Here is a 222,472-nt window from a genome sequence, read left to right as displayed (position 1 = left end):
ATATCGCGATATTCGTCGGCGCCTTCGGGCTGATCCTCGTCTCGGGCGCCAAAACGACCCGTGACGAAGGCTGAGGCTTCGGATAAGAAAGGCCTGAACTTCTGACCTGCCGCAGAAAACCGGAACCGCAATGACGTTTCTTCGCATCGCTAGTGTCGCGGCCCTTGCCCTTGCCACGCTGAGCGCCTGTTCCAACGACGGCGAGGTTCCGCGCCTGATGAACCTGCAGTCGCATCAGGACTCGCCCGACGAATTCTCGATCGTGCCGACGCAGCCGCTTCAGGCGCCGCCGGATTACCAGTCGCTGCCCACGCCCACCCCGGGCGGCGGGAACCTGGTCGATCCCGATCCCCGCGCCGCGGCGGTCGAGGCCCTGGGCGGACGGATCTCGGCCGAGCGGACCTCGGGCGTGCCGGCGGCCGATGCCGGGCTGGTCCAATATGCCGGGCGCAACGGCCTGTCGCCCGATATCCGCGCCACGCTCGCCGCCGAGGACGAAGAGGTCCGCCGTGACGGCCAGGGCCGGATCCTTGAGCGGATGTTCAATTCCAACATGTACCGCGCCGCCTACGAGGATCAGATCCTCGACCCGCAGGCGGAACTGCTGCGCTGGCGCGCGGCGGGCGTGCGTACCCCGGCAGCCCCGCCTCCGCCCGAGTGACGGGCGGCTGACAGCGCGCGGAGCCTGTGTGCTCCGGGCGCTTCACAAACGCGTACACCCCGTTGCTTCGCCCGGGTCTCGCCGTCATTCTGCGCACCAACCGAGACGGAGCGTGTTTGATGGTCGTTGCCCAGCGTCTGATCCTTGCCGCAATGGTCTGGGCGGTTACCGCCCTGACCGCCGCAGCCGAGGATCCGCAGACTTTCACCCTTGATAACGGCATGCAGGTGGTGGTGATCGAAGATCACCGCGCGCCCGTGGTCGTGCACATGGTCTGGTATCGCGTCGGCGCCGCCGACGATCCGGCCGGACAGTCGGGCATCGCGCATTACCTCGAACACCTGATGTTCAAGGCGACCGACAACCTGGAAGAGGGTGAATTCGACCGCGTGGTGCAGGCCAATGGCGGCACGCATAACGCCTTCACCGGCTGGGATTACACCGCCTATTTCCAGCGCATCGCCGCAGACCGGCTGCCGCTGATGATGGAAATGGAGGCCGACCGCATGGTGAACCTGCGGCTCGACCGGTCCGACTGGCTGCCCGAGCGCGACGTGATCCTGCGCGAACGCGGGCAGACGCTGGAATCCAGCCCCGACCGGCAATTCAGCGAACAGTTGCGCGCCGCCTTGTACCAGAACCACCCCTATGGCCGTCCGATCATCGGCTGGCGCCACGAGATGGAGCAGCTTACGGGGCAGATCGCTACCGATTTCTACCGCGTGCATTATTCGCCCAACAACGCGATCCTGGTGGTCGCCGGGGATGTCGAGGCCGAGGACGTGCTGGCCATGGCGCGCGAGTATTACGGCCCGATCCCCGCGGTCGAGACCCTGCCCGAACGCAGCCGCCCGCAGGAGCCGCCGCAGCTGGCCGAACGCCGGGTGATCATGGAGGACGCGCGCGTCGCGCAGCCCTATGTGAGCCGCCTGTACCTCACACCGACGCGCCGGCCTGACGATCAGCGGCAGGCGGCGGCCTATCAGGTGCTGGCGGCCTTGCTGGGGGGCAGCCCGCAGACCTCGATCCTCGATCGGCGGCTGACCTATGACGAGGGCATAGCGATCACTGCCTGGGCGGGGTATTCCGGCCTTGGGCTGGATAGCGGGACCTTCTCGCTGGGGATCATGCCGGTCGACGGCGTTTCGCTCGAAGACGCGGAACAGGCGCTGGACCGCGTCATGGCCGATTTCCTGGAAAACGGCGTCGACCAGGAACAGCTTGACCGTGTGCGGAGGCAGATCCGGGCCGAGGCGATCTATCAGCTCGACGACACGCAGGCGCGCGCCCGCAGCCTCGGCGCCGATCTGGCGCTGGGTTTCACCGTCGAGCAGAGCGACGAATGGCTCGACCTTCTGGAACAGGTCACGCCCGAGGAAATCATGGCCGCCGCCCGGCGGCTCGACCGGCGCGAGTCGGTCACAGGCTGGCTGAGGGGAGTCGAAGAGTGATGCGTTTTCTGTCCGCCATCGCGCTGGTGCTGGGGCTCTCGCTGCCGGCCGGGGCCATCGATCTTCAGGAAGTCACCTCGCCCGAAGGCCGCACGGCCTGGCTGGTCGAAGAGCATTCGATCCCCTTCGTCTCGATTGAAATCATCTTCACCGGCGGCGCCTCGCTCGACCCTGCAGGCCGGGCCGGGGCGGTGTCGCTGATGACCTCGCTTTTGTCCGAAGGCGCGGGGGATTTCGACGCGCAGGGCTATGCCGCCGCGCTGGAGGCGACCGCGGGCAATGTCAGCTTCGAGGCCGGGCGCGATTCGGTCTCGCTGACGATCAAGGCGCTGTCCGAGAACCGCGACGAGGTGATCGACTTGGCGCTGCTGGCCCTGACCGAACCGCAATTCGGCCAGATGAGCCTTGACCGCGTCCGCACGCAGACCATCGCCGTGCTCGAACGCGCGGCGCAGAACCCGGACACCATCGCGCAGCAGACCTATGCGCGGCTGGGCTATGCCGGGCATCCCTATGCCACGCCGACCGACGGAACACCCGCCACGGTGGGGTCCTTCACGCTGGACGACATCCTTGACGCCCACCGCGCGGCGTTCACTTCGGACCGGGTCCATGTCGGCGCTGCCGGTGACATCACGCCCGAAGAGCTGGGCGCGATCGTCGACCGCATCGTCGGGGCGCTGCCCGAATCCGACCGCCCGCTGCCCGAGTATCACACCTTCGATGCCGGGCCCGGCGTCACCGTGGTGCCGTTCCCCGGGCCGCAATCGGTGATCCAGTTCGGCCTGCCGGGCATTCCCGCCGATGACGACGATTTCATGGAAGCCTACCTGCTCAACGAGATCTTCGGCGGCAGCGGCTTCACGTCCCGGTTGATGTCGGAAATCCGTCAGGCGCGTGGCCTGACCTACGGGGTCTACACCACGCTGGCCTCGTCCCAGTTCGGCGACAGCTATGTCGGCCGCATGTCGACCGGCAACGAGAACGCCGTCGCCGCCATCGAGCTGGTGCGCGACCAGTTCCGCTGGCTGGCCGACGGCGGCATCACGCAGGAGGATCTGGAGCGGATCCAGACCTATCTGACGGGGGCCTACGCGTTGCGCTTCGACGGCAACGAATCGATCGCCCGCGTGCTGGCCTCGATGCAGTTCCAGGGCTATCCGCTGAACTACGTCAATATCCGCAATGACCTTGTCCGCGCGGTCACGCTTGAGGATATCCAGCGCGTGGCGCAGCGTCTGGCGCAGCCCGACCAGCTGCATTTCGTCGTCGTGGGCCAGCCCGCCGGGCTGGAAGAGGACGCCCCCGCCCCCGCCGAATAGCCCGGGCGCGCCGCTACGCGGATGCTTTTCCGGGGCGGGCTGACATGCTATGCCTAGTAGCATGTACGCAGCCCGCCCCAATATAAGCCAAACCCTTCCGATCATTCGTCAACTCGACGACAGCGCCGCGAATCGCATCGCGGCGGGCGAGGTGGTCGAGCGCCCGGCCTCGGCGGTGAAGGAGCTGGTGGAAAACGCGCTCGATGCCGGGGCGGTCCGGATCCGGGTCGATTACTCGGCCGGGGGCAAGACGCTGATCCGCGTCACCGATGACGGGCACGGCATGACGCCCGAGGACCTGCCGCTGGCGCTGAGCCGTCACGCGACCTCGAAGATCGATGGCAGCGACCTTCTGAACATCCATACCTTCGGCTTCCGCGGCGAGGCGTTGCCCTCGCTCGGCGCGGTCGGGCGGCTGAAGATCGCCAGCCGCGCCGAAGGGCATGACGGCGCCGAGATCACGGTGAATGGCGGCGCCATCGGGCCGGTGCGCCCCTCGGCGCTGAACCGGGGCACGCAGGTCGAATTGCGCGATCTGTTCTTCGCCACGCCCGCGCGGCTGAAATTCCTGCGCACCGACCGCGCCGAATCGCAGGCCATCGCCGAGGTGATGCGCAAGCTGGCCATGGCCGAGCCGTTTGTGGGTTTCACGCTGTACGATGTGGATGGCGGGCGCGAGATCCTGCGCGTGGATGCCGAACAGGGAGAATTGTTCGACGCGCTGGGCGCGCGGCTGACGCGACTGATGGGGCGCGACTTCACCGAGAACGCGCTGAGGATCGAAACCGAGCGCGACGGCGTGCGCCTGTCGGGCTTTGCCGCGCTGCCGACTTTCTCGCGCGGATCGACCGTGGCGCAGCACCTGTTCGTCAACGGCCGCCCGGTGCGCGACAAGCTGCTGATCGGCGCCTTGCGCGCGGCCTATATGGACGTGCTGTCGCGCGACCGGCACCCGGCGGCGGTGCTGTTCATCGATTGCGACCCGCATCATGTCGACGTCAACGTCCACCCCGCCAAGGCCGAAGTGCGGTTTCGCGATTCGGGCATCGTGCGCGGGCTGGTCGTCAGCGGACTGCGTCACGCCCTGGCGGCGGCCGGGCATCGGGCCTCGGGCACGGTGGCGACCGAGACGCTGGGCGCCTTCCGCCCCGAAAGCACCGGGGGCAACCCGGCGCCGCGCATCTACCAGATGGATTTCGCCAGCCGTCCCTCGACGGGCGCGCTGCGCGACAGCTATGCCGCGCAGGCGCCGGTGGATCCGATTCTGGACGAGGCCCCGGCGTCCTGGCAGCCCGCTGCCGCGTCGGGCTGGGATAGCGACGGCGCCACCTCGGCCCGGATCGAGCCCGCGCACGGGCCGACCGATACGCCGCTGGGCGCGGCCCGCGCGCAGTTGCACGAGAATTACATCATCGCCCAGACCCGCGACGGGCTGGTGATCGTCGATCAGCACGCGGCGCATGAGCGGCTGGTCTATGAGCGGCTGAAGGCCCAGAAAGACGCCCATGGCGTCAAGGCGCAGGCGCTCCTGATCCCCGAGATCGTGTCGCTGTCGCCGTCGGATGCGCAGCGGCTTCTGGACCACGCCGAAACCCTGGCAACGCTGGGTCTGGTGCTGGAACCCTTCGGTGGTGACGCCATCGCCGTGCGCGAAACGCCCGCCGCGCTGGGCAATTGCGACGCGCGCGGGCTGGTTCTGGATATCCTGGACGAGCTGGCCGATCTGGGCCAGTCGCAGGCGCTGGGGGCGCGGATCGACGCGGTGCTGTCGCGCATGGCCTGTCATGGCTCGATCCGCTCGGGCCGGCAGATGCGCGCCGAAGAGATGAACGCGCTTCTGCGCGAGATGGAGGCGACGCCGCTCTCGGGGCAGTGCAACCATGGGCGGCCCACCTATGTCGAGCTGAAACTCTCGGATATCGAGAAGCTGTTCGGTCGCCGATGATCCTGAACCTGTCCGACCCTCTGGTGCTGGGCGCGCTTGCCGCCGGGGTGATCGCGCTTTTGCTGCTGATCGTGCTGTTCACCACGCTGAAAGCCGCCCGCGTCGCCGCCCCGCTGCAATGGCAGATGAGCCAGCTGGGCCAGCGCGTGCAGGCGCTGTCCGATGGCCAGCAGCATCTGGCGGGCGGGCTGCACCATGTCTCGGATGCGCAGGCCAAGGCGCAGGCGCAGATGATGCAGCTGATGGAGCAGCGTCTGGCCGATGTGGCCGACCTGATGGGCGACGCGCTGGAAGGCTCGTCGGTGCGGACGGCGCGCAGCCTTGGCGATCTGCACGCGCGGCTCGAGGCCATCGACAAGGCGCAGGCGAATATCGAGAAACTGTCGGGCGATGTGCTGTCCTTGCAGGACATCCTGTCCAACAAGCAGACCCGCGGCGCCTTCGGCGAGATCCAGCTGCACGATATCGTCGCCCGCGCGCTGCCTTCGGACGCGTTCACGATGCAGGCGACCCTGTCGAACGGCAAGCGCGCCGATTGCCTTGTGCACCTGCCCAAGCCGCCCGGCCCGATCGCCATCGACGCGAAATTCCCGCTCGAACCCTACGAGGCCCTGCGCGCCGCCACGAACGAGGGCGAAAAGGCCGAGGCGCAACGCCAGATGCGCGCGGCCATGCGCCACCACATGCGCGCGATTGCCGAGAAATACATCCTGGAAGGCGAAACGGCCGAAGGCGCGCTGATGTTCCTGCCCTCGGAGGCGGTCTATGCCGAGCTGCACGCCAACTTCCCCGACCTGGTGCGCGAGGGTTTCGCGCTGAAGGTCTGGACCGTGTCGCCCACCACCTGCATGGCCACGCTGAACACGATGCGCGCGGTGCTGAAAGACGCAAGGATGCGCGAACAGGCGGGGGCGATCCGGGGGGAATTGTCGGCCTTGTGCGCCGATATCGACCGGCTGGGCACGCGGGTGGAGAACCTGGACCGGCATTTCGGACAGGCGGCGCGCGATGTGGCCGAGATCCGGATTTCTGCCGAGAAGGCGGGGCGGCGGGCCAAGCGTCTCGACAATTTCGATTTCGAGGAGCTGGCGGCGGAGCCCTCTGCCGATCCGGCGCCGGTGCTGCGCGGTTGAGGGCGAAGGGGGCTGTCTGCCCCCTCTTTGCCTGACGGCAAATTCACCCCGAGGATACTTGCGGAACAAAGATGCGCGATCAGGCGCGGATGAATTCGGCGATGATCCCGGCGGTGGCCCCGGGGGTTTCGAGGACCGGCGCATGGCCGCAATCGGCGAGGGTCCGGTTCCGGCCATCGGGGGCGGTGCAGGCAAGCCAGTCGCCGGTGGCGGGGGCATAGACGCGGCTTTTCGCGCCGTGCAGCGCGAGCAGCGGCACGGGCAGCCGGGTGATCGCGTCGCGCAGGTCGGTCCGCGTGAGCGAGGTCCAGAACCGCGCCATCGTGGCGGGGTCGCGGGCGCGGATACGCGCCTCGGCCCGGCCGGCGGACATGGCGGTGCAGCCCTGCGGCCGGGCGAACATCGTCTGGGCGATGGCGCGGGCGGCGCGCGGCCAGTCCTGTTCGAACCGCGCGGCGGCACGCGCGGCTTTCCCGGCGCTCTGGTTGCGCATCGGGAAGTTCCAGCCGGGCGCGGGCAGGGGGCAGGGCGACATGTCGACCGAAACCATGCGCGCGATGCCCGGGCCGCCCCGGTCGAGGTAGTGCCAGCCGATCAGCGCGCCCAGCGACCAGCCGACCAGCGTGGCGTCGCGCAGCCCGTTCGCGGCGATCAGGTCGCCGAGCTGCGCGACGCCGCCTTCTACGGTCGCCGGATAGGCGGTGCTTGCGCCGTGGCCGGGCAGGTCTGGCGCGAGGCAGGGCGCGGGCAGGGCCTGCGCGAGCGGGGCCCAGATATCGCCGCTCATCGTCCAGCCATGCAGCAGGATCACCGGGGCGCCGGTCCGGTCCGTGCCCCAGCGGTGCAACGCGATGGTCACCGGGTGCCCCGGAGCCTGCCGACGATGCCGGTGGGGAAGAAATAGACCGACAGGATGAACAACACGCCCAGCCACAGAAGCCAGCGGTCGGGGCTGAGAAGCTCGGGCAGGACGGGCACGGATGCAGTGGCTTCGGACAGGCCGCCCATCAGTTCCTTGAGGTAGTTCTGTGCCAGCACGAAGATCGCCGTGCCGACCACCGCGCCGTACATCGTGCCCATGCCGCCGATCACCACCATCAGCAGGATGTCGAGCATGATCTCCATGCCCAGCGTGGTGGCGGGGCCGACATAGCGCAGCCATATGGCGAAGAGCGAGCCTGCCAGCGCCGCGACCATCGCGCTGAGGCAGGTGGCCAGAGCGCGGTAATAGACGACGCGGTAACCGATCGCCTCGGCGCGGAAGGCGTTTTCGCGGATCGCCTGCAGGACGCGACCGAAGGGCGAATTGACGATCCGCAGCATCAGAAGGAACAGGAGCAGGCTGCCGCCGAAGACGAGGTAATAGTTCAGCGTCTTGCCGGTGATGCGGGTCCCCATCACCTCGCCCAGCCGGTTGGCGGGGGTGAGTTCGCGCGGGATGCGGATATTCATTCCGTCCTCGCCGCCGGTGAAACCCGAGAGCTGGCTGACCAGCACGGCCACGGCCGAGGCGATGGCGAGCGTTATCATGGCGAAGAAGATCGCCCGCACCCTGAGCGACAGAAGCGCGATCAACAGCGCGATCACGCCCGACACCGCCAGCCCGATCAGCGCGCCCAGCGTGAGCGCGCCATAGCCCGTGCCCAGCCGGTCGATGGTGATGGCGACGCCATAGGCGCCGATGCCGAAGAACATCGTATGCGCGAAGCTGACGATGCCGCCATAGCCCAGAAGCAGGTCGTAGCTCGCCACCAGCACGATGAAGATGCAGATCCGGGCGGCGGTTTCCAGCGAGCGCGAGCCGGGAAACAGGAAGGGGGCGAAGGCCAGCGCGATCAGGATCGCGACCAAGAGCACCGACAGCACGATGCTTTTCGGGGAATCGCCGGAAAGGAGACGGTTCATGTCAGTCTGTCCTGCTCATTTCGCCTTGATGACGGGGACCATCCCCATGGGACGCCACATCAGGATCGCCACCATCAGCGCGATATTCGAGATCAGCGCCAGCTTGGGTTCGAGGAAGGCGGCGTAGTTCTGCACCAGCCCCACGGTCAGCGCGCCGATGAAACAGCCCTCGACCGAGCCCAGCCCGCCGATGATCACCACGATGAACACGAGGATCATGATCTCGTTGCCCATATGGGCGGTGATGATCTCCTGATAGAGCGCCCACATCACGCCCCCCAGCCCTGCCAGCGCGGACCCGGCGATGAACACGCCGATGAAGACGCGGGTGATGTTGTAGCCCAGCGCCTGCACCATTTCGGGATTCTCGACACCCGCGCGGACGATGAGGCCGATCTTGGTGCGCCGCATCACCGCGCGCAGGGCCAGGAACACGACGAGCCCCACGCCGACCGCCAGCAGGCGGTATTTCTCGAGCGCGGCGCCGGCGAAGGTGATCGCGCCCTTCAGCGTTTCGGGCCGGGCGATGACGATCTCGTGCCCGCCCCAGATGACGTAGATCAGCTGTTCGGCGACGATCAGCCCGCCCATCGTGACAAGGATCTGTTTCAGGTGGCTGCCATAGACCGGGCGCACGATCACCCGCTCGAAGGCGAGGCCCATCACGCCGGTGACGATCATCGCGGCCAGCACCGCGGCGGCGACGGCCAGCAGGTTCAGCATCAGCGAGGGCACGCCGGTCATCGTGCCAAGCGCCAGCAGCACCGAGGTGCCGACGAAGGCGCCGAAGGAAATAAAGGCGCCGTGGCCGAAATTGATCACGTCCATCAGGCCGAAGACCAGCGTCATGCCCGAGGCGATGACGAAGATCATCATGCCCATGGCCAGCCCCGACACGGTCAGCGTCAGCCAGGAGGACGGGTTGCCTATGGCGAAGAAGCCCAGCACGATCAGGACAGGAACCAGCAGCAGCGGCAGCCAGGGTTTCAGCCGGTCAGACAGCGACAGGCTCGCCATCTTGGGCGCGTGGCCGGGGGCGGAGTCGCTCATGAATGCTCCATCTTCAGGCCCATCAGGCGTTCCTGCAGGGCGGTATCGGCGGACAATGCAGCCATCGCGCCGGTCCAGACAATGCGGCCGTCATCCATCACCGCGACATGATCGCCAAGCGCGCGGGCGAGCGAGAAATTCTGCTCGACCATGAGGATGGTGGCGCCGCGGTTCTTCAGATCCTTGAGCGCGCGGGCCAGCGTGGCGACGATGGCGGGGGCAAGGCCCTTGGACGGTTCGTCGATCAGGTACAGCTCGCGGTCCTCGACCACGGCGCGGGCCACGGACAGCATCTGTTTCTGACCGCCCGACAGCGTGCCGGCGGGCGATTTCCAGAAGGTCCTGAGCGCGGGAAAGGCACCGAAGATCCAGTCGAGCCGTTCGGCGACCGGCTGGCCGGACAGGGCGGCGAGGCGGATATTCTCTTCGACCGACAGGTCCGAGAAGATGCCCATGTCTTCGGGGACGAAACCGATCCCGCGCCGGGCGATCTGCGCGGGATTCAGCCCGTTGATCGGCGCGCCGTCCAGCAGGATCTCGCCCGCATGGGGCTTCCACAGGCCCATGATCGTGCGCAGCGTGGTGGTCTTGCCCGCGCCGTTGCGGCCCAGCAGCATGGTGACACCGCCGCGCGGCACGTCGAAACTGACGCCGTGCAGGATGTGGTACTGGGCGATGTCGGTCTTGACGCCCTTCAGCTGCAGGATCGGGTCAGACATCGCTCAGTTCCTTGCCCAGATAGGCCTCCTGCACCACGTCCGAGGCCATCACCTCGGCCGGTTTGCCATCCGCCACCAGCGCGCCGTTGTGCAAGACGATGATCCGGTCGGCGAGCGAGCGGATCACGTCCATCTTGTGCTCGACCAGAAGGACGGTCGCCTCGGGATCGGATTTGATCATCGCGATCAGGTCCAGGATCACCGGCGCTTCCTCGACCGACATGCCGGCGGTCGGTTCGTCGAACATGAAGACGCGGGGTTTCAGGGCGATCATTGCCGCGACTTCCAGCTTGCGCTGGTCGCCATGGCTGAGCGCGCTGACGGTCTGGTCGGCGAGGTGGGTCAGCCGCACGCGCTCCAGCACCGCCTGGGCTTCGGCGATCAGGTCGCGGTGTCCCATCGCCATGGTCCACAGGTTGAACCCGCGCCGCTCGCGCGCCTGCACGACAAGGCGGACATTTTCCAGAACGGTCAGGCGCGGGAACAGGTTGGTCAGCTGGAAGGCGCGGCCGAGCCCGGCCTCGGTCCGGGCGGCGACGGGCAGGCGGGTGATGTCGCGGCCCATCAGCTCGACGCGGCCCGAGGTGGCGCGGATCTGGCCCGAGATCAGGTTGAAATAGGTGGTCTTGCCGGCGCCGTTGGGCCCGACGATGGCGGTCAGTTCGCCGGGGGTAAAGGCGCAGCTTACCTGGTCCACCGCGACATGGCCGCCGAAGCGGACCGTCAGGTCGCGGGTCACGAGCGAGGGGGAAGGCATGGCGATGTCGCTCCCGGTGGCGGGGACGGACCGGGGGGCCAGCCCCCCGGACCCCCCGGGATACTTATGGAACAAAGATGAAGGTGCAGCGCCCGGCGGGATGGATGCCGGGGGGAAGGGCGGCGGCGCGGCAGGGGCGCCACCGCCGTCCGGTCACTGGTTGCGGATCGGGATGTCCATCATGTCGGGCGTGATTTCCCGCACCAGATCGGGGATCGCCCAGTCGACATCGTCTTCGACGCGGATGCGGAAGTGATACATGGACTGCATCGCCTGGTGATCCTCGGGGCGGAACCACATCTCGCCCTTGGGCGTCTCGAAACGCATGCCTTCCATGGCGGCGATCAGCTCTTCGGTATCGGTCGAGCCGCCGGTCGCGCGCAGCGCTTCCACCACCGCGATGCCCGCCGCCATGCCGCCGGCGGTGAAGAAGTCGGGCGGCGTGCCGTAGCGCTCCATATGCTGTTCGACGAACCACTGGTTCACCGGGTTCTGCGGGATCTCGTAATAGTAATAGGTCGCGCCTTCCATGCCGGGGAAGTCGCGATAGGCGGCCATCGCGGGCAGGATATTGCCGCCGGTCGCCATCTGGATCCCGAAGCGCGACGGGTCCATCGCCTGGATCCGGCCCATCGGGTTGCCGCCCCCGGCCCAGATCACGAAGAGGCGGCGGTCGCCCTCGTGCTCTTGCAGCGCGTTGAAGATGCGCTCGGCGGCGGCGGTGAAGTCGGTGGTGTCGGTGGGGACGTATTCTTCGTGCACGAGCTGGGCGGGCGTGCCTTCGAGCGCTTCGCGGAAGGCGGCGACGCCGTCGCGGCCAAAGGCGTAATCCTGCGCCAGCGTGGCGATCACGACGCCTTCCTGACCCAGCGCGATGGCGTTCGAGATGGCGTCCTGCGACGAGTTGCGGCCGGTGCGGAAGATGTAGCGGTTCCAGTCCGATCCGGTGATCGAATCGGCCACGGCGGGCTCGACCAGCAGGATGCGTTCGTATTCCTCGGCCACCGGCAGCATCGCCAAAGCCACGCCCGACGAGGTCGGGCCGACGGCGATCGCCGCGTCATCGTCGCCGAAGGCCTGCGCCAGCAGCGCGCGGCCCAGATCGGGGCGCAGCTGGCTGTCATATTCGGTGACGACGATATCGTTGCCCTCGATCTGCATCGTGCCCTCGGTGGCGTATTCGATGCCCATCATCAGGCCGATCTGGCTTTGCTCGGCATAGGCTTCCAGCGCGCCGGTGGAATCGTGGATATGCGCGATGCGGATTTCGTCGGCCAAAGCGGGCGCGGTGGCCAGCGCGACGAAGGCTGCGCTCAACAGCAGTTTCATGAAACCCTCCCTGTTTCAAACATGAACGATGATTCATGTTTCATTTAGGGATGCCCGCCCTGCGCGAGTCTGTCAAGACAACTTTGTTGCGCGGGCACGGGATCGGGCGATCTGATCGAGCGGTGTCGCGGGTGGGAGGGCGGAACTCCTTGACCCCGCCGCCGCGGTCCCTATCTGTAGCCCTCAGAACAAGGAGCCCCGACATGGATTTCATCCCCGCTGCCCGCACGCCCTTCGCGCCGCAACGAGTGATGATGACCCATGCCTGCCACGATTACCCTGACCTCCCTGTTCTGGACGCTGCCTGACGGCACGCCGCTTCTCACCGACCTTTCGCTGTCATTCGGGCCGCGCCGCACCGGTATCGTCGGCCGCAACGGCACCGGGAAATCGACCCTGCTGCACCTGATCGCCGGGGCGCTGACCCCGCAGCGCGGCGAGATTGCCGTAACGGGGCGGGTGGCAATGCTCAGGCAGGTTTTCGATCCCGGCGAAACCGTTGCCGATCTGTTCGGCGCGCGCGACTCGCTTGCGGTGCTGGCGCGGGCCGAGGCAGGGGAGGCCACGCTGGACGAACTGACCCATGCGGACTGGACGCTGGGCGCACGGATCGACGCGGCGCTCGAGCGTGCGGGCGTCGCCTGTACGGCGCAGACGACGCTGGACCATCTCAGCGGCGGTCAGGCGACCCGTGTGGCGCTGGCCGCGGCGATGTTCGGCGCCCCCGATTTCCTGTTGCTGGACGAGCCCACCAACAACCTGGACCGCGACGGACGCGCGGCGGTCGCGCAGATGCTGCGGGACTGGCCGGGCGGGGCGCTCGTGGTCAGCCATGACCGCGAATTGCTGGACCGGATGGACGAGATTGTCGAGCTGAGTTCTCTGGGGGTGCAGCGCTATGGCGGCGGCTATTCGGATTACGCCGCACGCAAGGAGATCGAGCGGGACGCCGCGCATCACGCGCGGTCGATTGCGCAAAAGCAGCAGGCCGATATCGCACGGCAGGCGCAGCAGGCAGCCGAGCGCAAGGCGCGCAGCGACCGCGCGGGGCGGCGGCTCAGGGCTTCGGGAAGCCAGTCGAAGATGCTGATGGACAAGGCGAAAGAGCGCTCCGAGGCCAGCGGCGGCGCCAATGCCCGGCTGCGCGAGGCCCGTGCGACCGAGGCCGAGGCCGCGTTGCGGGACGCCGACAGCCGGATCGAGATCGTGGAACCCGTGCGGATGGACTTGCCGCCCAGCGGGCTGGCGCACGACCGCCGCGTGCTGACGCTGGAGCGGGTGACGGGCGGGTACGATGCGGAAAACCCGGTGATCCGCGATTTCAGCCTTGCCCTTGTCGGGCCCGAGCGGGTGGCGCTGACCGGGCCGAACGGATCGGGGAAATCCACGCTGCTTGCGCTGATCACCGGCGCCCTGCCGCCGCTGGACGGTCGGGTCGAGCGGCATTTGCCGCCGGTGCTTCTGGATCAGTCCGTGAGCCTGCTCGATCCGGCCGAGACGCTGGTCGACGCGTTCCTGAGGCTCAATCCGGGGGCGGACCAACAGGGGTGTCGCGCGGTGCTGGCACGGTTCCGGTTCCGGGCCGAGGATGCGCTGAAGGTCGTCGGCACGCTCAGCGGGGGGCAGCGGCTGCGCGCGGGGCTGGCCTGCACGCTGGGCGGGCCGCAGCCGCCCGGCCTGCTGATTCTCGACGAGCCGACGAATCACCTGGATCTGGAGGCGACGCAGGCGCTGGAATCGGCGCTGGCGGGCTATGACGGCGCGATGCTGGTCGTCAGCCATGATGCGCGCTTCCTGGACGCGCTGGGCCTGACGCGGCGCATCGCGCTGGGTTAGGCGCGGATCTTGAGCGGCGCGCGGCTGCGGTCATTGCCCGCCTCGGCCGCCTTGGAAGCCAGCGCAATGAAGGCGGCCCGCTCGTCATCGGACAACCCGCAGAGGATCTCGTCCTGCAGGTCCGAGACCACGGGCACGATGCGCGCAAGCATCGCCTCGCCCGCCTCGGTCAGGACAAGCCGGCGCGAGCGGCGATCCTTTTCGTTCACGCTGCGGGTGACGAGCCCCTTGGTTTGAAGCCGGTCGACCACGCCGCCGATCGTCACGCGGTCATGCGCGATCATCCCGGCCAGCGTGGCCTGGTCGATACCGGGATTGTCGCTGAGCGCGTCGAGCGCCGCGAACTGGACGGGCGTCAGATCCAGCCCCAGTCCCTGCATCCGGTCCTGGAAGATCGAGACGGCAATCTGGTTGAGCCGCCGGATCAGGTGGCCCGGCATCCTGTGAAAGATCGTCATGGGGAAAGAATATCCGAGAGGCAGGATTTGACAAGTACACGTATTGTAAGCATACTACCTTTAACGATGCGAAAGGGAGGCGACTCGCATGACCCAACTGGGGACACTGGAGGAATTGCCGCAGGATTACCGCGACGCCATGGCAAAGGCCGGGGTTGCGCCGCTGTGGCCAATGATGCGCAACGTGCTGCCGCATGGACAGCCCAAGCCGCAGACCAGGACGGGTTTCTGGAAATACGACGACGTCCGCCCGCTGCTGTTGCGCGCCGGCGAGCTGACGCCGGTCGAAAAAGCCGAGCGTCGCGTGCTGGTCCTGTCCGATCCGGGCCGGGGCAATGGCGCGATGCAGGCGACCGCGTCGATCTATCTGGGCATGCAGCTGTTGCTGCCCGGCGAAACCGCCCCCGCCCATGTCCACACGCCCTCTGCCACGCGGATCATCGTCGAGGGCAAGGGCGGCTACACCGTGGTCGATGGTGAGAAACTGCCGATGGAAGACGGCGACCTGGTGCTCACGCCGGGCGGCGACTGGCACGATCACGGCCATGAAGGGACCGAGCCCGTGGTCTGGCTCGATGCGCTCGACCTGCCGCTTTTCGTTTATCTCGAAGGGTCTTACGCCACCGAAGGCCCGCTTCAGGCACAGCGCAACCGCCCCGATGCCTCGCTGGTCGAGTACCGCTCGGCCGGGCTGGTTCCCAGCCGGTCGCGCAACACCGCGCGGAAATACCCGATGACCCGTTTCCCCTGGGCGCGCACCGAGGAAGCGCTTCGCGAAATCGCGAAATATGGCGATGGCGGCGTGGCCGAGGTCGATTTCATCAACCCGGAAACCGGCATGGACGTGTTGCCGACGATGGGCTTTACCGCGATGATGCTGGCCAAGGGGCAGGCGGATCATCCGCCGATCCGGTCGTGCTCGTCCGCGTTCCATGTCGTGAAGGGCAGTGGAACCACGGTCATCGACGGCAAGGAAATCGCCTGGGGTCCGAAGGACACGTTCACGGCGGCGCCCTTCGCCGAAATCGACCACCAGGCCGGTGAGGAAGCCTTCCTCATCCGCGTGCACGACCGCCCCCTGCAGGACAAACTGGGTTACTACGAGGAACGCGCCCGATGACAACTCTTTTCCCGACGCCCGACTTCCCGACCATTCCGGTCAAAGGGGAGTCCGCCGGCTATCCCGTCATGCGCATCTTCTGCGTCGGTCGGAACTATGCCGCCCATGCCGCTGAAATGGGGGTCGAGGTCGACCGCGAGGCGCCCTTCTACTTTACCAAGAACCCGCTGCACACGCTGGCGTCGGGCCAGACCATCCCCTACCCGCCGGGCACCGAGAATTACCATTACGAGATGGAGCTCGCGCTGGTGATCGGCAAGCCGGTGTTCCGCGCGTCCAAGGACGAAGCGGCAGCGGCGATCTATGCCTATGGCTGCGCGCTGGACATGACGCGCCGCGACCTGCAACTGGTCGCGCGCTCGAAACAGCGGCCTTGGGATCTGGGCAAGGATGTCGAGCAATCGGCGGTCTTCGCCGAGCTGACCAAGGCCGAGGATTTCGGCGAGGTGGGCGAGCAGCGCATCCATCTGGAGGTGAACGGCGAAAGCAAGCAATCCTCGACGCTGAACCTGCTGATTCACAACTGCGTGGACGTGGTGGCCGATCTGTCGAAGTTCTACCACCTGCAGCCGGGTGACGTGATCATGACCGGCACGCCCGAAGGCGTCGGCGCCGTCGTGGCGGGGGATCGCATCACCGGCGGCATCGATGGGCTGGCGCCGATCGAGCTGACCATCGGGGCGGCGGAATGATGCGCTTTCACGGATATTTCCGGTCCTCAAGCAGCTATCGCTGCCGGATCGCCTTTAACCTGAAGGGGGTCGAGACGGAATTCGTCTCGGTCCACCTGACGAAGGATGGCGGTCAGCAGAAATCCGAGGCCTACAAGGCGCTGAACCCGCAGGGGCTGGTGCCGACGCTGGAAGTGGACGGGCTGGTTCTGACGCAAAGCCCGGCGATTCTGGAATGGCTGGAGGAAACGCACCCCGAGCCCCGGCTTCTGCCGCAGGATCCGGCCGAGCGCGCCGCCGTGCGCGCCTTCTGCGCCGTGATCGCCTGCGAGATCCACCCGCTGCAGAACCTGCGCACGCTTCAGTACCTTGAGCAGAATTACGGCCAGCAGCTGGACGGCAAAGAGGCGTGGTGCCAGCGCTGGATCGGCGACGGGCTGGCGACCTGCGAGGCGCTGCTCGCGAAGCGTCCGAAAACCCGCTTCGCCTTTGGCGATGCGCCGGGCATGGCTGAAGTTTACCTGGTGCCGCAGATGTTCTCGGCCAACCGGTTCAAGGTCGACCTGTCGGCGATGCCGCGCCTGCGCGACATCTATGCCGAATGCGAGAAGCTGCCGGCCTTTGCAAAGGCCCATCCGTCCGTGCAACCCGACGCGTCCTGACAGGGCGCGTTTTTTCGCCGCGATGCGCCGGAGAAGCAAGTCTACAACGGTTGTGGTGACAAAGAGTGACCGAGCGGTCGATAAATTTTACTTGCGGAAAAAGTGCCCGCGTGGAACCTTGCGACCGCAACGAAAAGTTGGTGTGGGCTGTGGCGAAATAATGTTAGCAATATAATGCGACATGTGCCATCACTTGCAACATAATGCCAGCTTTGTGTTTTTTTGGGAGGAGTGACACAATGAAAAATCGGAGATCGGCACTCGGGCTCTTCGGCGCCGCCGCGGCTCTGGCCCTGACGGCCGGAACCGCCTCGGCGCAGGAATACACCCTGCGCATGCACCAGTTCCTGCCGCCGCAGGCCAACGTGCCCCGCGACGTGCTGGATGTCTGGGCCGACAATGTCGAAGAGGCATCGGGCGGTCGCATCGAGATCGAGCGCTATGCGTCGATGGCGCTGGGCGGCACCCCGCCCGAGCTGATGGACCAGGCCATGGACGGCGTTGCCGACATCATCTGGACCGTCAACGGCTACACCCCCGGTCGCTTCCCGCGTACCGAGGTGTTCGAATTGCCGTTCTTCGTCGAAGATGCGCGCGCCGCGTCGTCGGCCCTGTGGCAGATGTATGACGAGCATATGCGCGACGATTTCGCCGGCGTTCACATGCTGGGCATGTGGGTCCATGGCCCTGGCATGTTCCACACCAACACCCCGGTTCAGCACCCGTCGGACCTGCAGGGCATGAAGATCCGCGGCGGTTCGCGCGGCGTGAACGACCTGCTGGCACTGACCGGCGCCGAGGCCGTTGGCCTGCCGGTTTCGGGCGTCCCCGAGGCGCTGTCGCGCGGCGTGATCGACGGCACCACGATCCCGTGGGAAGTCACCACCGCGCTGCGCGTGTCCGAACTGGTCGACAACCACACCGAGTTCGAAGGCCCGGCGCTGTATGTGCTGACCTTCTCCTTCGCGATGAACCAGGACACCTACGATTCGCTGCCCGAGGACCTGCAGCAGGTCATCGACGACAATTCGGGACTGGAATTCTCGATCTTCGCGGGCGGCGTTCAGTCGGATGCCGATGGCCCGGCGCGCCAGATCGCGGTCGATCGCGGCAACAACATCGTCACCGTCTCGGAAGAGGACGCGCAGGAATGGCGTCAGGTGGTCGAGCCGCTCTATGCCAACTGGGTCGCCGATATGGAGAGCCAGGGCATCGACGGTCAGGCGCTGATCGACGAGGCCCGCGAGTTGATGGCCGAATACGAGGCGTCGCACTGAGACCCGTCCGGATTTCCGGATCCTGATGCCAGAACAAAGCCGGGGGAAGGCCGCAAGCCGCGCCCCCGGCCCCAAGTTTTCCATGCCGACATGAGGGAGGATCCCATGTTCACCAAGACCAAAACTCTCAGCCTTCTGGCGACCCTTGCGCTGTCGACATCCGTCGCGGGCAGCGCGCTGGCCCAGGAAGTCACCCTGCGCCTGCACCAGTTCCTGCCGCCGCAGGCCAACGTGCCCGCGCTGGTGCTCGATGTCTGGGCCGACCGGATCGAAGAGCAATCCGAAGGCCGGATCGCCATCGAACGCTTCCCGGCCATGGCGCTGGGCGGCACCCCGCCCGAGCTGATGGACCAGGTGCTCGACGGCATCACCGATCTGGCCTGGACCGTGAACGGCTTCACGCCGGGCCGCTTCCCGCGTTCGGAAGTGTTCGAACTGCCGTTCTTCGTCGAGGATGCCCGCGCGGCCTCGGCGGCCTACTGGCAGATGTACGAAGAGCACATGGCCGACACCGATTATCAGGACGTGCACCTGATCGGCACCTGGGTCCATGGTCCGGGCGTGCTGCACACCAACCGCCCGGTCGAGCAGATCTCGGACATGCAGGGCCTGAAACTGCGCACCCCGTCGCGCATGGTCGGCCAGCTTCTGGAGATCCTCGGCGCCGAGCCGATCGGCATGCCGGTCACGGCGATCCCGGAAAGCCTGTCGCGCGGCGTGATCGACGGCGCGGTGATCCCGTGGGAAGTGACGACCGCGCTGCGCGTGGCCGAGCTGGTCGAGAACCACACCGAGTTCGAGAACTCGTATCCCTATACCGTGACCTTCACGCTGGCGATGAACCGCGACGTGTATGAGGACATGCCCGAAGACCTGCGCGCCATCATCGACGCCAATTCGGGGCTCGACTTCTCGGTCTTTGCCGGTGGCACGCAGGCGGATTCGGATATCCCCGCCCGCCAGCTTGCGGTCGATCGCGGCAACAACATCATCACGATCCCCGAAGCCGAGGTCGCCCAGTGGCGTGAAGCCGCGCAGCCGGTCTACGACGCCTGGATCGCCGATATGGAAAGCCAGGGCATCGACGGTCAGGCTCTGATCGACGAGGCGCGCGAACTGATGGACGCGTACCAGCCGGCCGAGTAACGCCCATTGTCCCGTCCCGCCCGGCAGGCCCGGGCGGGGCATGGACCCCAGACAAGCGCCGGAGCAACCGGCCGTTGACGGGAACGGAACGATGTTCACAACCATACACAAGGTCTTCCACGCAGTCGCCTGGCTGATGGCCGTCATCGGCGGTATCGTTCTGGGCCTCATGGTGCTGATGATTTGCCTGTCGATCCTCGGCCGCGAGGCGTCGGATATCCTGCATTCCGCCTGGATGCAGGGCACCGCGCCCGATCTGGCGCAAAGCCTGCTCGATGCCGGTATCGGCCCGATCTACGGGGATTACGAACTGGTAGTCGCCGGCATGGCGTTCTCGATCTTCTGCTTCCTGGGCTGGTGTCAGATCACCGCCGGACACGCGACGGTCGATGTCTTCACCTCGGGTATGAGCGACCGCTCGCGCCGCTGGCTGCAGGCCGGGATCGAGATCCTGTTCGCCGCTGCGCTGGTGCTGATCGCGATCCAGCTCTACGACGGGATGAACACCCTCGCGCGGCGCCGCTCGACCACCTTCCTGCTGCAATATCCCCTTTGGTGGAACTATGCCCTGTCGCTGGTTCCGGCCATCGCCACCGCCGTGATCGCCATCTACATGGCGCTGGTGCGCATCGTCGAAGCCGTCAGCGACCGCACCCTCGTCACTACCGCCGGAGCAGACCATTGAGTAACCTTGCGATCGGACTTCTTTCCTTCCCCGTCCTGCTGGGCCTCATCTTCGTGCGCGTGCCGATCGGGCTGTCGATGTTCGTCACCGGCTTCGGCGGCTACTGGCTGATCGAGGGTTCGACCCGCGTGCCGATGGCGCAGCTGAAAAACGCCGCCTACTCGACCTTTGCCAGCGAATCGCTCGCCATCGTGCCGATGTTCCTGCTGATGGGCTATTTCGCCACGATCGGCGGCATGTCCAAGGCGCTGTTCAAGGCCGCCGAGGCCTTTGTCGGCCACCGCAAGGGCGGGGTCGGCATCGCCGCCATCGCCTCCTGCGCGGGGTTCGGCGCGATCTGCGGCTCGTCTCTGGCCACCGCCGCGACGATGGGTCGGGTGGCCCTGCCGGAATTGCGGCGCTTCGGCTATGACGGCGGCATCTCGACCGCGCTTCTGGCCGCGGGCGGTACCCTGGGCATCCTGATCCCGCCCTCGGTCGTGCTGGTCATCTACGCGATCCTGGCCGAGCAGAACATCGCCAAGCTGTTCCTTGCGGCCTTCGCGCCCGGGCTTCTGGCCGCCGCCGGCTACATGATCGCCATCTCGATCTATGTGCGGCTTTACCCCGAGCGCGCCGGCACGGCCGAGCGCGTGCCGATGGGCGAGCGGATGAAGCGCCTGCTGGGCGTCTGGCCCGTGCTTCTGGTGTTCTTTGCCGTGGTCGGCGGCATCTATGGCGGGGTCTTCACGCCCACCGAAGGCGCGGCTGTCGGCGCGCTGGGGACGGGCCTGATCGCGCTGGCCAATCGCGGGCTGAATTTCCGCACCCTCCTGGACAGCTTCACCTCGACCGCGCGCTCGACCGCGATGATCTTCTTCATCGTCTTCGGCGCGGCCTTCTACAATGGCTTCCTGGCCCGCACGCAGGTTCCCAACGCACTGAGCGAATGGGTGGTCGGCCTTGGCCTTGCGCCGGTCGCGGTGCTGGTGCTGATCCTGGTGATCTACCTGCTTCTGGGCTGCGTCATGGACAGCCTGTCGATGATCCTGCTGACCATCCCGATCTTCTTCCCGATGATCATGGCGCTGGATTTCGGCATGCCGTCCGAGCACGTGGCGATCTGGTTCGGGATCCTCGTGCTGATCGTGGTGGAAACCGGGCTGATCACGCCGCCGGTTGGGATGAACCTGTTCATCATCAACGCGATGGATCGGATGACGCCGATGACCCACACCTACAAGGCGGTGTCGTGGTTCGTGCTGTCGGACCTGATCCGCGTGGCGATCCTGATCGCCTTCCCGGCCATCACGCTGTTCCTCATAGCCTGACAACGGTGACTTGCCGTTTAGACGGGGGCCTTCGGGCCCCCGTTTTTCATGCGGCGGGACCCGCGCGGGATTGACCGATATCGTTATGAAAGATAATCAGTACACAGGATAATCTTGGGAGGGGTTTCCATGCAGATCGACGGACAGATCGCGCTTGTCACTGGCGGCGGAAGCGGGCTGGGCGAAGCGACCGCACGGCTGTTGGCCAAGCGCGGCGCGAAGGTGGCGGTGCTGGATTACGACGGTGCCAAGGCCGATGCGGTCGCGGCCGAAATCGGCGGGCTGGGCGTGCAGGCCGATGTCGGCGACGAGGCCGCCGTGACCGCCGCCTTCGACAAGGTGCAGGACGGGTTGGGCGCGATGCCCCGGATCGCCGTGAACTGCGCGGGCATCGGTGTCGCCGCGCGGATCGTCGGGCGCGAGGGCAAGATGTCAATCGACCTGTTCGAGCGGGTGATCCGCGTGAACCTGATCGGCAGCTACATCGTGATGTCCTATGCCGTGAAGGGCATGCAGGCGCAGGATCCGCTGGACGGCGGCGAACGCGGCGTGGTGGTCAACACCGCCTCGGCCGCGTGGCAGGACGGGCAGGTGGGTCAGGCGGCCTATTCCGCGTCGAAGGGCGGCATCGCCTCGATGAGCCTGCCGGCCGCGCGCGAACTGGCGCGTTCGGGTATCCGGGTGATGGCGATCGCGCCGGGGCTGTTCAACACGCCGATGATGGAAAGCCTGCCCGAGGAAACGACACGCCAGATCGTCGCCAATATCCCGTTCCCCGACCGGCTGGGCGCGCCCGAGGAATACGGGCTGATGGTCGCGCAGATCGTCGAGAACGCCTATCTCAACGGCACGACGATACGTCTGGACGGGGCCACGCGCCTGCCGCCGCGCTAAGCGGATGACCGGCCCCGCAAATCCCGCGGGCGTGCCGTCTTCGTCCGCCGACGACGCAGGCGGCGCGGGCCCGGATGCGATCCTGCGCAACAATATCGGCTACGACATGAAGCGCGCCTTCAACGCGATTCAGGCCGATGTGAACGCGACCTTGCAGCCTTTCGGTCTGCGGATGCTGACCTATTCGGTGCTGGCGGTGATCCGCGACAATAACGGCCTGCGCCAGTCGCGGCTGGCCGAGATCCTGCTGATCGAACGCCCGAATCTCGTGCTGATCCTGGACGAGCTCGAAGGGCTTGACCTGGTGACGCGGACCCGCGCGCCCGATGACCGGCGCGCCTATGAACTGACGGTCACGCTGAAGGGGCGGCGCCTGTGCGACCGAGCTTTCCGCGCGGTGGCCGAGCATGACAACCGCATGGCAAGGGGGCTTGGCGCGGAGGAGCGCGCGGCCCTGCACAAGGCCCTGCGTCTGATCGAATCGAACGGGAGGAGCCCGGATGACTCTGGAAACTCAGGGCGGGAAATACCGCGCCCATAACGCGCGGCGCGAAGATCTCGCCGATGGCACCATCCTTTTGACCAGCGGCCTGTCGCTGGGCCCGGTGGCGCGCTGTTCGACCGACTGGCTGGTCGACTGGGCGGCCAGGGTGCCGGACCGCACCTTCATCGCGGAACGCTCGGGTCCGGGCTGGCGCGAGGTCAGCTATGCGCAGGCGCTCGACATGGTGCGCGCCATCGCCGCCGCGCTGGCCGACCGCGGCCTGAACGCCGAGACGCCGATCCTGATCGTCAGCGGCAACGGCGTGGATCACGCGCTGTTGACGCTCGCCGCGCAGTATATCGGCGTGCCGACCGTCCCCGTGGCCGAGCAATATGCGCTGATCGAGGGCGCGCATCCGGTGCTTGAACGCATTGCGGGGATGATCCGTCCGGCGATGGTCTTTGCCGACGATACGGCCCGCTATGGCAAGGCGCTGGCACTGCCGGTCTTCGACGGGGTGGAAAAGGTCGTGAGCCGGGGCGCGGGCGACGGCATGACCGATTTCTCCGCGTTGCTGAAAGGGCAGGGCGACGTGAGCGCGCTCAACGCCAAGGTCGGCTCCGATACGGTGGCGAAATACCTTCTGACCTCGGGCTCGACCTCGCATCCCAAGGGGGTGCTGACCACGCAGCGGATGATGACCACCAATCAGGCCCAGCTGAAGGAATGCCTGCCTTTCGTGGCCGAGAAGCCCTTGGTATTGCTGGACTGGCTGCCGTGGAACCACGTTTTCGGCGGCTCGCACAACTTCAATCTGGTGTTGTCGAATGGCGGCACGCTGTATGTCGACAACGGCAAGCCGACGCCCGCCTTGGCGCATCACACCATCGAGAACCTGCGCATGGTCTCGCCCACCATCGCCTTCAATGTCCCGGTGGGCTTCGGTGTGCTGCGCGATGCGATGAAGAACGACGACGCGCTCAAGCAGCAGTATTTCCGCAATCTCGACATGCTGTTCTATGCCGGCGCTTCGCTGCCGCAGGATATCTGGGCCGATCTGGAAGCCATCGCGCACGAGGTCCGGGGCGACATGCCGCTGTTCAATTCCAGCTGGGGCCTGACCGAAACCGCCCCCGCCGCGCTGATCCAGCACGAATTCACCGATCAGTCGGGCATCATCGGCGTGCCGCTGCCGGGGGTGACCATCAAGCTGGTGCCGGCGGACGATGACAACCGGTTCGAGGTGCGCGTCAAGGGCGACACGATCACGCCGGGCTATCTGCACGATCCCGAGAAGACCGCCGAGGCCTTCGACGATGAAGGGTATTTCATCACCGGCGACGCGATGAAATTCGTCGATCCCGCCGACATGAACAAGGGCATGAAGTTCGACGGCCGCATCGCCGAGGAGTTCAAGCTCAACACCGGCACCTGGGTCCGCGCGGCGGGGCTGCGGCTGGAAATCCTGTCCAAGCTCAAGGGGCTGGCTGCCGATGTCGTGCTGACGGGCGCCGACCGGGCCGAGATCGGCGTGATGATCGTGCCGACCGACGCCCTGCGCGCGGGGGCCGTGGATCACGACGGCGCGCTGGCGGTCACGCAGGCGGCCGAGATCGCCGAACGTCTGAAGCCCGCGCCGAACGAAGGCTCGGCCCATGCCGTGCGCCGGGTGCAGGTTCTGGCCGAGCCGCCCTCGATGGCCGAGGGCGAGATCACCGCGAAGGGCAACCTGAATTTCCGCAAGCTCCTGATGACGCGCAAGGCGCTGCTCGACAGGCTTTACGACGATTCCGATCCCGCGACGATCAAGGTTTGAACCATGGCCATCGCCTATATTCCCTACGGCGCCTACTGGTGCTCGCCCTTCGCGCGCTGGCAGGGGGCCCTCGCGCATCTGCATTCGGTCAAATTCGCCGCCCATGTCACGCGCGACGCGATGGCCGCGCGGGGCCTGACGACCGACTTGCTGGATTACTGTGCCTATGGCTACACGGTGATCCAGCCGAACATCTTCTACGGCGCGCCGTGGTTCTCGGCCCTGATCGGCGCCGAGGGCCTGCCCGGTCCAACCGTGAACCAGGCCTGCGCCACGGGGCCGCGCCTGATCGCCACGGCGGCGGGTGAAATGGCTCTGGGCAATGCGGGCGTGGCGCTGGTGGCGGCGGGTGACAGGCTGTCGAACGGCGCGCATGTCTATAACCCCGCGCCCGGCGGCCCCGGGGGCACCGGCAGCAGCGAAGACTGGGTGCTCGACAGCTTCAACCACGATCCCTTCGCCAAGAACGCGATGGTCGACACGGCCGAGAATGTCGCCCGGCGCGACGGTATCGACACCGCCGAGCAGCACGCGCTGGTCCTGCATCGCCATGGCCAGTATCAGCAGGCGCTGATTGACGACCGGGCGTTTCAGCGCCGCTTCATGGCCGATCTGGACATCCCCGACGCCGCTTTCCGCAAGACCACGGGCACGGCCTCGGGCGATCAGGGCATCCAGCCGGTCGATCCCGACAAGATGGCCCGCCTGAAACCCGTGCGCGAGGGTGGCAGCGTCACCTTTGCCGGCCAGACACATCCGGCGGACGGCAATGCGGGCATGATCCTGTGCGCCGATGCCGGTCGCGCGGCCGAACTGGGCAAACCCGGCGGCCCACGCGTCGCGGTGCTGGCCGTGACGCAGGCGCGCGAGGAAAAGGGCTTCATGCCCGCAGCCCCCATAAAGGCCACTCAGCGCGCGCTTGACGCGCTGGGGCTGACGATCGCGGATATCGACGCGATCAAGTCGCACAACCCTTTCGCGGTGAACGACATCGCCTTCGCGCGGGCGTTCGGGATCGACTGGCAGGCGATGAACAATTTCGGCTCGTCGCTGATCTGGGGCCATCCGCAGGGGCCGACCGGCCTGCGCGGGATCATGGAGCTGATCGAAGAGCTGGAAATGCGCGGCGGCGGGACCGGGCTGTTTCAGGGCTGCGCGGCGGGGGATTCGGCGATGGCGGTGGTGATCCGGGTTTCCTGAGCCCCGCCGCCCGGCTCGGCACGCTGTGACCGCGTGCCGGGTTTTCTTTCGTCCGTCATGGCGGTAATCCTGCACGAACTCCCTTCTAGACAGGCTTATCCATGACGCATGACATCGCCCAAGCCCTTCTCGACGCCGCCCGCAAGGCCGGTGCCGACGCCGCCGATGCGATGGTCATCGACGGCACGGCGGTGTCCATCGACGTGCGCGAGGGGCGGCTGGAGCAGGCCGAACGCGCCGAGGGTCTGGATCTGGGCCTGCGCGTGCTGATCGGCAAGCGGCAGGCCTGCGTCTCGTCCTCGGATGCAAAGCCCGAAGCACTGGCGGAAATGGCCGCGCGCGCCGTCGCCATGGCGCGGGAAGCCCCCGAAGACCCCTATATCGGCCTTGCCGATCCCGCGCAGCTGGCCGAGCGCCGCGATGCCGAGGGGCTGGAACTGGTCGACAATTCGCCCGAGCCCGAGCCCGAGGCATTGCTTGACGATGCCTGCCGCGCCGAGGCCGCTGCCCGCGCGGTCAGGGGTATCACCCAGATCGACCAGGCAGGCGCCAGCTATTCGCGCCGGACCATCCGTCTTGCTGCGTCGAACGGGTTCGAAGGCGGCTATGCCCGCACGTCGCGCAGCACGTTCTGCGTGGCGATCACCGGCGAAGGCACGGCGATGGAGCGCGACTGGGCCAGCGAAAGCCGGATCTTTCAGGCCGATCTGCCCGATGCGGACAGCATCGGAACCGAGGCAGGCACCCGCGCCGCCGCCCGCTTCGGCAGCCGCAAACCGCCCTCGGGCCGGTTCCCGGTCCTGTATGACGAGCGCGTCTCGTCCTCGCTGATCGGGCATCTGACCAGCGCGATCAACGGTGTCAGCATCAGCCGGGGCAGCAGCTGGCTTCTGGACGCGATGGGCAAGGCGGTTCTGCCGGACGGTTTCGACCTGATCGAGGATCCCTTGCGTGTGCGCATCCCCGGAACGCGGCCCTTCGATGCCGAGGGACTCGCCACCGGGCGCAATCCGCTGGTCACGGGCGGCGTGCTGCAGCGCTGGGTTCTGGACCTCGCCACCGCGCGCAAGCTGGGGCTGGACAGCACCGCCAATGCCTCGCGCGGGCCCTCCGCGCCGCCCTCGCCCAGCCTGTCGAACCTGACGCTGACGCCCGGCACCGCCAGCCGCGAAGACCTGGTCCGCGACATGGGCACCGGGCTTCTGGTGACGTCGCTGATCGGCTCGACCATCAACCCGACGACCGGGGATTATTCGCGCGGTGCCTCGGGCTTCTGGGTCGAGAATGGCCAGATCGCCTACCCGGTCAACGAATGCACCATCGCGGGCAATCTGCGCGACATGCTGATGCGGATGACCCGCGCAAACGATGCGCGGCCCTACCTGTCCACGCTGGTGCCGTCGCTTCTGGTCGAAGGACTCACGATTGCCGGCGCGTGACGCGGATCTGGCCGATCTGGCCCTTCTGGGCGAGGCGGCGCTGGAAGCGGGCGAGATCGCGACGCGCTATTTCCGCGCCGATCCCCGGGTCTGGGACAAGGGCGACGGTCAGGGCCCGGTGACCGAGGCCGATCTGGCCGTGAACACGCATCTGCACGACCGCTTGCGCACGGCGCGGCCCGATTACGGCTGGCTCAGCGAGGAAAGCGATCCGCTGGGCGACCTGTCGCGGCTGGAACAGGAGACGACCTTCGTCGTCGATCCGATCGACGGCACCCGCGCCTTCATCGACGGTCAGCCCGGCTTTGCCCATGCGCTGGCGGTGCTGCGCGCCGGCGAGCCGGTGGCGGCGGTGGTACATCTGCCGGCCTTGTCGCTGACCTATGCCGCCGCGCGGGGGGCCGGGGCCACGCTGAACGGCGACGCCATCGCCGCCACCACGCGGGCCGAGGCCGAGGGCGCGACAATCCTCTGCGCGCGCCCGGCGCTGGATCCCGTGCACTGGCCGGGCGGGCTGCCGCCGGTGAAACGGCAGTTCCGTCCCTCGCTGGCCTGGCGGCTGGCGCTGGTGGGCGAGGGGCGGTTCGATTCCATGCTGACGATCCGCGATGCCTGGGACTGGGACATTGCCGGGGCCGCGCTGATCGCGACCGAGGCCGGGGCGACGGTGACCGACCGGCATGGCCGGGCGCTGTCCTTCAACCGGGCCGATGCGCGCAATGCGGGCGTGGTCGCTGCCGGGCCGGCGCTGCACGGCATCCTGATCGCGGGTCTGGGCGGGGGTCTGGGCGGGGCCGTGGGGCAACATCGGCAAGAGGGGCAGGGCAATGGCGCATAGCGCCGTGACATCGGGGGTGTGGTTCCACGCGACCGAGCCCGCGTCCTTCGAGGCGCTCTCGGTGCTGGCCGCGCAGACGCTCGAGCGGAAGGAATGCGACGGGGTACACGTGACCGGCGGCCCCGGCGCGCCCGGTCCGGGCGACGATCTGCGCAGCATCGATGCCGTGTTCGACCATTTTCCCGCCCGGCTTCTGGTGCTGGGCGGGGACGCGCTGCCGTTGCCGATCATCGAACGGGCGCGGGCGCGCGGGGTGCGGCTGATGCTGGTCGATACCGCCGATCCGGCGGTTTCCGGCGGCTGGCGGCTGTTGCGCGGGCCCCTGCGCAGCACCCTGGCCCGGTTCGAGCTGATCCATGCCCGCGACGCGGCCTCGGCCGCATCCATCGCGCGCGACCTGCGGGGGCGCGCGACGGTGCTGCCGACCGGGCGCCCGGCGCGGTTCGGTGCCACCCCCGGCTGCAACATGGCCGAGCTCGATTCGCTGCGCGAGACGATCGGGGCGCGTCCCGTCTGGCTGGCTCAGGGGCTGCCGCTGTCGGAACTCGACGGGGCCTTCCTGGCGCAGATCCATGCGCTTCGGCGTGCGCACCGGCTCCTGATGATCGTCATGCCCTGCAGCAACGACGACGAGGCGGCCATCGCGCAGCGCGCCAGCGAGGTGGGCATCACCTGCGCGCGGCGCCTTCTGGACGAAGAGATCGACGAGACGACGCAGGTCTATGTCACCGATGCCGAGGACGATCCTGGCCTGTTCCTGCGGCTGGCCTCGGTCACCTATCTGGGCGGCACGCTGAGCCCTGACAGCGCAACCCCGCCGGCGCTGCTGCCGGCCTCGCTGGGCTCGGCGCTGGTTTTCGGCCCGGCCGGACAGCCCGGTCAGCGCGAGCTTCTGGGCAAGCTGCGCGCGATCGGGGCGGGACGGCAGATCCCCGAGATGACCGAGCTGGGCCCGGCGATCAGCGCGCTCCTGTCGCCCGAGATCGGCGCCGAACAGGCCTTGCGCGCGTGGTCGCTGGCGACCGACGGGGCCGAGGCCACCGAACGGCTGGTGGCGTCGATCTGCGACTGCCTGAAGACGAAGGAGACAGCGCCATGAAAGCCCCCGGATTCTGGTCGAATCCGCCGACGCGGCCGGGCTGGCAGGCGCGGCTGCTGGCGCCCCTGGGCGCGCTTTACGCAAGCGCGACGGCCCGGCGGATGCGGGGGGCGGGGCACCGGGCCTCGGTCCCGGTTGTCTGCATCGGCAACCTGAACGCGGGCGGCACCGGCAAGACGCCGACCACGCTGGCGCTGATGCAGAGCCTGAGCGCGCGGGGTCTCGCGGTGCATGTCGTCTCGCGCGGCTATGGCGGGACGCTCGAAGGGCCCGTGCGGGTGGACGAGCGCGAACACAGCGCCGCGCAGACCGGGGATGAGCCGCTTCTGATGGCGGCCTTCGGGCCGGTCTGGGTGGCAAAGGACCGCGCCGCGGGCGTTGCCGCCGCCGAAGCGGCGGGGGCGCAGGTGATCCTGCTCGATGACGGGTTCCAGAATCCCTCGGTCGAGAAAAGCGCGGCGCTGATTGTCGTCGATGCGGCGGTGGGATTCGGCAACGGACGCTGCATCCCGGCAGGCCCCCTGCGCGAGCCGGTCACAGCGGGGCTTGCGCGCGCGGATGCGGTGCTGGCGATCGGGCCGGAGGACAAGGTGGCACGGTTCCGGCGGGACTGGGCGCAGGCCCTGGCCGGGATCCGCGTGTTCAGCGCGACGCTGGAGCCTTTGCAGACGGGGATGCACTGGAACGGCCTGCGCGTGCTGGCCTTTGCCGGCATCGGGCGGCCGGGCAAGTTCTTCGAGACGCTGCGGCAGACCGGCGCGAATGTCGTGCGCATGCAGGCCTTGAGCGATCACCAGCCGCTGACCCATGCCCTGTACCTGCGGCTCGACGCCGAGGCGCGGCGGGAAAAGGCGCAGCTGGTGACGACCGAGAAGGACGCCGTGCGGCTGCCGATGGCACAGAGGCGGCAGGTGCTGACGCTGCCGGTGCGGCTGCGGATCGCTGACGAGGCGGGGCTCATCGAGGCGCTGCGGCTGTAGGGTGCGTGATGGCACGCACCGGTGGCGCTGCTTTCCCGCGGCGGTGCGTGCAAGCACGCACCCTACAGCGGCGCGCGGGCGATCCGCAGCAGCGCGTCGCAATCGGCGTGTTCTTCCAGATGGTCCGCCAGCGCGTCCAGTGCGGCCTCGACCCCTTCCGCATAGGCGATCCCGCCCCCGGACGCGCCCAGCCCCTGCAGGAACGCCGCGCGGAACCCGTCGCCCGAGAACAGCCCGTGCAGGTAGCTGCCCATCACCCGCCCGTCGGCGCTGATCGCGCCTTCGGGCTGGTCGCCCACCCTAAACAGAGGCCGGGCGCGGTCGGGGCCGTCGGTCACGCCGATATGGATCTCGTAGCCCTGCGCCGCGGTGCCCGAGGCGGCATGGACCGCGTCGGTCAGCGTCACGCGCTTGTCTCCCTGCATCACCGTGTCGACCGCCAAGAGGCCCAGCCCCTCGACGCTGCCGGCCGGGCCTTCGATCCCGTCGGGATCGGCGATCCGGCGGCCCAGCATCTGGTATCCGCCGCACAGACCCAGCACCCGCGCGCCCCGGCGCAGGGCGGCGCGGATGTCGATATCCCAGCCCTGCGCGCGCAGATGGGCCAGATCCGCGATCGTCGATTTCGAGCCGGGGATCAGGATCAGGTCTGCCTCGACCGGCAGGGGATGCCCCGGCGCGATCACCTCGACCGAGACGCCGGGTTCGGCCATCAGGGGATCGAGATCGTCGAAATTGGCGATCCGGTTGAGTTGTGGCACGACGATGCGGAAATTGCCCGCGCCGCCCTTTCGGCGCAGGTCTGCGGCATCCTCGGCGGGCAGGCGGTGGGCCTGGGGGAACCATGGCAGCACGCCCAGCCCGGTCCAGCCGGTGCGCCGGGCGATCAGGGCGTAGCCGTCGTCGAAAAGCCGGGGGTCGCCGCGGAACTTGTTGATCAGGAAGCCCTTGATCAGCGCGTTGTCATCGGGGTCCAGCACCGATTGCGTGCCGACGATCTGCGCGATCACCCCGCCGCGGTCGATATCGCCCGCCAGCACGACGGGCACGCGCGCCGCCTGCGCGAAGCCCATATTGGCGATGTCGCCCGCGCGCAGATTAACCTCGGCGGGCGAGCCCGCGCCTTCGACGATGACCAGATCGGCCTCGGCTTTCAGGCGCGCGAAACTGTCGAGCACCGCGCCCATGAGCTGCGGCTTCAGCGCGGCGTAATCGCGGGCGCGGGCGGTCGTCAGGCGCTTGCCCTGCACCACGACCTGCGCCCCGGTCTCGGATTCGGGTTTCAGCAGGACCGGGTTCATGTGCACCGAGGGCGGCACCCCGCAGGCCATCGCCTGCAGCGCCTGCGCGCGTCCGATCTCGGACCCGTCGGGGGTGACGGCGGCGTTGTTGGACATGTTCTGCGGCTTGAAGGGGCGCACGGTCAGGCCCCGGCGCGCAAAGACCCGGCAGAAGCCCGCGACCAGGAGCGACTTGCCCACATTCGAGCCCGCGCCCTGGATCATCACTGTTGCGGTCATGGCGTCACCCCGGTGGTTCCTGCGGTGGTTCTTGCGGTGGTTTTGCCCGTGTTAGCCGGGCCAAAGAAGGGGGGCCAGCCCCCCTCGGCGCTTGCGCGCCTCACCCCCCGGGATATTTTCGGAACGAAGAGGGATCAGGCGATGGTCAGGCTCAGCGGGGGCAGCGACAGGCCATCAATCTCGGTGGTCCAGCTTTCGCCCGGGGCGATGGGCAGCGCGTCGGTCAGGGTGCCGGTCGAGACGATCCAGCCCGCCTGTAGCCGGTCGGCGCCGCGCCGGGTCACGAGGTCGCGCAGGGCTGCGAGGGGGCCGGTGCCCAACACGTTCGCCCCCCGGCCCCGCGCCACCGTTTCGCCGTCGCGGATCAGGCGGATGTCGAACGTGGCCAGGGCGGCCAGCGCATCCCGGGTTGCGCGCGCGAAATCGCCGGTGACGAGCGCGCCGTGCAGCGCGCCCGCCGCGACCGTGTCGGCGGCACGGAAGCGCCAGCCCGGGAAGGGGCTGGTGACGATCTCGAACCCGCGCGCGAGGGCGCCGATGCAGGCCGTCAGGCTTTCGTCATCCATCTCGGGCGAAGGCGAGGCATCGAGGCGCAGCACGATCTCGGGTTCGATCCTGGGTTCCAGGAAATCCGCGGCGGCGACGGGGCCGGAGCGCCAGGTCGTGTCGAAGACCGGGCCGTGGATCGGGGCGTGGACGTTGTAGAGGTCCCAGATCGTGGTGTTGGTGAAGCCGGTCTTCACGCCGACGACGCGCGCGCCCCGGCGCAGGCGGCTCTGCGTGAGGTCGGCCTGTGCGGCATAGGCACGGGCCAGGTCGAAGCCGGGATCGCTGTCGGTGATCGGCGCCATCGGCTGGCGATGGTCGAAGGCCTGCAGGATGGCATCGGCGACGGTGATCATGCCCGGCCCCCGTCCATGCGCAGCGCCATGTCCAGCATCCGGCACGAAAAGCCCCATTCGTTGTCGTACCAGCCGAAGACGCGGATCAGGCCGACCCCGGTGACGCGGGTTTCGGGCAGGGCCATGACGATGGATTCGGGCCGTGCGCGCAGGTCGGACGACACGAGCGGTTTCTCGGTCCAGCCGACCACGCCCCCGGCATGGCGCAGCACGTCGTTGACCGCTTCGACGCCGATGCGCCGGTCGGGGAGGATGCAAAGATCGACTGCCGAGACGCTGGCCGTGGGCACCCGTACCGCCGCGCATTCGATCACGCCGGCGAGTTCGGGCAGGACCCGGTCCAGAAGACGACCCGCGCTGGTCGTGGTGGGGACCATCGACAGGGCGGCGGCGCGGTTGCGGGCCATGTCGGGCGAGCGGGGCGCGTCGATGGTGGGTTGCGAGCCGGTATAGCAATGGATGGTGGTCATCCAGCCCGCCTTGATCCCGAAAGCTTCGTTCAGCACGCGCGCCAGCGGGGCCAGGGCGTTGGTGGTGCAGGACGCGTTCGAGACGATACGCATTCCGGGCAGCAAGAGCCCGTCATTGGCGCCCAGGACCAGCGTCGTGTCGGCGCTGTCGGAGGGCCCCGAGATCAGCACCTTGCCCGCGCCCGCTGCCAGCCCGCGCTCGGCAAAGGCGCGGCTGTCCGCTTTGCCCGTGCATTCGAGCACGAGGTCGATGGACGACAGGTCCATCGCCGAGATATCGGCGTGCTGGGACAGCGACAGGTCGTGGCCCTGCACGATCAGCCTGTCGTCCTGCAGCGAGACGCCGTCGAGCGGGCCGAACACGCTGTCGAATTCCAGCAGATAGGCGCAGGTCTCGGGCGGGGCGATGTCGTTGACGGCGACGATCTCGATCCCGGGCCAGCGACCGCTGAGCCACGCGCGCAGCACCGTGCGGCCGATGCGTCCGAAACCGTTGATCATAACGCGCATGAAAGCCCTCCGTGGTGCCGGGTCCCTGATCTTGAACCCTGAAATCCGACTCCGTTGCTAGGCCTCTTTTGATCAAATCTCAACCGGGCGCGGCGTTGGAGGGGGACAGGGCGATCGGAACGGGCTTACCATCTTCCGCTTCCATGCCAGGGGCAAGGGACGCCGGGCGTGCAGCGTTAAATCCGATGAAAAGAATCGGGATTGACTCTCCTGAGTAGTTTTGTCAGGAATTGGGTCATGGAACAGGAGCCCGATATGTCCCTTTACTCACAGCCAGATTTCACCCGGTCGAGCCCGGTCATGCGCAACGACCTTCCTCTCCATTCGGCCCGTGCGCTGACGCAGGGTGGCACGCAGGCTCAGATCGAACTGGACGGCAAGGTCTACGATCTGCGGATCACCCGCGCGGGCAAGCTGATCCTGACCAAGTAAGGTCAGATCCTGATCCAGCGCAGGCCGACCCGCGCCATCAGCACGGCCAGAATGATCCGTGCCAGATGGTGCAGGGTGACGTAAACGGCGCTGACCTGCAGCGACAGGGCGACAAGGGCCATTTCGCTGACCCCGCCGGGGGCAAAGGCCAAGATCACCGCCGAGACGGGCTCGTCCACCGGGCCCGCGGCCAGCATGGCGATAGCACCGGCGATCAGCAGCATGGCGCCGATATGGACCAGCGACAGGCGCAATGCCTTGCCGGCCTGTCCCCGGGTGAAGCCGGCAAGCCGCGCGCCCAGAGACGTCCCCATGATCCATTGCGTGACCAGCACCGCCCAGATGGGCGGGGCTGCCTCGGTCAGGCCCAGCGCATGCGCGGCGCCGCTCAGCAGAAGCGGGCCCGACAGCATCGCGGCGGGAAAGCGCAGCAGGTGGGCAACCGCCCAGCCGACCGCGCCCAGCGCGAAAAGCACCGCCACATCGACCGAGGTCAGCGGCGCCCGCGCGCCCAGCGACACGCCGGTCGACGACCCGACGGCATGGCCTTCGATGATGGAAAAGGCGATGGGGATCAGCACGATGCACAGGATCAGCCGCAGGAATTGCAGCATGATCAGCATCTGCATGTCGGCGCCCGATTTCTCGCCCATGTCGAGCGCCTCGATGAACCCGCCGGGCATCGCCGCGAAATACGACGTCGCGGGGGACAGCCCGCCCAGCTTGCCGAAGATGAAATATCCCAGTACCTGCACGCCCGGCACGAAGACTGCCAGCGCCACCAGCGTGATCCACCAGTTCATCGCCTGTGTGGCGAAGTCGGGCGGGAAGGCCGCGCCGATCGACACGCCGATGACCGGCACGAAGGCGGTCCGCCATTTCTGCGGCACCGCCAGCGCGTGATTCGAGACGCGGAGTCCCAGCGCGGAGGCCCCCGTCACCGCCACCATCGCCCCCATCAGCATCGCCAGCGGCAGACCCAGCGCATTCGCGGCGAGTCCGCCGATCCCCCCGAGGGCGAAGGTGACAAGGATGGCAAGCGGGGGGATGCCGGAAAGCAGGCGGGTCAGGCTGGGCATTCGGTCCTGTTCAGAGGCAGGGCGGGACGGTCACATCTGGCCCCCCGCGATTTCAAGGGTCTGGCCGTTGACGCTGCCCGAGTTCGGACCGACCAGCCATTCCGCGGCCGCTGCGACCTCGGCCGGAGTGATCAGGCGTTTGTGGCGGTTGGACTTGACCATCATCGCGCGCGCCTGCTCGGCGTCGATCCCGGCGCGGGCAGAGATGGATTCGGTGTTGCGCGCGACGATATCGGTATCGACATAGCCGGGGCAGATCGCGTTGAAGGTCAGCTCAGAGCCCATGTATTCCTCGGACAGGCCGCGCATGAGCCCGATCATGCCATGCTTGGACGCGGTATAGGCGGGGGCGCCCTTCAGGCCCTTGAGACCGGCGATGGACGACATGAAGATAGTCCGCCCCCAGCCCTCGGCCAGCATCCCGCCCAGACATTCGCGCACGGTCAGATAGGCGCCGTCCAGATTGATGGCCATCATGTTGCGCCAGAAGGCCATGTCCATCTTGCCCATCGACTTGCCTTCGGCGATGCCGGCATTGGCGACGCAGATCGTGACCGGGCCGCGCGCGGCGATGGCCTCGGCGATGCCCTGGACGACGCTGGCTTCCTGCGCCACGTCCATCACCAGCGGATGCAGGCCGGGCGTTCCCGCGGCCGCATTGTCGAGCACGTCGCCGCGCCGGCCGGTGATCGTGACCTTCGCGCCCCGGGATGCGAGCATCTGCGCGATGGCCAGCCCGATCCCCGTGCCGCCGCCGGTGACAAGCGCGTGCCGGCCCTCAAGATCTGTCGTCATGGTATCCTCCCTTGTGTCGCGGCGAGACTAGACCGCGCCCGATGAGAGGAAAAGCGCCCTGCATCCTGACGTTGCGCTCTCAGCCGCGCTGGGGCGATGCCGGGTAGGTGCCCAGGATGCTCAGCCGCGTGGTGAAATACTTCAGCTCGTCAAGTGCAAGCTTCACGTTGGCGTCGTCGGGATGCCCTTCGATATCGGCGTAGAACTGCGTCGCGGTGAAGGATCCGTCGACCATGTAGCTTTCCAGCTTGGTCATGTTGACACCGTTCGTGGCGAAACCGCCCATCGCCTTGTACAGGGCCGCCGGGATGTTGCGGACCTGAAACACGAAGGTCGTGACCATGCCGTGATCGCCGCGCCGGGTCAGATCGGGTTCGGGCGCCATCAGCAGGAACCGGGTGGTGTTGTGGTGATTGTCCTCGATATCCGAGGCCAGCACATCCAGCCCGTAGATCTGCGCCGCAAGCTCGCTGGCCAGCACGCCTTCATGCGGGGTCCGCTGTTCGGCGAGCTCCGCCGCCGCGCCGGCGCTGTCGGCGGCGGCCTCGGCGCTGATGCCGTGGCTTTTCAGGAAGCCGCGCGCCTGCGGGATCAGCACCAGGTGGGCGCGGACATGGCGGATGTCCTCGAGCCGCGAGCCGGGAAGCCCCATCAGCGCGATGCGGACCCGGACGAATGCCTCGTCTATGATATGCAGCCCGCTTTCCGGCAGCAGGCGGTGGATATCGGCCACGCGCCCGTAGGTCGAATTCTCGACCGGCAGCATCGCCAGATCGGCGCGGCCTTCACGCACCGAGTCGATGACCTCTTCGAATGTCCGGCACGGCACCGCTTCGAAATCGGGGCGCGAGGCCGCGCAGGCCTCGTGCGAATAGGCACCCGGTTCGCCCTGAAAAGCGATGCGTTTGGTCATCATGGCCTCCTGCCGAAAAATACGGCCCCTGCAGTGAATTGTCGCGGTAAGTAGCGCTTGAATTGGTCGAGGGGAAGCGGGTAGAAGGGCGCGACTTCTCTGCAGGAACGGGATGCGACATGTTCGATACCATGGTTCTTACGAAGGCGGTCGGGGCGATCTGCGCCACGTTCCTGTTCTTCCTTGTCGGCAAGTGGATTGCCGAAACTGTTTACATGCCGGGCCATGACGAGGCCCATGCGCATGCTGTCTACCCGCTGCCCCCCGAAGAGGGTGCCGAGCCTGCCAGCGAAGAGCCGGCCGAGGAAATCGACGTGATGGCGCTTTACGCCGAAGCCGATGCCAGCGCTGGTGAAAGCCTGTGGCGCAACTGCCGCTCGTGCCACTCGCTGGAAGGCGCCAACGGCACCGGCCCGCATCTGGACGGCGTTGTCGGCCGTGCGATCGACGCGGTCGAAGGCTTCAACTATTCGGGCGCGCTGGAACAGCTGGGCACGACCTGGGATGTCGAAACCCTGTTCACCTTCCTTGCCGATCCGCGCGGCACCGCGCCGGGGACCCGCATGTCGTTCCGCGGCCTGCCCGATCCCGAGGATCGCGTGAACCTGATCAAGTATCTGGAAGAGCATCCCGCCTGATCGGGCCACGATGCCGGGCCGTTTCCGGCCTTTCGTTCAGACGCCTAGCGTTTCAAGGGCCGCCGCATCCGCGCGCGGCCCTTTGTCATGGGGGATTTCAGGCGCGCCCCGCGATACTCACGCAATCGCCACTTGCAACCGTCGCCCGGGCTGGATTTACCTGTGGAAAGCCTATCTGACCCGCGAGAAGTCAGACGCAAGCAGGAGAGCCGCATGACCCGATCCGCCGCCCGCGCCCAGACCTATGACCCGATGCCCCTGATCCGATGCCTGATCGGCGGCGCGGCTCTGGCCCTCGGGGGGATGGTGGTCGCGGGACAGGCTGTGGGGCAGGAATCGGGCGACAGGCCCGCGCAGCCCGACCTGATCCGGACCTATGCCTATTCGTTCTACGGCGATCTCAGCTATCCGGCGGATTTCCCGCATTTCACCTACGTCAACCCGGATGCGCCGGTGGGGGGCGAGTATTCCGAACATGCATCGGGAACCTTCGATTCCCTCAACCCCTACAGCCGTCGTGGCCGGGCGGGGCGCTATAGCCAGTCGATCTATGAAAGCCTGCTGGAAACCGGCGGGCCGTTCGGGGACGCGGCCCCGGCGGATGCCTATGGCGAATATTACTGCCTGCTCTGCGAAAGCCTTGAATACCCCGAAAGCAAGGACTGGGTGATCTTCCACCTGCGCCCCGAGGCCCGGTTCAGCGACGGCACCCCGGTCACCGCGCAGGACGTCGTGTTCACCCATAACCTGTTTCTGGAACAGGGCCTGCCGTCCTATGCGTCCGGCGTCCGCCAGCGCGTCGTCAATGCTGAGGCGATCGACGACCTGACCGTGCGCTTCGAGTTCGCCGAGGGGATCTCGCGCCGCTCGCTGATCGATCAGGTCGGATCGACGCCCGTCTTCTCGCGCGCGTGGTACGAGGAAACCGGCGCCCGGCTGGATGAGCCGCGTTTCGAAATCTCGCCCGGATCGGGCCCCTACATGCTGGACAGCTACGAGGTGAACCGCCGCATCGTCTATCGGCGCAATCCCGATTACTGGGGATGGGACCTGCCGCAAAACCAGGGCCGCCACAATTACGAGACGATCCGCGTCGAGTATTTCTCGGACGATGCCGCGGCCTTCGAGGCGTTCAAGACCGGCGAATACCTGTTCCGCACCGAGGGCAATTCGCGCCAATGGGCGATTTCCTACGATTTCCCGGCGGTCGAGCGGGGCTGGATCACCCGCGAGGAAGTGCCCGACGGGACGCCGCCGCAGCCCACGGGCTTCGTCTTCAACCTTGCCCGCCCGCAGCTTCAGGATCCCCGCGTGCGCGAAGCGATCACGCTGGCCTATAACTTCGAATGGACGAACCAGCAGCTGCAATACGGGCTGATGGCGCGGCGCTATTCGTTCAGTCAGGGCACCGCGCTGGAAGCGACCGGTGTGCCCGAGGGCGACGAGCTGGCGCTTCTGGAATCGCTGGGCGATCTGGTGCCGCCCGAGCTTTTGACCGAGGAAGCCTATATCCCGCCCGAAGCCTCGGCCGACGCGCTGCAGGACCGCCGCAACCTGCGCCGCGCCAACCGGCTCTTGCAGGAGGCGGGCTGGATCGTCGGCGAAGACGGTGTGCGCCGCAACGAGGCAGGCGAGCCCATGCGCATCGAATTTCCCTATTCGACCGCCGGTTCGGCCACGGGCGAGGCGATCATCGAAAGCTTCCTTGAAAACCTGCAGGCCATGGGCATTCAGGCCGTGGGTCAGCGGATCGACCCGTCGCAATACACGTTGCGCCAGCGCGACCGCGATTACGACATGATCTTCGATGCCTATGTCGCGTTTCTCGATACCGGGACCGGCCTGATGCAGCGCTTCGGGTCCGAGGCGGCGGATTATTCGCTGTTCAACCCTGCCGGGCTGGCCAGTCCGCTGGTCGACCGGATCATCGACATCTCGCTCATGGCCGAGACGCCGGAAGAACGCGACACCGCGCTCAGGGCGCTGGACCGCGTGCTGCGCCATGAGCGGTTCATGGTCCCGCTGTGGTACAGCCCCAACCAGTGGTTCGCCTACTGGGATGTCTATCGCCACCCCGAGGAATTCCCGTTCCTGTCGGCCGGCGTCATGGACTGGTGGTGGTTCGATGCCGAGCGCATGGCCGAACTGCGCGCCGAAGGCGCCTTGTAAGGGCCGCCACAAACCATGGGCGCCTATATCCTTCGACGGCTTCTGCTGGTGATTCCCACGCTGATCGGCGTGATGGTCATCAACTTCGTGCTGGTGCAGTTCGTGCCCGGCGGCCCGATCGAGCAGGTCATCGCCACGATGCAGGGCGAAGGCGACGTGACGCGCGGCTTTTCGGGCGCGGGCGACGACGTGGCGCGTTCCGGGGGCGGGGCGAGCGACCGCTATATCGGCGCGCGGGGCCTGCCGCCCGAATTCATCGAACAGCTCGAGCGGGAGTTCGGCTTCGACAAGCCGCCGCTCGAGCGGTTCATCGACATGATGGTGAATTATTTCCAGTTCGACTTCGGCACCAGTTACTTCACGTCGAAAACGGTGATCGAGCTGGTGGTCGAACGGATGCCGGTGTCGATCTCGCTGGGGCTCTGGTCCACGCTGATCGCCTATATCGTGTCGATCCCGCTGGGGGTGCGAAAGGCGGTAAAGGACGGCACGCCCTTTGACACCTGGACGTCGGGCGTGATCATCGTGGGCTACGCGATCCCCGCCTTCCTGTTCGCGATCCTTTTGCTGGTCCTGTTCGCCGGGGGCTCTTATTTCCAGTGGTTCCCCTCGCGCGGCATCCATTCCGAGCGCGAGGTTTGGGAACAGCTCAGTGTCGGCGGCAAGATCCTTGACTACGCGCATCACATGGTCCTGCCGACGCTGGCGCTGACGATTTCCAGCTTCGCCACGCTGACGCTTCTGACCAAGAACTCGTTCCTTGACGAGCTGCGCAAGCAATACGTGATGACCGCCCGCGCCAAGGGGCTGGTCGAGCGCAAGGTGCTGTATGGTCACGTGTTCCGCAACGCGATGCTGATCGTGATCGCGGGTTTCCCGGCGGTGTTCATCGGCGCGTTCTTCGGCGGGTCGCTGATCATCGAGCAGGTCTTCTCGCTCGACGGGCTGGGGCGGCTGTTCTTCGAGGCGGCGTTGCAGCGCGATTACCCGGTGATCTTCGGCACGCTGTTCATCTTCACGCTGATGGGGCTGATCGTCGGCATCGTCTCGGACCTGATGTATGTCTGGATCGACCCGCGCATCGATTTCGAAACGCGGGAGGGCTGAGCCATGGCCCTCTCACCGCTGAATCAGCGTCGCTGGCGCAATTTCAAATCCAATCGCCGGGCCTATTGGTCGCTCTGGATCTTCCTGATCCTGTACGGGATCACCCTGTTTTCCGAGTTTCTGGCCAACGATGTCCCCATCGCCGTCAGCTATCGCGGCGAGATCCAGTACCCGATCTTCCAGTTCTATCCCGAAACCGCCTATGGCGGCGAATTCCGCACGCAGGCCGATTACCGCATCCCCGAGGTGCAATGCCTGATCGAGACCGGCGGCGTGGAATGGTGTCTCGACGATCCCGAGGACGCGCTGGAACAGGCCGCCGCGACCGGCATGGTCGAGGGCGAAGAGGTCTACGAGGGCTGGCTGCTCTGGCCGCCGATCCCCTATTCCTATGACACGATCAACAATATCGGCGGCCCGGCACCCTCGGCCCCCGATGCCGATCACTGGTTGGGCACCGATGCCGCCGCGCGCGACGTACTGGCGCGGGTGATCTACGGCTTCCGCCTGTCGGTGACCTTTGCCTTCGTCGTCGTCGCGATCTCGTCGCTGATCGGCATCGTGGCGGGCGCGGTTCAGGGCTTTTTCGGCGGCCTGACCGACCTGATCGCGCAGCGCCTGATCGAGCTGTGGGGCTCGGTGCCGTCGCTCTATGTCATCATCATCGTCGCCGCCATCATCCCGATGAATTTCTGGCTGCTGGTGGTGTTGATGGTGCTGTTTTCATGGACCGCTCTGGTGGGCGTCGTGCGGGCCGAGTTCCTGCGCGCGCGCAATTTCGAATATGTCCGCGCCGCAAGGGCGCTGGGCGTGTCGAATGCCCGCATCATGTTTCGCCACCTGTTGCCCAACGCCATGGTCGCGACGGTGACCATGCTGCCCTTCATCGTCACCGGGGCGATCGCCACGCTGGCGACGCTGGACTTTCTGGGCTTCGGTCTGCCCGCCTCGGCGCCGTCGCTGGGGAACCTGACGTTGCAGGCGCGCCAGAACCTGCAGGCGCCGTGGCTGGGCTTCACCGCCTTCCTGACCTTCGCGCTGATGCTCAGCCTTCTGGTCTTCGTCTTCGAAGGCATCCGCGACGCTTTCGACCCACGAAAGACCTTTCGATGACGCTGCTGAAAGTAACCGATCTGGGCGTCGCCTTCCGGCAGGGCGGCCATGAAATCCAAGCGGTGCGCGGCGTGTCCTTCGACATCGCCGAGGGCGAGACCGTCGCGCTGGTGGGCGAATCCGGGTCGGGCAAGTCGGTGACCGCGCTCAGCACCGTGGGCCTGCTGAGCGACGCCGCGCGGCTGAGCGGCTCGATCACCTTCGAGGGCGCCGAGATGGTGGGCGCCCCGGCCTCGGAACTGCGGCGGGTGCGCGGCAACGATATCAGCTTCATATTCCAGGAGCCGATGACCTCTCTCAACCCGCTGCACACGGTCGAGAAACAGATCACCGAGGCGCTGGAACTGCATCAGGCGGTCAGCGGCGACGATGCCCGCGCCCGCGCGCTGGAGCTTCTGGAAAAGGTCGGCATCCGCGAGGCCGAGACGCGGCTGAAAAGCTATCCGCACCAGCTGTCGGGCGGGCAGCGTCAGCGGGTGATGATCGCCATGGCGCTGGCCAACGGGCCGAAGCTTCTGGTGGCGGATGAACCGACGACGGCGCTGGACGTGACGATCCAGGCGCAGATCCTGGAATTGCTGGCCGAGTTGAAGCGCGCCGAGCGCATGTCGATGCTGTTCATCACCCACGATCTGAACATCGTCCGCCGCGTGGCCGACCGGGTCTGCGTGATGCAGAACGGCGAAATTGTCGAACATGGTCCGACCGAGCAGGTCTTCAACGCGCCGTCGCACCCCTATACGCGCAAGCTGCTCGAGGCCGAACCCTCGGGCGCGCCCGCGCCGGTGCCGCAAGGGGCCGCCGAGATCCTGCGCACCGAGGATCTGCGCATCTGGTTCCCGATCCAGCGCGGTTTCCTGCGCAAGACCGTGGGGCATGTGAAGGCCGTGAACGAGGCCTCGCTCAGCCTGCGGGCGGGCGAGACGCTGGGCATCGTGGGTGAATCGGGCTCGGGCAAGACGACGCTGGCGCTGGCCATCGCGCGGCTGACCCGGTCCGAGGGCAGGATCGTGTTCATGGGGCGCGACATCTCGTCCTCGGGCGACAAGCGGTCGGGACGCGCGGCGCTGCGCGCGCTCAGGCGGGAAATGCAGATCGTGTTCCAGGACCCGTTCGGCAGCCTGTCGCCGCGCATGACGATCGAAGAGATCATCGCCGAGGGGCTGGGCGTGCACGGCGTGCCGACCGGCGGCTCCGAACGCGAGGCGGTCGCGGCTATCATGACAGAGGTCGGGCTGGATCCGTCGATGATGGATCGCTATCCGCACGAGTTCTCCGGCGGGCAGCGCCAGCGTATCGCCATCGCCCGCGCGATGATCCTGCAGCCCAAGCTGGTGATCCTGGACGAGCCGACCTCGGCGCTGGATATGACCGTGCAGGTGCAGATCGTCGAGCTTCTTCGGGAATTGCAGAAAAAACACGACCTGGCCTATCTGTTCATCAGCCACGACCTGCGGGTGGTACGGGCGATGTCGCATCAGATCCTTGTGCTGAAGCAGGGCGATGTGCTGGAATACGGGCCAGCCGCGCAGGTTTTCGACGCGCCGCGCAGCGACTATACCCGCGCGCTTCTGGCCGCGGCGTTCGATCTGAAGACGATAGGGCGGTCCGGAGCGGAAGAGACGTGAAAATCCTGTTCGTCCACCAGAATTTTCCGGGCCAGTTTCTGCACCTGGCGCCGGCCCTGGTGGAACGCGGGCACGATGTCACGGCGCTCACGGACGAAACCAACGCGCGCCAATCCTCGATCACCACGTTTCGCTATCGCAAGCCCGATCCGCGCCCCGATCCGAAGATCGCACAGCTGGGCACCACCTATTGCGAGATGACCAGCCGCGCCTACCGCGTCTCGCGCGCGGCGCGCGTTCTGCGCGATCAGCACGGTTATGTCCCCGACGTGATCTTCGGCCATGGCGGCTGGGGCGAGACCTTGTTCCTGTCCGAAATCTGGCCCGACGCCCGGCTTCTGGTTTACGGCGAGCTGTATTACGCGCCGCACGGGCTGGATGTGGGATTCGATCCCGAATTCGCCTCGGACAATCCGGAAAAGCCGCTTTCGGTTATCGCCCGGCAGGGGCACCAGGCGCTGATGATGACCCAGGCCCATGCCGCGCTGTCCCCGACCGAGTTTCAGGCCGACACCTTTCCCGTCTGTTTTCGCGACAAGATCACCATCATCCATGACGGTATCGATACCGACCGCGTCCGCCCGGATCGTGCGGCCCGCGTAACCCTGCCTTCGGGGGTCGGGTTTCGCGCGGGGGACGAATTGCTGACCTTCATCAACCGCAACCTGGAACCCTATCGCGGCTATCATTCCTTCATGCGGGCGCTGCCCTCGGTTCTGGAAGCCCGGCCCAACGCGCAGGTGGTGATCATCGGCGGCGACGATGTAAGCTACGGTGCCCGTCCGCCCGAGGGTCAGAGCTGGAAAGAGCTGTTTCTGGACGAGGTCCGCGACCGGCTGGACATGAGCCGCGTGCATTTCACCGGCAAGGTGCCCTATGCCAGCTTCCTGTCCTTGATGCAGTGCACACGGGTCCATTGTTACCTGACGGTGCCCTTCGTTCTGTCCTGGTCAATGCTGGAAGCGATGAGCGCGGGCGCTCTGGTCGTGGGGTCGCGCACGGCGCCGGTGGAAGAGATCATCGAGGACGGCGCGACCGGGCGGCTGGTCGATTTCTTCGACAGCGACGAGATCGCCGACGCGCTGATCGACGCGCTCGCCCGGCCCGAAGCCTATCGCCACATGCGCGAGGCCGCCCGGGCGCATATCGTCGAGAATTACGACCTGCGGCGCGTGTGTCTGCCGCGGCTGATCGATTTTGTCGAATCCGCCTGACGGGACAGTCTGCGTGGGCCCGGGCGGGCACCGTTCCGAAAGCCTATGAATAACAGCGCCTTGCAACCGCACCAACGCGGGTTTTTCGGGCTGTCCCGGGCGTGGTCGACGGATGGAAAAAGTGCCGTAGCGGCATTCCCGCTGGAAAGCGCCTCCGGAAGGCCGGGGCAGAATTGACTTCATGATCAAATCTGTATCTGCTCCGTCTATTGTCTGTGATCTTCAGACAGACGACCAAACAGGGAGACGACCATGACCAAGCTTGCACGTGCGCTGACCCTTTCGGTTTCAGCCGCCGCGCTGGCCCTGGCCGCCGGGGCCGCACAGGCCGAAACCGTCCGCTGGGCCCGCGTTGCCGACGCGCTGACCCTTGACCCCCACAGCCAGAACGAAGGCCCCACGCTGGCCCTGCTGCGCCACATCTACGGCACGCTGGTGTCGCGCAACGTGGACGGCACGCTGGCGCCGGGCCTTGCCACCGACTGGCAGATCCATCCGGACGATCCCACGATCTGGGTGCTGACGCTGCGCGAAGGTGTGACCTTCCAGGACGGCGCGCCCTTCACCGCCGAGGACGTTGTTTTTTCGTATGAGCGCGTGCTGCACGAAAGCTCGGGCTTCCGCGCGATTCACGCCGATGTCGTCGGCGCCGAGGCGGTGGACGATTACACCGTGCATGTGCAGATGACCGGCCCGTCGCCGCTGTATCCCAACAACCTGACCAACTTCTTCATCGTCGACAAGGACTGGGCCGAGGCGAACGACGTCGTCGCGCCGCAGAACTTCGCCGCGGGCGAAGAGAATTACGCCGTCCGCAACACCAACGGCACCGGCCCCTACCAGCTGGTTTCGCGCGATCCCGAAGTGCGCACCGTGCTCGAAGCCTTTGACGGCTACTGGGGCGACGCACCGCAGGTGACCGAGGTGATCTATCAGCCGATCCCGGAAGCCGCGACGCGGATCGCCGCGCTGCTGTCGGGCGAGGTCGATTTCGTGCAGGACGTGCCGGTGCAGGATATCGCCCGGCTCGAGCAGACCGAGGGCGTCCAGGTCGTGACCGGCCCGGAAAACCGCAACATCTTCTTCGCCTATGATGCCAGCTCGGACACGCTGCGTTCAAGCAACGTGGACGATAACCCGTTCTCGCATCCCGAGATCCGCGAAGCGATGGCGCTGGCGCTTGATCGCGACGCGATCATGCAGGTCGTGATGCGCGGCCAGTCGCAGCCCTCGGCCGCGCCGCTGCCGCCCTTCGTCAACGGCTGGACGGAAGAGATGCACGAATACAGCGCGCCCGATTACGAGCGCGCGGCCGAGCTGGTCTCGTCGGTTTATCCGGACGGGTTCTCGGTGCAGCTCGATTGCCCGAACGACCGTTACCTGAACGACGAGGCGATCTGCCAGGCGACCGTCGGGATGCTGGGCCGTATCGGCATCGACGTCACGCTGAACTCGCAGACGCGTTCGCTGCACTTCCCGCTGATCGAGAATTGGGAAACCGATTTCTACATGCTGGGCTGGGGCGTGCCGACCTTCGATTCGGCCTATGTCTTCAACTTCCTCGTGCATACGCGCGAAGGGTCGTACGGCGCCTATAACGGGGGCCGCTATTCGAACCCGGAAGTCGATGCAATGATCGAATCGATCGCCACGATGACCGATCTGGACGAGCGCAACGCGGTGATCGCGCAGATCTGGGATCAGGTGATGGAGGACCGCGTCTTCCTGAACGTGCATAACCAGCTTCTGGCCTATGCCGTGCGCGACGGTCTGAATATCGACGTCCATCCCGAAAACTCGCCGACGCTCTGGACCGTGACGGTCGACTGACGGCGTTTTCGAACCTTGCGCCCGGCCGGCCCTGTGCACGGCCGGGCGTTTGCCATCCTGCCCGTCTGTCGTCTAGGCTGGGCCGGAGGATACTGACCAAGCCGACCATCCTGACGCCCGGCGTTGCCGAGGCGTCCTTGCCAGCCCCGCCACGCGCGCACCATGACGGGACACGCCCATGATCGCCTTTATCATCCGACGCCTTTTGCAATCCGTCATCGTCATGGTGGCGGTCGCGGCGGTGTCTTTCACCCTGTTTCGCTTCGTCGGCGACCCGGTCAATTCGATGGTCGGGCAGGAAGCCTCGATCGCCGACCGCGAGGCCCTGAGGGACTCGCTGGGCCTGAACGACCCGATCTTCCTGCAATTCGGCCGCTTCATCGGCAATGCGGCGCAAGGCGAGTTCGGCATCTCGTACCGGCTGCAGATGCCGGTGACCGAGCTGATCCTGCAGCGCTTGCCGGCCACGATCGAGCTGGCGCTGGTCTCGGGCTTTCTGGCCTTCGTCGTCGGCCTGTCGCTGGGCGTCTATACCGCGCTCAGGCGGCGGGGCGTGATGTCGAACATCATCATGACCGGCTCGCTGATCGGCGTGTCGCTGCCCACTTTCCTGATCGGCGTTCTGCTGATCTGGATTTTCGCCGTCGAGCTGCGCTGGCTGCCGTCGAACGGACGGGGCGACGTGGTGTCGATCGGCGATTGGTGGTCAACCGGGCTGCTTACGCATTCCGGGCGGCTGGCGCTGATCCTGCCCGCGATCACGCTGGGGCTTTACCAGATGACGCTGATCATGCGGCTGGTGCGGGCCGAGATGCTGGAAGTGCTGCGCACCGATTACATCAAGTTCGCCCGCGCGCGCGGCCTGTCCGCGCGCGCGATCAATTTCGGCCATGCGCTGAAGAATACGCTGGTGCCGGTGATCACCATCACAGGGCTGCAGCTGGGCTCGATCATCGCCTTCGCCATCATCACCGAGACGGTGTTCAACTGGCCCGGCGTGGGCGCGTTGTTCATCAACTCGGTCCGCTTCGTCGACGTGCCGGTGATGGCGGCCTATCTGATGATGATCGCGCTGGTTTTCGTCGTGATCAACCTGATCGTCGATCTGCTTTACTACGCGGTCGATCCGCGCCTGCGCGTGGATCGCGCCGGCAAGGCCCATTGACGGGAGCTAAGCCATGACCTCTGACAGCAAGACCCCCGTTCCGCCCAAACCCGCCGGTCGCCTGTACCGCGCCTGGGACAGCGATCTGGCCTATGCCTTCCGCACCTCGCCGGTGGCCATCGTCGCCACCGTCGTCGCGCTGGTGATCATCTTCTGCGCCGTGTTCGCGCCGTGGCTGGCGCCGATGAACCCCTACAACCCCGCCGGGCTGAACCTGATGAACGGTTTCACCCCGCCGATGGAGCCCAACGCCTTCACCGGCGAGGTCTTCGTGATGGGCGCCGACAATCAGGGTCGCGACATGCTGTCGACCATCATGTACGGCACCCGGACCTCGCTGTTCGTGGGGGCGATGGCGGTGGTGTTCGCCATGGTGCTGGGCATTTCCATCGGGCTGTTCGCGGGCTGGCGCGGCGGCTGGGTCGACAGCGCGCTGATGCGCGTGGCGGATGTGCAGCTGGCCTTCCCGGCGATCTTGATCGCGCTGCTGATCTTCGGCATCGCGCGGGGCTTCATTCCCGACAACCTGCGCGACCAGATGGCGATCTGGGTGCTGATCGTCGCCATCGGCCTGTCCGACTGGGTGCAGTTCGCGCGCGTCGTGCGCGGCGCGACGATGGTCGAGAAAAGCAAGGAATACGTCCAGGCTGCCCGGGTCATCGGCGCGCATCCGGCGAAGATCATGTTCCGCCACATCCTGCCCAACGTGATGGGGCCGGTGCTGGTCATCGCGACGATCTCGCTGGCGCTGGCGATCATCGCCGAGGCGACGCTGTCCTTCCTGGGCGTGGGTGTGCCGCCGACGCAACCCTCGCTGGGCACGCTGATCCGCATCGGGCAGTCGTTCCTGATCTCGGGCGAATGGTGGATCCTCTTGTTCCCCGCCGTCACCCTTCTTGCGCTTGCGCTGTCGGTCAACCTGTTGGGTGACTGGCTGCGCGACGCGCTGAACCCTCGTCTTCGTTAAGGGAGGCCCGCGATGGCAGACCCCCTGCTTTCCGTCCGCGACCTGGTGGTGGAATTCCCCACCCGTCGCGGCACGCTGCGCGCGCTCGACCGCGTCAGCTTTGACATCATGCCGGGCGAGGTGCTGGGCATGGTCGGCGAATCCGGCGCCGGGAAATCCATCACCGGAAGCGCCATCATCGGCCTGATCGAACCGCCCGGCCGCATTGCCGGGGGCGAGATCCGGCTCAAGGGCGAGCGGATCGACAACCTGCGCCCCGACGCCTTGCGCAAGATCCGCGGCAAGCGGATCGGCATGGTGTTCCAGGACCCGCTGACCTCGCTCAACCCGCTCTATACCGTCGCTCAGCAGCTGATCGAAACGATCCGCACGCATATCGACTGCTCCGAGGCCGAGGCGCGCAAACGCGCCGTCGCGCTTCTGGATCGCGTGGGTATCCCGGCGGCCGAGCGCCGGATCGACGATTACCCGCACCATTTCTCGGGCGGAATGCGGCAGCGCGTGGTGATCGCGCTGGCGCTTTGCGCCGAGCCGGAACTGGTGATCGCCGACGAGCCGACAACGGCGCTGGACGTGTCGGTGCAGTCGCAGATCATTGAGGTGCTCAAGGATATCTGCGCCGAGCGTGGCGCCGCCGTGATGCTGATTACCCACGATATGGGCGTGATCGCGGAAACCGCCGACCGCGTGGCGGTGCTCTATGCCGGGCGGATGGCCGAAATCGGGCCGGTGCGCGAGGTCATCACCGAGGCACTGCATCCCTATACGCAGGGCCTGATGGGGTCGATCCCGACGCTGACACAGGAAAGCGACCGGCTGGTGCAAATCCCGGGCTCGATGCCGCGGCTCAACGCGATTCCGCAGGGTTGCGCCTTCAACCCCCGCTGCGACCGGGCCTTTGCCCCCTGTTTCACCGAGCGTCCCGAGCTTCTGTCGCCCGAACCCGGGCGGCTTGCGGCGTGCTGGCTGCACGACCCGGCCAAGACGCAGGAGGTGCCCCATGACTGAGCCATTGCTGAAGATCGAGGGCCTGACGCGCCGCTTCGACGTGTCGAAACCTTGGCTCAACCGGGTGATCGAGCGCGAGGAAAAGCAGTTCCTCACCGCGAATGCCGATGTGAGCTTCGAGATTGCCAGGGGCGAGACCTTCGCGCTGGTGGGCGAATCCGGCTCGGGCAAGTCGACGATTGCCAAGATGGTGGTGGGCCTGCTGCCGCCGTCGGGGGGGACGATCACCTTCGACGGGCAGAAGATCGACACCTCGGCGGGCATTCCCCGCGCGCTGCGGCGGCGGTTCCAGATGATCTTTCAGGACCCGTTCGCCAGCCTCAATCCGCGCTGGCGGGTGGGCGAGATCATCGCCGAGCCGATCCGCACCTTCGGCCTGATGAACGCCACCGACGCCCGCAAGGAAGCCGGGCGGCTTCTGGAAGTCGTGGGCCTGTCGGCGGGCGACGTGAACAAGTTCCCGCATGAATTCTCGGGCGGCCAGCGTCAGCGGATCGCCATCGCGCGGGCGCTGTCGTCGAAGCCCGAATTCATCGTCTGCGACGAGCCGACCTCGGCGCTGGACGTGTCGGTTCAGGCGCAGATCCTGAACCTGATGCGCGATCTGCAGGACGAGTTCGGGCTGACCTATCTGCTGATCAGCCACGATCTGTCGGTGGTCCGGCACATGGCGAACCGGATCGGCGTTCTGTATCTGGGCCGTCTGGTCGAAGTGGCGCAGGGCAAGAAGCTGTTCACCGATCCGCAGCACCCCTATACGCGGATGCTGCTGGACGCGGTGCCGGATCTGGCGCTGTCGGGGCGCAGGCGCCGGCCGGTCGAGGGCGAGATCCCGAACCCGATCTCGCCGCCGCCCGGTTGCGCCTTTCATCCGCGCTGCCCGCTGGTCCATGACCGCTGCCGGCACGAGGTGCCGCTGCCGCAGCCCACGCCCATCGGGCAGGCCGCCTGCCACGCGCTGGACAAGGTCGCCCCGGCCTGAGCGCGGGGCGCCGGGAAACGGGCCGGATCCGGTCATCGGGATTGCCGGGTGACCGGGCTGGGCCTATAGAATCGCGGGATGAGGCTGAATGAACGCCACCTGATCCAGCTTGCGGCGGTTCTGGACACCGGCAGCGTGTCCGAAGCGGCGGCCCTTCTGGGCATGACGCAGTCGGCGGTCAGCCGGTCCCTGTCGATGCTGGAGGCGCGGATCGAACAGCCGCTTTTCGTGCGGGGACGGCGTCCGCTTCAGGCGACGCCATTGGGCGAGCAACTGGCGATCCATGGCCGCGCCATCCTTGCCGCCTCGCGGCACGCAACCGAGGCGGTCCGCGGTTACGTCACCGGCGCGCGCGGCGTGGTGCGGGTGGGCGGCGTGCCCTTTTTCATGGACGCGATGATCAGCGAGATGATCGCCAGCTTTCATGGCGACGAACCCGAAGTGACGGTCGAACAGAGCTATGGCAACCTGCCCGAACTGACCTCGGCGCTGGAGGCGGGGCTCATCGATCTGGGCATCGTGCCGATCGGCTCGGCGCATCCCGGCCCGGCCTTCGATTTCTTCGAGTTGCTGCCCGGTCGCAATATCGTCGCCTGCCGCCCGGGCCATCCGCTGATGCGCCGCGCGCGGCTGCAGGCGGTCGATCTGACCGCTTTTCCGTGGATCGCGCCGCTGCCCGGCTCGCCGCTGATGTCCGATCTGCAGATGATCCTCATGAGCATCGGCGTGTCCGAACTGAGCATCCGCTATTCCGGCGGCTCGCTGATGAGCGTGATCAACTTCCTGGCCGGGTCGAACGCGCTGGCCGTGCTGCCGTTTTCGGTCGTCTTTGCGCAGCGCAAGGAAAACCGCGTCGTTGTCCTGCCCTACGATATTCCGCAGCCCAATCGCTCGCTGGGCATATTGCGGCTTGCCGGCGCGCCGCGCACGCCCGCCGCCGACCGGCTGGCGCATCACATCATGCACGCCTTCGACGATCTGCGGCATATCATCCAGCGGCACGAGAACGCCGTGGTGTGGGGACGCTGAGCGCACGGGGCCGGCCGAATATACCCTCGGGATATATTGGCCGCCGTCATGCGCATTTGACCTCGGGTGTCGGCATCCTGAATAAAGATCCGGGGAGGAAGCGCCGGGTTCATGTCCGCTGGTGTCGCCTGGGTGTCCTTCCGTCGTTCAGGCCCGGCAGCCTGCCGGGGCCGCAGATCAGGGACCCGCGCATCATGAGCTATTTCGACGAAGCCAATTCCGCCCGCACCGTGAATGGCCGGATGGGGCCTGACACCGATCCGCGGCTGCAGCGGGTGATGGAAAGCCTGGTGCGGCATCTCCATGCCTTCGCGACCGAGGTGAACCTGACGCAGGAAGAATGGGAATACGGTATCGGTTTCCTGACACGGACCGGGCAGATGTGTTCCGGGGAACGGCAGGAATTCATCCTGCTGTCGGATGTGCTGGGCCTGTCGATGCTGGTCGATGCGATCAACAACCGCCGCCCCGATGGCGCGACCGAAAACACCGTGTTCGGCCCGTTCCACGTCGCCGATGCGCCGATCCGTGCGATGGGCGACCAGATCTCGCTGGACGGGAAGGGCGAGAGTTGCCTGTTCGTGGGCCGCGTCGTCGATCTGGAGGGCAACCCGGTTGAAGGCGCCTGTGTCGATGTCTGGTCGGATAACGCAGACGGATATTACGACGTCCAGCAGCCCGGCATTCAACCGAAATGGAACAATCGCGGGCGTTTCTTTACCGGCGCGGATGGGCGCTATGCGTTCCGGGGGATCAAGCCCGTGGCCTATCCCATTCCCGATGACGGCCCTGTCGGCCAGATGCTGGGCCATCTGGGCCGGCATCCCTATCGCCCGGCGCATATGCATTATCTGGTGACGGCCGAAGGCTTCCAGAAGCTGGTGACGCATACCTTCGTGGGCGACGATTCCTATCTGACCTCGGACGCGGTTTTCGGCGTCAAGGAATCGCTGATCGCGCCCTATGAGCGGCTTGAGGGCGAAGACACACTGTGGCGCTCGGAATACGATTTCGTGCTCGTCCCCGCCTGAGCCTGCCCGCTCAGCCCCGGCGGCGCACTTGCAATTCGTGGTCAATGCGGTTTTGCAGCCGGTGAAGCTCGTCCGCGACGAAGCCGGAAAAAAGCGTCAGTGTCCGCGCCTCGGCGCGGGCTTTCGAGAGGCGCAGGATGCCCAGGTGCCGGTCTGGATGCTCGATGCGGATGGGCAGGATTTCCAGCGGCGTGTTGCGCCGCGCCAGGAACGCAACGGAATAGGGCAGCACGGTCAGCGCATCGGACCCGGTCAGCACCGCAAGGATCGAGGCCAGCGTTCCGCCTGAAAAACTGACGTGGAAATCCTCACGCCCGATGGACCGCACCGCCCGCTGCAGGTCGCGGTAAAGCGGGCTGTCCGTGGGCGGCGCGATCCAGCCGAAACTGTCGATATCCTGCATCGTCAGCCCCTTGCGCCGGGTCAGCGGGTGGCCGGCACGGCAGACGATCACATTGTGCCCCCCCATGAGCGGCGTGAAATGCATGTCCTTCGGAACCTGCGAGGCATGCATCGGCAGGATCGCCAGGTCCAGCGCCTCGTTGCGCAGGCTGAGCGCGAGCTGGTCGAGATAGCCGTAGACCTGCTCGATCTGGACATCGCTGTGGCGCGACTGGAAATCGGCGATGATGGCCGACACGACGCCATCCATGAAGACCGGCGTCCCGCCCATCCGCAGGCGCCCCGCCTGACCGCGCTGGAAGCGCTTCACGATCTGCCCGGCCTCGAGCCCCGCGGCGCGGATCTGCGCCCCCGCCCGAGCCAGCCTGAGGCCCAGCTCGGTCGGTCTGAGCGGACGGCGTCCGGGTTCGAACAGCGGCAGGCCGACGCGCTGTTCCAGAAGCGCCATCGACCGCGAGACGGATGGCTGCGACTTGCCCAGCGCCTCGGCCCCTTCGGTGAGCCCGCCCTTCTCGACGATCACCGCCAGGATTTCCAGATGTTCAGCGCTGAGTTTCATGCTGACCCGTTATATTGAGCTGCCGCTATGCGATCAATATCCCGCATTTGCCGGGTTACCGTGGTCAGGCCGGGACGGGAGGAGACCGGCCGCGCGCCCGTGCGTCGCGCGGTCGCGCCGCGGACCCGTCGGGCATCGAAGCGGCACGCGCCGCAGCCGACGCAGGACGAGGGAGGGACCACGCGCCATGGCCGATATCACCACGGATGTTCTTATCATCGGAACCGGCCCCGCCGGTGCCGCCAGCGCGGCCTTGTTGTCGAGCTACGGCATCGAGAACATGGCGGTGAACCGCTATCGCTGGCTGGCCAACACGCCGCGCGCGCATATCACCAACCAGCGCACGATGGAGGTCCTGCGCGACATGGGCCGTGAGGTCGAGGACGAGGCCTATCTTTTCGGTACGCATCAGGGCCTGATGGGCGAGAACATCTTCTGCGAAAGCCTCGCCGGGGAAGAAATCGGGCGGATGAAGGCCTGGGGCAATCATCCCCTGTCGCGCGCGGCGCATCAGATGGCCTCGCCCACCAAGATGAACGACCTGCCGCAGACCTTCATGGAGCCGCTTCTGTTCAAGACCGCCTGTTCGCGCGGCACGCAGGCGCGGATGTCGACCGAGTATCTGAGCCATGTACAGGATGCCGAGGGCGTGACCAGCACGCTGCGCGACAGGCTGTCGGGCAAGGAAGTGACGGTGCGGTCGAAATACCTGATCGGCGCGGATGGCGGCAAGTCGCTGGTGGCCGAACAACTGGGCCTTCCGTTCGAAGGCAAGATGGGCGTCGGCGGCTCGATGAACATCCTGTTCCGCGCCGACCTGTCGCGCTATGTCGCGCATCGTCCCTCGGTTCTGTACTGGGTGATGCAGCCCGGCGCGGATGTGGGCGGCATCGGCATGGGGCTGGTGCGGATGGTGCGGCCGTGGAACGAGTGGCTGATCGTCTGGGGCTATGACATCAACGCGCCCGAACCCGAGGTCACGCCCGAATTCGCCACCGGCGTGGCGCGGCAGCTCATCGGCGATCCGGATCTGGACATCGAATTGCTGTCGGCCAGCACATGGACCGTGAACAATTACCACGCGACGAAGATTTCCAAAGGCCGCGTCTTTTGCATGGGCGACGCGATCCACCGGCATCCGCCCTCGAACGGGCTGGGATCGAACACGTCGATTCAGGACGCGTTCAACCTGTCTTGGAAGCTGGCCATGGTGCTGAAAGGGCAGGCGGGCGAGCGTCTGCTGGACAGCTACGATACCGAGCGCGCGCCGATTGCCAAACAGATCGTCACGCGGGCGAACCAGTCGATCGCCGAAACCGGGCCGATCTTTGCCGCGCTGGGCATGGCCGAGGGGGTGGACCCCGCGCAGATGCAGGCCAACCTGGAGGCCCGCTGTGACGGCACGCCCGAGGCCGAGGCCCAGCGCGAGGCGATCCGTAAGGCCATCGCCTTCAAGAAATACGAGTTCGACGCGCACGGGGTCGAAATGAACCAGCGCTATCGCTCGGACGCGGTGGTGACGGACGGGCAGGTCGAACCCGCGTTCGAGATGGACGCCGACCTGTATTACCAGCCTACCACCTGGCCCGGCGCGCGGCTGCCCCATGCCTGGCTCTATCGCCGCGATACGGGCGCCGAGATTTCGACGCTGGATCTGTGCGGCAAGGGGCGCTTCACGCTGCTGACCGGTCTGGGCGGCGAGGCGTGGATCGCGGCCGCCGGGCGCGTGGCCACCGATCTGGGGATCGAGATCGCCACCCATGTGATCGGCCCGCGTCAGGATTACGTGGATCACGGCGGCGACTGGGCGCGGATCTCGGAGATCCGGGACAATGGCTGTCTGCTGGTGCGACCCGACCAGCATGTCGCGTGGCGCGCCACCGCGATGACCGACGCGCCCGAGTCGGATCTGTTCCGCGTCCTGCGACAGGTTCTGGCGCGCTGAACGGGACAGAAGCTGCGCCTGTTGTTGGCCGGGTCCGGCTGGCGGCAGGCGCATGCGAGCGAGAGAAAGCCTAGACGGCTGAAAGGCAAGATCATGATGGAGTCCTTCGTTTTTCCCGGCCTGACCACGCGCGTGGTGTTCGGATCGGGCACCCTTGCGCAGGCCGGGGACGAGCTTGAGCGTCTGGGCCAGTCCCGCGCGCTGATCCTGTCGACCCCGCATCAGGAAGACGAAGCGCAGCGGCTGGCCGAGGCGCTGGGCAAGCGGGCCGCGGGGGTCTTCGCCGGAGCGGCGATGCACACGCCGGTCGAGGTGACGCAAAAGGCCATCGCCGCCTACGAGAAAAGCGGCGCGGGCGCGGTGGTCAGTCTGGGCGGCGGGTCCACCACCGGGCTGGGCAAGGCCATCGCCCTGCGCACCAGCGCCGACCAGGTGGCGATCCCGACGACCTATGCGGGCTCGGAAATGACCGACATTCTGGGTGAGACCTCGGAGGGCCGGAAAACCACCCGGCGCGACCCGGCGATCCGGCCCGAGACGGTGATCTACGATGTCGACCTGACCCGGACGCTGCCGGTGGGGCTGACCGTCACCTCGGCGATGAACGCCATCGCCCACGCGATGGAGGCGTTCTACGCGCCCGACCGCTCGCCCGTCATCGAGCTGATGTGCCGCGACGCGATGCAGGCCTTCAAGACGGGGCTGCCGCAGCTCATCGCCGATCCGCAGTCGCAACAGGCCCGGACGCGCGCGCTTTACGCCGCGTGGTGCTGTTCGACAGCGCTGGGCTATGTGTCGATGGCGTTGCATCACAAGCTGGCGCATGTGTTCGGGGGTTCGTTCGACACGCCCCATGCCGAAACGCACGCGATCCTTCTGCCCTATACCACCGCCTTCAACGAAGTGGCCGTGCCCGAGGCTCTGGCGCCCATCGCCGAGGCGTTCGGCGGCGGTTCCGCCGGCGGGGGGCTGTGGGATTTCGCGTCCGAGGTCGGCTCGCCGCTGAGCCTGCAAGAGGTGGGGATCTCGGAGGCCGATCTGGACCGCGCCGCCGACCTGGCGGTCGAAAACCGCTATTCCAACCCGCGCCCCTTCGATCGGGCCGATATCCGCGCCTTGTTGCAACAGGCCTGGGACGGCGCGCGCCCGGGTTCCTGAGCCGGGGCGCGCGCCGGGGGTTCAGCCCTCGCCCCGCTCTGGCAGGGGGCCGGTCAGGCGGCGGCGGATCGGGAACAGGTGCAGCCCGCTACGCGCCGAGATCAGGCCCCACAGCCCCTTGGGCGCGAAGATCATCGCCAGAATCGCGATCAGGCCCAGCGTCAGCAGGTACCACGATCCGTAATCCGCGAGCGAGTTGCGCAGCAGGAAGAAGACCAGCACGCCCAGGATCGGCCCCTCGATGGTGCCGATGCCGCCGATCACCACGATGAAGATCACATATGCCGTCCAGTCGGTGATGGCGAAGGCCGCGTCGGGCGAGATCCGCGCGGTCTGCAGGAAGATCAGCGCGCCGGTCACGCCCGTGGCGACCGAGGCGATCAGGAACACCGCCCATTTCAGCCAGCGCACGTCGACGCCCACCGATTTCGCCGCTTCGGGATTGTCGCGCACCGCGATCAGGGCCAGGCCCATCCGGCTGCGCAGCAGGCCATAGATCCCCGCGATCACGGCCACGGCAAGGATCAGCGCGATCCAGTAGGCCAGGATATCGCGCGCGGCGGCGGTTCGCACGTCGAACAGCTCAGCCACCTGCGCGACGCCGATCATGTCGCTGGTCGCCGCGCGCGGCAGCGAGGTGCCGGTACCGCCGCCCAGGGCCTTCCACTGCGCGACCAGCAGCCGCGTGACCTCGGCGATCACCCAGGTGCCGATGGCGAAATAGGCGCCGTGCAGGCGGAAAGCGAAGAACGCCATCGGCACGGCCAGCACCAGCCCCGCGACACCGCCCAGCAGGATCGCCAGCATCGGATCCATGCCGCCAAGGATCACGGCCCCGAACAGCGCATAGGCGCCGATGCCGACAAAAGCCTGCTGGCCCACCGAAACCAGCCCGCCATAACCGGCCAGCAGGTTCCAGATCTGCGCCAGCGTCAGCATCGTCAGGATATAGAACAGGTCCTGGATGAGCCGCCGCGAGGCGAAGCCGGGCAGGACCAGCCCGATCAGGATCACCGCGACCGCAAGAATCGCGACGAAGGTGCCCGCGCGTGTTTTCGAGCTGGCGCGCCATGGGGTGTCGGACGGGGTCATGCGGGGCTCCGTTTCGGATATGCGGCGGGGTCAGTCATAGGCGCGGGGGAACAGGCCGCGCGGGCGGATCAGCAGCACGACCAGAAAGGCGATATGGCCCGACAGGATCTGCCATTCGGGATTCACGGCGGCGCCCAGCGTCTGCGCCACGCCGATGATGATGCCGCCCGCCAGCGTGCCCCACAGGCTTCCCAGCCCGCCGATGATGACCGCCTGAAAGGCATAGATCAGCCGCGCGGGTCCGATGGCGGGGTCGAAATTCGCGCGCGTGCCCAGATAGAGCGCGGCGATGGTGACGACGACCATGGCAAGGCCGGTCGCCACGGCAAAGACCTTCATCGGCTCGACCCCCATCAGGCCGGCCGTGACCGGATCGTCCGATGTCGCGCGAAAGGACCGGCCCAGCGGCGTGGCATAGATCACCCGGTTGAGGATCACGATCACCACGATGGCGGACGCGAAGGTCAGCATCGGCATCACGCCCACATTAATCGGCCCCAGCGCCATCGAGGCCCCCTCAAGCTCCGGGTTGGGAATGCGGCGGCTATCGGCCGAGAAGCCTTCGAGCAGGGCGTTCTGGATGGCGATGGACAGCCCGAACGTGACCAGCAGCGGCGGCAGGATATCGGGGCCCAGCACCCGGTTCAGCACCACGCGCTGCAACAGCCAGCCCAGCGCGAACATGACGGGCGCGGCGATCAGCACGGCGATCCAGGGCGACAGGCCCAGCGTCATGACCAGCACCAGGATCAGGTAGGCCGCCAGCACGATCATGTCGCCATGCGCCAGGTTGACCAGCCGCATGATCCCGAAGACAAGGCTGAGCCCGGTGGCGAACAGCGCGTAAAGACCGCCCAGCAGGATTCCCTGCACGATGGTGTCGAGCCAGATCATGCGTGGCCTCCGAAATAGGCGTCGTGGATCGCGTCGCGGGTCAGCGTATCGGGCGTGCCCGACAGGGTGACGCGCCCCTCCATCAGGCAATAGACCCGGTCGGCCACGCGCAGGGCCTGCGTGATGTCCTGTTCGACAACGATCACCGCCGCGCCGGTTTCCCGGATCCGGGGCAGTGCGGCATAGATGTCGCGGATCACCACCGGGGCCAGCCCGAGGCTGATCTCGTCGCAGAGCAGAAGCTCGGGGTTGGACATCAGCGCGCGGCCGATGGCGACCATCTGTTGCTGCCCGCCAGACAGCGAGGTGCCGGGCAGGGCGCGTTTCTCGCGCAGGATCGGAAACAGGTCATAGATCGTCTGCAGCGACCACGCCCCGCTGCCGCGCCGCTTCTGTCCGCCGATCAGCAGGTTTTCCTCGACCGAGAGCGAGGGGAACAGCTTGCGTCCCTCGGGGACCATGGCGATTCCGCGTTTCAGGATCGCCGCCGCGCTGAGCGCGCCGATGGGTTCGCCGTTATGCAGGATCATCCCGGGTGCGTTGGGCAGAACGCCGGAAATCGACCGCATGAGCGTCGATTTTCCCGCGCCGTTGGCGCCGATGATGGCGATGCATTCGCCAGCGGCGACCTCGATATCGATGCCGAAGAGAGCGCGGAAGCGCCCGTATCCGGCATCGAGGGAGTTGGTTTGCAGAAGCATCAGACCTCGATCCCCAGATAGATTTCGCGCACCTCGCGCGAGGCCATGATCTCGTCTGGGGCGCCCACGCCGATCAGGCGGCCGAAATCCAGCACCGCCAGCCTCTCCACCACCGAGGTGAGCGCGTGCAGGACATGCTCGATCCAGATGATCGTCGTGCCCGCCGCGTGAATCTCGCGGATCGTGTCCACCAGCGTGCGGCATTCGCCCTCGGTCAGGCCGCCGGCGATTTCATCGAGCAGAAGCAGCTCGGGCCCGGTGGCCAGCGCGCGCGCCAGTTCCAGCCGCTTGCGGTCCAGCAGGCTCAGATCGCCGGCAAGCTGGTTGGCCCGCGCCAGCATCCCGGTCCGGCGCAGGATCTCGGCGCAGTCATGCACCGCGCGGTCGTGGCTGGCGGCGCCACCGAACCGCGCGGCGGTAAGCAGGTTCTCGAACACGGTCAGGCCCTCGAAGGGCTGCGGGATCTGGAAGCTGCGCCCGACGCCCATGCGCACGCGCTTCATCGCCGGCATCCGCGTGACATCGCGGCCCATCAGCTCGATGCGGCCCGCGCTGACCATCAGGTTGCCGGTAATCAGGTTGAACAGCGTGGACTTGCCCGCGCCGTTGGGGCCGATGATGCCAAGGGCCTCGCCCTTGGGCACCGAGAGGCTGACGCCGTCGGTGACGGTCAGCGCGCCGAAGGATTTCGAGACAGTGTCGAGGGTCAGCATCATCAGGGCTTCTCCGAAACGGCGGCGGGGCGATGACCGGCACCGCCCCGCCGGGTGATCAGGCCAAGGGTTCCATCGTGCCCGCGGTGGGGATCTGCGGCGCGATCCCGTTCTCGACGCAGACGAGGTCGAAACCGCCATCCTCGCGCCGGCGCCATTGCCCGCCGACCAGCGGCGTCTTGCAGACATTGGCGGCGGCGAAATCGGGCACGCCCTCGCCGTTCCACGCCACATGGCCGACGATGGTTTCCAGATCGGTCGCGGCGATGGCGGCGGCGACTTCCTCGGGGTCTTCGGGGCTGGTGACGCGGCCCATCACGTCCGAGGCGACCTCGAACAGCGAGTGGATGAAGCCGATGGGCTGGGTCCAGGGACGCCCGCTCTCGGCCTCGTAATCCTCGGCCAGGTCGCGCGACGACTGGCCGGTCAGCGAGGACTGGAACGGATGCTGCGGCGACCACCAGATTTCCGACGACAGGTTGTGCCCGGCCTCGCCCAGCGTTTCCACCGATTGCGGGAACAGGATCGCCTTGGCGACCGAGATGGCCTTGGGGCTGAAACCCTGCTGGCGGGCCTGATTCCAGAAGGTGGTGAAATCGGGCGGGATCACGACGCCCGTGACGATCTCGGCATTGGCGGATTTGAAGGCGTTGATCTGAGCCGTGAAATCGTCGCTGAGGTTCTGATAGCGGCCCGGATCATGGGTGACATACCCGGCCTGCCGGAAGATCGCGGGCAGGCCCACATCCGGATCGCCCAGCGCGTTGCCGTCTGCATCGTTCGGAAACAGCCCGCCGATCTGCTTGTTGGTGTCGAGCTGGTCCCACATGCCCACGAAGACCGCGCCCAGATCCTCCATCCCCCAGAAATAGTGGAAGGCGAAATCGAAGGGCCGCCAGCTGGACGGATCGCCGGGATTGCCCTGCTGGCCGATGAACCACGGCTGCCACGGCGCCTTGGTCGAGATGACGGGAATGCCCTCGGCCTCGCAGGTGGTGGCGACGGGGTTTGTGTTCTCGGGGGTCGAGGCGACCAGCATCAGGTCGATTTCATCCGAGATGATCAGGTCCTTGGCCACATCCGCCGCGCGGGTCGGGTTGGACTGGCTGTCCTTGACGATGACCTCGAAATTCTGGCCCGCCTCGGTCGCAAGGAAACGGGCGATGTTATAGGCGTCGCTTTCGGCGAACCCGGCGAGCGGGCCGGTCTGCGGCGAGACATAACCCAGCTTGATCTTGCGCCCCTGCGCGATGGCGGGGGCGGCCAGCCCCGACGCCGCGAGCGTGAGCCCGGTGGCCGAGGTCGTGGTCAGGAACTTGCGTCTTGTAAACATTGCTTTCCTCCCTTTGGTTGTCGTGGCTGCAAGCGGGTGCCTCCTCGCGCCCGGCCTGCGGCGTTCCGCCTTTGGGTCTCGCAGCGGGGGCGGCCCCGCCTCGTGTCAGCGATCCGCCCCCATCGTCGGGGGACGGTCTGCCATCAAATCCGCCAGCAGGCTTTTCAGCATGGCGATCTCGGGCTCCGCGACTTCGTGCCCGCGGCCGGGAAACAGATCCGTCCGCAACACCGCCCCGCCTTCGCCAAGGGCCTGCGCGGCCTCGGCAAAGGCATGGACCGGAATCCACGGATCCTTGTCGCCGCCGGTCAGGTAGACGGGCAGGGTTCGGGGCAGCGCATCCCCGCGCTGGCAGGCCGGCGTGCCGACGCGGCAGCCGGTCAGCGCGGCCAGCGCCTGCGGCGGAGCCGCGCCCGCGAACGCGTATTCCAGCGACAGGCACGCCCCTTGCGAGAACCCGGCCAGCAGCAGGGGCAGGCCGGGATACTCGGCGCGAAAGGCGGCGATCTCGGCGCCGAGCTGGCTCAGCGCCCCGGCCAGTTGCGTCCGCGTGCCCTCTGTCAGCGGATCGATTGCCCGGGCGTCGTACCAGCTGCCCCCGGGCGCACGGGGCAGGTGAAAGGCCACGCCCGGCGCATCGAGCCGCGCCAGAACATGGCTTTCCATCTCTTCGGGCGACTGGCTGCGACCGTGGACGAAGACGCAAAGCGCCTTCGCCGCCGATCCCTGCGCCCCGCGCCGCAAGAAGCCGCCCTGCGCCATCAGACGAACTCGGCCTCTTCCAGCCCTTCGCGCAGCTCCGATTCGCGGTCCTTGAACCACGGCGGAAACACGAGGGTCTTGCCGATCTCGCCGGGCGCCTCGTCGCGGGCCCAGCCTTCGGGGGTCGTCCAGGCCAGTTCGAACAGCGCGCCGCCGGGCGACCGGACATAGCAGGACTTGAAGTACATGCGGTCCTTCTGTTCGGAAATGTCGGTGAAACCCAGTCCCTCGATATGCGCCCTGAGCGCCATCTGGCTGTCCTCGTCGCCGGTATTCAGCGCCATGTGGTGGATCGTGCCGCCCGACAGGGTCCATGTGCCCTGGGGCGAGGTGCGGTCATCCACCACTTCGACCCGCTGGATCACGCCATTCGCATCGGGCACGCGGTAGACGGTGCCTTCGTGGTTATCCGCTTCCTTGGTCAGCGGCAGGGCGATGGTCATGAAATCGTCCATCGCGGTGCGGTCGAAACAGGCGACCAGCCCGCCATAGATCCCCTTGATCCCGTGCGCCTTGCCGATGCCCTGCGCGTCATTGGTGATGGGTTCGCGCGGGTCGCTGTCGCTTTCGACCAGCTCGTGCGGAATGCCGCAGGGATGCAGGAATGCCACGCGGTCGGCGCCGAACCGGGTGATCTTTTTCGCGTCGATGCCGCGCCCGTTGAGTCGGTCGACCCAGAAATCCGCCGCGCCCTTCGGAATGGCCTGCATGATCGTGCGCGCCTGATTGGTGCCGCGCCGTCCATAGACCCCAGGTTTGCGGAACGGGAAGGTGGTGATGATGGTCGAGGCGTCGCCATTGGGCGAGCCGTAATACAGGTGGTAGACGGGAATGACCCCGTCGAACAGGACCGTGCGCTTGACCGAATGCAGGCCAAGATCCTTGGTGTAGAAGTCGAAATCTTCCTGCGCGCCGTCGGTCGACAGGGTCAGGTGGTGATAGCCGCTGATTTGGCTCATGGTCAGGCTCCTCCCACAGGGCCGGAATCGCGCTTGTCCAGAGGGCAGAGCACGAGGTTGAGGTCGAGCGAATGCGTGCGCGCGCCGTCCTTGGACGGGTGGGCACGGAACTCGGCCAGAAGTTCGGGTTTGACCCCGAAGACGGCATCGCGACCGATGGCGGGATCCGCCCGGTCGAAAATCTGCGTGGTGAGCGTCTGGTATCCCGGCGCCGAGACGCGGAAATGCAGATGCGCGGGGCGGTCCAGCGACAGGCCCAGCCGGGTGAGCAGCATCGCGACCGGCCCGTCGCCGGGCAGCGCATAACCCGCCGGGCGGATCGTGTGGAACGCGAAGCGGCCCTGCGGGTCGGCGGTCAGCTTGCCGCGCAGGTTGAATTCGGGCTGCTGATCGGGTTCCTGGTTTTCGTAAAGGCCCTGATCGTTGGCATGCCAGACCTCGACCCGCGCCCCGGCAAGCGGGGTTCCCGCGAGCGCCCGGACCTGTCCCGTGACCCGCAAGCTCTCTCCCTTTCCGTCCAGACAGAGCGACCCGCCAAGCGGCACGTCGGGCGCATCGGCGCGATAGAACGGACCGGCGGGCGTGTTCGGCGTGGCGCCCTGCGGTCGCGGGGCGTTGATATCCTCGATCGCGGCGGAGAGGCCCAGCGCATCGGCCAGAAGCACCCATTCCTGACGCCGGGAATCGGTGAAGTATCCCACCTCGGTCAGGAACCCGACCAGCGCGCGCAGTTCGTCCAGATCGGGGCGCAGCTCGTCCAGGACGGCCTGCATGTGGCCCGTCACCGACAGCATGGCCGCGACCAGGCGCGCGTTCGGCGCATCGCCCTGTCGGGCGCCCGCTTCTATCCGGGCGCCGAAAGCCTCCAGCGGTGACAGGCCGGCCTCGGCCATGGCCGGGGGCATTGCGGGATTGCGCATTGTCGGGGAACCTCCCATTCCCGCGCCAAGCATGAGCGCAGAAATCGGAAGCGGCGATGAAATCTCAGGGGATCAATATAGCAAAGTGCTATATCGTCCCGAAGGCCCGGACGACCGCGATCATGTCCTCGTCGCCCAGCCCCATCTCCTCGGTCCGGGCGTAAAGATCGGTGCAGGCCGTCATCAGGGGATGCGCCACGCCCGCCGCCTGCGCGGCCCCGACCACCAGGCGGCTGTTCTTCAGCACATCCGAAATCGCCGCCTGCCGCGAAAGATCATCGCGCAGAAGCTTGTCCAGCTTCACGCGCGAGACATCGCTCGCCATCGGCCCGGCATTCAGGATCTCGACGAAACGGGCCAGGTCCAGCCCGTGCCGGGTGGCGAAATGGGCGGATTCGGCGAGGCCCGTGACCATGGTGATCAGGAACACGTTGACCGCCAGCTTCATCTGCAAGGCACCGGGCACCGCGCCACAGCGGAAGACCTGTTTGCAAACCGGCGCGAGCAGCGCCTCGAGCCCGTCCAGATCCGCCGCATCGCCCGCCAGCATCCCCACCAGCTGCCCGGCTTCGGCCGGCGCGCGCGAGCCTGAAACCGGCGCTTCCACATAGCGCCCCCCGGCGGCGCGGATATCCTCGGCCAGTGTCCTGGAGTAGTCCGCCGATGTCGTCCCCATCGACACGATCCGGCGCCCCGCCACCCGGGCCGCAAAGGCCGGTGTGCCGCGACCCAGAACGGCATCGCTGGCGCGGTCGTTTTCCAGCATCAGCAGCACCGTCTCGCAAGTGGCGAACAGCGCCTCCGCGCTGTCGGCGACCATGGCCCCGGACTCGGCCAGCGGCGCGCAGCGTTCGGCTGTCCGGTTCCAGACCATCAGCGGCGTTCCTGCCCGGACGAGGTTCAGCGCCATCGGCGTCCCCATCGTGCCAAGGCCTGCGAAGCCGGTTCTCGGGGTGGTGTTCATGGCGGCGTCCTCCGGTTCGTGCTGGCAGGGTACAGGCTGCCGCATGTTCCGAAAAACGGATTATTCGGAACCGCCGATTTCGAAAAACCGATCGCTGACGCGGCGCGCGCCCGCCGCATTGACAAGCGCGGGTCCTGTCGGCAGGGTGGCCGCACTCACCCGGGGGGTCTCGACAAGAGGCTGAGATACTGCTGGCACCCGTGCAGCGCAGTGACCCGATGAACCTGATCCAGTTCACACTGGCGTAGGGATGGTGTCATGGCTGCGCGGGCTTCGCCCCGAATCGTTCGGCGTCTTGCGCAGGCTACCTCCATTCGAACGCGGAACTGGGTCTCCACCGCTTCGAGCACTGGAGGCTCTGACCGATGAAAGACCTGACCCCAAGCGTCACCACGGGCCCGCTGCCCGCCTCGCGCCGCGTCTGGCAGGCGGGCGTGTTGCACCCCGATATCCGCGTACCGATGCGCGCGATCGACCTGAATCCCAGCGCGGGCGAGCCGCCCGTCACCGTCTATGACAGTTCCGGCCCCTATACCGACCCCGATGCCCGGATCGACATCGCCCGGGGCCTTCCCCGCCTTCGTGACGGCTGGATCGCGGCGCGCGGCGATACGGAGCTTTATGGGGGCCGCCATGTCCGGCCCGAGGATAACGGCTTTGCCGATGGCGCGCGGCTGGTGCCGGAATTCCCGGTCCGCCATGCCCCGCGCCGGGCGACCGGAGGCCGGGCGGTGACGCAGATGGCTTATGCGCGCGCGGGCATCGTCACGCCCGAGATGGAATTCGTGGCGATCCGCGAAAACATGGGCCGCAAGGCCGCGAAACAGGCGCTGCTGCGCGACGGCGAGGATTTCGGTGCCGAGATCCCCGATTTCATCACGCCCGAATTCGTGCGCGACGAGGTGGCCAAGGGCCGGGCGATCATCCCCGCCAATATCAACCACCCCGAGGCCGAGCCGATGGCGATCGGCCGCAACTTCCTGGTCAAGATCAACGCCAATATCGGCAATTCCGCCGTCACCTCGTCAATGGCCGAAGAGGTCGAAAAGATGGTCTGGGCCACCCGCTGGGGCGCAGATACCGTCATGGACCTGTCGACCGGGCGCAACATCCACAACATCCGTGACTGGATCCTGCGCAACAGCCCCGTGCCCATCGGCACCGTGCCGCTGTATCAGGCGCTGGAAAAGGTCGGCGGCATTGCCGAGGATCTGAGCTGGGAGGTCTTCCGCGACACGCTGATCGAACAGGCCGAGCAGGGGGTGGATTACTTCACCATCCATGCGGGCGTGCGGCTGCACATGATCCCGATGACCGTGGACCGGGTCACGGGGATCGTGTCGCGCGGCGGGTCGATCATGGCCAAGTGGTGCCTGCACCATCACCGCGAGAGCTTTCTCTACGATCATTTCGACGAGATCTGCGACATCGCGCGGGCCTATGATGTCAGCTTCTCGCTGGGTGACGGGTTGCGCCCCGGCTCGATCGCCGATGCCAACGATCAGGCGCAGTTTGCCGAGCTGGAGACGCTGGGCGAGCTCACGCATATCGCCTGGGCCAAGGATTGCCAGGTCATGATCGAAGGGCCGGGCCATGTGCCCATGCACAAGATCAAGACCAATATGGACAAGCAGCTTGCCACCTGCGGCGAGGCGCCATTCTACACGCTGGGTCCGCTTACAACGGACATTGCGCCGGGCTACGACCACATCACCAGCGGCATCGGCGCGGCGATGATCGGCTGGTTCGGTTGCGCGATGCTTTGCTACGTCACGCCCAAGGAACATCTGGGCCTGCCCGACCGCGACGATGTGAAGACCGGTGTCATCACCTACAAGATCGCCGCCCATGCCGCCGACCTGGCCAAGGGGCATCCGGCGGCGCAGGCCCGCGACGATGCGTTGTCGCGCGCAAGGTTCGAGTTCCGCTGGGAAGACCAGTTCAACCTGTCCCTCGACCCCGAAACGGCGCGGTCCATGCATGACGAGACCCTGCCCAAGGAAGCCCACAAGGTCGCGCATTTCTGTTCGATGTGCGGGCCGAAATTCTGCTCGATGCGGATCAGCCACGACATCCGCGCCGAGGCGCAGAAAGAGGGGATGGAGAAGATGGCCGAGAAGTTCCGCGACGGCGGAGACCTGTATATCCCGCTGGAGGACGTGAAATGAGCCAGTCACCTCAGGAATTGCTGGCCGCCCTGCGCGCCGCGCCGCCGCTGGTGCAATGCATCACCAATTATGTCGCGATGAACATCGCGGCCAATGTGTTGCTGGCTGCCGGCGCCTCGCCCGCGATGGTCTCGGATGCCGAGGAAGCCGGCGAATTCGCCCGCATCGCCGGCGCGCTGACGGTTAATATCGGCACGCTGTCCTCGCCCTTCGTGTCGGGAATGCGCGCGGCTATCGAAGGCGCGCAGGCCGCCGGCAAGCCGTGGGTTCTGGACCCCGTCGCCTGTCAGGCCACGGCGCTCAGGCGCCGGACGGCGGCGGATCTGGTGGCGCTGAAACCGACAATCATCCGGGGCAACGCCTCCGAGATCCTGTCGCTGGCGGGCGAGGCCAGCCGAGGACAGGGCGTCGACGGGCGCGACAGCGTGACGGCGGCGGAAGACGCGGCGCGCTGGCTGGCCGCGCAGACCGGCGGCGTGGTCGCGGTGACGGGCGAGAGCGATTTCGTCACCGACGGCGCGCGCGCGGCACGGATCGCGGGCGGCTCGCCCTATATGCCGATGAACACCGCGCTGGGCTGTTCGCTGACGGGCCTGTGCGGCGCTTACGCGGCGGTTGCGGATGACCCTTTCGACGCCACCCTGGCGGCGCTTGCGCATTTCGCCGTGGCGGGGCGTCGCGCACATGAGGGCGCGCAGGGGCCGGGCAGTTTCGCGCCGCGCTTCCTCGACGCGCTGCACGCCGTGACCCCCGAGGCGCTGGGGGCCGAGGCCGAAATCCGCGCGCTGGAAAGTGTCGGGGCATGAAGCCCGCGTTCGACCTGTCGCTGTATCTCGTGCTCGATCCCGGCCTTTGCGCCGGGATCGGGATGGTCGACACCGCCCGCCGCGCGGTCGCGGGTGGCGCGACGATGGTGCAGCTGCGCGACAAGACGGGCGGCACGGCGGCGATGGTCGAAACCGGCCGCGCGCTGAAACGCGCGCTTGCGGGCAGCGGGGCGCGGCTGATCGTTAACGACGATGTCGAGGCTGCGGTCGCGATCGGCGCGGATGGCCTGCATATCGGGCAGGGCGACATGGCCGTGGCCGAGGCCCGCGCGCGGATCGGGAAGGCGATGCTTCTGGGCCTGTCGGTGGAAAGCCCCGGGCTGGCTGCGGCGGTCGATCCGGCGCTGGTGGATTACGTCGGCGCGGGTCCGGTCTTTGCCACGCCTACGAAACAGGACCACAAGCGCCCGGTCGGCTTTGATGGGCTGGCGGCGCAGGTCGCGGCCAGCCCGGTCCCCGCGGTCGCCATCGGCGGGCTGAAACGCCAGCATATTTCGCAGGCCTTCGCCGCCGGGGCGCAGGGCATCGCGGTGGTCTCGGCCATCTGCGGCCAGCCCGATCCGCAAAGCGCAGCGCAGGCGATGCGCGAGGGCATCGACGCTTTATCCCGTTGAGCGCCAGAGCGCGTGGAAATGGTGCACCGGCCCGTGACCTTGCCCGACATCGAGCGCGTCACTAACCGCAAGCGCGCCGCTCAGATAGGCCTTGGCCTGCGCGACCGCCTCGGGCACCGCCATCCGGGGAAGCAGCGTGGCAAGGGCCGAAGACAGCGTGCAGCCGGTGCCATGGTCGTTGGTCGTGGCGATGCGGGGCGCGGGAAAAGCGGTGATGCCGCTGGTCCCGGCCAGCAGGTCGGTGCTGTCGGCGCTGTCGGTCAGATGCCCCCCCTTCAGCAGCACCCAGTCCGACCCCAGCGCCTGCAGCGCGGGCAGGGCTGCGCGCATGGACCCGGTATCCCAGTCGTCGGGGCGGCCCAGCAGCACCGCGGCCTCGGGCAGGTTCGGGGTGATGATCGTGGATAACGGCACCAGCAGGTCGCGCACCGCCGCCACGGCCTCGGGCGCCAGCAGGGCATGGCCGCTTTTCGCCACCATCACCGGGTCGAGCACCACGTTGCGCACGCCATGATGCCGCAGCCGGTCCGCCACGGCCTCGGCAATCGCGGCATTGGCGATCATGCCGATCTTGACCGCGTCGATCCGCACGTCTTCAAGCACCGCGTCGATCTGATCCGCGACAAAGGCGGGATCGAGCGCCACGAAGGAGCGCACTCCTAGGGTATTCTGCGCGACCACGGCGGTGATCGCGGTACAGGCATAGCCGCCAAGCGCCGAGATCGCCTTGATATCGGCCTGAATCCCGGCTCCGCCCGAGGGATCGGTGCCCGCGATGCTGAGGGTATTGGCGATCATGCCCCGCCCTCCGTCCTCAGCGCGGCGGCTTGCGCCGCCACCTCGGCCACGTCGCGGCTGAGCGGCAAGCCCGAGGTCGGGAGCCCCGTCAGATCGACCCAGCACGCGTCCAGAGCGTCATCGCCCGCGACCGGCTCGCCCGCGATCCAGTCGCACAACACGGCGATCAGGATGAAATGGCGCCGCAGCGTCCCGGCCTCGTCCCGGTCGAACGCATCGAGCGCGGTGACGACCTGCCGCGCCCTGGCGGTGACGCCGGTTTCTTCGTGCAATTCGCGCAGGGCGGCGGTGTGCAGCGTCTCGCCCGGGTCGATCTTGCCGCCGGGAAAACCCCATAGCCCCGCATCAGGCGGATTGGCGCGGCGGACGAGCAGGATGTCATCCCCCCGAATGACGATGGCCAGCACGGCGGGGATCGGGTGGTCGGGTGTCGGTGGGTTTGGCATGGCGGCCTCGGGCATTGAGGCCGGCAAGGGCAAGAAAGCGCAACGGTCCTGTCCCTTCGCCGGCATGATCCGGATCAGGTTCAAAGGGTCACTGCGCTGCGCGGTCCCGGGCCAGCAGTATCTCAGCCCCTTGTCGGGACCCCCCTCGGTATCCGCTCAGCGTATCAGGAAAAAACGCGGGTTCAACGGGTCGCGCGCGATATGCCACCGGGAGCAAGACGGCCGAGCGTTTCGGCGCGCAAGGTTTCGGCAAGCCGTTCTGCCGCGCGCGTGGGGTCGGGGGCCCGCAGCAGCCGCAGCTCGATCCCCGGCAGATCGGGCAGGGCCGGGTGGCCGGTCAGCGCGACGATATCGTCGGGGCAGCCATGATCCGTGCGCACCGCCAGCCCCGGCCCCGAGCGCAGCGCGCCCCAGATCGCCGGCAGGCTGGGCGTGGTCAGCGCGGCGCGCCAGCACAGGCGGCGCCGGTCCAAAGCGGCAAGCGCGGCTTGACGGAACAGGCAGGGATGGTTGAACAGCACAAGGGGCAGGGGGTCGGGTATCGCCTGCGCAGCCCGGTCCCGATGGGTGAGCCAGCGCATCGGCAAGGTGCACAGGATCTCGCCCTCGGCCGGACTGCCGGGGCGGAAAAAGGCGATGGCGGCATCCAGGCGACCGGCGCGCACCTCGTCGGCGATGCTGTGGTTGTCGCCGGCCCTGACATCGACATGAACGTCGCCGTGATCCCGCGCGAATCGGGCCAGCGTGGCGGGCATCACGTCGTCGAAGAAATCCTGCGGCAGGCCCAGCCGCACCGAGGCCGCCGGCGCGCCCGCCCCGATCTGCTGTGCCGCCTCGTCATTCAGCGCGACGATCCGCCTTGCATAGGCGATGAGCGCCTCGCCCGCCTCGGTCGGGACCAGCCCCCGCCCCTTGCGCATGAACAAGGGCGTGCCCGCCTGTTGTTCCAGCTTCTTCACCTGCATGCTGACCGCCGATTGCGACCGGCCAAGCTGAACCGCCGCGCGCGCGAAGCTGCCCAGATCGGTGCCCACGATGATCGTGCGCAGTGCATCCATGTCGAAATTCGGCGTCACTTTCGGGTTCCGGGACCGGGGCGTCGGCGATATCCGTTTCGCGCAAGTCTACGCCGCTATCCCCGCCGGGCAAGGGGTGGTCACGAGGATTGCAGGTCCTCGAGATACATTCGCACCGCGTCCTGAACGTGGCGGAAACGGTCGCCGCCCAGATGCTTGCCACCGAACCAGCGGGTCACGACGATGATATGGTTGCGCAGGTCCTCGCGCTCGAGCATCCGCAGGATCACCATGCCCGCCCCGGCTTCGCCATCGTCGTTCTTGATTGGCGCCTCGTCGGTCAGAAGCGCCCAGGTGTTATGCGTTGCCTTGGCGAATTTCTTCTTGCGGCAGAGGGCCTTGATGAAGGCTTTCGCCTCGTCCTCGGACGCGCAGGGGCCGCCGGAAACGGCGTATTTCGACCCGCGGTCAGAGATGACGTTCTCCAGGATGCGCATGGGGCAGGCTTATCCCTGCGCCGGTGACGGGGCAAGGCGCGTCCGCAGGCCCGGTGATGCGCGGGTGACCCTGGGAGTCGCGGAAAAGATGTTGACAGAGTCATGTTTTCCCGGAATCAATAGTGCAATAACGTAAGTGAAAGTTCCTGATGCAACGGGAGGTGTGTCATGAGCCACGACGTGGTCAAGGAATATACCGGCTCGATCCAGCCCGGCGATCATCCCTATCTTCAAGGACCCTGGGCGCCGCTGCATCAAGAGGTCAACGCTGATGACCTTCTTTTGCTGGAAGGTCAGGTGCCGACCGATATCGACGGGGTCTATCTGCGCAACACGCAGAATCCGCTGCATCAATCCATGAATCGCTATCATCCGTTCGACGGCGACGGCATGATCCACATGGCGGCCTTTCGCGACGGAAAAGTGCAGTATCGTAATCGGTTTGTGCAGACCAAGGGCCTGCAGGCCGAGATCGAGAACGGCGGGCGGCTCTGGGCGGGGCTGATGGAAGACCCGGCCTTGTCCAAGCGCCCCGGCTGGGGCGCGCATGGTGCGCTGAAGGATGCCAGCAGCACGGATGTGGTCGTCCATGCCGGCAAGGCGCTGTCGACCTATTTCCAGTGCGGCGAAGGCTACCGCATGGACCCGCTGACGCTGGATCAGCAGGGCGTGCCCGACTGGTCGCCCGAACACGGCATCTCGGCCCATACCAAGGTGGACGAGGAAACCGGCGAGCTGTTGTTCTTCAACTATTCGAAGACGCCGCCCTACATGCATTACGGCGTGGTCGATCGCAGCGACCGGCTGGTGCATTACACGCCCGTGCCGCTGCCGGGGCCGCGCCTGCCGCATGACATGGCGTTCACCAGGAATTACGCGATCCTCAACGATTTCCCGCTGCACTGGGACCCCGAGCTATTGAAGCGGGACAAACACGTGGTGCGGTTTTATCCCGATCAGCCCTCGCGCTTCGCGGTGATCCCGCGCCGGGGCGGGGCCGAGGATGTCCGGTGGTTCGAGGCCGCGCCCACCTTCGTGCTGCACTGGCTCAACGCCTATGAAGAGGGCGACGAGATCGTGCTCGACGGGTATTTCCAGGAAGACCCGATGCCCACCAATTACGAGGGGGCGCAGCCGGGTTACGAGCGGATGATGTCCTATCTCGACCAGTACAAGATGGGCACCAAGCTGCATCGCTGGCGTTTCAACCTGAAGACCGGCGAAACGCGCGAAGAGCGGCTGGACGACCGGGTGCTGGAATTCGGCATGATCAACCAGAAATACGCGGGCAAGCCCTATCGCTACGCCTATTCGGCGGTGCAGGTGCCCGGCTGGTTCATCTTCAACGGCTATGTGAAGCACGACCTTCAGACGGGCGAAAGCTGGCAGCTGACCCTGCCCGAGGGGCTCTATGCCAGCGAGGCGCCCTTTGCGCCGCGCATCGGCGCCACGTCCGAGGATGACGGCTATCTGGTGACCTTCGTGATCAACGAAAAGACCGGCAAGTCCGAGGTCTGGCTGATCGACGCAAAGGATTTCGACAAGGGGGCGGTCTGCAAGCTGCAGCTTCCGCACCAGCTGGCGAGCGGGACGCATTCATGCTGGGCCAACGGTGCCGATTTCCGCGATGGCGGGATTCTGGCCCGCGCGGCCATGGGCTGAGGGAGGAATACCATGGGACTCGAGACGATACCCGCCGAACAGGACTGGCTGGTCGAGAATGCCTCGATGCAGGGGCCTTTCGCGCCGATCCACAGCGAGATCGAAGCGCAGGACCTGGAAGTGATCGGCGAATTGCCCGAGGATCTGAACGGACTTTATGTCCGCAACGGCCCCTCGCCCGCCCATGCGCCGCACGGGAAATACCACTGGTTCGACGGCGACGGGATGCTGCACGCGGTGCGCTTTCAGAACGGCCGCGCGACCTATCGCAACCGGATGGTGGAAACCGACGGTCTGAAGGCCGAACGCGAGGCCGGGCGCGCGCTGTGGCCCGGGCTGAAGGACCGGATGCCGGACGGGACGCTGCCCGATGACGCGCTGAAGAACACCGCGAACACGGATGTGAAATTCCACAACGGCAAGCTTTACTCGATGTGGTACCGGGGCGGCGCGGTCTATACCGTCGATCCCGGCAGCCTGCAGACGCTGGGCAAGCTGGAACAGGACCCGCGGCTGGTCGGCCTGCAGATCTCGGCCCATAGCCGGATCGACGAGGCGACGGGCGAGTTCATCTTCTTCGCCTATGGCAACCGCCATCCCTATATGCATTACGGGGTGATCGGGCCGGACGGCGCGCTGAAAACCTTCATGCCGGTCGAGCTGCCGGGGCCGCGCCTGCCGCATGATTGCGCGATCACGCCGAATTTCACCATCCTGCACGATTTCCCGCTGGTGAATAACCGCGAGGCCCTGCAACGCGGGCGATATTCGCTGGAATTCCATCAGGACTGGCCGACCCGTTTTGCCGTCATTCCCCGGCATGGCACGCCCGACCAGATCCGCTGGTTCGAATTCAACCCGCGCTACATGCTGCATGTCTCGAACGCGTGGGAAGAGGTCAACGCGCAGGGCGAACGCGAGCTGGTCATGCTGGGCACGCCCTATGCCATGCCGCGCGGCTATGATGGCGGGCTGGACGTGCAGCGGCTTCTGTTCACCATCGGCACGCAGGGCACGGATTACGAACTGTATCAGTGGCGGATGAATCTCGATACGGGGATGACGCGCGAAGGGATCGTCGACGACATCCTCAACACCGAATTCCCGATGATCAACACCCGCTTCCAGGGGCTGAAGAACCGCTACACCTATAACGTTCTGATGGGGCGTCCGCGCACACTGGAACAGCCCCATTTCGCCGGGCTGGTGAAATACGACCTGCAGACAGGCGCCGCCGTCGCCTATCACCCGGGCGAGGGCTACTGGTTCTCGGAAGCGCCCTTCGCGCCCCGCGATGGCGCGACCGAGGAGGACGACGGCTACGTCGTGGGCTTCGTCTGGAACGGGCTGGAAAACCGCTCGGAAGTCTGGGTGACGGATGCGCGCGACATCTCGAAAGGCCCCGTCGCGAAGGTGATCGTGCCGCAGCGGGTGCCGCATGGCTTCCATTCCTGCTGGGTGCGCGAAGATCAGCTGTCGGCGGCGCAGGTGGCCTGATGCCGGATCTGGGAGGAACCTGGCATCTGGTCGGTTGGGAGATCGAAACGGAGGGACGCGTCACGCATCCCTTCGGCGAGTCCCCGACCGGGATGATCTGCTATACCGAAGACGGCTTCATGTCGGCCTGCATCGCCCGCGCGGATCGTCCGCGCTGGTCGACCGGCAATCCGCGCAAGGCGCCCGATGCCGAGCGGATCGCCGCTTTTGAGAGCTATTTCCACTATGCGGGCACATGGCGGACCGAAGAGCGCGCGGGCATTCCCCATGTCATCCATGCCGTCACTCACAGCCTGAATCCCGACTTTCCCGGGACAGAACAGGTGCGCCGCATCGACCTCGAGGGCGATGCGCTGACCCTGTCGGCACAGGAAGGTCCCCGTCATCATCGCCTGCGCTGGAGACGCTGATGTTCGATCACGCCGCCATTCTGGACCGCGCGCGTCAGGCCTGTGCCGAGCGCGCCTGCTGGTCGCCCTATCCCGAAATGCCCAAACTCTACCCCGATGCGGACAGCGCCGCCCCCGCGGGCCAGGCCGCGTTTGAGGCGCTGCTGGGCACGCCCTTCGCGCTGGATCTGCCGGGCGTGACCGGGCAGGCGGGCGAAGAGCTGTCGCCTTACACGCAAGAGCCCCTTGGCATCACCTATCCTCAGGCCGATCCCGACGCGCTGTTTGCCGCCGCCAAGGCCGCGATGCCGGGCTGGGCCGCTGCCGATATCGACACCCGTCTCATGCTGCTGATGGAAGGGCTCGACCGGCTGTATCGCGACCATCTGTTCACACTGGTCCACGCGGTCATGCACACGGCGGGTCAGAGCTATAACATGGCCTATGCCGGGTCGGGGGTGAACGCGCTCGATCGCGGGATCGAGGCGCTGGTCTATGCCGAACAGGCGATGCGCGCGGTCACGCCGCAGGCGCATTGGGCGCGGCGGTTCGGTCGCGATGAGATTTCGCTGGAAAAGACCTATCGCCTGATGCCGCGCGGCGTCGCGGTCTGCTTCACCTGCGCCAGCTTCCCGACATGGAATGCGTGGCCGTCGATGCTGGCCAGCCTTGCCACCGGCAACGCGGTGATCGTCAAGCCGCATCCCGCCAGCGTCTTGCCGATGGCGATCACCGTTCGCGTCTTTCGTGACCTGCTGGCCGAGCAGGGCTTCGATCCGAACCTTGTGACGCTGTGTCTCGATACGCTCGACGCGCCGCTGGGCAAGGTGCTGATCAAGCATCCCGATTGCGCCATCGTCGATTTCACCGGCTCCGCCCGTTTCGGGCAGTGGGTCGAGGCCAACGCCCATCCCGCCATCGCTTTCACCGAAACCTCAGGCTGCAACACCGTTGTGCTGGCCGGGGCCGAGGATCTGGACGCGGCGATCCGCTCGCTGGCGACGACGATGTGCATGTTCTCGGCGCAGATGTGCACGAGCCCGCAGAATGTCTATCTGCCGCCGCAGATCGACACGCCCGAGGGCCCAGTCCCGCGCGACGAGGTCGCCGCGCGGCTGGCCGAGGCCATTGCCCGCCTGACCGAGGATCCGCGCCGCGCCGGGATGATCCTGGCCACGGTGCAGGGGGCAGGGACGCTGGACCTGATCGCCCGGATGCGCGACGAGGGACGCGCGCGGGGCAAGCTGCTGCTCGACAGCCGCCCTTATCCGCATCCCGATTTCCCCGGCGCCCGCACCGCGACGCCGCTTCTGGTGCAGCTGGGCAAGGACGCGCGCGATCTCTATGCCGAGGAGCGCTTCGGCCCGATCGGTTTCGTCATCGACTGCGACTCGGCCGAGGATGCGCTGGAACAGGCCACGACGGATGCCGCGCAGAAAGGCGGGATCACCGGCTTTCTCTATGCCCGCGATGATGCCTTCATCGAACGGGCCGAGCACGCCTATGCCCGGGCCGGGGCGCAGCTGACCATCAACCTGACCGGCGCCATGCCGCTTAATTTCGCCGCCGCCTATAGCGATTACCACGTCACCGGCCTGAACGGCGCGGGCAATGCCGCGCTGACCACGCTGGCCTTCGTCGCCTCGCGCTTCGCCGTCACCCAATCCCGCCGTCCCGTGAGGTCCGTTCATGGCTGATCCGCTTCGCCTGCCGGTTTTCGCCGCGCCCATGTTCCTCGTCTCGGGGCCCGAGCTGGTGATTGCGGCCTGCAAGGCCGGAATCGTCGGCGCGTTCCCGACGCCCAATTGCCGCAGCATCGAACAGCTTGATGACTGGATGACCCGGATCCGGGCCGAGGTCGGCACGGCGCCGTGGTGCGCCAATCTGGTGACACATTCCTCGAATGCCCGCCTGCCGCAGGATCTGGCCCTGATCGCCAGGCATAAGCCGCCCTTCGTCGTGACCGCTCTGGGATCGCCGAAACCGGCCATTGAGACGGTGCATGGCTATGGCGGCAAGGTGATCGCAGATGTGACGACCGTTGCACTGGCGCGCAAGGCGGTGGCGGCGGGGGCGGACGGTCTGGCCTGCATCTGCGCCGGGGCGGGCGGGCATACCGGCACGCTGTCGCCCTTTGCCTTCGTCAGCGCGGTGCGGGCGTTCTTCGACGGAATCGTCATCGTCGGCGGCGGCATCAGCGACGGCGCCGGGATCGCCGGCGCGATCGCGGCGGGGGCGGATTACGTCTATATGGGGACCTCGTTCATCGCCGCCGAGGAAAGCATGGCGCCCGCGGCCTACAAGGACATGGTGGCCGCCGCCCAGATCGAGGATCTGCTCATCAGCGCGGGGATCACCGGCACCCCGGCAAGCTGGCTGAAGCCCTCGCTGCGTGACAACGGGATGGATCCCGACGACATGCCCGACGCGCCGGGCCGCGCCTATGACAGCAGCCAGAGCTTCAAGGGCAAGCGCTGGGCCGATGTGTGGTCGGCGGGGCAGGGCGTCGGTGCCGTTACCGGGACGGAACCGGCCTCCGCCATCGTCGCGCGGCTGGAAGCGGAATACGACGCGGCGCGCGGTCGCCTGTCGTCGCGGCTGGACCGGAGCGTCGCATGACCTTCATCCTTGGCACGTCGCAAAGCGATTTCGCCCGCGCTTGGTCGCGCGAGGGGCTGGATATATCGGACATGATCCGCGACTCGGTTCTGGACGTTCTGGAAGACGCTCAGGTCACGCCCGATCAGGTCGAAAGCATCCATGTCGGCAACGCGTTCGGCGAGATGCAGCGCCAGCAGGCGCATCTGGGCGCCATGGTCGCGCAGGTGGTGCCCGAGCTATGGGGCATTCCGGCGATGCGCCACGAAGGGGCCTGCGCCAGCGCCTCGCTCGCCGTGCTGGCGGCGATGGCCGAGATCGAGGCGGGGCGCTACGATTGCGTGCTGGTCGTCGGCGCCGAGGAATTCAAGAACACCAAGGGGGACGTTGCCAGCGTCAACCAGAACGCGGCCGGCTGGCAGGGGCACGAGGATATCGACTGCCGCTTCCTGTGGCCCGCCGTGTTCGGGCTGGCCGCGCAGGAATACGACGCGCGCTACGGGCTGGACCGGCGGCATCTCAACCGGATCGCGGAATTGAATTACGGGAATGCCCGAAATAATCCGCTGGCGCAGACGCGCGGCTGGGAATTCAACGCGCTCAGCTTCACCGATGACGACAACGCCAACCCGGTGATCGAACCGGGGACGCGGCGGCAGGATTGCGGGCAGATCACCGATGGCGCGGCCTCGCTGGTTCTGGCCTCGCCCGCCTTCGCGGCGGAATGGTCGCGTCGCACCGGCAAGCGCGCCGCACGGATCGCGGGCTGGGGCCATCGCAATGCCGGGCTGCGGTTCAGGGACAAGCTGGAGCGGCAGGGCGACTACGTCTTTCCGCATGTGCGCCAGACCATCGAGGATGCATGGCGCCGCGCCGGGATCGCCGGGATCGAGGCGGTGAGCGGGGTCGAGACGCATGATTGCTTCACCACCACCGAATACATCGCCATCGACCATCTGGGGCTGACCGCGCCGGGGCAAAGCTGGCAGGCGGTCGAGGATGGCAGCATCGAGGCGGGGGGCCGCTGCCCGGTGAACATGTCGGGCGGGCTGATCGGCTGCGGCCATCCGGTCGGCGCGACGGGCACGCGGATGCTGCGCGACGCGGCGCGGCAGGTGCTGGGTAAGGCCGAAGCCATGCAGATCGAGGGCGCGCAACGGATGCAGACGCTGAATATCGGCGGCTCGTTCGGAACGGTGGTAAGTTTCGTGGTCGAGGCGCCGTAAGACGCCAAGGCCATCGCGCCGGGCGACCGGCGACAAGGGAGGAACGGATGACCGAGATCGTCATCATCGACGCGCTGCGCACGCCGCGCGGGCGGGGCAATGCCAAGGGGGCGCTGGCACAGACCACGCCCGTCGACCTGCTGGCCGCCCCGCTCAGGGCGCTGGCCGAGCGCCACGCGCTCAAGGGACGGACGCTGGCCGATTCGATTTTCGGCTGCGTCACCCAGACCGCCGGGCAGGGGGCGAATATCGGCAAGCTGGGCCTGATCGCGGCGGGCTATTCCGACGCGGTGCCCGGGCTCACGGTCAACCGCTATTGCGCCAGCGGGCTCTCGGCCGTGGTGCTGGCCGCGCTGAAGGCGCAGGCCGGCGACGGGCTGGCCATCGGCGGCGGGGTCGAGAGCATGTCGCAGGTGCCTATGGCGTCCGACAAGGGCCCGCTGACCCACGACCACGCGTTCCAGAAATCCGCCGGTCTGGTTCCGATCGGCATCAGCGCCGATGCGGTGGCCACGATCGAAGGGTTCAGCCGCGCCGATTGCGATGCCTATGCCGCCGAAAGCCAGCGCCGCGCCGTCACCGCGCGCGAGGCCGGGGCCTTTGCCTCGCTGGTTCCGGTCGCCGGGCTGGAGCAGGACGAAACGCCGCGCGCGGGCACCAGCGCCGAAAAGCTGTCCGCGCTGGACCCGGCCTTTGCCGAGATGGGGCAGGCCTATGGGTTCGACGCGACGCTCATGGCCTATACCGGGCTTGGGCGTATCGACCACGTTCACCATGCGGGGAACTCGCCGGCCATGGCCGATGGCGCTTCGGCGGTGTTGCTGGGCACGCAAGCAGCGGCGCGGGCGGCCGGGCTGAAGCCCCGCGCGCGCCTTCTCGCCACGGCCGAGATGTCGGTCGACCGCGTGCTGGCGCTGACGGGATCGGTCGACGCGGCGCAGGCGGCGCTGAACCGGGCGGGGCTGCTGGCCGGCGATATCGACCTGTTCGAGGTCAATGAAAGCTTCGCCGCGCTGGCGCTGCATTTCGCCCGCTCCATGGACGTGCCGCTGGACAGGCTCAACGTGAATGGCGGGGCCATCGCGCTGGGCCACGCGATGGGATCTACCGGGTCGGCGCTGATCGGCACCGCGCTGGATGAACTCGAGCGGCGGGGCGCACGGCGCGCGCTGATCGCGGCCTGCGGTGCGGCGGGGCTGGCCTCGGCCGTCATCATCGAGCGGGTGGCATGAGCGAGGCGCCCGATCTGGACCTGATCCGCGACGCGCTGAGCACGTCGACACTGAGCCATGCGCTGAAGCTGATCGGGGACCGCTGGACGATGCAGATCCTGATGGGCGCCTTCATGGGGGTGAAGCGGTTCGACGATTTCCAGTCCTGGCTGGCCATTCCGCGCCGCACGCTGTCGTCGCGGCTGAAATCGCTGATGCATATGGACCTGATGCGCCCGCGTCTCTACCAGGAGCGGCCCGAGCGCTACGCCTATCACCTGACCCGCAAGGGCATGGCCGTCTACGAGGCCACGCTGATGACCTGGGACTGGGAGCAGCGCTTCGGCGAGAACCGCATCGCCCTGCCGACGCGGCTGGTTCACAAGACCTGCGGCCACGGTTTCATCCCGCAACTGAGCTGCGAGGCCTGCGGCGAGACGGTGACGCTGCGCGATCTCGAGCTGAGGCTGAAGCCCAACCCCCACCTGCCGCATGATCCCGACGCGCCGATGCGCACGCCCAAGGTGACGGTCACCGATGGTGCCATGGACCATCTCGCGCTGCGGATGGATCGCTGGACGCTGATGATCGTTTCGGCGCTGGTGCTGGGCTGTCGGCATTTCGACCAATTGTCCCATGTGCTTCGGATCAGCCCGCCGCTTCTGAGCCGCCGTCTGCCTGCCATGGTCGAGGCCGGTCTTCTGAGCGTCGAGCCCGACCGCGACGACCGCCGCCGCCGGGTCTATCTGCTGACCCCTGCGGGACGCGCGCTGTTTCCCTATATCGCGCTGCTCAGCGTCTGGGCGTCCGAGCATCTGTTCAACGAGCCCAGCTCGATCCGCCCGCGCCACAAGGCCTGTGGCAAGGCCTTCGTGCCGCGCGCCACCTGCGGGCATTGCCACGAGCGGCTGAACGCCTGGGACGTGCGCTTCGAAACGGAGGGCGCCGCATGAGCCCGGCCCTGGAACTCTTTTCCCAGCTTACCGTGAACGGCATTGCCGTCGGCGCGATTTATGCGCTGGTGGCGATGGGGATCGTGCTGATCCACAAGGCCACCGAGGTGCTGAACTTTGCGCATGGCGACCTTCTGGTGCTGTCGGCCTTTTCCGCCTGGGCGCTGATCGCGGGCGCGGGGATGCCCTTCTGGCTGGTGCTGCCGCTGGTGGCGGCGGGGGTGGGCATTCTGGCCTATGGGATGGATGCGGTGATCGTGCGCCGGATCGCCGGCCAGCCGCAATTCGCGGGCGTCATGCTGACCATCGCGCTGGCCTTCATGCTGCGCGGTCTGGTGCAGATGGTCTTCGGCACCGATTCTCAAAGCTACGACACGCCCTGGACCGGCGGATCGGTTCGTATCCTCGGGGTCACCGTCGCCGATCTGTCGCTGGTGATCATGGCCGCGGTGTTCCTGATCGCCGCGCTGCTGTGGGTGTTTTTCCGCAAGACCCGGCTGGGAATCGCCATGCAGGCCGCCAGCCAGAACCAGCTGGCCGCGCATCTGAACGGCGTGCGGGTGAAGCGGCTCAATTCGCTGGTCTGGGCGCTGGCGGGGGTGACGGCGGCGGTGGCCGGGATCTTCCTTGCGCCGCTGACGCTGGTCGATACCGCGCTCTGGCTGATCACGCTGAAGGCGCTGGCCGCCATCGTGCTGGGCGGCTTCGGCAGCCTGCCGGGCGCGGTTCTGGGCGGCATCCTGATCGGCCTGATCGAGCAATATGCGGGCGTCTACCTGCCCGACGGGTTCAAGGACATCGCCGCCTATCTGGTGCTGATCGCGGTGCTGATCCTCAAGCCCAACGGGCTGATGGGCGACGCGCATGGACGGAGGGTCTGAGCTTTGCGGTTCGATTATCACACGCGCTACCGGCAGGGTTTCGCGCTGCTCAAGCATCCCGCCGACTGGGTCAATTACGGTGTCCTTCTGGCCGCGCTTCTGGTGGTGCCGCTGGTCAGCTCAAATTACTTCGTGGGCGAACTCAGCTATGTGCTGATCCTGTGCGTGGCGTCGCTGGGCCTGATGATGCTGAGCGGGTTCACCGGGCAGATCAGCCTGGGCCATGCCAGCTTCGTCGCCATCGGTGCTTACGGCCATGCATGGCTGCTGGCGCAGGGGGTTCCGTTCATTCTGGCCCTGCCGCTGGCCGCGCTGATTTCAGCCGGGGCGGGGCTGCTCGCGGGGATCCCGGCGATCCGCGTCTCGGGCCTGTATCTGGCCATGGTGACGCTCGCCTTCTCGATCGTTGTCGAGCAGGTGATCGGCATGTGGCGCGGTGTGACCGGCGGATTCATGGGGATGCTGGTGGAAACGCCCAGCATCGCCGGGATCTCGCTGGGATCGCCCAAGGTGTTCTATTACCTGTGTCTTCTGATCCTTGTGCTGGTGCTGCTGGCGCTGGCCAACCTGCTGCGTTCGGGCATCGGTCGGGCCTTTACCGGCGTGCGCGATTCCGAGGCCGCGGCCTATGCGCTGGGGATCGAGGTCAAGCGCGTGAAGGTCGGCGCCTTCGGCCTGTCGGCGGGCATTACCGGGCTTGCCGGGGCGCTTATGGCGCATCACATCGGCTATCTGACGCCCGACGCCTTCACCCTGCTTCTGTCGCTCGATCTGGTGCTGATGGTGGTGATCGGCGGCATGGGCAGCCTGCGCGGCGCGATCCTTGGCGCGGTGCTGATCAGCATGCTGCCCAACGCTGTCGCCTTGCTGAAAGACGTGCTGCCGCAATCCATGGCGCGGCAATCGGGGCTGGAAATCTTTGTCGCGGGGGCGGTGCTGGCCTTCTTCGTGCTGTTCGAGCCGACCGGGCTGAACGGGCGCTGGCTGAAGATCCGCGCGCTGCTCGAGAATTTCCCGCTCTATCGCCGCGACACGTTCCGGCGTCAGAAAGCCTATATGAAATCGGAGCGTAACCGATGACCGGCGCGGTTCTAGAACTCGATCAGGTGGCGCTGCATTTCGGCGGGCTGGCGGCGATCTCGGACCTGTCGGTCTCGGTCCATGCGGGCGAGGTGCTGGCCGTGATCGGGCCGAACGGCGCGGGCAAGACCTCGATGCTGAACCTCGTGACGCGGGTGTTCGATGCCAGCAAGGGGCGCATCGCGTTCAAGGGGCAGGATATCTCGCGCCTGCCGCGCGCGCGCATCGCCCATCTGGGCATCGCCCGCACCTTCCAGAATATCGAGTTGTTCGACGCGGCCACCGTGCTCGACAACCTGCTGCTGGGCCGGCACCGGTTCGGCGGCGGGGCGTGGTGGCGGCAGGTCTTGCGCACCCCCGCGCTGACCCGGCTGGAAGAGGCGCACCGCGCCAAGGCCGAAGAGGTGATCGAGTTTCTCGACCTGTCGCCGTGGCGCAATGCCCGCGTGGCGGGCCTGCCTTACGGCGTGCGCAAGGTGGTCGAACTGGGCCGCGCGCTGTGTTCGGAACCCGAGATCCTGTTCCTCGATGAACCCGCCTCGGGGCTCAACCCCGAGGAAACGCGCGATCTGGCCTTCTGGATCGACGATATCCGCAGCGATCTGGGCATCACCGTAGTGATGATCGAACACGACATGTCGCTGGTGAACGCGGTCGCCGACCGGGTGGTCTGCATGGCGCAGGGGCGGGTTCTGGCTCAGGGCAGCGCGGCCGAGGTGCAATCGCATCCCGACGTGATCGCCGCATATCTGGGGACGTGACGATGCTTCTGGACGTGCAGAATCTGGAAACGTGGTACGGGCCCATCGCTGCGATGAAGGGCGTGAACCTGCAGGTGGCCGAGGGCCGCATCACCGCCGTGCTGGGCGCGAACGGGGCGGGCAAGACCACGCTTCTGAACACGCTGGCCGGGGTGATCGACCCGTTCAAGGGAAAGGTTCTGTTCGACGGCGTCGAGGTGCAGGGCCAGGAGGCCGATGCCATCGCCCGGCGCGGGCTGGTTCTGGTGCCCGAGGGTCGGCAGGTTTATCCGTTCCTCAGCGTGCGCGAGAACCTGACGATGGGCGCCTATGCGCGCCGGGACCGCGACGCCGTTGCGCGCGATATCGAGCGCGTGCAGACGTGGTTCCCGCGGCTGAAAGAGCGCGATGCGCAACATGCGGGGCTGCTCTCGGGCGGCGAGCAGCAGATGGTGGCCATCGGCCGGGCCTATCTGTCGGCGCCCAAACTGCTGATGCTGGACGAGCCCAGTCTGGGCCTGTCGCCAATGCTGACGCATGAAATCTTCGGGATCATCCGCAAGATACGCGATGAAACCGGCACCGCCGTTCTGGTCGTCGAGCAGAACGCCGCCGTGGCGCTCAAGCATGGCGACGACGGCTATATCATGGAGCTGGGCCGCATCGTCGCCGCCGATACCTGCGCCGCGCTCAGCCAGAAGGAAGACGTGCGCGAGGCCTATCTGGGCGGCGGCGCGGGCGAGGGACTGTCGGGCACGCAGCAGCGCTGGAAGCGCAGGAAAACGTGGAGATGAGCCTCAGATGAACGCGATGACGCCGCCTGCCGTGACCTTCCTGGGCTTCGAGACCCCGGCCCGGGTATTCCGCGCGCGGGTGCAGGAATGGTCGGATCTGCCGGCCCTGCGCCACAAGCATCGCGGGCTGTGGCAGAGCTATAGCTGGGGCGCGTATTACGCGAAGGCGCGCGCCTTCGGGCTGGCTTTGCGCGATCTGGGCATGGCGCGCGGCGAGGTGATCGGCGTGCTTGCGGAAAACCGGCCCGAATGGCTGTTTGCCGATATGGGCGCGCAATGCATGGGCTATGTGGGGAATGGCGTCTACCCGACCGCTTCGCCCGATCAGCTGCGCTATATCCTGCAGGATTCCGCCTGCCGCGTGCTGGTGGTCGAAAACCAGGAGCAGCTGGAAAAGGCGCTCGCCGTGCGCGACGATTGCCCCGATCTCAGGCGCATTCTGGTGATCGAGCGCGAGGGGCTGCGCAATCTCTCTGACCCGCAGGTCGGTTTCTTCGACGATTTCCTGCGCCGGGGCGAAGCGCTTGCCGAAACCCAGGCGCCCGATTTCGAAGCCGCCATCGAAGCCGGGCAGGGGCCTGATCTGGCTTTTCTGGTTTATACGTCCGGCACGACCGGGGCGCCCAAGGGGGCGATGATCTCGAACCGCAACGCGGTGTTCCAGCTGAACAAGGCGACCGAGTATCTGGATGCCGGGCTGGGCGACAAGACGCTTTCCTTCTTGCCGCTGTGCCATATCGCCGAGCGGATGGCTTCGGTCTTTAACCCGATGGCGCTGGGCCTTGTCGTGCATTTCCCTGAAAACGCGGGCACCGTGGCCAACGATATCCGCGAGGTCGCGCCGCATATCGTCTTCGCGCCGCCGCGTTTCTGGGAAAAGATGCACAGCCAGATCGAGCTGTTTCTGCGCGACGCGATCGGCCCCGCGCGCTGGGCCTATCGCCGCGCGCTCGACGCGGGACGCGAGGGGGTTGCGGCGCGGCTGGAAGGGCGCCCGCCGCCGCGTCAGGGCCTTTTCGCGCGGCTTCTGGACAGGCTGGCCTTCCGCAATATCCGCGTCTTTCTGGGCCTGCAGAACTGCCGCAGCGCCCTGACCGGCGCGGCGCCGGTCCCGCCCGAGCTGATCCGCTGGTTCCTGGCCATCGGAATCGAATTGCGCGAGGCTTTCGGCATGACCGAAACCGCCGGTTTCGCCGCCTCGACGCCCAAGGGCGGGATCCGGCTGGGCTGGGCTGGTCTGCCCGCCGGCGGGACCGAGATCCGCATCGCCGATGAAGGCGAGATCCAGGTGCGCGGCGCCAATGTCTTCGCGGGCTACTGGCGCAATGCCGAGAAAACCGCCGAGACGATCACACCCGATGGCTGGCTGAAGACCGGCGATTGCGGCGAGATCAGCCCCGAGGGCTATGTCGCGATCCGCGACCGCATCAAGGACATCATCATCACCGCGGGCGGCAAGAACATCACGCCCACGCAGATCGAAAGCCAGCTCAAGTTCAGCCCGTTCATCACCGATGCGGTGGTGATCGGCGAGGGGCGGCGCTATGTGACCGCGCTGGTGATGATCGACCTCGAACATGTCGCCCGCTATGCGCAGGAACAGGCGATCCCCTATACCGATTTCGCCAGCCTCGCACGCGCGCCGGCCATCGTGGCGCTGATCCAGGGCGAGATCGACGCCGTGAATCCCCGGCTGGCCCGGGTCGAACAGATCAAGAGCTTCCGCATCATCGACCAGCTTCTGACCGCCGAGGACGAAGAGCTGACACCGACGATGAAGCTGAAGCGCAAAGTCATCGCGCAAAAATACGCGCCCCTCATCGAAGGCATGTATTCCGCCTGAGACGGCAGGCGGAAGGAGGAGAGCATGCCCGAGACATCACCACGCCGTCAGACGCCATTAGGGAGGACGTCATGAACATGAATCGTCGTCAGATGCTTGCCACCAGCGCTGCCGCGCTGGCGCTCGGCGGCAGCCTGCGCCCGGCGCGCGCCGCCGGGGTCCATGCCGATGAAATCGTCATCGGCGCGCATCTGGACCTCAGCGGTCCGGCTGCGGCGGGGATGCCCGCCTTGCGCAACGCCACCGATCTTGCCATCGCGCAGGCGAACGCGGCGGGCGGCATCCATGGCCGTCAGGTCCGCTGGATCGTCGAGGACAATGGCGGGCAGCCGCAGCTTGCCGTGCGCGCGGTGCAGAAGCTGATCCGCTCGGACGAAGTCTTCGCGCTGCTCAACAGCTTCGGCTCGGGCACCAACGCGGCGACGATGGGCCAGATCACCGGCTCGGGGACCATCGCCTTCGCGCCGTGGGCGGCCTCGGCCGTGATGCACCAGATCGCGGGCGGAGATCCGCATCTGTTCACCACGGTGCAGAACTACAACACCACGACGCAGCGCGCGCTTGAACGGGTGATCCCGGAATGGGGCTCGCAGCGGGTGGGCGTGATCTATCAGGAAGGCCCGTTCGGTGACCTGATCCGCGCGGGCGTCAACCCGGCGCTGGAATCGCTGGGCATGACCGTGACCGAGGAAGCCGCCTATCGCCCCGGCGATATCGACTTCTCAAGCCAGGTCGCGCGGCTGAGGGCGGCGGATGTCGATCTGATCGTCGCCGGCACCATCATCCGCGAAACCGTGGGCGTGATGACCGAGGTCAAGAAGCTGGGCTGGGACGACGTCAACGTGCTGACCGCGATTCCCGGACGCTCGACCATCGTGGCCCGGCTGGGCGGCGAGGATGTCGAGGGGCTTTACGGTATCGGCGGCTGGCGTCTGCATGGCGAGGACACGACGAACGAAGAGGCGCAGGCCTTCATCGCCGCCTATCGCGAGGCCTATGATTCGGTCCCCGATGAAAACGCGGCGAATGCCTATTCCTATGCCAACTGGTTCCTGAATTCGCTGCGCGCGGCGGGCGAGGATCTGAACGCCGAAACCTTCATCGCGGGTGCGAATGCGACCACGCATTCGGATTTCATGACCTATGGCGAGCAGCGTTTCGAGAACAACCACGCCATGCCCGAGATGATCTCGATCGACCGGGTCGAGGGCGGCAACTGGGTGCCCCAGACCGATCCGTTCTGACACGGCAGGGCGGGCCCGTCACAGGGCCCGCCCGATCCGTCACAGGGTCCGCTTGAACAGCGCGTCGACCGAGAACCGGCCGCCGCCCGCGCCGACGAAATACAGCGTCACCGCCGACCAGATGAGCGACAGCTCGGCGCCGCCATAGCCCTGATCCAGCTGGATCCAGTGGAAATACACCGTCACCAGCAGGATCACCGTCGCCCCGGCGGCGGCAAGGCGGGTCAGAAGACCCAGCGCCAGAAGCAGGCCGCCCAGGAATTCGGTCATCGACAGCGCGACGGACCAGAAGGCCGCCGGGGCAAAGCCGATGCCCGCGACCATCCCGGTCGCCCCCAGCGGATCGAGGAATTTGGGCCAGCCATGCACCATCAGCGCCACGCCGCAGATGACGCGCAGCCAGGTGAAGGCGAGGGGAGTCAAGGCGCCATAGAGCGGGGCAAGGGCGGGGATAAGCAGGGAATTGCGGGTGGGGTGCGTGGATTGATCGGTCATGTCATGTCTCCGGAAGCGCCTGCCATCACGGGCGGCGCGTGTCATTTGTGTGGGGTAAGATGTCGGAGGATCAGCCGCGCGGAGGCCGTCGCAACGGGTCGGGCGGGTGGTCCGGGAGACGGCGCGAAGCGGCCCGCGCGGCCAGCCGTCGCGGGCTCGGGGCAAAGGCCGGAGCCGCGGTGATCGCGGGCAGGATGCACGACAGGCAGGGCGGCTTTACCGTCTCTTTCGCGGTCGATGGCCGGGCGCTGCCGGGCACCGGCGCTTTGCAGATATCGAGCGCGGGTGCGCTGTCCCGACACGACCCCGCGGCCGCGAAGCCCGGCGCGCCACCAACCGGCAGCACGAGCGTCGCGACCAGCAAGGCGGTCAGCAGGGCATGAAGCAGGCGAGCCACATCCGGTCTCCGAGACGAACGCGCTTCGGGTCTCAGATCGCGCTGCGACAGGCAAGGGCAAAGGCCCGGTCTCACACCGAATTTATGCGCCGCCAGAACGCTTTGCCGAATGGCGGGGCAGAAACACGGCCCCTCGCTGCCCACCGGGCACCCCTTTGAAATGCGGCAGGCTGGGTGCGCATCCGTCCGAAACGGTCATTTCAGGCGATATGGATCGTCTTGACCTCGAGATAATTGTCCAGCCCTTCGGGCCCGCCCTCGCGCCCCATGCCGCTTTCGCGGTAGCCGCCGAACGGATGCTCGGGATCGACGATCAGCCCGTTGATGGTCAGCCCGCCGGTTTTCATCCGTTTGGCGAAACGATAGGCGCGCTCGACATCGCGGGAATAGACCGCGCCGTTCAGCCCGTAGCGCGTGGCGTTGGCCTTTCGCGCGGCGTCGTCCTCGTCGTCATAGCCGATGACCGACACGACCGGGCCGAAGATTTCCTCCCGCGCGATCTTCATGTCGGGCGTGACGTCGCTGAACACCGTGGGTTCGACATAGAACCCCTTGTCCAGCCCGCGCGGACGCCCGCCGCCACAGGCCAGAACCGCCCCGCCCGCGCGACCGGCGGCGATATAGCCTTCGACCTTCTCGCGCTGGCGGGCCATGGCCAGCGGGCCCATCTGGGTGGCGGGGTCGGCGGGATCGCCGACCTTCAGACCCCGGACGGCGGGCAGGAAGGTATCAAGAAACTCGTCCTTGCGGGCATTGGGCACCAGAAGCCGGGTGAGCGAGAAACAGACCTGCCCCGTGATCGGCATGGAATAGACCATGAGTGACGGCAGCGCCTGCTGGAAATCCGCATCGGGCAGCAGCACGGCGGCGGACTTGCCGCCCAGTTCCAGCGACACGCGCGCCAGCCGGTCGGCGCAGACCCGCATGATATGCTTGCCCACCTCGGTCGAGCCGGTGAAGCCCACCTTGTCGATCTCAGGATGCCGGATCAGGTGGTCGCCGCCCTCGCGCCCCGAGGGCACCAGGTTGAACACCCCGCGCGGCAGCCCGGCCTGTTCGATGCATTCGGCCAGGATATAGGCTTCGAGCGGGGTTTCGGGCGAGGGTTTGGCGACCATCGTGCAGCCCGCGGCCAGCCCGGCAGCAATCTTGTAGGTCAGCAGCACCATCGGCGCGTTCCACGGCGAGATCGCGGCGCAGACGCCCACCGGTTCGCGCAACACGCGCACGGCGCCGCCATCGGCGCGGCGGCGGTCGTCGCGGAACGGATAGGTTTCGATCAGGTCGGCGTAATAGCGAAACAGCGTCGCATTCTGGGGTACCAGCTTGCGCGTCAGGCTGATCGGCGCGCCCACCTGCGTCGTCCAGGCCCAGGCGATTTCTTCCAGCCGGTTGGTGATCAGCGCGGCGACGCGGCGCAGATACGAGGCGCGCTCGGACGGCTCCATCCGGGGCCAGGGGCCATGCTCGAACGCGTCGCGCGCGGCGGCGACGGCGGCGTCGATATCCTCGGGCGCGGCTTCGGGATACCGGATGATCGGCTCTTCGGTCACCGGCGAGACGATGTCCAGCATCCGGGGCGTGCGCGGGCGCACCCAGTCGCCGTTGATGAAAAAGCGCTCGGGCGCTTTCAGCGGGATCGCCGGGTTGCGGGTCATGGCTGCGCCTTCCTCAATCGTCGCGCCGGTCGCGGCGGCGCTTGCGGTCCAGATCGCCGTCGCGGATGTCATCGGTCAGCCGGTCCAGCACGCGGTGCAGGTTGGGTGCATGCACGGCCTGATCCAGCACCGATTCCAGCGCCGTCAGGATCGCCCCGCGCGAGCCTTCGACGGTGCCGACCTGATTGATGTTGATTTCCTTGATCTTCTCGGTTGGCTTCATCATTTCGCCCATGATTTTCGGCATCGCGTCCAGCCGCGCAAGTTCGGCCTCATGCGCCAGAACGGCATCCGAGCGGGTGTTCTCGGCGGCGATGCGGGCGGCCAGCGCTTCGGCGTCGGCCTTGGCGCGGGCCAGACCGGCCTCGGCGTCAAGCCGGGCGGATTCCAGCGCCTCGCCGGCCACCTTGCGCGCCGATTCCGCCGCGATCTCGGCCCGACGGGCGGCAGCGGTGGCTTCGGCCTCGGCCCCGACCACGCCCAGATCGCGCTTGCGCTCGGCCTCGGCCCCGGCGCGGGCGGTCTCGATCGCCTCATGCGCGCGGATCGCTTCGGCGCGGGCCAGATCGGCCTCGGCCTGCGCGCGGCTTTCCTCCTGGCTTTTCGCCAGAACCTGTACCGCGCGTTCCTGCTCGGCGATCTCCAGCGCGCGGGCGCGCAGGATCTCGGCCTCGCGGATCGCCTGTTCGCGGGCGATATCGGCGGCCTGGATGTCCTGCTCCATGCGGATCCGGGCCTCGGCGGCGGCGCGTTCGGCCTCGGCCTTGGCGCGGGCGATCTCGGCCAACTGGGTGGCCATCAGCGCCTCGATCTGCTGCGCCTGCGCGATCTCGGCGCGGCGTTCTTCAAGGTCGATCTCGAGCTGCCGGCGCGAGGCCTCCATCGCCGCGCGGCGCACGGAAACCTGCGTCTCGCCCTCGATCTCGGCGCGCTCGCGCTTGGACAGCGCCACCACCTCGGCCAGCTTGCGCAGGCCCACGGCGTTGAAGGCGTTGTTTTCGTCGAGCGCGGCAAAGGGTGTCTGATCCAGCGCCGAGAGCGACACGCTGTCCAGCGCAAGCCCGTAGCGCGACACGGATTTCGTCAGCGCCGCGCGCACCGCGTCGACGAATTCGGCGCGGTTTTCGTGCAACTCGTCCATCGTGTGCCGGGCCGCGACCGAGCGCAGCGCGTCGACCAGCATTCCCTCGATCAGCGCGCGCAGCTCGTCGGGCTGGAAACTGCGCCGTCCCAGAGCCTGCGCGGCGCGGGCCACGTCATCCTCGTTCGGCGGCACCGAAAGATAGAACTCGGCGCCCACATCGACCCTGAGCCGGTCGCGGGTGATCAGCGCCCGTTCGCCCTGCCGCTGAACGTCCAGCCGCAGGCTCTGCATGTTGACGCGGCTGACCTCGTGGAACCATGGCAGGGCCAGCACGCCGCCGTCGATGACGACCTTGCGCCCGCCGATCCCGGTCCGCACGAGGCTCACGGCATTGGTGGCCCTTTCATAGAACGCGGCGGCCAGCGCGATCAGCACGGCCAGTACGACGATCAAGGCGATGATCCAGAAGATGGTGCTCATCTGTCGGTCCTTTCCGGATGCCTCAAAGCCCCTCGAGGCGGGTTTGTGTCTGCGCCGAAAGCCCGCCATCGGCGGCAAGGCTGGCGCCCGTCAGACCCTGCGCAAGGTCAGACAGAAGGAAGATCGCGGCGCGCGCGGCGATGGAGGCGCCGTCACCCGCGTCGAGGCCAAGATCCGCCGCCAGCGCCAGCGGCAGGCGGCCATCGGGCGCGGCGGGGATCACCGCGTTGACCCGCAGGCCGGGCCAGGCGACCGCGCGCGATTGCGCCCAGGCGGTCATGGCCCAGCCGATCAGCCGGGGCGTGCGCGTGGGTTCGGCGTTCAGCGACCAGCGTTCCGCGAAGGCGTCGCAATCGCCCGGCGCAAGGCTGGCGCCCGCCCGGATGGCGGCAAGGGCCCCGGTCCGGTTGGCATCGGCCGTCGCACCGCGCACGACGATGCCCGCCCCCGGTGCCAGCCGCGGTGCCAGCAGCGCCGCCAGCCGTTTGGGCGCGGCCAGTCCATGCGCCAGTTGGCGCGCGGGCGGCCCGTCGGGCAGGGCGGGGAATAGTGCGAGGCCGTCCAGATCGTCGGGCAGCGCCTGCGCCAAGGCATCGACCGAGGCAGGATCGCCCGGATCGAGGCGGTAGAGTTCGGCCAGATGGTCGAAACGCGCTTCGCGGTCGATGCCCAGCACCTCGGCCCCCGCCGCCTCGGCTGCGCGCGCGACGGCAAGCCCGAGGCCCGAGCCCGAACCCATCACCGCGATGCGCTTGTCGCGCAGAAGGGGCGGATGCGCCGTCATCAGAAGACCGGCGGATAGGGGCGCCCGCCCCGGTCGAGGGTGATCCAGCGCGTTTCGGTGAAGGTCTCGATCGACCAGCGCCCGCCATGCCGCCCCAGCCCCGAGGCCTTGGACCCCCCGAAGGGTACATGCGGCTCATCGTTCACCGACGAGCAGTTGACGTGGCACATGCCGGTTTCCAGCTTGCGGGCCATGGCCAGCGCGCGGGCCTCGTCCTGCGTGATGATCCCCGCGCTCAGCCCGTATTCGGTATCGTTGTTCAGTGCGATCGCCTCATCATCCGTGCGGAAGGGGATCACGGGGACCACGGGGCCGAAAGTCTCGTCGCGGTAGACCAGCATGTCGGGGGTGACGCCGGTCAGGATGGTCGGTTCGACGAAGCGCCCGTTGATGCCGCCGCCGGTCACGACCTGCGCGCCCTTCGCAATGGCATCGTCCAGCTGCGCCTTCACCCGCGCGACCTGCCGGTCGTTGATCAGCGGGCCGATCACGTTGTTCCTGTCGGCGGTGTCGCCCACCTTCAGCCGCGCCGCGCGGGCCGCGAATTGTTCAAGGAAGGGCTGATAGATCGCTTCCTGCACCAGCACCTTTTCCACCGACATGCAGATCTGGCCCTGATGCATGAAGCTGCCGAAATTGGCGGCCTGCGTCGCGCGGTCCATATCGGCATCGTCGAGGATGATCAGGCTGTCCTTGCCCCCAAGTTCCACGCAGGCCTTCTTCAGATGGGCGCCCGCCTTGGCGGCGATGGCGCGGCCCACGGGGGTGGAGCCCGTGAACGAGATGCCCTTGACGAAAGGATGTTCGATCATCTCGTCGCCCATCGCGGCGACGCCCTCGCGCGAGCAGGTGACGACGTTGAACACCCCCGGTGGCACACCCGCTTCTTCCAGCACCTCGGCGAACCACAGCCCGCCGATGAAAGGCGTGTCCTCGGACGGTTTCAGCACGATGGTGTTGCCCGCAGCCAGCGCGAAGGCAAAGCCGCGCGCGGTCAGGACGCCCGGGAAGTTCCACGGGCTGATGACCGAGATCACCCCCATGGGCGAGCGGACCGCGCTGGAAAACTTGCCGTATTCGGACGGCAGCACCTCGCCCAGCGGCTGGTAGCAGATCGCGGCGGCCGAGCGGAAAACCTCGGTCACGTAATGCGCCTCGAACGCGCCCTTGCCGTACCAGCCGCCGCCCTCGGCCTGAACGGCGGCGATGAAGTCGGGCGCGCGGCGCTCCCAGACATCGCTGATCTTGTGCATCATATGCGCGCGTTCGGTGAACTTCATCGCCGCCCAGTCGGGAAAGGCGGCGTGCGCGGCCTCGATCGCGGCGGCGGCATCGGCGCGGGTGCCGTCGGGTGCCTCGGCCCAGAGCGCGCCGGTCGAGGGGTTGATATCCGCGAAGCTGCGCGCGGCGGGGATCCAGCGGCCACCGATATACTGACCGCGCAGCTTGATGGGGGCGGGCGTGTCACGCATCGCGGACCTCCGAGCGTTGGAATTGCGATGTGCCGGGGCGGCGGCGATAGATTTCGACCTTGCCGCCGGGCTGGGCTTGGGGCGCTTCGGGCGCGCGGGGCGCCGTCGGTGCAAGGGCTTGCGGCGGCGGGGCGGCGGGCCGCGCGGTCGGTCGCAGGGGCGGCAGGGGGCTGCGCGCGGCGCCGGGGTCGCGAGCCTTGCGGGCGGCCTCTTCGATGGCGTCGAGCGCGGCGCGCAGGGAGTCGGACCGCCGGGCCGTCGCCGCGTCGCGTTCGGCCTGTGTCGGCGGGGTATTGCGCGGTGCGGCGCTGACAGGGCGCACGGCTTTCCGCCCGGCGCCGGCAACGATGGCGTCTATGTCGAGCCCCGAAATCTCGCCCGAGGAGACGCTGCGCACGGGCCTTGCACGGACCTGCGGCGTCGCGGGAACGGGGGTGTGTTCGGCAACGGGCGCCGGAGCGGCGGGTTTCGCCGCCCCTTTCGGCGCCGTCGCATGGCCCGCTGCGCCGCCCAGGTAAGCGGCCTGAACCGCCGGGTCGTGCAGCAGGACCTGCGCCTTGTCCTCGCGCAGGATGCGACCGTTTTCCAACAGGTAACCCCGGTCGGCAATCGACAGGCTCAGCTTGGCGTTCTGTTCCACCAGCAGGATGCCCAGACCCGCATCGCGCACCGTTTTCAGCGTCTGGAACAGGTCCTTGGCCAGAAGCGGGGACAGGCCGAGACTGGGCTCGTCCAGCATCAGGATCTCGGGGTTCGACATCATCGCCCGGCCGATGGCGACCATCTGCTGCTCGCCGCCCGACATGGTGCGTGCCGCCTGACCGGCGCGTTCGCGCAGCTTCGGAAACAGGGTCGTCAGCCGGTCCAGATTGGCCTGAACCTCGTCCCGGGCGCGGGCCGGGTTGCCCCCCAGCACAAGGTTCTCGCGCACCGTCAGCTCGCCGAAGATGCCGCGCCCCTCAGGGACCAGCGCTATGCCGCGATCCACGACCTTGTGCGCGGGCAGGCCCAGAACCGGCTCGCCGTCGATGCTGACGCTGCCGCTGGTCTGACCTTCGCAGATCCCGGCAATGGCCTTGAGCAGCGTGGATTTCCCCGCGCCGTTGGCGCCCAGGATGACGACGATTTCGCCGGGTTTCACCCGCAGGCCCACGCTTTCCAGCGCGATATGCTTGCCGTAGCGGACCGACAGCTCCTGAACCTCAAGCATCGCCGTCTCCCAGATAGGCGCGGATGACCTCGCGGTCGGACAGAACCTCGGCCGGGGTGCCCTCGGCGATCTTGGCGCCCGAGGACATGACCACGCAGCGGTCGCACAGGCTGCGGATCGCATCCATGACGTGTTCCACCAGGATGATCGTGCGACCCTCTTCGCGCAAAGACCGTATCAGCGCGATGCCGGTGGACAGCTCGGTCGGGTTCAGCCCCGCCAGCCATTCGTCGAGCAGCAGCACCTTGGGGTCGCCCGCCAGCGCCCGCGCCAGTTCGACCCGCTTGGTGTCGATATAGGTCAGGGCCGAGACCGGCATGCCCGTCGCCTGACCCAGCCCCAGCCGCTCCAGCAGGCTACGCGCGAAATGCTCGGCCTCGTGGCCCCAGCGGCGGCGGTGGCCGAAGGCGGCGCCGGCCATGACATTCTCGATAACGCTCAGTTCCGGCAACAGGCGGACCAGCTGGAAGGTGCGGCCCACGCCCAGCCGCGCGACCTTGTGCGCGGGCTTGCCCGCCAGTTCGGCCCCCCGCAGCCGGATCGAGCCGGAACTCGGCGCGAAACTGCCCGAGATCATGTTGATCATCGTCGACTTGCCCGAACCGTTGGGGCCGATGATGCCCATCACCTCGTGTTCGGTGACGTCGAAGCTGACATCGCTGACCGCGACCAGCCCGCCGAAGCGTTTGGTGACATTGCGCGCTTCAAGGATCGTGCGGCTCATCCGTGGCCTCCGTAGCGGCGGCGCAGCCGGTCCCACAGGCCCACGAATCCGCCGGGCAGGACGTAGACGATCAGCAGAAAGGCAAGCCCCAGAAGCAAGAGCGTCTGGTTCGGCGCCTGCCGTGTGATGACCTCCCACAACAGGGTGAAGGGGATCACGCCCGCGACCGGCCCCCACAGGCGTCCGGTGCCCCCCAGAAGCGCCATGATGACGACCTGAAAGGACAGAAGCGGCGCGAAGGCGGTGGCGGGTTCGATGTAGATATAGCGCGGCGCCAGCATCGCGCCGGTGGCGGCGGCCACCGCGCCCGGCACCATGAACAGCGCCACCTTGGCCAGCGCGGTGTCGATGCCGGAATGCTTGGCGACCGTCTCGTCATTGCCGATGATCCTGAGCGCGAAGCCCAGCCGCGAGCGCCCGATCAGCCAGCCCAGCAGATAGACCAGCGCGCCGAGCCCGAGCAGCATCCAGTAGATCTCGCGCTCGGTGATCGAGGTCAGGACATACATGCCGCGATGCCCGGTCTGGTTCTGCACCCAGGTGACGACCTGCCGGACCATCTCGGCCATGCCCAGCGTGAAGATCACGAAATAGACCCCCGACAGCCGCAGCGTGACCAGCCCCACCAGGGCCGCCAGCACCGCGCCGATCCCGGCGGCGATCAGCGGCAGGGCCCAGAAGGGCAGCGCCTGAAAGCCCAGCCCGGTGACAAAGGTGCCGACCCCGAAAAACGCCGCCGTCGCCAGCGAGATGTAATGCGTGGGGCCGGAAAACAGCGCCCAACTGGTGGCCAGCACGGCGAACATCGCCATCGTCGTGCCCATCGTCAGCCAGTAGGGACTGCCATAGACCGGCAGCAGCGCGCAGAGCGCCAGAAGCCCGGCGGCGATCAGGAAATTGCGGATCTCGCGCGCGGTCATCCCCGGGCCTTTCCGAACAGGCCCTGCGGGCGGAACAACAGCACCAGCAGGAACAGCAGGTAGGCGGCCGCCAGCGTCAGGCCGGGATCAACGAGCCGCGCCACGGCGGTTTCCGCGATGCCCAGGATCACCGCCGCGACGATGGTGCCGCGAATGTCGCCGACGCCGCCCATAATGATGATGATCAGCGCCTTCATGGTGAACAGAACGCCGACCGAGGCATCGAGCGTGAAGAACATCGACACCAGCGCGCCGCCCGTTGCCGTGACCGCGCCCCCCAGCGCAAAGGCCAGCGCCGAGATCGCGCGCACATCGACCCCGACCAGCGGTGCCGAGGCCGGGTTGACCGAGACCGCGCGCAGTTTCAGCCCGGTCCGGGTATAGGTCAGCCACAGCCACAGCGCGCCGCCGATCACCACCGCCAGCGCGAAGGCCACGACGCGGTTCTGCGCGTAGGAGCTTGAGAACAGCTCGACCGGCTGGGCAAGGAAGGCGTAGTTGAAGTACCCGCCGCCGAAGGCCCAGGTCATGATGCCGACAAAGGCAAAGGACATGCCGAAGGTCGCAAGGATGCTGTCGACCTCGAGCGCGCCACGGCTTTTTGCGCGGTTGACCAGCGGCTGCAGCATGATCCGGTACAACAGCCAGTTCACCGCGAAGGCGACGGGGGCGATAACGATCAGGCCCACGACCGGGTTGATTTGCCCGGCGGTGTAGAACCAGAAGGCCGCGAAACCGCCCGCGACCAGCATCTCGCCATTGGCCAGATTCATGATCCGCGCGACGCCGTATTGCAGGTTCAGCCCCAGCGCGATCAAGGCATAGGTGCCGCCCAGCAAAAGGCCGGTTATCAGGATGAACATCGACTGCGTCCGATCAGCTCAGGAAAGGGCGGGTCAGGAAGGACCGGGTCGGGAAAGGGCGGCACCGCGCGGCGCCGCCCCGATCCGGTCAGTTCCAGCCGTCGAAGGCTTCGACTTCGGCGACGCCGTCGCGCCCTTGCGAAGCCACGCCCCGGAACACGCCGTCTTGCCACTGGCCCACGGTCCAGTAGCGCTCGTTGTCATTGTTCTCGTTGAAATTCACCGGCCCGAGGATCGTTTCATATTCGTGGGAACGGTCCTGCAGATAGGCCAGCACTTCGGCGCGGTCGGTCGTGCCGGCCCCCTCGATCGCCTGACCCAGGATTTCCAGCGCGGCATAGGTCGCGGCCGAGGCCCAGTAATCCGGCGCCTGGCCAGCCATTTCCATATGCGCCTGCGCGAATTCCTGGAAGGCGGGGTCGTCGGCATTCACGCCGCCCATGCCCAGCACACCCTCGATCTGATCGCCGAACCGCTCCTGATAGGCCGGGAAGGCGGTGGCGACGGCGGTGAAGAACACCTGCGGTGCGAAGTTCTGCACGATGGCCTGATCGGTCAGCGCGAAGGTGTCGCCGGGATAGGACCACGCGATGAAGGCATCGGCCTCGGCGGCGCGGGCGCCGTCGATGACGGGCGCCAGATCCTGCGTGCCCAGCGGATACGAGGTCTCGTAGACGATCTCGAACCCGTTCTCTTCCAGGATCGCCTTCGAGATACCGGCCATCTCGATGCCGAAGGCGTCGGCCACGTTGACCAGCGCCACGCGGTCGCCCAGCTCGCCCCGCTCGCGCATGTCGACCAGAAGCTGCGCGGTATCCTGCGCCATCACGCTGGTGCGGCCCAGCACGAAGAACATGTTGGGGAATTGCGCGGCCAAGGCAGGCTGCTGGTCGGTCACGGCGGTGCCGGTGATCATCGGATAGCCCAGCTGCGCGAAGATCGGCGCGGCGGCAAGGTTCAGGCCGGTGGAATAGGGGGCGACCATGAAGTCGACCTCGTCCTGCGTGGCCATGCGCTGGGCGGCCTGAATCGCCTGCTGCGGGTTGGTCTGGTCGTCGTATTCGACCAGCTCGATGGTCATCTGCTGGTCGCCGACCTGAAGGCCCCCGGCCGCGTTCGTCTGCTGCACCCAGAGCCGCACGGCGGGCCAGTGCGTCACCGTAGCCCCCCCGGCAAGCGGTCCGGTCTGCGGCGCGGCGGCGCCCAGAAGGAGCGTGTCCTGCGCCGAGGCCGCGCCAAGGCTGCCTGCGAACAGGGCGGCGGCGGCCGCACCCGTCAGGATCGTTCTGCGAATCATGGTCTCTCTCCCTGTTATGCCGATGCCGGTTGTCACACCGGCCCCGTTCTTTGTTCCTTGCCGGACGCGCCGGCCCGTTTGGGTCCGGCATGACGGACCGGGCCCTTGCGGCAGTCCGTCGCGGTCGTCGTGCAAAGATCCGGTGCCTCCCTCCCGAAGCACGCTGAGTATTCATTCTGGACGAAGGCGGATTCTTTTCAAGTGCCTGTGATCCAGTTTTTGCCCCCCGGCGAATAAACTTCGCACCCGGCGGCGAGAATGGCCTGAAAGCAAGTGCATGTGCGAAAGAAATCCGTCCCGGATCGGGTGATCCGACAGGGCGGAAAGGGGCTGTGCGCACGCTTTCCCGGCCGCTTCGGTTCGCGGTCTTGCCGGCGTTCAATGTATACATCCACCCCTTGGCGCGAGCTGCGCGGGGATCCACCCGCGCCGGAAATGGATCATTGCACGGCGGCGCCGTTCTGGGCACGATGGGGCAAAACGCATCGAAAGGTGAGCAGAACGATGCAGATGAACCGTCGCCTTTTCGGGCTGGGGATTTCCGCCCTTGCCCTCTCCGCCTGTTCGCGCTCCGTCGCGAGCCGCCTGAGCACCGACGCGCCCGACACGCTTCCGCCCGACCTGCTGCCCGCAGCGAACGCCGATTACGACGCGTGGGTCGCAGCGTTCCGGGCACGGGCGACGTCGCAGGGGATTTCCGAATCGACGCTGAACACGGCGTTTCGCGGGGCGGGCTTCCTGCCCGGCGTCGTGACGCGCGACCGCAACCAGACCGAGTTCCGGCGCTCGCTGGAGGATTACCTGTCCATCGCCGCCTCGGACGAGCGGGTCGAGAAGGGGCGCCAGGCGCTGGCCCGCCATCGCGCCACGCTCGAAGCGATCGAGGCCGAGAGCGGCGTCGACAAGGAGATCGTCACGGCGATCTGGGGGCTGGAAAGCTATTACGGCGAGCGGCAGGGCCTGATCCCGGTCATCTCGGCCACCTCGACGCTGGCCTATGAGGGCCGTCGCGGGCGCTATTTCGAACGCGAGCTGATCGCCGCGCTGCGGATCGTGCAGAACGGCGATATCCCGGCGCGCCAGATGACCGGCAGCTGGGCGGGGGCGATGGGCCATACCCAGTGCATGCCCACGGTGTTCCAGGAATACGCGGTTGATTTCACCGGCGACGGACGGCGCGACATCTGGTCGGCCGACCCGTCCGACGCGCTGGCGACCACGGCGGCCTATCTGCGCCGGCACGGCTGGACGCGCGGGCTGCGCTGGGGCGGTGAAGTCGGGTATGGCGAGCCCGAAGGCACGATCATCCAGCCGCAGGACGGCGGGCCGCGCTTTTCCACGACCAGCAATTTCCGGGTGATCAAGCGCTATAACCCGTCGGACGCCTATGCACTGGGCGTGGGGCATCTGGCCGACCGGATCGGCGGGGCCGGCCCGTTGCGCGGCACCTTCCCGCCCGACGAATACGGTCTGACCCGCGCCGACCGGATCCGGCTGCAAGAGCGTCTGACCGCGCGCGGTTTCGACACGCAGGGTGCGGACGGGGTGATCGGGGACAATACGGAAACCGCGATCCGGGAGTTCCAGGCGAGCCAGGGCATGCCGGTCACGGGCACGCCCTCGCAGGATCTGCTGCGGCGTCTGGGCTAGGCCCGGATACGGAACGTGCCGCCTAACCGGGGAGAGATCGACATGCCCAGAATCCTGATCGCCGGAGCGGGAATCGGCGGGTTGTCTGCGGCGCTCTGCCTGCACGAGGCGGGCTTCGCGGTGACGGTGTTCGAATCGGTTGCGCAGATCCGGCCGCTGGGGGTGGGCATCAACGTGATGTCCTCGGCCGCGCTGATCCTGCGGGATCTGGGCCTTGCCGACGCGCTGGACCAGACCGCGATCCGGACCCGCTGCATCGAGTATCGCACGCGTTTCGGCCATCTGATCCAGTCCGATCCGCGCAGCATGGAGGCGGGATTTCCCGCGCCGCAATACTCGGTCCATCGCGGGGAATTGCAGTTCCTGCTGCTCGCCGCCCTGCGCGAACGCGCGGGTGACGTGGTCGAAACCGGGCGGCCGGTCAGCGGCTACCGGCAGGACGCGGACGGGGCCGGTCTGGTCTTCGCGGATGGCCGGGTCGAACGCGGCGATCTGGTTATCGGCGCCGAGGGTTTGCGCTCGCCCCTGCGCGCGCAGATGCATCCCGATGACGGGCCGCTGAATTACGAAGGCACGATGATGTTCCGGGGCGCTCTGGACATGCCGGTGATCGGCGACGGGCGCACGATGGTCATCGCCGGCGACCACGATTGCAAGTTCGTCACCTATCCGATCAGCGAACAGGCGCGCCGGAAAGGCCGCGCGCTGACCAACTGGGTGGCCGAACTCCGGCATTCCGCGCCGCGTCATATCGACGATGCCGACTGGCGGCGCGGGGCGACAATGGATTACGTCACCCCGTTCCGGGATTTCCGGATGCCCGACATGGATATCGCCGCGATCCTCGAGGCCACGGATAACGTGACCGAATTCCCGATGATCGACCGCGATCCGCTGCCCTTCTGGACCGATGGCCGGGTCACCCTGCTGGGGGATGCCGCGCATCCGATGTATCCCATCGGTGCCAACGGCGCGAGCCAGGCCATTCTGGATGCAAGCGCGCTTGCCGCGGCTTTGGCAGAGGATCCGGGGCCGGGGGGACTGAAAACCTATGAGGCCGCGCGCCTTCCGGTTGCCACGAACGTGGTCCGCGCGAACAGGCTGGGCGGGCCCGAGCAGGTGCTCGACATCGCCGCCGCGCGGGTGAGGGGGCCCGACGACCGGATCGAGGATCTGATCACCAAGGAAGAGCTGGAAGAGGTCGCCGCGAATTACCGCCGGATCGCGGGATTCGACAAGGCGGGTGCATAGGGGCGTCTGCTGGATTCCGGCGCGACCACAGGGGCCGCACCGGAAGGGTCGTATCGCGGGCTCAGCGTGCGAAGGGGTCGGACAGCGCGGGCAGCACCATGCCGGTGCAATCGCCGAAGCCGATCGTGTAGCCGTCGCCGTGGCAGGCGCCCTTCAGGGTCAGCGTGTCGCCGTCCTCAAGGAAATTGCGCGTTGCGCCGCCTTCCAGCGCCACCGGCTCCTTGCCGCCCCAGCTGAGTTCCAGAAGCGAGCCACGGCTTTCCTTGGTCTCGCCGGAAATGGTGCCCGAACCCAGAAGATCGCCCACCCGCATCGGGCAGCCCGAGGTGGTGTGATGCGCCAGTTGCTGGGCCGAGGAATAGTACATTTCCTTGTAGTTCGTGCGCGCGATCTCGGTCGCCTGGCCGCCTTCGGGCGTCAGCTCGACGGACAGGTCGATGTCGTAGAGCATAGGCCGGGGCTCTTCGAGATACGGCAGCAGCGGCTTTTCGCGCGGCGGGGTGGACGCCCGGAACGGCGCCAGCGCGGGCTTGGTGACGATCCACGGGCTGATCGTGGTGGCCGTGGCCTTGGCCTGGAACGGGCCCAGCGGCTGGTATTCCCAGGCCTGGATATCACGCGCCGACCAGTCGTTGAGCAGCACATAGCCGAAGATCATGTCGTCGGCTTCGGCCACGGTCACCGGGCCGCTCGACGGCTTGCCGACGATGGCGCCCATTTCCAGTTCCAGGTCGAAACGCGCGCAGGGAGCGAAGCGCGGCGCGTCGTCCTGCGGGCCTTTCAGCTGACCCCAGGGACGGCGCACGCCGGTGCCCGACACCACGACCGACGAGGCGCGGCCGTTATAGCCGATCGGGATATGCAGCCAGTTGGGCGGCAGCGCGTTCTCGGGGCCGCGGAACATCGTGCCCACGTTGAAGGCGTGGTTCTTGCCGGCGTAGAAGTCGGTATATTCCGACACCCGGAACGGCATGTGCATGGTCACGCCGGACAGCGGATGCAGGTATTGCGCGACCTGATCCTGCGTCGAGGACGCATCCGACAGATGCCCCAGCAGCGCCGAGCGCAGCTTTTCCCACATCGCCGGACCGGCCTCCATCAGCGGGTTCCAGACGCCGCTTTGCAACAGCGCGGTGTCCGAGATCCGCAGCAGGCCGGCCTTTTCCATCCCGGCCACGTCCAGCACCTGATCGCCGATCGCGACCCCGCAACGCGGCTGCGCACCGGGCGTCGAGAACACGCCATAGGGCAGGTTGTTCAGCGGAAAGGGGCAGTCGGGGGTGTTGGCGCTGTCGATCCAGCTACGCATGAGGGTCATGTAACGTCCTGTCGGTCATGTGTCTTTCGGGCGAATGCCCGGGTCAGATAGGGCCTGAACCGGGCATTCGCCAGAGCGCGGGGTCCGGATGCCCGCCAAAGAGCATCCGGAGCGGTCACTTGATGCCGGGTTTGCCGTCGAATTTCTTCTCGAGCGTGGTCCAGCATTCCAGATATTCGTCCTGCAGCGGCGCCTCGGTCGCGGCCCATTCGGTCAGGTGCTGCGGGAAGCGGGTCTCGAACATGAAGGACATGGTGTTGTCCAGCAGGTGCGGCTTCAGGTCGGCATTCGACGCGCCCTCGAAGGCGTCGCGGTCCGGCCCGTGCGGCAACATGCAATTGTGCAGGCTCAGGCCCCCCGGCTGGAAGCCCTGCGGCTTGGCGTCGTACTGGCCATAGATGTTGCCCATTAGCTCGGACATGATGTTCTTGTGGTACCACGGCGGGCGGAAAGTGTTCTCGGCCACCATCCAGCGCTCGCGGAACAGCACGAAATCGATATTCGCCGTGCCTTCCTGCCCCGAGGGCGCGGTCAACACGGTGAAGATCGACGGGTCCGGGTGGTCGAACAGAAGCGCGCCCACCGGCGAATAAGTGCGCAGGTCGTATTTTACCGGGCAGTAATTGCCGTGCCACGCCACCACGTCCAGGGGCGAATGGCCGATGAAGGTCTCGTGGAACTGGCCGCACCACTTGATGACCACGCGGCTTTCGACCTCGCGATCCTCGAACGCGGCGACCGGGGTCTTGAAGTCGCGCGGGTTTGCCAGGCAATTCGCGCCGATCGGCCCGCGGTTGGGCAGATCGAACTTCTGGCCGTAGTTCTCGCACACGAAGCCGCGGCAGGGGCCTTCCAGCACCTCGACCCGGTACACCAGCCCGCGCGGCAGGATGGCGATTTCCTTGGGTTCAAGGTCGATGATCCCCATCTCGGTGCAAAACCGCAGACGGCCTTCCTGCGGCACGACCAGCAGCTCGCTGTCGGCGGAATAGAAGTATTCGTCCACCATCGAGGCGGTCACGAGGTAGACATGGCTTGCCATGCCGACCTGCGTGTTCACGTCGCCCGCCGTGGTGACGGTGCGCATCCCGGTGATCCAGGTGTAGCTTTCGCCCGCGCCCGGCATCGGCACCGGATCCCAGCGATACTGGCCCAGGCTGATGACATCGGGCAGCACATGCGGCGCGGTCTTCCAGCCCGTGACCTCGATCTTCCTGAAGCGCGCGGTGTGCTTGACCGAGGGGCGGATCCGGTAGCACCAGGTCCGCTCGTTCTGGCCGCGCGGCGCGGTGAAGGCGGTGCCGGAAAGCTGCTCGGCATAAAGGCCGTAATTGCATTTCTGCGGGCTGTTCTGCCCCTGCGGCAGCGCATCGGGCAGCGCCTCGGTCTCGAAATCGTTGCCGAAGCCCGGCATGTAGCCTTCATGCGGACCGTTATGGGTCGTGGCACGGATCATGCCTTTCGGCAGGCTCTGGTCGGTCATGGCTGACTCCTCTTGGCGGCGTTCGGCCTCTGTCTTTCGGATACAGGCTCTCGCGGGTCTCGCGCAAACATTTATTGCACATGCAACAAAGTCAAGCCCCGGATCGGCCGGGCGCGCGTGTTGCCGCCGTGCCGGATTGTCCGGGCTTGATCGTCGCGGCGCCTGCCCTGCATTGATTTCATCAGGCGAGTGTGATCCGTTGACGCACCCTTTCCCCGCCATGCCGGACCCGATGACCGACGCCGACAGATTCGACCTGAACGAGTTCCTCCCCTACCGCCTGAACGCCGCTGCCAGCCGGATCAGTCGCGCCTTTTCCGAACGCTACCGCGAGGAATTCGGCATCTCGATCCCCGAATGGCGGGTGCTGGTGCATCTGCATCACGCGGGCGACGTGTCCGTGCGCGATATCGAGGCGCGGGTGGACATGGAGAAATCCAAGGTCAGCCGCGCCGCCTCGCGGCTGGAAACGGCGGGCTACATCACCAAGGGCGTGAACGATACCGACCGCCGTCTCCTGGTCCTCAGGCTCACCGACAAGGGCGAGGCGCTGGTCGCCCGCCTGCTGCCGGTCGCGATGGAATACCAGGACGAGATGCGCGCCCGCCTTGGCCCGCTGGCCGAAGGTCTGGAAGCGGGGCTCTCGGCGCTTCTGTCGGACAACGCATGATCCGCGCGCTGGCGCTGATCCTGCTGTGCCAGCTTGCCGGTGAAATCACCGCGCGCGGGCTTGCATTGCCGGTGCCCGGCCCGGTTCTGGGCATGGTGCTGCTGCTGGGGCTGATGAAGGCTTCTGAAAGGCTCGCGCGGCAGGTGACGCCGGTGGGCGAGGGCATCCTTGCCCATCTGTCGCTGCTTTTCGTGCCGGCCGGGGTCGGTGTCGTCGGCCATCTGGGCACGCTGGGCACGCAGGCGCTGGGGCTGGGCGTGGCGATATTCGTCTCGACCGCGCTGGCCATCGCGGCGGGGGCGCTGGCCTTCACGCTGGTGGCGCGCTGGACCGGAGGCGCGGGCGAGGATGCGTGACGTGGGCGATATCTGGTCCTACCTCGCCGAAGGTCCGCTTCTGTGGCTGACGCTGACACTGGTGGCCTATGCGCTGGCCGAGACGATTTCGCAGGCGGCGGGTCGCCACCCGCTGGCCAACACGGTGCTGATCTCGGTGATCCTGCTGGGGCTGATGCTGTGGGGGACCGGGATGCCCTACGCCACCTATTTCGAAGGCGCGCAATTCGTGCATTTCCTGCTGGGCCCGGCGACCGTCTCGCTGGCGATCCCGCTCTTTGCGCAGGGTGCGCGGCTCAGGCGCGCGGTGTTGCCGGTGCTTGCGGGCGTGGGGGTGGGATCGCTGGTCGCGGTCACCTCGGCGCTGGCGATTGCGCGGGTGCTGGGCGTCGACCCGCCGACCCTCGCCGCGCTGGCCCCCAAAAGCACCACGGCGCCGGTCGCCATCGGCATCGCCCAGTCGCTGGGCGGCTCGCCCACGCTGGCGGCGGTGCTGGTGATCCTGACCGGCATCACCGGCGCGCTGATCGCCACGCCGCTGCTGAACGCGCTGGGCCTGCGTGACTGGCGCGCGCGCGGTCTTGCGGTCGGCACCGCCGCGCATGGCATCGGCACGGCGCGCGCCTTTCAGGTGCACCCGACGGCCGGCGCCTTCGCCGGGATCGGCATGGGGCTGAACGCGATCCTGACCGCGCTTCTGGCGCCCGTCGTGCTGCGGCTGTTCCTGTAGCGCGGACGGAAGGCCCCGGGGGCCAGCCCCCGGTCCCCCGGGATATTTATCGAACAAAGAGGCGCGGATTCGGGCTTCGGGCATCTTTGTTCCGAAAATATCCTGGGGGTGAATGGGCGCAGCCCAGAGGGGGCAAAGCCCCCTTCCTTCCGCCGTCCCGGCATGGCACATCATCGCGAAAGGAGGCGCCGATGCCCGATTATCCAGCCCTTGCCGCCACGATCCGCGCCCTGACGCAGGGCGAGACCGATACCGTCGCGCTGATGGCGACTTTGGCCTGCGAAGTGCATCACTCGGATGATCGCTTCGACTGGACCGGCTTTTACCGCGTGACCGAGCCGGGATTGCTGAAGATCGGCCCTTATCAGGGCGGGCATGGCTGCCTGGTGATCCCGTTCGACAGGGGGGTCTGCGGCGCGGCGGCGCGCACGGGCGAGGTGCAGCTGGTGCCCGATGTGGATGCCTTTCCCGGCCATATCGCCTGCGCGTCCTCGACCCGGTCCGAGCTGGTCCTGCCGGTTTTCAACGCCTCGGGGACGGTGATCGGGGTGTTCGACCTCGACAGCGACCGGCCCGATGCCTTCACCCCTGAGGACGCGCGCGAATTGGCGGCGATCCTGAAGGAAACCTTCTCGGGAGTCTGACATGGTTCATCTGTGGGTCCGGGCCGAACAGCGGCCCAACGAGGAGCGCGTGGGCCTGATGCCCGAGGGCGCCGCCGCGCTGATCGCGCAGGGGTTCCGCGTCACGATCGAGGAAAGCCCGGCGCGCGCGGTGCCGTTGCAGCCCTATCTGGAAGCCGGTTGCGAGCGGGCTCCCTTCGCCAGCTGGCCGCAGGCGCCGGCCGATGCGATCATCTTCGGGCTGAAGGAATTGCCCGCCGACGGCACGCCGCTCACGCACCGGCACATCCTGTTCGGCCATGCCTACAAGGGTCAGCCCGATGGCCCCGCTTTGCTGGCGCGGTTCAAAGCCGGGGGCGGGGCGCTGTACGATCTGGAATCGCTGGTCGACGAGACCGGGCGCCGCGTCGCTGCCTTCGGCTATTGGGCGGGGTTCGCGGGGGCGGGCGTCACCGTGAAGGCCTGGGCGGCGCAGCAGGCGGGCGGGATCTGCCCGCCGGTCGCGCGCTTTGCCGATCAACAGGCCATGGTGGCCGAGTTGACGCGGGATCTGGCCGGGCGCAAGCCGGGCGCGCTGATCATCGGCGCGCTGGGCCGGGTCGGTCGCGGCGCGGGGGATCTGCTGGAGGCGCTGGGCCTGCCGGTTACGCGCTGGGACATGGCCGAGACGGAATCGGGCGGGCCCTTCCCCGAGATCCTTTCGCATGAGCTGTTCTTCAACTGCATTCTGGCGCGGCCGGGATGTCCGGTCTTCGTGCCGCAAGCGGCCCTTGCCGGTCCGCGCAAACTGACCGCCATCGGCGATATCGCCTGCGATCCGGGCAGTGCCTACAACCCGGTGCCGGTCTATGACCGGGCGACCGACTGGGCCGCGCCGGTGATCCGCGTGCATGCCGAGCCGCGGCTCGACGTGATGGCGATCGACAACCTGCCGTCGCTCTTGCCGGTCGAGGCCTCGGAGGATTTCGCGTCACAGTTGTTGCCGCACCTTATGACGCTGAACGCGCCCGAGACCGGCGTCTGGGCGCGCGCGAAGGCGGAATTCGACCGTTTCACAGGTTAAAAGCCCGTCCGAGGGGTTTTCGAATCTGCGCTTTGCAGGCATAGAGAACGGCCCGGCCCAAACGCCGGGCCGTTTTCATTGGTGATCCGATGTCTGCCCCTCCTGAATTGCCGGAGACCGCTCCGATGGCGCCGCCGCCCGGTGGTGCCAGCCTTCCCCCGACGCCGGTGCGCCGCAGCTTCAGCGCCAATGCGCGCGCGGTGCTGGTTCTGGGCCTGCCGCTGATCGGCAGCCATGTCGCGCAATTCGCGCTGCACGTGACCGACACGATCATGCTGGGCTGGTACGGCGTCACCGACCTTGCGGCGGGGGCGCTGGGGGCCACGGTGTTCTTCGTGCTGTTCACGATGGGGATCGGGTTCTCGCAGGCGGTGATGCCGATGGTGGCGACCTCGGCCGCTTCGGGCGAGGATACCGAGGTGCGGCGCGTGACCCGGATGGGCATGTGGCTGTCGCTGATCTATTTCGTCATCGTGCTGCCGGTCTTCCTGTTCTCGGCGCCGATCCTGAACCTTCTGGGCCAGGATCCCGAGGTCGCGCGGCTGGGCGGCGCGTATCTGGCCATCGTGGGCTGGGGGCTGGCGCCCGCTTTGCTGGCGATGGTGCTGAAAAGCTACCTTGCCGCGCTGGAGCGCACGCAGGTGGTGCTGTGGGCGACGCTTCTGGGCGTGGCAGTGAATATCGGCGTCAACTGGCTGCTGATCTTCGGCAATCTGGGCTTCCCCGAACTGGGCGCGCGCGGTGCCGCGACGGCCTCGGTTCTGGTGCAGCTGGTGACGCTCGGGGCGCTTCTGGCCTATGCGCTGTGGTTGCCGGCGCTGCGGCATTACCAGCTTCTGGTGCGGTTCTGGCGGCCCGACTGGGCGGCGCTGCGTCAGGTCAATGCTCTGGGCCTGCCGATCGGGCTGGCGCTTCTGGCCGAAACGGGGCTCTTTGCCGCGTCGGCGGTGATGATGGGCTGGCTGGGCAAGGAAATGCTGGCCGCGCATTCCATCGCGCTGGAAATCACGGCGATGTTCTTCATGGTCCATCTGGGCCTGTCGAACGCGGCGACCGTTCTGGTGGGCCGCGCGCGCGGTCAGCGCAATCCCGAGGCGCTGCGCGCGGCGGCGAAAGCGTCGGTGGTCATCTCGCTGGCCTTTGCCGTGGCGACGATGGGGGTCTACCTGATTTTTGCCGAGCCGATGGTCGGGCTGTTCCTGAAGCCCGACGATCCCGCCCGCGCCGTTATCGTGCCGATGGGGGCTTCGCTGCTGATGGTGGCGGCGCTGTTCCAGTTGGCCGATGGCGGACAGGTCATGGCCATGGGGCTTCTGCGCGGGATGCAGGATACCCGCCAGCCGATGGTGATCGCGGCGGTGTCTTACTGGCTGATCGGGTTGCCCGCCGGCTATGCGCTGGGTTTCATCCTCGGCTGGGAGGGCACAGGCGTCTGGCTGGGCCTGGTGGCCGGGCTGACCTGTGCCGCCGTCGCCCTGCATGCGCGGTTCTGGCGCTCGATCTGAGCCCGCAGCCAGCGGATCTGCGAGACAAGCTCGCCGGGCGGCTGGCAGCGCAGGATGTCGCGGATCATCCCCGCATCCGAGATCAGGCCGCGCCAGAGCCCCTGTTTCTGCGTTTTCCACGGGCTTGAGACATTGCGCCAGCCGACCACGGCGACGGCGGCATCGCGGGTTTTCAGCGCGTTGTTGAGAAACACCTCGAAGCCGAACGCGGGCAGATCGGACAGAAGCGGCGCGACCTCTTTCAGCAACGCCACGGGCAGAACCCGCTCGCCCGAGATGTAATCGACGCCCAGCACCTGCCAGAGCCCCGGCGCGTTGCCGCGCAGCGACAGGCTGGCCTGCGCCTGCCCCACCAGCACCGGCGCGGCAAGACGGGTGATGTCCTGCGCGCTCAGTCCCACCAGATCGGCGTCGAGCAGCATCGCGTATTCACCGTCCAGCGCGGCAATCCCCGCGGCCAGCGCGGCGGTCTTGCCGGCATTGGCGGGCAGGGCCAGCACCTCGGCCCCCAGGGCGCGGGCGATGGCGGCGGTCCCGTCGGTCGACCCGTCATCGACGACGAGAAGCCGGTCCAGCATCGGGTGACCGAGCGCCGCGTTCAGAACCGCAGGCAGGCGCTCGGCCTCGTTCCAGGCCGGGATAAGGCAGGTCAGCCGTGTCATGCGCGCGCGGCCCGTTTGTGATGCAGCCACACGACCAGCCCGAGAACGGCAGCGAGCAGCACGAACACCACCGCCCGGTCAAGCCAGACCTCCGCCCGTTGCCAGCTATCGCCCAGCCACCAGCCCAGCGCGACCAGCGCGCCGCTCTTGACGGCGGTGGCGCCCAGATTGACCAGCACGAATTTCGCGAACGGGTAGCGCATCGCGCCCGCCGCCATCAGCACCGCGAAACCGGCGCCATGGGTCAGCTTGCCCAGAACCAGCAGCCTGACGCCGTGATCGGTCAATTCGTATCGCAGGCGGCGCTGCAGCGCGGAATCGGGGTTCAGAACGCGCGCGCGCAGCCGTTCGGGCAGCAGCGCCTCGCCGCGCATCCCGATCCAGTAAAGACCCATATCGCCGAACAGATCGGCGGCGATGACGATGGCCAGCACCGCCCAGACATTGAACAGGTCCGCGCCGCTCAGCGATCCGCCGAGGATCGACATGATCGGCCCCTCGATCACCGCCAGCGGGGCCAGCAACAGCAGGCCGTGGTCTTGGACAAGGGTCAGGATCTCGGGACTGGTCATCATTCCGCGGGCGACAGCGCCGGTTCGTGTGTGGCTTCGGCCGTGACGTTAGAGCCCATGGCGGTGCCGCGCCAATCAAAACCCCGCCGGGCGAAGGTGGCGAGCCACAGCGCGGGGAGCATGGCGTCGCGCAGGGGCAGAGCGGCGATGTCGCGCCAGCCCGCCGGCCAGCCCGCGCGCCGCATCAGGACGATTTCGGCGCCGTACCACGCGACAAGGTATCCCAGCGCGGTCAGCGGACCGGCGGCGCCCAGCGTCATGAGCGCGGGCAGGGCGACGCCGTTGAAGATTTCCAGCGCGAAGAGACGGGGAAAGGCATCACGCCGCACGCGGCTCCAGCGCAGTTGCCGGTCCCAGACCTGACGCAGGCGTCGGCGACCGATGGGCTGGGCGAAAGGCACGGGCGTCAGGCGCACGCTCAGCCCCAGCCCGCGCACCATCTTGGTGGCCGTCGCGTCCTCGGCCATGTGGCGTCCCAGCGCGGCGAATCCGCCCGCCTTGTCGATCAGGCGGCGATGGGTGAACATCGTCTTGCCCTGCGTGAATCCCTGCCTGAGGCTGTCGGCCGCCAGTTGCAGGCGCGCCTGATTGCCGTTGAGGATGGCGGCTTCCAGATGCCCACCCCAGCCCTGCGGGCGGATGCCCACGGGCGGGGAGGATACAAGCCCGGTGCCCGCGTCCCAGCTTTCCACCACGCTGCGCAGATACGAGCGCGGCAGCAACAGGTTGGCATCGGTCATGCAGATCCAGTCCGACCCCGCGGCCTGCCAGCCCTTCCACAGGTTGTTCAGCTTCGGATTGGCGGTGACCGGGTCGCTGCCGATCAGCAGGCGCGCCGGAATGCCCGGATGGCGCGCGATCAGGGCGCGGACAAGGTCGATGGCGGGATCGCCGGGTGTCTGGGCGCAGAAGACGACCTCGTAATCGGGGTAATCCTGCGCGAAGCTGCTTTCCAGCGTTTCGGCATCGAACGGGTCGATGCCGCAGACCGGGCGCAGCAATGTGACCGGGGGCGTGCCGATCTCGGTTCCGGGGCCGCGCGGGCGCTGCAGCCGGTGCAGGGTCAGCGCCACGCTGGCCAGATGCACGGCCAGGAACAGGGCGGCGAGAAGCGCCAGCATCAGCGCCATTTCAGGCCTCCACCATGTCGCCGCCGGTCGCAAGGACGGCGGGTTCGGGCTGCGGTGCGGTCAGCAGGTGCAGCACCCCGTCAAAGCTTTCGACCACGCCGCTCACACTGTCGACCCAGTCGCCGCAATTCACATAGGCCAGACCGTGTTCGTCATGCAGCGCGGCAAGGTGGAAATGCCCGCAGATCACCCCGTCCAGCCCCTCGGCCCGCGCCAGATCGACCAGCCGTTTTTCGTGCGTGCGGCTCAGATGGCTCAGCGTGCTCAGCCAGACCAGAAGCGTTTCGATCGTGCTACGCGCCTCGCCGGGGGATTGCCGCCAGAGCCGCTGCAAACCCCGGTCGAGGCTGCGCAAAGCGTGATCGATCCGGCTGCCCAGCCGGGTGAAGACATGCGCCCGGAACAGCCGGGAATCGACGCAATCGCCGTGGAGCACCAGATAACGCCGGCCATCGGCGGCGTGGTGGATGCAACGATCCTGCGCCACGGCATCGGGGCGGGCGCGGCTTGGTGCGCGCTCGGGATGGGGATCGTGGTTGCCGCGCAGATAGATCAGCCGCGCGCCCTCGGCCTTGCGCTGGTTGAGATGGTCGATGACCGCCTGATCCTCGGGCGTCCAGTGCGGCAGAAGCGGCTGCCAGAGATCCAGCACGTCGCCCACCAGCACGTAGGTTTCGGCGCGGTAGCCCTGCAGGAACTCGAGCACCCGCTCGGATTGCGCGCCAAGCGCTCCCAGATGCAGGTCGGACAGGAAAAGCGTGCGGCAATCGCGCGGGGAGGGGCGGGCGGTGTCTTTCATCGGGAACCTGCGTCTCGCGGTCGTCGCGGGCAACCTGCCGGGCAGTCGCTACGGTTGCGTGACGGTTTGATGGCGTTTCTGCAACGCAGCGGGGCGAAAAGCGTCCCGCTGCGGCTTGCGCTATGACCGCCCCTCGGTGCCGCGTGACGGTTCACGGCCAGATCGGCGCGCCTTCCAGCCCAAAGGTTTCGGGCAGGTCACAGATCAGGTTCGCATTCTGCACCGCGTGGCCCGCCGCGCCCTTGCCGAGATTGTCCACAACCCCCATCGCGATCACCAGATTGCGGTCCGGGTCGGCAGCGTAGCTGACAAACGACAGGTTCGACCCGCTCGCCCATTTGGTCTGCGGCGGCCGGTCGGTCACGCGGACGAAGGGGCGACCCGCATAGAAGCCGCGCGCTGCATCGAGGCATTGTGTGGTTGTGGCGTTGCCCCGGCAATAGACGGTGACAAGCAGCCCCCGGGTCATCGGCACCAGATGCGGCGTGAAGACCAGCCCTGCGGCGCTGCCGCCGCTCAGCTGCGCGATGGTCGTTTCCATCTCGGGCATGTGGACGTGTTCGAGCAGGCCATAGGGCTGAAGATTCTCGTTCGTCTCGGCATAGCCGAAGCGGCCGTCGCCCCCGCCACGCCCGGCGCCGGAAATCCCGGTCTTGGCGTCGATCACGATATTCCCCGGCCCGATCAGCCCGGCCGTCAGCAGCGGCGCCAGCGCGGTCAGGGTCGCGACCGGAAAGCAGCCGGGATTGGCGATGCGGGTGCGGCCCCTGATCCGCTCGGGCCAGATGTCGGCCAGCCCATAGGTCCAGCCGTCGACATGGCGGTGATCGCCGCCGATATCGACGATCTTCACGCTGTCGGGAACCCGTGCCAGAGCCTCGGCAGAGGTGCCCGTGGGCAGCGAGGCGAACAGGATATCGAGATCGGGCAGGGCCTCTGGATCCCATTTCGCGATCACCAGCCCGGCCAGCTTGTGGGGTACTCCGGGGAAGCGGTCGATCAGCGGACGGCCCGCGCTGCTATCGCCTGCGGCGTAGACGAGGTCGAAAGCGGGATGGCCCGCGATCAGGCGCAGCGCTTCGCCGCCCCCGAAACCGCTGATGCCGACGATGCCGACACGAATGCTCATAAGAAAATCCTTCCAGTGTTCGGGAAAAAGAAAGCCCCCGAAGCCAGGGGCTGCGGGGGTCCGGAAACGCGGATCGGAGGGGCGCGGACGGCGGTATCTATGAAAGGCCGGATACCATGCCGGAAGCCCCTGAACGACGCGCAGCCCGAAGAGCCACCGCTTGAAGGCGGCGACGGCGTCGATTGCAAAGGATCTGTTTCCCGAACATGCAGGCAGGAATGTCCGCGGCGACGCTTGGCGTCAAGCGCTTTGTCGCCGTGCCCTGCCGTGGCTTCGTTGCGAATCGGCTCAAGACTGCGCCCGGATTGAGCGTCCGGCCTGTCCGGCCAGAACCGAACCCCTGAACGCCAAGCGCCCAGGCATTGCTGCCTGGGCGCTGGAGGAAATGGTGAGCCGGATAGGGATCGAACCTATGACCAACTGATTAAAAGTCAGTTGCTCTACCGCTGAGCTACCGGCCCACGATGCGAGGCTAACTAGAAAGAACTGCGACCGGGGTCAAGGCGAAAGATGCCATTTTTTTGCATGAGGTTGCAGGAAGCCATTTCGGGCGCCGGGGATCGGCCTGCGGTCAGCCCGCCGTCAGCCCGCCGTCAGCATGTATCCCTCGCCCCGCACGGTCTGCAGATAGCGCGGGCGGCGCGGATCGGCCTCGATCTTGCGGCGCAGACGGGTGATCTGCACGTCGATGGCGCGCTCCTGCGCGGGATCGGCGCCCAGCCCGCGGTCGCGGCCCAGCTGTTCCACCAGCGCCTCGCGGCTGACGACCTGGCCCTGGCGCTCGGCCAGGATCCGCATCAGCGCGGTTTCGGTCTGCGTCAGGCGGACAGGGTCGGTGCCGTCGCGCAACTCGCCCGTCTCCATCTCGTAGCGCAGATGACCCAGGATCAGCACATGCTGCGTGACGGCCTTGGTGTCGGGCTTGGGCGACCGGCGCAGGATGGCATTGATGCGCAGGACCAGTTCGCGCGGCTCGAAGGGCTTGGGAATGTAATCGTCGGCGCCGGCCTCGAACCCGGCGATCCGGTCCCGGGCCTCGCCACGGGCGGTCAGCAGGATCACGGGCGTTCCCATCTCGCCGCGCAGCCAGTGCGTCAGCGCCACGCCGTCCTCTCCGGGCATCATCACGTCGAGCACGATCAGATCGAAGGCCAGCCCGCTCAGCAACCGACGCGCCTGCGCGGCATCGCGCGCGGCGGTGACCAGGAAACCCTGCTTGACCAGATAGCGCTTGAGCAGATCGCGGATCCGCGCGTCATCGTCGACGATCAGCAGATGGGCTGCATCAGTCACGAGCCATCCTCCTCACGTCTTGGCATCCTTCAAAGCCAGATACTGCGCGCGGATCGACTCGTCCATCATCGCTTCGAGCACCTGCCGGAAACCCGCCACCGCCTGCGGTCCCGCCGCGCGATAGGCGGCCCGCATCCGCGCCCGCTGCGCCTCGGACAGCTTGCGTTCCAGATCGGCGCCCTCCCGGGTGAGGTAGAGATGCCGCTCGCGCCGGTCTTCGCGCCCGACCCGGGATTCGACCAGCCCGTCCTCGATCAGCGTGCGCAGAACGCGGTTGAGCGACTGCTTGGTCACGCCCAGCACCGACAACAGGTTGTTCACCGTGGTCCCGCTGGACCGGTTGATGAAATGCAGCGCCCGGTGATGCGCCCGGCCATAGGACAGCTCGCCCAGGATCCGGTCGGGATCGGCCGTGAAACCGCGATAGGCGAAGAACATCGCCTCGATCCCCTTGCGAAGCTGCTCATCGGTGAGGAACAGAAGGTTTTCGCCGCCTGTCGTACCATCCGCCATGCTGCACCTCCGTCTGTCGTGCCCTGCCGGACCGGCGGTCGCCGGTCCCGTGCCTTGGGGCCCTTTTATGTCAGCGTTATTGACTTTCCAAGAATCAATTGCTACCAGATCCGCCTGTTGGCGCAAGATTATGTCAAGTCATTGCGATCTCGCGCAACAATTGAAAAATTTGCGCGGATGGTGCCAGGGGGAGATCGCGATGACCGGGGCCTATGACGACAGGGACGGCTATATCTGGATGAACGGGACGCTGGTCCCGTGGCGCGATGCCAAGGTCCATGTGCTGACCCATGCCATGCATTACGCCTCGTCGGTTTTCGAAGGCGAGCGCTGCTATTCCGGCAAGATCTTCAAATCCCGGGAACATTCCGCGCGACTGATCGAATCGGCGCGGCTTCTGGACATGCAGCTTCCCTATTCGGTCGACGAGATCGAGGCGGCGAAATACGCGATGCTCGAAGCCAATGGCTGGACCGACGCCTATGTCCGCGCGGTGGCCTGGCGCGGGGCGGGGCCGGATATGGGCGTCTCTGCGGCGCGCAACCCGGTCTGCCTGGCCGTCGCGGGCTGGGAATGGGGCGCCTATTACGGCGACGCGAAATGGCAGGGCGCCAAGCTCGACATCGCCAAGTGGAAACGCCCGTCGCCCGAAACCATCCCGACGGCGGCCAAGGCCGCCGGTCTCTACATGATCTGCACGATGTCCAAACATGCCGCCGAAGCCAAGGGCTGCTCGGACGCGCTGTTCATGGATTACCGCGGCTACGTGGCCGAGGCGACGGGCGCCAACGTGTTTTTCGTCAAAGACGGCGTGGTGCACACGCCCAAGGCCGACGCGTTCTTGAACGGCATCACCCGGCAGACGGTGATCGCGATGCTGGGCGATATGGGGATCGAGGTGGTCGAACGGCACATCATGCCCGAAGAGCTCTCGGGCTTTTCCGAATGCTGGCTGACCGGCACCGCCGCCGAGGTCACGCCGGTGGGCCAGATCGGCGACTTCCACTTCCAGGTGGGCGAGCTGACGAAGAAAGTCTCGGACAGCTACGAAGCGCTGGTGCGCCGCTGAGAGCAGTCTGGGGGCTCTGCCCCCGCCGCGGCAAGCCGCGACTCCCCCGGGATATTTGGGGAACAAAGATGCAGACAATTTTAGTCTAATTGTTGATCTTTGTTCCGGAAATATCCTCGGGGGTGAATTTGCCGCAGGCAAAGAGGGGGCAGACAGCCCCCTTACCCCGCCGCCCGTCCCGCGTTGCGCCCCGAGAACAGGCACCCGCCCAGGAAGGTCCCTTCCAGCGCGTTGTAGCCGTGATAGCCGCCGCCGCCGAATCCCGCGCATTCGCCCGCGGCGAACAATCCGTCGATCCGCGCGCCCTGCGCATCCAGCACGGCGCCGTCGGTATCGGTGTGGATACCGCCCAGCGTCTTGCGGGTCAGCACCGACAACCGCACGCCGATCAGCGGGCCCTGGGCCGGGTCCAGGATCTGGTGCAGCTTCGCGGTGCGGATCAGCCGGTCGCCGAGATAGGCGCGCGCGCCGCGGATGGCGGTGATCTGCGCGTCCTTCGAGAACGGGTTCGCCACCTGTGCGTCTCGCGCTTCGATCTGTGTGCGCAGCCGGGCGGGGTCGAGCCGGGGATCGCCCATCGCATCGGCGATGGCGTTCATCCTTTCGACCAGCGTCTCCAGCGTGTCGGCGACCGCGAAATCGGCGCCGTGTTCCTTGAACGCCTCGACCGGCCCGGTCGCGCGCCCGCCCGATCCCAGCCGCGAGGCCAGCACCTCGCGCCAGCGCCCCGAGGTCAGGTCCGGGTTCTGTTCGCTGCCCGAGAGCGCGAATTCCTTCTTGATGATGGATTGTGTCAGCACGAACCAAGAATGCGCGTGGCCGGTGCCGAGGATCCGTTTCAGCGTACCCAGCGTGTCGAAGCCTGGCAGGAACGGGGGCTCCATCCGGGTTCCCAGCGCATCGAACCAGACCGAGGACGGGCCCGGCAGAACCCGGATGCCGTGATCCGGCCAGATCGGGTCCCAGTTGCGCAGGCCCTCGGTGTAGTGCCACATCCGGTCGGTATTGATCAGCGCGGCGCCCGCCGCCGCGGCGGTGTCGATCATCGCCCCGTCGACATGGGCGGGAACGCCGCAGATCATCCGCGCGGGCGGCGGCCCCAGCCGGTCCACGGGCCAGGCGCGGCGCACCCGGGCGAGATCGCCGCCGATCCCGCCCGATGTCACCACGACCGAAGCCGCGCGGGCCTCGAAGCTGCCTGTCACCTCGCGGCCCGACGTCGCGCCGCGGGCGACCCCGGTTTCGGCCAGGATCTCGCCCGCGACGCCGGAAATGCGGCCGGCATCGCGGGTGATCTCGCGGACCCGGTGGCGATGGGCGAAAACCAGCCGATCCGCCGCGACATGGTCCGAGGCGCGCGCCAGGAAGGGTGCCAGGACGCCGGGCCCCGTGCCCCAGGTGATGTGAAAGCGCGGAACCGAATTGCCATGCCCCGTGGCCAGCGCGCCGCCGCGTTCGGCCCAGCCCACCACCGGGAACCAGCGCATCCCCATCGCGGCGAGCCAGGCGCGCATCGGCCCGGCGGCGAAGGCGAGATAGGCCTCGGCGGTACGGCGCGGCCAGTGATCCTCGGGGCGGTCGAACTGCGCCGCTCCCATCCAGTCGGACAAGGCCAGATCGGCGCTGTCGCGGATCCGCAGGCGGCGCTGTTCGGGCGTGTCGACCATGAACAGCCCGCCCAGCGACCAGAAAGCCTGCCCGCCCAGGTTTTGCGGGCCTTCCTGGTCCAGTACCAGCACCCGCTTTCCCCGGTCGGCAAGCTCGCAGGCGGCTGTCAGACCGGCAAGGCCGGCGCCGACGACGATGGTATCGGCCTCGAGGCGTCTTTGCATGGTGCATCCTCCCGTCCCCACGATGGCAGGCCCGGCCGTTTCGGGCAATCGCTTGCCGAGCGCCGGGCCGGGCCGGGAAACGGTGTTGCCCTCGCGCTTCGGTCAGGGAACAATCGTCGCCAACGGCTTGCCGCATCACGGGAAGATCAGTAGCGTCACGCGCAACAAGCGACACGGTCCGCAATGCCGGAAAGCCGGTCTCGAACGAGCCGCGTGTCGATGACAAAGAAAGAGCGGACGACAGTGGACAAGACTGAAACGATGCCGGCCATGGGGCGCGAGATGCCGTCTTTCGCGGGGGCTTTCCGCGGGATGCTGAACCTGCGGCGACTGGCGACCCTGCTGGTGATCCCCGCCATGGTGGCCGGTTGCTCGATGCCGCGCGGGGCCGCGCTGCAACAGGAAGTGCTGCGGGGCGCCGATGATCCCGCGCTGGGCGTGCAGGTGTTCGAGGTGACGCGCGCTTCGATCGATATCCTGCGGGACTGGCCGCTTGGCGATGCCGAGCAGCGCAACAACTGGACGACCGCCAGCGCCGCGCCCACCGCGCGGATCATCCGTGCGGGCGACCTGATGTCGATCTCGATCTGGGACAGCCAGCCCGATTCCCTGCTGACCACGGCCGAGCAGCGCATGGTGACGATGAACGAAGTGCCGGTTTCGGCCTCGGGTCGGGTCTTCGTGCCCTATGTGGGCGAGCTTCGCGTGGCGGGCATGTCCACCGAGATGGCGCGCCGGACGATCCAGCAGGAAATGCTGTCGATCGTGCCCGACGGTCAGGTTCAGCTGAGCGTGACGCCCGGCGCGGGGAACACGATCGACGTCGTCACCGGCGTGGCGCGCCCGGGCCGGCTGCAACTGCCTGAAATCAGCCCGACGGTCCTGAGCGTGATCGCCGAGGCCGGCGGGATTTCGCCCACGTTGCGCAACCCGCTGGTGCGTCTGAACCGGGCGGGGGTGGCCTATACCGTCCCCGCGCAGGAGCTTTTCGCGAACCCCGCCTATGATATCCAGATGCGGGGCGGCGACCGGATCCTCGTGGAAGAGGATCAGCGCAGCTACATCATGCTGGGCGCTTCGGGGGTTCAGGACGTGGTGTATTTCGAGCGCGAGCATGTCACCGTCCTGGACGCGATTTCCAACAATGGCGGCCTGGCGCAGGCGCGCGCCAACCTTCAGGGGGTGCTGGTGCTGCGGGAATATCCGGCCAGTGTCGTGCGTCCCGACGGTCCCTATCCGCGTGAGGAAGAGGTGGTGTTCACCTTTGACCTGACATCGGCGGACGGGTTGTTCGCGGCGGACCGCTTCAACGTCCATTCGGGCGACGTGATCCTGGCCACGGAATCCGCGCTGCCGCTGATCGCGCAGGTGATGGGCGTCATGCGGAACGCGGGTCAGACGGTGCGCGGCTTCAGCAACTGATCCCGGCATCCGGTTTTGCGCGGCCCGTCCGAAAGGGCGGGCCGTTCGCATAAGCGCGACGGCGGCACAGGCGCGCTCTTGCCCCGGCGCGGGAAAGCCCGCAAACAGGCACGAAAACCGGAACCCTGCGCATGACGAACGCCCCCGCCAGAGCCCCGCAGAAGCCGCTGCATTCCGGCGCCGGCCTGCGCGTGCGCGGGCATTTCGGCGAGCTGTTGCAGGGAAAGCTGGGCGCGGAGGGGCCTCTGGTGCTGGTCTCGCTGCCCTGCCCGGCGCTCTGGGTCGAACTGGGCACGGGCGATCGCAGCCTTCTGGGTCCCCGCCGGGTCCGGGCGCTGTGCCGGGCGCTGTCGCTGCCGGAACCCGACACGCTGCCGCCCATGCAGGCGACGATGCCGCCCGGCGGCGGCGGCGGTTCGTCCACCGCCGCGCTGGTGGCGCTGGCGCGCTGGCTGGGCTTCGACGGGGCGCCCGAAACGCTTGCCCGCGCCTGTGTCGAGGCCGAGGGGGCGAGCGATCCGCTGATGTTGCCCCGGCCCGAAACCTGCCTTTTCGCCTCGCGCCGGGGCGAGGTGGTCGAAAGGCTTCCCGCGCTGCCGCGCTTCGAGGTGCTGGGCGGCTTCCTCGGACCCGTGCAGCGCACCCGGGCCGAGGACGAGGCCTTCCCGGACATCGCCGATCTGGTGGCGCACTGGCGCGGCGGGGTGGATCTGCCGGGTCTCTGCGCGCTGACCGGCGAAAGCGCCAGGCGCACGCTGGCGCTGCGCGGGCCTGAGGGGGACCCGACCGCGTCACTAGCCGACAGGCTGGGTGCGACAGGCTGGATGATCGCCCATACCGGCAGCGCGCGCGGCCTGATCTTTGCGCCGGGGCGCGTGCCCGCGGGCGCCGCCGCATTGCTGGAACAGGCGGGCTTTACCGGGGTCCTGCATTTCGCCGGGGGCGGCGCATGAGCGCGGCCGCCGCGATCCTGATCGCCATGGCCATCGACGCCGTCATGGGCTGGCCCGACGCGCTGTATCGCCGCATCGGCCATCCGGTGACATGGATCGGTGCGCTGATCGGGGCGCTGGAACGCCACCTCAACCAGGGTGGGGCGCGGCGGATGAAGGGCGTGGTCGCTGCGCTGATCGCGGTCGTGGTGCCGGTCGCCCTGTCGCTGGCTGTCGTGGCGCTGTTGCCCGGGGGCTGGGTCGGAACGGTGATCGCCGGGATCCTGGCCTGGCCGCTGGTGGCCTTGCGGTCGATGCACCAGCATGTTGTCGCCGTGGCGGACCCGCTGGCAAGGGGCGATCTGCCCGCCGCGCGTCACGCGGTGTCGATGATCGTCGGGCGCGACCCGAACCGGCTGGACGAGGCCGGGGTCGCCCGCGCGGCAGTGGAAAGCCTGGCCGAGAACAGCTCGGACGGGATCGTCGCGCCGATCTTCTGGGGCGTGGTCGCGGGGCTGCCCGGCATCGTCGCCTACAAGGCGATCAACACGCTGGATTCGATGATCGGCCACCGGACCGAGCGGTACGAACACTTCGGCTGGGCTTCGGCGCGGATCGACGATCTGGTCAACCTGATCCCGGCGCGGCTGACGGGCGGGCTGTTCGCGCTGGTCAGCGGCCAGGCCCGCCGGGCGCTCAGGGTGGTGTTGGCGGATGCGCGCCATCACCGTTCGCCCAATGCGGGCTGGCCCGAAGCGGCGATGGCGGGCGCGCTATGGATCCGTTTGTCGGGGCCGCGCGTTTACGAGCGGGGCGTCTCGAACGAGCCCTGGGTGAACGCGGCGGCGCCCGATCCGACGCCCGCCGATCTTGTCCGGGCGCTTCGGCTCTATCGCCACGCGATGGCGGTGCTGGCGGGGATGGTGGCAATCTTGGCGGTGACGGGATGGTAGAACGGGACCACGGCGGCAATCTGGACGAGGCCCGCGCGCAGTATGGCGGCGAGGCATGGATCGACCTGTCGACCGGGATCAATCGCAGCCCCTATCCGGTGCCGGCCTTCGCGCCCGAGGCCTGGACGCGGCTGCCGGGGGCACAAGCCTTGTCCGAACTGGTCGCCGCCGCGGCCGATGCCTATGGGGTCTCTGCCGATCAGGTTCTGCCGGTGGCCGGGGCACAGGCGGCGATCCAGCTTTACCCGCGCCTGCGGCCTGCCGGGGATGCGCGGGTGATCGCGCCCACCTATAACGAACACGCCGCAAGCCTGGTGGCGCATGGCTGGTCGTTGCAGAATGCCGATGGCATCCGTGCGCTGGCCGGGGCCGATCTGGCGGTGGTGGTCAATCCCAACAATCCCGATGGCCGGAGCTGGACGGCGGAATCGCTGGAAGGCGTGGCGAAGCGCGTGGGCTTTCTGGTCGTGGATGAAAGCTTTGCCGATCCCCACCCCGAACGCTCGGCCGTCGCCTGCCTGAACGACAAGATGCTGATCCTGCGGTCTTTCGGCAAGTTCTACGGCCTTGCCGGCGCGCGGCTGGGTTTCGTGCTGGCCGCGCCGTCGGTGATCGGGGCGCTGCGGCAGCTGGCGGGACCGTGGAGCGTGAGCGGCCCGGCGATGGAACTGGGCGCCAAGGCGCTGCGCGACACCGGCTGGAAGAGCGCCACGACCGCGCGGCTGCACGCGGATGCCGAGCGGCTCGATGCCTGCGCCGCGCGCGCCGGGTGGCCGCTGGTCGGCGGAACCGCGCTGTTTCGCACCTATGCCACGCCGGATGCCGAGCGCGCGCAGGACCATCTGGCCCGGCGCGCGATCTGGTCGCGGCGATTCCCCTATTCGAAGACCTGGCTGCGGCTGGGCCTGCCCCATGGCGGGGAATGGGCGCGGGTCGAGCAGGCGCTCTCGGAATGGCGCCCGGTCTGAAAGGCGGACTCGCGGCAAGCGGTGCGTGCAGAGCACGCACCCTACAGCCTCAGCCTGCGGGCTGCATCCGTTTGAGCGCCTGACGGTCGATCTTGCCGGTGCCGGTCTTCGGCAGTGCCGGGACGAATTCGACGATCCGGGGGTACTTGTAGGGCTGCAACTGCCCCTTCACGTAGCCCTGCAGCGCCGCAACATCGCCCGCGCGCCCGTCGCGCATCACCACCACGGCGCGCAGCGTCATGCGCTTGTCGCCCAGCTCGTGCGCCAGCACGGCGCATTCATGCACATCGGGATGGTCGTTGAGGCAGCGCTCGACCTCGAGCGGCCAGACCCACTGACCCGAGACCTTGATCAGTTCATCCGCGCGGCCCTGAAAGTAGTAGTAGCCGTCCTTTTCGATGAAGCGGTCGCCGGTATAGATCCAGTCCTCGCGCATCGTCTCGCGCGTCTTGTCGGGCCGGTTCCAGTAGCAGGGCGCGCTGGAATGGCCGCGCACATGCATCACGCCTTCCTCGCCGGGCCGCGCGATGGCCCCGTCGGGCGTCACCAGCTTGATCTCGTAGCCCGGCACCGCCGCACCCGCCGCACCGAGCCGGTGATCGTCGAGCGCGTTCGACAGGTAGACATGCAACATCTCGGTCGAGCCCAGGCCTTCGGTCGGGCCATGCCCCACCAGCGCTTTCCACGCGTCGTAGATATCCGCCGACAGGATCTCGGCCGCCGACATGCTTTGCCGGATGCTCGACAGGTCGCGGCCTTCGATCCCCGGCGTGCGCGCTAGCGCGGTGTAGAGCGTGGGCAGGCCGAAGAAGACCGTGGGCCTGTAGGTCTCGATGCAATCGAGCACGGCGTCGGCGCGCGGCTGTCCGGGCAGCAGCAGGGTCGTTGCGCCGACAGAGAAGGGGAAGGTGATCGCGTTGCCGAAGCCATAGGCGAAGAAGATCTTCGGCACCGAGAAGCAGATGTCGTCGGGCCGCAGCTTCAGTACCTTTGCGCCGAAGCTCTGCTGCGAATAGGCCATGTCGTGATGCAGGTGGACGATGCCCTTGGGCCGCCCGGTCGAGCCCGAGGAATACATCCAGAACGCCATGTCATCGGGGCCGGTATCGGCGGCCTCCAGCGTGTCGGAATGACCGGCGGTGAAATCGTCCCCGCCATTGACCCGCACCACGCGCTCGACGCTGGTCCCGGCCAGAACGGTCTCGGTCACGATGTCGCCCAGCGTCTCTTCGACCAGCGCGATCCGCGCGCCGGTATCTTTCAGGAAGAAATTCAGCAGGTCGGGCGTCGTCTGAGTGTTCAGCAGCACCGGCACGAAACCCGCGCGCACCGCGCCGAAGAAGGCCGCGGGATAGGCCGGCGTGTCATCGAGGAAGAAGGGAACGCGGTCCCCTTTCTTCAGCCCCGCCGCCTTGAACGCATTGCCCCAGCGCGCGGCCTCGGCGATCAGGTCGCGGTAGGTCAGCGTGCCGGCGGGGCCGGTGACGGCGGGCTTGTCGGGGTTGCGCTGCAGGTTGTCCCACAGGATCGCCGAGCAATTGGCATGCGCGGCCTTGTCGAAGCCGATGGCCCGGGCGCCCGGCGTGTCGTCGCCCACGGGGTCGGCGGGGGCGGCGGCGTTATGCTCGGCATCCCAGCGCGCCATGAACTCGGGCGCCATGGCGCGCAGCCGGTCCAGATCGACCCGGCCCGAGCGTGTCAGGTAATCGAAGGCGAAATCGACGGGGGCCATGTCCATCTTGGTGGCGAAATCCTCGTACCACTGGGCCGAGGTATTGGCCGCGGTGACGATCTTCTTCGCGATCGGCATCCGCTCGTGCTGATAGCTTTCCAGCGCCTCGGTCAGGTCGTCATGGGAGGACAGCGCCTTCACCAGCGCGATGGCGTCTTCCATGGCCAGCCGTGTGCCCGAACCGATGGAGAAATGCGCGGTATGCGCGGCGTCGCCCAGGATGACGGTGTTGCCGACCGCCCAGCGTTCGCACCAAAGTTTGGGGAATTGCCGCCAGATCGAGTTGTTCTGGATCAGCCTGGCCCCCTGCAGGATCGGGGAGAAAACCTCTTCGCAGATCGCCGCCGTCTGGTCCTGATCCATCCCGGCAAAGCCGTATTCCGCAAAGGTCGCGTCGTCGCATTCGACGATGAAGGTGCTGCGGTCCGGGGTGAACCGGTAGTGATGCGCGTTGAACGCCCCGCGATCCGTCCGGATGAAGCTCTGGGTCAGCGTGTCGAAGGGCCGGTCCGCGCCGAACCACGCGAAATGATTGGTGAAAGTGTCCCATTGCGGGGCAAAGCCCGCCTCGTTCGAGCGCCGCACGAGCGAGTTGAGGCCATCCGCGCCGACGATCAGATCGCCGTCCAGCTGGTCAAGCGCGGTGATCGGCGTGTCGAACAGGATCTCGACGCCGAGGTCCAGCGCGCGGGCGGCGAGCATCTCGTTGAATTCCTTCCGCCCGACCGCCGAAAAGCCCACGCCGTCCAACGTGACCTGCCCCTCGGGCAGGTTCAGCGTCATGTTGCGCCAGCGTTCCATGTCCGGGGTGATGGTGGCGTGGATCTCGGGGTCGTCGGCTTTCAGGAAGTCCAGCGCCTGATCCGAGAACACCACGCCGAAGCCGAAAGTCGCGCCGCGCGGGTTCTGTTCATACACCCGCAGTCGCAGATGCGGCATCGCCTTGCGCAGCAGGATTGCCGTGTACAGACCCGCAGGCCCGCCGCCGAGAATATCAACGCTTGAAAGTGGCATGGGCTCCTCCCTCCGACCTCGACACCGATTTGCGGGCAAGGTACATTGTTTTCCGATATACGCAATAATTTTTATGGAGCGGAAAACGTGTCCTCTACCCACGAGCTGAGCTATACCGTCACCTTCGGCGACTGCGATCCGGCGGGGATCGTGTTCTATCCCAACATCTATGGCTGGTTCGATCGCTGCTTCCACGACTGGCTGGCCCGGTTCGGCGGTCATGCGGCGATCTGCGCGGAGGTCGGCGCGATGGGCGCGGGGCTGATGTCCGCGACGGCCGATTTCCGCCGCCCGATGCGCCCCAATGACACGATCCGCGTGGCGATGACGATCCGCGACTGGGGCCGGAAGTCGCTGACGCTGGATTACGAGATCCGTCTGGGCGACACCGTCACCGCCACGGGGACCGAGATCCGCGGGCTGTTCAAGCCGGCCGAAAACGGTATCGTCGCGGGAAACATGAGCGAGCTGAAGGACGCGATTGCGCGCCATGAAGGGTGAAGACGATTCCAGCGGCGGCATCCAGTCGCTCGATGCCGCCCTCAGGCTGCTGGCCGAGATGGCCGGGCGGCGCGAGGCCGTTTCGCTGAGCGAACTGGCGCGCGATTGCGCCATGCCGCCCTCGAAAGTGCATCGCTACCTGGCCAGTTTCCTGCATGCCGGGCTGGTCGTGCAGGCCGGGCGGTCGGGGAAATACGACCTTGGCCCCGGCGCGATCCGGCTGGGCCTGTCGGCGCTGGCCCGGCACGATTTCGTCAACCGGACCGCCGATGCTCTGCCCGATCTGGTCGAACGGACGGGGCTGACCGCGCTGTTGTCGGTCTGGGGCACGCAGGGCGCGACGGTCGTGCGCTGGGAACGCGCGGCGGTGCCGACCGTGACCTCGATGGGGCTGGGCACGGTCATGCCGTTGCTCAACTCCGCGACCGGACGGGCCTTTCTGGCCTGGGCGCCGCAGGCTCCGCTGCAAAGCGTGCTGCAGGCCGAAATGGGACGCGCGACGGGCGATCTGCCGTGCGACGCCGCTGGCGTCGCGGCGCTGGTCGCGCCGATGCGCAAGGCGGGCTTCGCCTGGGTGGACGGCCGGTTCATCCCGGGCCTTGTCGCCATCGCCGCGCCGGTTCTCGACTGGCAGGGCGAAGCGCAGGCGGTGGTCACGCTGATCGGCACCGACCCGGCACTGGCCGAGGCGCAGGGCGCGACGGTGGCCGCGCTGAGGGAATTTGCCTCGACGCTGAGCTTTGCCTGATGTCGAGCTTTGAGCAGGCCCCGAACAAGCTGACGTGACGGCCCGGGGATGGAATCGGGCCAGAGCGGGCCCATATCCACAGGATACCGCACCGGAGGATGACGATGAGCTATTCGAAGACCCCAGAAGCCCTTGCCCGCCTGACCCCGGAACAATACCGGGTCACCCAGCAGAACGGGACGGAGCGGCCCTATTCCAACGAGTTCGATGAGCATTTCGAGCCCGGGCTTTATGTCGATATCGTCTCGGGCGAGCCGCTTTTCGCGTCGTCGGCCAAGTACAATTCGGGCTGCGGCTGGCCGGCTTTCACCAAGCCCGTGGAGCCGCAGAACGTGGTCGAGCTGCGCGATACCACGCATGGCATGATCCGGACCGAGGTCCGCTCGACCCATGGCGACAGCCATCTGGGGCATGTTTTCCCCGACGGTCCGCGCGACCAGGGGGGCCTGCGCTATTGCATCAACTCGGCCTCGCTGCGGTTCATCCCCAAGGACGAGATGGAGGCCGAAGGCTACGGCGATTACCTGCCGCAAGTCGACGGCTGACGGCCCCGGGGTGCCCCGAGGGCGCCCCGACCGGCACTCTGCCGCCGGGCGCCTGACGGCGCGGATCGGTCAATTTCCCCTGATCACCGGCTTTTCCCGCCCCTTCCGGTCCGGGAAGGGGTTTTTTCCCGCGGCAGGGGATGCTCAGTTAGGGGCTTGGGAATGCCGCATGGCGCGCGCCGTCTGACCGGCGCCGCGCAGGCGGCGACGGTGACAGAACGGACGGACCCATGAACCTGATGCAAGATTTCCGGCCCGGTGCCGAGCTTCCGGACGACAAGGACTGGTGGCGCGGCGCGGTGATCTACCAGATTTATCCGCGCAGCTTTCAGGATTCGAACGGCGACGGCATCGGCGATCTGGCAGGGATCATCCACCGGCTCGAGCATATCAAGCAGCTGGGCGTCGATGCGATCTGGATCTCGCCTTTCTTCCGCTCGCCGATGCTGGATTTCGGCTATGACATCTCGAATTACTGCGATGTCGAACCAATCTTCGGCAGTCTCGGCGATTTCGACGCCCTGATCTCGCGCGCGCATGATCTGGGGATCCGGGTGCTGATCGACCTCGTTCTCAGCCACACCTCGAACCAGCATCCGTGGTTCCAGGAAAGCCAGAACTCGCGCGATAATCACAAGAGCGACTGGTATGTCTGGGCCGATCCAAAGCCCGACGGCACGCCGCCCAACAACTGGCTGTCGATCTTCGGCGGCTCGGCCTGGGAATGGTCGGGCGACCGGATGCAGTATTTCCTGCACAATTTCCTCAAGGAACAGCCCGACCTGAACCTGCACAATCCCGAGGTGCAGGACGCGCTTCTGGGCATCGTGCGCTTCTGGCTGGAACGCGGGGTCGACGGGTTCCGGCTGGATACCGTCAACTTCTATTTCCACGACAGCCAGCTTCGCGACAACCCGGCGCTGGACCCCGCGCGGCGCAACGCGACCATCGCGCCCGAGGTCAATCCGTATAACTGGCAGGACCACCTCTATTCGAAGAACCAGCCCGAGAACCTGGCCTTCCTGAAGCGCCTGCGGTCGCTGATGGACGAATACGGCGCCACCACGCTGGTGGGCGAGATCGGCGACGGGCAATACGGCATGCAGCTTCAGGCCGCCTATACCGAGGGCGATGACAAGGTGCATATGTGCTACGCATTCGACCTGTTGTCAGGGAACGAGCCATCGGCCGAGTTCTTCGGCCAGGTGCTGCGCACCCATGAGCGCGAGATCGGCGATGGCTGGGCCTGCTGGGCGTTTTCGAACCACGATGTGACGCGCCACGCCTCGCGTTGGGCGCTGGGCGAGGAGCAGCGCGCGCTATTCGCGTCGATCCTGTTGTCGCTTCAGGGCAGCGTCTGCCTGTACCAGGGCGAAGAGCTGGGCCTGACTGAAGCCTATGTCGCCTTCGAGGATCTGCAGGATCCCTACGGCATCCGCTTCTGGCCCAAGTTCAAGGGCCGCGACGGGTGCCGAACGCCGATGCCGTGGACCAGCGACTATCCCCATGGCGGGTTCTCGTCGCATGAAAAGCCGTGGCTGCCGATGGCCGCCGAGCATCTGTCGAAAGCCGTCGCGGTGCAGGAGAACGACGACGAGAGCCTGCTGGCCTTCTACCGGCGCATGGTGGCTTTCCGCCACGCGCGGCCGGCTCTGGAACGCGGATCGCTGACCGTGGTGCGCGATTCGGACGGGGTTCTGGCCTTCCTGCGGGTTCAGGGCGACGAACGGCTGCTCTGCGCTTTCAACATGAGCGCCGAGCCGCGCGATTTTACCCTGCCCGAAGGCGATTGGGTCCCCGATCCCGAGGCGCCCTACAAGGCCGATCTCAGCCAGCCGATCGCGCCGTTCAGCGCGGTCTTCGCGCAGCAATCGGTCTGACGGAGGAAGCTGCCGCGCCGGCAAGGCACGGCAGACTGCCTGTGTCGTGAACGGGCGTCAGGGCCGCTCGATGGCGATCGCCGTGCCCTCGCCGCCGCCGATGCAGATCGCCGCGATCCCGCGCTTGAGCCCGCGATTTTCCAGCGCGTGCAGCAGCGTGACGATGATCCGCGCCCCCGAGGCGCCGATCGGGTGCCCCAGCGCGCAGGCACCGCCATTGACGTTCACCACGTCGCGCGGCAGGCCCATTTCGCGCATGAAGGCCATGGGAACGACCGCGAAGGCCTCGTTCACTTCCCACAGGTCCACATCCGACACGTTCCAGCCCAGCCGGTCGAGAAGCTTCTGCGCGGCCGGAACCGGCGCCGTGGTGAACCAGCCGGGGGCCTGCGCGTGGCTGGCATGGCCGCGAATGATCGCGCGGACCGGGGCGCCGCGCTCTTCCGCCGCGCGCCGGGACGACAGCACCAGCGCCGCCGCGCCGTCCGAGATGGACGAGGAATTGGCCGCCGTGACCGTGCCCTCGGCGCGGAAGGCAGGCTTCAGTGTCGGGATCTTTTCAGGACGCGCATTGCCGGGCTGCTCGTCGGCGCTGATCGTCTGCTCGCCCTTCCGGCCGTGGACCGTGACCGCGGTGATCTCGCCGTCGAAGGCGCCGTTGGCCTGAGCGTCCAGCGCGTTGGTAAGCGACGTCAGCGCGTAATCGTCCTGCGCCTCGCGGGTGAAGCGGTAATGCGCGGCGCAATCCTCGGCGAAGGTGCCCATCAGGCGCCCCCTGTCATAGGCGTCTTCGAGCCCGTCGAGGAACATGTGATCGATCACCTGCGCATGGCCGATCCGCGCGCCGCCGCGCATCTTGGGCAAGAGGTAAGGCGCTTCGGTCATGCTTTCCATGCCGCCCGCGATCATCACCCCTGTATGGCCGAGCGCGATCTGGTCATGCGCCATCATCGCGGCCTTCATCCCCGAGCCGCACATCTTGTTCAGCGTGGTCGCGGGCACGTTCTGGCCCAGCCCGGCATGGAACCCCGCCTGCCGCGCGGGGGCCTGGCCCTGACCGGCGGGCAGAACGCAGCCCATCAGCAATTCCTCGACCGCTTCGGGCGGGGTGCCCGCGCTTTCCAGCGCCGCCGCGATCGCCGCACCACCCAGTTCGGATGCCGTGACCCCGCTGAAAACGCCCTGGAAACCGCCCATCGGCGTGCGTGCGGCACCCGTGATGATGACGTCGCTCATGGCCTGCCCCCTTTCGCGTGAACCCTTTGGCAAGACTTAAGCCCTAGCGTGGGGCTCGGACAAGCCAAATGCGGGCCAGATGCGGGGGGCAAGTTGGACATCGCCACGTCACGCGCCGGAGACAGTCTTGTCGTCCGGGTGAACGACACCCGGATCGACGCCTCTGTCGCCATCGCCTTCAAGGAAGCGGTGCGCCGCGCGGCGGATGCCGCGGGCAATCCCGTCATCCTCGATCTGGGCCGGGTGCGCTTTATCGACAGCAGTGGGCTGGGCGCGGTGGTCGCCGTGATGAAACTCCTGGCCCCGGACCGAAAGCTGGAACTGGCCGCGCTGACTCCTCCGGTCGACAAGGTCTTTCGCCTGACCCGCATGGACAGCGTCTTTACCATCCATCCGCAGCCGCCGGGCGATCTGCAGGCGACCGCGTGATATGGCGGGACGGGTGGCCGGGTCTGGGGGTTGGGGCGGGTCCGGGGGGCCTGTACGCCCGACCCGGCGGCAACCGGTCCATCCCTTCGACACGGCGTTCTCCGGCGCGACGCTGTTTCACCGGCGCTTCGTCGCCCGCGATGAAACCACGCGGCATGTGCTGCAGGATCTGATTGCCTGTCTGGGCCAGGCGGATGTCCCGCCCAAGGCCATCGCCAATGCCGAGCTGATCCTGGCCGAAATCCTGAACAACGTGGTCGAACACGCCTATGCGGGACGCGCCGGCCTGATCGAGCTTTGGCTCAGCGCCAAGACCGACGGGCTGGTCTGCAACATCGCCGACCAGGGCCAACCCTTTCCCGGCGGCGCGATGCCCAAAGCCGATCTGCCGCCTGTCTCGCCGCCCGACAACGTGCCCGAAGGGGGATTTGGCTGGCATATCATCCGCAGCCTTGCGGTCGGGCTGCATTATCGCCGCCGCGGTGACTGGAACCTGCTGACGCTCGAAGTGCCGCTCGGCTGATCGCGCGACCCGGCCGGGCCGTCAGTTCAGCTGAGCCTGAAGCGGATAATAGCCGTTCTCGAAATCGCCGAACAGCTCGGGCAGGTCGGGATGATCGACGGGTTCGCCGGTATCGTCGGGTTCGAGGTTCTGCTCGGACACGTAGGCGACGTAATAGCTGTTCTCGTTCTCGGCCAGCAGGTGGTAGAACGGCTGGTCCTTGCTGGGACGGCTGTCTTCGGGAATCGCGTCATACCATTCCTCGGTATTGGCGAACATCGCATCCACATCGAACACGACGCCCCGGAACGGATGTTTCCGGTGCCTGACGATCTGACCCAGTCCGAATTTGGCGTGTGATTTCAGCATAAGCGTGGTCCCTTCACGCTGTTTCTAGCCCGAGTCGCGGCCCGGCGTCCATGGGGGCGACCAAGGGGGCGCAGAAACAGATTGTGAATCATGGCCCGACAAAGGCCCGTTTGTGGCAAAATTGCGGCAATCCGGTCGGCGCCGCTGCATCCTGGCCCCCTGTCGACGCGCGTCCCGGGACGAATCCGGCTCGGATCCTGACCGGGAAGTGATTTCAAATCTGCGAGAAATCGGCTAAAACGGAAAAAAACACAAGAAAACCGACCGAGGCAGATCATGAGCAGACTTCCCCGCCTTCTGGCGGCGGCCGCCCTGTTGGCCGCACTCGCGTCCTGCGGCGGGCGCAGTTACGACCCCCCCCGGAATCTCGACGATGCCTGTGCCCTGGCCGCCGAACGTCCGGCCTATCTGAGGGCGATGCGCGCGACCGAGCGGGAATGGAACGTCCCCGTTCCCGTGCAGATGGCGATCATCCACGCCGAAAGCCGCTTTCGCGGCGACGCCCGCACTCCGCATCGCTATGCGCTGGGCGTCATCCCGCTGGGCCGGCAGAGTTCGGCCTATGGCTACAGTCAGGCGCTGGACGGCACATGGGAGGAATACCAGCAGGTTACCCGCAACCATCGCGGCGAGCGCGACGATATTCGCGACGCGACCGATTTCATCGGCTGGTATGCCTCGACCGCGCTGGCGCAGAACGGGATCCAGCCGACCGATGCGCGCAACCTTTACCTGGCCTATCACGAAGGCAATGCCGGCTTCCGGCGGGGCAGCTATCGCAATCAGGACTGGCTGATCGGCGTTGCCAACCGGGTCGGCGAACGCGCGATCATGTATGATATCCAGCTGATGGCCTGCGGCCGGCGCTGAATCTCACGGTTCCGGGGCCGTCAGCGGTTGCTGCGCAGGCCCCGGCGCTGCATTTCCAGGTCGATGCTGAACAGCATGGCGCCCAGCGACACGCCGGTCCGCAGCGTGCCCAGGATGACCGTGGTTTCGCGCCCGGTATCGTCCGTGACCACCCATTGCCGCAGCTCGGTCGGGTCGGCGCTGAACACCAGCCGGATCGAGCCGTATTCCGGATGCTGGGGGTCCTGCGCGACAACCACCGTTGTCGGACCGTCGGCGTAATGCTCGACCACCATGCGTTCGCGCGACAGGTTGACCGTATCGTCAAGGATCAGGTTCAGCGGCGTCCGGCTGAGCGGATAGCTGGACGGCTCGGTATTCGAACGGGCGTCGAAGATGTTCACCGAGCCCCCGGCAGCCAGCACCAGCGAGCGGTCGGGCGCGTCGTATTCGAAGCGCACGCGGCCGGGCCGGTGGATCATCAGCCGCCCGGTCGAGATCGACCCGTCCGGGTTCACCTGCGTGAAATCGGCCTGCGCGGTGCGGAAGCTGTTGAAATAGCGCGAAATCTCGTCCAGCGAGATCGGCGCGTTCTGCGCCACCCCAAGCGTCGGAGGCAGCGCGGCGAGGGCGGCAGCGCCCATGGAAGCAAGAAGAGTGCGGCGTTTCATGCGCTCTAGATAACCTCTTGTGCGGCGTTCTCCAGCACCCAAATTCCTCACGGCGCTACACAAGCGCGCGACACGGTCGCAACATTCGCGGGCGCGCCGGCAGAAGGCGCAACGCAAAAGGCCCGCGCCGGAGAGCGCGGGCCTTTCACACTGCCAGACCTTGGGTTTACGAGGGCGCCTTGGTCTTGCGGATATAGGGCAGCGGAATGTCGAGCTGACCGAATTTCGCCTTCGCATCGTCGGTCGACACCGACAGCGCGACGATCACGTCATCGCCCGGTTTCCAGTTCGCGGGGGTCGCGAAGGGCTGGGCGTCGGTCTGACGGATGGCGTCGAGCGCGCGCAGGATCTCGTCGAAGTTGCGGCCCACCGACATCGGATAGATCAGCATCAGGCGGATCTTCTTGTCCGGGCCGATGATGAAGGTGGTGCGCACGGTGGCGGTGTCGTTGGGCGTGCGACCGTCGGGCAGGTAAGCCTCGGCGGGCAGCATGTCGTAAAGCTTGGCGATCTTCAGGTCGCCATCGGCGATGATCGGGAAGTCCGGCGCGGCACCGCCATAGGTCTTCACGTCATCCATCCATTTCTTGTGGTCCTCGACCCCGTCGATCGAGATGCCGGCAAGCTTGGCGTTCCGCTTGGCGAACTCACCGGCCAGATTGGCGGCGGCCGAGAATTCGGTGGTGCAGACGGGGGTGAAATCCTTGGGGTGGCTGAACAGGATCGTGTAGCTGTCGCCGATATAATCGTGCCAGTTCAGCGTGCCCTGCGTGGTTTCAGCCGTGAAGTCGGGGGCGATATCGTTGATGCGAAGGCTCATGGTCTCTTCCCGTTTCAGAATGCTCAAGGGGCAGATAAGGCCCGTATCCGGGTAAAGAAAGGCCCTCGGTGGCTTTTCTTTGCCCCGCTATAGTCCGTTGCGCGGCAACGGCGCCGGGTCAACGGAAAAGTCGTCTCTGCCCGCGTGGGGCGACCGTTTACCATTCATTAACGCGGATGGCGCGAAGTGGTGGGATGTCGCGTTGTCTCGTGCCCGTCCTCTGTGTGCTGTTGCTGCTGGCCTCGTCCCGGGCGCTTCTGGCCGGACCATGGCCGCAACCGCGCGGCGGATGGTTCTTGTCGACGACCGCCACCCTGGTGCCGGATTTCGGGCTGCATCCGGTGCGAACCGAGCAATATGTCGAATACGGCCTGCGGCCTCGTCTGACGCTCGCGGGCGGGTTCGAACTGTCCTCGCGGCTGGAACGGCTTGACCTGTTCGTTCGCTGGCACCCGCGGGACCTGCCCTGGGGGATGGCGTGGGGCCTGACCGGCGGGCTGCGGTACACGCCGAATTACTACATCACAACCCGTGCGGTTCTGGGGCTGGATATCGGGCGCGGCTGGGATCTGTACGGCGGCAATGCCTGGATACGCGGCGGGGTTCGGCTGCTGTCGGGCACGGGCTTTTACGGCACCGAACTCGACACCGATCTGACCCTGCAGACCGGCTGGCGGTCGGGGCGGTTCATGGGGATCGCGGGGATCACGCTTTACCGCAACCGCTGGGGCGGGTTGACGCGGTTGCGCCCGGCTCTTGGCGTGACCTTCGGCACCCTGACCCTGGTGGCCGAGGCGGTTGTTCCTCCGGGCGGCGAGGTCGAGGCGCTGCGCATCGGCCTGTGGAGCGATTTCTGAGCGCAGGCGGCGCGCGACACGCAGCGCTCTTGCTCTTGCCCGGAGCGGATGACACTTTACCGGCAAAATTCCGGGAGAAGCAGCAATGCTCGACAAACGCAAATTCTACATCAACGGACAATGGGTCGATCCGATCGATGGCCGCGATCTTGACGTCATCGACCCGTCGACCGAGGAAGCCTGCGCGGTGATCTCGCTGGGGGGCAAGGCCGACAGCGACGCCGCGGTCGCCGCCGCGCGCGCCGCGCTGCCGGGCTTCATGGAAACCCCGCCGGCCGAGCGCAAGGCGCTGGTCGAGAAGATCCTCGAGGTCTACACCCGCCGCAACGACGAGATGGGCGAAGCGATCAGCCTTGAGATGGGCGCGCCCATCGATATGGCCAAGACCAGCCAGTCGGGCAGCGGGACCTGGCATATCCAGAACTTCCTGCGCGCCTTCGACCAGATCGAATTCGAGGCCCCGCTCAGCGAAAAGGCGCCCGAAGACCGGATCATCAAGGAAGCGGTCGGCGTCTGCGCGCTGATCACGCCGTGGAACTGGCCGATGAACCAGGTCACGCTGAAGGTGATCCCGGCGCTTCTGGCGGGCTGCACCATGGTGCTGAAACCCTCGGAAATCGCGCCGCTTTCGTCGCTTCTGTTTGCCGAGATCCTCGATGAAGCGGGCGTGCCGCCGGGGGTGTTCAACCTGGTGAACGGCGACGGGCCGGGCGTGGGCACCGACCTGTCGGGGCATCCCGATGTAGACATGGTCAGCTTCACCGGCTCGACCCGCGCGGGCATCGCCATCTCGAAGAACGCGGCCGAGACGCTCAAGCACATCCATCTGGAACTGGGGGGCAAGGGCGCCAACATCATCTTCGCCGATGCCGACGAAAAGGCCGTGGTGCGCGGCGCGCGGCATTGCTTCAACAATACCGGCCAGTCGTGCAACGCGCCCACCCGGATGCTGGTCGAGCGTTCGATCTACGATCAGGCGGTCGAGATCGCGGCTGCGACCGCCGAAAAGACCAGGGTCGGCTCGGCGCATGAGCCGGGCAACCATATCGGCCCGGCGGTGAGCCAGGTGCAGTTCGACAAGATCCAGGACCTGATCCAGAAAGGCATCGACGAAGGCGCGCGGCTGGTCGCGGGCGGCCCGGGCCGTCCCGAAGGCGTCAATCGCGGCTATTTCGTGCGCCCCACGGTCTTTGCCGACGTCAACAACGACATGACCATCGCGCGCGAGGAAATCTTCGGCCCGGTGCTGTCGATCATCCCCTTCGAGGACGAGGCCGACGCGCTGCGGATCGCCAATGACACGCCCTATGGCCTGACCAACTACGTCCAGTCGCAGGACGGCGCCAAGCGCAACCGCGTCGCGCGCCGCCTGCGCTCGGGCATGGTCGAGATGAACGGCAAGTCGCGCGGGCGCGGCTCGCCTTTCGGCGGCATGAAAGCCTCGGGGCGCGGGCGCGAAGGCGGCGTCTGGGGGATCGAGGACTTTCTCGAGGTCAAGGCGGTCTCGGGCTGGTCGCCTGACGATGCGTAAGCGCATCCTTGCGCTGGCGGCGGCACTGGCGCTTGCCGCCCCGGCGGCTTTCGCCTGGACCGAGCCGCCGCGCGGCTCGGCGCTCAGGGCCGATCTGATGGATGCGGCCCGGCCGCTGGCCGAACGGGTGCTGGGGGCGCCGATCGAATTCGTGGTGCACGACCTGCGGGTCGAGGGCGACGTGGCCTTCGCCGCGCTGGTCGCCCAGCGCCCGGGAGGGGCCCCCATCGACATGCTGGCGACCCCGGGCTACCGCCGGGGCGAGATCGATCCGCAATTCATGGACGGCTCGACCCTGCAGGTTCTCTACCGACGCTCGGGCCGCCAATGGGTGGCGGTCGAGCATGCCATCGGCGCCACCGATGCCTGGTACGCCGACCCCGTCTTCTGCCCGATCTGGGCGCCTGTCCTGCCCGGGGATTTCTGCCCCGGGTCCCCGCCGATGAAATGAGACCGGAGTAACCGCCGTGGCTTATGCCTATGATCCCGAAAACATCTTCGCCAAGATCCTGCGCGGCGAGATTCCCTGCAACAAGGTGATGGAAACCGAGCATTCGCTGGCCTTCCAGGATATCCGCCCGCAGGCGCCGCAGCATGTGCTGGTGATCCCGAAGGGGCCCTATGTCACCTTCGATCATTTCGGTCTGGAAGCGTCGGATGCCGAGAAGGCGGATTTCGTCACGCTGATCGGCAAGGTCTGCGCCGAACTGGAAGTCCAGCCGGGCGAGGGCGGCGCGGGCTACCGGACGATTTCGAATGCCGGCGAGGACGGCGTGCAGGAGGTGCCGCATCTGCATGTGCATATCCTGGCAGGCCGGATGCTGGGCCGCATGGTCCAACCGGCGGATTGACGAAACGGGGGAGGGGGGCTGTCTGCCCCCCTCTTTGCCTGGCGGCAAATTCACCCCCCGAGGATATTTGCGGCGTAAAGATGGGAAGGGGAATGGCGCGGATCGAGGCTTGCATCTTCGATGCCTATGGCACGCTCTTCGACGTGGGCGCGGCGGCGCGGATCGCGGCGGGCGAGCCCGGGGCGGAAGGCTGGGCGGCAACCTGGCCGCAGATCGCCGCGGACTGGCGGCGCAAGCAGCTGGAATACAGCTGGCTGCGCGCGGTGGCGGGGCATCATTGCGATTTCTGGCAGGTGACGCAGGACGGGCTGGACTGGGCGCTTGAGGCGGCAGGGCTGGCCGATCCGGCCCTGCGCGCGCGGCTTCTGGCGCTGTATTGGGAGCTTGCCGCCTTTCCCGAAGTGCCCGGGATGCTGCAGGCGCTGCGCGTGCGCGGCATGCGGCTGGGGATCCTGTCGAACGGTTCGCCCGGGATGCTGCGGGGCGCGGTCGATTCCGCCGGACTGCGGGGCGTGTTCGAATGCCTGCTCTCGGTCGAGAGCGCCGGCGTCTTCAAGCCGCATGCGCGGGTCTACGACCTGGTGGGCGAGGCGCTGGGGCTGGCGCCCGGACAGGTGCTGTTCGTCAGTTCGAATGGCTGGGATGCCTGCGCGGCGGCGGCCTACGGGTTCCGCACCGTCTGGGTGAACCGCGATGGCGCGCCGATGGACCGGCTGTTCGGCTCGCCCGGCCATGTGCTGGGCGATCTGGGCGGGTTGCCCGCGCTTGTCGACGGTGCTTAACGCGTGAAATTGGGAGTGGTCGCGCCGCTTCGCGCCGACTAGGCTGCGCGGATGACCGAGATCCTCGATTCCCGCTATTCATGGACCCGCCTTGCCCTGACGCTGGCCATCGCCACGGTCGGCAATGTCGGCATGTGGTCGATCATCGCGCTTCTGCCGTCGGTTCAGGCCGAGTTCGGCGGCGGGCGCGGCGCCGCGTCGATCCCCTACGCGATGACGATGGCGGGGTTCGCGGCGGGCAATCTTGTCTGGGGGCGGGCGCTCGATCGGTTCGGGGTGAGCCGGGCGCTGTCGGGCGCGGCGCTGCTCTCGGCGCTTGGCTATGTGCTGGCCGCGCTCAGCCCGTCGATCGTGCTTTTGTCGGCGGCGCAATTGCTGATCGGACTGGGTACGGCGGTGTTCTTCGGTCCGCTTCTGGCCGATGTGTCGCTCTGGTTCCGGCGGCGGCGCGGGATCGCCGTGGCGATCGCCGCGAGCGGCAATTACCTGGCCGGCGCGATCTGGCCCTGGGCACTGAGCGGCGTGCTGCAAGAGCAGGGCTGGCGCGGCGTGTGCCTGGTGCTGGCGGCGCTGGTGCCGGTGGCGGTGATCCCCGCCGCGCAATGGTTGCGCCGCGCGGTGCCCGCCGACAGCCTGACCCCGGCCGCGCAGGCGACGGGGCTGGTCCCGCGCCGGGTGCCGTGGTCGCCGCGCGCGCTGATGTGGATCCTGGGCGTGGCGGGGATCGGCTGCTGCGTGGCGATGTCGATGCCGCAGGTGCATATCGTCGCCTTCTGCGTCGATCTGGGCTACGGGCCCGCCGTGGGCGCCGAGATGCTGAGCGTCGTGTTGCTGGGCGGCACCGTCTCGCGGCTGGTTTCGGGGTTCATCACCGACCGGCTGGGCGGCATCCCGACGCTGCTGATCGGTTCGCTTGGGCAGATGATCGGGCTGATCCTGTACCTGCCGTTCGACGGGCTGGCCTCGCTTTACGTCGTCAGCCTGATCTTCGGGCTCAGCCAGGGCGGCATCGTGCCCGCCTATGCGATCATCGTGCGCGAATACATGCCTGCGCGCGAGGCGGGCGCCCGGGTCGGGTTCGTGATCATGGCGACCATTCTGGGCATGGCGCTGGGCGGCTGGTTGTCGGGCTGGATCTATGACGTGAGCGGGTCGTACCGGATGGCGTTTCTCAACGGCATTGCCTGGAACCTGCTGAACATCGCGATCATGGTGACGATCCTGCTGCGCAGCGGTCCGAAGCGGCCCGAAAAGCTGGTCGCGGCCTGAGGTCGCGGCCTGAGCGGGAAGCGCAGGAATATGGGGCGACACCAGGTGCCGCCCCGCAAGATCAAGACAGAAATCATTGAATGCCGCCAGCCTAGCGCCGCGCGGGGGCCAGACAACTGTGACAAGTGACAGGTCAGGCCGGAAGAAGGTGGCGCCCGACGGCGATGGCGATGGCCTCGGCGCGGGACCGGGCGGCAAGCTTCTTCCGCGCGTTTTCGAAATGGAAGCGGACGGTGCGGATGCTGATATCGGTAGCCTCGGCGATCCCGGCATCGGTCAGGCCCTGCCGCGCGAGGATGAGTATCTCGGTTTCGCGCTTGCTGAGGCGGATTTCCGGGTCGATCCGCGCGGCGGCGGACAATTCGCGCAGCCGGTCATGCGCGTGCTCGGCCATGAAGTGCAATCGCGCGCGGGTTTCCGGGTCGGGATCGGGACCGGCGCCGACAAGGCAGGCGATGCCCTTATAGCCCTGCGCCCGGTAGATCGGCACGATCAGGGCATGGGGCAGTCCCAGCCCGGCGGCAAAATCCAGCACTTCCAGCTCTTCGGGCGAGGGCTGAAACCCCATGCGGCCCATCCGCAGATCGGTGATGGTGAACGGGCGACCGGCGCCGGCGATGGCGCGCAATGTCGGGTCGCGTTCGCCGAATTGACGGTCGAAATAGGTCTTCTGCCAGGTCTGCGGCCAGTTCGTCACAAGGAAATCCGCGGGATAGGGCGCATCCGGATGGGGCAGGGCGCCGATCGCGTAGACGGTGAAACCAAGGGGCTCCATATGCGAGACAAGCTCACCGCAGGCAGCGGCGACGCTGGGGGCCCTGGCCAGTCTTTCGGGGAACTGGAAGAGGTCCGGCACGGGGGCTGAGGCTCCTGACACTGACAAAAAAACGGCGGCGATCCGGGGGCGGAGGCGCCGGGTTCACGGGCATTGCGGCGCGCGCCGCACTGGTGTTTGGTTATCCGCAGGGAGATTCCGATGCCGCATGATCATGACAATCATCTCGATCCGATGGAAGCCCGCGTTCGGGCGCTTGAAACGATCCTGACGCAAAAAGGCCTGATCGACCCCGAAGCGGTCGACGCCATCGTCGAGACCTATGCCAGCCAGGTCGGGCCGCAGAACGGCGCCGCGGTCGTTGCGCGGGCCTGGAGCGACGCAGAGTTTGCCGAGTGGCTGGCGCGCGATGCGACGGCGGCGGTGGCGTCGATGGGCTTCGCGGGCCGCCAGGGCGAGCATTTGCAGGCCGTGTTCAACACGCCCCATCAGCACAATGCCGTCGTCTGCACCTTGTGCTCGTGCTACCCGTGGACGTTGCTGGGCCTGCCGCCGGTCTGGTACAAATCGCCCGCCTACCGGGCGCGCATGGTCTCGCATCCGCGCGCGGTGCTGGCCGAGTTCGGCACGATCCTGCCCGAAACCACGCGCATCCGCGTCTGGGATTCGACGGCCGAGCTTCGCTACCTGGTCGTGCCGATGCGGCCCGAGGGCAGCGAGGGCCTGGCGCCCGAGGCTCTGGCGGCGCTGGTGACGCGCGAAAGCATGATCGGCACCGGCCTGCCGAAGGTCCCGGCATGAACGGGCCGCAGGATCTGGGCGGACGCGACGGGTTCGGTGCGGTCCGGCCTGAGCCGGACGAGCCGCTTTTCCATGCCGGTTGGGAGGCCCGCGCGCTGGGAATCACGTTGGCGGCGGGGGCGTTGGGGCACTGGACGCTGGATGAAAGCCGCCACGCCCGTGAAAGCCTGCCGCCGGCAATTTACTATAATTCGAGCTATTACGAAATATGGATCCGGGCCTTGGAAGAGCTGTTGACGCGGCATGATCTGCTGAGCGCCGAGGAGCTGGCAAAAGGCGAGGCGCAGGCCCGCACGCCGCATCCCCGGCGGCTGGATCCCGCGCGCGTTCCGGCGGTTCTGGCCAAGGGCGGGCCGACCGACCGCCCCCTGTCATCCGCGCCGCGCTTCGCCCCGGGCGAGCGGGTGCGCACCCGTTTGCAGGCGCGGGCGGGCCATACCCGTTTGCCCAGCTACCTCGCCGGACGTCCCGGCGTGATCGAGGCCGATCATGGCGGACATGTCTTTCCCGACACCAACGCCCATGGCGGGGGTGAGCAGCCGCAGCGATTGTACACGGTGGTTTTCGAGGGCCGCGACCTGTGGGGCGAGGATGCCGAACCCGGCAGCACGGTGAGCGCCGATCTGTGGGAGAGTTATCTTGAGCGCGTCTGATCCTGTCGATTTCCGTGCGGATGCCTCGTTTGACGCTCCGTTCGATGCGCCGTGGCAGGCGCAGCTTTTCGGGCTGACGGTTGCGCTTTCCGAAGCGGGGCTGTTCGGCTGGCCCGACTGGACCCGCGCGCTGGGGGCAGAGATTGCGCAGGGAACGCCGTATTGGCAGGCCTGGTTGCGCGCGTTCGAATCCCTCCTGTCCGAGCGGGGCATTGCGCTTCCCGGTGACATTGCCCTTCTGGCCGCCCGCTGGCAGGACGCCGCGCACGCCACGCCGCACGGGCAGCCGATCCGGCTGGAAAACGCGGCCCGCTGACGATCCGCTGTCCTGTTCAGAATCCCGTTTCCGTGTTAAGGGCCGATCATGTCCGCAAACCCTCTGGCCCCTCATGCAGCCGGCCCATCGACCGGAATTGCCACGCTTGGCGTGATCCTGGCCTCGGTCGGATTCGGGATCGTGCCGCTCTTTGCCCGCAGCCTGACCGAAGCGGGCATGGCCCCGCATGCCGTGGCCATGTACCGGTATCTTCTGGCCAGCGTCGTGCTGGCGCCCGTGGTCTGGCGCTGGCGGCACCATGCGCGGGTAATGGTCTGGGGACTGATGGTCGGGGCCGCGATCGGGCTGGGCTGGGTTGCCTATGTGCGCGCGGTCGAGGTCGCGCCGGTATCGACCGTGGGCGTCCTTTACATGACCTATCCCGCCTTCACGCTGGTCTTTGCCTGGGCGCTGTTCGGCGAGCGGCCGTCCTGGCGGGCGGTGATCGGGGCGGGCGTGATCCTCTTGGCCGCGGTGCTGGTGACGACGCCCGGCGCGGTCGCGGTCGAGCATGTTCCGGCGCTGTTGTTATCGCTGGCCGCGCCCGCCGGGTTCGGGTTCGGTATCTCGGTGCTGGTCCACCGGATGACGCCGATCCCGGCGCTGGCGCGGATCGGCATCGTCTCGGCCGGGTCGATGCTGGGGCTGATGCCGCTTCTGCTCAGCACGCCCGCGACGGCGCTGATGCCGGTCGACAGCGCGGGCTGGATGATGGTGGTGGGCGTGGGGCTGGCCACGGCCCTGGTGCCGCAACTGCTTTATACCGTGTGCTCGCCGATTATCGGCACGGCCCGGACGGCCATCGCCGGCAGTATCGAATTGCCGGTCATGTTCGCCATCGGCTGGTTGGCTTTCGGCGAGGGGCTGCGCCCGGTGCAGATCGTCGCCTGCGCGATGGTTCTGGGGGCGATCCTGCTGACGCCGGCTCGCCAGCCGCGCTCGATCGCGGCCGACCGCCAGGACGCAGCGCCCGGCGGTTAGGGCCGGTGCATGACCTCGACGCCCAGAATGGTGGGCAGGTGACGCGCGATCTCGGTCCAGCTTTCGCCGTCATCGGTCGAGGCAAAGACACTGCCTGAATTGGTGCCGAAATAGATCCCGGCCTTCGGCGCCCGGTCGGTGGCCATCGCCTGCCGGAGAACCGTGAAGAACGCGTTGTCGGGCAGGCCGTCGCGCAGGGGCTGCCAGGCTTCGCCCGCATTGGTCGAGCGCCAGACCGTCGCCTTGCCCTCAAGCGGGGTGCGCCCGCCCCATTCCGAAAGCGGCAGGACATACAGCGTGTCGGGATCAGTGGGGTGGGCGGCGACCGGGAAGCCGAAGGTCGAGGGCAGGCCCTCGGATATGTCGTCCCACGACCGGCCTTCATCGCGCGAGCGGAAGACGCCCTGATGGTTCTGCATGAACAGCGTCCCGCCCCCCGCGCCGCGCGCGATGTTGTGGACGCAAAACCCGATCTCTTGTCCGCATTCCCCCGTCACCGGGTCGGGCGTCGTGGCCTGGTTGGTCCGCCGGTTGCGCCGTTCCCATGTCTTGCCGCGATCCTCGCTGGCGAAGACTCCGGCGGCCGAAATCGCCACCATCAGCTTGTCGCCGTCGCCCAGGATCGTGTGCAGCACCAGCCCCGCGCCACCCGGCTCCCATCCTTCGGCCGAGGGGTGGTTCGACAGACCGTCGACCCGCTCCCATGTGTCGCCCTCATCATGGCTGGCGTATAGCGCGGCGGGGCGGGCCCCGGCATAGAGCGTGTCGCCCAGCCTGGTGATCACCCACAGCGCGTCGAGCTGGCCCTTGAAAGGCGCGTCGGGATCGGGGCCCCGGCCCAGCATCTTGCGAAAGTTCTCGTCCGCGGCGAGGTACTCGTCCAGCTTGCCGTTGGACAGCTGGCTCTTCGTCCAGTTCGCGCCATGGTCATCCGAGCGGAACACGCCGACCCCCTGCCATTCGCCGCCCGCCGCCGCCCAGATCCGGCCCGTCGCCGGGTCGCCGGTGGCGTGGTTGACGGGCCAGCCGTCGCAGAACGGGCCGCTCAGCGTCCAGTCCCGCCGCGCGCCGTCGCTGTCCAGAAGAAACAGACCCTTGCTTGTGCCGATCAGTACCGTGACGCTTTCAGCCATCGATTCCTCCGCTCGCTTGCCGCAAGGGTAACACGGAAACATACCGGATGGTCTGTTTTTTTATCCCTCGTTTTTCGGGGTTTCGTGTACGGGCTCTCGTATCCGGGCATAGGCCCGTCGGACCGCAGCGGTCATGCGGGTTGACTCGCCGGGTCGCAGTCGCAAGATGAAAGGCGATTCATGTTTCAGGAGCGCCGATGCCGGATCCCGCCCCCCGCCGCCTGTCATCGCCCAAGCCCCGGACCCGGCGGGGGCAGGATACTCGCGCGGCGATCCTGCGCGCCGCAGAAACGGTGATCGGCGAGGTCGGCTTTGCCGCCGCCTCGATCGCCGATATCACCCGCGCCGCCGGAATCGCGCAGGGCACCTTCTACATCTATTTCCAGTCGAAGGACGAAGTATTCCGCGAGCTGGTGGTCGAGATGGGCCGCCTGACGCGCGCCTTCCTGACCGAGGCCGTGGCCGACGCCCCTGACCGCCTGACCGCGGAACGCCGGGGGCTTCGCGCCTTCCTGGCCTTCGTGGCCGAGCGGCCCGCGCTGTACAACATCGTCATGGAGGCCCGGTTCGTCGCACCTGACGCCTATCGCGACTATTACCAGACCTTCGCGCGTGGCTATGCGCAGAACCTCGCCGCCGCGATGCAGGAAGCCGAGATCCGCGCGGGCGATGTCGAAACGCGGGCTTGGGCGCTGATGGGAATGGCGATTACGCTGGGCGAACGATTCGCCATCTGGGACAAGACGAAGGATCTGGATCAAGTGGTCGAGGATGTGTTCGACATGCTGGAACGCGGGCTGAAACCATGACAGGCGCCGTCGCGGCTAGCCGCTTTCGCCCGGTCTTCGGGGGCAGCTGAATGGGCCGTCTTCCCGACCTTGCCGCGCGCCGCGCGCAGCTTGCGCCCGAAGCGACGGCGTTCATCGACCACGAGACCGGCAGGCACTGGACCTTCGCGCAAGTCGATCAAGCCGCCGCGCGGCTGGGGGCTGCGTTGCTGAACAAGGTTGCAGCGGGCGCGCGGGTGGGTCTGCTCAGCCTCAACCGGCCCGAGGTGTTCATCGCCCTTTTCGCCTGTCAGAAAGCCGGCCTGATCCTTGCGCCGTTGAACTGGCGTCAGCCTGTGGCCGAACTGGGGCCGGTCGTGGCCAGTATCGATTGCACGCTGATCCTGCATGACGACGATTTCGCGCCGACCGCCCATGCGCTGGGCCTGCCCTGTCTGCCGCTCGACATCCCCGGGGACGGACCCGCGCTGGCCCCGGCCGAGATCGACGAAACCGCGCCGTGGTACGTGCTGTTCACCTCGGGGACGACGGGCAATCCGAAGGCCGTGATCCAGACCGCCCGCATGGTGGTGGCGAATGCCATGAACATCGCGCAATGCATGCGCCTGACGTCAGAGGATCGGACGCTCAATTACCTGCCGCTTTTCCATACCGGCGGGATCAACCTGTTTACCATGCCACTTTTCCTGTGGGGTGGTTGCACGACCGTGTTGCGCAAATTCGACGCGCCCGATCTGGTCGCGTTGATCGGACAAGGGGCGGTGACGCAGTTTTTCGGCGTGCCGGCGATCTACCAGGCGCTGATGGCGATGGACCTGTCGGGTGTGGATCTGGGATTGCTCCGGGGCTGGGCCTGCGGCGGCGCGGCGCTGCCCGAAGCGACAATCCAGCATTTCGCCGAGCGCGGCGCGCTGATCTGCAACGGCTTCGGCATGACCGAAACGGGGCCCACGGGCTTTCTTCTGGACCGCGATGCCGTGCTGCGAAAGATCGGATCGGTCGGCAAGCCGCAATTCATGACCGAGGCACGGCTCGATGGCGTCCCCGACGGTGAGCCCGGCACCGGCGAGATCCAGCTTCGCGGGCCGACGGTGACGCCCGGCTACCTGGATAACCCCGAGGCCACGCGCGCGGCCTTCACCGCCGATGGCTGGCTCAGATCCGGGGATGTCGCCACGCGCGATGACGAGGGATTTTACCGCATCGTCGACCGTATCAAGGACATGTACATCTCGGGCGGCGAGAACGTGTATCCCGCCGAGGTCGAAAAGGTGCTGATCACCCATCCCGACATTCTGGACGCGGCGGTGATCGGTGTTCCCGATACCCGATGGGGCGAGACCGGCGTGGCGTTTCTCATCGCGCGGAACGGGTCTCTGCCGGGGCCACAGGATCTGTCGGACTGGCTGCGCCAGCGGCTTGCGGGCTACAAACTGCCCCGCGCTTTCCACGCGGTGGACGATTTCCCGCGCACCGCCGCCGGCAAGATCCGCAAAACGGAATTGCGAAAGCTGCTGGCGTGATGCGCGAAGAATGGACACCGACGCAGGCCCAGTTCGACGCCTTCGCCCGGGTCTCGGGCGATACGAACCCGATCCATGTCGACCCGGACTTTTGCCGCGAGACGCCCTTCGCGCGTCCGGTCAGCCACGGGATGCTGATCTATGCCCGGCTCTGGCACATGCTGGCCCGCGCGCGGCCCGGCGCGCGTCACAGGATGCAGGAGATGATGTTTCCCAACCCTGCCTATGCGGACGAGGCGCTGGTGCTCGAGATCCGGGACGAGGGCGGCGCGATCAGCGTCAGGGCGGCGCGCAAGGCGGATGGGGCGGTCTGCCTGCAGGGCCGGGCGGTGCTGGAATGAAGCCGGGCGAACACGCCGAAACCCGGCGCCTGTTCACGCGCGCGGATCTGGCGGCTTTCGCCGCACTGACGGATGGCGAGGGGGCCACCCAACCGGGTGACAGCGTGCCCGAGCCGCTGATCGGCGCCCTGTTTTCCTACCTGCTGGGCGTCGAGCTGCCTGGGTCGGGGACGAATTACCTCAAGCAAAGCCTGCATTTCCACGCGCAGGCGCCGCTCGATACATGGCTTTCCGCCCGGGTCGAGGTCACGCGCATCCGCCCCGAGAAGCGGCTCGTCGATCTGGCCACCACCTGTCAACTGCCGGATGGGACGCTGATCTGCGAGGGGCGGGCGCTGGTGCTGGCACCGGAAGCTTGAAGCGGGCGGGTCGGATCGGGCTCAGCCCAGCAATTCGCGGATCGCGCTGTGAAAGATCGCGACGCCCTGCGCGATCAGGGTATCGGGGAAATCGTAGGTCTGCGTATGCAAGGCGGGATGGTCGCGCCCCGCGCCCAGTAGCAGCATCGCGGATTTCGACACCGCGCCGAACCGGCCGAAATCCTCGGACGCGCGCATCGGCAGGTCGCCGGGTTCGTGCGCGATGCCGTTCGCGTCCAGCGCGCGGGCCAGCACCGCGGTGGCGTCGGGATCGTTGCGGCAGGCGCCGAAATGGTCATGGATCTCGAAATCCACGCCCAGCCCCGCCGCAGCGGCCTCGTCCCGCGCAAGGGTCTTCGCCTGCTCCAGCAGGGTTTCCAGATCCTCGTCGCCCAGACCGCGCAATGTCACCCACAGCTCGGCCTCGCCGGGGGCGATGCCGAAAGCGGGCTCGCCCATGCGCAGATGGGTGATCGTCGTCAGGCGGAAACCGGGCCCCATCGCGCCGCCCGGTCCCATGGTGCGCAGCCCGTCGATCAAGCGGGGCAGCGCCCCCGTCGGGGCCCTGCCGTCTTCGGGCATCGAGGCATGGGCGGTCGCGCCCGACAGCCGGATCGTCAGCCCCGCCGACGCGCAGTTCATCGGACCCGGCGCAAGCCAGGCATGGCCCAGCGCGATGCCGGGCATGTTGTGCAGGCTCAGCGACCAGTCGGGGGTGAGCGCGGTGAATTTCGGGTCGTTCATCACCGCCCTGGCGCCGGACCCGTCTTCCTCGGCCGGCTGGAACAGCAGGACGACGCGCCCGTGCGCGGGCGGGTTCCGCGCCAGCAGCCGGGCCAGCCCCAGCAGGATCGTCGAATGCCCGTCATGCCCGCAGAGATGCGCGACGCCCGGGGTTTCGCTGGCATGGGGAATTTGGCCCAGCTCCAGGATCGGCAACGCGTCCAGCTCCGACCGGATCATCACCGTGGGGCCGGGCTGTCCGCTGTCGTAGAGCGCCGCGACGCCGTGCCCCCCCACCCCGGTGACCACGGCATCGGGCGCGGGCAGGAAGGATGCGACACGGGCGGCGGTTTCCCGTTCCCTGCCAGACACTTCGGGCTGCCGGTGCAGCGCGTGGCGGAACCCGGTCAGGTCGACGATATCGGCATTGGTCAGCATTCCGCGCGGTCCAGATCTTTCGAGCATTCGCGAATAAGATGAAGCGCCCGGTCTTCGTCATCCAGTTCATGGGCAAGCGCCAGCGCAAGCTTGGCAAGGTACAGGGGCGCAGTTTCGGCGCCGACGGTGTCGAGCGTGGTCGCCAGGGCGTCGTAGAGGGGTTCGGCGCGGCTCATGAATGGTCCAGTATCCGGGTCATGTGGTCAAGGATGGCGCGGGGATCGGGCCGCGTCCAGTGCGCGGCGACATGCAGATCCGGGCGGATCAGATAGGTGCTGCCCTCGGGCGCGTCCCATGCCGAATGCGGCGGGAGGGACAGGCATGTCAGCAACGGATGGGAAATGTCGGGCGCGGGGCCGAAGCTCAGCAGCGTGAAGACCGGCCCCATGCGCTGGGACAGGAAGCCGTCATCCAGCCGCGCGTCCGGGATCATGGCGCCGGGCAGGGGGCCGGGCAGGGGCCCGGCGCGCCCGTCACCATCCGTCACCGGGGGCGCCGTCAGCGGGCTGTCCGCGTAGCGATAGGGTGCCATCTGCCGGGGATTGGCCAACTCCCCGGCCCAGGGATGGCGCAAGGCAAGCGAGAGGGCGGCGTCGCGCATCAGGCTCCAGCCGAAGCTGGGCGGCGTCATGAAGCGCGCGCTTTTCGAGGCATTGGCGAACACGTCCAGTGTCGCGCCGCGCCGCTCGGGCGTGTAGCTGTCCAGAAGCCCCTCGCCGGCCTCGCCCCGCAGGACCAGCGCCAGCTTCCAGCCGATATTCTGCGCGTCGGCCAGCCCGTTATTCAGCCCCCGCACGCCGAAGATCGGCACGATATGCGCGCTGTCGCCGATGAAGAACACGGGCCCCGCGCGGTAATCGTCCAGGGCCAGCGTGTTGGCGGAATAGACCGACCACCATTCCAGCTCCCAGGCGCCGGTCTCGCCGATCTCGTCCAGCACGCCGGCAACCGAGGCACGGACATTGTCTTCGCGCGTGGCTTCCTCGGCCGATTCCCCGGGCGCGAGCTGATAATCGATGCGCCAGATATTGTCGGGCTGGCGGTGGATCAGAACCGTGCCGCCGGGACGGCAGGCGGGATCGAACAGCGCCCGGCGGATCGTCGGGTAATCATGCGTCATGCGGATATCGGCGATGACGTAGCGGCCTTCGTAATTCTCGCCCTTCAGCCGCAGGCCCAGCATGCGCCGGATCGCCGAGCGCGCGCCGTCTGCCGCCAGAACCCAGCGCGCCGGCTGGGCGTAGGTCCCGTGCGGGTCCGTCAGGCCGAGCGTGGGACCCCCGGCCCGTGTGTCGATCCCGTCCAGCCGTGTCTGCCAGCGGGTTTCGATCAGCGGGGTCCGCGCGACGGCATCCCAGAGATACTGCTCGATGTATTGTTGCTGCAGGTTGTACATCGGGCGAAAGCGGTCGTCAGGGCCGTCGGGCATCTCGAATTCAAGGATCTGGCGGCCCCGGAAGAAACTGCGTCCGGTGGTCCAGGGCAGCGATTTCGACAGGAACGGGTCCAGCGCGCCGATCCGGTCGAGAATGTGGTAGCTGGCCCGCGCGATGCAGATCGCCCGGCTGCCGTCGTTGAAGCTGCTCTTGGCGTCGATCAGCAGACAGCGCTGGCCGTGACGCGCCAGTTCCAGCGCGGCGACCATGCCGACGGGACCGGCACCGACGATGGCAACGGGCACCTCCATGCCGCGCGGGGCGTCCGGCCCCGGGGCGTCGAAATGGGGATAGGTGAAATAGAGCGAGTCGTGCTCGTCCCGGCCTTCGGGCCTCATGCGCCTCTCCTGCGTTGCTGGCACGATAGGCTTCGCGATGCAAAGGCGGCTCTGCCGCCGGCGGAAGTCAGTTGCCCCCCGTCCTTGAAGGGGCGGCCCCTTTGACGGCCGCCTGCCCATCTCTTGAAGGCCGCTCGGGGGTCGGGTGGATGAGATTGCCCGGGATGAGGCGAAGGTGATGATCTACACCCGCGACAGGAGTCCATGCCCCCTGCCCCGCTGTTCCCTGACCGCCCCCTGCGCGATGCAGCTGAGCCTGACAGGCGATGCCGATCCACTGGCCCAATCTGACTTGCAAGATGCTGGCGCAGCGTCTCTTTGCCGTTCGCCCGGAGATCATCGTTGAAATCCCCGAGCCGCGGTTCCAGCACCCGGACGGCAATCCCGGCAGCACGGGCTCTGGCGCTCAACCTCTCTGCCGCTGCGCGCCCCGCCGGATCGCGGTCGATGGCGATGTAGAGGCGCTGGAGCCCCTCCGGCAGCAGGACTGCCCCGAGGTGACCCGATGAGAGCGCCGCCCAGACGGGAAGGCCAGCCACTGCCTCGACAAGGGACAGCATGGTCTCGATGCCCTCGCCGACCACTAGGATGTCGTCATGCGGGTTCAGCCTGTCGAGGAGGTGACTCATGGCACGCCGCTGCGTCTCGACCCGTGCCTTCCCCTGACCGTCAGGCGCGAGCCAAGTGCGATGCACGCCTTGGCACAGGCCCGCTCCATCGGTGACCGCTGCGATCAGCGCCGGTCTGGGGAGGCTCCGGGTCTGGCCCTCATCCCGATGCCAGCACTTCGCGTGGAAGCGCAGGGCGCTCATCTCGCCGCCATGGGTCAGGCCGCGGGAGCGGAGGTAGGTATCGGCAAGCGTGCATGCAACCGGCACCGAGGCTGCAAACAGACGCGCCGCCGCCGCCGGTGTACCACCGGGGGCCTTGGACTTCCTTGGCACTGGCGCATCCGGGACGACCGACTGCGGACGACCCAGATGCGCCCGGGCCTCGGCCAAAAGATCGGGAAAGCGGAAGATCCCGGTCCGCTCGCGGATGATGTCGAGAAGATCGTCATGCTCGCCCGTGGCGCCGTCCGTGAACTTGCCGGCCGCGCCTGGCCCGGAAGCAGGCCCGGTCAGGCGCACGAAGAGTGATCGGCCGCGGTTGTTCTGCAGATCGCCCACTATCCAGTAGGATCCTTCCCGCCGCCGGGCGGGAAGGTAATGGCGACACACGCTCTCGGCACTCTCCGCCAGTGCGCGGATCAGATCTTCGGTCCCGGAATACATGGCTCAGCACCCTCCTCGTGCATGTAGTCCCGTCACAGGACAACGTGCAAGCAAGCGATCTAGCACTTTGACCCCGCTCGCATCTGTCGGGCAGAAGAGGCGCAGCTTCCAGCTATTGATCTCCGAGAAGAAGCCATCGGCCTTGAGCCGGTCCTTCGCCGTCGTCCACCGCCAGATCAGCGCGGCGAAGGACCTCGGGCAACCAACCGCTGCCCTTGAGAAGCCGCTCGGCCTCCGTTGCCATCTCTCCCTTCTTCAGATGGTCGAGCCGTTGCGCAGTCCCCTCCCCCTTCGCCTCGCGCACAGCCTCGAGGATCCGGGGCTTGGGCACGCGGTTGGTCGCCGCCCCGGCCGCGACCTATGCGTCCGAGATCACCGCGATCCTGACCCGCACCGGGTTCAGCGCGAATGTCGCCCTCTATCTGCGGGAATTCGCCGCCCTGCCCGAACGGCTGGGCAGCGGGCGGTTCCTCGCCATCGCGCCCGGCGGCTATGGCGAGATGCTGGCGCGGGCGGGCAGGGCGCGGGTGCTGACGGTGCCGCTGGGCTCGGCGGGTTCGCCCGTGACGATGCTGTGAAACAAGCGGGCCGAGGCGGACCCCGGCCTGCGCTGGTTTCGCGACCGGGTGAGCGCCTGTCTGCGCCCGGCCCCGCCGCCGGATCAGGCCACCATCTCGGCGATCACCGCTAGCACCGGGCCGGCGCCGCGATAGATCGCCTCGCCCTCGAGAATCAGGTTTTCGCCGTCGCGCCCGATCACCAGCTTGGGCACGCCGGCGGTGAGGCTCTGTTGCAGGCGGTTGGTCTCGGCGATTCGGGCCTCGGCGCGGGCCGCCAGATCGGCATCGCCGGTGAGGCGGCGGGCGAAGTCCCCGGCATCGAAGGGCAGATCCGCCTCGGCCATCTCGGTCTCCGCAAGGGCGGTCACGTTCTCGGGGCGGGACGTGTCCTGCGCCAGAACATAGCGCGCGTGTTGCGCCCGGTGCAGGAACCGAGGCTCCAGCCCCCGGTCGATCTGACCCAGCGCGACCAGCGCCCGCGTCAGGAATCGTGAGGTGAAGACCCCGCCGGGCGCCATCAGCACCTCGTCCCGATAGGCGGTGCTCAGGGGCAGGCCGGCGATGGCGGCGATCCTCTGGTCATTGCTCCAGGCATGGCCCGCGATGGCCGATACCGGGCGCGGCGCATCGAACAGGCCGGAGGGGCGCAGGGTCAACCGGTCAGGGTAATGGCTGGCGATCCCGGCCAGCATCGCCGAACTGGCGTAGCACCAGCCGCAGAGCGGATCGAAGAGATAGTCGAGGGTCAGGGAAGGGGAGGTCATGGAGCGTCCGGGGCTGCGGATCGAAATGGAGGGGGGCGGTCAGGCGTGCTCGGGGCCTCCGCCCGCACGCCTGAGAAAGGCGCGAGAGGGGAGGATGGAAACCCGGCGCCCTCCGCTGCCCGGGCGATCCCGGACGAAAGCGGCCGCGGTGCCGTTCGGCGACGGCATCACGGGGCTGCCAACACCGTCCGAATCTCCCGTCCGCCTCTACGGCGCGTCGTTCGGGGAATCGCGGTGTTGACGGCCGAAGCCGTGCATTTCCTTCGCCCATTGGATGCCGATCATCAACCCCTTCATCCGCGGCAACAGAAGGAGCGACAGGACCAGGGCCGCGGTGGACAGGACTAGGGCGAGTTGCAGGGGGTTGTCCTGATACCGCCCGACCATCTGGTGCAACGCGATGCCGACGACATGCAGGACCACGAGGATCGTCAGATAGGCCGGGCCGTCATCCGCCCTGTGGTGGTGCAGTTCCTCGCCGCAGGCCGGGCAGGTGGCGTTGACCTTCAGATACCCTCCGAACAGCTTGCCGACGCCACAGGCGGGGCAGCGCAGCAGGAGGCCGCGACGAACGGCCAGTTTGGTGTCCCGGGGCTCGGTGGCGCACATGATGGACTCACTCTCGGTCAAAATGGATGACCGAGATATACGTGCGGCGCGCCAGAAATTAAACAGTCAATCATGCGATCATTGTGAAACATTGTGGCTAGATTGATAGATTCCTCTCCCCGACAGACCCGGACGCGCCGGAATGTCCGCCCGTGACCTTGAGGGTAGGCGGATCGCCGCTTCCCTGACACCGCTGCGTCGATATCTCTGCCAGGACCCGGCCCTTCGCCCACAAGCGAAGCCACGTCGCCGTTTCGTCATCGCGCAGCGGCTCGACCAATATGTCCTCGCCCGGGTCCAGATTGCCGAGATAGGTGATCTGGCGGCGGAGCAGCGGTGCGGCCCCGGGACAGGCCATCTCCGCGATCTTGGAGAAGGTCGGGAAATAGAGCAACCCGGCCGCGTTGAAATCGAGCGCGGCGACGGGCGTGTAGCGCAGGATCGCCGGTCCCATCGAACCGCCCAATCGTGCATTGCGGGCGATGCATCGCGCCGTGGCCTGCAGTCGGTCCAACTCTACGGTGGCCGGGGGCAGGGGTGCCATCCCCGGAAGATTGCCGCGCAGGAGCCGCCGATTGGAGCCGGTCTCGTCGTGGCGGAGGAAGCACGAGATCATCCGCAGACATCCCAGCAGGCCGTCCGGGCCGAGGATCTGCTGTTCGGACCCGAGGGCATTCGGGCCGACCGCATGAAGCCGTGACCGGATTGTAACACGTGCGGCCAGCAAGGGCTGGGTCGACGTCTCATAGCCCTTCCGGTTCAGGCGGATGGCGTTGAGGATGTTCACAAGGCCGATCGAGCCCTCGAAAGCCACGGTATGGAAGGTCACCAGCGTCTTCTCGCCCGCCTCGGCCTTCACATCCTCGAAAACCTTCTCTTCGTAATTGACGAAGAAATCCCCGTCCTTGTGCGCTTCCTTGGTGACCTGTGGCATCCCGCCCCCCTTGATTGGTACGATCCAAGGGTGGCGCTGCATTAAATATCCAGTCAATATTCGTCCTAATGTGCATACAATATAACCAGCATTTGCTATGCGATCTGATCAAGATGTGGGCGAAATTCATCTTTGCTACGTTGAGACCGGGCGCGGTACGAATGGGGTCGCGGGATCCGGGAGCGCCATTGCGGCGATGCATACAACACGCCTTCAACTCTCCGAATCAAACGGCTAGCTTCGGGCGAACAGGAGATGTCTCGATGATTGATTGGGTTCCCCAGCTGGCTGAAACCGGAAAGCCGCGCTATCTGGCGATTGCCGATGCCATTGCGCAGGATATCCAGCAGGGACGGCTGGGCGGTGGCGACCGGCTGCCGCCGCAGCGCCGCCTCGCGGCAAGCCTCGGCCTCGACTTCACCACCGTCTCGCGCGCCTATGCCGAGGCCCAGACGCGCGGTCTGGTGACCAGCCATGTCGGCCGCGGCACCTTCGTCACCGCGCGTCCGACCGCGACAGCGGATCCCGAACGCAAGCGCGCCGGCGATCTGTCGATGAACATGCCGCCCGAACCGGCGGATCCCGATCTCGTGGCGCGGATGCAGGCCGGGCTCGGCTATGTCTCGGCCAATCTAGTCGACCTTTTGCGCTACCAATCCCCGGTGGGAGCCGAACGCGACCGGGTCGCCGCCTCGAGCTGGCTCAGCCTGCGCGGCATGGCCCCGTCGATGGAGCGCATCGCCGTGACCCCCGGTGCCCATGCCACAATGGCGGCGATCCTGTCGATCATCACCCGCCCCGGCGACCGCATCCTCTGCGAGCGCGTCTCCTATCCCGGCATCCGCAACATCGCCGCGCGCTTCGGCGTGACGCTGATCGGGGTGGAGATGGACGCGCAGGGCGTGACGCCCGAGGCCCTGCGCGCGGCGATTGCCCTACACAAGCCCAAGGCGCTCTACCTGAATCCGACGCTGCAGAACCCGACAACCCTGACCATCCCGGTCGAAAGGCGGCTGGCGCTGGCCGAGGTGCTGAACGCGACCGGGCTCACGCTGATCGAGGATGACGCCTATGGCTTCATCCCCGCCAAGGCGCCGACGCCCATCGCGCTGGCGGCGCCCGATCTGACCTGGCATATCGGCGGGCTGGCGAAATGCATCGGCGCGGGGCTGCGGCTGGCCTTCACCATTGCCCCCTCGCCGCGCTGCGCGATCCGGCTGTCGCAGGCGATCCGCGCGTTGTCGGTGATGCCCTCACCCCTCGCCGCCGCACTGACCACGCAATGGATCGAGGACGGCACCGCCGACGGCATCCGCCGCTTCATCCGCGCCGAAAGCGCCGCCCGGCAGGAGATCGCGCGCGAGGCGCTGACGGGCTTCGCCTTCGAGGCCTCGGAGAATGCCTTCAATGTCTGGCTGACCTTGCCCCCGGGCGTCGGCCGGGCGGATGTGGTGGTCAAGATGGCCGGGCGGCCGCTGGGCCTCATTCCCTCGGATGCCTTCACGGTCGACGGCCCGGCCGAGGAGAAACTGCGCGTGTCGCTGGGGGGCAGGATCAGCCGTGAGGACCTGCGAGACAACCTGATGTTCCTGCATCAGGCGCTGTTGCCCAGCGAGTTCATCGGCTGAGGGCGCCGCTCGCGTCGCGGGCGGCTCGGCTCAGAGCCGTTCCAGCGCGATGGCGATGCCCTGGCCGACGCCGATGCACATACAGGACAGCGATTTCTCGCCGGGTTTGAGGTCGAGCATGGCGCTGCCGGTGATCCGCGCGCCGGACATGCCCAGCGGGTGACCCAGCGCGATGGCACCGCCATTGGGGTTCACGCGGGGATCGTCATCGGCGATGCCGAGAGCCCGCAGCGTCGCCAGACCCTGCGAGGCAAAGGCCTCGTTCAGTTCGATCACCGCGAAATCGTCGGGCGTGAGGCCCAGCCGCGCCATCAGCTTCTGCGAAGCTGGCGCTGGGCCGATGCCCATGACCCGCGGCGGCACCCCGGCGGTGGCCCCGCCCAGCACGCGGGCAATCGGGGTCAGCCCGTGTTTCTTTGCCGCCGCCGCCGAGGCGAGGATCAGCACCGCCGCCCCATCGTTGACGCCCGAGGCATTGCCGGCGGTCACCGTACCATCGGCCTTCACGAAGGTCTTCAGCCGCCGCAGGTCTTCCAGCGTGGTCGCGGCGCGCGGATGCTCGTCGGTATCGACCACGGTCACACCCTTGCGGGTCTTGATCTCGACCGGCGTAATCTCGCGGGCAAAGCGGCCATTGGTCTGCGCCGCCCCGGCCTTGTGCTGGCTACGCTGGGCAAAGGCGTCCTGATCGGCGCGGCTGATGTTGTGGTCTTCGGCGACGTTCTCGGCGGTTTCGGGCATGGAATCCACGCCGTATTGCGCCTTCATCAGCGGGTTGACGAAGCGCCAGCCGATTGTGGTGTCGTGGATCTCGCTGGACCGGGAGAAGGCACTTTCGGCCTTGGGCAGCACGAAGGGCGCGCGGGACATGCTTTCGACGCCACCGGCAATCGCCAGATCGATCTCGCCCGCCCGGATCGCCCGCGCGGCGATCAGCACCGCATCCATGCCCGAGCCGCAAAGCCGGTTGACCGTGGTGCCCGGCACCTCGACCGGCAGACCGGCCAGCAGGGCGGACATGCGGGCAACGTTGCGGTTGTCTTCGCCCGCCTGGTTGGCACAGCCGAAGACGACCTCATCGATGGCTGCCCAGTCGACCGAAGGATTGCGCGCCATCAGCGCGCGCAGGGGCACCGCGCCCAGATCGTCCGCCCGCACGGCGGAAAGCGCGCCACCGAAGCGCCCGATGGGGGTGCGGATATAGTCGCAGAGGAAAACATCGGTCATCGGGGCCTCCGGGTTGCTTGCGTCGGGTTCCCTGCGTGGTACCCCGCGTGGGCGGCGATGTCCTCTGACAAGGCATTCCGCGCGGTCTGACTGGAGGTTGGGTCAGAGGGTTTGGGCTGGCCCAATCTCTTGTCCGTCGCCAGCCGCCGACCGGCTTCCTATGCTGCCCGCATTCACGCGCTTGAAGGAGAGGACCATGCCAATACTCGTGACGGTGCACGGAATCATGTCGGATGCCCGGACCTGGGCGCCTCTGGCTGAGGCTTTGTACCCGCGCCTTGCCGGGGTGCATGTCGCCGATACCACGCGCGATGCCACGCTCGAAGAGATGGCGGCGCGCGCCCTGACGGCGACCGAAGGCCCGCTGATCGTCGCCGCGCATTCGATGGGCGGGCGCGTGGCGCTGGAGATGGGGCGGCAGGCCCCCGCGCGCATCAAGGCGATGATCCTGTCCAGCACCGGCGCCGAGCCCGCCGGGCCGGGCGAGCCCGCGCATCGTCAGACACGCATCGATCAGGCCAATGCCGACATGACCCGCTATGCACGCGACTGGGCGCCCAAGGTGCTGGCTCCCGAGAACCGGAGCGACGAGGCGCTGCTCGCCCGCGTCCGCGCCATGGTCGAGGCCTGCCCGGCCGAGGTGCACGAGCGCCAGAACCGCGCGCTGCTGGTCCGCCCCGATGCCTTCGCCTATATCGGCGCCTTCAACTTCCCGGTGCTTCTGATCACCGGCGAACACGACCATCTGTCGACGCCCGAGGTCCATGCCGGCATCGCCAAGGCCATCCCGGATGCCGAGTCACGGGTGATCCCGCGGGCGGGGCATCTCTTGCCCTTCGAGCAGCGGGAACGGGTCTCGGAACTGGTGAGCGACTGGCTGACCGCCCGCGGCATTCTCTGACCGGTCAGGCGCCGGTCTGACAGCAAGGCCTGGGCACCCGCCCGGGCCTTTTGCTTGCCGGAACAAAAGAGGGGCCGCCCGGTCTGGGCGGCCCCGCGGGGAAGCGGCGGTGTCGGGAGGTTACACGCGCAGCTCTTCCACCGTGTCGAAAAGCGAGGCTCGCACCGGATCGAAGCCCACGCGCAGGATATCGCCGGCCGCAACCTGAGCATGCCCGTCCATGCGGAAGCGGAAGGGCGTGCCCTCGATGCTGCTCCAGACCAGGGTTTCGGCGCCCATCGGCTTGACCAGTTCGGCCTTCAACTCATAGGAGACCGGACAGGCCGCGGCTGCCTCGCCGGTTGCGACATGTTCGGGCCGAATGCCGAACCAGACGTCGCCCTCCAGCCCCTTGCGGGTGAAGTCATAGGCATCCAGCGGGATCGACTGACCCGCCACATCCACCACCGGACCGGCGCGCAGCTTGCCGGGCAGGAAGTTCATCGAGGGCGAGCCGATGAAATCCGCGACATATTTTTTCGCGGGCCGGCCGTAGATCTCGGCCGGCGAGCCCAGCTGCATCACCAGCCCGCCCTTCATGATGGCGATGCGGTCGGCCAGGGTCATCGCCTCGACCTGATCATGTGTCACATAGATCATGGTGTTGCCGAGGTTGTTGTGCAGGCGCTTGAGCTCGACGCGCAGCTCGGCGCGCAGCTTGGCGTCGAGGTTCGACAGCGGCTCGTCGAACAGGAACACCTCGACATCGCGCACCAGTGCCCGGCCGATGGCCACGCGCTGACGCTGACCGCCGGACAGGGCGGCGGGCTTGCGACCCAGAAGCGGGCCGATCTGCAGGATATCGGCGGCGCGGGCTACCCGACGCTCGATCTCGTCCTTCGGAACGCGGGCGTTCTTCAGCCCGAAGCTGAGGTTCCCCTTCACCGTCATCTGCGGATAAAGCGCGTAGGACTGGAAGACCATGCCGATGCCGCGCTCGGACGGTTCGGCCCAGGTCACGTTGTCGCCGTTGATGAAGATGCTGCCATCGGTGGGCTCCAGAAGCCCGGCGATGCAGTTCAGGAGCGTGGACTTGCCGCAGCCTGAGGAACCGAGCAGCACCAGGAACTCGCCCTTGCCGATGTCGAGATTGAGGTCCTTCAGCACCTGGATGGCGCCGAAATCCAATTTCAGGTTGCGGATGGAAACGCTGGGCTGCATGGGTTCAACCTTTCACGGCGCCGGCTGCGATGCCGCGCACGAAGAGCTTGCCGGAGACGAGGTAGATGGTCAGCGGCACCAGACCGGACAGCAGGGTCGCGGCCATGTTGACGTTGTATTCCCGCACGCCCTGCACCGAATTGACGATGTTGTTGAGCTGCACGGTCATCGGATAGTTCTGCGGCGTGCTGAAGATCACGCCGAACAAGAAGTCGTTCCAGATCGCCGTGGATTGCAGGATCACCGCCACCACGAACATCGGCAGGGCCATCGGCGCCATGATCTTCAGGAAGATGGTCCAGAAACCGGCGCCATCGATGCGCGCGGCCATGAACAATTCCTCGGGCACCGAGTAGAAGTCGTTGCGAAACAGCAGGGTCAGGATCGGCATGCCGAAAACCGTATGCACCAGCACCAGCCCGGCCAGATCGCCGTAAAGCCCGATCTCGCGCAAGATGATCACGATGGGATAGATCATCACCTGATAGGGGATGAAGGCGCCGATGATCAGGATGGTGAAGAAGACATTCGCCCCGCGGAAGCGCCACAGCGACAGCGCATAGCCGTTGACCGAGGCGACGGCTATGGACAGCACGACCGAGGGCACGGTGATGATGACCGAGTTCAGGAAACCGGTCGAAATCCCCTCGCAGGTGAGACCGGTGCAGACCGAGGACCAGGCGCGGATCCAGGGCTCGAAGGTCAGCTCGACGGGCGGGGCAAAGATGTTGCCCATCTGGATTTCCGGCATGCCCTTCAGTGAGGTCATGATCATCACCCAGATCGGCAGCAGGTAATAGACCGAGAGCAGGGCGAGGATGCCGTAGATCACGATGTTGCGGACCGACAAGGCGCGGCGCGGGCGCGGGCCCACGGCCTCGGCGATCCCCCGGCTGGGGGCGGGAGCGGTCTGATCAGCCACGCTTCTTTCCTCCGAATTCGAGATAGGCCCAGGGGATGATCACGAAGATCACGGCGACCAGCATCATCGTCGAGGCGGCAAAGCCCTGCGCGAGGTTCTGCGAAACGAACATCGCGTCGAAGACGAATTTCGCCGGCACCTCGGACGACAGGCCGGGCCCGCCGCCGGTCTGGGCGATGACCAGATCGTAAAGCTTGATGATCGAGGCGGTGATCAGCACCAAAGTGGTGACAAAGACCGGGCGCATCATCGGGATGACGATGAAGATATAGGTCTTCCAGGCCGGGATCCCGTCGACGCGCGAGGCTTTCCAGACATCCTCGTCAATACCGCGCAACCCGGCCAGCATTAGGCACATGACCAGCCCCGTGCCGTGCCACAACCCGGCGACGATGACGCCGTAGAGCACCAGGTCGGAATTGTAGAGCGGGTCGAAGGCGAAAGTCTCGAACCCCATGCTGCGCACCGCCGCCTGGATGCCGAATTCGGGGTTCAGCAGCCATTGCCAGACAAGGCCGGTGACGATGAAGCTGAGCGCGTAGGGATAGAGGAAAATGGTGCGGAAGGCATCCTCGAAGCGGATGCGCTGGTCGATGATCGCGGCCAGCAGGAAGCCGATCACCAGCGAGAAGACCAGCATCAGAAAGCCGTAGATCGCCAGATTCTCGACCGAGATCAGCCAGCGGCGGGTTCCCCAGAGCCTTTCGTACTGCGCCAGCCCGACCCAGTCGCCACCGGGCAGAAGGCGCGAGTTGGTGAAGGAATAGACCACCGTCCAAAGCGTGCAGCCGACGAAGACGACGGTGGCGGTCAGCATCATCGGGATCGCCGCAATCTTGGCGTTCAGGTTCTTGACGAGGGAGCGTCGACTCGCAATGTCCGGCATCGGATCCTCTGTTTCATGCCTCTCCGGCCGAGGGACGGGGCCTTTGAGGCCCCGCCCGGTGCCGGATCAGTCTGCGGTTGCGATGATCTGCGCGAATTCGGCCTGGGACTCTTCGACCGAGAAATCGGGATCGGCGAGGAACTCGACCACCAGATCGGTGATCTGGCCCAGAGTGTCGGGCGACACGAGGCTGTTCACGCTGTCGACGACCTGACCGGCCTGCAGCGCCTCGATACCCGCCTGCATGCAGGGGGTGGGATCCTGCAATTCGACATCGCGGCGCACCGGCAGCGCGCCCTTGGCGGCGGTGAAGGCGACCTGCGTTGCGGGATCGAGGATGACGCGGGCGACATTGTCCTGCGCCTCGACGACCGCGGGATCCTCGATCAGCGGGAAATAGAAGGCGTCGCCGGCGGCGGCGATGTATTCATGCTCGCCCAGCCCCAGAAGGCAGGTGAAATCCTCGCCCGCGGCAAGACCGGCCTGGGTGAATTCGCCCTGCACCCAGTCGCCCATGATCTGCCCGCCGGCCTGACCTTCGATCACCATGCGCGCGGCGATGTTCCATTCCTGAGCATTCGAGCCTTCGGTCATCACGCGGGCATCGGCAAGCGCCTGGAACACCGTGGCGACTTCAGGCCCTTCGGCGAATTCGGCGTCGCGGTCGCGATAGAGCCGCAGGAAGGTCTCGGGCCCACCGATCGACACCATCAGCACGTTGAACATGAGCTGCTTCTGCCAGGCCTGCTGACCCTGGGCCAAGGGCACGATGCCACGCTCGCGCAACGCCGGTGCGGCGGCAACGAACTCGCTCCAGTTCTACGGCACGGCGAGGCCGGCTTCGGTGAAGACGTCGTTGTTGAGCCACAGCCATTGCTGCGAATGGATGTTCGAGGGCACGCAATAGAGCCGGCCCTCATACATGCAGCTGTCCAGGAGCGAGGTCGGGAAAACCGCCTCCATCCAGCCCTCGGCCTCGGCCAGCTCGGTCACATCGCGCATATAGCCGGCCTCAATCAACTCGCGGATCGCCTGGCCATGGGTGAACTGAGTGGCGCCCATCGGATTGCCGCCGATGATGCGGCTGGTGATCAGCGGCCGCGCCACGCCGCCGGCCCCGGCGATGGCGCCGTCGATCCAGCTATCGCCCAAGGCCGCAAAGCCGTCAGCGAGAACGCGGATCGCCGCGGCCTCGGAACCCCGAAGTTCACCAATGTGTGACCTCGAGATCGGTGGCCAGGGCCGGATGAGCGGCGCAAAGCGCCAGCGCGCCGAATGTGGACTTTCTCATGGGGTTCTTCCTCCTGATTGCTGGATGTCGGCGCGGATGCTGAACTGTGCCAGGTGCCGCGTTCTTCTGTCTGCAAGGGTCCGTCAGAGGGGGCTTTGGGTCAATGCAGGCGAACTTTGCTGATGTGAAACATTTTGTACATGCCTCTGAAATTACGTGGCTTTTGCGAGTGGTAATCGCGCTCAGCCGATGGCGCCGGCGTCTCTGAGCGCCGCAATCGCCGCCGCGTCATAGCCGAGGCTGGTCAGGATCTCGTCGGTCTGCGCCCCGTGCGGCTGCGGCGGACGGCTCAGCGTCGGGCCCCCCTCGGCGAAGGTGAAACCGGCCAGCGTCGTGGTCATGCCCTCGGGGGTGCCGGCTGGTCCGTCAAAGCGATGCAGCGCGCGGCGCGCCTGTACCTGCGGATCGGCCAGCGCCTCGTCCAGACGCCGGATGCGGGCGCAGGGGATACCGTTCGATTGCAGGAATTCCTCCCAATGCGCCGCCGGCTTTGTGCCGATCACCTCGGCCAGCGCGGCGCTTTCGCGGGGATGGTCGTCCAGCCGCTGGTTGTTGTTGTCCTTGGCCAGTTCCGGCCGGCCCAGCAGGGTCCAGAGCCGGCGCTGCTGGCGCAGGTTCGAGGCGGCCACCATCACCGGTGCGTCCGAGGCGTGATACATGCCGATCGTGGCGAAGGGGAAGGTGTTGCCCTTGGCCTTGGGCACGTTGCCGCCCCAGTAATACGAGGCGACATGCGAGGTGGAGAACAAGAGCGCCACATCCAGCATCGATACGTCGATACGCGTCCCCTGCCCACCATTGCGCTCGCGCTGCAACAGGGCAGCGGCGATGGCATAGGCGGCGGTGGTGCCGGCCGCGTAATCCATCACCGGCGCGCCGGATTTGAATGGCTTCGCGGGATCGTCGCCGGTCATCGCCATGATGCCGGAAAACGCCTGGATGACATTGTCATAGCCGCGCAATTCGCGCCGCGGCCCGGTCGAACCGAAGGCCGAGAGCGAGCAATAGATCAGCCGCGGATTGCGGGCTTTCAGGACGTCATAGCCCAGACCCAGCGCCTCGAAAGCGCCCGGGCGGTAATTCTCAACCAGTACATCGGCGGTATCGAGAAGCCGCAGCATGGCCTCGCGCCCCTCGAGGTGCTTGAGGTTCAGCGCGATGCAATCCTTGTTCGACCCCTGGCCCAGAAAGGCGGTGCCCATGCCGGCATCGTTCATCGCCCGGTCCGGCCCCTGCGCGCGGGCCTGGTCGGGTTCGTCGGGCTTCTCGACCTTGATCACCTCGGCGCCCAAAGTCGCCAGCTGGAAGGCCGCGAAAGGGCCGGCCAGCACATGGGTCGTGTCGACGATCCGGTAGCCCTCGAAAGCTCTGGTCATGCTCTTCTCCTGATTTGCAGCGGGCTCGGGCGTTGTGGCGGCGAGACCCTTCACCCCCCAGCTTCCCCGACCAGGGCCCCGGTTTCCACGGCCCAAAAGTTCGCGCAGGCCTGACTATTCCGCCCTTAAGCCCGCCGGCGTGGTGGCTATAGTCAGAGGAAGACCCCCTTGCAGCGCAGGCATCGATGACCATAGCCCCCGCAAACAACCTCACCAACGCCCATCTGATGGCGGCGCCCTTTCACCTGGATGCCGAGGCCGTCGACTGGGTGCGCCGGACCCATGCCGGCATGGAGACTGAAGCGAAGCTGGCGCAGATCGTCATCCCCGCCTGCCGCGACCTGTCAGAGGATGCGCTCGATGCGCTGGCCGCGCGGGGGCTGGGCGGCATGCACCGCTTTCCCAGCTATGCCGAGGCGGATTTGCGCCGCTCGGCCCGGCACCTTTTCGCGCAATGCGCCATCCCGCCGCTGCTGACCGGCGATATCGAGATGTCGGAAAAGGCCAGCGTCAAGGCGGGCACGCCCTTTCCCAACCAGATGGCCGTCGCCGCCACAGGGGAGACGCAGAACGCCTGGCGCATGGGTGCGCTGGCCGCGCGCGAGGCCGGTTTTCTGGGCTTCGGCATCAGTTGGACGCCGGTGGCGGACCTGGCGCTGAATTTCCGCTCGAACGTGGTCAATACCCGCGCCTTCAGCGCCGGGGTTCAGCAGACTCTCGATTATGTGACCGCCTATATCGAGGGGATGCACGACAATGGCATGGTGGCCTGCGTCAAGCATTTCCCCGGCGACGGGCTGGACGAGCGCGACCAGCATTTCGTGACCACGCATAATTCGATGCAGATGCCCGAATGGCGCGCCAGCTTCGGGCGCATCTACGAGGCCGCGATTGCGCGTGATGCGCGGCTGATCATGGCCGGGCATATCACCCTGGCCGCCTATGCCGCCGAACGGGGCGAGGCCGAGCTTGCCGGGCCGGAACAGCCCGCCTCGCTGAACGCTGACCTTCTGCAGGGATTGCTGCGGGGCGAGCTGGGCTTCAACGGGGTGATCGTGTCGGATGCGACGGGGATGGTGGGCTTCACCGCCCGGGGGGCTCGCGCTGATCTGGTGCCGCGTTGCATCGAAAGCGGCCGCGACCTCCTGCTGTTCCCGCAGGAGATCGAAGAAGATATCGGGTTCCTGCGCGCAGGCCTCGAAACCGGGGCGCTTTCGCAACAACGGCTGGACGAGGCGGTGCTGCGGGTGCTGGCGCTGAAGGCCTCGATGGGCCTGCATCGCGGCGGCGATCCGCTGCCGTCCGAGGCCGCCCGTGGCCTCATGCTGGGCACCGAGGAGCATGGGGAATGGTCGCGCGGGGTCTCGGAACAGGCGCTCACGCTGGTCAAGGACCGCCAGAACCTGCTGCCCCTCTCGCCCGAGCGCCATCGCCGCATCCTGCTGGCCGAATTGCCTGAGCGCACCGCCCCTCGGCCCCGATGCCGGCGCTGCAGATCGCCCGGATGCTGGAAGACCGCGGCTTCATCGTCACCCGCGCAGTGCCGGGCGAACCCCTGAACCCCGAGGGGCAGGATGTCGGCCTTTATCTGATGGCCGACGAGGGTCTGTCGGGCAAGGAAGTGCTGGGTCCGCATTGGCAAAAGCTGCACGGCCGCTTTCCCCTGACCATGCAGCGGATGTGGCACCACCTGCCGACGCTCTATGTCTCGCTCGGGTCGCCCTTCCTGCTGTTCCACATGCCGGAATGCCCGACCTACATAAACGCCTATGCCGCCGTCCTGCCGGTGCAGGAAGCGTTGGTCGAGGCGCTGACCGGCAGGATCCCCTTTCGGGGGCAAAGCCCCGTCGACGCCTCTTGCGGGCTGCCCTTCGGTATCTGAAGCCGGCGGGGCGGGCCCTTGACGCCTTCCGAGGCGCATCGCAGTATTCGCAGGTCGTTTTCGACCTTCGCGCCTTGCCCGGTCAGGCAGGGCGCGACGCAGATGCAGGGCAGGATCCCGATGACCAACAGCTCGCGCCGCGCGCTTCCTCCGATGAATCCACTGAAGGCTTTCGAGGCCGCCGCGCGCCATGAAAGCCTGACCGAGGCCGCCGACGAGCTGAATGTCAGCCAGGTAGCGGTCAGCCGGCAGGTGCGGGGGCTGGAGGATTTCCTGGAAGTCACGCTGTTCCGCCGCCAGAGCCGGGGGATCGAGCTGACGCGCGAGGGCAAGGCGCTTTATAACGGCATCGGCAAGGCCTTCGAGCAGATCGAGACCGCGACCCGCCATGTCTCTCGCCGGGGGCAGCGGAATATCCTGGCGATTCAACCCTATGTTACGCTGTCGCACCGCTGGCTGATGCCGCGTCTGCTGCCTTCCATGCCGCGCATCCGCGCATCGAGGTGCGGCTGTCCTCGTCCCCTTTGCCCGCGGATTTCGCCACCGACAATATGGATGCGGCGATCCGCGGCGGCGGCGGCAACTGGCCCGAGCTGCATGCCGAGAAACTGGCGGATATGGAACTGGTGCCGGTCTGCTCGCCCGCTTTCATGGCCGAGAACGACCTGCGGGACGTCAAGGATCTGGCCCGCGTGAAGCTGCTGCATTCCATGGCCCGGCCCGACGACTGGCGCAAATGGCTGGACTCGGCGCAGGCCGGGTTCGAGCCGCGCAACCGGCTTCTCTTCGAAAACAGCTCGCTGGCCTATGAGGGGGCGATGATGGGGCTGGGCGTGGCCGTCGCCAACCGGCATTTCGTGCAGGGCCAGATCAAGGGCGGGCTTCTGGTGATCCCCTTTGATCATGGCTGCCGGACTGGCGAGAGCTATTACCTGACATGGCCGCGCGAGCGCACGCCCTCGCAACCGCTGCTGAAATTCCTCGACTGGATCCTGGCCCAGATCGCCGCTGAAACCGCCGCCGCCGAGGCCGCGGCGCAGGGGAAGACGGCTCCCGATGTGGTGGTGCCTGATCAACCGGAGTGACGGGTCACCGGCTCAGCCGACAGGGTCAGGCATCGGTGTCCGAGGCAAGCTGCTGGCGCATCCAGTCAAGAAATTTCATCAGCGGTTGCGAGGGCGGGATCGCCGTGGGCCAAGTCAGGAAATACCCCTCGCCGCTGTAGCAGGACGCGTCGAAGGGCGCGACCAGCGTGCCGTTCTGCAGATTCTGGCGCACGAAGACCTTCACCGCCAGCGCGACACCGCTATCCATCGCCGCCGCCTCATAGGCCAGGGCCGAGCTTTCAAAACGGATGCCGGGGTCGGGATCGACATTGGCACCGACCCGCTTGATCCAGGCTGCCCAATCCGTCGGCCGCGCCATGGAATGCAACAGCCGCACGCGGCGCAGATCGTCGGGCACGCGCAGCTTGTGCTGTTTCTGGAAGGCGGGTGAGCAGATCGGGGTCAGCTCGATATCCGTGAGCTTTTCGCTATGCAGGTCGGGCCAGTCGCCCTTGCCCGCCCGGATCGCCGCATCGAGATTCTGGGTCTCGAAATCGACGGGCGCGATGGACGAGCTGAGCCGGATCTCGATGCGCGGAAAGGCGTCGTGGAAATCCGTCAGCCGAGGGATCAGCCAGCGCTGCGAGAAGGTCGTATAGGACTGGATCGCCAGAATGTCGCGCCGACCCCGACGCGAAACCAGCCGCGTGGCGTTGTGGATGTCCTGAAAGGCGCGGGAAATGCCGTTGGCCAAGAGCTTGCCCTCATCGGTCAGCTCCAGCCCCCGGTGCAGGCGCTTGAACAGCGTGACACCCAGGAATTCCTCGAGCACACGCACCTGACGGCTGACGGCGACCTGGCTGACGCCCAGCTCTTCGGCCGCCAGGGTGAGATTGCTCAGCCGGGCGGCGACCTCGAAGGTCTTCAGCGGGTTCAGCGGGGGGAACGGGGTCTTCAACGGTCGAGCCCGCCCCCGTCGTCGCGCTTCCCATGGCCGGTGTCCCAGTTGATGAGACTGCAGGTCCCCATCATCTCCTCCCGGACGAGCGATTGTCCGCCTGTTGTTATCGGGTCTACCGGCTTGCGATACAAGAGAGTTGTGCGCCTTCAGCGAGGGTCCCGGTGTTCCATGCGGTTCACCAGTGCCACGATCCAGGGCATGTTGGGCATGAAGAGCACGATGCGCGTGAGCTGAAACGCCGTCACCAGCGCCAGATCGGTGCCGAGATATTTCGCCGTCAGCGCCATCTCGGTGACGCCGCCCGGCGCAGCACCCAGCACAAGCACTTCCCAGGGCTGACCGGCCAGCCGCGCCAGACCCAGCGCGAAACCCGAGACGATGGCCAGAAGAAGTGCTGCATTGCCCAGAAGCGTGAGCACCTGCCGTCCGCCCCCCACGAAGATCTCGCGCCGGAAGGTCGAGCCCAGCCATGTCCCCAGCACGATCTGCGCCATGGCCATCAGCGGCGCGGGGAAGGCAGCGAGATCGACCCCGAAGGCGCTGATCGCCGCCACCACCATCAGCGGCCCCAGAAAGTACGGGTTGGATAGGCCCAGCAAACGAAAGAGCCGCGCCCCGACCAGGGCGATCAGCGCCAGAAGCGTCCAGCCCATCGGATCAAAGACCCCGTTGCCCGCGACAGGTGCTCGCTCGGGCCAGCCGTCGATGGCATAGATGGCCATGGGCACGCTGAACACGACCAGCGCGATGCGGATGGTCTGTGCCAGAACCACCGGCGCGGGTTCGAAGCCATGGCGCTCCGCCAGCACCGCGGCCTCGACCGGGCTGGTGGGAAAGGTCGCCAGCACCGCCTGCGCCAGCGGCAATCGCGAGCGCCGGGCCAGCAGATAGCCCACGGTCAGCGCCGTGATCCCGGTCAGCAGCGCGGTGCCGACCAGCAGTGGCGCCAGCGACAGCAGCGCGGCGAAGGCCTGCGGCGAGAAGGCCAGCCCGACCTGCGCCGCCACCGTCATCTGGCCGAAGGGGCGGGTGATGACCGGCACCTTTCGATCCAGCTTGCCGCTCAGATACAGAAGTCCGGTCAGGAACAGCGGCCCCAGCATCCAGGGCAGCGGCATCCGCGCCCCGGCAAAGGCCCAGCCCGCCAGCGCCCCCGCGGCGTAGAGCGGAAGCAGCCAGGTCAGCGGGGCCAGTCTATGCATGGGGCGGGTCCTTTAGGGCGTCGGTGGTGAGCGGCAGCAGGAAATCCCGCACCGCCTCGTTGAACGCGCCGGCGCAGTCAAGGTTGATCGAATGGCCGCCGTCGAGATCGAGGATACGGATCCGCGGCTGCGCCCCGGCCAGCCAGTGGCGGAGCGGCTGGAAGCGCCGCTCGCGCAGACCGTTGACCAGCAGCACCGGCACCCGCAGCCCTTCCAGCCGCTCGCGCACGGAAAGCCGGGGCAGGACATGCTCCAGCAGCAGCGCAAAACCCTCAGGGTCGACCTTGTCGGCATCGGCAACCAGCCGCGCCTGCAAAGCGGGGTCGAGGCCCCGCGCATGTCGGGGATGATAGCGCATCCGCGCCAGCGCCGGCGCGCCCCCGGCCCGCAGATCGGCCAGTTGCGCGGCATAGGCCGCGCGCTCGGCCTCGGTGAGAGCACCGCGCAGCGCGGCATTGGCGTTGGTGAAGACATGGCCCCCGCAATGGTGGGGGAAGTCCAGCGCATAGCGCAGGGTCAGCCCGGCGCCGAAACTGTGGCCGCAGAGATGCCAGCGCTCTATGTCCAACGCCTGACGCAGGCGGTCGAGCTGGCCCACCAGATACTCGGGGCTGGCCTCGCCCGCATTCCGCGGCGGGGGCGAGGCGCCGTGTCCCGGGAGATCGACGCGCACCAGCCGAAAATCTCGCGACAGGGCGGCATTGGGCAGCCATTGCTGGCGGCTGGACAGGAAGCCATGCACCATCAGCAGCGGCGGCCGGTCGCTTTCGGGATCGGCGTCATAGGCCAGGTCGCGCGGCTGGGTCACGTCTATCCGCCTTCATAGCGGCGCGGGCCGGGGTGCCGGCCCGCGCGAAGTCCGTCAGTTCAGCACAACCAGACTGTCACCCGCCCGCGCGCCTTGGCCCTGCGGCAGCACGAAGACCGGGTTGATCTCGGCCTCCTGCAGACGGTCGCCAAGTGCCTGAACCATGCCGGCGAAGGCGAGGATCGTGGCGACCAGCGCCTCGACATCGGCCAGCGGGCGGCCGCGGAACCCCTTGAGCAGGGCGCCGCAGATCAGCTCGTCGATCATCGAGCGCGCGCTCTCGCGGGTCAGGGGCAGCAGGCGGATGGCGACATCCTTGTAAAGCTCGGTCGTCACCCCGCCCGCGCCCAGCAGCACATAAGAACCCAACTGCGGATCGCGGTTGAAGCCGAGGATCATCTCGACCGCGCCGTGGATCATCTCTTGCACCAGAAAGCCGTCGACCCGCGCCGAAGTTCGGGACTTCACTCGCTCCAGCATGGCGCGGCAGGTTTCGCCCACCGCATCCGGGCTGACATTCAGCGCCACCCCGCCGACTTCGGATTTGTGCAGGATCTCGCTGGACAAGATCTTGACCACCACCGGCGCGGAGAAATCGCCCGCAGCGGCGGCGGCGCCTTCGGGCGTCTCGGCCGTGATCTCGCGGGTGACGGGTACGCCGAAGCGGGCGAACAGCGCCTTTGCTTCGGCCTCGTTCAAGGATCCCGCGGTGATGTCCGAGCAATCGACCTCGGGCAGGTCGGAGACGGGTCCGTTGTCGCTCGCCGCGCGCGGGGTCAACGCCGCCAGCGCCGCGGCGCAGCTTTCGGGCGTGGCAAAGGCGGGAATGCCGCGGCGGTTCAGGTGGTTGACGATATTGGGCGCCTCGGGGCTGACATAGACCAGCATCGGCTTGTCGGTCAGGCCCATGGAATCCAGCACCGGCGCGGCAACCAGATCGGGCTGCGCAATCGAGGACGAGCCGGCAACAACGGCAATCGCGTCGTAGGACGGGCTTTCCGCCAGAATCTTCAGGATCGCGCGGAAGAGATCGGGGCGCAGCCCGGCCAGCGTCACGTCGATCGGGTTACGGTCGAGCGAGGCTTCCTTCAGCTCCAGCGCCAGCAGCTTGCGGGCGGTTTCCTCATCGGGCGCCGGCATGTCGAGGCCGATCAGCCCGACATTATCCGCGACCACCGTCGCCGCGCCGCCGGTCGACGTGACGATGGCGACGCGTTTGCCCGCCATGCGCCGTCCTTGCGCCAGCGCCGCGGGTAGGTCCAGGAGTTCGTTGAAGCTCTGCGCCTGCAGGATGTCGAGCTGGGCAAACAGCGCCTCGTAAACCTCATAGGCGCCGGCCAGAGCGCCGGTATGCGATACCGCCGACCGCGCGCCGGATTCCGAGCGCCCGACCTTGTAGGCGACGATGGTCTTGCCCGCCGCGATGACCCGCCGCGCCGCCTTGCGGAAGCGGTCGATGTCACGGATGGTTTCCAGATAGAGCGCGCAGACCCGCGTCTCGGGATCGTCGGCCAGCGCGTCGAGGAAATCGGCGATCTCCAGATCCACCTCGTTGCCGGTGGCGACCAGTTTCGAAAACCCGATGCCCCGCGCCACCGCCCTCGACAGCAGCGAGCCCAGGATGCCGCCGCTTTGCGACAGCAGGGCGACATGGCCGACCGGGAAATCGGTCATCTCCATCGCACCGCTGGCGGTCAGCGGAATGCGGTCGGTCAGGTTCACCAGGCCGATGGTATTGGGGCCCAGGATGCGCATCCCCCCTGCCGCCGCGCGCAATTCCTCCTGCAGCGCGCGCCCCTCCTCGCCCGCCTCGCCAAAGCCCGAGGCCAGCACCACCGCCGCCTTGCAGCCGCGCCCCGACAGGTCGCGCACCGCATCGATGACCCGGTTCGCGCCCAGCAAGATCAGGCCCAGATCGGGCGCTTCGGGAAGGTCGGCGATGCTGGCATAGCTCTTCAGCCCCGCCACGGTTTCCGAGCGCGGATTGACCGGATAGATCGCGCCGTCATAGCCCTGCTCTTGCAGAAAGGCGATGGGGCGGCCGGTCAGCTTGGCGGGATCGTTCGAGGCGCCGACGACGGCAACGCTGCGGGGGTTCAGAAGGGGGGCCAGGGCACTCATCGGCGGCTCACTTCGCGGTCTTGTTGAGGAAGGCTTCGACGGAGGCGCGATGTTCGGCCGTCGTGTAGCAGATCGCCTGCGCCTCGCGACCGAGCGCAAAGACCTGCTCGTCGCTGGATTCGAAGGTCTTGTCGAGGATCTGCTTGCTCAGCGCCAGCGCGGTCGAAGAGCCGAAACTCAACTGCTCGGCCCAAGCCTGCGCGGCCTCGGCCAGCGCTTCGGGTGCCACGCAGCGGTCGATCATGCCGATGGCCAAAGCCTCGGGGGTCTCGACGATGCGGGCCGAGAAGATCAGCTCCTTGGCGCGCGACAGGCCAACGCGACGCGGCAGGAAATACATCCCGCCCCCATCCGAGACGAGACCACGCTTGATGAAGCTCATTGACAGTTTCACACCCTCGGCGGCGATGATAAAATCGCAGGCCAGCGCCATGTCCAGCCCCAGCCCGAAGGCCGCGCCGTTGACGGCGGCGATCACCGGCTTGGAAACCCCGTGAATGGCCGCCACGCCGCGATGGGTGCTCTTCTGGCGCTTCCAGCCGTTGAAGGCGACCTGATCCTGCGGCGCATCCAACCGCGCCCGCATCCCGCCGATATCGCCGCCCGAACAGAAGCCCTTGCCGGCGCCGGTCATGATGATCGCCTTGACCGCGGTATCGGCCTCGGCCTGGGCGAAGGCGTCGATCAGCTCGGCACGCATGGCGTCATGGATGGCGTTGCGGACCTCGGGGCGGTTCAGGGTAATGGTGCGGACCCCGTTGAGGTCCGAAACCAGAAGGTATGAGTAGTCTTGGGCTACAATATCCATGCGTCTTCCTTCCATCTGCCGTCATCCGGCCGTCGTGAAAATGAGGGGCTGTCGCCCCTATGGGGCGGCGGCGGTGTCTGAGGTCACAGGGGGCGCAGGCCCGCTGGCAGATGATCGTCGTCGAGGATGCGGAACCGCAGGGCCTCGACCGAGGCAGCGTCCAGCACCGAGCCGGCGAGTTCGTCGAACTTCGCGACCAGTTCCGCTGGTGTGACCGGATCCTCGGGGTCGCCCTTGCGCGAGGGCTGGAAATGGTCGAGGGCACGCCCGTCCTTCAGCCGCAGATGAAGCCTTGCCATGCGGCGGGCTGGATACGCGGCGGCCAGATCCTCGGCCCTCTCGACCTTGATGCGCCGCATCAGCGCCCGGATATTTGAATTGGTCAACGCGGCCTCTTCGAAGGCATCGAGCCGCACGCTCCTCAAGACGAGCTGGGCGGCGAGGCAGTATTGCAGGCTGAAGCGCGCCTCTTGCGCGCCCTGCGGGTCCGGGCGGTCGCACATGGATTTCGTGGCGCCGTAGCCCTCGACAAGCAGCGCTTCGATATCCTCAAACGCAAAGCCGTGCTGTTGGCGCAGCGCCCCGATCCCGTCGAGCGCGGGGAAGACATGGCCGCAGCAGCCATGGATCTTGACGGTCATGCGGGTGATCGGCGTCCAGTCACCGGCCCCGGCGAAGGCCGCCTCCCAATTGCCGGTTCCGGCGCCGGTGGCGGCGGCATAGCCGTGCTGGCCGTGCAGCGCGTCCAGCGATCCGGTCGCCCCGGCCCTTGCCGCATAGGCGGCGAGAAGGCCTGCCTCGGCCGCGTGGCCGGGATGCAGCGCCTTGGCCGTGCCGGCGCCCTGCAGGTTCTGCTGGTGTCCGCCGGCAAAGCTGCTGGCGATGGCGATGGCATGCGCGATCTGATCCCGGTCACAACCGAGAAGCAGCGCAGCGGATGTGGCGGCGCCGATCGTGCCCAGCGTCGCGGTGATATGCCAATATTCGTAATGCGCCGGTTGCAGTGCCAAAGCGAGGCGGCAGCCGACCTCATAGCCCGCGATCACCGCGCGGTCGAACGCCTCGCGCGGCAGGTTGCGGTCTTGCGCCAGCGCCAAGGCGGCGGCGATGGTGGGCGAGCCGGGATGGTAGCCGCCGTCGCGGAAAATGTCGTCGAATTCTACAGTATGGCTGGCCGCGGCATTGACGAAAGCGGCCTGACGCGGGCTGGTCGCCCGTCCCGAGGTGAGGCAGATCGCCCCGCCGCTGCCGGTGCCCATATCCGCATTGGCCAAGAGCGTGGCGGGCGCGCGGACCGTGCCCGGGATGGTTGTGGCGAACCAGTCCAGCAAGGCGTGCCGGACCGCTTTCTGCACCGCCTCGTCCAGCGGGCGCGAGTGCCAGCCAAGGGCGAGATCCGCGAATGTCAGCAAGGGGTTGGTCACGCTCATCTCTCCGCCGGAGGCCAGGGTCGAGGACCCGTGCGTCGGTGCACGGGCCCCCGGATTCCACCCCGCCGCTTGCGGGCGGGGCGGGGTCGTTCAGTTGCCCAGAAGGCCAGCGGCTTGCAGCTGCTCTTCGGCCAGCGTCATCAGTCCATCGACGAATTCGGTGTATTCCTGCGGGCCGAAATCGCTGTCCAGCACACCCGAGGCGCGGGCATATTGCTGATAGGCCTCGGCTTGCATCGCCTGATGGATCGCATCGGCGATCTGCTGTTGCAGTGCCGGATCCATATCTGCCGGGCCGAAGACGCCGCGCACCTGAAGCCAGCTCGTGTCCACGTCATAGCCTTGTTCGGCCCAGGTCTGCATCTCGGGCAGTGTATCGAGCCGCTCGTCACCCAGCACGCCGAGACCCTTCAGACGCCCGGCCTCGAAGAAGGACAGCGCCGGCCCCAGATTCGCCACGCCGACATCGACATGCCCGCCCAGCACGGCGGCGATGATGTCGGGCGTGGATTCGAAGGCGACCCAGTTGAAGGTCACGCCGGTCTCACCCTCGAGCATCTCCATGGCGATGTTCTGCATCGAGCCGACCGGGCCGAAACCGCCGATATTGACCTGGCCCTCATTGGCGCGGGCGCGCTCGACAAGGTCGGTCATGCTGTTCAGATCGGAATTGATTTCGGCGAAGAACAGGATCGGGTCGACCTGCGACAGCGCAATCCAGGCGAAGTCATCAGGGGCGAAGACACCCTGCAGGTTGGTGAGCATGCCGGTGAAATGGGTCACCGTGTTCACGCCGAGGGTCAGGCCGTCGGGTGCGGCTGCGCGGACATTGGCCATCTGCACGGCACCGCCGCCGCCCGGCAGGTTGTTGATCACGACAGGCTGGCCGATCATCGGCTCCAGGGATTGCGCCAGGGTGCGGACAAAGACATCGGTGCCGCCACCGGGGCGCGTATGCAGCGCGAAGGTGACGGGACCCGCGGGCTGCCACCCCGTCTCCTGAGCATGGGCGACAGGTGCGACGTGCAGAAAGGCAGCCATTGCGGCGCCAGCGAGAATCGAGCGGCGCAAAGTATCGAATTTCATGGTTTCTCCTCCCGGGATGTGATGGCCAGAACCGGCCCACGGCGCGATAGTGGCGGGGTTGGCGGATGGGTTGAACTGAGGGTTAGACCGGCCGCGCCTTACCTAATGTTAGGTCTGGGCGCGGCGGACCCTGCGGCTGAGGCTGCGCAGGATGGCGATGCCCGGCAGAAGGAAGGCCAGAGCCGCCACGACGAGGAGGACAACGGTCAGCGGTGAGGTGAAGAACACCGTCCAGTCGCCCCGCGCGGTGATCAGGGCGCGGCGGAAATTGGTCTCCATCATCTCGCCCAGCACCATGGCCAGGATCACCGGGGCCAGCGGGAAGCGCATCTTGCGCAGCACATAGCCCATGATGCCGCAGGCCAGCATGACCCAGACCGGGAACATCGAGTTTTCCGAGGCATAGGCACCGACAAAGCAGATACCGGCGACGATGGCGGCGATTGCCGGGCGCGGGATATTGGCGACCTGCGCCCAGAGGCGGATGCCCAGAAGCCCGATCAGCACCATGACCGGCACCCCGATCCAGAGCGAGGCGAAGATCGTGTAGGGGATCTCGGGGTTGCGGGTGAAGAGCAGCGGGCCGGGCTGGATGCCGTGGATGTTCAAGGCGCCGATCAGCACCGCTGTGGTGGCCGAGCCCGGGATGCCCAGGGCCAGCAGCGGCGCGAGAGCCCCGGAGACGGCCGAATTGTTGGCGGATTCCGACGAGGCCACGCCTTCTACGGCGCCCTTGCCGAACAGCTCGGGTGTCTTCGAGAAGCGCTTGCTCACGGCATAGGAGATGAACGAGGCTATCGAGGCCCCAGCACCGGGAATTACGCCGACGATATAGCCGATGACCGTGCTGCGCAGGATGACGACCTTGAGCTTGCCGACCAGACGGAAGGGCGCCGCCATGCCGCCGGTGAGCAGGGTGTTGCGCACCTTGTCGGCCGGGCCGTCCTCGATCATGATCAGCACTTCCGACAGCGCGTAGAGGCCCAGGAGAACCGGCACCAGCGGCAGGCCCTCGAAGAACTCGGGCTCACCCCCTGTGAAGCGCGGCACGCCGGTCTGCACGTCCAGCCCGATGGTCGCCAGCGCCAGACCGATCCCCATCGCGACCGCGCCTTTCATGGGCGAGCCCTCGGACAGGCCGGCGACCAGACTGAGGCCGACCAGCGCCAGCGCGAAATACTCGGTCGGGCCGAAGCGCAAGGCGAATTCGGACAATGGCACCGCGGTGGCGATCAGGAAGGCGGTGGACAGGAAGATGCCGACGCCCGAGGCCAGGATCGACACGCCGAGTGCTTCGCTGGCGCGGCCCTGCTTGGTCAGCGGATAACCGTCCCAGGCGGTGGCCACCGCCGCGGCGGTTCCCGGCGAGTTGATCAGCACGCCCGAGATCGCCCCGCCATATTCGGCCGCGGCATAGAGCGCCACCAGCCCGACGATGGAGACCACCGGGTCGAGCCCGTAGGTGAAGGGGATCAGCAGGGCGACGCCCAGGCTGGGGCCGAGGCCGGGAATGGCACCGATCAGGTAGCCCATGAGCGCCCCGAAGACGAGAGCGGCCCAGATCATCGGGTCTCCGAAGGCGGAAAAGCCAAGCAGAATATGGTCGAGCATGACTGTCTCCTCAGGGAAGCCGCACGCCGAAGGCGACGACAAAGACCAGATAGATGAAACCGACCAGCAGGACCGGCGAGGCGATCAGATGCGGCAGGCGACGCTCGCCGCAGATCAGCATGGTGAGCAGGGCGAAAAGGCCGGTGGTCGCCAGCGCGCCGATCCGGGTAAAGAGCAGCGCCTGCACCACCAGCGCCACCATCGCCAGCAGTACCATCACCGGCCGCTTGAGCGCGACCAGCGTATAGGGAAGACGCAGCAGGCTCTTCACGATGGCGGTCAGGGCTACCAGAACCGTCGCGACAAGGGTGGCGACGGCGACCAGCTTGGGAAAACCGCCCGCGCCGATATCCATGTCGTTGAAGGGCGCCGGCAGCGACAGCGCGGCGCGCAGGTAATAGCCGAAGACACCGATGACGATGACACAGCCGATGATCTCCAGCAGCCGCAGGGGTTGGCGTATGATCTCGGCGTCAAACCGCCGGCCTGGCGGTTCGGGCATTTCAGCGGACATGGGTTCCTCCTCCCGGACGGGCCTGCAGGGCAAGCCGCAATTGTGATGTGTAATCCCCCGCCGGGCGCCGTGTGTGAACCAACTATTACTCAGCCCAGCCCCACGCTTCGCTTAGATCACGGTTGCGGCGAGACGGGGCGCACCGGGGTCGGTCGCCCATCGGCATCGAGGGCGACGAAGGTGAAGCGGGCCTCGGTGACCTTCTCGCTTTGCGCCGATTGGCGCGGACGGCGCCAGGCATCGACATGGATCACCATCGAGGTCCGCCCCACCTTCACCAACCGCGCATAGAGCGAGACCTCATCCCCCACCTTGACCGGGCGGTGGAAGATCATCCCTTCCACGGACAAAGTGGCACTGCGCCCTCCCGAGGTCAGCGCCGCGACATTGCCGGCGGCAAGGTCCATCTGGCTCATAAGCCAGCCGCCGAAGATGTCGCCGGCCGGGTTCGTGTCGGCGGGCATGGCGATGGTGCGGATCGTCGGGCTGTCCTGCGTCGGGGGCGGGTCTTCGCGGCTCATGCTCAAATCCTGTCGGTTGCCTCGGCTGCTCCGACCCTAGCGTATGTCACCTGCCTTCGGACCCAACCTATTGTTGGGTCACGCCCAAGGCCCCGGTCCCTATACAGCCCGCGAAGACAGCTCCAACCCCAAAAGGAAGCGGCCATGGCTCTGGTCACGATCGAGATCGCGGAACCTCTGGCGATCGTCACGCTCGACAATCCGCCGGTGAACGCCCTGGGTCAGGCGCTGCGCGCTTAACTGCTGGAGGCCTGCCGCAGCCTCTCGGCGCGGGGCGATCTGGCGGCGGTGGTGCTGACCGGGCGCGGTCGGGCCTTCGTGGGCGGCGCCGATATCCGCGAGTTGGGTCAGCCCCTGACACCTTTCCTGCCCGATCTCCTTGCCGCCATCGAGGGCGCACCGATGCCCTGGATCGCGGCCATCGGCGGCGTTGCGCCGGGCGGCGGGCTGGAGCTGGCCATGGCCTGCCGCGCGCGGATCGCCACTGCGGGCGCGCGGCTGGGGCTGCCCGAGGTCGGGCTGGGGATCATTCCCGGCTCGGGCGGTACCGTGCCGCTGCCGCTGCTGGTGCCGATGGCGGCGGCGATTGCGCTGGCGACGGGGGCAAGCCGATCGGCGCCGATAGGGCGCTGGCTTTGGGGTTGGTGGACCGGTTGGCTGCCGGTGATCTGCTGACCGAGGCCTGTGCGTTGGCACGTGAACTGGCACAGACGCCGCCGCTTCCGACGCTCGCGCGCCCGGTGGAGACCGGCACGGATTACGCCGCCCTCGCTCCTTGCCCGCTGGTCATCGAGGCGGTGTTCGAGGACATGGCGGTCAAGCGCGAGGTCTTTGCTCGGCTCGATGCCGTGCTGCCGGCGGAAGCCATCCTCGCCACCAATACCTCGTATCATCGTCACCGAGGTGGTAAGGCAAGGCGGCAACAAGAATGATCCGATGTTCGTAGTCGTCCCCTTGCGCGCTGCCCCCCAGGGCATGCGGCGGCTGCAACACGCGCCGCAGACACTCGACGCGCTCGCGCAGCAGCTACACGAATGCGGCATTGATCTTGTCGCAGAACTTCGCGAACGCGTGATAGAGTGGGCTGGCGTGGATTCCGCAGCCGTCCGGCGTCTTCAGGCCCGTATTGCGCTTGTCATCGCTTTTCCAGTCGCTGGTCATGATGGTCGGCAACGCCAGGTAGCGTACTGGAGTATCGATGCGGCATCAGCCCACTATGCAGTGCCGGACGCTCTGCCGCTCACTGCTGAGGAGGCTATGGCTGCCGCTTCTCTGCGGACCCGCCTGAACCCGTTCTCCCCTGACGAACAGCGCCTGCTTCTGAGGGCCGGTTACTCCGGCGCCGACGCTTCTTTGCGCGCCCGTGGCCTCGCGCAGAACCATCCGGCAGCCAGTTTCGACTTCCTATCGTGAGATATCCGATCGCATCCTCCGGTTCTGATGTTGCGTTGCCGCGGGGCGGCTCCGAGAAATTTGCGGATCGAGGAAAAGGTGACACCAACTTTTTGAGCAACGGCAGGAAAGTAGTATGTCCGAACAGCCCCAGACGACCACGCCATCGAGCCTCTCGGCGTCAGCCAGAAATTACGCCCGAGAAGAGGACGCTCGTGTGATCGGTTGACCGCGCTTTGCAGATATGTGATTGAACGCGGGTCTCCGTTCTTGATCGCTGGCCCAAGTTCGCGTTGTTTGCTCAGCTCCATTGATCTGGCCAGCGAGGAGGCAAACGACCATGGATGGGAACGTTCGCGAGGAGATGTCGGACGCCCATCCGGGGGTTCTCCTGATCACAATCGACCGCCCGCCAGTCAACGCCATGAGCGTCGATGTCTACCGCCTGCTCTCCGAGATCTTCGAAGGGATCGAGAACCGCCCAGAGGTGCGCGTGGTGATCCTGACCGGCGCCGGGGACCGCGCTTTCATTGCCGGTGCCGACACGAAGGCGCTGAGCCAGCGCACGCCGGAGATGGCGCGCACGCGCCTGCAAGGAAGCCGCCGGACATATCGCGCGGTGCAGGAATGCGCGGTTCCGGTCGTCGCGGCGATCAACGGGCCAGCGATGGGGGCGGGCTTCATCATCGCCGCGCAATGTAACATCCTGATCGCCGCCGATACTGCCACGTTCGCGCTGCCCGAGATCAATGTGGGCGTGCTGGGCGGATCAGTCCACATTGGCCGGGTTCTGCCGCGCAAGGTGGTGGAATACATGGCACTGACCGGGGAACGCGTCGATGCTTCCTATCTGGAGCGTTTCGGCGTCGTGCACCAGGTGGTCCCCCAATGCGACCTTCTGGCGACCGCGTATCAGGTCGCCGACAGCCTTGCGGCAAAGAGCCCAGTGTTGATGCGGCTGCGTAAGGAAAGCCTGCGCCTGACGGCGGAACTGCCGCTCGCCGAAGGCTACCGCGTCGAGCAACTCTACACCACGATCGGCAATGCCTCGCCTGACGCGAAGGAGGCCGCGCGCGCGATTGTCGAGCATCGGGCGCCGCGGTGGGAGCAATGAACGCGCTGGCCGAGGTGGTGATTTGCGAACCGATGCGCACCGCGGTCGGGCGCTTCGGTGGGCAATTCCGCGACTTGCCCCCTGAGGCGCTGGGCGCGGCGGTCCTGCGCGGATTGCTGGCGCGGACAGGTCTGCCGCCCGAGCGCGTCGACGACGTCATTTTCGCGCAATGCTACCCGTCGATGGACGCGCCGGCGCTGGGCCGTGTGGTCGGGCTGGATGCGGGTCTTCCCGTGGAGACCGGGGGGCTGCAACTGGACCGGCGCTGCGGCTCGGGCCTGCAGGCGGTGATCTACGCGGCAATGCAGGTGGCAACGGGGGCGTCGGATCTGGTGATCGCGGGCGGCGCGGAATCGATGAGCAACGCGCCCTTTTTCTCGACCAGCGCGCGCTGGGGAATCCGGGGGGCGGCGCTTGAGTTGCACGATTCGCTTGCGCGGGGACGGGTGACGGCAGGCGGACGGCACTATCCTGTCCCTGGAGGCATGCTGGAAAGTGCCGAAAACCTGCGCCGCGACCACGCCATCCCGCGAGAGGAACAGGATGCGCTGGCCGCAACCTCGCACAGGAGGGCCATGGCGGCGCAGGAGGACGGGCGATTTGCCGAGGAGATCGTGCCGGTCGATGTGCCCAGCCGCAACGGTGCGGTGCTGCGGATCGACCGCGACGAACACCCGCGGCCCGGCACCACGGTCGAGAGCCTGTCGATGCTGCGCCCGATCCTGGGCCGCGAGGACCCCGGCGCGACGGTGACGGCGGGCAATGCCAGCGGCCAGAACGACGGCGCCTCGGCGGCCATCGTCACCACCCGCGCCACGGCTGAGGCGCTGGGGCTCCGGCCCTTCGCGCGGCTGGTGTCCTGGGCCGTTGCCGGAGTGCCGCCCAAACGGATGGGCATCGGTCCGGTTCCCGCGACAGCGAAGGCGCTGGTGCGGGTCGGCCTGACGTTGGCCGACATCGACCTGATCGAGCTGAACGAGGCCTTCGCTGCGCAGGTCCTCGCCTGCACCCGCGAATGGGGTTTCGGCCCTGCCGATTTCGAGCGGCTGAACGTCAACGGCTCGGGCATTTCGCTGGGTCATCCTGTCGGCGCGACGGGCGGGCGCATCCTGGCGACGCTTCTGCGCGAGATGGCGCGGCGCGAGGTTCGCTACGGGCTGGAAACCATGTGCATCGGCGGCGGGCAGGGCCTTGCCGCGGTGTTCGAGCGGCTCGCCTGACCCCCCTGCGGCAGCCAGCACGTATCTGCTGAACGGGGGTGTCTGGGGCCATTCCGGTTGCGACAGGGGCGGCCGGGTCTAGGGTCGCCCCCACATGGCCGAGGCTCTCGGCCCGTCATGGAGAATACTGTGTCCGGACTGGAAAGATTGTTCAATCCCGGGTCTATCGCCGTGATCGGCGCGTCGGCCGACCTGACCAAGATCCGGGGCCGCATCATGCGCGCCCTGACTGATTGCGCGACTGCGGCGCGGATATATCCCATCAGCCGCAGCACCGACGAGATCCTGGGCCTGAAGACCTTCGCCTCGCTGGCCGAGGTGCCCGAGGCGGTCGACCTGGCGATCATCGTCATCGGCGCCGACAAGGTGATCGAGGCGCTCGAGGATTGTGCGGCGCGGGGCGTCGGCGGGGCGCTGGTCTTCGCCTCGGGTTTTGCCGAGGGCGGCAATGCCCATGCCGAGCACCGCATGGCCGAGATCGCGGCGCAGAGCGGCATGCGGATCCTGGGGCCGAACACGCTGGGCTTTTACAGCGATGCGAACGGGGTCGCAGCCAGCTTCAGCCCGATCATCACTGAATGGATACGCGCGCGGGGACCCGCGTATCGGCCCTGCACCGAGGGTGTCGATATCGTCTGCCAGAGCGGGGGCTTGGGCTTTGCGCTGCACGTTCGCGCCCTGCTGGAGCGGATTCCGGTGCGCCATGTGGTGACGACCGGCAACGAGGCCGATCTCGGCGCCATCGAGGTAGCGGATTACCTGCTCTCGACGGGCGGTTCGCGCGGAATCCTGATGTTTGTGGAAGGGTTCAAGAACGTCGATGCGCTGGAGTCGCTGGCGGAAAAGGCGGCGGCGCAGGGCGTGCCCATCATCATCAACAAGATCGGCAAGTCGGACGCCGGTCAGCGGGCGGCGATCTCGCACACCGCGCATCTGACCGGCTCTGACGCCATTTACGACGCGGTGTTCCGGCGCCTCGGCATGATCCGCGTGTCAACGCCCGAGGAAATGCTCGCCGCCGCCGCCGCCCTCGCGAAGCTGCCGCCTGCGCGCGGCAGGCGGGTCGCGGTGGTCACCACTTCGGGCGGGACAGGCGGCTGGGCGGCCGACATCGTCTCGGGCGAGGGGCTGGAGGTGCCCGAGCCGTCGCCCGCGCTGCGCAAGCGGCTCGATGCGATAATCCCGGGCTATGGCTCGTCGGCCAATCCGATCGACGTGACCGCGGCGGTGGTCGAGGATGGCGGCGCGGGGCTCGGCGCCGTGTTGCAGGAGGTCGAGGCCTCGGGCGAGTTCGACGCGGCGCTGGTGATCGTCTCGTTCTCGGCCCCCGGCCGCGTCAAGGGAATGCGCGCGGTTCTGGCGCCGCTGCTGGCGGCGCGGCGCATACCGATCCTGTTCCATTCCGCCGGGCTGCCGCATCCCGAGAACCTGGAGGCACTGGACGAGATCGGCGGGCTCTACCAGACGCTCGGCGCTGCCGGACGCGGGTTGCGGGCGTTGGCGGGCTATGGCGCGTTCCTCGCCGCGCGGGAGCAGGGCCGCGGCCCGCTGGTCCCCGCAGCGACGGTCGATCCCGGTGCCCCGCCGGCCGACCTGCTGAAGGCCTACGCGATCCCGACCCCTCCCGTGGGTCTCGCCACCTCGGCGGATGCGGCGGCGGCGCTGGCCGAGGAGATGGGCTTCCCGGTGGTGCTGAAGATCGAGAGCCCCGACATCGCCCACAAGACCGAGGCGGGCGGCGTCTTCCTGAACGTCGCCGATCCCGAGGCCGCGCGCCGTGGGTACGCGACGATCCTGGCCAATGTGGCACAGGCCGCGCCGGGCGCCCGCATCGACGGTGTGCAGGTGCAGAAGATGGCGCCTGCGGGCATTGAAATGGTGGTCGGCATGACCCGCGACGCGGACTTCGGTCCGGTCGTCATGCTGGGTTTCGGCGGCGTCTATGTCGAAATCCTGCGGGATTCTGCCGTGCTGCCGCTGCCGGTCGGCAGGGACGAGGCGCTGGGCATGATCCACTCGCTGAAGGGGATCGAGATCCTGCAGGGCGCGCGCGGCCGTCCGCCCGTCGATCTGGAGGCGCTGGCGGGGATTGTCGCGGGGGTCTCGGCGCTGGTCACGCAGACCGGCGACCGCTTTGCCGAAATCGACCTCAACCCGGTCATCCTCTACCCCGAAGGGCAAGGCGCGATGGTCGTGGACACGCTTTTCGTCGACAGCAACGCAGGAGTGCGCTGATGCAGACCCCCTCGCCCGATACCGAGTTCTTCAACCACCTGCGCGACGGCCGTCTGATGATCCAGCGCGGCGTCGAAAGCGGCAGGTTCGTCTATTACCCCCGTTTCGCCGAGCCCGGGACTGGCAAGCCGCTGGAATGGGCCGAGGTGTCGGGCTTCGGCACCGTCTACGCCGCGACCGCGATCAGTCGGAAACCGCCGCAGGGGCCCTACAACGTCTCGCTCGTCGATCTGGACGAGGGCGTCCGGATGATGAGCCGGGTCGAGGGCCTGCCCGCCGAGGCGGTGACCATCGGGATGCGCGTCAAGGCCCGGATCGTCGATGACGGCGATCTGCCGCTGGTGGTCTTCGACCCGGTGGAGGCCGGCGCATGAGCGAGGACCGTTTCCCCCGCGGCCGCACGGCCATCGTCGGCACCGGCACCTGGGGCATGGGCGAAGCGCCGGGCCTGTCGTCGCTGGAAATCGCCGCCCAGGCCAGCCTTGCGGCGCTGGCCGACGCGGGGCTTGCGCCCTCGGACCTCGACGGCGTGTTCGGCTGCCTGCCCGACGACATGTTCGCGGGCCTGTCGATCAGCGAATACCTGGGCATCTCGCCGCGCATCACCGACAACAACCGTGTCGGCGGCTCGTCCTTCCAGACCCACGCTATCCTGGCGGCAATGGCCATTGAGGCCGGGCAATGCGACGTGGCGCTGATCGCCTATGCCTCGAACCAGCGGTCGGCGTCGGGCAAGCTGGTCAGCGCCTCGACGCCCTTCCTCTACGAGACGCGCTACAGGCCGCTGACGCCGATCTCGGCCTATGCGCTGGCGGCCTCGCGCCACATGCACCAGTTCGGCACCACCCGCGAGCAGCTGGCCGAGGTCGCCGTAAGCGCGCGGAAATGGGCGCAGCTGAACCCCGACGCGTTCATGCGGGACGATCTGAGCATCGAGGACGTGCTGGGCGCGCGGCAGGTCTCCAGCCCGCTGGGCGTGCGCGATTGCTGCCTTGTCACCGACGGCGGCGCCGCGGTGGTCATGGTCAGCGCCGAACGTGCCCGGGACCTGAGGCAGAAGCCCGTCTACCTGCTGGGCGGTGCCGCCGAGACGACGCATCGCTGGATCAGCCAGATGCCGGATCTCACGGTTTCGGGCACCGCCGAAGCGGCGCGGCGGGCCTATGCTCAGGCGGGGGTGTCGGCGGCGGATGTCGACGTTGTGGAACTCTACGACGCTTTCACCATCAACACGATCCTGATGCTGGAGGATCTGGGGTTCTGCCCCAAGGGCGAGGGCGGGCGCTTCGTCGCGGACGGTGCCATCGCCCCCGGCGGGCGGTTGCCGGTCAACACCAATGGCGGCGGCCTTTCGTGCGTGCATCCCGGCATGTACGGCCTGTTCACCATGGTCGAGGCAACGCGGCAGCTGAACGGGACGGCCGGTCGGCGGCAGGTGGCAGGGGCGGAGCTGGCAGTGTCGCACGGCAACGGCGGCGTGTTGTCCAGCCAGGCGTTGCTGGTGCTGGGGACCGCGGCCGCGCTCTAGCGCCGGTTCGCCGCGCGATGCGTATGTGATGAATGTCGGGCCGCCGCCGTATTCGCGGTGGTCGCGCCCGAGGAGGCGCTAGGCTTTGGCAGAAGGCAAGGCCACGCCGAAAGGACACCCGTGGAGGATGCGATGAAGAACCCGATGGCATTGGCAGGCAAGGCGGTGGTCATCACCGGGGCCGGGCAGGGGATCGGGCTGGCAACGGCCGAGATGGTGCTGGAGCTGGGGGGATCGGTTGTCGCCGTCGACCTGAAGCCGGAGGGGATCGAGGATCTCGCCTTGCGGTTCGGCGCCGACCGGGTGCTGGCGCTGCGGGGCGATGTCTGCGATCAGGCATTTCTGGACGCGATGGTGGTCAGGGCGGTCGAGACCTTCGGCGCGATTGACGGTCTGGTGAACAACGCCGGCATCACCCGGCCGGCGATGATCAAGAACATGACGCTGGATGACTGGGACGCGGTGATCCGGGTGAACCAGACGGCGGTGTTCCAGTGTCTGAAGACGGTCGGCCTGCAGATGATGAAACAGGCCGAGGCGGGACAGCCAGAGCCGGGCGCGATTGTCAATGTCTCGTCCAATGCCGGCCGCAAGGGCAGCATCGGCCAGATCAACTATGCCGCCGCCAAGGCCTCGCTTCTGGGGATGACGCTCAGCGCCTCGCACGAATGGGCCAAGCTGGGTATTCGCATCAACTCGGTCTGTTTCGGTGTCGTGGAGACCGAGATGACCACCACCATCCGCGGCAACAAGTTCCGACAGACCGTGCTGGCCAAGATCCCGATGGGCCGCTTCTCGACCCCGGACGAGGCAGCCTCGCCGATCTGTTTCCTGCTGTCCGAGGCGGCGAGCTTCATCACCGGGCAAGTGATGTCCATCGACGGCGGCGCTTTCCAGAGCGTCTGAGTCATGGCCGCCCTCTCATCCGATGACCGGCAGATGCTGGTCGACAGCGCCGAGACCTTGCTGGCCCGCGCCCATAACGGTGCGCGGCTGCGGCGGCTCAGGGATCAGGGCATCGCCTTCGATGCCGGGTTCTGGCGGCTGATGGGCGACGCAGGCTGGCTGGGCCTGCGGCTGCCCGAGGCGGCTGGCGGTAGCGATCTGGGTGCGGCGGCGGCGGTGGCGCTGGCCGAGGTCATGGGCCGCCACGCGGTGCCCGACCCCTATGTCGCCGCCTGCCATCTGCCGGCGGTCCTGCTGGGTGACTCGGACGTCGGCGCGGCGCTGGCCACGGGCGAGATCGGCGTCGCGGTGATGGAGGGCGAGGTTCCCCTAAGGGGCCCGGCGGAGGTGGCTGTGGGTGCCACAGTGCCGGGCGGCGAGATCCTGCTGTTGGCGGATCGAGGCAATGGCGCCGAGATTCTCCTCCTTCGGCTTGCCATCGCCCCCGAACTGCGCGCGGACGGGGGGGCCGGCGGGCGGGTCAGCGTCACGGCGCGAGATCTGGCGGCAGCGGACGTGCTGTTGGCCGGGTCTGCGGCGTTGGGCCTCTGGCAAAAGGCACGGGACGAGGCCGCGCTGGTCACGGCAGGCTACTTGACGGGCCTCGCGCGGCAGGCGCTGGCGCTGTCGGTCGAGCATCTGCTGCAGCGCGAGCAGTTCGGGCAGAAGCTGGCGCAGTTTCAGGTCCTGCAACACCGGGTCGTCGACCTCAGGATCGGCGTCCGGCTGGCCGAGGCCGCCCTCGGCGCGGCGCTTGCCGCGCCGGAGGACCGGATGCGCCTCCACGCTGCAAAGGCCCGGGCTTCGGCCGTCGCCAGCGCGACGACGCGGCAGGCCGTGCAGCTGCACGGCGCGCTCGGCTTTACCGATGAGGCAGCGATCGGCCTGTACCTGAAGCTGGCGATGCATCACGCGCAGGCTTTCGGCAGCGAAGCCGCGCACCGGACCGCCCATGCCCGTCTCAGCCGCGAGGCCCGCAATGCAGCCTGACCGCAATGCCATGTCCGACGCCGATTTCGCGGCCGAGCTTCGTGCCTGGCTGGAGGCGGTCTATCCGCCCCACTGGCGCGATCCGGTGCTGAGGCTCCGGGGCCGGGACGCGGAATGGTGGTACGCGCGGCAATGGCAGGACGGCTGGCGCGCGCCCGCTTGGCCCCGCGAGCATGGCGGGCTGGGGCTGAGCGTCGAAAAGCTGATCCTCTATCACCGCGTGACCGAGGATTTCGGCATCGCGCGGACGCTGGATCACGGCGTCAAACAGGTAGGCCCGATCCTGGTTCAATACGGGACCGAGGCGCAGCGGGCGGCCTGCCTGCGGCCAATCCTGGAGGGGACACAGACCTGGTGCCAGGGCTATTCCGAACCCGGCGCTGGCTCGGATCTGGCGGCGTTGCGGACCCGGGCCGAACGCGAAGGCGACAGCTTCCGCGTCAACGGGCAGAAGATCTGGACCACGCAGGCCGAGGAATCGACGCATCTCTATTTCCTCGCGCGGACCTCGGCGGCGCCGAAGAAGCAGATGGGGATCTCGCTGTTCCTCGTGCGCCGCGACGCGCCGGGGATCACCGTCAGACCGATCCGCAACCTGCTGGGCGAGCGTGAGTTCTACGAGGTGTTCTTCGACGATCTGCTGGTCCCCGCCGATGCCGTGGTCGGAGCCGTCGATCAGGGCTGGACGGTGGCCAAGGCGCTGCTGGGTCACGAGCGGTTCGCGCAGGGCAGCCCGGCGCTGGCGCGCCATACGTACCGGTTGCTGTGCGCGATGGCGGGGCCGTTGGGCGCGTTCGACGATCCGGCCTTCGCCGACCGGATCGCCCGGCTGGGCTGCGACCTGTCCGATGCCGATGCGCTCTATGCCGAGAATTGCGCCGGAGTCGCCTCGGGCGCGGATCTGGGCGACTCGCTGCCCATCGCCAAGCTGGTCGCGGCCGAGCTCTTTCAGGCGATGACCGAGTGCTTGCAGGACCTCGCTGCCGAGGCCCGGGCGCGTCCCGGCTGCGGCGTCAGCGCCGCCCGGATCGACGAGGCGGCGCGGGTCTATCTGATGTCGCGCCCCTACACGATCTTTGGCGGCACCGCCGAGGTGCAACGCAACATCATGGCCCGCAGCCTGCTGCCCCTCAGGGACTAGGCGGCGCGGGCCCGGCGCCACCGGCGCAGGGCAGACCAGCCGCTTGCAAGCAGAATCAGCAGGGTAACGGCGATGATCGTCCCGCTGATCGGGCGCTCGACGAAGGTCATCAGGTCCCCGCGTGACAAGATCATGGCGCGCCGGAAATGCTCCTCCATCATCGGGCCCAAAACGAAGCCCAGAAGCATCGGCGCGGCGGGGAAGGCGAAGACCCGCATCGCATACCCGCCCTCACCGCGCTGGTCGTCGCCGCCGGTCCGGCCGGTGCGCAGGACGCCTTTCCCGACCGCGCGATCACGCTGGTCGTGCCTTATGCCGCGGGCGGCGGGACCGATGTGCTGGCACGGATGATCCAGCCCGCGCTGAGCGAGGAACTGGGCGTGCCGATCATCATCGAGAATGCCAGCGGCGGTGGCACGCTGGTCGGCACCGAGCGCGTGACACGCGCCGGGCCCGATGGCTACGAACTGCTGTTCACCACCTCGGTGGTGACGCTGAACACGCTGGCCTACCGCAGTCCGCTCTATACGATGGACGATCTGGTGCCGGTCGCCCCGGTCTCGCAACAGCCGTATTTCCTGATCATGAACCGAGAGATGCCGTTCGACGACATTCCGGGTTTCGTGGCCTACGCGCAGGCGCACCCTGCCGAGATCAACTATGTCTCGCTTGGCCAGGCCTCGCCCACGGAATTGCTGGCCGGACGGCTGCAACATGCCCTGGGGATCGAACTGACGCGGGTGCCGTATCCGGGCTCGGGCGCGGCGATCCCGGATCTCAGCTCGAACCGGGTGCAGATGCAGATGACCGGTGCCTCGCAGAACTCGGCCAGCATCCCGAACATGAACATCCTCGCCGTGGCGGGGGATGAACGGATCGCGCTGACCCCCGACGTGCCGACCTTCGCCGAACTGGGTTATCCCACCATGGTCGGCGGCACCTGGTTCGGCGTTTTCGCCCCGGCCGGCACCCCGGAAGCCGTCGTGACCCGGCTGGCCCGGGCCTTTGCTGCGGTCCGCAGCACCATGGACCAGACGCTGAATGATGCCGGGCATTACGCGATCCGCATGCCCGACGGCTTCGCAGCCTTCATCGAAGCCGACATGTCGCTCTGGCGCGAGGACATTCAGCGCATGGGCATCGCGCTGGAGTAACAGCCGCATCCCGCCTTCCCTCTCCCGCCCCGTCCCCGGGGCGGGCCAAGACCGCCGGAGAGTGACGTGAGCGAAGCCCCCTGCATTCTGGTCCTCAACCGGATCGCCCATCCGCTGGTCCGAGACCTGATGCCCGGGGCCGAGTTCCTGGTCGTGCCCGCCGCGCCAGACCCGCAGATCCCGCCCGGTGCCGAATCCCGAATATCCGCCATCATGGCGCGCCTGCCGGGCGAGGTGCGGGCCGAGACCATCGCCCACCTGCCGAAGCTCAGGGTCATCTCGGCGGCCGGGGTCGGACTTCAGAACATCGACATTCCTGCCGCCACCCGCGCCGGCGTCGTCGTCGTCAATCACCCCGGACATGGCTTCCTGTCCGTCGCAGAACATGCGGTCGGTCTGATGCTGGCCCTTTCGCGCCGGATCGTCGAGATCGACGGGCGTCTCAGAAGCGATGGCTGGCGCGCGCGGGACCATTTCCTCGACCGGGTCTCGGACCGCTATGGAACGGTTCTTTTCGGGCAGCGGCTGGGCATTGCCGGGCTGGGCCATGTCGGATTGCATACCGCACGGATCTGCAGACTAGGGCTGGGGATGGACGTTTCGGCCTTCAGCCCATCGGTCGCCGAGTCGGTGTTTCAGGAACATGGCATCCGGCGCGCGGCAACGATGGCGGACTTGTGCGCGACCGCAGATGTCCTCCTGCTTGCGGCCGCGTATCGCGCGGGGCGGCCTCCGCTGCTGGGGACGGCGGAACTTGCGGTGATGAAGCCGACGGCAATCTTGATCAACGTCGCCCGGGGCGGACTGGTGGATCAGCCGGCGCTCGTGGACGCTTTGCGGACGGGTCAGCTGGCTGGCGCCGGGCTCGATGTCTTCGATCCCGAGCCGCCGCCCGCCGATTGCCCCTTCCGCGATATGGAAAACGTTGTTGTCACACCGCATGTGGCGGGTCCGTCGCTCTATTCGGCGTTGGGTCTCGCGCGTTCCAACGCCGAACAGGTGTTCGCCGTTCTGGCCGGTCGCCGCCCGCCCCACGTCGTGAACCCGGAAGTCTATGATCGTGCCTGACGCTCTGGCGGCATCGCCAGCCAAGTCTGCGTCAGATATGTGATGAAGCCGCAGCCCCGCTGTGCTGCCGCTAGTAGGGCCGAGGCCTTCGTGCGGTAATCACCCGGAGGCCGGGCCCGGTTGCCGGGCCGCCTTGACCTGATCCGTGGGAGGAACATGATGTCATCGTGGAAATACGCCGCCGCCGCCGCGTCGCTCGCCCTCATGGCAGGCCCCGCCATCGCGCAGGACTGGCCAAGCCGGCCGGTCACCCTGGTCGTGCCCTATCCCGCTGGCGGCAACACCGATACGCTCGCCCGCCTCGTCGCGGCGCCGCTGTCGGATGCGCTGGGTCAGCCGGTGATCGTCGAGAACATGCCTGGCGCGGCCGGCACAATCGGCTCGGTGCATGCGTCGCAGGCCGAGGCCGATGGCTACACGATCCTTTTCGGCACCTCGTCGACGATGGCCGGGGTGCGTGACCTGCACGGCGAGACGCCGCCCTACGCGCCCGACGATTTCAGCGGCGTGACGATGCTGGCGCTGGTGCCGTTGGTGCTGACGGTCAGCAACAGCTTCGAGGTCTCGAACATCCAGGAACTGCTGGACTATGCGCGCAACCACCCGGGCGAGTTGAATTACGGCTCGGACGGCGTGGGCGGGCTGACACATCTTGCCGGCGAGGTGTTCCAGGAACGCGCCGGGATCGAGATGCAGCATATCCCCTATCAGGGCACCGCGCCGATGATGACCGACATCCTGTCCGGCGCCATCGACCTCGCCTTCGCAGGCGCCCTGGCGCCGATCCAGTACATGAACGACGGGCAGCTGAAGATCGTCGCCGTCGGTACGTCCGAGCGCATCAGCGCCCTGCCGGACGTGCCGACGCTGCAGGAGGCCGGGGTCGAGGGCTATGACGTCGGCAGCTGGTTCGGCATCGTCGCGCCCGCCGGGACGGATGCGGCGATACTGGACCGTCTGAGCACCGAGATCGCCGCCATCATCGCCCAGCCCGAGGTTTCCGAGCGCATCGCCGGGTTTGGCTTCGAGCCGATGACCACGACGCCCGCCGAGCTCGACGCTCGCATCCGGGACGATTTCCAGGTCTGGGATACCGCCCTGCGCGAAGCCGGCCTGCTGTGACCGGGCATTGGCCCGGGGGCGCGGACCAGCCGCCGCACACCCGGGCCGTCAGGCTGATCCGACCTCCGGCCGGTCTTATCCGGGCGGAGGATCTTGCCGTGACCGAGGTCCCTGTCCGCCCGCCCGGGCCCGGCGACGCGATTGTCAGAGTCGAACACATCTCGCTCGATCCCTACCTGGCACTGCGCATGGCGGCGATGGAATTCGATGCCGATCCCGACCCGAAGCCGGTGATCGGTCGCGTGGTCGGGCGTGTCGTCTCGTCTCGCGATCCGGCTCTGGCACCGGGCGCGCGGGTCTTGGGCTTCGCGGAATGGCGTGAGCTAGTGACCGGACCCGCCGCAGCGCTGAGCAGGCTGCCGAAGGAACCCGCAGACGGTGCCGCGTTTCTCGGCGCGCTGGGCCATTCGGGCGTCACCGCCTGGCTGGGGATGGTGCGTATCGGTCAGGTGCAGCCCGGCGAGACGGTGCTGGTCAGCGGCGCGGCCGGTGCGGTGGGCAGCATCGCGGGCCAGATTGCGCGGGACCGCGGTGCCCGGGTCATCGGCATCGCCGGAGGCGCCGCGAAAGCCCGTTGGCTGCGCGAAGTCGCAGGGTTCGACGCCGTCCTTGACTACCAGTCCGGCGACCTGACGGCGCAACTCGCGCAGGCCGCGCCTGAAGGCCTCGACCTGATGTTCGAAAATGTCGGCGCCGCAACGCTGGACCCGGCGCTGGGCGCCATGAAGCGCTTTGGCCGCGTCGTGCTGTGCGGCCTGAAGCAACATTATCAGGACAATGAGCCGGTCGCCTTGGTCAACTTCCGGCAGCTTCTGGCCCGTGCGGTCCGCATCCTGCCGTTCTCGATTTACGATCAAGATGATGCCGAACCGCTCGCCGCGCTGCGCGACATGGCTGCGCGAGGTTGCTTGCAGTGGCACATCACGCGCCATCATGGGTTCGAGACACTTCCCGCGGCCTTCGTGGCGATGCTCGCCGGCGCGGGGTTCGGCAAACATGTTCTCAGCCTCGAAATGGCGGATATGTGATGGATGCCCCGCGCACCGGCGCGGGATTTGCCTCTGCGCCGACGGCCTGAAAGACTGCGCGCAACGCGCTGAGCGCAAGACGCATTAGACAGGGGATCGCGATGGGCCATGCTGCACCTCTCAGGGCGCCGGACCTGAAGGGAGCCGTCACCGAAGCGGAGTGGGAGGCGCGGGTAGACCTCGCTGCCTGCTATCGGCTGATGGCGGTCTTCGGCTTCACCGACTTGATCTACAACCACATCACCCTGTCGGTTCCGGGCGAGCCGGGGCATTTCCTCATCAACCCCTACGGGCGGTTTTACGACGAGGTGACGGCCTCATCCCTGCATGTGGTCGATCTGGAGGGAAATGTCATCCGCCGCGGCGATCCCGACAACGGCGTGAACCGCGCGGGCTATGTCATTCACTCGGCGGTCCATGCGGCGCGCGAGGATGCGGCCTGCGTGATCCACACGCATACCCGCTGGGACGCGGCGGTCTCGGCCATGGATTGCGGCCTGTTGCCGATCAGCCAGACGGCACTGCGGTTTCACGGGCGCACCGGCTATCACGATTACCAGGGCCCCGCGATCGACGAGGTCGAGCGGCAGGCTCTGGTCGCCAACCTGGGCCGGAACGACGCGCTGATCCTGCGCAACCACGGCGCGCTGGTCTGCGGGCGCAGCGTGGCCGAGGCGTTTCACCTGATGCAGCGGTTCCAGACCGCGTGCCAGATCCAGGTGGATCTGATGGCGGCGGGGGCGGGCATCGTCAGGCCCTCGACAGAGGCGCAGGAGCGGACCGCACGCATGTTCGCGCCCTCGTCGAACGAGGCGCATGTCGCGCGCAACGGACAGAAGGAATGGGCGGCGCTGTTGCGTCGTCTCGACCGAGAGGATGAGAGCTACAAGTGTTGATCCGACCCGAACGAAGCGCCTCGCTGAAGGCTCTGTTCCGCCCCGAGTCCGTCGCCGTGATCGGCGCCTCGTCAAACATCCTGCGCTTCGGCGGCAGGCCCATCGACTACATGAAGCGCGCAGGCTTCGAGGGCGCGATCTATCCCGTGAACCCCACGCGGGACGTGATCCAGGGCCTGCGCGCTTATCCCACGCTGTCGGCGATCGGTGACAGCATCGACTGCGCGCTGGTCTCCGTCCCGACGGACGAGACGGTGGCGGCGATCCGCGACTGCGCCGAAGCGGGGGTCAAGGCCGCCATCGTCTTCAGCGCGGGTTTCGCCGAGAACGGGCCGGCGGGCCGGGCACTTCAGGACGAGATGGTTGCCATCGCACGGACCAGCGGCATGCGCCTGCTCGGCCCCAATTGCATGGGCGCGTTCCACGCCGGCCATCGCTTCTACGGCACCTTTACCGTGACGTTCGAAGATCAGATCCCGCCGCCCGGCAACGTGGGCTTGGTCAGCCAGTCGGGCGGTTATGGCGGCTATGTCATGCGCCACGCGGCCATGCGCGAGATCGGCGTCGCCGCCTGGGCGACGACCGGGAACGAGGCCGACATCGACGCGGGCGAACTGATGCTGCACCTCGCGGGCGACGACGATGTCGAGGTGATCGTCACCTATCTGGAGGGGCTGCGCAACGGCGCGGCCTTCGTCGAGGGGCTCGCGGCGGCGAAGGCCGCCGGCAAGCCGGTCGTTGCCATGAAGGTCGGCCGGACCGAGGAAGGGCGCGTCGCCGCCGCCTCGCACACCGCCTCGCTGACCGGCGAGGACGCTATCTATGACGCCGTCTTCGAGGAATTCGGCGTGATCCGCGCCAGTACCTCCCGCGAGTTGCTGGACATGACCTATGCGCTGTCACGCGGGCGCCGGCCACGCGGGGACCGCGTCGGCGTTGTGTCCATCTCGGGCGGGGTCGGCGTGCAGATCTGCGACTATGTCGCCGATGCGGGCCTGTCGCTGGGGGTGTCGCCCGATGCGCTTCGGCAGGAACTGACATCGCTGGTTCCGGCGGCCTCGACGCGCAACCCGATCGACATGACCGGGCTGGTGTCGATGAACCACGACCTGATGGAAAAGACCATGGACGCGACGCTCGCCTCGGGGGCCTTCGACGCGGTGGTCGTGTTCCTGGGGATCTGCGGCATGACGCCGTCGATGGCAGAGCCGCTGCGCGATGTCATCATTCGCGCGCAGGAGCGGCATCCGGAGGCGCTGGTCCTGCTGTCGGTGACCGCGCCCGAAGACGAGATGCCCGGTTATTCACGGGGCGGGGTGCTTGCGTTCGAGGATCCGGCCGATGCCATCGCGGCGCTCAAGGCGCTGTGGCGCGCGCCGACACCGGGGCAGCGCGCGGCGCTCATGGCCCCGGGTCCGGCAGTGGCCTTGCCCGAGGGCGCGGGGCGCCTGGACGAGGCGAAGGCGAAGGCATTGCTGGCGGGGCTGGGCTTGCGCCCCCCGCGCGAGGAACGGGCGGCGGACGCGGCCGGCGCGGCAGCGGCGGCCGAGCGGATCGGCGGGGCGGTTGCGCTGAAGATCGTCTCGCCCGACATCGCCCACAAGACCGAGGCCGGCGGCGTCGCCCTGCGCCTCTCGGGCACCGACGCAGTACGCGCCGCCGCCGAGGCGATGCTGCCCCGGGTGGCGCAGGCCGCGCCCGAGGCGCGGCTCGACGGGTTCCTGGTGTCCGAAATGGTCACGGACGGGGCGGAAATGCTGTTGGGGCTGACCCGCGATCCGATCTTCGGTCCGATGGTCACGGTCGGCGCGGGCGGCACGCTGGTCGAGCTGTTGAAGGACACCGCCGTGGCCCGCGCCCCGGTAACCGAGGCCGCAGCCAAAGCGATGATCCTGTCCCTGCGGACCGCGCCCTTGCTGACCGGCTGGCGGGGCAGCCCGGCGCTGGATGTCGATGCCCTTGCCCGGGCGATCGCCGCCCTCTCGAGCGCCTTCGCCGCAACCCCGCGCCTTGCCACGATCGAGGTCAACCCCGTCGTCGTCCGGGCGCAGGGTCTCGTTGCCCTCGACGCAGTGATCGAGACCAGTCTTGGCGCCAAGGAGGAGGAACACCATGAACGCCGCTGACACTGCCGAGACGAACGCCTTCTATGTCACGCCCGAAGGCGCCTTCGACCGTGGATTGCCCCCCATCCCCGCCCACCGTTTCGATGCCGAGCGCGAGCGGGCGCTGGACCCGGCTACGCCGACCGGGATCATCCTGCTGGATTTGTCGGCGGCACTGAACATCGACTGGCCCGCGACTACGCCAGAGCTGCTGGCGCGGTATCTGGTGATCCGTCCGGGCGAGCGCCTGAGCCACCGCTTCCAAGCCACCGGCGAGATGCATTATGTGTTGAAGGGCGCCGGGCGCAGCACCAGTGGCGGCGTCACGCTGGAATGGCGGGCGGGCGACGGGTTCTGCTTTCCGGGTGGGGCCGAGACGGTTCATCAGGCGGACGAGGACACTCTGATCGTCAGCACGACGGACGAGCCCCACCACCGGCATTTCCGCACCCAGCCAGTCCCTGCCAGCGAGAGTTTCCTGCTGCCCGCCGTGTTCCGGCAAGACAGGATCGACGCGGCGCTGGGACTGGTGCACGTGCGCGAAGGGCCGGTGAAGACGGCGGGAAAATACGTCACCTTCTCGACCGGGGGGATGGACCGGACGGTGCGGGGCACGCTGATGCCGACCATGCTCGCCTCGATCAACACGCTCGAGGCGGGGGGCGTGCAGAAGGCGCATATCCACAACGCCGTGGCGATCACCGTATCGCTGCAGGGCGAGGGCGTGCATTCGATGATCGGCGAGACGCGGATCGACTGGCTGCCCTGGTCGGTGATGCTGACCCCGCCGCTCCAGCAGCATTCCCACCACAACGAGGGGCCGGGGATGATGCGCAGCTTCGTGGTGCAGGACGGGCCGCTGTTCTACCACCTGCGGGCGACCGGATTCCGGTGGCCCGGGCCCACAGCGGGCTGACGTATCCCCATTGACAATGGGAACCGGGGGCCGCGAGGCCCCCGGTTTCGTTTTGCCTTGCGGTCGGCCCGGGTCAGTTGACCTGCAGGCCGCCCTCGATCAGCGAGCCCCAGCGGTCGAGGTAGAAGTCGACGGTCTGCGAAAGTTCCGCGGGCGTCGAGTTCAGGGGCGTGAACCCGAAGCCGCTGATCGCCGACGACACGTCCGGGTTTTCCATCGCCGCCGTGATCGACGCGTTCAGAGCGTCGACGATTTCGGCCGGCGTCCCCTCGGGCGCGAAGAAGGCGAACCAGGCGGTCACGACGAAATCGTCGAACCCCAGTTCGCGGACCGTCGGCACGTCCGGCAGCACGGGCGAACGTTCGGCGCTGGTGATTGCGATGGCGGTCAGCTCGCCCGACTGCACGAGCGGCAGCGGGCCCAGGATGCCGCTTTGCGAGGTCTGGATGGTGTCCGAGAGCATCGCCTGCATGATGTCGGCGGTCCCGCGGTACGGGATATGCACCAGGTCCATGCCGGTCAGCGATTTCAGCCATTCCATGGACATGTGCGTCAGGCTGCCCTGACCGTCCGAGCCGTAGTTGAAGTCACCCGGATGCGCGGTGACCAAGTTCACGAAATCCCCGAAGGTCTGGGCCTCGAACCCGGCCGGCACGGTCATCAGCAACGGGATGTCGACGACATGGATGATCGGCGTCAGGTTCTCGGGGCCCCAGGGAAGGTCGGGCATGGTGAAGGGCGACAGTGTGACCGCGCCGCTGCCGACGATGGCGATGGTGTGCCCGTCGGGGTCGGCCAGCGTCATCTCGGTTACGCCGATGGTGCCGCCGGCGCCCGGGACGTTGTCGACGATGATCGTCACGCCCAGGTTCTGGCGCATCTGGTCGGCGATCAGCCGGGCGGTGGTGTCGGTCGGCCCGCCCGGCGGGAAGGGCACGATGAGGCGGATATCCTGTCCGTCGGGAAAGCCCTGCGCGGCGGCGGGCCCGGCGACGGCGAGGCCGGCGATCAGCGCGGCGCCGACGGTGGCTAGCATGGGGTGCATGTCGAGTTCCTCCCTCTGATGTCAGTTCGTGCTGCCGCCCGCCGCGCCCTGGACGTCGGTCGGTGCGGCTGGCTGGACCAGCGTGTCAGTCCCGGGCGCTGCCTCAAACGAGGGGAGGCGAAAGCGCCCTATTCATCGGGAATGTGTTGCGAGCGGGGTTGGCCCGGCCCCGCGAGAGCGGGGGCCGGGCGCATCCGGTTCACTCGCTGAGCGCGGCGTGCTGTTTGGCGGCGCGCGCCCGGGCCCGGCCGCGCAGGCTGGCATAGGCGAGCCACAGCAGGATCAGCGCAGCGGCCGCTAGGAACGAGGCACTGATCGGCCGCTCCACAAAGGTCGAGAAACTGCCGCGCGACAACAGCATCGAGCGGCGAAGGTGTTCCTCCATCAACGGCCCCAGGATGAAGCCCAGCAGCAGCGGCGCGACCTCGAATTTCAGGACCGCGAGCAGGTAGCCGAGGAAACCGAAGATCATCACCCAGAACACGTCGAACGTGGAGTAGTTGATCGAATAGACACCGACACAGATGAAGATGACCACCGCCGGGAACAGCATCCAGTAGGGCACGGCGAGGATCTTCACCCAGACGCCGATCAGCGGGATGTTCAGGATCAGCAGCATGATGTTGCCGATCAGGAAGCTGACGCAGACGCCCCAGAACAGGTCCGGCTGCTGGGTCATCAGTCCGGGGCCCGGGACGATGCCCTGGATGATCATCGCCGCCATCATCAGCGCCATCACCGCGTCGCCGGGGATGCCCAGCGTCAGGGTCGGGATGAACGCGGTTTGGATCGCCGCGTTGTTGGCGGCTTCCGGGCCGGCAATGCCCTCGATGGCGCCGTTGCCGAAGCGCGACGGGTCCTTGGCCAGGCGCTTTTCCACCGCATAGGACATAAATGAGGCCAGCAGGCCGCCGGTCCCGGGCAGCGCGCCCAGCACCGCACCGATGCCGGTGCCGCGCAGCATCGGGTTGGTCGAGCGTTTCCAGTCGTCGCGCGTTGGCCACATCGACCGCCAGGTGATCGACTTCGAATCGACGATGTTAGACCGGACGCGTCCGGCATTGGCGATGAGTTCCGGCACCCCGAACATCCCCATCGCCAGCGCCACCAGGTTCAGTCCGTCGTAAAGCCTGAGGCTGCCGAAGGTGAAGCGATTGGTGCCCGACGTGATGTCGGTGCCGACGAGTCCCAGGATTAGCCCGAGGGTAACCATGGCCAGGCCCTTGAGGGGCGACGAGGTCGACAGCACCGATGCCGCGATCAGGCCCAGCACCATCAGCGAAAAGTACTCCTGCGACGAGAAGCTGCGCGCGGCCGCCAGCAGGTAGGGGGCGAAACCCACCAGTGCCACCAGGCCGATGAAGGCGCCGACGAAGCTGGCGATGGTTGTCATGAATAGGGCGACGCCGGCGCGGCCCTGCTTGGTCATCGGGTAACCGTCGAGGCAGGTGACGGCGGTGTTCGCGGTACCCGGAAGGTTCAGCAGGATAGACGCCGTCGAGCCGCCGTAGGCCGCTCCGTAATAGATGCCCGAGAGCATCACCAGTGCGTCAACCGCCGCGACATGGTAGGTCAACGGCATCAGCATGGCGATGGTGGCCAGTCCGCCGAGGCCGGGCAGCACGCCCACCAACGTGCCGACCGCGACCCCGGCGAAGCAATAGAACAAGGTGCTGACGCTGAAGGCGACCGAGAGACCCAGCGACAGGCCGTTGAGGATTTCCATCATGGCAGCAGGTCCATCTGCAAGCCCAGGCCAAGCACGAAGATGGCCGAGGTGAGCGCGGCAAGGCCCAGCCCCAGCAGCAGGACCGGCACCGGGCGCGACTTGGGATCGGCCATCGAGGCGAGCCCGACTGATATCGGGACTGTCAGGATCAGCCCGAGGATCGGGATCAGCAGCGCGAAGGCGCCGATCGACGCCAGCACGAAGAAGAGGCTGCGCAGGGGGCTCGGTCCGGCGCTGCCGTCGCCGTCGGTTTGCAGGGCGTTCCTGTCCGCCGTTTCGGGGGTGAGGGCCGTTTCCTGCGCCGGAGCGTCCTGCGCCGGAACGCTATGGCCCGGGCGTCCGGTCAGGATCACGCCCAGTCCGAGCACGGCAAGGAGTATGCCCAACGCCACCGGGAACCATCCGGCGCCCATCTGTCGCAGGGTGCCCAGGTCATAGCCTCGCCCGATCACCGCGGCGGCGAGCCCGAGGGCGATCATGAGCAGACCGCCAAGTGTATCTCTGGTCGTCAATCGTTGGAGCATGAACGGCTCCTCCCTTCGGTTCTGGATGGCCCGGCCCCACGCCCCGGGCGCCAAAGGCGCCTGCGGGGGCCGGTCCAGCCCGAACCCTACGCGCGGGGGCCTTGCAGCGGCAACGTGCGCCTGCAGCTGTGGGGGCCTCCATCAAGGATATGGTCAATACTGGCCCGGGGTTTCGCGCCGCGGGCCGGTCGTGGTTGCTTCTCGAGAATGATCCCGACGGAGCCCCGCATGCCGCTGCCCCCCAGCCTCGCCCAACTCGCCCTCCCTGCTATCGCTGCGCCGATGTTCCTGGGCTCGGGTCCGGATCTGGTAATCGCGACCTGCAAGGCGGGCCTAGTCGGCACCTTTCCGGCCTTGAACTGCCGCACCGGCGAGGCTCTGGACGCCTGGCTCGAGATCATCGCCGCGCGGCTGGACCCGGCTGCGGGCGACGCGCCCTTTGGTATCAATCTGGTGGTGCGGCGTTCGAACGCGCGTTTCGAGGCGGATCTTGCCCGGGTCGTGCGCCACCGCGTGCCGCTGGTCATCACCTCGCTGGGCGCCGACCGCGGTGTGGTTGAGGCGGTGCACGGTTACGGCGGGCTGGTGTTCCACGATGTGGTGAACGCGCGCCATGCCGAACGGGCCGCCGCGGCCGGGGTCAACGGTATCATCGCTGTCGCCGCCGGGGCGGGTGGGCACGGAGGGACGCTCAGCCCCTTCGCCCTGCTGGCCGAGGTCAAACGCTTCTTTGGCGGCACCATCGTCCTCGGCGGCGCGCTGTCCTCGGGTGCTGATATCGCCGCCGCCCGGGTGATGGGCGCCGATCTGGCCTATCTGGGCACCCGGTTTCTGGCGACGGCCGAGTCCATCGCGCCCGACGGCTACAAGCGGATGCTGCTGGGGGCGCGGGCCGCCGATATCGTGCATACGCCGAACATCTCCGGGGTGCCTGCGAATTTCCTCGTGCCGTCGCTGCGCGCGGCGGGGCTCGACCCGCTGGCTCTGCCGCCGCACGAGGTCCTGCGCAGCCAGCCCGGGACCCGGGCCTGGGCCGACCTTTGGTCGGCAGGGCAGGGCGTGGGTTCCATCGACGACCTGCCGCCGGTGGCCGAACTCTGCGCGCGGCTCATCCGGGACTATCGCCAGGCGATGGACCGCGCGGCGCGCGATACCTTCGCCTCCTAGTCTTCGCCCCTCCAGGGGTCACGGTCACTCCCGCGGCAACGCCAGAACCTTCCAAACACCGTCGGCGGTGGCGACCAGCCGATCGCCGACCATGACGCTGGCCCTGAGGTACAAGAGCGCGCCCTCCGCCGCCATCAGCCGGCTTTCCGAGGTCAGGAAGGCCCCCACCGGCACCGGCGCGATGAAATTCGTTTGCAATTGCAGGGTGACGATGCCCAGACCGTGGGCCGGCACAGCCGCCCGCCCGATGGCGTAGTCGAGGAAGATCAACAGCGCCCCCTGCGCCAGCGATCCGTCATCGCCCCGGTGGTGCGGCTCGACCAGCATGCCGAACCGCGCCTCGCCCGGATCGCCCCGCTGCAGGATGGTGCCGAAGCGCGACATGACGCCGACGGCCTCGACCGCCCGCCATCCGTCCCGCGCCAAGGCGGCCATTCTTGCCGGTGCATCTCGCATCGCAGCATTCTGGCATGCCTGCGGTCCGCGCGCGCGGGCAGGCCCGCGTTCCGCATGGACGTGATGAACGCGGGCGCGGTTTGCCTATCGCGCGTCGGCGGTCTAGCCTCCGGGCCGACCCCCCAACTTGCGGAGCCCTCCATGCAGCCCTTCCTTGACCTACGGCGCGAGGGTGCGCTGCTGATCCTGACGATGCAGCGCCCCGAAGAGCGCAACGCCATCTCGACAGTGGAATATTGCCGCGAGTTCGAGGCCGCCTGCGCCGAGGCCGAGGCCGACAAGGGCATCGCCGCGGTGATCCTGACCGGCGCGGGCAGCGCCTTCAGCGCCGGGGGTAACCTCAAGAAGATGCTCGACCGATCGGGTTTCGCGCCGCGCGCAACGCCCATCGAGACACGCTACGGCTACCGCGAAGCAATCCAGCGGATCCCGCTCGCGCTGTGGAACCTCGAGGTACCGACCATCGCGGCTGTGAACGGCCCGGCGATCGGTGCGGGGCTGGATCTGGCTTGCATGTGCGACATCCGCATCGCCGCCGAGAGCGCCAGATTTGCCGAGAGCTTCGTCAGGGTCGGCATCATTCCGGGGGACGGTGGCGCCTATTTCCTGCCGCGTATCGTTGGTGCGTCAAAGGCTTATGAGCTGTGCTTCACTGGCGAGGCGATCGACGCGGCCGAGGCCAAGGCGATCGGACTGGTCAGCAAGGTGGTACCCGACGCTGCGCTGATGGACGAGGCAAGGGCGCTGGCCCATCGCATCGCCGTCAATCCGCCGCATGCGCTGCGACTGGCCAAGCGGCTGCTGCGGGAAAGCGAGCACGCACAGTTGTCGTCGATTCTGGAGCTGTCGGCGGCGTTCCAGGCCTTGATGCACGAGACCGAGGATCATCGCGAGGCCGTGACGGCCTTCCTGGAAAAGCGCCCGGCTGTCTTTACCGGGCGATAGCTCTCATCCGGTGGCGCGACCGATATCCTCCCGCGCGGCGATGGTCAGAATTGGCCCGGCAAAGGCGGCGGGATCGGTAAGGATCGCCAGGACGTGGCGGCCGATCTCGCGGTCGGTCAGCCAGTCGTCAGTCGCGATCTCGCGCTTCCTCCCGCCGTTGACCATCGAGCGGATCAGGAGTTCGCGCCAGATCACCCGCGCCATGCTGCGTTCGCAGGCGAAGTGCCGGTAGAGCACCCTCAGCGCCGCCTGCGCCATCGAGACCGGCGCGAGTCCCGGGATAACCACGTCCGCGGTGCCGCCGCCGAGGCCGAGGAAGACACTACCCTCGGGCAACAGCGGCCCGAAGGCGTGCGCGGCGTGAAGGTGCGGCTGCAGAGTGCCCAGGATCGCCGCCGAAAGGTCCTCGCCGGTGATCTCGGTAAGTTTGATTCTGTCGGACGCGACGCTGACGGCGACCACCACCGCGTCGGGCGGCTTGTCGGCGCAGGCTGTCCGGGCCAGCGCCATTGCGCCCTCAGCGGTGCCGATGTCGCCCGGCTGGAGCCGCATGGCCGGATGCGGTTCCAGCCCCTCAAGGCCGGCGGCGGTGCGCGCCACGGCTGTCACTGAATGCCCCGTCGCCAGTGCCTCGTGCAGAATGCCCCGGCCCACGTCGCCGGTGGCGCCGATCAGTAGGATTCGCATGAAGCCCTCCATTCCGTTTGCGGTATCCTGCCCGCGGTTCGGGCTCGCGGGCCAGCCCGAACCGTCCTTCATCACATCCTTGGCGGAATGGCCTCGCCGCGGGAGGAGAAAGAGAGAGGACGCCTCACAGCACCCTTCGCGCAACTTTCTGGCGATTTCCTACGCTTCGCCTTCATCCGCCGGATGGTACGCTGACGGGCACGATGACGTCGCCTGTTCGGGCAATCTACATATGTGTCGAAAATCCGGGGTGCCGCCGGCCCCGCTTTACCGGCTTCCTCGCGCCCGATAGCGTCATCCGAAGGAAAGGCCCGGCTGCAACGCGGCCCGGCCCCGCGCAAGGCCCGCGCGGAACGGAGGAACCTGAATCATGCAACTACACGCCGTGGCGCCTGACCGGGTTGCCGCGACCGGAACCGGCTGCCTCGGACCGGTCGTGAAGTCCGCAGGCCGCACCCTGCAGATCCTCGAGTTCTTCGACGCCGTGCGGCGCGAAGCCAGTGTGCTGGAGGTCGCGCGGGCGCTGGGGCTGCCGCAGTCCAGCACCTCGGCGCTGCTCCAAAGCCTCGTATCGCTGGGATATCTTCAACAGGACCGCCTGAGCCGTACGTATTTTCCGACCCGACGGGTGTCGCTTCTTGGACATTGGGTCGATTCGGCGACGGTGCAGGAAGGGCGGCTGCTGGAAACGGTCGATGACCTGGCGCTGCGCACCGGGCAGACGGTGGTGATGGCCACCGCCAACGGACTTTTCGCGCAATACATCTACGTCGCCCAACCGCGGCAGGCGGCGCCAATACCAATCGGCGCCCTGCACCCCGTCACCAAAACCGCTACCGGACGCGCACTGCTGGCACAGGCCGAGGAAAGCAACGTCGCCGCCATTCTGCGACGGCTCAACGCCGAGAGTGCGGGCGAGGACACCCCCATCGCCATCCGCCCCTTCCTCGACGCGCTGCAGGCCGAGCGTGCGCGCGGATATTTCACTGGTCCTGGCGCCGCCGAGGGCACCGCGGGACTGGCGATCATCGGCGGGCGCGACCGCCAGCATCTGGTGCTGGGCATCGAAGGCTCGCCCGAGGCGATCCGGAGTTGCGAACGCCGTTTCTCGGACCAACTGCATGGCTCTGCCGGGACGCTTGCCCGCCACCCGAGAGTAGCGTGATGGCGCTGGTGGAAAGGACGCGTCCGGGGCCGGGGATCCTGCTTTTGACCCTGAACCGCCCCGAGAAGCGCAACGCCATCTCCATGCCGCTGCGCGATGCATTGGCCGAGGCGATCATCGCCCGGCAAGCAGCGGACCGGGTAATCGTGCTGTCGGGGGCAGGCGGGGTCTTTTCGGCGGGGGCCGACCTCGCCGAGAGCGCGACGAGCCATGTTGACCAGCGGCTCGCCAGCGTCGACCGTCTGGCCGGCGTCATGGCCGAGACCGACCTGCCGGTGGTCGCGGCCATCGAAGGCGGCGCCTGGGGAGCCGGGTTCGAGCTGGCGCTGGCCTGCGACATCATCGTCGCGGCATCCGATGCGGTGTTGGCCCTGCCCGAGGTGCGCTATGGCTTCATCCCCGGCAGCGGGGGCACACAGCGGCTGGCCCGCGCCACCGGGAGACACCGTGCCGCGCTGGCGATTCTCGCCGCCGAACCGATGACGGTCGGCGAGGCGCTGACCCTCGGGGTCGTTTCCAGACGTGCCGACACCGGGCAGGCGCTGGACACCGCGCTGTCCATCGCCGCGCGGATCGCCGCGCATCCGGCCGCCGCGGTGACCGCTGCCTGCCGGGCGATCCGCGAAGGGGTCGAGATGACTCTCGCGGAGGGGCTGGCACTGGAGCGCAGGCTGGTGCGGCCCCTGGCCGGCTCGGACGAACTGCGGGCCCGCGCCGGCGCCTTTGTCGCGGGCGACCGGGCGGCACAAAACACATGACGGATAGATAGAGGCCCGATCCGGGACCGTGCTTGCGGGCCGACCCGCGGCGCTGCGAGGGTTCTCCACAACCGAAGTCGAGGAGTGTGTCCGATGGCGACAGCCACAGAGGGGCGGGTCAGACAGGCGAGGGTCAATCCGATGGCCCTGTCTGGCCGCACCATCATTGTTACCGGCGCTGCGCAGGGCATCGGCCTGGCGGTGTCGACCCTGATCGCCGATCTGGGCGGCAACGTCGCCGCAGTCGACATGAACGAGGCCGGGCTTGCCGCGCTGCGCGAGACGTTGGGTGCCGACCGTGTGGTCACCGCTGCCGGCAGTGTCGCCGACCCGGACCTTGCGCAGCGCGTGATCGCCGGCGCGGCCGAGGCTTTCGGGGCGGTGCACGGGCTTGTCAACAATGCCGGCGTTTCGCGCCCGGCCATGCTGACCAGGATGGAGATGGCCGACTGGAAGACGGTGCTCGACATCCACCTGACCGGCAGCTTCCTCTTCATGCAGGCCTACGGCCGCTATGCCGCCGAGTGCTTCAAGGCGGGTGAAGAACTGGACGGCGCCATCGTCAACATCTCGTCAGACGCGGGCACCGGCGGCACCATCGGCCAGATCAATTATGCCGCAGCGAAATCGGGCCTGCTGGGTGCGACCATGTCGGCGGCCAAGGAATTGGCGAAATACAACGTCCGCGCCAATACCGTCTCGTTCGGGGTCGTCGAAACTCCGATGACCGAGACGATCCGCGGCGAGAAGTTCCGCGACACCTATCTGTCGCGCATCCCGCTCAACCGCTGGAGCAGCCCCGAGGAAGCTGCGCGGCCGATCTGCTTCCTGCTGTCGCCCGCCGCCTCGTTCATCACCGGCCAGAGACTGTCCGCCAACGGCGGCAGCCAGATGACGCTATGACCGGCGCCGACAGCCATCGCTACGTTCTGGTCGAGGACCGCGGCCCGGTCCGCATCCTGACGATGAACGAGCCCGAGCGGATGAACCCCATCGGCGACGGATTGCGCCACCAGTTGCTGGAGGCGTTGATCGAGGCCGGCTCAAACGCGAGTGTACGCGCCCTCGTCCTGACCGGCGCCGGGGGGCAATTCTCGGCCGGGGCGGACGTGAAGCAGATGCAGGCCTCGACGGGGCCCGATCCCTTGCGTTCCAAACGCCGGATGAAAGTGCTTCACGACGTGATCCGTGCGCTGGCCGCCGGACCGAAGCCGGTCGTCGCTGCGACCGAGGGGGCCGCTTTCGGTGCCGGCCTGTCGGTCCTGTGTGCCTGCGACTGGATCGTTGCGGGCGAGGGGGCGCGGTTCGGCGGCGCTTTCGGGCGGATCGGGCTGGCCGCGGATTGCGGCATCCTGTGGTCCCTGCCGCCGCGGATCGGCGCGGTTCGGACGCGCGACCTGCTGTTCACCGGGCGCAGTGTCAAGGCGCCCGAGGCCGTCGAACTGGGGCTCTGTGACGAACTTGTCGGGGCGGGACAGGCGCTGGATCGGGCCATCGCCAAGGCGGAAAGCTACCTCGATACGGCGCCCCTTTCGATTGCCTCGATCAAGGCGGCGATGGCGGAACTGCCGGGCGATCTGGAAAGGGTGCTCGGGATCGAGACGCACCAGCAGCCGATGATGTCGATGACTGCCGACCACAAGGAGGCGCGCGCGGCCTTTGCCGAGAAGCGCAAGCCTCATTTCTCGGGTCGGTAGCGGCGGATGACCTTGCTCCCCGACATGCAGGCGGCCGGCTGGCAAACGGCGACCCTGGCGCCCTTCATGCAGGTCGCCGGTCCGGTCTGGCGGCGCAAGGCCGGCGACTGGCACGAATACGCGCTGTTGCCGGGCGCGGGGCACGCCAACCGTCGCGGCATCACGCACGGCGGGGTGCTGATGTGTTTTGCCGATTGTGCGCTGGGCAATGCCGTGACCGAGCGCACCGGGCGGCCCGCTCAGGTCACGGCGCAACTGGATGTGCAATTCATGGCCGCCGCGCCTTTGGGCCGGTTGCTGGTCATGCGTCCCGAATGCGTCCATCGAACGCGGTCGACCTTCTTCATGCGCGGCGTGATCTTTGACGGCGAGACGCCGCTCGTCGCGGCAAACGGTATCTGGAAGGCGGTTGCCCCGCCCGCGGAGGAAAGACGATGACACACGCGACGGGAGCGCTGTCGGGCCTCAGGGTCATCGACATGACGCGGGTCATCGCCGGCCCCTATGCCACGCAGACGCTGGGCGATTTCGGGGCCGAGGTAATCAAAATCGAGCGTCCGGGCGAGGGCGACGATGTCCGCCGCATCGGCCCGCCCTGGATGCCGGGCGCAGACGGCAGGCCCGAGGTCGGGCGGTCGACCTATTACCAAGCGGTGAATCGCAACAAGAAGTCCATCTCGGTCAATTACGCCGAACCCGAGGGCTGCGCATTGCTGCAGCAACTCATCGCCGACGCCGATGTGCTCGTCGAAAACTACCGCCCCGGCACTCTGACCCGCCACGGGCTGGGGCCGGTCGAGATGCTCGCGCTGAACCCGCGGCTGATCTATTGCTCGGTCTCCGGCTTCGGGCAGGACGGGCCTTATGCGGGGCGCTCGGGTTACGATTACCTCGCGCAGGCCATGGCCGGGGCGATGAGCGTGACCGGGCATCCTGACGGCCAGCCCGGCGCGGGTCCGATGCGGGTGGGCGTGCCCCTTGCAGATACGCTCGCGGGGTTGCAGGCGACGATCGGCATCCTGGCCGCTCTCGCCCATCGCCACGCCACCGGCGAGGGTCAGCACGTCGACGTCTCGCTGTTCGAGGCGCAGCTCGCGGCCACGATGAACGCGGGCTCGGCCTGGCTCAATGCCGGGCAGGACCTGGGCCGTACCGGCAACGACCATCCCAGCGCCGCACCCTACGGCGTCTTCGCAGTGGACGACGGTTTCATTCTGATTGCGACCTTCAACGACCGCGAATTCGGCCGGCTGGCAAAGGTTTTGGGCCGCCCGGATTGGGCCGAGGATCCCCGGTTTGCCAGAAACGGCGACCGCGTGGCGAACCGCGCCGCGCTGAAGGCCGAGGTGAGCGCTGCCCTGAAGGGCCGGACGCGGGCGGAATGGGTGGAGATCCTGAACGCCGGCACCGTCTCATGCGGGCCGATCAACACGCTCGCCGACCTGGAGGCGGATCCGCATGTGCGGGCGCGGGGGGATATTGTGACGATGCAGCACCCGCGTCATGGCGCGGTCCGGGCGCTGGCCAATCCGGTCCGGCTGGCGGCAAGCCCTGTCAGCTATCGCAGCGCGCCGCCCGATATCGGGCAAGATACCGAGTCGGTGCTGGGCACGCTCCTGGCCCTCACGCCCGAGCAGATCGCCGGTCTTCGCGACCGCGGCATCGTCTGAGGAGCGGCGCCATGGACACCCCGTTTCGCTTCGACCCTGTCGACCTTCCGCCCGAGGCCCTGGCGCTGCGCGCGCAGGTGCGCGACTTCCTTGCACCTCGCGCGGGGGCGTTTTCGGCCCACACGAAGGGCCTGTCCTGGATGGGGGTCGATCAGGCCTTTTCGCGAGGGATGGCAGCCGAGGGCTGGATCGGCATGACCTGGCCCCGGGCCTATGGCGGGCGGGAGCGCAGTCAGCTCGAACGCTACGTGGTGCTGGAGGAGATGCTGGCTGTAGGGGCTCCGGTGGGCTTTCACTGGATCGCCGACCGCCAGTCGGGCCCCCTGATCCTGAAACTGGGCACCGAGGCGCAGAAGCGCTTCTACCTGCCGCAGATCGCCTCGGGCGAGGCGTGTTTCTGCATCGGTCTCAGCGAGCCCGACGCCGGCTCGGACCTTGCCGCGATACGGACGCGACTGAAGCGTGACGGCGAGGGCTGGCGTCTGTCGGGCCGCAAGATCTGGACGACCAACGCCCATCATTCGCGCTACATGATCGCGCTTGTCCGGTCCGAGGGAACGGCCGCGGACCGGCACAAGGGCCTGTCGCAAGTGATCGTGCCGATGGACGCGCCAGGGGTCGAAATCCGCCAGATCCGCGACATGGCGGGCGACGCGCATTTCAACGAGGTCACCTTCGACGACGTGTCCCTGCCCGCCGAGGCACTGATCGGCACCGAGGGCGCAGGCTGGGCGCAGGCCACCGCGGAACTGGCCTACGAGCGCAGCGGGCCCGAGCGGTATCTCAGCTCGTTTCCGCTGCTCGCGGCCTCGGTCGACGCGGCGATGCCGGGCGATCGGCTCACCGCGCGGGTTCTGGGCGACGCGGTGGCCGATGCGGCGGTGCTGCGCTCGATGTCGCTGGCGGTGGCCGGGATGCTGGACCGGGGCGAGTTGCCCAACAACGAGGCCGCCGTTGTCAAGGACATCGGCGTCGATTTCGAGCAGCGCTTGCCCGAAGTCGCCCGCGCGGTGGCCGGGCCGGGCGCGGCACTGGGCGACGCAGGCCAGTTCGGGGCGCTCTATCAGGCAGTGCTGCAACTGGCGCCCGCGTTCTCGCTGCGCGGCGGTACGAAAGAGATCGTCCGGGGCATCATGGCCCGGGGGCTGGGCCTGCGATGAACGATGAGACCGGACAGATGCTGGCCGACCAGCTGGACCGCCTGCTGGGCGCCCTTCTGGACCCCAATCGCCCGGAGGACTCGCCAGCGCTGGAAAGCGCGTTCGCGGAGCTGGGTCTCGACCTTGCGCTGGTGCCCGAGGGGCAGGGCGGTGCCGGGCTGGGCTGGCGGGACCTCGGGCCCGTGTTCATGACGCTGGGCTATCACGCGGCGCCCGGCGGGCTGGGCGAACGGCTGATCGCCAACGCGCTGGCGGCCCGGCTGGGCTCGGTGTCGGACCCGGCGCCCGCGCTGGGGTTCGGCGCGCTGTCGGTCAGGGACGGCCGTGCCTGGGGGTCGCTGACGGTGCCGTTGTCGGCAGGCGACCGGCCGGTCCTCGCCGAAGGCGACGGCCATCTGGTACTGCTTCCCGCCGGCGCCGGGACCTCGCGCCCGCTGCACGGGGTCGCGCGGGAGCCGGGCGTGGCGCTGATGCTTTCGGGCACCCGACCGCTGGCGATCCGGCCGCTGGATGGTCCGGGGCCCGAGGCGCTGCTGGCCGTCCTGCGGGCGGCGCAGATCGCCGGGGCGCTGTCGCGGATCCTCGGCATGACCATCGAGCACGGCAATACCCGTCAGCAGTTCGGCCGGCCGATCGGCAAGTTCCAGGCGGTCCAGCACCTGGTCGCCGAACTTGCGGCCGAGGCAGGGGCGGCCCGCGCCGGGGTCGAGTTCGCGCTGCGCGCGCTGGACCGGGGCGCCGACTGGCGCGCGCCGGCCATCGCCAAGATCCGTGCCTCGCGCGCGGTCGGCCGGGGTGCCGCGGTCGCGCATGAGGTCCATGGCGCCATCGGTATCACCGGGGAACACGCGCTGCACCACCTGACCCGCCGGCTCTGGCAGTGGCGCGACGAGGCGGGCTCCGAGCATGCATGGTCCGAACGTCTGGGCAATGCGGTACTGACCCGGGGCGGGACGCAGGTCTGGGCGGATATCGTCGCGCTGGGCGGGGGCTGAGCCATGGGAGAGCTTGCCGGACGGCGCATCCTGATCACCGGCGCGGCCTCGGGCATCGGTCAGGCCACGGCGCGAATGTTCGCGGGGCAGGGCGCGCATCTGGGGCTGCTGGACCGCGACGCGGAGGGCCTCGCAGCGCTGGCGGGACCCTTGGGTGCCAGCGCCCATGTCGCCGATATTGCCGATCCGCTTGCGGCGGCCGGGGCGGTTACGGCGGCGGCCAGGGCGCTCGGGGGGCTCGACGGGCTGGTGCATTGCGCCGGCATCGCCGACCGGCACCGGCTGGAGGACCTGCCACTGGACGAATGGCAGCGCCTGCTCGCGGTGAACCTCACCGGGACCTTCGCCCTTTGCCAGGCCGCCATCGCGCCCATGAGGGCGGCTGGCGCCGGCGCGACCATCGCCGCCGTCGCCTCGGCCAGCGGGTTACTGCCATCGACCGCCGGCGGAGCCTATGGTGCCACCAAGGCCGGGGTGGCGATGTTGCTGAAATACCTCGCCATCGAACTGGCGCCGGCGGTGCGGGTGAACACCGTGGCGCCCGGCATGGTCGACACGCCCATGTCGACGGGCGGCGCCGATCCCGAGGCACGGCAGGCCCACGCCGCCCGTACCTATGCCCTGCAACGCAGCGCCCGCCCCGAGGAGATCGCCGAGGCGCTGCTGTTCATCACCTCGCCCCGGTCCAGCTACATGACCGGTGCCTGCCTCGCCGTCGACGGCGGGCGGAGCTATCATTGAGCGGCGCCGACTCCATCGCCATCGTCGGCTGCGGCGCCATCGGCAGCCTGATCGCTGCGCGTCTGGCCGCTGCCGGTCGCCCGGTCGCGGCGCTGGCCCGAGGCGCGCATCTGACGGCGATGCGCGCACAGGGGCTGCGGCTGACAGCGGACGACGGGACCGACACGCTCCACCGCCTTGCGGTGACTGACCGCATGGACCGGCTGCCCGACGCAGGCGTGATTCTCATTACGCTGAAGGCCCACCATCTCGCCCCCTTCGCTCTCGAGCTGGCAGAGCGGGCGGCCCGGGGGGCGGCGCTGGTCTTTGCGCAGAACGGAATCCCGTGGTGGTACCCACGTGGCATCCCGGCCCTGGCAGGCCTTCCGCCCGGCGCTGTCGATCCCGAGGGTGCGCTGTCCGGCGCGATGGAGGATCTGCCCGTGATGGGCGGCGTGCTTTACATGATCGCGTCGCTGCGGGCGCCGGGCTGGGTGCATGAGGTGCCGATGCAGGGCAAGCGCCTGCTGGTCGGCGCCGCGGACCACAACCACAACCAGAGCCGTGCCGCCGCCGTGGCCGCCGCGCTGGACGTGCCCGGCAATCCGACGAAGGTCGATACCGAGATCCGGCGCACCGTCTGGGCCAAGCTTCTGGGCAATATCGCACTCAACCCGCTGTGCATGCTGACCGGCGTGCCGGTGGACCGGCTGATGGCCGATCCCGAGGCCGCCCGCATGGTCGAGGCCCTGATGCATGAAGCGGCCGACATTGCCGGGGCAGCCGGCATCCCCGGCCTGCAAGACGGCATCCCACCCCGGCTGGCCGCGTTCCGCGAGCGCCCGGGCGTGAAGCCCTCGATGCTGCAGGATGCCGAACTCGGCCGCGCCATGGAGATCGGCCCGATCCTCGGCGCGCCGCTGGCCCTGGCGCAGCGCCTCGGCGTCCCGGCGCCGCTGCTGGCGCAGATCCACGCGCTCGCCGCCTTGCGGGCGCAAACCCTCGGACCAAAGGAACCCTGATGCCCCTCCTCGTCGAGAAACGCGGCGCCGTCGCCGTCATCACGATCAGCCGCCCCGAGGCCCGGAACGCCTGGGGCTCGGATTTCACCGCCGAGATGAAGACGATCCTGGCCGATCTCGAGGGCGACCGGGTGATCCGTGTGGCGGTACTGACGGGCGATCCGGTGGGCGGGGCATTCTCCGCCGGTGCGAACCTGACCAAGGCCGAGACGCATGCCGTCGCCTCGCCGGGCGCGGCCATCGAGGGGATGACCATCTGGCGCGATTTCGTCGCCAACCAGCTGACGGATTTCGCCAAGCCGGTGATCGCCGCGGTCAACGGCTATGCCATCGGCGTCGGCTTCATCGCCACGCTGGCCTGCGACCTGATCATCGCCTCCGAGCGCGCCGAATGGCGGATGCCACAGGTGAAACTGGGGATCATGCCGGCCTATGGCGGGGCGGTGCGGCTGGCGCGCTGGATCGGCAAGGGCAACGCGATGCGCGCCTCGCTGGGGTACCCGATCACCGCGGACGAGGCCCATCGCACCGGGCTCGCGCAATGGCTGGTGCCGCATGAGCGGCTGTTGGACAAGGCGATGGAGGTTGCGGGCGAACTGGCCGCGATGCCGCCGCTGGCGCTGCGCCTGACCAAGGAATCGCTGAACCGGGGCATGGACATCCCGAACCTTCGCGATGCGTCCGAGGCGGACCTGTGGCGCTTCATGGCGCTGGCGCAGACCGAGGACAGCGCCGAGGCCCATGCCGCCTGGCGGGAAAAGCGCGCGCCTGATTTCAAGGGGCTGTGACGCGGTCCGGATCGCGCATGGGCAGCCGCGAGGCATTCATGGATGTGATATTGGCGACAGCCTTGTTCCACGCGGGCGAGTCTGGGGCATTCTGATGGGTATCAAAAACCAACGCGTTCGCTACCCAGAGGTGCCAGATATGCCGAAAAAGTGGATCCCCGAGGACATGTTCGTTGTCGGCCGCCGTCCCGACATCCCCGACGATGCCGTCAAGAGCGCGGCCCGCGTGGTGCAGATCCTCGAGGTCTTCGATGAACTTCAGCGCCCGGCGACGGTAATCGAAATCTGCAAGCGCCTCGCTTACCCGCAGTCCAGCACGTCGGCGATCCTGCGGACGCTGGTGTCGATGGGCCTGCTGCACCACGACCCCCGCAAGCGCACCTTCGTGCCGACACGGCGGGTGGCGCTGTTCGGGTCGTGGATCGACGGCGACCTGTTCGGGCGGTCGAAGCTGCGGCGGATGATGGATATCCTCAACGAGCAGACCGGCGCCATCGTCCTGCTGGCCACCCGCAACGGGCGCAACGCCAAGTATATCGAGATCGTCCAGTCGAATTGCGCTCGGGTGGCCGAGCGATCAGTCCACCTGACGCTGGGTACCGAACGCAACCTGACCCGCTGCGCGGCGGGTGAAGTGATCCTCGCCGGCCTGTCGGACGCGGAGATCCGCCGCGTTGTCACGGCGACCAATGCCTGGTCAGCCCCCGACGAGATCCGCTTCACGCACACCGAGGTGATGGAGCGGATCAAGCAGGTCCGCAAGCAGGGCTACGCATTGTCCCTGCCCCCGAAGGGGCCACGCACCGGCTGTATTGCCATGGCCCTGCCCAGCTCGGACCCGACCCAGCCGCTGACGCTGGCGCTTGGCGGCCCGCGCGAGATGATCGAGGGCGAGACCCGCCGCCTGACCTCGCTGATGCGCTCGGCGATGCGGGTGTTCGATTTCGACGGCGGGATCGAGAGCTATTGTCAAGCCCGGGTGGCCGGGCTCTGACCTTGTGCTCGCGGCCGCCCTAACCGGTCGCGAGCAGCGTCTCCCACAGCGCGCCGGCCGGTGCCCCGGCAAAGCGTCTGGCCAAGAGGCGCCGCGCCGCGCGCGGGGTGCCCTGCTCGGCACGCCACGCGGACAGGCGCCGGGTGTGGAAGTGCAACTCGTACTCGCGCGTGGTGCCGATGGCGCCGTGCACCTGATGGGCGATGCCCGCCGCCTCGACCGAGATCTCGCCCAGCCGGGCGCGCGCTGCCGCCAGCAGCAGCCCCGGGCCGCCCGCATCGACATCGCGCGCGGCGGCGGCGACAACGGCGGCGGCGGCGGCCACGCCGCCCGCCAGCACGGCCATGTTCTGTTGCACAGCCTGAAACTTGCCGATCGGCCGGCCGAACTGGACACGCGTGTTCGCGTGCGCGAGGCTGAGCACCAGAACCCGATCCAGCGCCCCGAGCATCATCGCCGCGCGCCCCAGTGACACCAACGCCCGGGCCCGCGCCGCCTGCTCGGCGGGCAAGGCCGTGGGGCGGAGGTTCGACGCCGCCGGACTCAGGCGCACTTCGCCCGCAAGGTTCCGCCGTTGGGTCGAGCCCGCGGCGGGCAGCAGTACGAGACCGCCGTCCGTCAGCACGCCCAACGTTTCTGTGTCGGCCCCGCCCGGCGCCTCGTTGCCGTCCAGCGAAAGGCTCATCGCGCCCGCGGGAACCGGCAATCCGGCGGCATGGGTCAGCCAGCGGCCGACGCAGGTTTCCGCCAATGGCCCGGGCGCGGCCAGCCGGCCTGCGAGGCGCAGGATCCCGGCGAAGGTGTCGGCCCCGGCACCGATGCCGCCCGCGTCCTCGGGCAGCAGCAGCGACAACAGGCCGGTTTCATCGAGGTCGCGCCACAGTGCCTGAGGCATGTCGCCTGCTTCCCAGGCGGCAAGGGAGTGGGGCTGGCAATGGTCGCCGAGCACGGCCAACGCGGCCTCAAAGACGGGATCGGTTTCAGATGTCATCTCAGGCCTAGCCCCCGGGCGATGGTGCCGCGCAGGATTTCGGTGGTCCCGCCGCGGATGGTGAAGGCCGGCATCATCAGGATGGCACTGGCCAGAAGCGAGCCGAGCCGGACGGGCACCGCCAGTCCCCTCTCGGTCGCGAGTTCGGCGAGATCGCGCGTGACCTCGACGGTGCGTCGTTCGAACCTTGTGCCTAGGTCCTTGACGATGGCGGCTTCCAGGTTGGGCGTCATCCCGCGTTCGAGCATGCCGGCAATCGACAGGGACATCTCGCGCAGGGTCAGCGTCTCGGCCAGAAGCGCGCCGATGCGGTCCTCGGCCTCGTCTCCCAGTGCGGGGCCGAGGGTCGCGTTCAGTTCGGCCAGCACCTGCCAGGTCGACAACCAGCGCTCGGGCCCACTGCGCTCATAAGCCAGCTCGGCCGACACCTGTTTCCAGCCCTCGTCCAGCGTGCCGAGCAGCGCGTCTCCGGCCAGCGGCACGTCCTCGAAATGCACCTCGTTGAACTCGTGCCCGCCGGCCATGTTGATCACCGGCCGGATGCTGACACCCGGCAGGGACAGGTCGATGATGAACTGCGACAAACCATGATAGCGGTCTTTCATGTCCTGCGGGGTGGTCCGGCAGATGGCGATCATGAACTGGCTGTTCTGCGCGTTCGTGGTCCACAGCTTGGTGCCGTTGAGCCGCCAGCCCGCCCCCTCGCGCACCGCCCGGGTGCGGACGGCGGCCAGGTCCGAGCCTGAATCGGGCTCGCTGAGGCCGATGCAGAAGAAGCACTCGCCACGGGTGATCGGGGGCAGGAAGCGCTCGCGCTGCGCCTCAGTGCCGTAGCGCAGGATCACCGGGCCCGATTGCCGGTCGGCGACCCAGTGCCCCCGAACCGGCGCATCGGCGGCGAGGAGTTCCTCGGTCACCACGTAACGCTCCATCGCCGTCGCCTCGCGGCCGCCATAGCGTTTGGGCCAGGTCATGCCGATCAGCCCGGCCTCGCCACAAGCTCGGCTGAAACCGGCGTTATAGGCCATGCCGATCCGATCCTTGACCGCGACACGGCCGGCGGCCCGCTCGCGCGCCACCAGGTCGCGCACTTCGGCCCTGAGCGACCCGGCGTTTGCAGGCAGCAGCGGCGGCAGAAAGTCGAAGGTGGGGGCGGCGCTCATGCCGCGACATCGGCGTAGCCGCCTTTCAGCACCGTCACGTCGCGTCCGGGGACGCGGGATTCGAAGGCGACGCCGGTGCCCTCGCGCCAGATCCGGGTCTCGATCGAATCGCCCGGCATGACCGGGGCGGAAAAGCGCGCGCGCAGGCTTTTCAATCGCGCCGGATCGTTCTCGCAACAGAGCGCCAGCAATGCGCGGCAGGCGATGCCCCAGGTGCAGAGCCCATGCAGGATCGGCCGCTCGAACCCGGCCTTCCGGGCGATGTCGGGATCGGAATGCAAGGGATTGCGGTCGCCGTTGAGCCGGTACAGCAGGGCTTGCCCCGGTTGGGTTTCATAGGTGACCGCGGCGTCGGGCGCGCGGTCTTTCTGGGTGGGCGCCTGGCTGGCCACCGTTCCCGCGCTGCCGCAGCCGCCATCGCCCCGACAGAAGGTCGAGCGCGCGTTGACCGCCACCAGATCGCCCGTCGCCTTGTTCCAGATCTGCGTCTCGGTATAGACCAGCGCGCCGCGCCCGGTCCCCTTGTCGTCGATGCCCGTCACGCGGGTTTCGCCCACCACCGTCGCCCCGACTGGAACGGGCTTGTGGAAATGGCCGATCTGCTCGCCATGGACGATCTTCACCCAGTCGATGCCGGTCGCCGGGTCGCGCATCCAGAACGGCGGACGGGCGAGAACGCTGGCGATGCTGGGCACGACGCGCAGACCCTGCTCGTAGACGAACGGAAGCTCGGTCCGGTCCAGCGGATCGCGGCCATAACCCAGCGACAGCGCGTAGAGCAGGCAGTCGGTGTCGGTGATCGTCTGCTCGACCGGCTCGATCTTCCAGCCCATGACCGTATCGATGTGAAGCATCCAGGCTCTCCCCTTGCGGTGTCACCGGCGCAACTTGTGGCTCTGGGCGCGTTCAGGCCAGCGGCCGGCGGCCGAGGGCGGGCACTGAACAGGTATGCGATGGATCGACACCCCCGGGACGGCCGTGACTGGTGCCGCCCGAAGGCATCGCGCAAGATTGCGCTGACGCAAGGACGGCAGGAGCAAAGGTTTGACACGTCATCTCGACCCGGGATTCACGGAGGCGGACGAGGCGTTCCGTAGCGAGTTGCGCGCCTTCATCGAGGCCGAACTGGACCCCGCGGTGCGCGACGCCGTCGGGCGGGGCGCCTCGGTCACCAAGGCCCAGCACCAGGCGTGGCAACGCAAACTGGCGGCGAAGGGCTGGCTGGCGCCGAACTGGCCGAAGGAATACGGCGGCGCCGGCTGGAACTCGGTCCGCCGCTTCATCTTCGATGAGGAAACCGCGCTGATGGACACGCCGCGCGGCAATGTCCCGGCGATCGATCTGGTCGGTCCGCTGATCTGCACCTTCGGCACCGAGGAACAGAAGGCCCGCCTGCTGCCCGGCATCCTGAGCAGCGAGGATTGGTGGTGTCAGGGGTTCTCGGAGCCCGGTGCGGGTTCTGACCTGGCCTCGCTGCGGACACGGGGCCTGCGCGACGGGGACGACTGGATCGTCACGGGCACCAAGCTGTGGACCAGCCACGCGCAGAACGCAAACTGGATGTTCGCGCTGGTGCGGACCTCGGAGCATCCGAAGAAGCAGGGCGGCATCTCGTATCTGGTGTTCCCGATGGACAGCCCCGGCGTGTCGGTCACGCCGATCATCACGCTGGGGGGCGTCCATGCGGTCAACCAGGTGTTCCTCGACGAGGTACGGGTGCCGGGCGCGAACCTGATCGGCGCCGAAGGCGATGCCTGGCGGATGACCGGCTATGTGCTGGGGCTGGAGCGTCTGGTCGGCGCCGGCATCGGCCATTCGCAGCGCCTGCTCAAGCACCTTCGCGATGTGCTGAAAACGGGGCCGCTGGCCGAGGACCGTGCCTTCCGCGACCGGGTGGCGGCGCTGCATACCGATGTTCTGGCGTTGAAATACACCGCGCACCGGGTTCTCGCCGCCGAGATGGCGGGCGAGCCGGCGGGGACCGTCGTTTCGGTCCTGAAGTTGAAGGGCGCCGCCGTCCAGCAGGATCTGGCGGAAGCGATCATGGAGGCCGCGGGCCCCGTCGCCGCCGTCTCGCCGCGAGCGGAGCCGCTGGATCTGCCAGCGGACGAGGACGCGCTCCTGTGGACCGCGACCACCTATCTCGACCGGCGGAAACTCTCGATCTACGGCGGCAGCAGCGAGATCCAACGCAACATCATCGCGCGGAGAATCCTGAAGATATGACCGTTGCATACGTCTTTTCCGAAGATCAGGGAATGCTGGCCGACAGCGTCGCGCGCTTCCTAGAGCGCGACTATCCTCCGGCCCGACGCCGCGCCGCGCTGACGGCCGGGTTCGACGAGATGCTGTGGCAAGGCCTGGCGAACCTTGGCCTGTTCGGCGCGCTCTTCGACGAGGACCAAGGCGGCTTTGGCGGCCCGGTCGAGACGATGGCGCTGTTCGGGCCGTTGGGGCGCCACATGGCACTGGCCCCGGTGCTGGAGTGCATGGTCACGGCGGGCTCCATCCTTGCTGCCTCGACCCTCGGTCCTGACCACACCGAGGCCCTGACGACGGGGACGATGCGACCGGCGCTGGCGACGCTTGAAGGGCAGGCGCGCGACCCGTGGGACGTGACCGCAGTGGCGCTGCCTATGTCCGGCGGTATGCTCAGCGGCGCGAAGCGCTGGGTGCAGGGGGGCGACGCGGCGACGCATTTCCTTGTCACCGCGCGGGACGGCGGCGCCTTGTCCCTGTGGCTGGTTGCGGCCGACGCGCCGGGCGTCAGCGTCACCTCCTCGCTCAGGATCGACGGCCACGGCATCGCCGAGGTCACTTTCGATTCCAGCCCCGGCACGCTTGTCGCGTCGGGAGACGAGGCCGCGCGGCTCCTGTCCCTCGGGCTCGACCGGGGCGCGATGGCCGCCTGCGCCCAGGCGGTCGGCGAGATGGACGCGCTGATGGAGGCGACGCCCGAGTACCTGCGGGGGCGCGAGCAATACGGCGTGCCGCTGGCCAGTTTCCAGGCGCTTCAGCACCGCATGGCGGACATGTTTGTCGCGCTTGAATGCGCCCGCAGCCTGTGCTGGCACGGGACACTGGCCTTCGAGCGCCCCGAAGCGGACCGCCGCGCCGCCGTTGCCGCCGCGCTGGTCCAGGTCGGCCGCTCGGCGCGTTTCATCGGCCAGCAGGCCGTTCAGCTTCACGGCGGCATGGGCATGTCCGAGGAGATGCCCGTCGCACATCACTTCCTGTCGCTGACCACCTTCGGGCTGGTCCGCGGCGCCGAACCCCTCCATCTGCGCCGCTTCGAGGCGGCGACCGATCCCGAAAGGACCTGACATGGACTACAGCCGCTACAAGAACCTCAAGGTGGAGCGTGACGGCGCGATCCTGCGCATCACCATTGACCGCGCCGAAAAGCGCAACGCGCTGGACCATGCCACGCAGCTTGAACTGGGGCGCATCTTCTACGATGTCGCCAACGATGCCGAGGCGCGGGCGGTGGTGCTGACCGGCGCCGGCGACAAGTTCTCGGTCGGTGGCGATCTGCCCAAGATGCAGACCAAGATCGACGATCCGACGCTCTATTTCGACGGCATTCCCAACGCCAAGCACATCGTCAACGGGATCCTCGATTGCCCCAAACCGATCATCGCCCGGATCAACGGCGATTGCGTGGGGCTGGGTTGCACCATCGCCGTGATGTGCGATTTTACCGTGGCGGTTGACGACGCCAAGATCGGCGATCCCCATGTCAAGGCGGGGCTCGTCGCGGGCGACGGCGGTTCGGTCATCTGGCCGCAATTGGTCGGTTTCGCGCGGGCCCGGCGCTACCTCCTGACCGGCGACCTGCTCAGCGGGGCTGAGGCGGCCCAGATCGGTCTTGTGACCAGCGCCGTTCCCGCCGCCGACCTCGATGCCGAGGTCGACAAATGGGCGAACCGCATGGCCACCGGCGCGACAATCTCCATCGTCGGCACGAAAATGACCATCAATTCAGTCCTCAAGCAGATCGCCTCGACCTCGATGGATGTCGGGATGGCCTACGAGGGGCTGGCCAACGTCAGCGCCGACCATCAGGAAGCCGTCACGGCGTTCGTCGAGAAGCGCAAACCCGTCTTCACCGGGAAATGAGCCCGGTCGAGCCGCTGTTCCGGCCCTTCTCGGGCGGCGGTCTGCGTCTGCGCAACCGTCTGGTCATGGCGCCGATGACGCGCCATTTCTCGCCCGGGCATGTCCCGGGCGCCGACGTTGCCGCCTATTACCGGCGGCGGGCCGAAGGAGGGGCGGGCCTGATCGTGACCGAGGGCACCGGCATCCCGCATCCCGCTGCCCTTGACGCCGCCGACCTGCCGCAGATCGCCCTGCCGGGGCCCGAAGCAGGCTGGCGTCGCGTCGTCGAGGGCGTGCAGGCGGCGGGGGCGCGGATCGTGCCGCAGCTCTGGCATCAGGGACCGCTGCGCGATCCCCGGGCGCCGGGCACTTCGATGCGTCCATCCGGCCATTGGGGCAGGGCAGGCGTCACCAGCTATGACGCCGCCCATATGCGCGCTGTCGAGGCCCCGACCCGCCCGATGACCGAGTCAGACATCGCCGATGTGATCGAGGCCTTCGGACAGGGCGCCGCGGCCGCCCGGCGCATCGGCTTCGATGGCGTGGCGATCCACGGCGCGCATGGCTATCTGATCGACGCTTTCCTGTGGCCCGGCGCCAATCGTCGAACCGACCGTTGGGGCGCCACCGCCGAGGGGCGGCTGCGCTTTGCCGTCGCGGTGGTGGAGCGGATCCGCAAGGTGGTGGGCCCCGGCTTCCCGGTGATCTTCCGCTTTTCCCAGCACAAGCAGCAGGATTACAAGGCGCGCCTGGCCGAGACGCCCGTGCAACTCGCGGTCCTGCTCGCCCCTCTCGCCCAGGCCGGCGTAGACATCTTCGACGCCAGCACGCGGCGCTTCTGGGAGCCGGCATTCGAGGGCTCCGACCGGACTCTGGCGGGCTGGGCGCGGCACCTGACCGGCTGCCCGGTCATCGCGGTCGGCAGCTTCGGCTTCGCGCCCGCAGGTGACGCCGGGCGTGCCGCAGCGCTGATCGCTTCAGGCGAGATCGACCTCGTTGCGGCGGGCCGCCAGTTCCTGCAGCACCCCGACTTGCCGGACCGGCTGCGCCGCGGGCTGCGCCTTGAGGCCTATGATCCGGCCAGTCGCGCGCGTCTCGCTTGAACGCGGCTTCCTCGCGCGCGACACTGGGCGCGAAGGAGACAGGGATGGCGCGACCAAAGGTCCGGATCGAACAGAACGCACGGGTGATCGGATCGCTCGGACCGATGCCGGAGACGGTGGTCAAGTCCGCCGGGCGGACCATCCGCATTCTCGAGCTTTTCGACGAATTGCAGCGCGACGCGACGGTGGTCGAAATCGCCGAGGCCCTGGGCTATCCGCAATCGAGCTGCGCGGCGCTTCTGCGCAGCCTGAAGCTGATAGGCTACCTGCACTACATCCCTGACCGGCGCAGCTATATCCCGACGACGCGCGTATCGGTGCTGGGCAATTGGGTCAATCGCGACGTATTCGGCGAGGGACGGCTCAGCCTGATCCTGCGGGCCCTGGGCGAGGCGACGGGCGAGACCATCATGCTGGCGGCGCAGAACGGCCTGCTGTCGCAGTACATCCACGTCCAGCAAGCGCCGGGTCCGGACGCAATTCACCTGATGATGGGGACCACGCGGCCGCTGATCCGCTCGGGGACGGGCTACGCGATCCTGACCCGCTTCAAGGAGAGCGAGATCACCCGAATCGTCCTGCGCAGCAACGCCGAGCGTCCCGAGGCCGAGCCTCCGGTCTCCGTGGCCGATGTGCTCGCCGCGGTCGAGGACGTCCGGCGGTCGGGGTACGCCTATGTCGGGCGCAGCGTCATCACCCGTGGCGGGGCGGTGCTGGCCATGCCCTTGCCGCTGCTGCCCCATTCGCCACCGCTCGCCATCGCCATCTGCGGGCATAGCCGTTCGATGAACGCCCGCAAGGAAGAACTGGTGGCACTGCTCGACGAGCACATCTCTCGGCTGCCCGAGGTCTAGTCGAAGCCGATATGTGATGAACGGCAGGTGCGGCTGGCGCGCCGTCTCTGTGTCTGCCACAGGCTTCTTGCGAGGACATGTTTTTAGGCGGAAGAATCCCATGAAAATCCTGGTGCCCGTGAAGCGGGTGATCGACTATAACGTGAAGGTGCGCGTTAAGGCGGACGGTTCGGGTGTCGATCTGGCGAACGTGAAAATGTCGATGAACCCGTTCGACGAGATCGCGGTCGAGGAAGCGATCCGCCTGAAGGAGAAGGGTGTCGCGAGCGAGAT

At 67.5% G+C, this 222,472-nt stretch carries 220 protein-coding genes, 1 tRNA gene, 3 pseudogenes and 2 riboswitches (1 of these 226 cut by a window edge); of the genes and pseudogenes, 134 read left to right on the top strand and 90 right to left on the bottom strand.

Annotation, left to right across the window (positions count from 1 at the left end; genetic code table 11):
- The 6 genes from lspA to C4N9_RS01080 form a co-directional block, all read left to right on the top strand.
- A protein-coding gene (gene lspA, locus C4N9_RS01105; protein WP_109531443.1) for a signal peptidase II crosses the window boundary here: on the top strand, positions 1-74 show its 3' portion. 406 nt of this gene lie to the left of the window's left edge; 74 of the gene's 480 nt are visible here — the last part of the coding sequence; the start codon falls outside the window, past its left edge; it ends in the stop codon at positions 72-74.
- A 56-nt stretch (positions 75-130) separates the two neighbouring features.
- Entirely contained in the window at positions 131-661 is a 531-nt protein-coding gene (locus tag C4N9_RS01100; RefSeq protein WP_109531442.1) for a DUF3035 domain-containing protein, read from the top strand.
- Positions 662-780: 119 nt separating this feature from the next.
- Positions 781-2,112, top strand: a complete 1,332-nt coding sequence (locus tag C4N9_RS01095; protein WP_109531441.1) for a M16 family metallopeptidase — start codon at positions 781-783, stop codon at positions 2,110-2,112.
- Positions 2,112-3,434, top strand: coding sequence for a M16 family metallopeptidase (locus C4N9_RS01090; RefSeq protein ID WP_245902413.1), 1,323 nt, complete (start codon positions 2,112-2,114; stop codon positions 3,432-3,434). Before C4N9_RS01095 ends, C4N9_RS01090 begins: the two co-directional genes overlap by 1 nt.
- Before the next feature lie 61 nt (positions 3,435-3,495).
- Positions 3,496-5,379, top strand: a complete 1,884-nt coding sequence (mutL, locus tag C4N9_RS01085; RefSeq protein WP_109531439.1) for a DNA mismatch repair endonuclease MutL — start codon at positions 3,496-3,498, stop codon at positions 5,377-5,379.
- The gene (locus C4N9_RS01080; RefSeq protein WP_109531438.1) at positions 5,376-6,512 is read left to right on the top strand and encodes a DNA recombination protein RmuC; all 1,137 of its coding nucleotides are present in this window, start codon (positions 5,376-5,378) and stop codon (positions 6,510-6,512) included. The genes mutL and C4N9_RS01080 overlap by 4 nt, the downstream gene beginning before the upstream one ends.
- A gap of 79 nt (positions 6,513-6,591) precedes the next feature.
- On the opposite strand, the gene C4N9_RS01075 is transcribed toward C4N9_RS01080, so the two are convergent.
- From C4N9_RS01075 to C4N9_RS01050, 6 genes are all read right to left on the bottom strand, one after another.
- Complete coding sequence (locus tag C4N9_RS01075) at positions 6,592-7,371, bottom strand: alpha/beta fold hydrolase (protein WP_109531437.1); 780 nt, start codon at positions 7,369-7,371, stop codon at positions 6,592-6,594.
- Positions 7,368-8,417 (bottom strand): branched-chain amino acid ABC transporter permease, encoded by a 1,050-nt coding sequence (locus tag C4N9_RS01070; protein ID WP_109531436.1) that lies wholly within the window; start codon positions 8,415-8,417, stop codon positions 7,368-7,370. The genes C4N9_RS01075 and C4N9_RS01070 overlap by 4 nt, the downstream gene beginning before the upstream one ends.
- 15 nt (positions 8,418-8,432) lie before the next feature.
- On the bottom strand, positions 8,433-9,467 hold the full coding sequence (locus tag C4N9_RS01065) for a branched-chain amino acid ABC transporter permease (protein WP_168192076.1): 1,035 nt from the start codon (positions 9,465-9,467) through the stop codon (positions 8,433-8,435).
- Positions 9,464-10,186 carry an ABC transporter ATP-binding protein gene (locus C4N9_RS01060; protein WP_109531435.1) on the bottom strand — a complete coding sequence of 241 codons (723 nt, stop codon included), beginning with the start codon at positions 10,184-10,186 and terminating at the stop codon, positions 9,464-9,466. The genes C4N9_RS01065 and C4N9_RS01060 overlap by 4 nt, the downstream gene beginning before the upstream one ends.
- Positions 10,179-10,943 (bottom strand): ABC transporter ATP-binding protein, encoded by a 765-nt coding sequence (locus C4N9_RS01055; protein ID WP_109531434.1) that lies wholly within the window; start codon positions 10,941-10,943, stop codon positions 10,179-10,181. The genes C4N9_RS01060 and C4N9_RS01055 overlap by 8 nt, the downstream gene beginning before the upstream one ends.
- 153 nt (positions 10,944-11,096) lie before the next feature.
- Positions 11,097-12,272, bottom strand: coding sequence for a substrate-binding domain-containing protein (locus C4N9_RS01050; RefSeq protein ID WP_109531433.1), 1,176 nt, complete (start codon positions 12,270-12,272; stop codon positions 11,097-11,099).
- 261 nt (positions 12,273-12,533) lie between these two features.
- On the opposite strand from C4N9_RS01050, the gene C4N9_RS01045 reads away from it, so the two are divergent.
- Complete coding sequence (locus tag C4N9_RS01045; RefSeq protein WP_109531432.1) at positions 12,534-14,108, top strand: ABC-F family ATP-binding cassette domain-containing protein; 1,575 nt, start codon at positions 12,534-12,536, stop codon at positions 14,106-14,108.
- Here C4N9_RS01045 and C4N9_RS01040 read toward each other — a convergent pair.
- A complete protein-coding gene (locus C4N9_RS01040; protein WP_210403951.1) occupies positions 14,105-14,566 on the bottom strand; it encodes a MarR family winged helix-turn-helix transcriptional regulator in 462 nt (153 codons plus the stop codon). The two genes, C4N9_RS01045 and C4N9_RS01040, sit on opposite strands and share 4 nt — an antisense overlap.
- An 88-nt stretch (positions 14,567-14,654) precedes the next feature.
- Here C4N9_RS01040 and C4N9_RS01035 point away from each other — a divergent pair, with 88 nt between their 5' ends.
- The 15 genes from C4N9_RS01035 to lpxK all read left to right on the top strand — a co-directional run bounded on the left by C4N9_RS01035 (position 14,655) and on the right by lpxK (position 30,187).
- Positions 14,655-15,686 carry a cupin domain-containing protein gene (locus C4N9_RS01035; RefSeq protein WP_109531430.1) on the top strand — a complete coding sequence of 344 codons (1,032 nt, stop codon included), beginning with the start codon at positions 14,655-14,657 and terminating at the stop codon, positions 15,684-15,686.
- Positions 15,683-16,378: a fumarylacetoacetate hydrolase family protein gene (locus C4N9_RS01030; protein ID WP_109531429.1), complete on the top strand. Its 696-nt coding sequence runs from the start codon at positions 15,683-15,685 to the stop codon at positions 16,376-16,378. Before C4N9_RS01035 ends, C4N9_RS01030 begins: the two co-directional genes overlap by 4 nt.
- The gene (gene maiA / locus C4N9_RS01025) at positions 16,375-17,019 is read left to right on the top strand and encodes a maleylacetoacetate isomerase (RefSeq protein WP_210403950.1); all 645 of its coding nucleotides are present in this window, start codon (positions 16,375-16,377) and stop codon (positions 17,017-17,019) included. The genes C4N9_RS01030 and maiA overlap by 4 nt, the downstream gene beginning before the upstream one ends.
- 239 nt (positions 17,020-17,258) lie before the next feature.
- Positions 17,259-18,296: a TRAP transporter substrate-binding protein gene (locus C4N9_RS01020; protein WP_109531427.1), complete on the top strand. Its 1,038-nt coding sequence runs from the start codon at positions 17,259-17,261 to the stop codon at positions 18,294-18,296.
- Between the two features lie 105 nt (positions 18,297-18,401).
- Positions 18,402-19,442 (top strand): TRAP transporter substrate-binding protein, encoded by a 1,041-nt coding sequence (locus C4N9_RS01015; RefSeq protein ID WP_109531426.1) that lies wholly within the window; start codon positions 18,402-18,404, stop codon positions 19,440-19,442.
- A gap of 91 nt (positions 19,443-19,533) precedes the next feature.
- Complete coding sequence (locus C4N9_RS01010) at positions 19,534-20,127, top strand: TRAP transporter small permease (protein ID WP_245902412.1); 594 nt, start codon at positions 19,534-19,536, stop codon at positions 20,125-20,127.
- Entirely contained in the window at positions 20,124-21,437 is a 1,314-nt protein-coding gene (locus C4N9_RS01005) for a TRAP transporter large permease (RefSeq protein WP_109531425.1), read from the top strand. Before C4N9_RS01010 ends, C4N9_RS01005 begins: the two co-directional genes overlap by 4 nt.
- A 129-nt stretch (positions 21,438-21,566) precedes the next feature.
- Complete coding sequence (locus C4N9_RS01000) at positions 21,567-22,331, top strand: SDR family NAD(P)-dependent oxidoreductase (RefSeq protein ID WP_109531424.1); 765 nt, start codon at positions 21,567-21,569, stop codon at positions 22,329-22,331.
- 4 nt (positions 22,332-22,335) lie between these two features.
- Positions 22,336-22,872 carry a MarR family winged helix-turn-helix transcriptional regulator gene (locus C4N9_RS00995; protein WP_109531423.1) on the top strand — a complete coding sequence of 179 codons (537 nt, stop codon included), beginning with the start codon at positions 22,336-22,338 and terminating at the stop codon, positions 22,870-22,872.
- Positions 22,832-24,631, top strand: coding sequence for a feruloyl-CoA synthase (locus C4N9_RS00990; RefSeq protein ID WP_109531422.1), 1,800 nt, complete (start codon positions 22,832-22,834; stop codon positions 24,629-24,631). Before C4N9_RS00995 ends, C4N9_RS00990 begins: the two co-directional genes overlap by 41 nt.
- Before the next feature lie 3 nt (positions 24,632-24,634).
- A complete protein-coding gene (locus C4N9_RS00985; RefSeq protein ID WP_109531421.1) occupies positions 24,635-25,831 on the top strand; it encodes a thiolase family protein in 1,197 nt (398 codons plus the stop codon).
- Between the two features lie 101 nt (positions 25,832-25,932).
- Complete coding sequence (locus C4N9_RS00980; protein WP_109531420.1) at positions 25,933-27,270, top strand: TldD/PmbA family protein; 1,338 nt, start codon at positions 25,933-25,935, stop codon at positions 27,268-27,270.
- Positions 27,257-28,108: a 3'(2'),5'-bisphosphate nucleotidase CysQ gene (locus tag C4N9_RS00975; RefSeq protein WP_245902411.1), complete on the top strand. Its 852-nt coding sequence runs from the start codon at positions 27,257-27,259 to the stop codon at positions 28,106-28,108. The genes C4N9_RS00980 and C4N9_RS00975 overlap by 14 nt, the downstream gene beginning before the upstream one ends.
- On the top strand, positions 28,098-29,207 hold the full coding sequence (locus tag C4N9_RS00970) for a hypothetical protein (protein WP_109531418.1): 1,110 nt from the start codon (positions 28,098-28,100) through the stop codon (positions 29,205-29,207). The genes C4N9_RS00975 and C4N9_RS00970 overlap by 11 nt, the downstream gene beginning before the upstream one ends.
- Complete coding sequence (gene lpxK, locus C4N9_RS00965) at positions 29,204-30,187, top strand: tetraacyldisaccharide 4'-kinase (RefSeq protein ID WP_109531417.1); 984 nt, start codon at positions 29,204-29,206, stop codon at positions 30,185-30,187. The genes C4N9_RS00970 and lpxK overlap by 4 nt, the downstream gene beginning before the upstream one ends.
- Before the next feature lie 62 nt (positions 30,188-30,249).
- Here lpxK and C4N9_RS00960 read toward each other — a convergent pair whose 3' ends face one another.
- The 3 genes from C4N9_RS00960 to C4N9_RS00950 form a co-directional block, all read right to left on the bottom strand.
- Positions 30,250-31,707 (bottom strand): cobyric acid synthase, encoded by a 1,458-nt coding sequence (locus C4N9_RS00960; RefSeq protein ID WP_109531416.1) that lies wholly within the window; start codon positions 31,705-31,707, stop codon positions 30,250-30,252.
- Positions 31,708-31,841: 134 nt separating this feature from the next.
- The gene (locus C4N9_RS00955) at positions 31,842-32,609 is read right to left on the bottom strand and encodes a 2-keto-4-pentenoate hydratase (RefSeq protein WP_109531415.1); all 768 of its coding nucleotides are present in this window, start codon (positions 32,607-32,609) and stop codon (positions 31,842-31,844) included.
- The gene (locus C4N9_RS00950; RefSeq protein ID WP_109531414.1) at positions 32,606-33,589 is read right to left on the bottom strand and encodes a type I glyceraldehyde-3-phosphate dehydrogenase; all 984 of its coding nucleotides are present in this window, start codon (positions 33,587-33,589) and stop codon (positions 32,606-32,608) included. Before C4N9_RS00950 ends, C4N9_RS00955 begins: the two co-directional genes overlap by 4 nt.
- 300 nt (positions 33,590-33,889) lie before the next feature.
- On the opposite strand from C4N9_RS00950, the gene hemP reads away from it, so the two are divergent.
- On the top strand, positions 33,890-34,021 hold the full coding sequence (hemP, locus tag C4N9_RS00945) for a hemin uptake protein HemP (RefSeq protein ID WP_245902431.1): 132 nt from the start codon (positions 33,890-33,892) through the stop codon (positions 34,019-34,021).
- A gap of 2 nt (positions 34,022-34,023) precedes the next feature.
- On the opposite strand, the gene C4N9_RS00940 is transcribed toward hemP, so the two are convergent.
- The 3 genes from C4N9_RS00940 to C4N9_RS00930 form a co-directional block, all read right to left on the bottom strand.
- Positions 34,024-35,100 carry an AbrB family transcriptional regulator gene (locus tag C4N9_RS00940; protein ID WP_109531413.1) on the bottom strand — a complete coding sequence of 359 codons (1,077 nt, stop codon included), beginning with the start codon at positions 35,098-35,100 and terminating at the stop codon, positions 34,024-34,026.
- A 30-nt stretch (positions 35,101-35,130) separates the two neighbouring features.
- Positions 35,131-35,895 carry an SDR family NAD(P)-dependent oxidoreductase gene (locus tag C4N9_RS00935; protein ID WP_109531412.1) on the bottom strand — a complete coding sequence of 255 codons (765 nt, stop codon included), beginning with the start codon at positions 35,893-35,895 and terminating at the stop codon, positions 35,131-35,133.
- Between the two features lie 79 nt (positions 35,896-35,974).
- On the bottom strand, positions 35,975-36,808 hold the full coding sequence (locus tag C4N9_RS00930; RefSeq protein WP_109531734.1) for a prephenate dehydratase: 834 nt from the start codon (positions 36,806-36,808) through the stop codon (positions 35,975-35,977).
- Positions 36,809-36,927: 119 nt separating this feature from the next.
- Here C4N9_RS00930 and C4N9_RS00925 point away from each other — a divergent pair, with 119 nt between their 5' ends.
- The 13 genes from C4N9_RS00925 to C4N9_RS00865 all read left to right on the top strand — a co-directional run bounded on the left by C4N9_RS00925 (position 36,928) and on the right by C4N9_RS00865 (position 52,689).
- The gene (locus C4N9_RS00925) at positions 36,928-37,446 is read left to right on the top strand and encodes a c-type cytochrome (RefSeq protein WP_109531411.1); all 519 of its coding nucleotides are present in this window, start codon (positions 36,928-36,930) and stop codon (positions 37,444-37,446) included.
- Positions 37,447-37,659: 213 nt separating this feature from the next.
- Positions 37,660-39,615, top strand: coding sequence for an extracellular solute-binding protein (locus C4N9_RS00920; RefSeq protein WP_109531410.1), 1,956 nt, complete (start codon positions 37,660-37,662; stop codon positions 39,613-39,615).
- Between the two features lie 15 nt (positions 39,616-39,630).
- On the top strand, positions 39,631-40,722 hold the full coding sequence (locus C4N9_RS00915) for a microcin C ABC transporter permease YejB (protein WP_109531409.1): 1,092 nt from the start codon (positions 39,631-39,633) through the stop codon (positions 40,720-40,722).
- A 3-nt stretch (positions 40,723-40,725) separates the two neighbouring features.
- On the top strand, positions 40,726-41,835 hold the full coding sequence (locus C4N9_RS00910; RefSeq protein WP_109531408.1) for an ABC transporter permease: 1,110 nt from the start codon (positions 40,726-40,728) through the stop codon (positions 41,833-41,835).
- Positions 41,832-43,463: an ABC transporter ATP-binding protein gene (locus tag C4N9_RS00905; protein WP_109531407.1), complete on the top strand. Its 1,632-nt coding sequence runs from the start codon at positions 41,832-41,834 to the stop codon at positions 43,461-43,463. The genes C4N9_RS00910 and C4N9_RS00905 overlap by 4 nt, the downstream gene beginning before the upstream one ends.
- A complete protein-coding gene (locus C4N9_RS00900; protein ID WP_109531406.1) occupies positions 43,460-44,677 on the top strand; it encodes a glycosyltransferase in 1,218 nt (405 codons plus the stop codon). The genes C4N9_RS00905 and C4N9_RS00900 overlap by 4 nt, the downstream gene beginning before the upstream one ends.
- Positions 44,678-44,929: 252 nt before the next feature.
- On the top strand, positions 44,930-46,507 hold the full coding sequence (locus C4N9_RS00895; RefSeq protein ID WP_109531405.1) for an ABC transporter substrate-binding protein: 1,578 nt from the start codon (positions 44,930-44,932) through the stop codon (positions 46,505-46,507).
- A gap of 178 nt (positions 46,508-46,685) precedes the next feature.
- Complete coding sequence (locus C4N9_RS00890) at positions 46,686-47,672, top strand: ABC transporter permease (RefSeq protein WP_109531404.1); 987 nt, start codon at positions 46,686-46,688, stop codon at positions 47,670-47,672.
- Between the two features lie 13 nt (positions 47,673-47,685).
- Positions 47,686-48,639, top strand: coding sequence for an ABC transporter permease (locus C4N9_RS00885; protein ID WP_109531403.1), 954 nt, complete (start codon positions 47,686-47,688; stop codon positions 48,637-48,639).
- Positions 48,640-48,651: 12 nt separating this feature from the next.
- Positions 48,652-49,647 (top strand): ABC transporter ATP-binding protein, encoded by a 996-nt coding sequence (locus C4N9_RS00880; protein ID WP_109531402.1) that lies wholly within the window; start codon positions 48,652-48,654, stop codon positions 49,645-49,647.
- Positions 49,640-50,629, top strand: coding sequence for an ABC transporter ATP-binding protein (locus C4N9_RS00875; protein WP_109531401.1), 990 nt, complete (start codon positions 49,640-49,642; stop codon positions 50,627-50,629). Before C4N9_RS00880 ends, C4N9_RS00875 begins: the two co-directional genes overlap by 8 nt.
- A 78-nt stretch (positions 50,630-50,707) precedes the next feature.
- The gene (locus tag C4N9_RS00870; protein ID WP_109531400.1) at positions 50,708-51,658 is read left to right on the top strand and encodes a LysR family transcriptional regulator; all 951 of its coding nucleotides are present in this window, start codon (positions 50,708-50,710) and stop codon (positions 51,656-51,658) included.
- A 194-nt stretch (positions 51,659-51,852) separates the two neighbouring features.
- Positions 51,853-52,689 (top strand): intradiol ring-cleavage dioxygenase, encoded by an 837-nt coding sequence (locus C4N9_RS00865; RefSeq protein ID WP_109531399.1) that lies wholly within the window; start codon positions 51,853-51,855, stop codon positions 52,687-52,689.
- 10 nt (positions 52,690-52,699) lie between these two features.
- Here the strand turns inward: C4N9_RS00865 and C4N9_RS00860 are convergent, their stop codons facing one another.
- Positions 52,700-53,650: a LysR family transcriptional regulator gene (locus C4N9_RS00860; RefSeq protein ID WP_109531398.1), complete on the bottom strand. Its 951-nt coding sequence runs from the start codon at positions 53,648-53,650 to the stop codon at positions 52,700-52,702.
- Between the two features lie 187 nt (positions 53,651-53,837).
- On the opposite strand from C4N9_RS00860, the gene C4N9_RS00855 reads away from it, so the two are divergent.
- The gene (locus C4N9_RS00855; protein WP_109531397.1) at positions 53,838-55,595 is read left to right on the top strand and encodes an FAD-dependent oxidoreductase; all 1,758 of its coding nucleotides are present in this window, start codon (positions 53,838-53,840) and stop codon (positions 55,593-55,595) included.
- 93 nt (positions 55,596-55,688) lie between these two features.
- On the top strand, positions 55,689-56,753 hold the full coding sequence (locus C4N9_RS00850) for a maleylacetate reductase (RefSeq protein ID WP_109531396.1): 1,065 nt from the start codon (positions 55,689-55,691) through the stop codon (positions 56,751-56,753).
- A gap of 21 nt (positions 56,754-56,774) precedes the next feature.
- Here C4N9_RS00850 and C4N9_RS00845 read toward each other — a convergent pair whose 3' ends face one another.
- The 9 genes from C4N9_RS00845 to C4N9_RS00805 form a co-directional block, all read right to left on the bottom strand.
- Entirely contained in the window at positions 56,775-57,845 is a 1,071-nt protein-coding gene (locus C4N9_RS00845) for a branched-chain amino acid ABC transporter permease (RefSeq protein WP_109531395.1), read from the bottom strand.
- A 30-nt stretch (positions 57,846-57,875) separates the two neighbouring features.
- Entirely contained in the window at positions 57,876-58,739 is an 864-nt protein-coding gene (locus tag C4N9_RS00840) for a branched-chain amino acid ABC transporter permease (RefSeq protein WP_109531394.1), read from the bottom strand.
- Positions 58,736-59,443 carry an ABC transporter ATP-binding protein gene (locus tag C4N9_RS00835; RefSeq protein ID WP_168192094.1) on the bottom strand — a complete coding sequence of 236 codons (708 nt, stop codon included), beginning with the start codon at positions 59,441-59,443 and terminating at the stop codon, positions 58,736-58,738. Before C4N9_RS00835 ends, C4N9_RS00840 begins: the two co-directional genes overlap by 4 nt.
- Positions 59,440-60,156 carry an ABC transporter ATP-binding protein gene (locus C4N9_RS00830; protein WP_109531392.1) on the bottom strand — a complete coding sequence of 239 codons (717 nt, stop codon included), beginning with the start codon at positions 60,154-60,156 and terminating at the stop codon, positions 59,440-59,442. Before C4N9_RS00830 ends, C4N9_RS00835 begins: the two co-directional genes overlap by 4 nt.
- A gap of 55 nt (positions 60,157-60,211) precedes the next feature.
- Positions 60,212-61,486 (bottom strand): ABC transporter substrate-binding protein, encoded by a 1,275-nt coding sequence (locus C4N9_RS00825; RefSeq protein ID WP_109531391.1) that lies wholly within the window; start codon positions 61,484-61,486, stop codon positions 60,212-60,214.
- Between the two features lie 105 nt (positions 61,487-61,591).
- Positions 61,592-62,248, bottom strand: a complete 657-nt coding sequence (locus C4N9_RS00820) for an alpha/beta hydrolase (protein WP_109531390.1) — start codon at positions 62,246-62,248, stop codon at positions 61,592-61,594.
- Positions 62,248-63,207, bottom strand: a complete 960-nt coding sequence (locus C4N9_RS00815; RefSeq protein WP_109531389.1) for a VOC family protein — start codon at positions 63,205-63,207, stop codon at positions 62,248-62,250. Before C4N9_RS00815 ends, C4N9_RS00820 begins: the two co-directional genes overlap by 1 nt.
- A 2-nt stretch (positions 63,208-63,209) precedes the next feature.
- Entirely contained in the window at positions 63,210-64,127 is a 918-nt protein-coding gene (locus tag C4N9_RS00810; RefSeq protein ID WP_210403949.1) for a dioxygenase family protein, read from the bottom strand.
- 88 nt (positions 64,128-64,215) lie between these two features.
- Positions 64,216-65,091 carry an NAD(P)-dependent oxidoreductase gene (locus C4N9_RS00805; RefSeq protein ID WP_109531387.1) on the bottom strand — a complete coding sequence of 292 codons (876 nt, stop codon included), beginning with the start codon at positions 65,089-65,091 and terminating at the stop codon, positions 64,216-64,218.
- Positions 65,092-65,241: 150 nt separating this feature from the next.
- Positions 65,242-65,360, top strand: a riboswitch (TPP riboswitch).
- A 96-nt stretch (positions 65,361-65,456) separates the two neighbouring features.
- Between C4N9_RS00805 and thiC the strand changes: the two genes are divergently transcribed.
- The 3 genes from thiC to thiE are packed head-to-tail and all read left to right on the top strand — an operon-like array spanning position 65,457 to position 68,700.
- Entirely contained in the window at positions 65,457-67,259 is a 1,803-nt protein-coding gene (gene thiC, locus C4N9_RS00800; RefSeq protein WP_109531386.1) for a phosphomethylpyrimidine synthase ThiC, read from the top strand.
- A complete protein-coding gene (gene thiM, locus C4N9_RS00795; protein WP_109531385.1) occupies positions 67,256-68,065 on the top strand; it encodes a hydroxyethylthiazole kinase in 810 nt (269 codons plus the stop codon). The genes thiC and thiM overlap by 4 nt, the downstream gene beginning before the upstream one ends.
- Positions 68,062-68,700: a thiamine phosphate synthase gene (gene thiE / locus C4N9_RS00790; RefSeq protein ID WP_109531384.1), complete on the top strand. Its 639-nt coding sequence runs from the start codon at positions 68,062-68,064 to the stop codon at positions 68,698-68,700. The genes thiM and thiE overlap by 4 nt, the downstream gene beginning before the upstream one ends.
- On the opposite strand, the gene thiD is transcribed toward thiE, so the two are convergent.
- The 4 genes from thiD to C4N9_RS00770 all read right to left on the bottom strand — a co-directional run bounded on the left by thiD (position 68,689) and on the right by C4N9_RS00770 (position 71,457).
- Positions 68,689-69,498, bottom strand: a complete 810-nt coding sequence (gene thiD / locus C4N9_RS00785) for a bifunctional hydroxymethylpyrimidine kinase/phosphomethylpyrimidine kinase (RefSeq protein ID WP_109531383.1) — start codon at positions 69,496-69,498, stop codon at positions 68,689-68,691. The genes thiE and thiD overlap by 12 nt on opposite strands.
- Positions 69,495-69,944, bottom strand: coding sequence for an NUDIX hydrolase (locus C4N9_RS00780; RefSeq protein ID WP_109531733.1), 450 nt, complete (start codon positions 69,942-69,944; stop codon positions 69,495-69,497). Before C4N9_RS00780 ends, thiD begins: the two co-directional genes overlap by 4 nt.
- Before the next feature lie 34 nt (positions 69,945-69,978).
- Positions 69,979-70,100: riboswitch (TPP riboswitch) on the bottom strand.
- Between the two features lie 26 nt (positions 70,101-70,126).
- Complete coding sequence (locus tag C4N9_RS00775) at positions 70,127-71,002, bottom strand: LysR substrate-binding domain-containing protein (protein ID WP_109531732.1); 876 nt, start codon at positions 71,000-71,002, stop codon at positions 70,127-70,129.
- Between the two features lie 98 nt (positions 71,003-71,100).
- Positions 71,101-71,457 carry a YigZ family protein gene (locus tag C4N9_RS00770; RefSeq protein WP_109531382.1) on the bottom strand — a complete coding sequence of 119 codons (357 nt, stop codon included), beginning with the start codon at positions 71,455-71,457 and terminating at the stop codon, positions 71,101-71,103.
- Between the two features lie 168 nt (positions 71,458-71,625).
- Between C4N9_RS00770 and C4N9_RS00765 the strand changes: the two genes are divergently transcribed.
- The 14 genes from C4N9_RS00765 (at position 71,626) to C4N9_RS00700 (ending at position 87,575) form a co-directional block, all read left to right on the top strand.
- On the top strand, positions 71,626-73,119 hold the full coding sequence (locus C4N9_RS00765; protein WP_109531381.1) for a carotenoid oxygenase family protein: 1,494 nt from the start codon (positions 71,626-71,628) through the stop codon (positions 73,117-73,119).
- A gap of 12 nt (positions 73,120-73,131) precedes the next feature.
- Positions 73,132-74,616: a carotenoid oxygenase family protein gene (locus C4N9_RS00760; protein ID WP_109531380.1), complete on the top strand. Its 1,485-nt coding sequence runs from the start codon at positions 73,132-73,134 to the stop codon at positions 74,614-74,616.
- On the top strand, positions 74,616-75,026 hold the full coding sequence (locus tag C4N9_RS00755; RefSeq protein WP_109531379.1) for a lipocalin-like domain-containing protein: 411 nt from the start codon (positions 74,616-74,618) through the stop codon (positions 75,024-75,026). The genes C4N9_RS00760 and C4N9_RS00755 overlap by 1 nt, the downstream gene beginning before the upstream one ends.
- The gene (locus C4N9_RS00750; protein WP_210403948.1) at positions 75,026-76,702 is read left to right on the top strand and encodes an aldehyde dehydrogenase family protein; all 1,677 of its coding nucleotides are present in this window, start codon (positions 75,026-75,028) and stop codon (positions 76,700-76,702) included. Before C4N9_RS00755 ends, C4N9_RS00750 begins: the two co-directional genes overlap by 1 nt.
- Positions 76,695-77,624 carry an NAD(P)H-dependent flavin oxidoreductase gene (locus tag C4N9_RS00745; protein ID WP_109531378.1) on the top strand — a complete coding sequence of 310 codons (930 nt, stop codon included), beginning with the start codon at positions 76,695-76,697 and terminating at the stop codon, positions 77,622-77,624. Before C4N9_RS00750 ends, C4N9_RS00745 begins: the two co-directional genes overlap by 8 nt.
- Positions 77,621-78,829, top strand: coding sequence for an acetyl-CoA acetyltransferase (locus C4N9_RS00740; RefSeq protein ID WP_109531377.1), 1,209 nt, complete (start codon positions 77,621-77,623; stop codon positions 78,827-78,829). The genes C4N9_RS00745 and C4N9_RS00740 overlap by 4 nt, the downstream gene beginning before the upstream one ends.
- A gap of 47 nt (positions 78,830-78,876) precedes the next feature.
- On the top strand, positions 78,877-80,061 hold the full coding sequence (locus C4N9_RS00735) for an acetyl-CoA C-acyltransferase (protein ID WP_109531376.1): 1,185 nt from the start codon (positions 78,877-78,879) through the stop codon (positions 80,059-80,061).
- Positions 80,058-80,993, top strand: a complete 936-nt coding sequence (locus tag C4N9_RS00730; RefSeq protein WP_109531375.1) for a winged helix-turn-helix transcriptional regulator — start codon at positions 80,058-80,060, stop codon at positions 80,991-80,993. The genes C4N9_RS00735 and C4N9_RS00730 overlap by 4 nt, the downstream gene beginning before the upstream one ends.
- The gene (locus C4N9_RS00725) at positions 80,990-81,874 is read left to right on the top strand and encodes a branched-chain amino acid ABC transporter permease (protein WP_109531374.1); all 885 of its coding nucleotides are present in this window, start codon (positions 80,990-80,992) and stop codon (positions 81,872-81,874) included. The genes C4N9_RS00730 and C4N9_RS00725 overlap by 4 nt, the downstream gene beginning before the upstream one ends.
- A 3-nt stretch (positions 81,875-81,877) precedes the next feature.
- Entirely contained in the window at positions 81,878-82,954 is a 1,077-nt protein-coding gene (locus tag C4N9_RS00720; RefSeq protein ID WP_109531373.1) for a branched-chain amino acid ABC transporter permease, read from the top strand.
- A complete protein-coding gene (locus tag C4N9_RS00715) occupies positions 82,951-83,715 on the top strand; it encodes an ABC transporter ATP-binding protein (RefSeq protein ID WP_109531372.1) in 765 nt (254 codons plus the stop codon). Before C4N9_RS00720 ends, C4N9_RS00715 begins: the two co-directional genes overlap by 4 nt.
- A gap of 2 nt (positions 83,716-83,717) precedes the next feature.
- Complete coding sequence (locus C4N9_RS00710) at positions 83,718-84,488, top strand: ABC transporter ATP-binding protein (protein ID WP_109531371.1); 771 nt, start codon at positions 83,718-83,720, stop codon at positions 84,486-84,488.
- Positions 84,489-84,495: 7 nt separating this feature from the next.
- The gene (locus tag C4N9_RS00705; protein WP_109531370.1) at positions 84,496-86,331 is read left to right on the top strand and encodes an AMP-dependent synthetase/ligase; all 1,836 of its coding nucleotides are present in this window, start codon (positions 84,496-84,498) and stop codon (positions 86,329-86,331) included.
- 71 nt (positions 86,332-86,402) lie between these two features.
- A complete protein-coding gene (locus C4N9_RS00700) occupies positions 86,403-87,575 on the top strand; it encodes an ABC transporter substrate-binding protein (RefSeq protein ID WP_109531369.1) in 1,173 nt (390 codons plus the stop codon).
- A 39-nt stretch (positions 87,576-87,614) separates the two neighbouring features.
- Here the strand turns inward: C4N9_RS00700 and C4N9_RS00695 are convergent, their stop codons facing one another.
- From C4N9_RS00695 to C4N9_RS00645, 11 genes are all read right to left on the bottom strand, one after another.
- Complete coding sequence (locus C4N9_RS00695) at positions 87,615-88,070, bottom strand: DoxX family protein (RefSeq protein ID WP_109531368.1); 456 nt, start codon at positions 88,068-88,070, stop codon at positions 87,615-87,617.
- 70 nt (positions 88,071-88,140) lie between these two features.
- Positions 88,141-88,467 carry a hypothetical protein gene (locus tag C4N9_RS21630; RefSeq protein WP_146195099.1) on the bottom strand — a complete coding sequence of 109 codons (327 nt, stop codon included), beginning with the start codon at positions 88,465-88,467 and terminating at the stop codon, positions 88,141-88,143.
- A 200-nt stretch (positions 88,468-88,667) separates the two neighbouring features.
- A complete protein-coding gene (locus C4N9_RS00685) occupies positions 88,668-90,125 on the bottom strand; it encodes an aldehyde dehydrogenase (RefSeq protein ID WP_109531730.1) in 1,458 nt (485 codons plus the stop codon).
- A gap of 13 nt (positions 90,126-90,138) precedes the next feature.
- Positions 90,139-91,689 (bottom strand): flotillin family protein, encoded by a 1,551-nt coding sequence (locus C4N9_RS00680; RefSeq protein WP_109531366.1) that lies wholly within the window; start codon positions 91,687-91,689, stop codon positions 90,139-90,141.
- Between the two features lie 22 nt (positions 91,690-91,711).
- On the bottom strand, positions 91,712-92,473 hold the full coding sequence (locus C4N9_RS00675; protein ID WP_109531365.1) for a Rossmann-fold NAD(P)-binding domain-containing protein: 762 nt from the start codon (positions 92,471-92,473) through the stop codon (positions 91,712-91,714).
- A complete protein-coding gene (locus C4N9_RS00670) occupies positions 92,473-93,945 on the bottom strand; it encodes an aldehyde dehydrogenase family protein (RefSeq protein ID WP_109531364.1) in 1,473 nt (490 codons plus the stop codon). Before C4N9_RS00670 ends, C4N9_RS00675 begins: the two co-directional genes overlap by 1 nt.
- Positions 93,938-95,155 carry an ABC transporter ATP-binding protein gene (locus C4N9_RS00665; RefSeq protein WP_109531363.1) on the bottom strand — a complete coding sequence of 406 codons (1,218 nt, stop codon included), beginning with the start codon at positions 95,153-95,155 and terminating at the stop codon, positions 93,938-93,940. The genes C4N9_RS00670 and C4N9_RS00665 overlap by 8 nt, the downstream gene beginning before the upstream one ends.
- Complete coding sequence (locus C4N9_RS00660; protein ID WP_109531362.1) at positions 95,148-95,879, bottom strand: ABC transporter ATP-binding protein; 732 nt, start codon at positions 95,877-95,879, stop codon at positions 95,148-95,150. The genes C4N9_RS00665 and C4N9_RS00660 overlap by 8 nt, the downstream gene beginning before the upstream one ends.
- Positions 95,876-96,799, bottom strand: a complete 924-nt coding sequence (locus C4N9_RS00655; protein ID WP_109531361.1) for a branched-chain amino acid ABC transporter permease — start codon at positions 96,797-96,799, stop codon at positions 95,876-95,878. The genes C4N9_RS00660 and C4N9_RS00655 overlap by 4 nt, the downstream gene beginning before the upstream one ends.
- Complete coding sequence (locus C4N9_RS00650) at positions 96,796-97,662, bottom strand: branched-chain amino acid ABC transporter permease (RefSeq protein WP_109531360.1); 867 nt, start codon at positions 97,660-97,662, stop codon at positions 96,796-96,798. Before C4N9_RS00650 ends, C4N9_RS00655 begins: the two co-directional genes overlap by 4 nt.
- A gap of 88 nt (positions 97,663-97,750) precedes the next feature.
- Complete coding sequence (locus C4N9_RS00645; RefSeq protein ID WP_109531359.1) at positions 97,751-98,959, bottom strand: amino acid ABC transporter substrate-binding protein; 1,209 nt, start codon at positions 98,957-98,959, stop codon at positions 97,751-97,753.
- Between the two features lie 504 nt (positions 98,960-99,463).
- On the opposite strand from C4N9_RS00645, the gene C4N9_RS00640 reads away from it, so the two are divergent.
- Entirely contained in the window at positions 99,464-100,609 is a 1,146-nt protein-coding gene (locus C4N9_RS00640) for a lytic murein transglycosylase (protein WP_109531358.1), read from the top strand.
- Between the two features lie 42 nt (positions 100,610-100,651).
- The gene (locus C4N9_RS00635; RefSeq protein WP_109531357.1) at positions 100,652-101,860 is read left to right on the top strand and encodes an FAD-dependent monooxygenase; all 1,209 of its coding nucleotides are present in this window, start codon (positions 100,652-100,654) and stop codon (positions 101,858-101,860) included.
- Between the two features lie 61 nt (positions 101,861-101,921).
- On the opposite strand, the gene fahA is transcribed toward C4N9_RS00635, so the two are convergent.
- Positions 101,922-103,178, bottom strand: a complete 1,257-nt coding sequence (gene fahA, locus C4N9_RS00630) for a fumarylacetoacetase (protein WP_109531356.1) — start codon at positions 103,176-103,178, stop codon at positions 101,922-101,924.
- Positions 103,179-103,293: 115 nt separating this feature from the next.
- Positions 103,294-104,661 carry a homogentisate 1,2-dioxygenase gene (gene hmgA, locus C4N9_RS00625; protein WP_109531355.1) on the bottom strand — a complete coding sequence of 456 codons (1,368 nt, stop codon included), beginning with the start codon at positions 104,659-104,661 and terminating at the stop codon, positions 103,294-103,296.
- A gap of 232 nt (positions 104,662-104,893) precedes the next feature.
- Here hmgA and C4N9_RS00620 point away from each other — a divergent pair, with 232 nt between their 5' ends.
- From C4N9_RS00620 to C4N9_RS00595, 6 genes are all read left to right on the top strand, one after another.
- Entirely contained in the window at positions 104,894-105,331 is a 438-nt protein-coding gene (locus C4N9_RS00620) for a MarR family winged helix-turn-helix transcriptional regulator (protein ID WP_109531354.1), read from the top strand.
- Positions 105,328-105,687 (top strand): CidA/LrgA family protein, encoded by a 360-nt coding sequence (locus C4N9_RS00615; protein WP_109531353.1) that lies wholly within the window; start codon positions 105,328-105,330, stop codon positions 105,685-105,687. Before C4N9_RS00620 ends, C4N9_RS00615 begins: the two co-directional genes overlap by 4 nt.
- The gene (locus tag C4N9_RS00610) at positions 105,680-106,396 is read left to right on the top strand and encodes an LrgB family protein (protein WP_109531352.1); all 717 of its coding nucleotides are present in this window, start codon (positions 105,680-105,682) and stop codon (positions 106,394-106,396) included. The genes C4N9_RS00615 and C4N9_RS00610 overlap by 8 nt, the downstream gene beginning before the upstream one ends.
- 191 nt (positions 106,397-106,587) lie before the next feature.
- Positions 106,588-107,040, top strand: coding sequence for a GAF domain-containing protein (locus C4N9_RS00605; RefSeq protein ID WP_109531351.1), 453 nt, complete (start codon positions 106,588-106,590; stop codon positions 107,038-107,040).
- Position 107,041: 1 nt separating this feature from the next.
- Positions 107,042-108,082: a saccharopine dehydrogenase gene (locus tag C4N9_RS00600; protein WP_109531350.1), complete on the top strand. Its 1,041-nt coding sequence runs from the start codon at positions 107,042-107,044 to the stop codon at positions 108,080-108,082.
- A 125-nt stretch (positions 108,083-108,207) separates the two neighbouring features.
- The gene (locus C4N9_RS00595) at positions 108,208-109,587 is read left to right on the top strand and encodes an MATE family efflux transporter (protein WP_109531349.1); all 1,380 of its coding nucleotides are present in this window, start codon (positions 108,208-108,210) and stop codon (positions 109,585-109,587) included.
- On the opposite strand, the gene C4N9_RS00590 is transcribed toward C4N9_RS00595, so the two are convergent.
- The 8 genes from C4N9_RS00590 to C4N9_RS00555 all read right to left on the bottom strand — a co-directional run bounded on the left by C4N9_RS00590 (position 109,473) and on the right by C4N9_RS00555 (position 115,685).
- Complete coding sequence (locus C4N9_RS00590; protein ID WP_146195098.1) at positions 109,473-110,249, bottom strand: glycosyltransferase family 2 protein; 777 nt, start codon at positions 110,247-110,249, stop codon at positions 109,473-109,475. The two genes, C4N9_RS00595 and C4N9_RS00590, sit on opposite strands and share 115 nt — an antisense overlap.
- The gene (locus tag C4N9_RS00585; RefSeq protein ID WP_168192075.1) at positions 110,246-110,821 is read right to left on the bottom strand and encodes a DedA family protein; all 576 of its coding nucleotides are present in this window, start codon (positions 110,819-110,821) and stop codon (positions 110,246-110,248) included. Before C4N9_RS00585 ends, C4N9_RS00590 begins: the two co-directional genes overlap by 4 nt.
- On the bottom strand, positions 110,821-111,951 hold the full coding sequence (locus tag C4N9_RS00580) for a ceramide glucosyltransferase (RefSeq protein ID WP_245902410.1): 1,131 nt from the start codon (positions 111,949-111,951) through the stop codon (positions 110,821-110,823). The genes C4N9_RS00585 and C4N9_RS00580 overlap by 1 nt, the downstream gene beginning before the upstream one ends.
- A 1-nt stretch (position 111,952) precedes the next feature.
- Entirely contained in the window at positions 111,953-112,750 is a 798-nt protein-coding gene (locus C4N9_RS00575; protein ID WP_109531347.1) for a UDP-2,3-diacylglucosamine diphosphatase, read from the bottom strand.
- Between the two features lie 151 nt (positions 112,751-112,901).
- A complete protein-coding gene (gene argC / locus C4N9_RS00570) occupies positions 112,902-113,879 on the bottom strand; it encodes an N-acetyl-gamma-glutamyl-phosphate reductase (protein WP_109531346.1) in 978 nt (325 codons plus the stop codon).
- Positions 113,880-114,265: 386 nt separating this feature from the next.
- Positions 114,266-114,340: transfer RNA gene (locus C4N9_RS00565), tRNA-Lys, on the bottom strand.
- Between the two features lie 121 nt (positions 114,341-114,461).
- Positions 114,462-115,172 (bottom strand): response regulator, encoded by a 711-nt coding sequence (locus C4N9_RS00560; protein WP_109531345.1) that lies wholly within the window; start codon positions 115,170-115,172, stop codon positions 114,462-114,464.
- Positions 115,173-115,184: 12 nt separating this feature from the next.
- Positions 115,185-115,685: a MarR family winged helix-turn-helix transcriptional regulator gene (locus tag C4N9_RS00555; RefSeq protein ID WP_109531344.1), complete on the bottom strand. Its 501-nt coding sequence runs from the start codon at positions 115,683-115,685 to the stop codon at positions 115,185-115,187.
- Positions 115,686-115,884: 199 nt separating this feature from the next.
- Between C4N9_RS00555 and C4N9_RS00550 the strand changes: the two genes are divergently transcribed.
- The gene (locus C4N9_RS00550) at positions 115,885-116,754 is read left to right on the top strand and encodes a branched-chain amino acid aminotransferase (protein ID WP_109531728.1); all 870 of its coding nucleotides are present in this window, start codon (positions 115,885-115,887) and stop codon (positions 116,752-116,754) included.
- A gap of 161 nt (positions 116,755-116,915) precedes the next feature.
- Here C4N9_RS00550 and C4N9_RS00545 read toward each other — a convergent pair whose 3' ends face one another.
- Positions 116,916-118,586, bottom strand: a complete 1,671-nt coding sequence (locus tag C4N9_RS00545) for an FAD-binding dehydrogenase (RefSeq protein WP_109531343.1) — start codon at positions 118,584-118,586, stop codon at positions 116,916-116,918.
- Positions 118,587-118,829: 243 nt separating this feature from the next.
- Between C4N9_RS00545 and C4N9_RS00540 the strand changes: the two genes are divergently transcribed.
- The 4 genes from C4N9_RS00540 to cobD all read left to right on the top strand — a co-directional run bounded on the left by C4N9_RS00540 (position 118,830) and on the right by cobD (position 122,861).
- Positions 118,830-120,008: a polysaccharide biosynthesis/export family protein gene (locus C4N9_RS00540; protein ID WP_168192074.1), complete on the top strand. Its 1,179-nt coding sequence runs from the start codon at positions 118,830-118,832 to the stop codon at positions 120,006-120,008.
- Between the two features lie 131 nt (positions 120,009-120,139).
- Complete coding sequence (locus C4N9_RS00535) at positions 120,140-120,961, top strand: propanediol utilization protein (protein WP_109531341.1); 822 nt, start codon at positions 120,140-120,142, stop codon at positions 120,959-120,961.
- On the top strand, positions 120,958-121,893 hold the full coding sequence (gene cbiB / locus C4N9_RS00530) for an adenosylcobinamide-phosphate synthase CbiB (protein WP_109531340.1): 936 nt from the start codon (positions 120,958-120,960) through the stop codon (positions 121,891-121,893). The genes C4N9_RS00535 and cbiB overlap by 4 nt, the downstream gene beginning before the upstream one ends.
- Positions 121,887-122,861, top strand: a complete 975-nt coding sequence (gene cobD, locus C4N9_RS00525) for a threonine-phosphate decarboxylase CobD (RefSeq protein ID WP_109531339.1) — start codon at positions 121,887-121,889, stop codon at positions 122,859-122,861. Before cbiB ends, cobD begins: the two co-directional genes overlap by 7 nt.
- A 49-nt stretch (positions 122,862-122,910) precedes the next feature.
- Here the strand turns inward: cobD and C4N9_RS22355 are convergent, their stop codons facing one another.
- Positions 122,911-125,607 carry a benzoate-CoA ligase family protein gene (locus C4N9_RS22355; RefSeq protein ID WP_109531338.1) on the bottom strand — a complete coding sequence of 899 codons (2,697 nt, stop codon included), beginning with the start codon at positions 125,605-125,607 and terminating at the stop codon, positions 122,911-122,913.
- 87 nt (positions 125,608-125,694) lie between these two features.
- On the opposite strand from C4N9_RS22355, the gene C4N9_RS00515 reads away from it, so the two are divergent.
- The 4 genes from C4N9_RS00515 to C4N9_RS00500 all read left to right on the top strand — a co-directional run bounded on the left by C4N9_RS00515 (position 125,695) and on the right by C4N9_RS00500 (position 129,281).
- Positions 125,695-126,108 (top strand): acyl-CoA thioesterase, encoded by a 414-nt coding sequence (locus C4N9_RS00515; protein ID WP_109531337.1) that lies wholly within the window; start codon positions 125,695-125,697, stop codon positions 126,106-126,108.
- On the top strand, positions 126,098-126,856 hold the full coding sequence (locus C4N9_RS00510; protein ID WP_109531336.1) for an IclR family transcriptional regulator: 759 nt from the start codon (positions 126,098-126,100) through the stop codon (positions 126,854-126,856). Before C4N9_RS00515 ends, C4N9_RS00510 begins: the two co-directional genes overlap by 11 nt.
- Before the next feature lie 104 nt (positions 126,857-126,960).
- Positions 126,961-127,401: a peptide-methionine (R)-S-oxide reductase MsrB gene (gene msrB, locus C4N9_RS00505; protein ID WP_109531727.1), complete on the top strand. Its 441-nt coding sequence runs from the start codon at positions 126,961-126,963 to the stop codon at positions 127,399-127,401.
- A 230-nt stretch (positions 127,402-127,631) separates the two neighbouring features.
- Positions 127,632-129,281, top strand: coding sequence for an alpha-glucosidase family protein (locus C4N9_RS00500; RefSeq protein ID WP_109531335.1), 1,650 nt, complete (start codon positions 127,632-127,634; stop codon positions 129,279-129,281).
- A 57-nt stretch (positions 129,282-129,338) separates the two neighbouring features.
- Here C4N9_RS00500 and C4N9_RS00495 read toward each other — a convergent pair whose 3' ends face one another.
- On the bottom strand, positions 129,339-130,517 hold the full coding sequence (locus C4N9_RS00495) for a thiolase family protein (RefSeq protein ID WP_109531334.1): 1,179 nt from the start codon (positions 130,515-130,517) through the stop codon (positions 129,339-129,341).
- A 93-nt stretch (positions 130,518-130,610) separates the two neighbouring features.
- Here C4N9_RS00495 and C4N9_RS00490 point away from each other — a divergent pair, with 93 nt between their 5' ends.
- Both C4N9_RS00490 and C4N9_RS00485 read left to right on the top strand, forming a co-directional pair.
- The gene (locus tag C4N9_RS00490; RefSeq protein WP_109531333.1) at positions 130,611-130,946 is read left to right on the top strand and encodes an STAS domain-containing protein; all 336 of its coding nucleotides are present in this window, start codon (positions 130,611-130,613) and stop codon (positions 130,944-130,946) included.
- A 1-nt stretch (position 130,947) separates the two neighbouring features.
- On the top strand, positions 130,948-131,469 hold the full coding sequence (locus tag C4N9_RS00485) for an ATP-binding protein (protein WP_109531332.1): 522 nt from the start codon (positions 130,948-130,950) through the stop codon (positions 131,467-131,469).
- 21 nt (positions 131,470-131,490) lie between these two features.
- Here the strand turns inward: C4N9_RS00485 and hspQ are convergent, their stop codons facing one another.
- Positions 131,491-131,817, bottom strand: coding sequence for a heat shock protein HspQ (hspQ, locus tag C4N9_RS00480; protein ID WP_109531331.1), 327 nt, complete (start codon positions 131,815-131,817; stop codon positions 131,491-131,493).
- A 276-nt stretch (positions 131,818-132,093) separates the two neighbouring features.
- Here hspQ and C4N9_RS00475 point away from each other — a divergent pair, with 276 nt between their 5' ends.
- A complete protein-coding gene (locus C4N9_RS00475) occupies positions 132,094-132,687 on the top strand; it encodes a transglycosylase SLT domain-containing protein (protein WP_109531330.1) in 594 nt (197 codons plus the stop codon).
- Between the two features lie 20 nt (positions 132,688-132,707).
- Here the strand turns inward: C4N9_RS00475 and C4N9_RS00470 are convergent, their stop codons facing one another.
- Together C4N9_RS00470 and C4N9_RS00465 are read right to left on the bottom strand one after the other, a co-directional pair.
- The gene (locus tag C4N9_RS00470) at positions 132,708-133,337 is read right to left on the bottom strand and encodes a LolA family protein (RefSeq protein ID WP_109531329.1); all 630 of its coding nucleotides are present in this window, start codon (positions 133,335-133,337) and stop codon (positions 132,708-132,710) included.
- A 166-nt stretch (positions 133,338-133,503) separates the two neighbouring features.
- Positions 133,504-134,157 carry a peroxiredoxin gene (locus C4N9_RS00465; protein ID WP_109531328.1) on the bottom strand — a complete coding sequence of 218 codons (654 nt, stop codon included), beginning with the start codon at positions 134,155-134,157 and terminating at the stop codon, positions 133,504-133,506.
- Between the two features lie 209 nt (positions 134,158-134,366).
- Between C4N9_RS00465 and C4N9_RS00460 the strand changes: the two genes are divergently transcribed.
- The 6 genes from C4N9_RS00460 to C4N9_RS00435 all read left to right on the top strand — a co-directional run bounded on the left by C4N9_RS00460 (position 134,367) and on the right by C4N9_RS00435 (position 139,447).
- Positions 134,367-135,014, top strand: coding sequence for a hypothetical protein (locus tag C4N9_RS00460; protein ID WP_168192073.1), 648 nt, complete (start codon positions 134,367-134,369; stop codon positions 135,012-135,014).
- Positions 135,015-135,099: 85 nt separating this feature from the next.
- Positions 135,100-136,545, top strand: coding sequence for an aldehyde dehydrogenase family protein (locus tag C4N9_RS00455; protein WP_109531326.1), 1,446 nt, complete (start codon positions 135,100-135,102; stop codon positions 136,543-136,545).
- Positions 136,538-136,996: a hypothetical protein gene (locus tag C4N9_RS00450; protein WP_109531325.1), complete on the top strand. Its 459-nt coding sequence runs from the start codon at positions 136,538-136,540 to the stop codon at positions 136,994-136,996. The genes C4N9_RS00455 and C4N9_RS00450 overlap by 8 nt, the downstream gene beginning before the upstream one ends.
- A 16-nt stretch (positions 136,997-137,012) precedes the next feature.
- A complete protein-coding gene (locus tag C4N9_RS00445; protein ID WP_109531324.1) occupies positions 137,013-137,396 on the top strand; it encodes an HIT domain-containing protein in 384 nt (127 codons plus the stop codon).
- Positions 137,397-137,488: 92 nt separating this feature from the next.
- Positions 137,489-138,178, top strand: coding sequence for a haloacid dehalogenase type II (locus C4N9_RS00440; RefSeq protein WP_109531323.1), 690 nt, complete (start codon positions 137,489-137,491; stop codon positions 138,176-138,178).
- A 51-nt stretch (positions 138,179-138,229) separates the two neighbouring features.
- Entirely contained in the window at positions 138,230-139,447 is a 1,218-nt protein-coding gene (locus tag C4N9_RS00435; RefSeq protein ID WP_109531322.1) for an MFS transporter, read from the top strand.
- A gap of 133 nt (positions 139,448-139,580) precedes the next feature.
- On the opposite strand, the gene C4N9_RS00430 is transcribed toward C4N9_RS00435, so the two are convergent.
- On the bottom strand, positions 139,581-140,303 hold the full coding sequence (locus C4N9_RS00430; protein ID WP_109531321.1) for a helix-turn-helix transcriptional regulator: 723 nt from the start codon (positions 140,301-140,303) through the stop codon (positions 139,581-139,583).
- 120 nt (positions 140,304-140,423) lie between these two features.
- Here C4N9_RS00430 and nthA point away from each other — a divergent pair, with 120 nt between their 5' ends.
- The 4 genes from nthA to C4N9_RS00410 are packed head-to-tail and all read left to right on the top strand — an operon-like array spanning position 140,424 to position 142,973.
- Positions 140,424-141,023, top strand: a complete 600-nt coding sequence (nthA, locus tag C4N9_RS00425) for a nitrile hydratase subunit alpha (protein ID WP_109531320.1) — start codon at positions 140,424-140,426, stop codon at positions 141,021-141,023.
- Positions 141,020-141,676 carry a nitrile hydratase subunit beta gene (gene nthB, locus C4N9_RS00420; RefSeq protein ID WP_109531319.1) on the top strand — a complete coding sequence of 219 codons (657 nt, stop codon included), beginning with the start codon at positions 141,020-141,022 and terminating at the stop codon, positions 141,674-141,676. The genes nthA and nthB overlap by 4 nt, the downstream gene beginning before the upstream one ends.
- Positions 141,663-141,992: a nitrile hydratase accessory protein gene (locus C4N9_RS00415; protein WP_109531318.1), complete on the top strand. Its 330-nt coding sequence runs from the start codon at positions 141,663-141,665 to the stop codon at positions 141,990-141,992. Before nthB ends, C4N9_RS00415 begins: the two co-directional genes overlap by 14 nt.
- Before the next feature lie 48 nt (positions 141,993-142,040).
- Entirely contained in the window at positions 142,041-142,973 is a 933-nt protein-coding gene (locus tag C4N9_RS00410) for a DMT family transporter (protein WP_109531317.1), read from the top strand.
- Here the strand turns inward: C4N9_RS00410 and C4N9_RS00405 are convergent.
- Positions 142,970-144,106 carry a WD40/YVTN/BNR-like repeat-containing protein gene (locus C4N9_RS00405; protein ID WP_109531316.1) on the bottom strand — a complete coding sequence of 379 codons (1,137 nt, stop codon included), beginning with the start codon at positions 144,104-144,106 and terminating at the stop codon, positions 142,970-142,972. The genes C4N9_RS00410 and C4N9_RS00405 overlap by 4 nt on opposite strands.
- Before the next feature lie 197 nt (positions 144,107-144,303).
- On the opposite strand from C4N9_RS00405, the gene C4N9_RS00400 reads away from it, so the two are divergent.
- Genes C4N9_RS00400 through C4N9_RS00385 form a run of 4 tightly spaced genes read left to right on the top strand, consistent with a single transcriptional unit; the run spans position 144,304 to position 147,117 of the window.
- Positions 144,304-144,915: a TetR/AcrR family transcriptional regulator gene (locus C4N9_RS00400; RefSeq protein WP_109531315.1), complete on the top strand. Its 612-nt coding sequence runs from the start codon at positions 144,304-144,306 to the stop codon at positions 144,913-144,915.
- 50 nt (positions 144,916-144,965) lie between these two features.
- Positions 144,966-146,417, top strand: a complete 1,452-nt coding sequence (locus C4N9_RS00395) for a class I adenylate-forming enzyme family protein (protein ID WP_109531314.1) — start codon at positions 144,966-144,968, stop codon at positions 146,415-146,417.
- Positions 146,417-146,758: a MaoC family dehydratase gene (locus C4N9_RS00390; protein WP_109531313.1), complete on the top strand. Its 342-nt coding sequence runs from the start codon at positions 146,417-146,419 to the stop codon at positions 146,756-146,758. Before C4N9_RS00395 ends, C4N9_RS00390 begins: the two co-directional genes overlap by 1 nt.
- Positions 146,755-147,117, top strand: a complete 363-nt coding sequence (locus C4N9_RS00385; RefSeq protein WP_109531312.1) for a hotdog family protein — start codon at positions 146,755-146,757, stop codon at positions 147,115-147,117. The genes C4N9_RS00390 and C4N9_RS00385 overlap by 4 nt, the downstream gene beginning before the upstream one ends.
- A gap of 21 nt (positions 147,118-147,138) precedes the next feature.
- Here the strand turns inward: C4N9_RS00385 and C4N9_RS00380 are convergent, their stop codons facing one another.
- The 5 genes and pseudogenes from C4N9_RS00380 to C4N9_RS22195 form a co-directional block, all read right to left on the bottom strand.
- Entirely contained in the window at positions 147,139-148,278 is a 1,140-nt protein-coding gene (locus tag C4N9_RS00380) for an amidohydrolase (protein WP_109531311.1), read from the bottom strand.
- Positions 148,272-148,454 (bottom strand): hypothetical protein, encoded by a 183-nt coding sequence (locus C4N9_RS00375; protein ID WP_109531310.1) that lies wholly within the window; start codon positions 148,452-148,454, stop codon positions 148,272-148,274. The genes C4N9_RS00380 and C4N9_RS00375 overlap by 7 nt, the downstream gene beginning before the upstream one ends.
- Positions 148,451-150,052, bottom strand: a complete 1,602-nt coding sequence (locus C4N9_RS00370; RefSeq protein WP_109531309.1) for an FAD-dependent monooxygenase — start codon at positions 150,050-150,052, stop codon at positions 148,451-148,453. Before C4N9_RS00370 ends, C4N9_RS00375 begins: the two co-directional genes overlap by 4 nt.
- Positions 150,049-151,326 carry a DUF7146 domain-containing protein gene (locus C4N9_RS00365; protein WP_245902409.1) on the bottom strand — a complete coding sequence of 426 codons (1,278 nt, stop codon included), beginning with the start codon at positions 151,324-151,326 and terminating at the stop codon, positions 150,049-150,051. Before C4N9_RS00365 ends, C4N9_RS00370 begins: the two co-directional genes overlap by 4 nt.
- A 112-nt stretch (positions 151,327-151,438) precedes the next feature.
- A pseudogene (locus C4N9_RS22195) lies at positions 151,439-151,663 on the bottom strand (DNA-binding protein); the annotation flags it as partial.
- Here C4N9_RS22195 and C4N9_RS00355 point away from each other — a divergent pair.
- A complete protein-coding gene (locus C4N9_RS00355) occupies positions 151,650-151,904 on the top strand; it encodes a type 2 periplasmic-binding domain-containing protein (RefSeq protein ID WP_109531308.1) in 255 nt (84 codons plus the stop codon). The pseudogene C4N9_RS22195 and the gene C4N9_RS00355 sit on opposite strands and share 14 nt — an antisense overlap.
- Before the next feature lie 83 nt (positions 151,905-151,987).
- On the opposite strand, the gene C4N9_RS00350 is transcribed toward C4N9_RS00355, so the two are convergent.
- The 3 genes from C4N9_RS00350 to C4N9_RS22465 all read right to left on the bottom strand — a co-directional run bounded on the left by C4N9_RS00350 (position 151,988) and on the right by C4N9_RS22465 (position 154,193).
- Positions 151,988-152,650 (bottom strand): protein-disulfide isomerase, encoded by a 663-nt coding sequence (locus tag C4N9_RS00350; protein WP_109531307.1) that lies wholly within the window; start codon positions 152,648-152,650, stop codon positions 151,988-151,990.
- 207 nt (positions 152,651-152,857) lie between these two features.
- Positions 152,858-153,259, bottom strand: a complete 402-nt coding sequence (locus C4N9_RS00345) for a DUF983 domain-containing protein (protein WP_109531306.1) — start codon at positions 153,257-153,259, stop codon at positions 152,858-152,860.
- 97 nt (positions 153,260-153,356) lie between these two features.
- Positions 153,357-154,193: a hotdog family protein gene (locus C4N9_RS22465; protein ID WP_245902408.1), complete on the bottom strand. Its 837-nt coding sequence runs from the start codon at positions 154,191-154,193 to the stop codon at positions 153,357-153,359.
- 263 nt (positions 154,194-154,456) lie between these two features.
- Here C4N9_RS22465 and C4N9_RS00335 point away from each other — a divergent pair, with 263 nt between their 5' ends.
- Positions 154,457-155,821, top strand: coding sequence for an aminotransferase-like domain-containing protein (locus tag C4N9_RS00335; RefSeq protein ID WP_109531305.1), 1,365 nt, complete (start codon positions 154,457-154,459; stop codon positions 155,819-155,821).
- 30 nt (positions 155,822-155,851) lie between these two features.
- Here the strand turns inward: C4N9_RS00335 and pcaF are convergent, their stop codons facing one another.
- Complete coding sequence (gene pcaF, locus C4N9_RS00330; protein ID WP_109531304.1) at positions 155,852-157,048, bottom strand: 3-oxoadipyl-CoA thiolase; 1,197 nt, start codon at positions 157,046-157,048, stop codon at positions 155,852-155,854.
- A 196-nt stretch (positions 157,049-157,244) separates the two neighbouring features.
- Here pcaF and C4N9_RS00325 point away from each other — a divergent pair, with 196 nt between their 5' ends.
- Entirely contained in the window at positions 157,245-157,949 is a 705-nt protein-coding gene (locus tag C4N9_RS00325) for an alpha/beta fold hydrolase (RefSeq protein ID WP_168192072.1), read from the top strand.
- Positions 157,950-158,069: 120 nt separating this feature from the next.
- On the opposite strand, the gene C4N9_RS00320 is transcribed toward C4N9_RS00325, so the two are convergent.
- From C4N9_RS00320 to C4N9_RS00300, 6 genes are all read right to left on the bottom strand, one after another.
- Positions 158,070-159,149, bottom strand: a complete 1,080-nt coding sequence (locus C4N9_RS00320; protein WP_109531302.1) for an ABC transporter ATP-binding protein — start codon at positions 159,147-159,149, stop codon at positions 158,070-158,072.
- Positions 159,150-159,153: 4 nt separating this feature from the next.
- Positions 159,154-160,071, bottom strand: coding sequence for a carbohydrate ABC transporter permease (locus C4N9_RS00315; RefSeq protein WP_109531301.1), 918 nt, complete (start codon positions 160,069-160,071; stop codon positions 159,154-159,156).
- Positions 160,064-160,957, bottom strand: a complete 894-nt coding sequence (locus tag C4N9_RS00310; protein WP_168192071.1) for a carbohydrate ABC transporter permease — start codon at positions 160,955-160,957, stop codon at positions 160,064-160,066. Before C4N9_RS00310 ends, C4N9_RS00315 begins: the two co-directional genes overlap by 8 nt.
- A 66-nt stretch (positions 160,958-161,023) precedes the next feature.
- The gene (locus C4N9_RS22425; RefSeq protein WP_342748758.1) at positions 161,024-161,683 is read right to left on the bottom strand and encodes a hypothetical protein; all 660 of its coding nucleotides are present in this window, start codon (positions 161,681-161,683) and stop codon (positions 161,024-161,026) included.
- Between the two features lie 93 nt (positions 161,684-161,776).
- Positions 161,777-162,109: a hypothetical protein gene (locus C4N9_RS22420; protein WP_342748757.1), complete on the bottom strand. Its 333-nt coding sequence runs from the start codon at positions 162,107-162,109 to the stop codon at positions 161,777-161,779.
- Positions 162,110-162,430: 321 nt separating this feature from the next.
- Entirely contained in the window at positions 162,431-163,624 is a 1,194-nt protein-coding gene (locus C4N9_RS00300) for a CaiB/BaiF CoA transferase family protein (protein WP_109531300.1), read from the bottom strand.
- 185 nt (positions 163,625-163,809) lie between these two features.
- Between C4N9_RS00300 and C4N9_RS00295 the strand changes: the two genes are divergently transcribed.
- The 4 genes and pseudogenes from C4N9_RS00295 (at position 163,810) to C4N9_RS22180 (ending at position 166,591) form a co-directional block, all read left to right on the top strand.
- Complete coding sequence (locus C4N9_RS00295; protein WP_210403947.1) at positions 163,810-165,183, top strand: glycoside hydrolase family 3 protein; 1,374 nt, start codon at positions 163,810-163,812, stop codon at positions 165,181-165,183.
- Entirely contained in the window at positions 165,129-165,506 is a 378-nt protein-coding gene (locus tag C4N9_RS22045; protein WP_210403946.1) for a hypothetical protein, read from the top strand. The genes C4N9_RS00295 and C4N9_RS22045 overlap by 55 nt, the downstream gene beginning before the upstream one ends.
- 102 nt (positions 165,507-165,608) lie before the next feature.
- Positions 165,609-165,779: pseudogene (locus C4N9_RS22185) on the top strand (LysR family transcriptional regulator); the annotation flags it as partial.
- A 230-nt stretch (positions 165,780-166,009) separates the two neighbouring features.
- A complete protein-coding gene (locus C4N9_RS22180) occupies positions 166,010-166,591 on the top strand; it encodes a LysR substrate-binding domain-containing protein (protein WP_245902407.1) in 582 nt (193 codons plus the stop codon).
- 25 nt (positions 166,592-166,616) lie between these two features.
- Here the strand turns inward: C4N9_RS22180 and C4N9_RS00285 are convergent, their stop codons facing one another.
- From C4N9_RS00285 to C4N9_RS00240, 10 genes are all read right to left on the bottom strand, one after another.
- Positions 166,617-167,510: a LysR substrate-binding domain-containing protein gene (locus C4N9_RS00285; RefSeq protein WP_109531299.1), complete on the bottom strand. Its 894-nt coding sequence runs from the start codon at positions 167,508-167,510 to the stop codon at positions 166,617-166,619.
- A 149-nt stretch (positions 167,511-167,659) separates the two neighbouring features.
- The gene (locus tag C4N9_RS00280; RefSeq protein WP_210403945.1) at positions 167,660-168,715 is read right to left on the bottom strand and encodes an AbrB family transcriptional regulator; all 1,056 of its coding nucleotides are present in this window, start codon (positions 168,713-168,715) and stop codon (positions 167,660-167,662) included.
- Positions 168,708-169,523: an alpha/beta fold hydrolase gene (locus tag C4N9_RS00275; protein WP_109531298.1), complete on the bottom strand. Its 816-nt coding sequence runs from the start codon at positions 169,521-169,523 to the stop codon at positions 168,708-168,710. The genes C4N9_RS00280 and C4N9_RS00275 overlap by 8 nt, the downstream gene beginning before the upstream one ends.
- Before the next feature lie 54 nt (positions 169,524-169,577).
- Positions 169,578-171,644, bottom strand: coding sequence for an acetate--CoA ligase family protein (locus tag C4N9_RS00270; RefSeq protein WP_109531297.1), 2,067 nt, complete (start codon positions 171,642-171,644; stop codon positions 169,578-169,580).
- Positions 171,645-171,651: 7 nt separating this feature from the next.
- Positions 171,652-172,452, bottom strand: a complete 801-nt coding sequence (locus tag C4N9_RS00265) for an enoyl-CoA hydratase/isomerase family protein (protein WP_109531296.1) — start codon at positions 172,450-172,452, stop codon at positions 171,652-171,654.
- 83 nt (positions 172,453-172,535) lie between these two features.
- Positions 172,536-173,876: an MmgE/PrpD family protein gene (locus C4N9_RS00260; protein ID WP_245902406.1), complete on the bottom strand. Its 1,341-nt coding sequence runs from the start codon at positions 173,874-173,876 to the stop codon at positions 172,536-172,538.
- A gap of 96 nt (positions 173,877-173,972) precedes the next feature.
- The gene (locus C4N9_RS00255; protein ID WP_109531294.1) at positions 173,973-174,968 is read right to left on the bottom strand and encodes a Bug family tripartite tricarboxylate transporter substrate binding protein; all 996 of its coding nucleotides are present in this window, start codon (positions 174,966-174,968) and stop codon (positions 173,973-173,975) included.
- Between the two features lie 108 nt (positions 174,969-175,076).
- Positions 175,077-176,579, bottom strand: a complete 1,503-nt coding sequence (locus C4N9_RS00250) for a tripartite tricarboxylate transporter permease (protein ID WP_109531293.1) — start codon at positions 176,577-176,579, stop codon at positions 175,077-175,079.
- Positions 176,580-176,589: 10 nt separating this feature from the next.
- Complete coding sequence (locus C4N9_RS00245) at positions 176,590-177,093, bottom strand: tripartite tricarboxylate transporter TctB family protein (RefSeq protein ID WP_109531292.1); 504 nt, start codon at positions 177,091-177,093, stop codon at positions 176,590-176,592.
- A 116-nt stretch (positions 177,094-177,209) separates the two neighbouring features.
- On the bottom strand, positions 177,210-177,614 hold the full coding sequence (locus C4N9_RS00240) for an acyl-CoA thioesterase (RefSeq protein WP_109531291.1): 405 nt from the start codon (positions 177,612-177,614) through the stop codon (positions 177,210-177,212).
- 291 nt (positions 177,615-177,905) lie between these two features.
- On the opposite strand from C4N9_RS00240, the gene C4N9_RS00235 reads away from it, so the two are divergent.
- From C4N9_RS00235 to C4N9_RS00185, 11 genes are all read left to right on the top strand, one after another.
- Positions 177,906-178,289 carry an enoyl-CoA hydratase-related protein gene (locus tag C4N9_RS00235; protein WP_210403944.1) on the top strand — a complete coding sequence of 128 codons (384 nt, stop codon included), beginning with the start codon at positions 177,906-177,908 and terminating at the stop codon, positions 178,287-178,289.
- Positions 178,268-178,546, top strand: coding sequence for a 3-hydroxyacyl-CoA dehydrogenase NAD-binding domain-containing protein (locus C4N9_RS22350; RefSeq protein WP_281260098.1), 279 nt, complete (start codon positions 178,268-178,270; stop codon positions 178,544-178,546). The genes C4N9_RS00235 and C4N9_RS22350 overlap by 22 nt, the downstream gene beginning before the upstream one ends.
- Before the next feature lie 4 nt (positions 178,547-178,550).
- A complete protein-coding gene (locus C4N9_RS00225) occupies positions 178,551-179,027 on the top strand; it encodes a hypothetical protein (RefSeq protein ID WP_109531290.1) in 477 nt (158 codons plus the stop codon).
- A 319-nt stretch (positions 179,028-179,346) separates the two neighbouring features.
- Positions 179,347-180,120, top strand: a complete 774-nt coding sequence (locus C4N9_RS00220) for an enoyl-CoA hydratase-related protein (RefSeq protein WP_109531289.1) — start codon at positions 179,347-179,349, stop codon at positions 180,118-180,120.
- Positions 180,117-181,340 (top strand): acetyl-CoA C-acetyltransferase, encoded by a 1,224-nt coding sequence (locus tag C4N9_RS00215; RefSeq protein WP_109531288.1) that lies wholly within the window; start codon positions 180,117-180,119, stop codon positions 181,338-181,340. The genes C4N9_RS00220 and C4N9_RS00215 overlap by 4 nt, the downstream gene beginning before the upstream one ends.
- 129 nt (positions 181,341-181,469) lie before the next feature.
- On the top strand, positions 181,470-183,575 hold the full coding sequence (locus C4N9_RS00210) for an acetate--CoA ligase family protein (protein ID WP_168192070.1): 2,106 nt from the start codon (positions 181,470-181,472) through the stop codon (positions 183,573-183,575).
- The gene (locus C4N9_RS00205; RefSeq protein ID WP_109531286.1) at positions 183,575-183,949 is read left to right on the top strand and encodes a Zn-ribbon domain-containing OB-fold protein; all 375 of its coding nucleotides are present in this window, start codon (positions 183,575-183,577) and stop codon (positions 183,947-183,949) included. The genes C4N9_RS00210 and C4N9_RS00205 overlap by 1 nt, the downstream gene beginning before the upstream one ends.
- Entirely contained in the window at positions 183,946-185,103 is a 1,158-nt protein-coding gene (locus C4N9_RS00200; RefSeq protein WP_109531285.1) for a thiolase, read from the top strand. Before C4N9_RS00205 ends, C4N9_RS00200 begins: the two co-directional genes overlap by 4 nt.
- Positions 185,104-185,235: 132 nt before the next feature.
- On the top strand, positions 185,236-186,009 hold the full coding sequence (locus C4N9_RS00195) for an SDR family NAD(P)-dependent oxidoreductase (RefSeq protein WP_109531724.1): 774 nt from the start codon (positions 185,236-185,238) through the stop codon (positions 186,007-186,009).
- Positions 186,010-186,012: 3 nt separating this feature from the next.
- A complete protein-coding gene (locus tag C4N9_RS00190) occupies positions 186,013-187,038 on the top strand; it encodes an acyl-CoA dehydrogenase family protein (protein WP_109531284.1) in 1,026 nt (341 codons plus the stop codon).
- Positions 187,028-188,179 carry an acyl-CoA dehydrogenase family protein gene (locus C4N9_RS00185; RefSeq protein ID WP_109531283.1) on the top strand — a complete coding sequence of 384 codons (1,152 nt, stop codon included), beginning with the start codon at positions 187,028-187,030 and terminating at the stop codon, positions 188,177-188,179. The genes C4N9_RS00190 and C4N9_RS00185 overlap by 11 nt, the downstream gene beginning before the upstream one ends.
- Here the strand turns inward: C4N9_RS00185 and C4N9_RS22415 are convergent.
- Entirely contained in the window at positions 188,176-188,313 is a 138-nt protein-coding gene (locus C4N9_RS22415; protein ID WP_342748756.1) for a hypothetical protein, read from the bottom strand. The two genes, C4N9_RS00185 and C4N9_RS22415, sit on opposite strands and share 4 nt — an antisense overlap.
- Positions 188,314-188,325: 12 nt before the next feature.
- Between C4N9_RS22415 and C4N9_RS00175 the strand changes: the two genes are divergently transcribed.
- From C4N9_RS00175 to C4N9_RS00145, 7 genes are all read left to right on the top strand, one after another.
- A complete protein-coding gene (locus C4N9_RS00175; RefSeq protein ID WP_109531282.1) occupies positions 188,326-189,333 on the top strand; it encodes a Bug family tripartite tricarboxylate transporter substrate binding protein in 1,008 nt (335 codons plus the stop codon).
- Between the two features lie 66 nt (positions 189,334-189,399).
- A complete protein-coding gene (locus C4N9_RS00170; RefSeq protein ID WP_109531281.1) occupies positions 189,400-190,401 on the top strand; it encodes an NAD(P)-dependent oxidoreductase in 1,002 nt (333 codons plus the stop codon).
- Positions 190,402-190,560: 159 nt separating this feature from the next.
- A complete protein-coding gene (locus tag C4N9_RS00165) occupies positions 190,561-191,523 on the top strand; it encodes a Bug family tripartite tricarboxylate transporter substrate binding protein (RefSeq protein WP_168192068.1) in 963 nt (320 codons plus the stop codon).
- Positions 191,520-192,551 (top strand): MDR family NADP-dependent oxidoreductase, encoded by a 1,032-nt coding sequence (locus C4N9_RS00160; RefSeq protein ID WP_109531279.1) that lies wholly within the window; start codon positions 191,520-191,522, stop codon positions 192,549-192,551. Before C4N9_RS00165 ends, C4N9_RS00160 begins: the two co-directional genes overlap by 4 nt.
- Before the next feature lie 101 nt (positions 192,552-192,652).
- Positions 192,653-193,447: a class II aldolase/adducin family protein gene (locus C4N9_RS00155; protein WP_109531278.1), complete on the top strand. Its 795-nt coding sequence runs from the start codon at positions 192,653-192,655 to the stop codon at positions 193,445-193,447.
- The gene (locus C4N9_RS22345; protein WP_168192067.1) at positions 193,444-195,573 is read left to right on the top strand and encodes an acetate--CoA ligase family protein; all 2,130 of its coding nucleotides are present in this window, start codon (positions 193,444-193,446) and stop codon (positions 195,571-195,573) included. The genes C4N9_RS00155 and C4N9_RS22345 overlap by 4 nt, the downstream gene beginning before the upstream one ends.
- Positions 195,560-196,468, top strand: a complete 909-nt coding sequence (locus tag C4N9_RS00145) for a cupin domain-containing protein (RefSeq protein ID WP_109531276.1) — start codon at positions 195,560-195,562, stop codon at positions 196,466-196,468. The genes C4N9_RS22345 and C4N9_RS00145 overlap by 14 nt, the downstream gene beginning before the upstream one ends.
- Before the next feature lie 73 nt (positions 196,469-196,541).
- Here C4N9_RS00145 and C4N9_RS00140 read toward each other — a convergent pair whose 3' ends face one another.
- From C4N9_RS00140 to C4N9_RS00130, 3 genes are all read right to left on the bottom strand, one after another.
- On the bottom strand, positions 196,542-197,513 hold the full coding sequence (locus C4N9_RS00140; RefSeq protein ID WP_109531275.1) for a Bug family tripartite tricarboxylate transporter substrate binding protein: 972 nt from the start codon (positions 197,511-197,513) through the stop codon (positions 196,542-196,544).
- Between the two features lie 199 nt (positions 197,514-197,712).
- Positions 197,713-199,242 carry a tripartite tricarboxylate transporter permease gene (locus tag C4N9_RS00135; RefSeq protein ID WP_342748755.1) on the bottom strand — a complete coding sequence of 510 codons (1,530 nt, stop codon included), beginning with the start codon at positions 199,240-199,242 and terminating at the stop codon, positions 197,713-197,715.
- Positions 199,239-199,766: a tripartite tricarboxylate transporter TctB family protein gene (locus tag C4N9_RS00130; protein ID WP_109531274.1), complete on the bottom strand. Its 528-nt coding sequence runs from the start codon at positions 199,764-199,766 to the stop codon at positions 199,239-199,241. Before C4N9_RS00130 ends, C4N9_RS00135 begins: the two co-directional genes overlap by 4 nt.
- Before the next feature lie 228 nt (positions 199,767-199,994).
- Between C4N9_RS00130 and C4N9_RS00125 the strand changes: the two genes are divergently transcribed.
- Positions 199,995-200,933: an NAD(P)H-dependent flavin oxidoreductase gene (locus C4N9_RS00125; protein WP_109531273.1), complete on the top strand. Its 939-nt coding sequence runs from the start codon at positions 199,995-199,997 to the stop codon at positions 200,931-200,933.
- A 24-nt stretch (positions 200,934-200,957) separates the two neighbouring features.
- Here the strand turns inward: C4N9_RS00125 and C4N9_RS00120 are convergent, their stop codons facing one another.
- Positions 200,958-201,359 (bottom strand): PaaI family thioesterase, encoded by a 402-nt coding sequence (locus C4N9_RS00120; protein ID WP_168192066.1) that lies wholly within the window; start codon positions 201,357-201,359, stop codon positions 200,958-200,960.
- Positions 201,360-201,530: 171 nt separating this feature from the next.
- On the opposite strand from C4N9_RS00120, the gene C4N9_RS00115 reads away from it, so the two are divergent.
- On the top strand, positions 201,531-202,334 hold the full coding sequence (locus C4N9_RS00115; protein WP_109531271.1) for a crotonase/enoyl-CoA hydratase family protein: 804 nt from the start codon (positions 201,531-201,533) through the stop codon (positions 202,332-202,334).
- A 3-nt stretch (positions 202,335-202,337) separates the two neighbouring features.
- Here the strand turns inward: C4N9_RS00115 and C4N9_RS00110 are convergent, their stop codons facing one another.
- On the bottom strand, positions 202,338-203,021 hold the full coding sequence (locus tag C4N9_RS00110) for an NAD(P)H-binding protein (RefSeq protein WP_109531722.1): 684 nt from the start codon (positions 203,019-203,021) through the stop codon (positions 202,338-202,340).
- A gap of 370 nt (positions 203,022-203,391) precedes the next feature.
- On the opposite strand from C4N9_RS00110, the gene C4N9_RS00105 reads away from it, so the two are divergent.
- The 12 genes from C4N9_RS00105 (at position 203,392) to C4N9_RS00050 (ending at position 213,990) form a co-directional block, all read left to right on the top strand.
- A complete protein-coding gene (locus C4N9_RS00105; protein WP_109531270.1) occupies positions 203,392-204,186 on the top strand; it encodes an IclR family transcriptional regulator in 795 nt (264 codons plus the stop codon).
- Positions 204,186-204,944: an enoyl-CoA hydratase/isomerase family protein gene (locus C4N9_RS00100; RefSeq protein ID WP_109531269.1), complete on the top strand. Its 759-nt coding sequence runs from the start codon at positions 204,186-204,188 to the stop codon at positions 204,942-204,944. The genes C4N9_RS00105 and C4N9_RS00100 overlap by 1 nt, the downstream gene beginning before the upstream one ends.
- A gap of 93 nt (positions 204,945-205,037) precedes the next feature.
- Entirely contained in the window at positions 205,038-205,847 is an 810-nt protein-coding gene (locus C4N9_RS00095; protein ID WP_168192065.1) for an SDR family NAD(P)-dependent oxidoreductase, read from the top strand.
- A complete protein-coding gene (locus tag C4N9_RS00090; protein WP_109531267.1) occupies positions 205,844-206,641 on the top strand; it encodes an enoyl-CoA hydratase/isomerase family protein in 798 nt (265 codons plus the stop codon). The genes C4N9_RS00095 and C4N9_RS00090 overlap by 4 nt, the downstream gene beginning before the upstream one ends.
- A gap of 6 nt (positions 206,642-206,647) precedes the next feature.
- Positions 206,648-207,079, top strand: coding sequence for a PaaI family thioesterase (locus tag C4N9_RS00085; protein WP_109531266.1), 432 nt, complete (start codon positions 206,648-206,650; stop codon positions 207,077-207,079).
- The gene (locus tag C4N9_RS00080; protein WP_109531265.1) at positions 207,076-208,311 is read left to right on the top strand and encodes a CaiB/BaiF CoA transferase family protein; all 1,236 of its coding nucleotides are present in this window, start codon (positions 207,076-207,078) and stop codon (positions 208,309-208,311) included. Before C4N9_RS00085 ends, C4N9_RS00080 begins: the two co-directional genes overlap by 4 nt.
- A gap of 11 nt (positions 208,312-208,322) precedes the next feature.
- Complete coding sequence (locus C4N9_RS00075) at positions 208,323-209,471, top strand: acyl-CoA dehydrogenase family protein (protein WP_109531264.1); 1,149 nt, start codon at positions 208,323-208,325, stop codon at positions 209,469-209,471.
- Positions 209,468-210,466 (top strand): acyl-CoA dehydrogenase family protein, encoded by a 999-nt coding sequence (locus C4N9_RS00070; protein ID WP_109531263.1) that lies wholly within the window; start codon positions 209,468-209,470, stop codon positions 210,464-210,466. The genes C4N9_RS00075 and C4N9_RS00070 overlap by 4 nt, the downstream gene beginning before the upstream one ends.
- A 3-nt stretch (positions 210,467-210,469) precedes the next feature.
- Positions 210,470-211,207 carry an SDR family NAD(P)-dependent oxidoreductase gene (locus tag C4N9_RS00065; RefSeq protein WP_109531262.1) on the top strand — a complete coding sequence of 246 codons (738 nt, stop codon included), beginning with the start codon at positions 210,470-210,472 and terminating at the stop codon, positions 211,205-211,207.
- Complete coding sequence (locus C4N9_RS00060; protein WP_168192064.1) at positions 211,204-212,208, top strand: ketopantoate reductase family protein; 1,005 nt, start codon at positions 211,204-211,206, stop codon at positions 212,206-212,208. The genes C4N9_RS00065 and C4N9_RS00060 overlap by 4 nt, the downstream gene beginning before the upstream one ends.
- Positions 212,208-212,996: an enoyl-CoA hydratase/isomerase family protein gene (locus tag C4N9_RS00055; RefSeq protein WP_109531261.1), complete on the top strand. Its 789-nt coding sequence runs from the start codon at positions 212,208-212,210 to the stop codon at positions 212,994-212,996. Before C4N9_RS00060 ends, C4N9_RS00055 begins: the two co-directional genes overlap by 1 nt.
- Before the next feature lie 139 nt (positions 212,997-213,135).
- The gene (locus tag C4N9_RS00050) at positions 213,136-213,990 is read left to right on the top strand and encodes an IclR family transcriptional regulator (protein ID WP_168192063.1); all 855 of its coding nucleotides are present in this window, start codon (positions 213,136-213,138) and stop codon (positions 213,988-213,990) included.
- A gap of 19 nt (positions 213,991-214,009) precedes the next feature.
- Here C4N9_RS00050 and C4N9_RS00045 read toward each other — a convergent pair whose 3' ends face one another.
- The 3 genes from C4N9_RS00045 to C4N9_RS00035 are packed head-to-tail and all read right to left on the bottom strand — an operon-like array spanning position 214,010 to position 216,998.
- Positions 214,010-214,981: an acyl-CoA dehydrogenase family protein gene (locus C4N9_RS00045; RefSeq protein ID WP_109531259.1), complete on the bottom strand. Its 972-nt coding sequence runs from the start codon at positions 214,979-214,981 to the stop codon at positions 214,010-214,012.
- Positions 214,978-216,144: an acyl-CoA dehydrogenase family protein gene (locus C4N9_RS00040; RefSeq protein ID WP_109531258.1), complete on the bottom strand. Its 1,167-nt coding sequence runs from the start codon at positions 216,142-216,144 to the stop codon at positions 214,978-214,980. Before C4N9_RS00040 ends, C4N9_RS00045 begins: the two co-directional genes overlap by 4 nt.
- The gene (locus C4N9_RS00035; protein ID WP_109531257.1) at positions 216,141-216,998 is read right to left on the bottom strand and encodes a MaoC/PaaZ C-terminal domain-containing protein; all 858 of its coding nucleotides are present in this window, start codon (positions 216,996-216,998) and stop codon (positions 216,141-216,143) included. The genes C4N9_RS00040 and C4N9_RS00035 overlap by 4 nt, the downstream gene beginning before the upstream one ends.
- Positions 216,999-217,188: 190 nt before the next feature.
- On the opposite strand from C4N9_RS00035, the gene C4N9_RS00030 reads away from it, so the two are divergent.
- The 6 genes and pseudogenes from C4N9_RS00030 to C4N9_RS00005 all read left to right on the top strand — a co-directional run.
- Positions 217,189-218,370 (top strand): acyl-CoA dehydrogenase family protein, encoded by a 1,182-nt coding sequence (locus C4N9_RS00030; RefSeq protein WP_109531256.1) that lies wholly within the window; start codon positions 217,189-217,191, stop codon positions 218,368-218,370.
- Positions 218,367-219,467: an acyl-CoA dehydrogenase family protein gene (locus tag C4N9_RS00025; RefSeq protein WP_109531255.1), complete on the top strand. Its 1,101-nt coding sequence runs from the start codon at positions 218,367-218,369 to the stop codon at positions 219,465-219,467. Before C4N9_RS00030 ends, C4N9_RS00025 begins: the two co-directional genes overlap by 4 nt.
- Before the next feature lies 1 nt (position 219,468).
- Positions 219,469-220,263, top strand: coding sequence for an enoyl-CoA hydratase/isomerase family protein (locus tag C4N9_RS00020; RefSeq protein WP_109531254.1), 795 nt, complete (start codon positions 219,469-219,471; stop codon positions 220,261-220,263).
- Complete coding sequence (locus C4N9_RS00015; RefSeq protein WP_109531253.1) at positions 220,260-221,345, top strand: oxidoreductase; 1,086 nt, start codon at positions 220,260-220,262, stop codon at positions 221,343-221,345. Before C4N9_RS00020 ends, C4N9_RS00015 begins: the two co-directional genes overlap by 4 nt.
- Before the next feature lie 44 nt (positions 221,346-221,389).
- Positions 221,390-222,199: an IclR family transcriptional regulator gene (locus C4N9_RS00010; protein WP_109531252.1), complete on the top strand. Its 810-nt coding sequence runs from the start codon at positions 221,390-221,392 to the stop codon at positions 222,197-222,199.
- Positions 222,200-222,299: 100 nt separating this feature from the next.
- A pseudogene (locus tag C4N9_RS00005) lies at positions 222,300-222,472 on the top strand (electron transfer flavoprotein subunit beta/FixA family protein); the annotation flags it as partial.

This window comes from Pararhodobacter marinus, assembly GCF_003122215.1.
In the GTDB taxonomy this organism is placed as follows: domain Bacteria; phylum Pseudomonadota; class Alphaproteobacteria; order Rhodobacterales; family Rhodobacteraceae; genus Pararhodobacter; species Pararhodobacter marinus.
The sequence above is the reverse complement of the archived record's forward strand: the minus strand, read 5'-3'. Positions and strand labels throughout refer to the sequence as shown.

Excerpts from the sequence above, each read along its gene's own strand:
- C4N9_RS00930 (WP_109531734.1), bottom strand. The coding sequence starts at position 36,808 with ATGACCAAACGCATCGCTTTTCAGGGCGAACCGGGTGCCTATTCGCAC.
- C4N9_RS00990 (WP_109531422.1), top strand. The coding sequence starts at position 22,832 with ATGACTCTGGAAACTCAGGGCGGGAAATACCGCGCCCATAACGCGCGG.
- C4N9_RS00750 (WP_210403948.1), top strand. The coding sequence starts at position 75,026 with ATGTTCGATCACGCCGCCATTCTGGACCGCGCGCGTCAGGCCTGTGCC.
- C4N9_RS00535 (WP_109531341.1), top strand. The coding sequence starts at position 120,140 with ATGACGAACGCCCCCGCCAGAGCCCCGCAGAAGCCGCTGCATTCCGGC.
- C4N9_RS00700 (WP_109531369.1), top strand. The coding sequence starts at position 86,403 with ATGAACATGAATCGTCGTCAGATGCTTGCCACCAGCGCTGCCGCGCTG.
- C4N9_RS01065 (WP_168192076.1), bottom strand. The coding sequence starts at position 9,467 with ATGAGCGACTCCGCCCCCGGCCACGCGCCCAAGATGGCGAGCCTGTCG.
- C4N9_RS01070 (WP_109531436.1), bottom strand. The coding sequence starts at position 8,417 with ATGAACCGTCTCCTTTCCGGCGATTCCCCGAAAAGCATCGTGCTGTCG.
- hemP (WP_245902431.1), top strand. The coding sequence starts at position 33,890 with ATGCGCAACGACCTTCCTCTCCATTCGGCCCGTGCGCTGACGCAGGGT.
- C4N9_RS00470 (WP_109531329.1), bottom strand. The coding sequence starts at position 133,337 with ATGAAACGCCGCACTCTTCTTGCTTCCATGGGCGCTGCCGCCCTCGCC.
- C4N9_RS00960 (WP_109531416.1), bottom strand. The coding sequence starts at position 31,707 with ATGACCGCAACAGTGATGATCCAGGGCGCGGGCTCGAATGTGGGCAAG.
- C4N9_RS00820 (WP_109531390.1), bottom strand. The coding sequence starts at position 62,248 with ATGGCGCAGGGCGGCTTCTTGCGGCGCGGGGCGCAGGGATCGGCGGCG.
- C4N9_RS00225 (WP_109531290.1), top strand. The coding sequence starts at position 178,551 with ATGTTCGTAGTCGTCCCCTTGCGCGCTGCCCCCCAGGGCATGCGGCGG.
- mutL (WP_109531439.1), top strand. The coding sequence starts at position 3,496 with ATGTACGCAGCCCGCCCCAATATAAGCCAAACCCTTCCGATCATTCGT.
- C4N9_RS00895 (WP_109531405.1), top strand. The coding sequence starts at position 44,930 with ATGACCAAGCTTGCACGTGCGCTGACCCTTTCGGTTTCAGCCGCCGCG.
- C4N9_RS00410 (WP_109531317.1), top strand. The coding sequence starts at position 142,041 with ATGTCCGCAAACCCTCTGGCCCCTCATGCAGCCGGCCCATCGACCGGA.
- C4N9_RS00815 (WP_109531389.1), bottom strand. The coding sequence starts at position 63,207 with ATGAGCCAAATCAGCGGCTATCACCACCTGACCCTGTCGACCGACGGC.
- C4N9_RS00090 (WP_109531267.1), top strand. The coding sequence starts at position 205,844 with ATGACCGGCGCCGACAGCCATCGCTACGTTCTGGTCGAGGACCGCGGC.
- C4N9_RS00670 (WP_109531364.1), bottom strand. The coding sequence starts at position 93,945 with ATGCGTGACACGCCCGCCCCCATCAAGCTGCGCGGTCAGTATATCGGT.
- C4N9_RS00575 (WP_109531347.1), bottom strand. The coding sequence starts at position 112,750 with ATGAAAGACACCGCCCGCCCCTCCCCGCGCGATTGCCGCACGCTTTTC.
- C4N9_RS00610 (WP_109531352.1), top strand. The coding sequence starts at position 105,680 with ATGCGTGACGTGGGCGATATCTGGTCCTACCTCGCCGAAGGTCCGCTT.
- C4N9_RS00320 (WP_109531302.1), bottom strand. The coding sequence starts at position 159,149 with ATGCAGCCCAGCGTTTCCATCCGCAACCTGAAATTGGATTTCGGCGCC.
- C4N9_RS00270 (WP_109531297.1), bottom strand. The coding sequence starts at position 171,644 with ATGAGTGCCCTGGCCCCCCTTCTGAACCCCCGCAGCGTTGCCGTCGTC.
- C4N9_RS00405 (WP_109531316.1), bottom strand. The coding sequence starts at position 144,106 with ATGGCTGAAAGCGTCACGGTACTGATCGGCACAAGCAAGGGTCTGTTT.
- C4N9_RS00140 (WP_109531275.1), bottom strand. The coding sequence starts at position 197,513 with ATGCACCCCATGCTAGCCACCGTCGGCGCCGCGCTGATCGCCGGCCTC.
- C4N9_RS00395 (WP_109531314.1), top strand. The coding sequence starts at position 144,966 with ATGGGCCGTCTTCCCGACCTTGCCGCGCGCCGCGCGCAGCTTGCGCCC.
- C4N9_RS00770 (WP_109531382.1), bottom strand. The coding sequence starts at position 71,457 with ATGCGCATCCTGGAGAACGTCATCTCTGACCGCGGGTCGAAATACGCC.
- C4N9_RS00745 (WP_109531378.1), top strand. The coding sequence starts at position 76,695 with ATGGCTGATCCGCTTCGCCTGCCGGTTTTCGCCGCGCCCATGTTCCTC.
- C4N9_RS00905 (WP_109531407.1), top strand. The coding sequence starts at position 41,832 with ATGACGCTGCTGAAAGTAACCGATCTGGGCGTCGCCTTCCGGCAGGGC.
- C4N9_RS00250 (WP_109531293.1), bottom strand. The coding sequence starts at position 176,579 with ATGCTCGACCATATTCTGCTTGGCTTTTCCGCCTTCGGAGACCCGATG.
- C4N9_RS00070 (WP_109531263.1), top strand. The coding sequence starts at position 209,468 with ATGAACGATGAGACCGGACAGATGCTGGCCGACCAGCTGGACCGCCTG.
- nthB (WP_109531319.1), top strand. The coding sequence starts at position 141,020 with ATGAACGGGCCGCAGGATCTGGGCGGACGCGACGGGTTCGGTGCGGTC.
- C4N9_RS00765 (WP_109531381.1), top strand. The coding sequence starts at position 71,626 with ATGAGCCACGACGTGGTCAAGGAATATACCGGCTCGATCCAGCCCGGC.
- argC (WP_109531346.1), bottom strand. The coding sequence starts at position 113,879 with ATGAGCATTCGTGTCGGCATCGTCGGCATCAGCGGTTTCGGGGGCGGC.
- C4N9_RS00195 (WP_109531724.1), top strand. The coding sequence starts at position 185,236 with ATGAAGAACCCGATGGCATTGGCAGGCAAGGCGGTGGTCATCACCGGG.
- C4N9_RS00840 (WP_109531394.1), bottom strand. The coding sequence starts at position 58,739 with ATGATCTGGCTCGACACCATCGTGCAGGGAATCCTGCTGGGCGGTCTT.
- C4N9_RS00910 (WP_109531408.1), top strand. The coding sequence starts at position 40,726 with ATGGCCCTCTCACCGCTGAATCAGCGTCGCTGGCGCAATTTCAAATCC.
- C4N9_RS00280 (WP_210403945.1), bottom strand. The coding sequence starts at position 168,715 with ATGCATAGACTGGCCCCGCTGACCTGGCTGCTTCCGCTCTACGCCGCG.
- C4N9_RS00025 (WP_109531255.1), top strand. The coding sequence starts at position 218,367 with ATGACCGTTGCATACGTCTTTTCCGAAGATCAGGGAATGCTGGCCGAC.
- C4N9_RS00350 (WP_109531307.1), bottom strand. The coding sequence starts at position 152,650 with ATGACCTCCCCTTCCCTGACCCTCGACTATCTCTTCGATCCGCTCTGC.
- pcaF (WP_109531304.1), bottom strand. The coding sequence starts at position 157,048 with ATGACCGATGTTTTCCTCTGCGACTATATCCGCACCCCCATCGGGCGC.
- C4N9_RS01020 (WP_109531427.1), top strand. The coding sequence starts at position 17,259 with ATGAAAAATCGGAGATCGGCACTCGGGCTCTTCGGCGCCGCCGCGGCT.
- C4N9_RS00265 (WP_109531296.1), bottom strand. The coding sequence starts at position 172,452 with ATGGATATTGTAGCCCAAGACTACTCATACCTTCTGGTTTCGGACCTC.
- thiM (WP_109531385.1), top strand. The coding sequence starts at position 67,256 with ATGAGCCAGTCACCTCAGGAATTGCTGGCCGCCCTGCGCGCCGCGCCG.
- C4N9_RS00115 (WP_109531271.1), top strand. The coding sequence starts at position 201,531 with ATGCAGCCCTTCCTTGACCTACGGCGCGAGGGTGCGCTGCTGATCCTG.
- C4N9_RS00635 (WP_109531357.1), top strand. The coding sequence starts at position 100,652 with ATGCCCAGAATCCTGATCGCCGGAGCGGGAATCGGCGGGTTGTCTGCG.
- C4N9_RS00055 (WP_109531261.1), top strand. The coding sequence starts at position 212,208 with ATGCCCCTCCTCGTCGAGAAACGCGGCGCCGTCGCCGTCATCACGATC.
- C4N9_RS00875 (WP_109531401.1), top strand. The coding sequence starts at position 49,640 with ATGACTGAGCCATTGCTGAAGATCGAGGGCCTGACGCGCCGCTTCGAC.
- nthA (WP_109531320.1), top strand. The coding sequence starts at position 140,424 with ATGCCGCATGATCATGACAATCATCTCGATCCGATGGAAGCCCGCGTT.
- C4N9_RS01090 (WP_245902413.1), top strand. The coding sequence starts at position 2,112 with ATGCGTTTTCTGTCCGCCATCGCGCTGGTGCTGGGGCTCTCGCTGCCG.
- C4N9_RS00455 (WP_109531326.1), top strand. The coding sequence starts at position 135,100 with ATGCTCGACAAACGCAAATTCTACATCAACGGACAATGGGTCGATCCG.
- C4N9_RS00695 (WP_109531368.1), bottom strand. The coding sequence starts at position 88,070 with ATGACCGATCAATCCACGCACCCCACCCGCAATTCCCTGCTTATCCCC.
- C4N9_RS00600 (WP_109531350.1), top strand. The coding sequence starts at position 107,042 with ATGGTTCATCTGTGGGTCCGGGCCGAACAGCGGCCCAACGAGGAGCGC.
- C4N9_RS01035 (WP_109531430.1), top strand. The coding sequence starts at position 14,655 with ATGACCCAACTGGGGACACTGGAGGAATTGCCGCAGGATTACCGCGAC.
- fahA (WP_109531356.1), bottom strand. The coding sequence starts at position 103,178 with ATGACCCTCATGCGTAGCTGGATCGACAGCGCCAACACCCCCGACTGC.
- C4N9_RS00130 (WP_109531274.1), bottom strand. The coding sequence starts at position 199,766 with ATGCTCCAACGATTGACGACCAGAGATACACTTGGCGGTCTGCTCATG.
- C4N9_RS00185 (WP_109531283.1), top strand. The coding sequence starts at position 187,028 with ATGCAGCCTGACCGCAATGCCATGTCCGACGCCGATTTCGCGGCCGAG.
- C4N9_RS00675 (WP_109531365.1), bottom strand. The coding sequence starts at position 92,473 with ATGACGGCGCATCCGCCCCTTCTGCGCGACAAGCGCATCGCGGTGATG.
- C4N9_RS00845 (WP_109531395.1), bottom strand. The coding sequence starts at position 57,845 with ATGACCCCGTCCGACACCCCATGGCGCGCCAGCTCGAAAACACGCGCG.
- C4N9_RS01045 (WP_109531432.1), top strand. The coding sequence starts at position 12,534 with ATGCCTGCCACGATTACCCTGACCTCCCTGTTCTGGACGCTGCCTGAC.
- C4N9_RS00660 (WP_109531362.1), bottom strand. The coding sequence starts at position 95,879 with ATGAGCCGCACGATCCTTGAAGCGCGCAATGTCACCAAACGCTTCGGC.
- C4N9_RS00685 (WP_109531730.1), bottom strand. The coding sequence starts at position 90,125 with ATGACCCGCAACCCGGCGATCCCGCTGAAAGCGCCCGAGCGCTTTTTC.
- C4N9_RS00200 (WP_109531285.1), top strand. The coding sequence starts at position 183,946 with ATGAGCGAGGACCGTTTCCCCCGCGGCCGCACGGCCATCGTCGGCACC.
- C4N9_RS01095 (WP_109531441.1), top strand. The coding sequence starts at position 781 with ATGGTCGTTGCCCAGCGTCTGATCCTTGCCGCAATGGTCTGGGCGGTT.
- C4N9_RS00985 (WP_109531421.1), top strand. The coding sequence starts at position 24,635 with ATGGCCATCGCCTATATTCCCTACGGCGCCTACTGGTGCTCGCCCTTC.
- C4N9_RS00865 (WP_109531399.1), top strand. The coding sequence starts at position 51,853 with ATGAGCTATTTCGACGAAGCCAATTCCGCCCGCACCGTGAATGGCCGG.
- C4N9_RS00050 (WP_168192063.1), top strand. The coding sequence starts at position 213,136 with ATGCCGAAAAAGTGGATCCCCGAGGACATGTTCGTTGTCGGCCGCCGT.
- C4N9_RS00915 (WP_109531409.1), top strand. The coding sequence starts at position 39,631 with ATGGGCGCCTATATCCTTCGACGGCTTCTGCTGGTGATTCCCACGCTG.
- C4N9_RS00645 (WP_109531359.1), bottom strand. The coding sequence starts at position 98,959 with ATGATTCGCAGAACGATCCTGACGGGTGCGGCCGCCGCCGCCCTGTTC.
- C4N9_RS01040 (WP_210403951.1), bottom strand. The coding sequence starts at position 14,566 with ATGACGATCTTTCACAGGATGCCGGGCCACCTGATCCGGCGGCTCAAC.
- msrB (WP_109531727.1), top strand. The coding sequence starts at position 126,961 with ATGAGCTATTCGAAGACCCCAGAAGCCCTTGCCCGCCTGACCCCGGAA.
- C4N9_RS00665 (WP_109531363.1), bottom strand. The coding sequence starts at position 95,155 with ATGCTTGAGGTTCAGGAGCTGTCGGTCCGCTACGGCAAGCATATCGCG.
- C4N9_RS22465 (WP_245902408.1), bottom strand. The coding sequence starts at position 154,193 with ATGCCACAGGTCACCAAGGAAGCGCACAAGGACGGGGATTTCTTCGTC.
- C4N9_RS00215 (WP_109531288.1), top strand. The coding sequence starts at position 180,117 with ATGAACGCGCTGGCCGAGGTGGTGATTTGCGAACCGATGCGCACCGCG.
- thiD (WP_109531383.1), bottom strand. The coding sequence starts at position 69,498 with ATGATCGCCAATACCCTCAGCATCGCGGGCACCGATCCCTCGGGCGGA.
- C4N9_RS00010 (WP_109531252.1), top strand. The coding sequence starts at position 221,390 with ATGGCGCGACCAAAGGTCCGGATCGAACAGAACGCACGGGTGATCGGA.
- C4N9_RS00295 (WP_210403947.1), top strand. The coding sequence starts at position 163,810 with ATGACCATAGCCCCCGCAAACAACCTCACCAACGCCCATCTGATGGCG.
- C4N9_RS00710 (WP_109531371.1), top strand. The coding sequence starts at position 83,718 with ATGCTTCTGGACGTGCAGAATCTGGAAACGTGGTACGGGCCCATCGCT.
- C4N9_RS00640 (WP_109531358.1), top strand. The coding sequence starts at position 99,464 with ATGCAGATGAACCGTCGCCTTTTCGGGCTGGGGATTTCCGCCCTTGCC.
- C4N9_RS00580 (WP_245902410.1), bottom strand. The coding sequence starts at position 111,951 with ATGGCGCTGATGCTGGCGCTTCTCGCCGCCCTGTTCCTGGCCGTGCAT.
- C4N9_RS00310 (WP_168192071.1), bottom strand. The coding sequence starts at position 160,957 with ATGCCGGACATTGCGAGTCGACGCTCCCTCGTCAAGAACCTGAACGCC.
- C4N9_RS01080 (WP_109531438.1), top strand. The coding sequence starts at position 5,376 with ATGATCCTGAACCTGTCCGACCCTCTGGTGCTGGGCGCGCTTGCCGCC.
- C4N9_RS00925 (WP_109531411.1), top strand. The coding sequence starts at position 36,928 with ATGTTCGATACCATGGTTCTTACGAAGGCGGTCGGGGCGATCTGCGCC.
- C4N9_RS00435 (WP_109531322.1), top strand. The coding sequence starts at position 138,230 with ATGACCGAGATCCTCGATTCCCGCTATTCATGGACCCGCCTTGCCCTG.
- C4N9_RS22355 (WP_109531338.1), bottom strand. The coding sequence starts at position 125,607 with ATGCCACTTTCAAGCGTTGATATTCTCGGCGGCGGGCCTGCGGGTCTG.
- C4N9_RS00860 (WP_109531398.1), bottom strand. The coding sequence starts at position 53,650 with ATGAAACTCAGCGCTGAACATCTGGAAATCCTGGCGGTGATCGTCGAG.
- C4N9_RS00020 (WP_109531254.1), top strand. The coding sequence starts at position 219,469 with ATGGACTACAGCCGCTACAAGAACCTCAAGGTGGAGCGTGACGGCGCG.
- C4N9_RS00450 (WP_109531325.1), top strand. The coding sequence starts at position 136,538 with ATGCGTAAGCGCATCCTTGCGCTGGCGGCGGCACTGGCGCTTGCCGCC.
- C4N9_RS01030 (WP_109531429.1), top strand. The coding sequence starts at position 15,683 with ATGACAACTCTTTTCCCGACGCCCGACTTCCCGACCATTCCGGTCAAA.
- C4N9_RS00175 (WP_109531282.1), top strand. The coding sequence starts at position 188,326 with ATGCTCCTCCATCATCGGGCCCAAAACGAAGCCCAGAAGCATCGGCGC.
- C4N9_RS00830 (WP_109531392.1), bottom strand. The coding sequence starts at position 60,156 with ATGATGCTGACCCTCGACACTGTCTCGAAATCCTTCGGCGCGCTGACC.
- C4N9_RS00095 (WP_168192065.1), top strand. The coding sequence starts at position 205,038 with ATGGCGACAGCCACAGAGGGGCGGGTCAGACAGGCGAGGGTCAATCCG.
- C4N9_RS00995 (WP_109531423.1), top strand. The coding sequence starts at position 22,336 with ATGACCGGCCCCGCAAATCCCGCGGGCGTGCCGTCTTCGTCCGCCGAC.
- C4N9_RS00500 (WP_109531335.1), top strand. The coding sequence starts at position 127,632 with ATGAACCTGATGCAAGATTTCCGGCCCGGTGCCGAGCTTCCGGACGAC.
- hspQ (WP_109531331.1), bottom strand. The coding sequence starts at position 131,817 with ATGCTGAAATCACACGCCAAATTCGGACTGGGTCAGATCGTCAGGCAC.
- C4N9_RS01000 (WP_109531424.1), top strand. The coding sequence starts at position 21,567 with ATGCAGATCGACGGACAGATCGCGCTTGTCACTGGCGGCGGAAGCGGG.
- C4N9_RS00705 (WP_109531370.1), top strand. The coding sequence starts at position 84,496 with ATGAACGCGATGACGCCGCCTGCCGTGACCTTCCTGGGCTTCGAGACC.
- C4N9_RS00465 (WP_109531328.1), bottom strand. The coding sequence starts at position 134,157 with ATGAGCCTTCGCATCAACGATATCGCCCCCGACTTCACGGCTGAAACC.
- C4N9_RS00110 (WP_109531722.1), bottom strand. The coding sequence starts at position 203,021 with ATGCGAATCCTACTGATCGGCGCCACCGGCGACGTGGGCCGGGGCATT.
- C4N9_RS00155 (WP_109531278.1), top strand. The coding sequence starts at position 192,653 with ATGGGCCATGCTGCACCTCTCAGGGCGCCGGACCTGAAGGGAGCCGTC.
- C4N9_RS00045 (WP_109531259.1), bottom strand. The coding sequence starts at position 214,981 with ATGACATCTGAAACCGATCCCGTCTTTGAGGCCGCGTTGGCCGTGCTC.
- C4N9_RS00620 (WP_109531354.1), top strand. The coding sequence starts at position 104,894 with ATGACCGACGCCGACAGATTCGACCTGAACGAGTTCCTCCCCTACCGC.
- C4N9_RS01010 (WP_245902412.1), top strand. The coding sequence starts at position 19,534 with ATGTTCACAACCATACACAAGGTCTTCCACGCAGTCGCCTGGCTGATG.
- C4N9_RS01050 (WP_109531433.1), bottom strand. The coding sequence starts at position 12,272 with ATGAAACTGCTGTTGAGCGCAGCCTTCGTCGCGCTGGCCACCGCGCCC.
- C4N9_RS00890 (WP_109531404.1), top strand. The coding sequence starts at position 46,686 with ATGATCGCCTTTATCATCCGACGCCTTTTGCAATCCGTCATCGTCATG.
- C4N9_RS00775 (WP_109531732.1), bottom strand. The coding sequence starts at position 71,002 with ATGGATGCACTGCGCACGATCATCGTGGGCACCGATCTGGGCAGCTTC.
- C4N9_RS00145 (WP_109531276.1), top strand. The coding sequence starts at position 195,560 with ATGAACGCCGCTGACACTGCCGAGACGAACGCCTTCTATGTCACGCCC.
- C4N9_RS00075 (WP_109531264.1), top strand. The coding sequence starts at position 208,323 with ATGGACACCCCGTTTCGCTTCGACCCTGTCGACCTTCCGCCCGAGGCC.
- C4N9_RS00245 (WP_109531292.1), bottom strand. The coding sequence starts at position 177,093 with ATGTCCGCTGAAATGCCCGAACCGCCAGGCCGGCGGTTTGACGCCGAG.
- C4N9_RS00240 (WP_109531291.1), bottom strand. The coding sequence starts at position 177,614 with ATGAGCCGCGAAGACCCGCCCCCGACGCAGGACAGCCCGACGATCCGC.
- C4N9_RS00190 (WP_109531284.1), top strand. The coding sequence starts at position 186,013 with ATGGCCGCCCTCTCATCCGATGACCGGCAGATGCTGGTCGACAGCGCC.
- C4N9_RS00165 (WP_168192068.1), top strand. The coding sequence starts at position 190,561 with ATGTCATCGTGGAAATACGCCGCCGCCGCCGCGTCGCTCGCCCTCATG.
- C4N9_RS00380 (WP_109531311.1), bottom strand. The coding sequence starts at position 148,278 with ATGCTGACCAATGCCGATATCGTCGACCTGACCGGGTTCCGCCACGCG.
- C4N9_RS00555 (WP_109531344.1), bottom strand. The coding sequence starts at position 115,685 with ATGGCGGATGGTACGACAGGCGGCGAAAACCTTCTGTTCCTCACCGAT.
- C4N9_RS00440 (WP_109531323.1), top strand. The coding sequence starts at position 137,489 with ATGGCGCGGATCGAGGCTTGCATCTTCGATGCCTATGGCACGCTCTTC.
- C4N9_RS00735 (WP_109531376.1), top strand. The coding sequence starts at position 78,877 with ATGACCGAGATCGTCATCATCGACGCGCTGCGCACGCCGCGCGGGCGG.
- C4N9_RS00400 (WP_109531315.1), top strand. The coding sequence starts at position 144,304 with ATGCCGGATCCCGCCCCCCGCCGCCTGTCATCGCCCAAGCCCCGGACC.
- C4N9_RS00725 (WP_109531374.1), top strand. The coding sequence starts at position 80,990 with ATGAGCCCGGCCCTGGAACTCTTTTCCCAGCTTACCGTGAACGGCATT.
- C4N9_RS00920 (WP_109531410.1), top strand. The coding sequence starts at position 37,660 with ATGACCCGATCCGCCGCCCGCGCCCAGACCTATGACCCGATGCCCCTG.
- C4N9_RS00850 (WP_109531396.1), top strand. The coding sequence starts at position 55,689 with ATGATGGAGTCCTTCGTTTTTCCCGGCCTGACCACGCGCGTGGTGTTC.
- C4N9_RS00325 (WP_168192072.1), top strand. The coding sequence starts at position 157,245 with ATGCCAATACTCGTGACGGTGCACGGAATCATGTCGGATGCCCGGACC.
- C4N9_RS00040 (WP_109531258.1), bottom strand. The coding sequence starts at position 216,144 with ATGAGCGCCGCCCCCACCTTCGACTTTCTGCCGCCGCTGCTGCCTGCA.
- cobD (WP_109531339.1), top strand. The coding sequence starts at position 121,887 with ATGGTAGAACGGGACCACGGCGGCAATCTGGACGAGGCCCGCGCGCAG.
- C4N9_RS00495 (WP_109531334.1), bottom strand. The coding sequence starts at position 130,517 with ATGAGCGACGTCATCATCACGGGTGCCGCACGCACGCCGATGGGCGGT.
- C4N9_RS00825 (WP_109531391.1), bottom strand. The coding sequence starts at position 61,486 with ATGTTTACAAGACGCAAGTTCCTGACCACGACCTCGGCCACCGGGCTC.
- C4N9_RS00255 (WP_109531294.1), bottom strand. The coding sequence starts at position 174,968 with ATGAAATTCGATACTTTGCGCCGCTCGATTCTCGCTGGCGCCGCAATG.
- C4N9_RS00595 (WP_109531349.1), top strand. The coding sequence starts at position 108,208 with ATGGCGCCGCCGCCCGGTGGTGCCAGCCTTCCCCCGACGCCGGTGCGC.
- C4N9_RS00655 (WP_109531361.1), bottom strand. The coding sequence starts at position 96,799 with ATGACCGCGCGCGAGATCCGCAATTTCCTGATCGCCGCCGGGCTTCTG.
- cbiB (WP_109531340.1), top strand. The coding sequence starts at position 120,958 with ATGAGCGCGGCCGCCGCGATCCTGATCGCCATGGCCATCGACGCCGTC.
- C4N9_RS00065 (WP_109531262.1), top strand. The coding sequence starts at position 210,470 with ATGGGAGAGCTTGCCGGACGGCGCATCCTGATCACCGGCGCGGCCTCG.
- C4N9_RS00855 (WP_109531397.1), top strand. The coding sequence starts at position 53,838 with ATGGCCGATATCACCACGGATGTTCTTATCATCGGAACCGGCCCCGCC.
- C4N9_RS01015 (WP_109531426.1), top strand. The coding sequence starts at position 18,402 with ATGTTCACCAAGACCAAAACTCTCAGCCTTCTGGCGACCCTTGCGCTG.
- C4N9_RS00015 (WP_109531253.1), top strand. The coding sequence starts at position 220,260 with ATGAGCCCGGTCGAGCCGCTGTTCCGGCCCTTCTCGGGCGGCGGTCTG.
- C4N9_RS00780 (WP_109531733.1), bottom strand. The coding sequence starts at position 69,944 with ATGCCAAACCCACCGACACCCGACCACCCGATCCCCGCCGTGCTGGCC.
- C4N9_RS00220 (WP_109531289.1), top strand. The coding sequence starts at position 179,347 with ATGGATGGGAACGTTCGCGAGGAGATGTCGGACGCCCATCCGGGGGTT.
- C4N9_RS00385 (WP_109531312.1), top strand. The coding sequence starts at position 146,755 with ATGAAGCCGGGCGAACACGCCGAAACCCGGCGCCTGTTCACGCGCGCG.
- C4N9_RS00370 (WP_109531309.1), bottom strand. The coding sequence starts at position 150,052 with ATGAGGCCCGAAGGCCGGGACGAGCACGACTCGCTCTATTTCACCTAT.
- C4N9_RS00080 (WP_109531265.1), top strand. The coding sequence starts at position 207,076 with ATGACACACGCGACGGGAGCGCTGTCGGGCCTCAGGGTCATCGACATG.
- C4N9_RS00475 (WP_109531330.1), top strand. The coding sequence starts at position 132,094 with ATGAGCAGACTTCCCCGCCTTCTGGCGGCGGCCGCCCTGTTGGCCGCA.
- C4N9_RS00375 (WP_109531310.1), bottom strand. The coding sequence starts at position 148,454 with ATGAGCCGCGCCGAACCCCTCTACGACGCCCTGGCGACCACGCTCGAC.
- C4N9_RS00205 (WP_109531286.1), top strand. The coding sequence starts at position 183,575 with ATGCAGACCCCCTCGCCCGATACCGAGTTCTTCAACCACCTGCGCGAC.
- C4N9_RS00870 (WP_109531400.1), top strand. The coding sequence starts at position 50,708 with ATGAGGCTGAATGAACGCCACCTGATCCAGCTTGCGGCGGTTCTGGAC.
- C4N9_RS00300 (WP_109531300.1), bottom strand. The coding sequence starts at position 163,624 with ATGACCAGAGCTTTCGAGGGCTACCGGATCGTCGACACGACCCATGTG.
- C4N9_RS22415 (WP_342748756.1), bottom strand. The coding sequence starts at position 188,313 with ATGATCTTGTCACGCGGGGACCTGATGACCTTCGTCGAGCGCCCGATC.
- C4N9_RS00680 (WP_109531366.1), bottom strand. The coding sequence starts at position 91,689 with ATGAGCACCATCTTCTGGATCATCGCCTTGATCGTCGTACTGGCCGTG.
- C4N9_RS00885 (WP_109531403.1), top strand. The coding sequence starts at position 47,686 with ATGACCTCTGACAGCAAGACCCCCGTTCCGCCCAAACCCGCCGGTCGC.
- C4N9_RS00105 (WP_109531270.1), top strand. The coding sequence starts at position 203,392 with ATGCAACTACACGCCGTGGCGCCTGACCGGGTTGCCGCGACCGGAACC.
- C4N9_RS00740 (WP_109531377.1), top strand. The coding sequence starts at position 77,621 with ATGACCTTCATCCTTGGCACGTCGCAAAGCGATTTCGCCCGCGCTTGG.
- thiE (WP_109531384.1), top strand. The coding sequence starts at position 68,062 with ATGAAGCCCGCGTTCGACCTGTCGCTGTATCTCGTGCTCGATCCCGGC.
- maiA (WP_210403950.1), top strand. The coding sequence starts at position 16,375 with ATGATGCGCTTTCACGGATATTTCCGGTCCTCAAGCAGCTATCGCTGC.
- C4N9_RS00730 (WP_109531375.1), top strand. The coding sequence starts at position 80,058 with ATGAGCGAGGCGCCCGATCTGGACCTGATCCGCGACGCGCTGAGCACG.
- C4N9_RS00615 (WP_109531353.1), top strand. The coding sequence starts at position 105,328 with ATGATCCGCGCGCTGGCGCTGATCCTGCTGTGCCAGCTTGCCGGTGAA.
- C4N9_RS00485 (WP_109531332.1), top strand. The coding sequence starts at position 130,948 with ATGGCGGGACGGGTGGCCGGGTCTGGGGGTTGGGGCGGGTCCGGGGGG.
- C4N9_RS00125 (WP_109531273.1), top strand. The coding sequence starts at position 199,995 with ATGCCGCTGCCCCCCAGCCTCGCCCAACTCGCCCTCCCTGCTATCGCT.
- C4N9_RS00935 (WP_109531412.1), bottom strand. The coding sequence starts at position 35,895 with ATGACGACAGATCTTGAGGGCCGGCACGCGCTTGTCACCGGCGGCGGC.
- C4N9_RS00970 (WP_109531418.1), top strand. The coding sequence starts at position 28,098 with ATGGCGCATAGCGCCGTGACATCGGGGGTGTGGTTCCACGCGACCGAG.
- C4N9_RS00085 (WP_109531266.1), top strand. The coding sequence starts at position 206,648 with ATGACCTTGCTCCCCGACATGCAGGCGGCCGGCTGGCAAACGGCGACC.
- C4N9_RS00335 (WP_109531305.1), top strand. The coding sequence starts at position 154,457 with ATGATTGATTGGGTTCCCCAGCTGGCTGAAACCGGAAAGCCGCGCTAT.
- C4N9_RS00345 (WP_109531306.1), bottom strand. The coding sequence starts at position 153,259 with ATGTGCGCCACCGAGCCCCGGGACACCAAACTGGCCGTTCGTCGCGGC.
- C4N9_RS00100 (WP_109531269.1), top strand. The coding sequence starts at position 204,186 with ATGGCGCTGGTGGAAAGGACGCGTCCGGGGCCGGGGATCCTGCTTTTG.
- C4N9_RS00035 (WP_109531257.1), bottom strand. The coding sequence starts at position 216,998 with ATGCTTCACATCGATACGGTCATGGGCTGGAAGATCGAGCCGGTCGAG.
- C4N9_RS00805 (WP_109531387.1), bottom strand. The coding sequence starts at position 65,091 with ATGAACACCACCCCGAGAACCGGCTTCGCAGGCCTTGGCACGATGGGG.
- thiC (WP_109531386.1), top strand. The coding sequence starts at position 65,457 with ATGAAAGACCTGACCCCAAGCGTCACCACGGGCCCGCTGCCCGCCTCG.
- hmgA (WP_109531355.1), bottom strand. The coding sequence starts at position 104,661 with ATGACCGACCAGAGCCTGCCGAAAGGCATGATCCGTGCCACGACCCAT.
- C4N9_RS00955 (WP_109531415.1), bottom strand. The coding sequence starts at position 32,609 with ATGATCACCGTCGCCGATGCCATCCTGCAGGCCTTCGACCATCGCCAG.
- C4N9_RS00605 (WP_109531351.1), top strand. The coding sequence starts at position 106,588 with ATGCCCGATTATCCAGCCCTTGCCGCCACGATCCGCGCCCTGACGCAG.
- C4N9_RS00545 (WP_109531343.1), bottom strand. The coding sequence starts at position 118,586 with ATGCAAAGACGCCTCGAGGCCGATACCATCGTCGTCGGCGCCGGCCTT.
- C4N9_RS00550 (WP_109531728.1), top strand. The coding sequence starts at position 115,885 with ATGACCGGGGCCTATGACGACAGGGACGGCTATATCTGGATGAACGGG.
- lpxK (WP_109531417.1), top strand. The coding sequence starts at position 29,204 with ATGAAAGCCCCCGGATTCTGGTCGAATCCGCCGACGCGGCCGGGCTGG.
- C4N9_RS00715 (WP_109531372.1), top strand. The coding sequence starts at position 82,951 with ATGACCGGCGCGGTTCTAGAACTCGATCAGGTGGCGCTGCATTTCGGC.
- C4N9_RS01055 (WP_109531434.1), bottom strand. The coding sequence starts at position 10,943 with ATGCCTTCCCCCTCGCTCGTGACCCGCGACCTGACGGTCCGCTTCGGC.
- C4N9_RS00510 (WP_109531336.1), top strand. The coding sequence starts at position 126,098 with ATGAAGGGTGAAGACGATTCCAGCGGCGGCATCCAGTCGCTCGATGCC.
- C4N9_RS00590 (WP_146195098.1), bottom strand. The coding sequence starts at position 110,249 with ATGACACGGCTGACCTGCCTTATCCCGGCCTGGAACGAGGCCGAGCGC.
- C4N9_RS22425 (WP_342748758.1), bottom strand. The coding sequence starts at position 161,683 with ATGTTCAACGTGCTGATGGTGTCGATCGGTGGGCCCGAGACCTTCCTG.
- C4N9_RS00650 (WP_109531360.1), bottom strand. The coding sequence starts at position 97,662 with ATGTTCATCCTGATAACCGGCCTTTTGCTGGGCGGCACCTATGCCTTG.
- C4N9_RS00365 (WP_245902409.1), bottom strand. The coding sequence starts at position 151,326 with ATGTATTCCGGGACCGAAGATCTGATCCGCGCACTGGCGGAGAGTGCC.
- C4N9_RS00980 (WP_109531420.1), top strand. The coding sequence starts at position 25,933 with ATGACGCATGACATCGCCCAAGCCCTTCTCGACGCCGCCCGCAAGGCC.
- C4N9_RS00880 (WP_109531402.1), top strand. The coding sequence starts at position 48,652 with ATGGCAGACCCCCTGCTTTCCGTCCGCGACCTGGTGGTGGAATTCCCC.
- C4N9_RS00390 (WP_109531313.1), top strand. The coding sequence starts at position 146,417 with ATGCGCGAAGAATGGACACCGACGCAGGCCCAGTTCGACGCCTTCGCC.
- C4N9_RS00940 (WP_109531413.1), bottom strand. The coding sequence starts at position 35,100 with ATGCCCAGCCTGACCCGCCTGCTTTCCGGCATCCCCCCGCTTGCCATC.
- C4N9_RS00585 (WP_168192075.1), bottom strand. The coding sequence starts at position 110,821 with ATGACCAGTCCCGAGATCCTGACCCTTGTCCAAGACCACGGCCTGCTG.
- C4N9_RS00810 (WP_210403949.1), bottom strand. The coding sequence starts at position 64,127 with ATGCGCAATCCCGCAATGCCCCCGGCCATGGCCGAGGCCGGCCTGTCA.
- C4N9_RS01100 (WP_109531442.1), top strand. The coding sequence starts at position 131 with ATGACGTTTCTTCGCATCGCTAGTGTCGCGGCCCTTGCCCTTGCCACG.
- C4N9_RS01060 (WP_109531435.1), bottom strand. The coding sequence starts at position 10,186 with ATGTCTGACCCGATCCTGCAGCTGAAGGGCGTCAAGACCGACATCGCC.
- C4N9_RS00135 (WP_342748755.1), bottom strand. The coding sequence starts at position 199,242 with ATGATGGAAATCCTCAACGGCCTGTCGCTGGGTCTCTCGGTCGCCTTC.
- C4N9_RS00950 (WP_109531414.1), bottom strand. The coding sequence starts at position 33,589 with ATGCGCGTTATGATCAACGGTTTCGGACGCATCGGCCGCACGGTGCTG.
- C4N9_RS22045 (WP_210403946.1), top strand. The coding sequence starts at position 165,129 with ATGCTGGAAGACCGCGGCTTCATCGTCACCCGCGCAGTGCCGGGCGAA.
- C4N9_RS00755 (WP_109531379.1), top strand. The coding sequence starts at position 74,616 with ATGCCGGATCTGGGAGGAACCTGGCATCTGGTCGGTTGGGAGATCGAA.
- C4N9_RS00760 (WP_109531380.1), top strand. The coding sequence starts at position 73,132 with ATGGGACTCGAGACGATACCCGCCGAACAGGACTGGCTGGTCGAGAAT.